At 69.8% G+C, this 225,834-nt stretch carries 207 protein-coding genes, 1 tRNA gene and 1 pseudogene; 108 read left to right on the top strand and 101 right to left on the bottom strand.

Annotated elements, in window-relative coordinates; all coding sequences use genetic code 11:
- Positions 1-6: 6 nt before the first annotated feature.
- The 16 genes from G5B31_RS14645 to pyrC all read right to left on the bottom strand — a co-directional run bounded on the left by G5B31_RS14645 (position 7) and on the right by pyrC (position 14,223).
- A complete protein-coding gene (locus G5B31_RS14645; protein ID WP_165018930.1) occupies positions 7-663 on the bottom strand; it encodes an SDR family oxidoreductase in 657 nt (218 codons plus the stop codon).
- A 95-nt stretch (positions 664-758) separates the two neighbouring features.
- Complete coding sequence (locus G5B31_RS14640; protein WP_165018929.1) at positions 759-1,010, bottom strand: hypothetical protein; 252 nt, start codon at positions 1,008-1,010, stop codon at positions 759-761.
- Positions 998-1,126 carry a hypothetical protein gene (locus G5B31_RS21400; RefSeq protein ID WP_276616187.1) on the bottom strand — a complete coding sequence of 43 codons (129 nt, stop codon included), beginning with the start codon at positions 1,124-1,126 and terminating at the stop codon, positions 998-1,000. Before G5B31_RS21400 ends, G5B31_RS14640 begins: the two co-directional genes overlap by 13 nt.
- Positions 1,123-2,595, bottom strand: a complete 1,473-nt coding sequence (gene purF / locus G5B31_RS14635) for an amidophosphoribosyltransferase (RefSeq protein ID WP_165018928.1) — start codon at positions 2,593-2,595, stop codon at positions 1,123-1,125. The genes G5B31_RS21400 and purF overlap by 4 nt, the downstream gene beginning before the upstream one ends.
- A 76-nt stretch (positions 2,596-2,671) precedes the next feature.
- Positions 2,672-3,286: a CvpA family protein gene (locus G5B31_RS14630; RefSeq protein WP_165018927.1), complete on the bottom strand. Its 615-nt coding sequence runs from the start codon at positions 3,284-3,286 to the stop codon at positions 2,672-2,674.
- A 22-nt stretch (positions 3,287-3,308) separates the two neighbouring features.
- Positions 3,309-4,667 (bottom strand): DNA repair protein RadA, encoded by a 1,359-nt coding sequence (gene radA / locus G5B31_RS14625; protein ID WP_165018926.1) that lies wholly within the window; start codon positions 4,665-4,667, stop codon positions 3,309-3,311.
- A 254-nt stretch (positions 4,668-4,921) separates the two neighbouring features.
- Positions 4,922-5,929 (bottom strand): LLM class flavin-dependent oxidoreductase, encoded by a 1,008-nt coding sequence (locus tag G5B31_RS14620; RefSeq protein WP_165018925.1) that lies wholly within the window; start codon positions 5,927-5,929, stop codon positions 4,922-4,924.
- Positions 5,922-6,344, bottom strand: a complete 423-nt coding sequence (locus G5B31_RS14615; protein WP_165018924.1) for a paraquat-inducible protein A — start codon at positions 6,342-6,344, stop codon at positions 5,922-5,924. The genes G5B31_RS14620 and G5B31_RS14615 overlap by 8 nt, the downstream gene beginning before the upstream one ends.
- A 42-nt stretch (positions 6,345-6,386) precedes the next feature.
- Positions 6,387-7,205, bottom strand: coding sequence for a DNA repair protein (locus G5B31_RS14610; RefSeq protein ID WP_205911948.1), 819 nt, complete (start codon positions 7,203-7,205; stop codon positions 6,387-6,389).
- 177 nt (positions 7,206-7,382) lie between these two features.
- Positions 7,383-7,778, bottom strand: coding sequence for a hypothetical protein (locus G5B31_RS14605; RefSeq protein WP_165018923.1), 396 nt, complete (start codon positions 7,776-7,778; stop codon positions 7,383-7,385).
- Positions 7,775-8,521 (bottom strand): ABC transporter ATP-binding protein, encoded by a 747-nt coding sequence (locus G5B31_RS14600; protein ID WP_165018922.1) that lies wholly within the window; start codon positions 8,519-8,521, stop codon positions 7,775-7,777. The genes G5B31_RS14605 and G5B31_RS14600 overlap by 4 nt, the downstream gene beginning before the upstream one ends.
- Positions 8,518-9,306 carry an MlaE family ABC transporter permease gene (locus G5B31_RS14595; protein WP_394352133.1) on the bottom strand — a complete coding sequence of 263 codons (789 nt, stop codon included), beginning with the start codon at positions 9,304-9,306 and terminating at the stop codon, positions 8,518-8,520. The genes G5B31_RS14600 and G5B31_RS14595 overlap by 4 nt, the downstream gene beginning before the upstream one ends.
- On the bottom strand, positions 9,299-10,348 hold the full coding sequence (gene alr, locus G5B31_RS14590; protein ID WP_165018920.1) for an alanine racemase: 1,050 nt from the start codon (positions 10,346-10,348) through the stop codon (positions 9,299-9,301). The genes G5B31_RS14595 and alr overlap by 8 nt, the downstream gene beginning before the upstream one ends.
- Before the next feature lie 314 nt (positions 10,349-10,662).
- Positions 10,663-12,174: a replicative DNA helicase gene (locus G5B31_RS14585; RefSeq protein WP_165018919.1), complete on the bottom strand. Its 1,512-nt coding sequence runs from the start codon at positions 12,172-12,174 to the stop codon at positions 10,663-10,665.
- Between the two features lie 257 nt (positions 12,175-12,431).
- The gene (locus tag G5B31_RS14580) at positions 12,432-13,109 is read right to left on the bottom strand and encodes an orotate phosphoribosyltransferase (RefSeq protein ID WP_165018918.1); all 678 of its coding nucleotides are present in this window, start codon (positions 13,107-13,109) and stop codon (positions 12,432-12,434) included.
- A gap of 70 nt (positions 13,110-13,179) precedes the next feature.
- The gene (gene pyrC, locus G5B31_RS14575; protein ID WP_165018970.1) at positions 13,180-14,223 is read right to left on the bottom strand and encodes a dihydroorotase; all 1,044 of its coding nucleotides are present in this window, start codon (positions 14,221-14,223) and stop codon (positions 13,180-13,182) included.
- 112 nt (positions 14,224-14,335) lie between these two features.
- Between pyrC and G5B31_RS14570 the strand changes: the two genes are divergently transcribed.
- Positions 14,336-14,728 (top strand): lysozyme inhibitor LprI family protein, encoded by a 393-nt coding sequence (locus tag G5B31_RS14570; protein ID WP_165018917.1) that lies wholly within the window; start codon positions 14,336-14,338, stop codon positions 14,726-14,728.
- Positions 14,729-14,732: 4 nt separating this feature from the next.
- Here the strand turns inward: G5B31_RS14570 and G5B31_RS14565 are convergent, their stop codons facing one another.
- Together G5B31_RS14565 and G5B31_RS14560 are read right to left on the bottom strand one after the other, a co-directional pair.
- On the bottom strand, positions 14,733-15,659 hold the full coding sequence (locus G5B31_RS14565) for a hypothetical protein (RefSeq protein WP_165018916.1): 927 nt from the start codon (positions 15,657-15,659) through the stop codon (positions 14,733-14,735).
- 163 nt (positions 15,660-15,822) lie between these two features.
- The gene (locus G5B31_RS14560; RefSeq protein WP_165018915.1) at positions 15,823-16,173 is read right to left on the bottom strand and encodes a helix-turn-helix transcriptional regulator; all 351 of its coding nucleotides are present in this window, start codon (positions 16,171-16,173) and stop codon (positions 15,823-15,825) included.
- Positions 16,174-16,222: 49 nt separating this feature from the next.
- On the opposite strand from G5B31_RS14560, the gene G5B31_RS14555 reads away from it, so the two are divergent.
- On the top strand, positions 16,223-16,675 hold the full coding sequence (locus G5B31_RS14555; RefSeq protein WP_346763919.1) for an SRPBCC family protein: 453 nt from the start codon (positions 16,223-16,225) through the stop codon (positions 16,673-16,675).
- Between the two features lie 327 nt (positions 16,676-17,002).
- On the opposite strand, the gene G5B31_RS14550 is transcribed toward G5B31_RS14555, so the two are convergent.
- Positions 17,003-18,223 carry an acyl-CoA dehydrogenase gene (locus tag G5B31_RS14550; protein ID WP_165018914.1) on the bottom strand — a complete coding sequence of 407 codons (1,221 nt, stop codon included), beginning with the start codon at positions 18,221-18,223 and terminating at the stop codon, positions 17,003-17,005.
- Positions 18,224-18,327: 104 nt separating this feature from the next.
- Between G5B31_RS14550 and G5B31_RS14545 the strand changes: the two genes are divergently transcribed.
- The 3 genes from G5B31_RS14545 to G5B31_RS14535 all read left to right on the top strand — a co-directional run bounded on the left by G5B31_RS14545 (position 18,328) and on the right by G5B31_RS14535 (position 23,155).
- Positions 18,328-19,221 carry a LysR substrate-binding domain-containing protein gene (locus G5B31_RS14545; RefSeq protein WP_165018913.1) on the top strand — a complete coding sequence of 298 codons (894 nt, stop codon included), beginning with the start codon at positions 18,328-18,330 and terminating at the stop codon, positions 19,219-19,221.
- 131 nt (positions 19,222-19,352) lie between these two features.
- Positions 19,353-21,557 (top strand): OmpA family protein, encoded by a 2,205-nt coding sequence (locus tag G5B31_RS14540; RefSeq protein ID WP_165018912.1) that lies wholly within the window; start codon positions 19,353-19,355, stop codon positions 21,555-21,557.
- A 626-nt stretch (positions 21,558-22,183) separates the two neighbouring features.
- On the top strand, positions 22,184-23,155 hold the full coding sequence (locus tag G5B31_RS14535) for an XdhC family protein (RefSeq protein ID WP_165018911.1): 972 nt from the start codon (positions 22,184-22,186) through the stop codon (positions 23,153-23,155).
- A 57-nt stretch (positions 23,156-23,212) separates the two neighbouring features.
- Here G5B31_RS14535 and infC read toward each other — a convergent pair whose 3' ends face one another.
- The gene (infC, locus tag G5B31_RS14530; protein ID WP_165018968.1) at positions 23,213-23,755 is read right to left on the bottom strand and encodes a translation initiation factor IF-3; all 543 of its coding nucleotides are present in this window, start codon (positions 23,753-23,755) and stop codon (positions 23,213-23,215) included.
- 207 nt (positions 23,756-23,962) lie between these two features.
- On the opposite strand from infC, the gene G5B31_RS14525 reads away from it, so the two are divergent.
- On the top strand, positions 23,963-24,631 hold the full coding sequence (locus G5B31_RS14525) for a hypothetical protein (protein ID WP_165018910.1): 669 nt from the start codon (positions 23,963-23,965) through the stop codon (positions 24,629-24,631).
- 60 nt (positions 24,632-24,691) lie between these two features.
- Here the strand turns inward: G5B31_RS14525 and G5B31_RS14520 are convergent, their stop codons facing one another.
- The 8 genes from G5B31_RS14520 to cobA all read right to left on the bottom strand — a co-directional run bounded on the left by G5B31_RS14520 (position 24,692) and on the right by cobA (position 30,379).
- Positions 24,692-25,177: an RES family NAD+ phosphorylase gene (locus G5B31_RS14520; RefSeq protein ID WP_240904423.1), complete on the bottom strand. Its 486-nt coding sequence runs from the start codon at positions 25,175-25,177 to the stop codon at positions 24,692-24,694.
- Positions 25,170-25,520 (bottom strand): MbcA/ParS/Xre antitoxin family protein, encoded by a 351-nt coding sequence (locus tag G5B31_RS14515; RefSeq protein ID WP_165018909.1) that lies wholly within the window; start codon positions 25,518-25,520, stop codon positions 25,170-25,172. Before G5B31_RS14515 ends, G5B31_RS14520 begins: the two co-directional genes overlap by 8 nt.
- A 73-nt stretch (positions 25,521-25,593) precedes the next feature.
- Positions 25,594-26,430, bottom strand: a complete 837-nt coding sequence (locus tag G5B31_RS14510) for a ferredoxin--NADP reductase (protein WP_276616186.1) — start codon at positions 26,428-26,430, stop codon at positions 25,594-25,596.
- 82 nt (positions 26,431-26,512) lie between these two features.
- Complete coding sequence (locus tag G5B31_RS14505) at positions 26,513-26,917, bottom strand: DUF934 domain-containing protein (RefSeq protein ID WP_165018908.1); 405 nt, start codon at positions 26,915-26,917, stop codon at positions 26,513-26,515.
- Positions 26,914-27,672: a phosphoadenylyl-sulfate reductase gene (locus G5B31_RS14500; protein ID WP_165018906.1), complete on the bottom strand. Its 759-nt coding sequence runs from the start codon at positions 27,670-27,672 to the stop codon at positions 26,914-26,916. The genes G5B31_RS14505 and G5B31_RS14500 overlap by 4 nt, the downstream gene beginning before the upstream one ends.
- Complete coding sequence (locus tag G5B31_RS14495) at positions 27,662-29,329, bottom strand: nitrite/sulfite reductase (protein WP_165018904.1); 1,668 nt, start codon at positions 29,327-29,329, stop codon at positions 27,662-27,664. The genes G5B31_RS14500 and G5B31_RS14495 overlap by 11 nt, the downstream gene beginning before the upstream one ends.
- Positions 29,322-29,630, bottom strand: a complete 309-nt coding sequence (locus G5B31_RS14490; protein WP_165018902.1) for a DUF2849 domain-containing protein — start codon at positions 29,628-29,630, stop codon at positions 29,322-29,324. Before G5B31_RS14490 ends, G5B31_RS14495 begins: the two co-directional genes overlap by 8 nt.
- Positions 29,627-30,379, bottom strand: a complete 753-nt coding sequence (gene cobA, locus G5B31_RS14485; RefSeq protein ID WP_165018900.1) for a uroporphyrinogen-III C-methyltransferase — start codon at positions 30,377-30,379, stop codon at positions 29,627-29,629. The genes G5B31_RS14490 and cobA overlap by 4 nt, the downstream gene beginning before the upstream one ends.
- Before the next feature lie 145 nt (positions 30,380-30,524).
- Here cobA and G5B31_RS14480 point away from each other — a divergent pair, with 145 nt between their 5' ends.
- Positions 30,525-30,986, top strand: a complete 462-nt coding sequence (locus tag G5B31_RS14480; protein ID WP_165018898.1) for an Lrp/AsnC family transcriptional regulator — start codon at positions 30,525-30,527, stop codon at positions 30,984-30,986.
- Positions 30,987-31,188: 202 nt separating this feature from the next.
- On the opposite strand, the gene G5B31_RS14475 is transcribed toward G5B31_RS14480, so the two are convergent.
- From G5B31_RS14475 to ssb, 8 genes are all read right to left on the bottom strand, one after another.
- Positions 31,189-32,370 carry a cytochrome P450 gene (locus G5B31_RS14475; RefSeq protein ID WP_165018896.1) on the bottom strand — a complete coding sequence of 394 codons (1,182 nt, stop codon included), beginning with the start codon at positions 32,368-32,370 and terminating at the stop codon, positions 31,189-31,191.
- Positions 32,367-33,305: a DMT family transporter gene (locus tag G5B31_RS14470; RefSeq protein ID WP_165018895.1), complete on the bottom strand. Its 939-nt coding sequence runs from the start codon at positions 33,303-33,305 to the stop codon at positions 32,367-32,369. Before G5B31_RS14470 ends, G5B31_RS14475 begins: the two co-directional genes overlap by 4 nt.
- Positions 33,306-33,372: 67 nt before the next feature.
- Entirely contained in the window at positions 33,373-34,113 is a 741-nt protein-coding gene (gene tpiA, locus G5B31_RS14465; protein ID WP_165018893.1) for a triose-phosphate isomerase, read from the bottom strand.
- A 345-nt stretch (positions 34,114-34,458) separates the two neighbouring features.
- Positions 34,459-34,824 carry an iron-sulfur cluster assembly accessory protein gene (locus tag G5B31_RS14460; protein ID WP_165018890.1) on the bottom strand — a complete coding sequence of 122 codons (366 nt, stop codon included), beginning with the start codon at positions 34,822-34,824 and terminating at the stop codon, positions 34,459-34,461.
- Between the two features lie 25 nt (positions 34,825-34,849).
- On the bottom strand, positions 34,850-35,575 hold the full coding sequence (locus G5B31_RS14455; protein WP_165018888.1) for a DUF3307 domain-containing protein: 726 nt from the start codon (positions 35,573-35,575) through the stop codon (positions 34,850-34,852).
- Positions 35,568-36,245: a hypothetical protein gene (locus tag G5B31_RS14450; RefSeq protein WP_165018886.1), complete on the bottom strand. Its 678-nt coding sequence runs from the start codon at positions 36,243-36,245 to the stop codon at positions 35,568-35,570. The genes G5B31_RS14455 and G5B31_RS14450 overlap by 8 nt, the downstream gene beginning before the upstream one ends.
- Before the next feature lie 145 nt (positions 36,246-36,390).
- A complete protein-coding gene (locus G5B31_RS14445) occupies positions 36,391-36,744 on the bottom strand; it encodes an SUF system Fe-S cluster assembly protein (protein WP_165018884.1) in 354 nt (117 codons plus the stop codon).
- Positions 36,745-36,835: 91 nt separating this feature from the next.
- Positions 36,836-37,375 carry a single-stranded DNA-binding protein gene (gene ssb, locus G5B31_RS14440; protein WP_165018882.1) on the bottom strand — a complete coding sequence of 180 codons (540 nt, stop codon included), beginning with the start codon at positions 37,373-37,375 and terminating at the stop codon, positions 36,836-36,838.
- A 259-nt stretch (positions 37,376-37,634) separates the two neighbouring features.
- Between ssb and G5B31_RS14435 the strand changes: the two genes are divergently transcribed.
- Entirely contained in the window at positions 37,635-38,267 is a 633-nt protein-coding gene (locus tag G5B31_RS14435; RefSeq protein WP_165018880.1) for a lytic transglycosylase domain-containing protein, read from the top strand.
- Between the two features lie 37 nt (positions 38,268-38,304).
- On the opposite strand, the gene G5B31_RS14430 is transcribed toward G5B31_RS14435, so the two are convergent.
- The 6 genes from G5B31_RS14430 to miaA form a co-directional block, all read right to left on the bottom strand.
- Positions 38,305-40,383, bottom strand: a complete 2,079-nt coding sequence (locus G5B31_RS14430; RefSeq protein ID WP_165018878.1) for an ABC transporter ATP-binding protein — start codon at positions 40,381-40,383, stop codon at positions 38,305-38,307.
- A gap of 90 nt (positions 40,384-40,473) precedes the next feature.
- Positions 40,474-41,901: an ABC transporter permease gene (locus tag G5B31_RS14425; RefSeq protein WP_165018876.1), complete on the bottom strand. Its 1,428-nt coding sequence runs from the start codon at positions 41,899-41,901 to the stop codon at positions 40,474-40,476.
- Between the two features lie 13 nt (positions 41,902-41,914).
- The gene (locus tag G5B31_RS14420) at positions 41,915-43,000 is read right to left on the bottom strand and encodes an ABC transporter permease (RefSeq protein WP_165018874.1); all 1,086 of its coding nucleotides are present in this window, start codon (positions 42,998-43,000) and stop codon (positions 41,915-41,917) included.
- A gap of 111 nt (positions 43,001-43,111) precedes the next feature.
- The gene (locus G5B31_RS14415) at positions 43,112-44,755 is read right to left on the bottom strand and encodes an ABC transporter substrate-binding protein (protein WP_240904422.1); all 1,644 of its coding nucleotides are present in this window, start codon (positions 44,753-44,755) and stop codon (positions 43,112-43,114) included.
- 316 nt (positions 44,756-45,071) lie between these two features.
- Positions 45,072-45,869, bottom strand: coding sequence for an AraC family transcriptional regulator (locus G5B31_RS14410; RefSeq protein ID WP_165018872.1), 798 nt, complete (start codon positions 45,867-45,869; stop codon positions 45,072-45,074).
- A gap of 224 nt (positions 45,870-46,093) precedes the next feature.
- Positions 46,094-46,969, bottom strand: a complete 876-nt coding sequence (miaA, locus tag G5B31_RS14405) for a tRNA (adenosine(37)-N6)-dimethylallyltransferase MiaA (RefSeq protein WP_165018870.1) — start codon at positions 46,967-46,969, stop codon at positions 46,094-46,096.
- A gap of 126 nt (positions 46,970-47,095) precedes the next feature.
- Between miaA and pyrH the strand changes: the two genes are divergently transcribed.
- The 13 genes from pyrH (at position 47,096) to lpxB (ending at position 59,915) form a co-directional block, all read left to right on the top strand.
- Positions 47,096-47,827, top strand: a complete 732-nt coding sequence (gene pyrH, locus G5B31_RS14400) for a UMP kinase (protein WP_165018868.1) — start codon at positions 47,096-47,098, stop codon at positions 47,825-47,827.
- A 162-nt stretch (positions 47,828-47,989) separates the two neighbouring features.
- Positions 47,990-48,553: a ribosome recycling factor gene (gene frr, locus G5B31_RS14395; RefSeq protein ID WP_165018866.1), complete on the top strand. Its 564-nt coding sequence runs from the start codon at positions 47,990-47,992 to the stop codon at positions 48,551-48,553.
- Between the two features lie 11 nt (positions 48,554-48,564).
- Positions 48,565-49,284 (top strand): polyprenyl diphosphate synthase, encoded by a 720-nt coding sequence (gene uppS, locus G5B31_RS14390; protein WP_165018864.1) that lies wholly within the window; start codon positions 48,565-48,567, stop codon positions 49,282-49,284.
- A gap of 283 nt (positions 49,285-49,567) precedes the next feature.
- Positions 49,568-50,359 carry a phosphatidate cytidylyltransferase gene (locus G5B31_RS14385; protein ID WP_165018862.1) on the top strand — a complete coding sequence of 264 codons (792 nt, stop codon included), beginning with the start codon at positions 49,568-49,570 and terminating at the stop codon, positions 50,357-50,359.
- 4 nt (positions 50,360-50,363) lie between these two features.
- On the top strand, positions 50,364-51,548 hold the full coding sequence (gene dxr, locus G5B31_RS14380; protein WP_165018860.1) for a 1-deoxy-D-xylulose-5-phosphate reductoisomerase: 1,185 nt from the start codon (positions 50,364-50,366) through the stop codon (positions 51,546-51,548).
- On the top strand, positions 51,545-52,888 hold the full coding sequence (gene rseP / locus G5B31_RS14375; protein ID WP_394352132.1) for an RIP metalloprotease RseP: 1,344 nt from the start codon (positions 51,545-51,547) through the stop codon (positions 52,886-52,888). Before dxr ends, rseP begins: the two co-directional genes overlap by 4 nt.
- Positions 52,889-53,254: 366 nt before the next feature.
- The gene (locus G5B31_RS14370) at positions 53,255-53,392 is read left to right on the top strand and encodes a hypothetical protein (RefSeq protein WP_165018859.1); all 138 of its coding nucleotides are present in this window, start codon (positions 53,255-53,257) and stop codon (positions 53,390-53,392) included.
- A gap of 136 nt (positions 53,393-53,528) precedes the next feature.
- Positions 53,529-55,907, top strand: a complete 2,379-nt coding sequence (gene bamA, locus G5B31_RS14365; protein WP_165018858.1) for an outer membrane protein assembly factor BamA — start codon at positions 53,529-53,531, stop codon at positions 55,905-55,907.
- A gap of 7 nt (positions 55,908-55,914) precedes the next feature.
- Entirely contained in the window at positions 55,915-56,511 is a 597-nt protein-coding gene (locus tag G5B31_RS14360; RefSeq protein ID WP_165018856.1) for an OmpH family outer membrane protein, read from the top strand.
- Between the two features lie 126 nt (positions 56,512-56,637).
- Positions 56,638-57,108, top strand: coding sequence for a 3-hydroxyacyl-ACP dehydratase FabZ (gene fabZ, locus G5B31_RS14355; protein ID WP_165018854.1), 471 nt, complete (start codon positions 56,638-56,640; stop codon positions 57,106-57,108).
- Between the two features lie 4 nt (positions 57,109-57,112).
- Positions 57,113-57,919, top strand: a complete 807-nt coding sequence (gene lpxA / locus G5B31_RS14350; RefSeq protein WP_165018852.1) for an acyl-ACP--UDP-N-acetylglucosamine O-acyltransferase — start codon at positions 57,113-57,115, stop codon at positions 57,917-57,919.
- Complete coding sequence (locus G5B31_RS14345) at positions 57,916-58,734, top strand: LpxI family protein (RefSeq protein WP_165018850.1); 819 nt, start codon at positions 57,916-57,918, stop codon at positions 58,732-58,734. Before lpxA ends, G5B31_RS14345 begins: the two co-directional genes overlap by 4 nt.
- Complete coding sequence (lpxB, locus tag G5B31_RS14340) at positions 58,731-59,915, top strand: lipid-A-disaccharide synthase (protein WP_165018848.1); 1,185 nt, start codon at positions 58,731-58,733, stop codon at positions 59,913-59,915. The genes G5B31_RS14345 and lpxB overlap by 4 nt, the downstream gene beginning before the upstream one ends.
- A gap of 81 nt (positions 59,916-59,996) precedes the next feature.
- Here lpxB and mnmA read toward each other — a convergent pair whose 3' ends face one another.
- The gene (gene mnmA, locus G5B31_RS14335; protein ID WP_165018846.1) at positions 59,997-61,139 is read right to left on the bottom strand and encodes a tRNA 2-thiouridine(34) synthase MnmA; all 1,143 of its coding nucleotides are present in this window, start codon (positions 61,137-61,139) and stop codon (positions 59,997-59,999) included.
- Positions 61,140-61,301: 162 nt separating this feature from the next.
- Between mnmA and G5B31_RS14330 the strand changes: the two genes are divergently transcribed.
- From G5B31_RS14330 to recG, 4 genes are all read left to right on the top strand, one after another.
- Positions 61,302-61,580 carry a DUF1153 domain-containing protein gene (locus G5B31_RS14330; protein WP_165018844.1) on the top strand — a complete coding sequence of 93 codons (279 nt, stop codon included), beginning with the start codon at positions 61,302-61,304 and terminating at the stop codon, positions 61,578-61,580.
- 111 nt (positions 61,581-61,691) lie between these two features.
- Positions 61,692-62,408 carry a response regulator transcription factor CtrA gene (gene ctrA, locus G5B31_RS14325; protein WP_165018842.1) on the top strand — a complete coding sequence of 239 codons (717 nt, stop codon included), beginning with the start codon at positions 61,692-61,694 and terminating at the stop codon, positions 62,406-62,408.
- Between the two features lie 60 nt (positions 62,409-62,468).
- A complete protein-coding gene (gene ligA, locus G5B31_RS14320; RefSeq protein WP_346763918.1) occupies positions 62,469-64,868 on the top strand; it encodes an NAD-dependent DNA ligase LigA in 2,400 nt (799 codons plus the stop codon).
- Entirely contained in the window at positions 64,865-66,952 is a 2,088-nt protein-coding gene (gene recG / locus G5B31_RS14315) for an ATP-dependent DNA helicase RecG (RefSeq protein ID WP_165018838.1), read from the top strand. The genes ligA and recG overlap by 4 nt, the downstream gene beginning before the upstream one ends.
- 408 nt (positions 66,953-67,360) lie before the next feature.
- Here the strand turns inward: recG and G5B31_RS14310 are convergent, their stop codons facing one another.
- The gene (locus G5B31_RS14310; protein WP_165018836.1) at positions 67,361-67,801 is read right to left on the bottom strand and encodes an iron-sulfur cluster assembly scaffold protein; all 441 of its coding nucleotides are present in this window, start codon (positions 67,799-67,801) and stop codon (positions 67,361-67,363) included.
- A 60-nt stretch (positions 67,802-67,861) separates the two neighbouring features.
- Between G5B31_RS14310 and hisI the strand changes: the two genes are divergently transcribed.
- Positions 67,862-68,221 carry a phosphoribosyl-AMP cyclohydrolase gene (gene hisI, locus G5B31_RS14305; protein WP_165018834.1) on the top strand — a complete coding sequence of 120 codons (360 nt, stop codon included), beginning with the start codon at positions 67,862-67,864 and terminating at the stop codon, positions 68,219-68,221.
- Here hisI and gluQRS read toward each other — a convergent pair.
- The 5 genes from gluQRS to gyrA form a co-directional block, all read right to left on the bottom strand.
- Positions 68,218-69,090, bottom strand: a complete 873-nt coding sequence (gene gluQRS, locus G5B31_RS14300; RefSeq protein WP_165018833.1) for a tRNA glutamyl-Q(34) synthetase GluQRS — start codon at positions 69,088-69,090, stop codon at positions 68,218-68,220. The two genes, hisI and gluQRS, sit on opposite strands and share 4 nt — an antisense overlap.
- Positions 69,091-69,161: 71 nt before the next feature.
- Positions 69,162-70,496, bottom strand: coding sequence for a methylenetetrahydrofolate--tRNA-(uracil(54)-C(5))-methyltransferase (FADH(2)-oxidizing) TrmFO (gene trmFO / locus G5B31_RS14295; RefSeq protein ID WP_165018831.1), 1,335 nt, complete (start codon positions 70,494-70,496; stop codon positions 69,162-69,164).
- Positions 70,497-70,568: 72 nt separating this feature from the next.
- Positions 70,569-71,264 carry a hypothetical protein gene (locus tag G5B31_RS14290; protein WP_165018829.1) on the bottom strand — a complete coding sequence of 232 codons (696 nt, stop codon included), beginning with the start codon at positions 71,262-71,264 and terminating at the stop codon, positions 70,569-70,571.
- 98 nt (positions 71,265-71,362) lie between these two features.
- Positions 71,363-71,659 (bottom strand): hypothetical protein, encoded by a 297-nt coding sequence (locus G5B31_RS14285; protein ID WP_165018827.1) that lies wholly within the window; start codon positions 71,657-71,659, stop codon positions 71,363-71,365.
- Positions 71,646-74,363 carry a DNA gyrase subunit A gene (gene gyrA / locus G5B31_RS14280; protein WP_165018825.1) on the bottom strand — a complete coding sequence of 906 codons (2,718 nt, stop codon included), beginning with the start codon at positions 74,361-74,363 and terminating at the stop codon, positions 71,646-71,648. The genes G5B31_RS14285 and gyrA overlap by 14 nt, the downstream gene beginning before the upstream one ends.
- Positions 74,364-74,556: 193 nt before the next feature.
- On the opposite strand from gyrA, the gene G5B31_RS14275 reads away from it, so the two are divergent.
- Together G5B31_RS14275 and G5B31_RS14270 are read left to right on the top strand one after the other, a co-directional pair.
- Positions 74,557-74,826, top strand: a complete 270-nt coding sequence (locus tag G5B31_RS14275) for an usg protein (protein WP_165018823.1) — start codon at positions 74,557-74,559, stop codon at positions 74,824-74,826.
- Positions 74,827-74,863: 37 nt separating this feature from the next.
- Complete coding sequence (locus tag G5B31_RS14270) at positions 74,864-75,913, top strand: lysine-2,3-aminomutase-like protein (RefSeq protein ID WP_165018821.1); 1,050 nt, start codon at positions 74,864-74,866, stop codon at positions 75,911-75,913.
- Positions 75,914-76,033: 120 nt separating this feature from the next.
- Here G5B31_RS14270 and rocF read toward each other — a convergent pair whose 3' ends face one another.
- Positions 76,034-76,957 (bottom strand): arginase, encoded by a 924-nt coding sequence (gene rocF / locus G5B31_RS14265; RefSeq protein WP_165018820.1) that lies wholly within the window; start codon positions 76,955-76,957, stop codon positions 76,034-76,036.
- 385 nt (positions 76,958-77,342) lie between these two features.
- Here rocF and G5B31_RS14260 point away from each other — a divergent pair, with 385 nt between their 5' ends.
- The 4 genes from G5B31_RS14260 to G5B31_RS14245 all read left to right on the top strand — a co-directional run bounded on the left by G5B31_RS14260 (position 77,343) and on the right by G5B31_RS14245 (position 81,381).
- A complete protein-coding gene (locus tag G5B31_RS14260; RefSeq protein ID WP_165018818.1) occupies positions 77,343-79,307 on the top strand; it encodes a heme lyase CcmF/NrfE family subunit in 1,965 nt (654 codons plus the stop codon).
- On the top strand, positions 79,304-79,759 hold the full coding sequence (locus G5B31_RS14255) for a cytochrome c-type biogenesis protein (protein ID WP_165018816.1): 456 nt from the start codon (positions 79,304-79,306) through the stop codon (positions 79,757-79,759). The genes G5B31_RS14260 and G5B31_RS14255 overlap by 4 nt, the downstream gene beginning before the upstream one ends.
- Before the next feature lie 142 nt (positions 79,760-79,901).
- On the top strand, positions 79,902-80,678 hold the full coding sequence (locus tag G5B31_RS14250) for an enoyl-CoA hydratase-related protein (RefSeq protein WP_165018814.1): 777 nt from the start codon (positions 79,902-79,904) through the stop codon (positions 80,676-80,678).
- 16 nt (positions 80,679-80,694) lie between these two features.
- The gene (locus tag G5B31_RS14245; RefSeq protein WP_165018812.1) at positions 80,695-81,381 is read left to right on the top strand and encodes a hypothetical protein; all 687 of its coding nucleotides are present in this window, start codon (positions 80,695-80,697) and stop codon (positions 81,379-81,381) included.
- Between the two features lie 287 nt (positions 81,382-81,668).
- Here G5B31_RS14245 and ilvN read toward each other — a convergent pair whose 3' ends face one another.
- Positions 81,669-82,229 (bottom strand): acetolactate synthase small subunit, encoded by a 561-nt coding sequence (gene ilvN / locus G5B31_RS14240; RefSeq protein WP_165018809.1) that lies wholly within the window; start codon positions 82,227-82,229, stop codon positions 81,669-81,671.
- Positions 82,230-82,298: 69 nt separating this feature from the next.
- Complete coding sequence (locus tag G5B31_RS14235) at positions 82,299-84,044, bottom strand: acetolactate synthase 3 large subunit (RefSeq protein ID WP_165018807.1); 1,746 nt, start codon at positions 84,042-84,044, stop codon at positions 82,299-82,301.
- Positions 84,045-84,447: 403 nt separating this feature from the next.
- On the opposite strand from G5B31_RS14235, the gene gstA reads away from it, so the two are divergent.
- Both gstA and G5B31_RS14225 read left to right on the top strand, forming a co-directional pair.
- Positions 84,448-85,050: a glutathione transferase GstA gene (gene gstA, locus G5B31_RS14230; protein ID WP_165018805.1), complete on the top strand. Its 603-nt coding sequence runs from the start codon at positions 84,448-84,450 to the stop codon at positions 85,048-85,050.
- A gap of 148 nt (positions 85,051-85,198) precedes the next feature.
- Positions 85,199-86,305: a TRAP transporter substrate-binding protein gene (locus tag G5B31_RS14225; protein WP_165018803.1), complete on the top strand. Its 1,107-nt coding sequence runs from the start codon at positions 85,199-85,201 to the stop codon at positions 86,303-86,305.
- A gap of 326 nt (positions 86,306-86,631) precedes the next feature.
- Here the strand turns inward: G5B31_RS14225 and G5B31_RS14220 are convergent, their stop codons facing one another.
- From G5B31_RS14220 to G5B31_RS14200, 5 genes are all read right to left on the bottom strand, one after another.
- Positions 86,632-88,335 (bottom strand): TRAP transporter large permease subunit, encoded by a 1,704-nt coding sequence (locus tag G5B31_RS14220; protein WP_165018801.1) that lies wholly within the window; start codon positions 88,333-88,335, stop codon positions 86,632-86,634.
- Positions 88,335-88,940, bottom strand: a complete 606-nt coding sequence (locus tag G5B31_RS14215) for a TRAP transporter small permease subunit (protein WP_165018800.1) — start codon at positions 88,938-88,940, stop codon at positions 88,335-88,337. Before G5B31_RS14215 ends, G5B31_RS14220 begins: the two co-directional genes overlap by 1 nt.
- A 172-nt stretch (positions 88,941-89,112) precedes the next feature.
- On the bottom strand, positions 89,113-89,949 hold the full coding sequence (locus G5B31_RS14210; protein ID WP_165018797.1) for an arginyltransferase: 837 nt from the start codon (positions 89,947-89,949) through the stop codon (positions 89,113-89,115).
- A 120-nt stretch (positions 89,950-90,069) separates the two neighbouring features.
- Positions 90,070-90,579 (bottom strand): DUF2852 domain-containing protein, encoded by a 510-nt coding sequence (locus tag G5B31_RS14205; protein WP_165018795.1) that lies wholly within the window; start codon positions 90,577-90,579, stop codon positions 90,070-90,072.
- Positions 90,580-90,702: 123 nt separating this feature from the next.
- Positions 90,703-91,170, bottom strand: a complete 468-nt coding sequence (locus G5B31_RS14200; protein ID WP_165018793.1) for a YbaK/EbsC family protein — start codon at positions 91,168-91,170, stop codon at positions 90,703-90,705.
- A gap of 379 nt (positions 91,171-91,549) precedes the next feature.
- Between G5B31_RS14200 and G5B31_RS14195 the strand changes: the two genes are divergently transcribed.
- Both G5B31_RS14195 and G5B31_RS14190 read left to right on the top strand, forming a co-directional pair.
- Positions 91,550-94,321, top strand: coding sequence for a glutamine-synthetase adenylyltransferase (locus G5B31_RS14195; RefSeq protein WP_165018791.1), 2,772 nt, complete (start codon positions 91,550-91,552; stop codon positions 94,319-94,321).
- Positions 94,322-94,335: 14 nt separating this feature from the next.
- Positions 94,336-94,611: a hypothetical protein gene (locus G5B31_RS14190; RefSeq protein ID WP_346763920.1), complete on the top strand. Its 276-nt coding sequence runs from the start codon at positions 94,336-94,338 to the stop codon at positions 94,609-94,611.
- A gap of 6 nt (positions 94,612-94,617) precedes the next feature.
- On the opposite strand, the gene eda is transcribed toward G5B31_RS14190, so the two are convergent.
- Entirely contained in the window at positions 94,618-95,259 is a 642-nt protein-coding gene (gene eda / locus G5B31_RS14185; protein ID WP_165018787.1) for a bifunctional 4-hydroxy-2-oxoglutarate aldolase/2-dehydro-3-deoxy-phosphogluconate aldolase, read from the bottom strand.
- A gap of 148 nt (positions 95,260-95,407) precedes the next feature.
- Positions 95,408-97,213, bottom strand: a complete 1,806-nt coding sequence (edd, locus tag G5B31_RS14180; RefSeq protein ID WP_165018785.1) for a phosphogluconate dehydratase — start codon at positions 97,211-97,213, stop codon at positions 95,408-95,410.
- A gap of 272 nt (positions 97,214-97,485) precedes the next feature.
- On the opposite strand from edd, the gene G5B31_RS14175 reads away from it, so the two are divergent.
- The 3 genes from G5B31_RS14175 (at position 97,486) to G5B31_RS14165 (ending at position 99,996) form a co-directional block, all read left to right on the top strand.
- Positions 97,486-98,175 carry a DUF6778 family protein gene (locus tag G5B31_RS14175; protein WP_165018783.1) on the top strand — a complete coding sequence of 230 codons (690 nt, stop codon included), beginning with the start codon at positions 97,486-97,488 and terminating at the stop codon, positions 98,173-98,175.
- Positions 98,176-98,242: 67 nt separating this feature from the next.
- Positions 98,243-99,457: an RSP_2647 family RNA methyltransferase gene (locus tag G5B31_RS14170; RefSeq protein ID WP_165018781.1), complete on the top strand. Its 1,215-nt coding sequence runs from the start codon at positions 98,243-98,245 to the stop codon at positions 99,455-99,457.
- Positions 99,454-99,996 carry an RSP_2648 family PIN domain-containing protein gene (locus G5B31_RS14165; RefSeq protein WP_165018779.1) on the top strand — a complete coding sequence of 181 codons (543 nt, stop codon included), beginning with the start codon at positions 99,454-99,456 and terminating at the stop codon, positions 99,994-99,996. Before G5B31_RS14170 ends, G5B31_RS14165 begins: the two co-directional genes overlap by 4 nt.
- Before the next feature lie 3 nt (positions 99,997-99,999).
- On the opposite strand, the gene G5B31_RS14160 is transcribed toward G5B31_RS14165, so the two are convergent.
- The 5 genes from G5B31_RS14160 to G5B31_RS14140 form a co-directional block, all read right to left on the bottom strand.
- Positions 100,000-100,683: a M48 family metallopeptidase gene (locus tag G5B31_RS14160; RefSeq protein ID WP_165018777.1), complete on the bottom strand. Its 684-nt coding sequence runs from the start codon at positions 100,681-100,683 to the stop codon at positions 100,000-100,002.
- A gap of 424 nt (positions 100,684-101,107) precedes the next feature.
- The gene (locus G5B31_RS14155; protein ID WP_165018775.1) at positions 101,108-102,289 is read right to left on the bottom strand and encodes a VWA domain-containing protein; all 1,182 of its coding nucleotides are present in this window, start codon (positions 102,287-102,289) and stop codon (positions 101,108-101,110) included.
- Between the two features lie 10 nt (positions 102,290-102,299).
- Positions 102,300-102,464, bottom strand: coding sequence for a hypothetical protein (locus G5B31_RS14150; RefSeq protein WP_165018773.1), 165 nt, complete (start codon positions 102,462-102,464; stop codon positions 102,300-102,302).
- 41 nt (positions 102,465-102,505) lie between these two features.
- Positions 102,506-103,915, bottom strand: coding sequence for a DUF2927 domain-containing protein (locus tag G5B31_RS14145; protein ID WP_165018771.1), 1,410 nt, complete (start codon positions 103,913-103,915; stop codon positions 102,506-102,508).
- Between the two features lie 1,025 nt (positions 103,916-104,940).
- The gene (locus G5B31_RS14140) at positions 104,941-105,780 is read right to left on the bottom strand and encodes a MoxR family ATPase (protein WP_165018769.1); all 840 of its coding nucleotides are present in this window, start codon (positions 105,778-105,780) and stop codon (positions 104,941-104,943) included.
- Between the two features lie 172 nt (positions 105,781-105,952).
- Between G5B31_RS14140 and dksA the strand changes: the two genes are divergently transcribed.
- Positions 105,953-106,375, top strand: coding sequence for an RNA polymerase-binding protein DksA (gene dksA, locus G5B31_RS14135; protein WP_165018963.1), 423 nt, complete (start codon positions 105,953-105,955; stop codon positions 106,373-106,375).
- 92 nt (positions 106,376-106,467) lie between these two features.
- On the top strand, positions 106,468-107,655 hold the full coding sequence (locus tag G5B31_RS14130; protein WP_165018767.1) for an FAD-dependent monooxygenase: 1,188 nt from the start codon (positions 106,468-106,470) through the stop codon (positions 107,653-107,655).
- A gap of 30 nt (positions 107,656-107,685) precedes the next feature.
- Here the strand turns inward: G5B31_RS14130 and G5B31_RS14125 are convergent, their stop codons facing one another.
- The gene (locus G5B31_RS14125; RefSeq protein ID WP_165018766.1) at positions 107,686-108,534 is read right to left on the bottom strand and encodes a sugar phosphate isomerase/epimerase; all 849 of its coding nucleotides are present in this window, start codon (positions 108,532-108,534) and stop codon (positions 107,686-107,688) included.
- Complete coding sequence (gene xth / locus G5B31_RS14120; protein ID WP_165018764.1) at positions 108,527-109,318, bottom strand: exodeoxyribonuclease III; 792 nt, start codon at positions 109,316-109,318, stop codon at positions 108,527-108,529. Before xth ends, G5B31_RS14125 begins: the two co-directional genes overlap by 8 nt.
- Positions 109,319-109,383: 65 nt before the next feature.
- On the opposite strand from xth, the gene G5B31_RS14115 reads away from it, so the two are divergent.
- Positions 109,384-110,193, top strand: coding sequence for a glycosyltransferase (locus G5B31_RS14115; RefSeq protein ID WP_165018763.1), 810 nt, complete (start codon positions 109,384-109,386; stop codon positions 110,191-110,193).
- A 378-nt stretch (positions 110,194-110,571) separates the two neighbouring features.
- Here the strand turns inward: G5B31_RS14115 and G5B31_RS14110 are convergent, their stop codons facing one another.
- Complete coding sequence (locus G5B31_RS14110) at positions 110,572-110,898, bottom strand: iron-sulfur cluster assembly accessory protein (protein ID WP_165018962.1); 327 nt, start codon at positions 110,896-110,898, stop codon at positions 110,572-110,574.
- A 116-nt stretch (positions 110,899-111,014) separates the two neighbouring features.
- Here G5B31_RS14110 and G5B31_RS14105 point away from each other — a divergent pair, with 116 nt between their 5' ends.
- Entirely contained in the window at positions 111,015-112,211 is a 1,197-nt protein-coding gene (locus tag G5B31_RS14105; protein ID WP_165018761.1) for a deoxyguanosinetriphosphate triphosphohydrolase, read from the top strand.
- Positions 112,212-112,526: 315 nt separating this feature from the next.
- Here G5B31_RS14105 and G5B31_RS14100 read toward each other — a convergent pair whose 3' ends face one another.
- Positions 112,527-112,997 carry a disulfide bond formation protein B gene (locus G5B31_RS14100; protein ID WP_240904421.1) on the bottom strand — a complete coding sequence of 157 codons (471 nt, stop codon included), beginning with the start codon at positions 112,995-112,997 and terminating at the stop codon, positions 112,527-112,529.
- Positions 112,998-113,164: 167 nt separating this feature from the next.
- Between G5B31_RS14100 and G5B31_RS14095 the strand changes: the two genes are divergently transcribed.
- The gene (locus tag G5B31_RS14095) at positions 113,165-114,022 is read left to right on the top strand and encodes a neutral zinc metallopeptidase (protein ID WP_165018759.1); all 858 of its coding nucleotides are present in this window, start codon (positions 113,165-113,167) and stop codon (positions 114,020-114,022) included.
- Between the two features lie 310 nt (positions 114,023-114,332).
- Here the strand turns inward: G5B31_RS14095 and G5B31_RS14090 are convergent.
- A tRNA-Leu gene (locus G5B31_RS14090) sits at positions 114,333-114,416 on the bottom strand.
- Positions 114,417-115,208: 792 nt separating this feature from the next.
- Here G5B31_RS14090 and G5B31_RS14085 point away from each other — a divergent pair.
- The 3 genes from G5B31_RS14085 to G5B31_RS21395 all read left to right on the top strand — a co-directional run bounded on the left by G5B31_RS14085 (position 115,209) and on the right by G5B31_RS21395 (position 126,803).
- Positions 115,209-117,986 (top strand): Hint domain-containing protein, encoded by a 2,778-nt coding sequence (locus tag G5B31_RS14085; protein WP_165018757.1) that lies wholly within the window; start codon positions 115,209-115,211, stop codon positions 117,984-117,986.
- 296 nt (positions 117,987-118,282) lie between these two features.
- Complete coding sequence (locus G5B31_RS14080) at positions 118,283-124,132, top strand: Hint domain-containing protein (protein ID WP_165018755.1); 5,850 nt, start codon at positions 118,283-118,285, stop codon at positions 124,130-124,132.
- Positions 124,133-124,373: 241 nt separating this feature from the next.
- A complete protein-coding gene (locus G5B31_RS21395) occupies positions 124,374-126,803 on the top strand; it encodes a Hint domain-containing protein (RefSeq protein ID WP_165018753.1) in 2,430 nt (809 codons plus the stop codon).
- Here the strand turns inward: G5B31_RS21395 and G5B31_RS14070 are convergent.
- The 8 genes from G5B31_RS14070 to G5B31_RS14035 form a co-directional block, all read right to left on the bottom strand.
- Entirely contained in the window at positions 126,792-127,397 is a 606-nt protein-coding gene (locus tag G5B31_RS14070; protein WP_165018751.1) for a nucleotidyltransferase family protein, read from the bottom strand. The two genes, G5B31_RS21395 and G5B31_RS14070, sit on opposite strands and share 12 nt — an antisense overlap.
- A gap of 16 nt (positions 127,398-127,413) precedes the next feature.
- Complete coding sequence (locus tag G5B31_RS14065; RefSeq protein ID WP_165018749.1) at positions 127,414-129,834, bottom strand: FAD-dependent oxidoreductase; 2,421 nt, start codon at positions 129,832-129,834, stop codon at positions 127,414-127,416.
- 389 nt (positions 129,835-130,223) lie between these two features.
- Positions 130,224-131,528, bottom strand: coding sequence for a branched-chain amino acid ABC transporter permease (locus G5B31_RS14060; RefSeq protein WP_205911944.1), 1,305 nt, complete (start codon positions 131,526-131,528; stop codon positions 130,224-130,226).
- A complete protein-coding gene (locus tag G5B31_RS14055; RefSeq protein ID WP_165018747.1) occupies positions 131,525-132,532 on the bottom strand; it encodes a branched-chain amino acid ABC transporter permease in 1,008 nt (335 codons plus the stop codon). The genes G5B31_RS14060 and G5B31_RS14055 overlap by 4 nt, the downstream gene beginning before the upstream one ends.
- Positions 132,532-132,909 carry a hypothetical protein gene (locus tag G5B31_RS14050; RefSeq protein ID WP_165018745.1) on the bottom strand — a complete coding sequence of 126 codons (378 nt, stop codon included), beginning with the start codon at positions 132,907-132,909 and terminating at the stop codon, positions 132,532-132,534. The genes G5B31_RS14055 and G5B31_RS14050 overlap by 1 nt, the downstream gene beginning before the upstream one ends.
- A 13-nt stretch (positions 132,910-132,922) precedes the next feature.
- Entirely contained in the window at positions 132,923-133,636 is a 714-nt protein-coding gene (locus G5B31_RS14045; protein ID WP_165018743.1) for an ABC transporter ATP-binding protein, read from the bottom strand.
- A gap of 83 nt (positions 133,637-133,719) precedes the next feature.
- Positions 133,720-134,511, bottom strand: coding sequence for an ABC transporter ATP-binding protein (locus tag G5B31_RS14040; RefSeq protein WP_165018741.1), 792 nt, complete (start codon positions 134,509-134,511; stop codon positions 133,720-133,722).
- A gap of 122 nt (positions 134,512-134,633) precedes the next feature.
- A complete protein-coding gene (locus G5B31_RS14035) occupies positions 134,634-135,836 on the bottom strand; it encodes an ABC transporter substrate-binding protein (RefSeq protein ID WP_165018739.1) in 1,203 nt (400 codons plus the stop codon).
- A 254-nt stretch (positions 135,837-136,090) separates the two neighbouring features.
- Between G5B31_RS14035 and G5B31_RS14030 the strand changes: the two genes are divergently transcribed.
- Positions 136,091-136,513, top strand: coding sequence for a DUF805 domain-containing protein (locus G5B31_RS14030; protein WP_165018737.1), 423 nt, complete (start codon positions 136,091-136,093; stop codon positions 136,511-136,513).
- A gap of 19 nt (positions 136,514-136,532) precedes the next feature.
- Here G5B31_RS14030 and G5B31_RS14025 read toward each other — a convergent pair whose 3' ends face one another.
- On the bottom strand, positions 136,533-137,561 hold the full coding sequence (locus tag G5B31_RS14025; protein WP_165018735.1) for a GlxA family transcriptional regulator: 1,029 nt from the start codon (positions 137,559-137,561) through the stop codon (positions 136,533-136,535).
- Positions 137,562-137,718: 157 nt separating this feature from the next.
- On the opposite strand from G5B31_RS14025, the gene G5B31_RS14020 reads away from it, so the two are divergent.
- A complete protein-coding gene (locus G5B31_RS14020; RefSeq protein WP_165018733.1) occupies positions 137,719-139,089 on the top strand; it encodes a class II 3-deoxy-7-phosphoheptulonate synthase in 1,371 nt (456 codons plus the stop codon).
- A gap of 61 nt (positions 139,090-139,150) precedes the next feature.
- Here G5B31_RS14020 and G5B31_RS14015 read toward each other — a convergent pair whose 3' ends face one another.
- Positions 139,151-139,756 (bottom strand): PAS domain-containing protein, encoded by a 606-nt coding sequence (locus tag G5B31_RS14015; protein ID WP_165018731.1) that lies wholly within the window; start codon positions 139,754-139,756, stop codon positions 139,151-139,153.
- Positions 139,757-139,936: 180 nt separating this feature from the next.
- Between G5B31_RS14015 and G5B31_RS14010 the strand changes: the two genes are divergently transcribed.
- Genes G5B31_RS14010 through G5B31_RS14000 form a run of 3 tightly spaced genes read left to right on the top strand, consistent with a single transcriptional unit; the run spans position 139,937 to position 141,995 of the window.
- A complete protein-coding gene (locus tag G5B31_RS14010; RefSeq protein WP_165018729.1) occupies positions 139,937-140,830 on the top strand; it encodes a YicC/YloC family endoribonuclease in 894 nt (297 codons plus the stop codon).
- A 2-nt stretch (positions 140,831-140,832) separates the two neighbouring features.
- Positions 140,833-141,480 carry a guanylate kinase gene (gene gmk / locus G5B31_RS14005; RefSeq protein ID WP_165018959.1) on the top strand — a complete coding sequence of 216 codons (648 nt, stop codon included), beginning with the start codon at positions 140,833-140,835 and terminating at the stop codon, positions 141,478-141,480.
- Positions 141,477-141,995, top strand: coding sequence for a gamma carbonic anhydrase family protein (locus tag G5B31_RS14000; RefSeq protein WP_165018727.1), 519 nt, complete (start codon positions 141,477-141,479; stop codon positions 141,993-141,995). Before gmk ends, G5B31_RS14000 begins: the two co-directional genes overlap by 4 nt.
- Positions 141,996-142,057: 62 nt before the next feature.
- On the opposite strand, the gene G5B31_RS13995 is transcribed toward G5B31_RS14000, so the two are convergent.
- Entirely contained in the window at positions 142,058-143,188 is a 1,131-nt protein-coding gene (locus G5B31_RS13995; protein ID WP_165018725.1) for a Gfo/Idh/MocA family protein, read from the bottom strand.
- A 77-nt stretch (positions 143,189-143,265) separates the two neighbouring features.
- On the opposite strand from G5B31_RS13995, the gene G5B31_RS13990 reads away from it, so the two are divergent.
- The 5 genes from G5B31_RS13990 (at position 143,266) to G5B31_RS13970 (ending at position 149,916) form a co-directional block, all read left to right on the top strand.
- Positions 143,266-144,114: a MurR/RpiR family transcriptional regulator gene (locus tag G5B31_RS13990; protein WP_165018724.1), complete on the top strand. Its 849-nt coding sequence runs from the start codon at positions 143,266-143,268 to the stop codon at positions 144,112-144,114.
- Between the two features lie 111 nt (positions 144,115-144,225).
- A complete protein-coding gene (iolC, locus tag G5B31_RS13985) occupies positions 144,226-146,139 on the top strand; it encodes a 5-dehydro-2-deoxygluconokinase (protein ID WP_165018722.1) in 1,914 nt (637 codons plus the stop codon).
- A complete protein-coding gene (iolD, locus tag G5B31_RS13980) occupies positions 146,136-147,962 on the top strand; it encodes a 3D-(3,5/4)-trihydroxycyclohexane-1,2-dione acylhydrolase (decyclizing) (RefSeq protein WP_165018720.1) in 1,827 nt (608 codons plus the stop codon). Before iolC ends, iolD begins: the two co-directional genes overlap by 4 nt.
- Positions 147,963-148,020: 58 nt before the next feature.
- A complete protein-coding gene (gene iolB / locus G5B31_RS13975; RefSeq protein WP_165018718.1) occupies positions 148,021-148,836 on the top strand; it encodes a 5-deoxy-glucuronate isomerase in 816 nt (271 codons plus the stop codon).
- A 57-nt stretch (positions 148,837-148,893) separates the two neighbouring features.
- On the top strand, positions 148,894-149,916 hold the full coding sequence (locus G5B31_RS13970) for a cell wall metabolism sensor histidine kinase WalK (protein ID WP_165018717.1): 1,023 nt from the start codon (positions 148,894-148,896) through the stop codon (positions 149,914-149,916).
- Between the two features lie 51 nt (positions 149,917-149,967).
- Here G5B31_RS13970 and G5B31_RS13965 read toward each other — a convergent pair whose 3' ends face one another.
- Both G5B31_RS13965 and G5B31_RS13960 read right to left on the bottom strand, forming a co-directional pair.
- Positions 149,968-150,909: a nucleoside hydrolase gene (locus G5B31_RS13965; protein ID WP_165018715.1), complete on the bottom strand. Its 942-nt coding sequence runs from the start codon at positions 150,907-150,909 to the stop codon at positions 149,968-149,970.
- 84 nt (positions 150,910-150,993) lie between these two features.
- Positions 150,994-152,007 (bottom strand): Fe(3+) ABC transporter substrate-binding protein, encoded by a 1,014-nt coding sequence (locus G5B31_RS13960; RefSeq protein WP_240904420.1) that lies wholly within the window; start codon positions 152,005-152,007, stop codon positions 150,994-150,996.
- Positions 152,008-152,245: 238 nt separating this feature from the next.
- On the opposite strand from G5B31_RS13960, the gene G5B31_RS13955 reads away from it, so the two are divergent.
- The gene (locus tag G5B31_RS13955) at positions 152,246-152,560 is read left to right on the top strand and encodes a multidrug efflux SMR transporter (RefSeq protein WP_165018713.1); all 315 of its coding nucleotides are present in this window, start codon (positions 152,246-152,248) and stop codon (positions 152,558-152,560) included.
- 77 nt (positions 152,561-152,637) lie between these two features.
- Here G5B31_RS13955 and G5B31_RS13950 read toward each other — a convergent pair whose 3' ends face one another.
- A complete protein-coding gene (locus G5B31_RS13950; RefSeq protein ID WP_165018711.1) occupies positions 152,638-153,216 on the bottom strand; it encodes a YceI family protein in 579 nt (192 codons plus the stop codon).
- 218 nt (positions 153,217-153,434) lie between these two features.
- Here G5B31_RS13950 and G5B31_RS13945 point away from each other — a divergent pair, with 218 nt between their 5' ends.
- The 25 genes from G5B31_RS13945 to G5B31_RS13825 all read left to right on the top strand — a co-directional run bounded on the left by G5B31_RS13945 (position 153,435) and on the right by G5B31_RS13825 (position 174,552).
- Positions 153,435-154,367, top strand: coding sequence for an arginase family protein (locus tag G5B31_RS13945; protein ID WP_165018709.1), 933 nt, complete (start codon positions 153,435-153,437; stop codon positions 154,365-154,367).
- A gap of 39 nt (positions 154,368-154,406) precedes the next feature.
- On the top strand, positions 154,407-154,745 hold the full coding sequence (locus G5B31_RS13940) for a zinc ribbon domain-containing protein YjdM (RefSeq protein WP_165018707.1): 339 nt from the start codon (positions 154,407-154,409) through the stop codon (positions 154,743-154,745).
- A 195-nt stretch (positions 154,746-154,940) separates the two neighbouring features.
- On the top strand, positions 154,941-156,200 hold the full coding sequence (gene fabF, locus G5B31_RS13935) for a beta-ketoacyl-ACP synthase II (RefSeq protein WP_165018704.1): 1,260 nt from the start codon (positions 154,941-154,943) through the stop codon (positions 156,198-156,200).
- Between the two features lie 3 nt (positions 156,201-156,203).
- Positions 156,204-157,370 carry an endolytic transglycosylase MltG gene (mltG, locus tag G5B31_RS13930; protein WP_165018702.1) on the top strand — a complete coding sequence of 389 codons (1,167 nt, stop codon included), beginning with the start codon at positions 156,204-156,206 and terminating at the stop codon, positions 157,368-157,370.
- Positions 157,371-157,568: 198 nt separating this feature from the next.
- Positions 157,569-157,895 carry a hypothetical protein gene (locus G5B31_RS13925; protein WP_165018700.1) on the top strand — a complete coding sequence of 109 codons (327 nt, stop codon included), beginning with the start codon at positions 157,569-157,571 and terminating at the stop codon, positions 157,893-157,895.
- The gene (locus tag G5B31_RS13920) at positions 157,846-159,186 is read left to right on the top strand and encodes a DNA-packaging protein (RefSeq protein ID WP_165018698.1); all 1,341 of its coding nucleotides are present in this window, start codon (positions 157,846-157,848) and stop codon (positions 159,184-159,186) included. Before G5B31_RS13925 ends, G5B31_RS13920 begins: the two co-directional genes overlap by 50 nt.
- A gap of 92 nt (positions 159,187-159,278) precedes the next feature.
- Complete coding sequence (locus G5B31_RS13915) at positions 159,279-160,457, top strand: phage portal protein (RefSeq protein WP_346763917.1); 1,179 nt, start codon at positions 159,279-159,281, stop codon at positions 160,455-160,457.
- Entirely contained in the window at positions 160,454-160,681 is a 228-nt protein-coding gene (locus G5B31_RS13910) for a hypothetical protein (protein WP_165018694.1), read from the top strand. The genes G5B31_RS13915 and G5B31_RS13910 overlap by 4 nt, the downstream gene beginning before the upstream one ends.
- 4 nt (positions 160,682-160,685) lie before the next feature.
- Positions 160,686-161,240: an HK97 family phage prohead protease gene (locus G5B31_RS13905; protein WP_165018692.1), complete on the top strand. Its 555-nt coding sequence runs from the start codon at positions 160,686-160,688 to the stop codon at positions 161,238-161,240.
- A gap of 37 nt (positions 161,241-161,277) precedes the next feature.
- Positions 161,278-162,474: a phage major capsid protein gene (locus tag G5B31_RS13900; protein WP_165018690.1), complete on the top strand. Its 1,197-nt coding sequence runs from the start codon at positions 161,278-161,280 to the stop codon at positions 162,472-162,474.
- A gap of 142 nt (positions 162,475-162,616) precedes the next feature.
- The gene (locus G5B31_RS13895; RefSeq protein WP_165018688.1) at positions 162,617-163,210 is read left to right on the top strand and encodes a hypothetical protein; all 594 of its coding nucleotides are present in this window, start codon (positions 162,617-162,619) and stop codon (positions 163,208-163,210) included.
- Positions 163,207-163,545 (top strand): head-tail adaptor protein, encoded by a 339-nt coding sequence (locus G5B31_RS13890; protein ID WP_165018686.1) that lies wholly within the window; start codon positions 163,207-163,209, stop codon positions 163,543-163,545. Before G5B31_RS13895 ends, G5B31_RS13890 begins: the two co-directional genes overlap by 4 nt.
- Complete coding sequence (locus tag G5B31_RS13885; RefSeq protein WP_165018684.1) at positions 163,542-163,937, top strand: DUF3168 domain-containing protein; 396 nt, start codon at positions 163,542-163,544, stop codon at positions 163,935-163,937. The genes G5B31_RS13890 and G5B31_RS13885 overlap by 4 nt, the downstream gene beginning before the upstream one ends.
- Positions 163,938-163,961: 24 nt before the next feature.
- On the top strand, positions 163,962-164,375 hold the full coding sequence (locus G5B31_RS13880; protein ID WP_165018682.1) for a phage major tail protein, TP901-1 family: 414 nt from the start codon (positions 163,962-163,964) through the stop codon (positions 164,373-164,375).
- A complete protein-coding gene (locus G5B31_RS13875; protein ID WP_165018680.1) occupies positions 164,375-164,695 on the top strand; it encodes a gene transfer agent family protein in 321 nt (106 codons plus the stop codon). Before G5B31_RS13880 ends, G5B31_RS13875 begins: the two co-directional genes overlap by 1 nt.
- A complete protein-coding gene (locus G5B31_RS13870) occupies positions 164,692-164,934 on the top strand; it encodes a rcc01693 family protein (protein ID WP_165018679.1) in 243 nt (80 codons plus the stop codon). The genes G5B31_RS13875 and G5B31_RS13870 overlap by 4 nt, the downstream gene beginning before the upstream one ends.
- Positions 164,891-165,544: a phage tail tape measure protein gene (locus G5B31_RS13865; protein WP_165018677.1), complete on the top strand. Its 654-nt coding sequence runs from the start codon at positions 164,891-164,893 to the stop codon at positions 165,542-165,544. The genes G5B31_RS13870 and G5B31_RS13865 overlap by 44 nt, the downstream gene beginning before the upstream one ends.
- 7 nt (positions 165,545-165,551) lie before the next feature.
- Positions 165,552-166,184 carry a DUF2460 domain-containing protein gene (locus G5B31_RS13860; protein WP_165018675.1) on the top strand — a complete coding sequence of 211 codons (633 nt, stop codon included), beginning with the start codon at positions 165,552-165,554 and terminating at the stop codon, positions 166,182-166,184.
- A complete protein-coding gene (locus G5B31_RS13855; protein ID WP_165018673.1) occupies positions 166,181-167,077 on the top strand; it encodes a DUF2163 domain-containing protein in 897 nt (298 codons plus the stop codon). Before G5B31_RS13860 ends, G5B31_RS13855 begins: the two co-directional genes overlap by 4 nt.
- A complete protein-coding gene (locus G5B31_RS13850; RefSeq protein ID WP_165018671.1) occupies positions 167,074-167,517 on the top strand; it encodes a peptidase in 444 nt (147 codons plus the stop codon). Before G5B31_RS13855 ends, G5B31_RS13850 begins: the two co-directional genes overlap by 4 nt.
- A 2-nt stretch (positions 167,518-167,519) precedes the next feature.
- Entirely contained in the window at positions 167,520-171,413 is a 3,894-nt protein-coding gene (locus G5B31_RS13845; RefSeq protein ID WP_165018669.1) for a glycoside hydrolase/phage tail family protein, read from the top strand.
- 113 nt (positions 171,414-171,526) lie between these two features.
- The gene (gene cysE / locus G5B31_RS13840; RefSeq protein ID WP_165018667.1) at positions 171,527-172,333 is read left to right on the top strand and encodes a serine O-acetyltransferase; all 807 of its coding nucleotides are present in this window, start codon (positions 171,527-171,529) and stop codon (positions 172,331-172,333) included.
- A gap of 1 nt (position 172,334) precedes the next feature.
- On the top strand, positions 172,335-172,988 hold the full coding sequence (locus G5B31_RS13835) for a lysophospholipid acyltransferase family protein (RefSeq protein ID WP_165018665.1): 654 nt from the start codon (positions 172,335-172,337) through the stop codon (positions 172,986-172,988).
- Positions 172,985-173,932: a phosphatidate cytidylyltransferase gene (locus tag G5B31_RS13830; RefSeq protein WP_165018663.1), complete on the top strand. Its 948-nt coding sequence runs from the start codon at positions 172,985-172,987 to the stop codon at positions 173,930-173,932. The genes G5B31_RS13835 and G5B31_RS13830 overlap by 4 nt, the downstream gene beginning before the upstream one ends.
- A complete protein-coding gene (locus tag G5B31_RS13825) occupies positions 173,929-174,552 on the top strand; it encodes a CDP-alcohol phosphatidyltransferase family protein (RefSeq protein ID WP_165018661.1) in 624 nt (207 codons plus the stop codon). The genes G5B31_RS13830 and G5B31_RS13825 overlap by 4 nt, the downstream gene beginning before the upstream one ends.
- 80 nt (positions 174,553-174,632) lie before the next feature.
- Here the strand turns inward: G5B31_RS13825 and G5B31_RS13820 are convergent, their stop codons facing one another.
- The 6 genes from G5B31_RS13820 to G5B31_RS13795 all read right to left on the bottom strand — a co-directional run bounded on the left by G5B31_RS13820 (position 174,633) and on the right by G5B31_RS13795 (position 181,331).
- Positions 174,633-175,961: a pyruvate dehydrogenase complex dihydrolipoamide acetyltransferase gene (locus G5B31_RS13820; protein ID WP_165018659.1), complete on the bottom strand. Its 1,329-nt coding sequence runs from the start codon at positions 175,959-175,961 to the stop codon at positions 174,633-174,635.
- A 10-nt stretch (positions 175,962-175,971) separates the two neighbouring features.
- On the bottom strand, positions 175,972-177,354 hold the full coding sequence (locus G5B31_RS13815; RefSeq protein WP_165018657.1) for a pyruvate dehydrogenase complex E1 component subunit beta: 1,383 nt from the start codon (positions 177,352-177,354) through the stop codon (positions 175,972-175,974).
- A gap of 12 nt (positions 177,355-177,366) precedes the next feature.
- On the bottom strand, positions 177,367-178,353 hold the full coding sequence (gene pdhA, locus G5B31_RS13810; RefSeq protein WP_165018655.1) for a pyruvate dehydrogenase (acetyl-transferring) E1 component subunit alpha: 987 nt from the start codon (positions 178,351-178,353) through the stop codon (positions 177,367-177,369).
- 396 nt (positions 178,354-178,749) lie between these two features.
- Positions 178,750-179,052 (bottom strand): septum formation initiator family protein, encoded by a 303-nt coding sequence (locus G5B31_RS13805; protein ID WP_165018653.1) that lies wholly within the window; start codon positions 179,050-179,052, stop codon positions 178,750-178,752.
- Positions 179,053-179,157: 105 nt separating this feature from the next.
- On the bottom strand, positions 179,158-180,051 hold the full coding sequence (locus G5B31_RS13800) for a fructose bisphosphate aldolase (RefSeq protein WP_165018957.1): 894 nt from the start codon (positions 180,049-180,051) through the stop codon (positions 179,158-179,160).
- 89 nt (positions 180,052-180,140) lie between these two features.
- Entirely contained in the window at positions 180,141-181,331 is a 1,191-nt protein-coding gene (locus G5B31_RS13795) for a phosphoglycerate kinase (protein WP_165018651.1), read from the bottom strand.
- Between the two features lie 138 nt (positions 181,332-181,469).
- Here G5B31_RS13795 and G5B31_RS13790 point away from each other — a divergent pair, with 138 nt between their 5' ends.
- A complete protein-coding gene (locus G5B31_RS13790; RefSeq protein WP_165018649.1) occupies positions 181,470-181,982 on the top strand; it encodes a peptidylprolyl isomerase in 513 nt (170 codons plus the stop codon).
- Positions 181,972-182,529 carry a peptidylprolyl isomerase gene (locus tag G5B31_RS13785; protein ID WP_165018647.1) on the top strand — a complete coding sequence of 186 codons (558 nt, stop codon included), beginning with the start codon at positions 181,972-181,974 and terminating at the stop codon, positions 182,527-182,529. Before G5B31_RS13790 ends, G5B31_RS13785 begins: the two co-directional genes overlap by 11 nt.
- Positions 182,530-182,557: 28 nt before the next feature.
- On the opposite strand, the gene G5B31_RS13780 is transcribed toward G5B31_RS13785, so the two are convergent.
- Together G5B31_RS13780 and tyrS are read right to left on the bottom strand one after the other, a co-directional pair.
- Complete coding sequence (locus G5B31_RS13780) at positions 182,558-183,049, bottom strand: hypothetical protein (protein ID WP_165018645.1); 492 nt, start codon at positions 183,047-183,049, stop codon at positions 182,558-182,560.
- Positions 183,046-184,296 carry a tyrosine--tRNA ligase gene (gene tyrS, locus G5B31_RS13775; RefSeq protein ID WP_165018643.1) on the bottom strand — a complete coding sequence of 417 codons (1,251 nt, stop codon included), beginning with the start codon at positions 184,294-184,296 and terminating at the stop codon, positions 183,046-183,048. The genes G5B31_RS13780 and tyrS overlap by 4 nt, the downstream gene beginning before the upstream one ends.
- 57 nt (positions 184,297-184,353) lie before the next feature.
- On the opposite strand from tyrS, the gene G5B31_RS13770 reads away from it, so the two are divergent.
- On the top strand, positions 184,354-185,451 hold the full coding sequence (locus tag G5B31_RS13770; RefSeq protein ID WP_165018642.1) for an anhydro-N-acetylmuramic acid kinase: 1,098 nt from the start codon (positions 184,354-184,356) through the stop codon (positions 185,449-185,451).
- 84 nt (positions 185,452-185,535) lie between these two features.
- Here the strand turns inward: G5B31_RS13770 and rarD are convergent, their stop codons facing one another.
- From rarD to G5B31_RS13755, 3 genes are all read right to left on the bottom strand, one after another.
- Positions 185,536-186,429: an EamA family transporter RarD gene (rarD, locus tag G5B31_RS13765; protein ID WP_165018640.1), complete on the bottom strand. Its 894-nt coding sequence runs from the start codon at positions 186,427-186,429 to the stop codon at positions 185,536-185,538.
- 348 nt (positions 186,430-186,777) lie between these two features.
- The gene (locus G5B31_RS13760) at positions 186,778-187,674 is read right to left on the bottom strand and encodes a fatty acid desaturase (RefSeq protein ID WP_165018638.1); all 897 of its coding nucleotides are present in this window, start codon (positions 187,672-187,674) and stop codon (positions 186,778-186,780) included.
- A 672-nt stretch (positions 187,675-188,346) separates the two neighbouring features.
- The gene (locus tag G5B31_RS13755) at positions 188,347-188,883 is read right to left on the bottom strand and encodes a pseudouridine synthase (RefSeq protein ID WP_165018956.1); all 537 of its coding nucleotides are present in this window, start codon (positions 188,881-188,883) and stop codon (positions 188,347-188,349) included.
- Between the two features lie 66 nt (positions 188,884-188,949).
- On the opposite strand from G5B31_RS13755, the gene G5B31_RS13750 reads away from it, so the two are divergent.
- Both G5B31_RS13750 and G5B31_RS13745 read left to right on the top strand, forming a co-directional pair.
- On the top strand, positions 188,950-190,005 hold the full coding sequence (locus tag G5B31_RS13750; RefSeq protein WP_165018636.1) for an FAD-binding oxidoreductase: 1,056 nt from the start codon (positions 188,950-188,952) through the stop codon (positions 190,003-190,005).
- A gap of 147 nt (positions 190,006-190,152) precedes the next feature.
- A pseudogene (locus tag G5B31_RS13745) lies at positions 190,153-190,809 on the top strand (metal-binding protein ZinT).
- A 54-nt stretch (positions 190,810-190,863) separates the two neighbouring features.
- Here the strand turns inward: G5B31_RS13745 and eno are convergent.
- From eno to G5B31_RS13730, 3 genes are all read right to left on the bottom strand, one after another.
- Positions 190,864-192,141, bottom strand: a complete 1,278-nt coding sequence (gene eno, locus G5B31_RS13740; protein ID WP_165018634.1) for a phosphopyruvate hydratase — start codon at positions 192,139-192,141, stop codon at positions 190,864-190,866.
- A gap of 54 nt (positions 192,142-192,195) precedes the next feature.
- Positions 192,196-193,113: a DMT family transporter gene (locus G5B31_RS13735; RefSeq protein ID WP_165018632.1), complete on the bottom strand. Its 918-nt coding sequence runs from the start codon at positions 193,111-193,113 to the stop codon at positions 192,196-192,198.
- A 153-nt stretch (positions 193,114-193,266) separates the two neighbouring features.
- The gene (locus G5B31_RS13730; RefSeq protein ID WP_165018630.1) at positions 193,267-194,115 is read right to left on the bottom strand and encodes a tellurite resistance TerB family protein; all 849 of its coding nucleotides are present in this window, start codon (positions 194,113-194,115) and stop codon (positions 193,267-193,269) included.
- Between the two features lie 111 nt (positions 194,116-194,226).
- Here G5B31_RS13730 and G5B31_RS13725 point away from each other — a divergent pair, with 111 nt between their 5' ends.
- The 6 genes from G5B31_RS13725 (at position 194,227) to G5B31_RS13700 (ending at position 203,079) form a co-directional block, all read left to right on the top strand.
- Entirely contained in the window at positions 194,227-195,111 is an 885-nt protein-coding gene (locus tag G5B31_RS13725; RefSeq protein ID WP_165018628.1) for a DMT family transporter, read from the top strand.
- A gap of 459 nt (positions 195,112-195,570) precedes the next feature.
- Positions 195,571-199,269 carry a vitamin B12-dependent ribonucleotide reductase gene (locus G5B31_RS13720; protein ID WP_165018626.1) on the top strand — a complete coding sequence of 1,233 codons (3,699 nt, stop codon included), beginning with the start codon at positions 195,571-195,573 and terminating at the stop codon, positions 199,267-199,269.
- Between the two features lie 172 nt (positions 199,270-199,441).
- Positions 199,442-200,683, top strand: a complete 1,242-nt coding sequence (locus G5B31_RS13715) for an efflux RND transporter periplasmic adaptor subunit (RefSeq protein WP_165018624.1) — start codon at positions 199,442-199,444, stop codon at positions 200,681-200,683.
- Positions 200,680-201,381, top strand: coding sequence for an ABC transporter ATP-binding protein (locus tag G5B31_RS13710; RefSeq protein WP_165018623.1), 702 nt, complete (start codon positions 200,680-200,682; stop codon positions 201,379-201,381). The genes G5B31_RS13715 and G5B31_RS13710 overlap by 4 nt, the downstream gene beginning before the upstream one ends.
- Positions 201,378-202,586, top strand: a complete 1,209-nt coding sequence (locus G5B31_RS13705) for an ABC transporter permease (RefSeq protein WP_165018621.1) — start codon at positions 201,378-201,380, stop codon at positions 202,584-202,586. The genes G5B31_RS13710 and G5B31_RS13705 overlap by 4 nt, the downstream gene beginning before the upstream one ends.
- 55 nt (positions 202,587-202,641) lie before the next feature.
- Positions 202,642-203,079, top strand: a complete 438-nt coding sequence (locus G5B31_RS13700; RefSeq protein WP_165018620.1) for a Fur family transcriptional regulator — start codon at positions 202,642-202,644, stop codon at positions 203,077-203,079.
- Positions 203,080-203,154: 75 nt separating this feature from the next.
- Here G5B31_RS13700 and G5B31_RS13695 read toward each other — a convergent pair whose 3' ends face one another.
- The 3 genes from G5B31_RS13695 to G5B31_RS13685 form a co-directional block, all read right to left on the bottom strand.
- Positions 203,155-205,236: an FAD-dependent oxidoreductase gene (locus G5B31_RS13695; RefSeq protein WP_165018618.1), complete on the bottom strand. Its 2,082-nt coding sequence runs from the start codon at positions 205,234-205,236 to the stop codon at positions 203,155-203,157.
- Complete coding sequence (locus G5B31_RS13690) at positions 205,233-205,991, bottom strand: nitrilase-related carbon-nitrogen hydrolase (protein ID WP_165018617.1); 759 nt, start codon at positions 205,989-205,991, stop codon at positions 205,233-205,235. Before G5B31_RS13690 ends, G5B31_RS13695 begins: the two co-directional genes overlap by 4 nt.
- 103 nt (positions 205,992-206,094) lie before the next feature.
- Positions 206,095-208,158 carry an FAD-dependent oxidoreductase gene (locus G5B31_RS13685; RefSeq protein ID WP_165018615.1) on the bottom strand — a complete coding sequence of 688 codons (2,064 nt, stop codon included), beginning with the start codon at positions 208,156-208,158 and terminating at the stop codon, positions 206,095-206,097.
- Positions 208,159-208,305: 147 nt separating this feature from the next.
- Here G5B31_RS13685 and G5B31_RS13680 point away from each other — a divergent pair, with 147 nt between their 5' ends.
- Entirely contained in the window at positions 208,306-208,941 is a 636-nt protein-coding gene (locus tag G5B31_RS13680; RefSeq protein ID WP_165018613.1) for a TetR/AcrR family transcriptional regulator, read from the top strand.
- On the opposite strand, the gene G5B31_RS13675 is transcribed toward G5B31_RS13680, so the two are convergent.
- Positions 208,938-209,354, bottom strand: coding sequence for a MarR family winged helix-turn-helix transcriptional regulator (locus tag G5B31_RS13675; protein WP_165018611.1), 417 nt, complete (start codon positions 209,352-209,354; stop codon positions 208,938-208,940). The two genes, G5B31_RS13680 and G5B31_RS13675, sit on opposite strands and share 4 nt — an antisense overlap.
- 105 nt (positions 209,355-209,459) lie before the next feature.
- Here G5B31_RS13675 and G5B31_RS13670 point away from each other — a divergent pair, with 105 nt between their 5' ends.
- From G5B31_RS13670 to G5B31_RS13610, 13 genes are all read left to right on the top strand, one after another.
- Positions 209,460-210,278 carry a xanthine dehydrogenase family protein subunit M gene (locus G5B31_RS13670; protein ID WP_165018609.1) on the top strand — a complete coding sequence of 273 codons (819 nt, stop codon included), beginning with the start codon at positions 209,460-209,462 and terminating at the stop codon, positions 210,276-210,278.
- Positions 210,275-212,959 (top strand): molybdopterin cofactor-binding domain-containing protein, encoded by a 2,685-nt coding sequence (locus G5B31_RS13665; protein WP_165018607.1) that lies wholly within the window; start codon positions 210,275-210,277, stop codon positions 212,957-212,959. Before G5B31_RS13670 ends, G5B31_RS13665 begins: the two co-directional genes overlap by 4 nt.
- Positions 212,960-213,092: 133 nt before the next feature.
- The gene (locus tag G5B31_RS13660; RefSeq protein WP_240904426.1) at positions 213,093-214,484 is read left to right on the top strand and encodes a 6-hydroxynicotinate reductase; all 1,392 of its coding nucleotides are present in this window, start codon (positions 213,093-213,095) and stop codon (positions 214,482-214,484) included.
- Between the two features lie 101 nt (positions 214,485-214,585).
- Positions 214,586-215,416, top strand: coding sequence for a UPF0280 family protein (locus G5B31_RS13655; RefSeq protein ID WP_165018603.1), 831 nt, complete (start codon positions 214,586-214,588; stop codon positions 215,414-215,416).
- On the top strand, positions 215,409-215,990 hold the full coding sequence (locus G5B31_RS13650) for an amino acid synthesis family protein (RefSeq protein WP_165018601.1): 582 nt from the start codon (positions 215,409-215,411) through the stop codon (positions 215,988-215,990). The genes G5B31_RS13655 and G5B31_RS13650 overlap by 8 nt, the downstream gene beginning before the upstream one ends.
- Positions 215,987-217,387, top strand: coding sequence for a hypothetical protein (locus tag G5B31_RS13645; protein WP_165018599.1), 1,401 nt, complete (start codon positions 215,987-215,989; stop codon positions 217,385-217,387). Before G5B31_RS13650 ends, G5B31_RS13645 begins: the two co-directional genes overlap by 4 nt.
- Before the next feature lie 86 nt (positions 217,388-217,473).
- Positions 217,474-218,751 (top strand): ABC transporter substrate-binding protein, encoded by a 1,278-nt coding sequence (locus tag G5B31_RS13640; RefSeq protein ID WP_165018597.1) that lies wholly within the window; start codon positions 217,474-217,476, stop codon positions 218,749-218,751.
- Positions 218,752-218,790: 39 nt separating this feature from the next.
- Positions 218,791-219,669, top strand: a complete 879-nt coding sequence (locus G5B31_RS13635; RefSeq protein WP_165018595.1) for a branched-chain amino acid ABC transporter permease — start codon at positions 218,791-218,793, stop codon at positions 219,667-219,669.
- Entirely contained in the window at positions 219,666-220,598 is a 933-nt protein-coding gene (locus G5B31_RS13630; protein WP_165018593.1) for a branched-chain amino acid ABC transporter permease, read from the top strand. The genes G5B31_RS13635 and G5B31_RS13630 overlap by 4 nt, the downstream gene beginning before the upstream one ends.
- Positions 220,595-221,299 (top strand): ABC transporter ATP-binding protein, encoded by a 705-nt coding sequence (locus G5B31_RS13625; RefSeq protein WP_165018590.1) that lies wholly within the window; start codon positions 220,595-220,597, stop codon positions 221,297-221,299. The genes G5B31_RS13630 and G5B31_RS13625 overlap by 4 nt, the downstream gene beginning before the upstream one ends.
- Positions 221,292-221,987 (top strand): ABC transporter ATP-binding protein, encoded by a 696-nt coding sequence (locus G5B31_RS13620; protein ID WP_165018588.1) that lies wholly within the window; start codon positions 221,292-221,294, stop codon positions 221,985-221,987. Before G5B31_RS13625 ends, G5B31_RS13620 begins: the two co-directional genes overlap by 8 nt.
- Before the next feature lie 42 nt (positions 221,988-222,029).
- Positions 222,030-224,054, top strand: a complete 2,025-nt coding sequence (locus tag G5B31_RS13615; RefSeq protein ID WP_165018586.1) for a hydantoinase/oxoprolinase family protein — start codon at positions 222,030-222,032, stop codon at positions 224,052-224,054.
- Between the two features lie 92 nt (positions 224,055-224,146).
- Positions 224,147-225,832 carry a hydantoinase B/oxoprolinase family protein gene (locus G5B31_RS13610; protein ID WP_240904419.1) on the top strand — a complete coding sequence of 562 codons (1,686 nt, stop codon included), beginning with the start codon at positions 224,147-224,149 and terminating at the stop codon, positions 225,830-225,832.
- The last annotated feature ends 2 nt before the right edge of the window (positions 225,833-225,834 follow it).

Raw genomic sequence — 225,834 nt, 5'->3', positions numbered from 1 at the left:
CAAGGTTCAGATGTGTGCGATCAGGCGCATCGCCTCTGCGCGCGGATCGGCGAGGGGGGCGCGATCCTCGCCCGGGTAGTGGCGGGCGCGGGTGGCGGTCGGCATCGGCTGCGGCGTCAGGATCTTCACCTGCGGCCCGGTCTTCACCGTCTCCGCCTGCCAGTTGCGCGCCAGCTGCATCTGCGCGGCCTTGGTCGCGCCATAGGCGGCGGAATAGCGGTTGGCCGCCGCCGGATCGTCGAGGAAGACCGCGGTGCCGTCGCCCGCCCGCAGCAGCGGGTCGACCATGCCGATCAGGAAGGCCGCGGCGCGCAGGTTGATGGCGACGGACTTGTCGAGGTCCTTCATGTCGAGCGAGGGCGCCGGCGACAGTGCGGTGACATGGATCGCGGTGTGGACCCAGAGCTGCAGCCCGCCCCAGCGGTCGTGAATGGACCGGCAGAGGTGGCGCATCGCATCCTCATCGGTCACGTCCATCGGCGCCAGCGTCAGCGCCCCGGCGCCGGGCAGTCTGGCCGCCTTCACCTTGTCGTCGAGGTCCTCCAGCCCGCCCACGGTGCGGGCCACCGCCACCACCTGCCAGCCCTGCAGCGCCAGCTGCTCGGCGATGGCGAAGCCGAGGCCGCGCGAGGCGCCGGTGACGAGGGCGATCTTCTGGGTCATGGCGGTCTCCGGTTCCTGCCGTGGAACCGGGGGGTTTCACACCCCCCGGGCCCCCCGTGGAGTATTTGAGCCAAGATGAAGGGGCAAGGGGCTGTTCAGCGCCCTTTTGCCGCGATCTCGGCCTGGCGGGCGCGGAGGATCGCTTCGACCAGGCTATCGGGCAGGGGCTGGCCGGGGATGCAGAGGACACCGGATTTCGAGGTCCTGAACGGGGTGCAGTCGATCTGCGGGATCACGCTGCCGGAATGCGGGTAAAGGCCGAGGTGTTTCGCAAAGGCGGCGTAGCCCGCGACCATTCGACCCTTCGGCCCGGGCTGGCGGAAGCCGGGCATGGCTAGGACATACATTCCACATGGTCCGGCAGCAGCCGGGCGAGGGTGGCCCGCAGGGTGCGCAGCGCGGCCTGCTGGTCGGCCGGAAGGGCGGAAAGATAGGCTTCGACCTCGGCCGGGGCGCCGGTCACTCCGCCGCCTTCATGCGGAAGCCTTCCTCGATCTTGTCCGAGGGCGCCACCGGATAGTCGCCGGAGAAGCAGGCGTCGCAGAAGCGGGGGGCCAGCGGATCGCGGCCGTTGGCCTCGCCCGCCGCGCGGTAGAGGCCGTCGAGCGAGATGAACTTCAGGCTGTCCACCCCGATCCAGTCGCGCATCTCGTCTTCCGACATGGTGGCGGCCAGCAGCTTGGAGCGTTCTGGCGTGTCCACGCCGTAGAAGCAGGGCCAGGCGGTCGGCGGCGAAGCGATGCGGAAATGCACCTCGGCCGCGCCGGCCTCGATGATCATGTCCTTGATCTTGCGGCTGGTGGTGCCGCGGACGACCGAATCGTCGACCAGCACGATGCGCTTGCCCTTCACCAGCGCCCGGTTGACGTTCAGCTTCAGCCGCACGCCCATGTTGCGGATCTGCTCGGTCGGCTCGATGAAGGTGCGGCCCATATACTGGTTGCGGGTGATGCCCAACCCGAAGGGGATGCCGCTTTCGGCGGCATAGCCGATGGCGGCGGGGGTGCCTGAATCGGGCACCGGGCAGACCAGATCGGCCTCCACCGGCGCCTCACGCGCCAGTTCCACGCCGATCTGGCGGCGGGTCTCGTAGACCGAGCGGCCGCCGATGATGCTGTCGGGGCGGGAGAAATAGACCTGCTCGAAGATGCAGAACCGCGATTTCGCCGGGGCGAAGGGGCGGGAGGACAGCACTTCGCCGTTCTCGATCACCACCATCTCGCCGGGATCGACCTCGCGCACCAGTTCGGCGCCGACGATGTCCAGCGCGCAGGTCTCGGAGGACAGCACCCAGCCCTCGCCCAGCTTCCCGAGCACCAGCGGGCGGACGCCCAGCGGGTCGCGCACGCCGATCAGCTTGGTCCGGGTCATGGCGATGACCGAGAAGGCGCCCTCGACGGCGCGCAGCGCGTCCTTGATCCGCTCGGCCAGGGTCTTCTGCATCGAGCGCGCCATCAGGTGGATGATGCATTCGCTGTCGGAGGAGGACTGGAAGATCGCCCCGCGCTCGATCAGCTGCTTGCGCAGGGCGGCGGCATTGGTGAGGTTGCCGTTGTGGGCGATGGCGCAGCCGCCGATGGCGAATTCGCCGAAGAAGGGCTGCACGTCGCGGATCGCGGTATGGCCCTTCGACCCGGCGGTGGAATAGCGGACATGGCCGATGCCAAGGCTGCCGGGCAGGGTGGCCATCACGTCGGGCTTGGTGAAGGTGTCGCGGACATAGCCGAAGCGGCGGGCGGAATTGAAGCCTTCCACCGGATCGTAGGTGACGATGCCGCCGGCCTCCTGCCCGCGGTGCTGAAGGGCGTGCAGGCCGAGGGCGACGAAATTCGCCGCGTCGGCCAGGCCGATCACGCCGTAGATCCCGCATTCCTCCTTCAGCTTTTCGTCGTCGAAGGGGTGGGCGAGGAAGGGGCGCGTGGCGGAAAGCAAGGGCGGCCTCCGAATCCTTTGGGCGGGATGCGCCTTCCTTTATGCCTTGTGGCGGGCGGTGTCACGCCCCGGCGTGTCAGTTCGCCGGAACCTCGGGCGCGGGGGCGGCAGGGGCTTCGGGCGCCGGGGCATTCGCCTCGGGGGTGCAGACCATGGTCAGGTCGTTGTAGCGCGCCACGATCCAGCCCGGCGCATCCGAGGGGATCGAGCCGTCGATCGAGGCCTGGAAATTGGCGAAGACCTTGGCGGTGCGGGAATTGTCGATCATCGGCACCGACTGGTTCGACAGCGCCCGGTCCCAGACGATGAAGGCCACCGCGATCAGCAGGATGCCGCGCGCCACGCCAAAGACGAAGCCGAGCGCCTGGTCGATGCCGCCCAAGGCGGAGCGCTGGACGACGCTGGCGAACAAGGGCGTGAACAGCGCCATCACGATCAGGCCGAGCGCGAAGACCCCGGCGAAGGCGGCGATCACCGAAAGCTCGCAACTGTCGGTCAGGAAGTCGCCGACCACCGGGATCTCCTTGACCAGCGGCATGGCGGAGGGGGCGAAAAGGAAGGCGACGATGGCCGCGCCGATCCAGCCGACGATGGCCATCAATTCGCGCACGAAGCCGCGCGAATAGGCCAGGATCGCCGACAGGATGATGATCAGCGCCGCCCCGCCGTCGACCGCGGTAAAGTTCTCCATCGTCTCGCTCTCCTCGGGCGCGTCAGCCGGCGCCGAACATTTCGCCCGTGAAGGCCGCAAGGTCGGCCATCTCGCGCAAGGTCATCCCCGCGTTCCCCCCCGATTTGGAGCGGGCCGGAACGGTCGCCTGTGTGAAACCAAGTTTCGCGGCCTCTTTCAACCTGTTTTCGGTCTGCCCCACCGGCCGCAGCGCGCCGGAGAGGCTGATTTCGCCGAAAAGCACCATGTCGGGCGGGATCGCCACGTCCTCCCGCGCCGACAGCAGCGCGGCGGCGACGGCCAGGTCGGCGGCGGGCTCGGTGATCCGCATCCCGCCGGCGACGTTCAGGAACACGTCCAGCCCGGTGAAGGGAATGCCCACCCGCGCCTCCAGCACCGCGAGAATGGTGGAAAGCCGGCCGGAGTCGAGGCCGACCACGGTGCGGCGCGGGGTGCCGAGGTTGGAGGGGGCGACCAACGCCTGGATTTCGGTGAGGACGGGGCGGGTGCCCTCGATCCCGGCGAAGACGGCGCTGCCGGGGGCGGGGGCGTCGCGCGCGGAGAGGAACAGGGCGGAGGGGTTGGTCACCTCGGCCAGGCCGTTGCCGGTCATCTCGAAGACGCCGATCTCGTCGGCCGGGCCGAAACGGTTCTTGACCGCGCGCAGGATGCGGAACTGGTGGCCGCGCTCACCCTCGAAATAAAGCACGGTGTCGACCATGTGCTCCACCACCCGGGGGCCGGCGATCTGGCCCTCCTTAGTGACATGGCCGACCAGGATGACGGCGACGCCGCGGCGTTTGGCGAAGGTCACCAGCTCATGCGCGGCGGCGCGGACCTGGGAGACAGAACCCGGCGCGGCCTCCACCGTGTCCAGCCACATGGTCTGGATCGAATCGATCACCGCCAAGGCGGGGCGCTCGGCATCCAGCGTGGTCAGGATGTCGCGGAGGCTGGTTTCGGCACCCAGTTGGACCTGGGCCTCGGTCAGGCCGAGCCGCTGCGCCCGCATCCGGACCTGCGCCGCGGCTTCCTCGCCGGAGATGTATAGGCATTTCAGCCCCTTGCGGGCGAAACTTGCGGTGGCTTGCAGCAGCAGCGTGGATTTGCCGATGCCGGGATCGCCGCCGACGAGGATGGCCGAGGCCGGCACCAGCCCGCCGCCGAGCACCCGATCCAGTTCCTCGATGCCGGAGGAGGCCCGCGGCGGCGGTGCTTCCTCGGTGGAAAGGTCGGTCAGCGGGATCGTGCGGCCCCTGGGGCCGAGCGGCTTCGGCCCGGCGGAGAGCGGCGCTTCCTCGACGATGGAGTTCCAGGCCCCGCAGGCATCGCATTTGCCGCTCCACTTGCTGAAGCTGGCGCCGCAGGCGGTGCAGGTGAAGCTGGCGGTGGCCCTGGCCATGATGGTCCTGTCTGTTCCGGGAGGCGAGCATAGGCAGCCACCGCGTTGGCCGCAAGGAAGGCGCCGCTTCACCTTGCGGCTGATGTCGGAGCTGGGGGCGCTTCGCCCCCCACATGCCAGCGGTTTCTCGAACCGATGGCGAAACCACTGGCATACCCAGAGGATATTTTCATCCAGAAAGAGGAGAAGCCCTTTGCCCTCTTTCTGGACTTAAATATCCCCGCCGGAGGCGCAGGCCACCGCGGGGCGCACCGTCAGAGGTTGCGCGGTTCCAGCCCCCAGGCCTCGGCAGTCAGGTCCAGCGAGCGGCGGCGGGCTTCCACCTCGTAGATGTCGGTCAGCATGATCAGCTCGTCGGCCCGGGTCTCCGCCGCGATCCGCGCCAGCCCGTCGCGGACCTGCCCGGGGTCGCCCACCACGGCGCAGGAGAGCATCCGTTCCACCTGCGCCTTCTCGCGCGGGGTCCAGTAATCCTCGATGTCCGGGATCGGCGGCGGCGACAGGCGGCGGTCGTTCCTGAGGATGCCGCAGAAGCTCATCTGCGTGGTGGTGAAGAGGCGTTTCGCCTCGGCCTCGGTCGGCGCGCAGATGGCGTGGACACCGACGGCGGCATAGGGGGCGGCAAGGTGCTTCGAGGGCTTGAAGCGGCTGCGGTAGAGGTGCAGCGCCTCGTGCAGGTAATCCGGGGCGAAATGGCTGGCGAAGGCGTAGGGCAGGCCAAGCTCCGCCGCCAGCATGGCGCCGAAACTGGACGATCCCAGCATCCAGAACGCCACCTCCGCCCCCGGCGCCGGCCAGGCGCGGATATAGCCAGGCTCCTCGGCCGGCTCGAACCAGTGCATCAGTTCCAGCACGTCCTCGGGGAAGGCCTGCGCCCGGTCGGGCGTGGTGCGGATCGCGCGCAGGGTGGCCTGGTCGGTCCCCGGCGCGCGGCCGAGACCGAGGTCGACCCTTCCGGGGAACAGCCGGGCGAGGGTGCCGAATTGCTCGGCGATGATGTAGGGCGAATGGTTGGGCAGCATCACGCCCCCGGCGCCCAGTCTTATGCCGCGGGTCTTCTGCCCGGCATGGGCCAGCACCACCGAGGTGGCGGCGGAGGCGATGCCCTCCATGTTGTGATGCTCGGCCACCCAGTAGCGGGTGAAGCCGAGGGCATCGGCCAGGGCCGCGGTCTCCTGCGCCTCGGCCAGGGCGTCGGTGGCGCTGCGGCCTTCGCGGACGCGGACCAGATCGAGGAGCGAGAGGCGGGGATGATCAGGCATGTTCGGCCCTCCAGGACACGAAGAGCGAGGCCAGGATGCAGGCGGTGAAGAGGTAGAGGCCCCAGGCGACCTCCACCGTGACATGGCCGGCCCCCTTGGCGATGACGATGTAGAGCGCGATCAGGAACACGTCGGCCATCGCCAGCTTGCCCAGCAGATGCAGCGCCGGCAGGGTGCGGGGCGACAGCAGGTTCCAGTGCAGCAGCGCCAGGCCGATGGTCTTGGCATAGGGCGCGAAGATGGCGAGGAAGGTCACCGCCAGTGCCAGCGGGATGTCGCTTTCCCACAGGCTTTGCAGCCCGGTCACCACGCTGATCTCGTCCATGCCGAAGACCGGCAGCAGCGCCGCCCGCATCAGCGGCGCGAACCAGGCGACGGGGAACAGGACCAGCAGGCAGAGGTTCAGGTAGCGCATCCGCCTTGGGTGCCAGCCGCCCGCGGCAAGGTCAAGGTCGGGTCAGACCAGGGGCTCGGGGCTGCGCGAGGCCGGGCGGGCCGGTTCCACCCGCGGGGCGGGCGGCTTCGGCAGGCTGACCACGTTGCCGTCGGGCCTTTCGTCCAGGTCGAAGTCGTAGCCGAGGCCGGGGAGGATTTCCTTCAGGTCGGCCTCCAGCCGCCGCAGCTGCACCTGCGCCTGCCTTTCGTCCGAGTCGATGTCGGTCAGCCAGCGCTTCAGCTCGTCGCAGGTGCGCCGCGCCAGCGCCAGCCGGTCGGTCAGCGCCTGCACCTCCTCCTGCCTTTGCGCCAGGAAGGTCCTGGCCCGGGCCACCTTCACTTCGGAATAGGTGCGGGCCAGTTCCCGGGTCTCGTGGCTCATCTGCGCGGCGAGTTGCAGCAGCTCCGGCTCCAGATGGCCGAAGTCGGGGTGGTTGCGCAGGTGCTCCATCCTCGCCCGGACCGAGTCGAATTCAGAGGACAGCGCGAAGACCCCGGCGCGGTCGGCGGCATGGGCCATGCGATAGGCGCGGGACACGTCCTCCACCCCCATGGCGAAGGAGCGGTGGCTGCGCTCCAGCCGCGCCATGCGATTGTTGGCGGGCAGGAAGAAGCAGAGGATGACGAAGAGCAGCGTGATGCCAAGCTGCACCCACATGCCGGCGGCGGGCAGGGTGACGGCGCCGAAGGACAGGTAGAGCACCGGCCAGGGCAGCCAGCCGAGGGCGGCGAAGGCGGTGGCGAGCAGCAGCCCGAAGGTCAGCGCCACGATCAGGCCCTGCGCCGCGGATTGCCCGGCCTCTGTCAGCTTGCGGAACCAGCCGCCGCGATCGTCAAACATATACCCGCCCCCACGGTTTTCCCCAAGGAACGGAGTGGGCGCAGATTCGGCAAGGAGAATCGACGGGGAAAGGCGGAATATCCGCGTCATATCAGCAGGATGCGGGATATTGTTTCCTTGGCGGATCAAACTGTTTCCGCGCCGGGAACAGTCCACAACCGGCGGGCGGTCCGCGGTTCAGCCCGCGTGGATCCAGGCCCGGACCAGTGCCACGCCACAGGCGACCAGGATTGCCAGCAGATGGGTGATCACCAGCGCATGGCCCCAGACCGGCGTCGGCCGGTTGACCCAGACATGCCGCGCCCAATAGCCCGCCAGCCCCAGCCAGCCCAGCATCGAGACGGTCTCGGACAGTTGCACCAGCACCGGGTCGGCGAAGCGGACCGGCAGGAACAGCCAGACCGTCATCGCCGCCGCCCAGAGGGAGAGCCGGCGGTTGCCGGTCTCGTGCTCGGCCGCGCCGAGGACGCCGGAGAGGGTGATGGTCAGCGGCAGGGTCAGCAGCAGCCAGTGCATCACCGGCGAGGGCGTCAGCAGCAGGGTCAGGAAATCCCCGCTCTCCGGCCCGTTCATCTGATTGCCTCGATCGGCCCTTCGGCGCGGCCGTGGATGAACTGCTGCACGTAAGGGTCCGGCGTCGCGTCCATTTCCGACACCGGGCCGGTCCAGCGGATCACGCCGCCGTGCAGCATCGCCACCCGGTCGGCGATGGCGCGCACCGAGGTCATGTCGTGGGTGATGGTCATGGCGGTGGCGCCCATCTCGACCACGATCTCGCGGATCAGGTCGTTGATGACGCCGGACATGATCGGGTCCAGCCCGGTGGTCGGCTCGTCGAAGAAGATGATCTCGGGTTCGGCGGCGATGGCGCGGGCGAGGCCGACGCGCTTCTGCATCCCGCCCGACAGTTCCGACGGGTAGAGGTCGGCCACCTGCGGGCCGAGACCGACGCGGCGCAGCTTTTCCACCGCGATCTCGCGCGCCTCGGCCTTCGGGCGCTTGAGGCGGCCCCGCATCAGCCGGAAGGCGACGTTCTCCCAGACCCGGAGGCTGTCGAACAGCGCCCCGCCCTGGAACAGCATCCCGAAGCGGGCGAGGAACGGGTCGCGCTCGGCCTTGGTCACGTCCTGGCCGTCCAGGGTGATGGTGCCGCCGTCCGGGCGCACCAGCCCGAGGATGCATTTCAGCAGCACCGACTTGCCGGTGCCCGAGCCGCCGATCACCACCATGCTGCTGCCTTTCGGGATCGTCAGGTCGACCCCGCGCAGGACGCGGTTTTCGCCGAAGGACTTGGTGACGGCGCGCAGCTCGATCATGCCGAGAAGAACACCTCCGTCAGCAGGTAGTTGGCGGCGAGGATCAGGACGGAAGCCGCGACCACGGCGGATTTGGTCGCGGCGCCGACGCCCTGCGCCCCGCGGGCCGAGTTCATGCCGTGGTAGCAGCCCATCAGTGCCACCAAGAAGCCGAAGACCGCGCCCTTCACCAGGCCCGAGCCGACGTCCCAGAATTCCAGGAAATCCACCGTGTTCTTCAGATAGGCGGCGGAGTTGAAGTCCAGCCGGGTGATCCCGACCAGCCAGCCGCCCATGATGCCGATGGCATCGCCGGTGGCGACCAGCACCGGCATGGTCAGCGTGGCGGCCAGCAGCCGCGGCACGGTCAGGTATTTCATCGGGTTGGTGGACAGCGTCACCAGCGCGTCGATCTGCTCGGTTACCTTCATGGTGCCGATCTCGGCGGCGATGGAGGATGCCACCCGCGCCGCCACCATCAGCCCGCCGAGCACCGGGCCGAGTTCCCGCGCCATGCCGATGGCGACGATCTGCGGCACCACCGCCTCGGCGCCGAAGCGGTTGCCGCCGGCATAGATCTGCAGCGCCAGCGCGCCGCCGGTGAAGATCGCGGTCAGGCCGACCACCGGCAGGCTGAACCAGCCGATCTGCATCACCTGCTGGCCGAACTCGCGCCAGTAGAACGGCGGCCGGACCAGATGGCCGAGCGCCGCGGCGGCGAAGATCGCCACCCGTCCCACCCCGGCCAGCGCGGCAAGGACGGGGCGGCCGAGCGCGGCCAGCAGCCCGGTCACAGCCTCAGCCACGGGATTCGACATAGCGGCGCTGGTAGCGGGCGCCGAGGCCCGTCAGAATCTCGTAGCCGATGGTGCCGGCGGCATCGGCCAACTCGTCTACCGACTGGTTCGGGCCGAGGATGTCCAGCGCCTTCGGCATCTCGCGCAGATGGGTGACATCGGCAGTGATCAGGTCCATCGACACCCGGCCGACCAGCGGGCAGGGGGTGGCGCCGTCCCAGAGCACGGCGTTGTTCGACAGCGACCGCAGCAGCCCGTCGGCATAGCCGGCCTGCAGGGTGGCGATCACCGCGGGGCCCTCGGCCTCCCAGGCGCAGGAATAGCCGACCGCCTCGCCGGCGGCGACCTCGCGGGTCTGGATCACCGGCAGCGCCAGCGAGACGACGCGCTGCGCGGTCTCGAACGGGCGGCCGCCGTAAAGGCCGATGCCGGGGCGGGTCAGGTCGAAATGGTATTTCGGGCCGAGGAGGATGCCCCCCGTGGCCGCGAAGCTGCGCGGCAGGCCGGTGCCGTCGGTCATCTCGTGGAACATCTCCAGCTGCTGGAGATTCATCGGATGATCAGGCTCGTCGGCGCAGGCGAGGTGGCTCATCAGCATCACCGGCCCGGCCTCCAGCAGGATCGGCGCGACGGCCTGCCATTCCAGCATCTCGATGCCGAGACGGTTCATGCCGGTGTCCAGCTGGACGCCGAAGGCATGGCCGGGCAGGGCCTCCAGATGCCGGGTGATCTGTTCCAGGCTGTTCAGCATCGGCGTCAGGTCGAGGTCCGAGATCATCTCGGTGTCGCCTGCCATATGGCCCGACAGCACGTTGATCTGCGGCCCGGGGCCGAGCGCCTGGCGCACCGCGGCGCCTTCCTCGGCGGCGGCGACGAAGAAGCGCCGGGCGCCGGCCTGCGCCAGCGCGCGGGCGACCCGCGGCACGCCGAGGCCATAGGCATCGGCTTTCACGACCGCGCCGGTCTGCACGCCCTGTCCCGAAAGCCGGTCCAGCGCGCGCCAGTTGGCGGCAATCGCATCGAGGTCAATGGTAAGGGTCGCTGTGGCCATGACGGGTTGTTTGCGGCCCAAGGGGGGCGGGGTCAAGGGGGAATTCCCGCCGGGGAGGGCCGCCTCGGGGGGCATCGAGCCCCCGCTCGGCGGCGCTGGCGCGGGAGGGCCCTGCGAGGGGGCGCGGGTTGAGGCGGCGGATGCCTCCGGCGGGGATATTTGTCGTCCAGAAAGAGGAGCAAGGCCATTCCCTCTTTCTGGAGACAAATATCCTCAGGGGGTTTGGGGGCAGAATGCCCCCATCAGGCGACGGAAGACACAAGGGACTCCCTCAGCCACAACGAAAGGAATGCGGCGACAGCCGCGCGATTGGATCAGAAGCCCACGTCCGGGCCGCCCTCGCCCTGCCAGGGCTTCACCAGGTTGCCGAAGCGGGTGAAGCGGCCCTCGAAGGACAGTTCCACCGTGCCGATGGGGCCGTGGCGCTGCTTGCCGATGATCACCTCGGCCTTGCCGTGGCATTGCTCCATCATCTGCTGCCAGGCGGCCATCTTCTCCAGCTCGTGGTCGGCGGGCTTCTCGCGCTCGCGGTAGTATTCCTCGCGGAAGACGAACATCACCACGTCGGCGTCCTGCTCGATCGAGCCGGATTCGCGCAGGTCCGAGAGTTGCGGCCGCTTGTCCTCGCGGCTTTCGACCTGGCGGGACAGCTGGCTGAGCGCGATCACCGGGATGTTCAGCTCCTTGGCGATGGCCTTCAAGCCTTGGGTGATCTCCGACACTTCCTGCACCCGGTTCGCCTCGGAGGCCCGCGAGGAGCCTTTCAAGAGCTGCAGGTAGTCGATCATCAGCACGTCGAGGCCATGGGTCCGCTTCAGCCTGCGGGCGCGGGCAGCGACCTGGCTGATCGGCAGCGCCGGGGTGTCGTCGATGTAGAGCGGGCAGGTCTCCAGGTCCTTCGCCGCATCGACGAAGCGGCGGAACTCGCCCTCGGTCATGTCGCCGCGGCGGATCTGCTCGGAGGGGACTTCCGAGGCTTCGGAGAGGACCCGTGCCGCCAGCTGCTCGGCGCTCATCTCCAAGGAGAAGAAGCCGACGCAGCCGCCTTCGACCGCGCCTTCGGACCCGTCCGGCTTGCGGCCGCGGCGGTAGGCCTTGGCGATGTTGAAGGCGATGTTGGTGGCAAGCGAGGTCTTGCCCATCGAGGGGCGGCCGGCCAGGATGATCAGGTCGGACTCGTGCAGGCCCCCCAGCTTCTTGTCGAGGTCGATCAGCCCGGTGGAGATGCCGGCCAGCCCGCCGCCGCGCTGGTAGGCGGCATTCGCCACGTTGACTGCGTCCGTCACCGCCTTGAGGAAGCTCTGGAATCCGCGCTCGGCGACGCCCTGTTCGCCCAGCTTGTAAAGCCGCTGCTCGGCCTCGGTGATCTGCTCGCGCGGTTCGGAGTCGACCTCCACCTTCTGAGCCCGGTCGGAAATGTCGCGGCCGAGCTGGATCAGTTCCCGCCGCACCGCGAGGTCGTAGATCATCTGCGCATAGTCGCGCGCCGCGAAGGCGGAAATCGCCGCCCCCGCCAGCCGCACCAGATAGGCCGGGCCGCCGAGTTCCTTCAGCCCCGGATCGTCCTCCATGAAGGCTTTCAGCGTGACCGGGCTGGCCAGCGCGTTCTTCTGGATGCGGGCCGAGGCGATCTCGAAGATGCGGGCATGGACCGGGTCGAAGAAATGTTCCGACCGGATCAGGCTGGCGATGCGGTCGTAGATGTCGTTGTTGACCAGGATCGCGCCGAGAAGCTGCTGCTCGGCCTCGATGTTGTGCGGCAGCGCCTCGGGCGCTTCGGCCGGGGCCGGAACCGATGCCGGCCGCAAGGTTGCAACGTCGCTCATGCCTGACCCCATTTGCCCCGCGCGTCTGATGCGCGCTTTGCCCCCTGCGGGGCAAGTCCGATAACCCTGTGGAGAAGCCGGAGGATAACCCCGCTGCCCCGAGTCGGCGAAGGATTTTCGCCGGCCCGCGATCAATATCTGGTGGACGGCACCGGGGCGGACCCCAGAGAGGCCGAGCCGACTCGGGGCTTGTCCCCAATGGCTCCACAGCGCCGCCCCCCGGTTTTCGCGGGTGACGTCGGGTCAGCCCCTGGGCGTCAGCCCTTCCGCGCTTCCTGCCAGGCGCGGGGGGCCTTCAGGAACTCCTCCACCCCCGCCAGCGTCCCGGCGTCGAAGGACCCTTGCGCCCGCGCCTCGGCCAGCATGTCCCACCAGGTGCAGAGGTGGATCAGCTTCACCCCGTGCTCGGCCAGCCGCGGCTCGGTTTCCGGGAAGATGCCGTAGTAGAAGATCACCGCGGTGTGGCCGCAGGTCGCGCCGGTGTCGCGGATCGCATCCACGAACGACAGTTTCGAGCCGCCGTCGGTGGTCAGGTCCTCGACCAAGAGCACCCGCTGGCCCTCGGTCATCGCGCCCTCGATGCGGGCATTGCGGCCGTAGCCCTTCGGCTTCTTGCGCACATAGGTCATCGGCAGCGCCAGCCGCTCGGCCACCAGGGCGGCGAAGGGGATGCCTGCGGTCTCGCCGCCGGCGATGTTGTCGAAGGCCTCGAACCCGGCCTCGCGGATCACGGTGACGGCGAGGAAATCCATCAGCATCGAGCGGATGCGCGGGTAGCTGATCAGCTTGCGGCAGTCGATATAGGTGGGCGAGGGCAGGCCGGAGGCCAGGGTGAAGGGCTCGCGCGCGTTGAAATGCACCGCGCCGATCTCCAGGAAGGCGCGGGCGGTCAGGCGGGCGATCTCTTCTTTCGGCGGAAAGGCGGCGGGGATCATGGCGGTCCTTCTGGTCTCTGGTGGCCCGAGTTTTCGTCGAAAACTCGTAACTACTGATTTTCGGCGAAAATCAGCTTTCGACGTGCCAGTGCACGGGGAAGCCGGGGTCGAAGACGGTGACGGGGCCGGCCTCGGTCAGGATCTTGGCCGGGAAGACCTGCGGCGCCTCGTGCTTCACCAGTCTGATGCGGGCCTCGTTCGGCGGCAGGCCGTAGAAGGCGGGGCCGTGCAGCGAGGCGAAGCCCTCCAGCCGGTCCAGTGCGCCCTCTTCCTCGAAGACATGCGCCAGCAGCGGCATGGTGTTGGTGGCGGTGAAGCAGCCGGCACAGCCGCAGGCATGTTCCTTCAGCGCATCGACATGCGGGGCGCTGTCGGTGCCGAGGAAATAGCAGGGGGCGCCGGAGGTCGCGGCCTTGCGCAGGGCCTGGCGATGATGTTCGCGCTTGGCGACCGGCAGGCAGTAGTAATGCGGCTTGATCCCGCCGACCAGGATGTGGTTGCGGTTGATGATCAGGTGATGGGTGGTGATCGTCGCCGCCAGGTTCGGCCCGCCTTCCGCCGCATAGGCCGCGCCCTCGGCAGTGGTGATGTGCTCCATCACCACCCGCAGTTCGGGCAGGCGGCGACGAAGCGGATCGAGCACGGTGTCGATGAACACCGCCTCGCGGTCGAAGATGTCGACCTCGGGCGTGGTGACCTCGCCATGGGTCAGGAGCGGCAGGCCGATCCCGGCCATCTTCTCCAGCACCGGCATCACCGCATCAAGGTTGCGCACGCCGGAGTGCGAATTGGTCGTCGCGCCTGCGGGATAGAGCTTCACCGCCTTCACCAGCCCGCCGGCCGCCGCCGCGGCCACATCGGCCGGATCGGTGCCCTCGGTCAGGTAGAGCGTCATCAGCGGCTCGAACACCGCGCCGGCGGGCAGGGCGGCGAGGATGCGGTCCCGGTAGGCGCTCGCGTCCTTCGCGGTCACCACCGGCGGCACCAGGTTCGGCATCACGATGGCGCGGGCGAAATGGCGGGTGGTCTCGGGCAGGACGCCCTTCAGCATCGCGCCGTCGCGCAGGTGCAGGTGCCAGTCGTCGGGGCGGCGGAGGGTGATCTCTTGCATGATCCCGCCCTAGCGCATCCCGCGCGGCGGTGCCAGAGGGCAGGGCGGGCTTTCCCGCCTTTTGCCGCGCGGCGGTTTCGGGCAGAAAGGCGGCATCCAGCCCCGGGGTTTGCCCATGCGCCTTGCCGTCCTTCTTGCCCTCGTTGCCCTGCCGGCCGCCGCGCAGGAGGCCGATTGCACCGATCCGATGACGCAATCCGACATGAACCGATGCGCCTATGCCGACTGGCAGGCGCAGGATGCCGGGCTGAACCGGGCCTATCGGGCGGCGCTGGCGCTGCTGCAGGACTGGGACGCCGGCCTGCCCGAGGCCGAGCGCGGCGGGGCCGAGGCGCTGCGGGCGGCGCAACGGGCCTGGATCACCTTCCGCGACCGGGCCTGCGAGGCCGAGGGCTATGCGATGAAGGGCGGCAGCGCCGAGCCGCTGCTGGTCTACGGCTGCATGGCGCGGCTGACCGAGGACCGGGCCGAACAGCTGCGCGAGATGGTCGAGGCTTACGGCGGCTGAGCCGCTATTTCTGCCCCGTCAGTTCCGCCAGCCGGGCGGCGAAGCGCGGCGCCCGCATCCGCCGGGTGACCGAGCGGCAGATCATCGCCTCCAGCCCCGGCCGCTTCTGCGCCGCCGCCTGCGCCAGCAGCCCGCGCAGATAGGGCGGGTAGGAGCGGCGCGAGCGCCAGTGGCGGGCGAATCCGGCCGGTGTCAGCGTGCCGGCCATCGCATCCTCGGCCAGCTTGTCGATCAGCCGGGTGCCGGCCAATGTCCGCTCGATGGTCTCGCCGGTGTGGCGGGCCTTCAGCGCCGTCACCCAGGGTGCGCGGAACAGCGCCGCGTGCATCGCGTCCGGGGCGTGCAGCGGGTCGTGCACCAGCCAGACCCGGCCCGCGCCCTCGGTCATGTCGGGGGCGTAGCCGTAGCGCGAACGGAAATCCAGCCGCCGCGCCGCCAGGTTGCGGCGGTCCCAGCCGGCGATGTCCGGGTCCAGCGTCGCCCGCGGGGCGATGGCCAGCACCCGGCAGCCCGGCGCCGTCACCGCATAGGCGCAGGCGGCATGGCCGGCGGGGCCGGCGCCCATGAACAGCACCTGGTCGAAATCGTCGAAGAAGGCGTCGTCCACCAGCCGGTCGAAATAGCCCCAGACCGCGCGGTCGCGCCACCAGGTCTCGCCCTCGGCGATCAGGGTCAAGAGCGACCAGCCGCGCGCCTTGCACATCGCATAGGCCGCCGGAAGCTGGTCCTCGCGGGCGCGGATGGATTCGGCCCGCTCGAAGGTCACCAGCAGGTTGGGCCGGTCCTCGGCGAAGAAGGCCCAATGCGCCTTGCCCAAGGGTTCCAGATAGCCGTCGTCCTCGGCGATGGCGTCCATGGCGGACAGCCAGTCGTCACCCTCCACCGGCCCGCCGGAGAGGGGATCGGCTTCATGGAGGACGAGGTCGGTCATGACGGGGCACCCGGACGGAAAGGCCAGAGGGAAGGGGGAGGCGGTGGCCGGCATTGTCGCGGTTTCCCGGCGGCGGAGCAAGGACGGATCGGGCGGTCGCGGCCCGGAGTCCGGCAACACTCCGTTCGCGGAGAGGCAACGGCGGGACGGCCGTCGCGCGGGGCTATGCGGAGGAATCCGACGGCTGCCCGGTCCCCTCGGCCTGCCGTTTCAGCCGCGCCAGCAGGCTGGCGGCATAGGCGGCATAGGGGCCGATCCAGCGTTCGTGCAGCCCGTGGATCGGCAGTGCGTCCAGATGGTTCCAGCGTTCGCGCCCGCGCCGCTCCGCCAGCACCAGCCCGGCGGCTTCCAGCACCGCCAGATGCTGCATCACCGTGCAGCGGTCCAGTTCCGGCAGTGCCTTGCACAGCGCGCCGGTGGTCATCGGTTGCGCCTTCAGCAGGTCCAGCATCCGCCGCCTGACCCGGTGGCCAAGAGCACGGAACAGCGCATCGTCCTGATCCTCGGTTGACATGTTATAGATTTATAACATGATGAAGAGGGCTGCAAGAAGGAGGCGAGTCGTGACGAAAGGAATGGAGCCGAAATTCACCGTCGGCGGCCGCATCGCCAAGCCGGTGGCCGAGGTGTTCGATGCCGTGGTCGACCCCGGCCGGCTGTCGCAGTTCTTCACCACCGGCGGCGCCAAGGGCCGCCTCGTCGCGGGAACCGAGGTGACCTGGGATTTCCACGACTTCCCCGGCGCCTTCCCGGTGAAGGTGATCGAGGTGGTGCCGAATGAGCGGATCGTCCTGTCCTGGCAGGGCGAGGGCGGGCTCTGGACCCGGGTGACGATGACCTTCGCCGCCCTCGGCCCCGACCGCACCCATGTGCGGATCGCCGAGGAGGGCTGGCGGACGGACCCGGCCGGGATGAAGGCCGCCTTCGGCAATTGCGAGGGCTGGACCGGGATGCTCTGCGCCATGAAGGCTTGGCTGGAGCACGGCATCAACCTGCGGGAAGGGTTCTACAAGTAGAGCGGGGAAATGGCGGGGTGAAACCCCGCCCTACGCCGCCTCCGTCGGCCGGGAGCGGCTCCCGTAGGGCGGGGTTCACCCCGCCGCTCCGACGATGCAATGGCGAAGGCCATCGCCTTCGCCACGGCACACCATGTAAACCAGACCGGCCGGGCCTCAAAGGCCCGGCCAGCGCCCGCCCGCCCCTCGGCGGGCGCTTCACGCCCGCCCGGTCGGGCGCTGGCCTCTCGGGGGTCTCGTGACCGCCGTTTCCGGGTGAAGCCATCCGCACGGGCGGGGGCGAGGCAGTGCCTCGCCTTCTCCCGCCCGCCCCAGCGGTCCGCTGCCTCAGAAGAACGCCTGCAACCCGGTGATCGCCCGGCCCAGGATCAGCGCGTGGACGTCGTGCGTGCCCTCGTAGGTGTTCACCGTCTCCAGGTTCACCATGTGGCGGATCACCTGGAATTCCTCGGAAATCCCGTTGCCGCCGTGCATGTCGCGGGCCCAGCGGGCGATCTCCAGCGCCTTGCCGCAGTTGTTGCGCTTGATGATGCTGATCATCTCCGGCGCCGCATTGGCCTCGTCCATCAGCCGCCCCACCCGCAGGCAGGCCTGCAAGCCCAACGAGGTCTCGGTCAGCATGTTGGCCAGCTTCAGCTGGAACAGCTGGGTCTGCGCGATCGGCTTGTTGAACTGCTTGCGGTCCAGCCCGTATTGCCGCGCCGCGTGCAGGCAGAACTCGGCCGCGCCCATCACCCCCCAGGCGATGCCGTAGCGCGCCCGGTTGAGACAGCCGAACGGCCCCTTCAGCCCCTCGACATGCGGCAGAAGGGCATCCTCGCCCACCTCCACATTCTCCATGACGATCTCGCCGGTCACCGAGGCGCGGAGAGAGAGCTTGCCCCCCACCTTCGGTGCCGACAGACCTTTCGTGCCCTTGTCGAGCACGAAACCGCGAATCTTGCCGCCATGCGCCTCGGACTTGGCCCAGACCACGAAGACATCGGCGATGGGAGCGTTCGATATCCACATCTTCGATCCGTTCAGGACATAGCCCGAAGCGGTCTTCTTCGCCGTGGTCTTCATCCCGGCGGGGTCCGAGCCCGCATCCGGCTCGGTCAGGCCGAAGCAGCCGATCCATTCGCCCGAGGCCAGCTTCGGCAGGTATTTCTTCCGCTGCTCCTCGGTGCCGTAGGCGTAGATCGGATACATCACCAGGCTGGATTGCACCGACATCATGCTGCGGTAGCCCGAATCCACCCGTTCGACTTCCCGCGCCACCAGCCCGTAGGCGACGTAGGAGGCGCCGAGGCCGCCGTATTCCTCGGGCACGGTCACGCCCAGAAGGCCCATCTCGCCCATCTCGCGGAAGATCGCCGGGTCGGTCTTCTCCTCGCGGTAGGCGGCGATGACGCGGGGTTGCAGCTTCTCCTGCGCGAAGGCGCGGGCGGCGTCGCGCAGCATCCGCTCGTCCTCGGTCAGCTGCTGGTCCAGCCGGAACGGGTCCTCCCAGTCGAAGCGCGACAGGTCGGGGGCGTCCTTGGCTTTCAGCTTGGGCTTGTCGGTCATCGGGGAATCCTTCCGGGCAGGGAAAATCGTCATCCTTTCCATTGCACGATTCGGCCCTTGGGACTATCGAAAGCTTGTCCGGTAAGGATGAGCAAAGGTAATAGATGTTCCCGCGCCGCCATCTGCCCTCGATCCCCTCGCTGCTGGCGCTGGAGGCGCTGGACCGGCTGGGCTCCGCCACCGCCGCGGCGCAGGAGCTGGCGCTGACGCAAGGCGCGATCTCCAAGCAGTTGCAGGTGATGGAGGAACAGCTCGGCGTGGCGCTGGTGATCCGCGAGGGCAAGCGGCTGGCGCTGACGCCGGCGGCGCGGGATTTCGTGGCCGAGGCGCGCAAGGCGCTGCGCATCCTCTCCGACGCCTCGCTGACGCTGCGGGCCAATCCGCGCGGCGGCACGCTCAGCCTGTCGATCCTGCCCGCCTTCGGGATGCGCTGGCTGGCGCCGCGGCTGGCCGCCTTCGCCCGCGCGCATCCCGAGGTGACGGTGAACCTCTCCACCCGGCTGCGGCCCTTCGACTTCGCCGAGACCGGCTTCGATGCCGCCATCCATTACGGCCGCAAAGACTGGCCGGGGGTTTCATATCTGAAACTCATGGATGAACAGGTGCTGGCCGTCGCCGCGCCGTCGCTGCTGCCCGCGCCGCTGCCCGAGGCCCGCGCCATCCTGGACCTGCCGCTGCTGCAACTCGACAGCCGTCCCGGCGACTGGTCGCGCTGGCTGGCGCATCATGGGCAGCCCGACAGCCGCCCGCCCGCCATGCTGTTCGACCAGTTCGCCACCATGGCGCAGGCGGCGATCCACGGTCTCGGCCTGGCGCTGATGCCGCTGTTCCTGATCGAGGAGGACCTGGCGGCGGGCCGGCTGGTCCCGGTCTTCGGCGGGCCGGTCCCCGCGCTCGGCTCCTATTACCTGGTCTGGCCCGCCCACCGGCCCGAGCGCGCGGCGCTGGCCGCGTTCCGCGGCTGGCTCTGCCGGACCGAGGGGCTTTTGCCGGGCTGACGCGGGGGCAGGACCGGCGGAACCCCGCCCCGGTCTGCGGGTTGTTATGGCATAGCGGCGGGGGCGGGGCCTAGGGTCGGCCTTGTGAAGACCCCGCCGGGAATCGCCCCGGACCAAGCAAAGGACATGGAATGCGCAAGCTTCTGACCTGCACCACCGCCCTTTCCGTCGCGCTGTCCACCGCGCCCACCTTTCCCGTCCATGCCCAGACCGTGGCCGAGGATGGCTCGGTCGTCGGGCCGGACGGCACCGTGCTCTGCGTGCCGACGCCGGATCAGCCCTGCGACCTCGAAGTGATCATGCGGATGCTGCGCGACGCCGAGGCGGCCGCCGCGGAGGAGGCTGCGAAAGCCGCCGAAGAGGAAGCCGCCAAGGCCGCCGCCGAAGAGGAAGCCGCGCGCGTTGCCGCCGAGCAGGAGGCGGCGGCCGCCGCCGCTGCCGCCACCGAGGAAGCAGCGAGGGCGGCTGACGAGGAAGCCGCGCGGATCGCAGCCGAGCAGGAGGCCGCCGCGGCCGCCGCCGCCGCGACCGAGGAAGCGGCCCGGGCGGAAGCCGAGGCGGAAGCGGCCCGTGTCGCCGCCGAGGAAGAAGCCGCCGCTGCAGAGGCGGAGGCCGCCGCTGCCGAGGAGCCGGCTGCTGAAGCGGCCCCGGCCGGGGAACCTGCGGCCGAGGTGGCGGAAGAGCCGGCGGTCGAGCCCACGCCCGGTCCCGAGGCGGAGGCTCCCGCTGCCGAAGAGCCCGCTGCGGAGCCGGAGGCCGCTCCGGCTGAACCCGCGGCCGAGACTGCGGAAGAGCCGGTCGCCGAACCCACGCCTGTGCCCGAGGCAGAGGCTGTTCCCGCCGAGGAAGGCACAGCCGAGGAGGCGGCCCCCGAGGCCGTGACCGAAGGCCCCGAGCCCGCGCCGGAAGCTGCGCCGGAGGCGACCGACGAGGCTGCGGCCGATCCCGCGGTGGAGCCTGCGCCCGAGGGCGAGGCTCCGGCCGAGGATACCGCGGTGACCGAAGAGCCGGCCGATCCCGCTGCCGACCCCGCCGCCGATCCGGCCGCCGGGCTTGCCACCGCCCCGGAACCGGCGGCGGAGACGGAGCCGGTCGATACGCCGGTGGTGTCGGAAGAGGCGGCGGTCACGCTGGAAAGCATCCTCGCCGCGCCGACCGTCACCGAGGAGGCCGCCACGGCCGAAACCGAAGGGGAAGCGGTCGCCGAGGGCGAGCCCGCCGCAGAACCCGCCCCGCCGGCGGTGCCGGAGGCGGCGGCTGCCATCCTGTCCACCTCGGGCGCCGCCGCGACCGAGGGGACCGAAGCCCCCGCCGCCGCCGATCCGGTGGCCGTGGTCAGCGAGGTGATCTCGGAAGGCATGACCCGCACCTCCGACGAGGAATTCGCCCCGGCCCCGGTCGCCGTGGCGGAGGGCAAGAAGTCCGGCCTGTCGGACCTCGAGAAGGTCGGACTGCTCGCGCTTGGCGCGCTGGTGGTCGGTGCGGTGATCAAGAACGCCAACGACAAGGACGCCAAGACCGTGGTCTCCAACTCCGGCGACCGGGTGGTGGTGCAGAACCCCGACGGCAGCTACACGATCTACAAGGACGACGACGCCGTGCTGCGCCGCCCCGGCGTCGAGACCACGACCGAGACCTACCGCGACGGCTCCACCCGCACCGTGGTCAAGCGGGCGGACGGCACCCAGGTGGTGACGGTCCGCGATGCCTCGGGCCGGGTGCTGCGGCGGGCGACCTACGACCGTCTCGGCAACGAGGTCATCCTGATCGACGACCTCTACCCCGAGGAGCGGATCGACATCACCACCCTGCCGCCGCCGCGGCCGGACCGGGTGACGATCTCCACCTCGGACGGCGATGCCGCGCTGAAGGCGGAGCTGGCGGCGCTGGAGGCCGCGGACCTGGGCCGCAAGTTCAGCCTGCGCCAGATCCGCGAAATCCGCGAGGTGCGGTCGCTGGCGGCCACGATCGAGGTGGACGCCATCACCTTCGACACCGGCTCGGCCGCGATCAAGGCCACCGAGGCGCGCAAGCTGGCCGACATCGGCCGGCTGATCCAGGAGCTTCTGGCGGCCAACCCGCGCGAGGTCTTCCTGATCGAGGGCCATACCGATGCGGTCGGCTCGGCGGCGTCGAACCTGTCGCTATCGGACCGGCGGGCGGAATCGATGGCGCTGGCGCTGACCGAGTATTTCGACATCCCGCCCGAGAACCTGGTGGTGCAGGGCTACGGCGAGTCGGAGCTGAAGGTGGACTCGGCCGGCGACGAACGCGCCAACCGCCGGGTGGTGGTGCGGCTGGTGACGCCGCTGATGCGGACGGCCGAACTGCGCTGACTTGACCTGCGTCAAGGCGGGGCGCGGCGCGCCCGCGCAGGATTGCCCTTGGCCTGCGGCGGCACTTCCCGGCCGCCGCAGGCCCCGACGGTCCCTTCTCCCTCATGGGACCGCGCCGAGGCCCCGTCCGCGATCTTCGGGCGGGGTCCTTGTCTTGCCGCTGGCAGCCGCCGCCGGCCCCCGGGGGCATCATCCGCCGGGCATGACCCGCAGCATCCGTAGGGCTGGGTTCACCCCGTCGCTCCATCGGCTTCCCTGGCGAAGGCGCGTGCCTTCGCCACAGCGCAACGGTTCAACCGGGACCGGCCGGGCCCCAAAGGCCCGGCCAGCGCCCGCCCCGCCCTCGGCGGGCGCTTCTCGCCCGCCGGGTCGGGCGCTGGCCTCTCGGGGTCTCGTGCCGACAGGTCTCCGGGTGACATGCCGCACACGGGCGGGGGCGAGGCAGTGCCTCGCCTTCTCCCGCCCGGGGGTGCGGGGGGTTATAAGAAGGACGGGGATGAGGGCCGGAGCGGATGGGTTCCGCGCATGAGCGAGGCAGTGCCTCGCCTTCTCCCGCCCGGCCCCTGGTCTTTTGCCTCTGGCCCCGCCGCCCGTCCCGCGGCATCATCCCGGGCAGGAGGCATCCCATGGACCCTGACCGCATCGTCGAAGTGGCGCTGGACTGGCACCGCGAGGGCCGCGGCGCGGTGCTGGCGACGGTGGTGGAGACCTGGGGCTCGGCGCCGCGGCGGGCGGGCAGCCAGCTGGCGGTCTCGGGGCAGGGCGAGATCATCGGCTCGGTCTCGGGCGGCTGCGTCGAGGGCGCGGTGGTCACCGAGGCGCTGGAGGCGCTGCGCGACGGCAGCCCGCGCCTGCTGACCTATGGCGTCAGCGACGACACCGCGCTCGGCCTCGGCCTCGCCTGCGGCGGCACCATCCGGGTGATGCTGGAGCCGGTGGGGCAGGGCCTGCCCGAGGCGCTGCTGGCAGACCTCGCCGCGGCCCGTGCCGCCCGCCGGCCGGTGGCGGTGGAGGTGCGGCCCGCCGATTGGAGCCGCCGGCTGCTGCGCCCGGGAGAGGATGCCGCCGCCGATGCCCGCTTCCGCAGCGACCGCTCGGGGATGGAGGCGGACGGGCGCTTCCTCCTCCTCCACAACCCGCCCTTGCGGATGATCGTGGTCGGCGCGGTCCATATCGCACAGGCGCTGCTGCCGATGGCGCGACTGGCGGGATACGATCCGCTGCTGGTCGACCCGCGCGGCGCCTTCGCCTCGGCGGCGCGCTTCCCGGGCGAGACGATCCTGGACGACTGGCCGGACGAGGCGGTGGCCCGGCTGGCCCCCGATGCCCGCACCGCGGTGGTGACCCTGACCCACGATACCAAGCTGGACGATCCGGCGATCCGGGCGGCGCTGGCCTCGGACTGCTTCTACCTGGCCTGCCTCGGCTCGCAGCGGACCCATGCACAGCGGCTGCAGCGGCTGCGGGCGGCGGGGGTGCCGGAGGCGCAGCTGGCCCGCATCCATGCTCCGGCGGGGCTGGACATCGGCGCCGCCACGCCCTCGGAGATCGCGCTGGCGATCCTGGCGCAGGCGGTGCAGGTGCTGCGGCGGGGATAGGCGGCAAAAGAAACGGGGGCCGCGAGGCCCCCGGATTTTCGTCGAAAATCCGCGCCCTTACCGCGGCGCGATCATCATCACCATCTGCCGGCCTTCCAGCTTGGGCATCGCCTCGACCTTGCCGTTTTCGCCGACATCGGCGGCCACGCGGTTCAGGAGTTCCAGCCCCAGTTCCTGGTGGGCCATCTCGCGGCCGCGGAAGCGCAGCGTGACCTTCACCTTGTCGCCTTCGCCGAGGAACTTCAGCACCGAGCGCATCTTGACATCGTAGTCATGGGTATCGGTCCCGGGACGGAACTTGATCTCCTTGATCTCGATGACCTTCTGCTTCTTGCGCGCCTCGGCCTCTTTCTTCTGGGTCTCGTATTTGAACTTGCCGAAGTCCATGATCTTGCAGACCGGCGGCTCGGCATTGGGCGAGATCTCGACGAGGTCCAGCCCCGCCTCCTCGGCCATGGCCAGCGCCCGGGCGGGCGTGACCACGCCGACATTTTCGCCATCGGCGCCGATCAGGCGGATTTCGGGGGCGCGGATGCGGTCGTTGATGCGCGGGCCGGAGTCGCGGTTGGGCGGCGGCGCATTGTGCGGGCGGCGGGCTATGGTGGTGGTCCTTTCGGCTGTTGTCGGAAAACGCCGGCAATCTACGCGCAAGGCGGGGTCGGTTCAACCCGCCAATGCAGCGCAAGCGGGCCTATTTCCGGGCAAATCCCGCCGGGCTCGGGGTTTTCCGGCCCGACGGACTTTTCAAACCGGCCCGGCGATGGCATATGCGGTAGCATCCGGGTCACCCGGTCATGGGAGATTGTCATGAACAAGAGCGTTATCGTCGGTGCCATCGTGGTCCTGCTGGCTGCGGGTGGCTACTACCAGTTCAGCTACAAGCCGGCGCAGGAAGCCGCCGCTGCCGCCAAGGCGGCCGAGGAAGAGGCTGCCGCCGCTGCCAAGAAGGCCGAGGAAGAAGCCGCTGCCGCCGCCAAGGCTGCTGAAGAGGAAGCCGCCGCTGCCGCTGCCGCCACGACCGAGGCTGCCGGGGATGCCGCTGCCGCCGTGGAAGGGGCCGCCGATGCCGCGGGCGAGGCTGCCGGCGATGCCGCTGCTGCTGCGGGCGAAGCTGCCGAAGCCGCGGGCGATGCCGCCACCGCCGCCGGCGAGGCCGCGGGTGATGCCGCCGCCGCTGCGGGCGACGCTGCCGCCGATACCGCTGCTGCCGCGGGCGAAGCTGCCGGCGATGCCGCTGCCGCCGCGGGCGATGCCGCCGAGGCTGCCGGCGACGCTGCCGCCGCCGCGGGCGATGCCGCTGCCGCCGCGCTGGACCCGGCCAACTTCAACGCGGATGCCGTGGTCGCGCTGATCGACGGCTCCTCGCTGGACGCCGGCACCAAGGCCACGCTGAAGACCGCCGTCGAGGCCGCCCGGGCCAACCCGGCGCTGGCCGCCGACACCATCGCCCAGGTGAAAGCCGCCCTGGGGATGTGATCCCTTCCGGCCCATCGGGCCGCAAGACCGGGGCCGCGGGTTCATCCCGCGGCCCTTCTTTCATTTCAGCCGTCCCTCGCTGTCGATCACCCGCAGCGCCCCCTGCCAGCGCCACAGCACCAGGTTGCGCGCGCGGGGGGCCACGCCGCGGGCGAAGGAGGGCACGATCATCCCCGCCCATCCCGTGGCGATCAGCCGCTCCGCCAGCCGCTGCCCCTCCGAGGCGCCCTTGTCGTGCATCTGCAGCCGCCAATCGTCGGCGGCGAGGATCTTCGGGTCCGCCTCGGCCTGGTGCGGGTCGGTCGCGTCCAGCACGGGGAAAAGATCGGCCGCATAGGCCACCAGCGTCACCGGCTCGAACGGCCGGCCGGCCTGGTTGGCCTCGGCGATCGCGCCCTCGGGCGTCGGCGAGGTGTAGAGCGCGGGCGTCCCCTTCCGGTTGAACCGCCCGCCATGGCGCCGCGCGCCTTCGCCGGAAAGCGGCTCCTTCATCCACAAGGGGTTCAGCGCCCGGAACAGCGTCCCGGTGAAGCGGCGGTCAGGCAAAGCCGCCCGCGTCCACGGCGTCGAGATAGTCCATCACCGCCTCGGCCTGGCCTTCCTGCACCAGCCGCGCCGCCGTCATTCCGCCGAAGCCGGGCAGGGGCTCGGAGCGATACCAGGCATAGGCCACCAGGGCAGAGCCGAAGCGCGGGGTCAGCCGGTTCACCACCTCGACCATCTCGCGCAGCCGGGTCTGGGTGCGGGGCGAGGCCAGCCGCTCCTTCCGGGCGATGGCATCGCGGCCAAGGCCGGCGGTGCGGGCGATCTCGTCCTGCGTGGTCAGCAGTTCCTCGGCCAAGAGACGCGGGGAGAACAGCGATTTCTCGGTGAAGGCGGCGATGTTCATGGCGAAGCCCCACAGGATATGGCGTAAATATACGCCATATCCTGTGGATTTTCAAGGCGGGCAGGGAGCGGGATCAGATCCCGTCGCCGACGAAGGCTTTTTCGACCACGAATTCCTTCGGGTCGGAATTGGCGCCCTCGCGCAGGCCGAAGCCTTCGAGGATCGCCTTCACGTCGACGTTGAAGGCCAGCGAGCCGCAGACCATCGCCCGGTCTTCCGCGGGGTTCATCTTCGGCAGGCCGAGGTCGGCGAAGACCTTGCCGGAGGCGAGGTTGTCGGTCACCCGGCCGCGGTGGTGGAACTCTTCCCGCGTGGTGGTGGGGTAGTAGAGCAGCTTGTCGCCCACCATCTCGCCGATCAGCGGGTCGTCCTTCAGGCTTTCCACCAGCTGGCGGCCGTATTCCAGCTCGGCCACCTCGCGGCAGGTGTGCATCATGATCACCTGGTCGTATTTCTCGTAGGTCTCCGGCTCGCGCATCAGGCTGGCGAAGGGGGCGATGCCGGTGCCGGTGGCGAGGAACCAGATCCGCTTGCCAGGAAGCAGCGCGTCATGCACCAGCGTGCCCACGGGCTTGGGGCGCAGGATGATCTCGTCGCCCGGGCAGATGTGCTGCAGCTTCGAGGTCAGCGGGCCGTCCGGCACCTTGATCGAGTAGAACTCCAGCTCCTCGTCCCAGGCGGGCGAGGCGATGGAATAGGCGCGCAGCAAGGGTTTGCCGTTGTCGCCGAGGAGCCCGATCATCACGAATTCGCCCGAGCGGAAGCGCAAGGACGCGGGCCGCGTCACCCGGAAGGAGAACAGCCGGTCGGTCCAGTGCTTCACCGCGGTCACGGTCTGGGCATCGGGCAGATGCGGCTTGGCGGGCCGTTCGGGGGCGGGAGCGTTCATCGTCGCGGCCTCTGTCGTCATCGGGCAGGCTTCCTTCTAGGGCAGGGCGGGGCGCAAGGGAAGCCCGCCGCGCTGCGGCAAATCATTGCGCTTCGTGAATATGTCAGGCGCGCAGGCGGGACTGGTAGTCATGCGCCTTCCAGTCGGCGCGGAACTTCCACTGGTCCTCGGGCTGGCGGGCGGCGATCTCGTCGGGGATCTCGGCGCCGTCGAAGCCGACCCGGCGGATCATCGCATATTGGTCGGCGATCACCGGGCCGAGGGCGAGAAGCTGGCCCCTGTAGCCCATCATCCGCAGCCGCCGCGCGATGGTGAAGGCGCGGCCGTCCGAGAAGGCCGGGAAGGCCACCCGGATCAGCGCCAGCCGCGGCAGATGCGGCTCCAGCACCGCCGGGTCGTCGGTATTGGCGAGGTCCAGCTCGGTGGTCTCGGGCCCGAGGTCCGCCAGCGGCGTCAGGCTGCGGTCGGGAAGGGGGGCGAAGCCGGTATCGGTGACGATCACGCTCATGCTGCGTTCTCCTGATCGGTGCGGACGGGCTTGCCGCCCACGAAATGGATGCCGCATTCGGTCTTCTGCTGCCCCCGCCAGCGGCCCGAGCGCGGGTCCTCGCCGGGCTTCACCGGGCTGGTGCAGGGGGCGCAACCGATGGACGGATAGCCCCGGGCAACCAGCGGATGGCGGGGCAGGCGGTTGTTGACGATATATTCCTCCAGGTCCTCGCGGCCCCAATGGGCCAGCGGATTGACCTTGATGCGGAAATCGCCCTCGTTCTCGAAGAAGTCGATGCTGCCGCGGTCGGCGTTCTGGAACCTTTTGCGCCCGGTGATCCAGCCGTCGAACTTGGCCAGCGCGCGTTCCAGCGGCTCCACCTTGCGCACGGCGCAGCAGGCGTCGGTGTTGAACTGGTGCAGGGTGCCGTCCGGGTCCTCGAAGCCCACCCGGGCCGGATTGGCGCGGATGGTGCGGATGTCGCAGAGGTGCAGGCTCTCGGCCAGCGCGCGCTGGTAATCCAGCGTCTCCTGGAACAGCATCCGGGTGTCGATGAACAGCACCGGCGTCTCCGGCGCGATCACCGAGACCAGATGCAAGAGCACCACCGATTCCGCCCCGAAGGACGACACCAGCGCCACCCGGCCCAGGTCGTCGTCCTTCAGCGCGTGTTCCAGCACCGCGGTGGCCGAATGGTGGCGGTAGCGCGCATTCAGCGCCGCCACCCGTTCCGCCACCGGCCCCGCGTGCAAGCCCCCGAGGTCACGCGGCATTGCGGTCGGCCTCGCCGTAGAGCGCGGCCTTGAACGGCTCCATCCCGACCCGGCGGAACGCCTGCAGGAAGGTTTCCTCGGGGTGGAGGCGCAGGTCCAGGTAGCTGCGCAGGATGCGCTCCACCGCCGGCACCACCTGGTCGTAGGCGAAGCCCGGCCCGGTCTTGTCGCCGATGGCGGCATCGTCGGTGCCATCGCCGCCCAGGGTGATCTGGTAGTTCTCCACCCCCGCGCGGTCCAAACCGAGGATGCCGATATGGCCGACATGGTGGTGGCCGCAGGCGTTGATGCAGCCCGAGATCTTGATCTTCAGCGGCCCGATCTCGTGCTCCAGCCCGATGTCGCGGAAATGCTGCGCGATCTGCTGGGCGATCGGGATCGACCGCGCGGTGGCCAGCGAGCAATAGTCCATCCCCGGGCAGGCGATGATGTCGCTGATCAGCCCGACATTGGCGGTGCCGAGGCCGGCCTGCGCCAGCGCCGCGTGCAGCGTGGGCAGGTCGCCCTTGTGGACATGCGGCAGGATCACGTTCTGTTCGTGGCTGATGCGGATGTCGCCGTGGCCGTAACGCTCGGCCAGATCGGCGATCAGCCGCATCTGGTCGCTGGTCGCATCGCCCGGGGTGGCGCCATGGGCCTTCAGGCTGATGGTGACGATGGCATATTGGTCGTTGCGGTGCGCGGCGAGGTTGGTGTCGGCCCAGGACCGGAACAGGGGATCGGCCTTGTAGAAGGCGTCGAAGGCATCGGTCGGAGCGTTGCGGAAGGCAGGCGGCGCGAAGGCGTCGCGGATATCGGCCAGCAGCGCCTGGTCGGCGCCGCCGAACAGCGGGCGCAGTTCGGCGAAGCGTTCCTCGACCAGCCGGGTGATCTCTTCCTTGCCGGTCTCGTGCAGGGTGATCTTGATCCGCGCCTTGAACTTGTTGTCGCGGCGGCCGAAGCTGTTGTAGACGCTGAGGATCGCCTCGACATAGGGCAGCAGGTCCGCCTCGGGCAGGAAGTCGCGCACGGTCATGGCGATCATCGGCGTCCGGCCGAGGCCGCCGCCCACCAGCACCTGGAATCCGGTCTCGCCCCTGTCGTTGCGCACGATCCGCAGGCCGATGTCATGCGCGGCGATCACCGCGCGGTCATGGGCGGCGCCGGTGATGGCGATCTTGAACTTGCGCGGCAGGAACTGGAATTCCGGGTGGTCGGTCGACCATTGCCGCAGCAGCTCGGCATAGGGGCGGGGATCGGCGATCTCGTCTGCGGCGGCGCCGGCGAAATGGTCCGCCGTGACGTTGCGAACGCAGTTGCCCGAGGTCTGGATCGAATGCATCCCCACATCGGCCAGCGCCGAGAGGATCAGCGGCACCTCCGGCAGTTTCGGCCAGTTGAACTGGATGTTCTGCCGCGTGGTGAAATGGCCGTAGCCCTTGTCCCAGGTGTCGGCGATGTAAGCCAGCTGCCGCATCTTGGCCGGGTTCAGCGTGCCATAGGGAATGGCGATCCGCAGCATGTAGGCGTGCAGCTGCAGGTAAAGCCCGTTCATCAGCCGCAAGGGGCGGAACTCGTCCTCGGTCAGGCTGCCGTCCAGCCGCCGTTCGACCTGATGGCTGAACTGCGCCACGCGCGAGCGGACGAAGGAGTCGTCGAAGTCGGTATAGTCATACATTCCAGAAATCCGCCTGCTTGCCGTGGGCATAGTTCGAGGGGCCGCGGGTGCGGAATTCCTCGCGGAAATGGGTGGGCTCGGGGCCTTTCGGGCCGGGGCGCGCATCGGCCAGGTAGGGGCCGACGACCATCAGCTTCTGCGCCGAGGCATGGATCAGCCGCATCTGGCCATGGGCCTCGTCCTCGATCAGCTCGGCCTCGTGGTGGAAGGGCGACCAGCGGTCGTCGGCGGTCAGGTAGACCACGTCGCCCTCGCGCAGGCGGTTGGCGGTGACGACCTTGGGGGTGAAGCGGCGGCTCATGCGCTTGCCTCCTTCAATTGACTCAGGGCGGGGGCGGCGGCCCGGGGGGCCAGGCCGTAAAGCAGGATGGCGGGACCGGTGACCTCGGCCACGGCGGCGGGCAGGGTGGCGAGGGTGGCGGAAAGGATTCGCTGGTCGGGGCGGGAGACGTTCTCCACCACCGTCACCGGCGTCTCGGCGGCGGCGCCGTGCATCATCAGCCGGCCCTGCAGGTAGCGGGCGGATTTCTTGCCCATGTAGACCGCCGCCACTTCGCCGGGGCGGGCGAGGCCGCGCCAGTCCTGCTCGGCGAAGCCTTCCATCACATGCCCGGTCAGGATGCGCAGCCCGGTGTTGCGGCCGCGCCGGGTCAGGCTCTGGCCGATGGCGGCGGCGGCCACGCTGGCGGTGGTCAGGCCGGGCAGGATGCGGAAGGACAAGCCCTCGGCCTCCAGCGCCGCGATCTCCTCGTCCAGCCGGGCGAAGACGCCGGTATCGCCGCCCTTCAGCCGCACCACCCGGCGGCCGGACAGCGCGGCCGCGACCAGCGCCGCGTGGATGTCGGCCTGCGCGGTCGAGGGGCCGAAGCCCTCCTTGCCCACGTCGATGCGCTCGGCCTGCGGCGGGGCGAGGTCCAGCACCTCCTCGCCGACCAGCCGGTCGTGGATCACCACCTCGGCCGCCGACAGCGCCCGCGCGGCGCCCAGCGTCAGGTGATCGGCCGAGCCGGGGCCGGCGCCGACGAAGAGGACGGGGTGAAGCTGCGGCATGGCGGGCTGTCCGAAGGGTGTTTCGCTTCCGCAGAATATAGAAGATTTTCCCGTATTCCCGCCAGAGACCCTTGCAGATAAGGACGCATGTTCCGATAATGCCGCCCGGCGGAACCCGAATTCCGCCGAACGGAGGTTTTCAGGAATGGCTGCCGCGCTGGACGATCTGGATCGGAAAATCCTGTCGGAATTGCAGAAGGATGCCGAGCAATCGCTGGACGAGATCGCCCGCCGGGTGGGGTCGTCGAAGACCCCGGTCTGGAACCGCATCCGCAAGATGAAGGACCAGGGCGTGATCGCCCGCACCACCGCCATCCTCGACCCCGAGGCACTGGGGCTGGAGGCCTGCTTCTTCGTCCTCATCCGCACCTCGGAACACGAGGCCGACTGGCAGCGCAAGTTCCTGAAGGCGCTGAAGGAACGCCCCGAGGTGATGGAGGCGCACCGCCTGGCCGGCGACATCGACTACATCCTGAAGGTGCGGGTGAAGAACGCCCGCGCCTACGACCAGTTCTACCAGGCGCTGATCTCGGAAGTGCGGATCTACAACGTCACCGCGCTCCTCAGCATGGAGGAGATCAAGTCGACCACGACGCTGCCGTTGTGAGCCTCGATCAGCCGCGGGCCGGGGGGCCAGCCCCCCGGACCCCCCGGGATATTTGTTGTCCAGAAAGAGGATGCCGCCTCTTTCTGGATGAAAATATCCTCGGGGGGTTTGGGGGGCGAAGCGCCCCCAACCTGCGACGGCGGCCGCAAGGGATTCCATCGGCCGCCACGATATGGAATGCGGCGGCAGCCGCGCAATTGGCTCAGCGCGCCACCATCAGCTGTTGCAGCCCGTGGAAATGGTAGACATCGCCGTAGAGCGGCGGCTCGGTCAGCCGCAGGGCGGGGCAGCGCCGGAACAGGATCGGCAGCGCCACCTGCAGCTCCAGCCGCGCCAGCGGCGCGCCGACGCAGAAATGCAGGCCGGCGCCGAAGGTGACCAGCGGCATCGCCGGGCGGTCGGGGCGGAAGGCGGCGGGCTTCTCCCATTGCCCGGGGTCGCGGTTGGCGGCGGCCAGCAGCAGCGCCACCCGGTCGCCGCGGGCGAAACGCTGGCCCATCACCTCGATATCCTCGTAGGCCCAACGGGTGAACATGTGCAGCGCCGGGTCGTAGCGCAGGATTTCCTCCACCGTCCGCTCCACCGCCTCGGGGGCAAGGGCCGAGGGCGGGGTGCGGTGTTCCAGCAGCGCCTTCACCCCGTTGCCGATGGTATGCACCGTCGCCTCGTGGCCGGCGTTCAGGAGAAGGATGCAGGTGGCGATCAGCTCGTCGGTAGAGAGCTTCTCGCCCTCCATCTCGGCGGCGATCAGATGGGTGATCAGGTCGTCGGCGGGCCGCGCGCGGCGTTCGTCCACATAGCCGCGCAGGAAGGCGGCGAAGGCTTCGGCGGCCGCCGCGGCGCGGTCCTCGGTCTCGCGGGTGCGGTTGGCCATATACATGCCGACCATGGCGTTCGACCAGCGCAAGAGGTCCGGCGCCATCTCCTCGGGCACCCCCAGTAGGCGGGCGATGATGCGGACGGGCAGCGGCTGGGCGAAGGATTGCAGCAGGTCGAAGGGGTCTTCGGGGAAGCCTGCCACCAATTCCTCGCTCAGCGCCGCGATCTCGGGCGCCAGCGCGGCGATGCGGCGCGAGGTGAAGGCGCGCAGCACCAGCCCGCGCAGGCGGGTGTGGCGGGGCGGCTCCAGCTCCAGCATGGAATGGGCCTCGACCGCGTAGAAGGGCTCCAGGTGGTCGGGGATCGGCGGCGCCAGTTCCGGCGGCGCCTCGCGGCCGAAGCGGCGGTCGCGGAAGATCGCGTTCACCGCGGCGAAGTTCCCCGTGCAGGTCAGGCCGTAGTCCTGCCAGCGGAAGAAGGGGCCCGCCTTCCGCGCCGTCTCGTAGAAGGGATAGGGATTCTGCACGAAGGCGGGATCGGTGGGGGACTGCGACAGGGTCTTCATCTGCGGGCTCCGAACGGCAGGGGCACGATCCCCTGCGCGATCAGCACGCCGAGGCCGACCACGGCGGCGGCGGCGGCTTGGGGCCAGTTCCACGGGCTGCCGAGGGCGAAGAGGATCAGCATCACATAGAAGGGCGCGGCGTTGATGTGCAATGCCGAAAGCCCGATGCCCAGCCGTTCCACCGACATGATCCACATCACCTGGCTGATGCCGAGCGCGCCGACGCTGAACAGCAGCATGGCGCCGACCTCGGGCCAGCCCCAGGCGGCAAAGGTCGGAGCCGGGCCGCCCGATGCCCATTGCGCCCCGGCGGCGGCAAGGATGGCCACCGCGGCCCCGGTCAGGGTGACGGCGGTGCGGCCGAGCGGGCTTTCCTTCGGAAAGGCGGTGACCGTCAGCCGCGAGCCGAGCGCGAAGAGCGTGACCGAGCAGAAGCAGAGCGCGGCGCCGATCACCAGGTTCAGCCCGGCCCCCGCGCCGCTGCCCGGGTCCAGCGCCATCGCCCCGCCGGCCAGCGACAGCAGCAGGCCGAGCACCAGCGCCGGGGTCAGCCGGCGGCCATCCAGCATCACCTCCAGCGCGATGCCGACCACCGGCAGGGTGGAGGAGATCACGGCGGCCAGCACCGCGCCGCCGCGGGCCTGGCCGAGGATCAGGCACCAGGCGCCGAAGCCGATCAGGCTGCCGACGGCGATGCCCCGCAGCCAATCGGCGCGCAGGAGGGGGCCGGGGCCTTCGCGCAGCAGCCAGAACAGCGCCACCGCCGCGGCGGCCCAGGACATCCGCATCGCCGTCAGCTGGTCGCCCGGCAGAAGCGGGATCAGCAGGTCGGCGGCGGGCAGGCCGGCGGCCCAGATCACCATCGAGGCCATGCAGATCAGGTTGGCGGCCAGAAGCCCGGTCTGCGGGCGGCCGGGGGCGGATGCGGCTGTCATTCCGCCTGCCTCGCACGGACGGGCGGGCAGGTCTGGCCCAAGGGCGACAGAACGGGTCGCGAGCGGGTCAGGCCGACAGCGCGGCGACGATGGCGCCGAAATCGGCGGCCTTCAGGCTGGCCCCGCCGACCAGCGCGCCATCGACATCGGGGACCGCGAAGATCTCGGCCGCGTTGGAGGGCTTGACCGAGCCGCCGTAGAGGAGGCGCATCTCCGCCGCCTCCGCGCCGAAGCGTTTCGCCAGTGCGGCGCGCAGGAAGCCGTGGACCTCGGCGATCTCGTCCAGCGTGGGGGTGCGGCCGGTGCCGATGGCCCAGACGGGTTCGTAGGCGATGACGGTGTTCGCCGCGGTGGCGCCGTCGGGGACCGAGCCTGCCAGTTGCTCGCCCACCACCCGCAGCGTGGTGCCGGCATCGCGCTGCGCCCCGGTCTCGCCCAGGCAGAGGATGGCGGTCAGGCCGGCGTCCCAGGCGGCCTCGGCCTTGGCGCGGACCAGGGCGTCGGTCTCGCCATGGTCGGCGCGGCGTTCGGAATGGCCGAGGATGACGTAGGCGGCCCCGGCATCGGCCAGCATCTGCGCCGAGATGTCGCCGGTATGGGCGCCGCTGGCGGCGGTATGGCAGTCCTGCCCGCCGACCTTCAGCGCCGCGCCGCGCACATGCCAGGCCATCTGCGCGATCAGCGTGGCGGGGGGGCAGAGCAGCATCTCGCATCGGGGTGCGGGATGCTCCTTGACCAGCAGGGTCACCTCGGTCAGCGACATCGGGCTGCCGTTCATCTTCCAGTTGCCAGCCGCCAGCTTGCGCATCCCGCCCTCCATCTGGTCTGCAACAGCCCTAGGCCAAAACGGGATTCGCTACAACCGGAGGGGTGGGGGGAGGCCCGCGGTTCCGCCGTTTCCCTCGGGCGGGAGCAGGCGAGGCACTGCCTCGCCCCCGCCCGTGTGGGACGGCTGCACCCGGAGACATTGGTCACGCTAAACCCCGAGAGGCCAGCGCCCGACCCGGCGGGCGAGAAGCGCCCGCCGAGGGCGGGGCGGGCGCTGGCCGGGACTTATGGTCCCGGCCGTGATGGTTGATATGGTGCGCTGTGGCGAAGGCGACGGCCTTCGCCATGGAAATGGGGGAGAAGCGAGAAGCGGGCGAACCCCGAGTCAGGCCCGGGCCGGGTCTGCGTCCTTGAAGCTGACCGATTCGCCGCAGCCGCAGGCCTCGGACACGTTCGGGTTGCGGAAGACGAACTTCGACTCCAGCAGGCTGGTCTCGTAGTCGATCACGGTGCCGATCAGGAACATCTGCGCCATCGGTGCGATCAGCACCCGGGCGCCGTCCTGCTCCACCACCTCGTCCAGCGGGTTGACCTCGGACACGTAGTCCATGGTGTACTCCATTCCCGCGCAGCCGCCCTTCTTGACGCCGATGCGCAGGCCCTGCCGGCCGTCGCGCGCCATCAGCCGGGCGATCTGCTTCGCCGCGGCGGGGGTGAGGGTGACTGCGGCCTTGCCGGGAATGCCGAACATGGAAAACTCCTGTTTGGGAGTCAATTTAGGGCAAGAGCGGCGGAAATCCAATGGGCGGCAGCTGCGACAGCAGGCCGAGCGTGCCGTAGCCCGCCGCCAGCGCCCAGCCGACCGAAGCCAGTGTGCCGATGATGACATATTCCGACAGCGCCCGGTCGTCGCGCACCGCGCCGAAGCGCAGGATCGACTTGGCGGCGATCAAGAGGCCCACGCCCTCGGGCTGGCCGATCAGCAGGAAGGCGAAGATCAGCCCGCGCTCCATCAGCCCGATGGTCCGCCCGGCGCCGGGCAGACTTTCGGCGGCGATGTCGGCGGGCAGGCGGCGGGCGAAGGGCGCCATCAGCAGGCCGATGGCGAAGCCGCCCGCCCGGGTGGCGAGGATGAACCCCGCCGCCAGCGCCATCAGCGCCGGCAGGGTGGTGCAACCGGACCAGAGCCCGCCGGCCCAGAGCCCGGGCTGCCAGAGGGCCAAGGCGGCCAGCGCCGCCAGATGCAGCGCCTGGTCGCCCAGGAAGGCGGCCAGCCCCGGCGCCAGCCGCGCCTTGCCGGCATCCACCGCCAGATGCAGCGCCGCCAGCCAGAGCAGCGACAGCGTCAGCGTCCCGGTGGCGGCGGCCGCGGTCGCCAGCACCACCGCTCCATGCGCCGCCAGCGCGGCCGGGCGGCGCTTGTTCGCAACCATCCATCCGGTCTGGAACAGGAAATCGGCCAGCACATGGGCGAAGAGAAGGGCGGCGAGGGTGTCAGCCATGGGCGATGGCGAGGTCATGCGCGATCACCTCCTCCCAGAGTTGCAGGTTGCTGCGCAGGTTGACCGCCCCGCCGCCGCCCAGCCGATAGTTCACGGCTTGTGGCGTGATGCCGAGACGGAGTGCGATGTCGTGCAGGGTCGGGTTGTCGGGATGAAGATAGATCGCCACCGCTTCGGCCTGGGCGGCGGTCCAGCGGCTTGTCCGCTCGAACATCTGCCGGGCGATGATTCCGTCCCGTTCGCCGATGCCTGTCCCGGTGATCGCGATGCGGCCCGACTTCGGCATGGCATCGAAGGCGCGGCCGGACAGCTGGAACGCCTCGCCCGCCGCGTCGGAAAGGTCGGTGCTGCCCAGAGTCTCCGCAGGCCCGATCGCAATGGAAAGGCGCGTGGCGAGGCCGGGATCATGGGCGCGCAGGGCGGCCGCGATGGTCAGGGCGGCGCGCAGGCAATATTGGGGGTCTTCGAGGTAGATCTGCCAGCCATCCCCCCGGAAGCGGGTAAAACGCGGATCCGCGGCCGAGGACCAGCCGGCGATACCGACGGCGGCCTCTGCGATCCGCTGCATCGCGCTGTCCGTGGCCGAGGCCGGATGCCCGGTGGAGCCGATGAGATCGCCCGTCAGGACGGCAATGGCCGAGGGAAACATCAAGCCCTCCAGCTTGATCACGGGATAATCAAGCTTTACGCCTTGATTTGGCCCGGATCAAGCCTTGTCTCTTGATGGAGACGGAGATGGCGAGGGAAAATCCTTGCATCGGCCAACAGCAAGCCTGCTGGCTTGAACAGGCGGATTGCAAGCCCCAAGGCTTGCCTCACATGAACCCCAGTTCCAGCCGGGCCTCGTCGGACATCATGTCCATGCCCCAGGGCGGGTCGAAGGTCATGTGGACGTCGACTTCCTTCACCCCCGGCAGCGGCTCCACCGCCTCGGCCACCCAGCCGGGCATCTCGCCCGCCACCGGGCAGCCGGGGGCGGTCAGGGTCATGGTGATGTCGACAGCGTTCTCGGGGCTGATCTCGATGGTGTAGACCAGCCCGAGGTCGAAGATGTTCACCGGGATTTCCGGGTCGAACACGGTGCGGCAGGCCTCGACCACGCTGTCGTAAAGCGGATGGTCGGTGCTGGAGGGCCTGATCAGCGGCGTTCCCTCGACGTGGTCCTGCATGGCGTTCCGGTCCTGCGGCGGATGTTGAGCGATTATATAGGGAATGCCGCCGCCAAGGTCCAGAGCGGCAGGGGGCCGCAGGGAGCGGGATTCAGAACGGGATTTCGTCGTCCATGTCCGAGGCGCGGCCGCCGCCCTGGGCGCCGCCGCCCGCCGGCGCGCCGCCATAGCCGCCGCGGCTGCCGGAAGCGCCGCCGCCGCCCTGGCTGCCGTAGTCGTCATAGCCGCCGCCGGCGCCGCGGTCGTCATAGCCGCCCTGTCCACCGCCGCCGCCTTCGCCGCGGCCGCCCAGCAGGGTGAGGTTGCCCGAATAGGGCCGCAGCACCACCTCGGTGGTATAGCGCTCCTGCCCCGACTGGTCCTGCCATTTGCGGGTTTCCAGCTGCCCCTCGATATAGACGGTGCTGCCCTTGCGCAGGTATTGCTCGGCGATCTTGCCGAGCGGTTCGTTGAAGATCGCCACCGAATGCCATTCGGTGCGTTCCTTGCGCTCGCCGGTGCTGCGGTCGCGCCAGGTTTCCGAGGTGGCGATGCGCAGGTTCACCACCTTGCCGCCGTTCTGGAAGCTGCGCACCTCGGGGTCGCGGCCCAGATTGCCGATGAGGATCACCTTGTTGACCGAACCCGCCATGTCGCACCTCTCCTGATTCCATCTGCCGGAAGACTGCGCCCGGCATGGTTGACAAAACCTCTACACGCGCCCTCCGGTCCCCGCAACCGGCGGGCCGCTGTTACCGCCGTCGGCGGCGGATTGCCGATGGCGGAGGGGGCTGCGGGGGGCGGATCGGCAAAACCCCACTGGAATCCGGTCGCATCCTCCGTATAGTGCTGCACCAACCGCCGGCCCGGGCCGGACACCGATCCTGCTGCTTGCTAAGGAAGACGCCTTGATGACGCGCCATCCGCTGCCCCGCACAGCCCGCGCCCTCGGCGCCCTTGCGACGCTTTCGATTGCCCTGGCCGCCGTGCCGGCCCTGGCCGACGACGTGCTGTTCCAGGGCAAGAAGAACCGCTCCACCATCTTCAAGAGCCAGACCGCGCTGCTGGACGGGCGGCTGGCGGACCAGTATTCCGGCTCGATCAAGCTGACGCCGGACTACAAGGCCGGCAAGATCGCCGGCGGCGAGGGCACCGAGGCGGTGCCGAAGTTCCGCGGCGCCTACAAGGGCAAGTATCTGGAGGTCGCCAAGGCGGCGGCGAAGAAGCACGGCATCCCGGAGGACCTGTTCCTGCGGCTGGTGCAGCGCGAAAGCGGCTGGAACCCCGGCGCGGTCAGCCACAAGGGCGCGACCGGGCTGGCGCAGCTGATGCCGGGCACGGCGAAGAAGCTGGGCGTCGACATCAGCGATCCGCACCAGAACCTGGAAGGCGGCGCGCGCTACCTGCGGATGATGTACGACAAGTTCGGCAGCTGGAAGCTGGCGCTGGCCGCCTACAACGCCGGCCCGGGCGCAGTGGAAAAACACGGCGGCATCCCGCCCTATGCCGAGACCAAGGCCTACGTGAAGGCGATCCTCGGGTAAGCGCCCGGATTTTCGGCGAAAATCCGGGGTCCTTCCCTCACTCCGCGGCGATCTTGATCACCGGCTCCATCTTCGCCAGCACTTCGGCGGAGAGGTGGCACTTGATCTGGTGGCCGCCCTCCAGCACCTGCACCGGCGGCACTTCCACCTCGCAGAGGTTGCCGGGGACCTGCGACTTCCAGCGGCAGCGGGTCTGGAACGGGCAGCCCGGCGGCGGGTTCACCGCCGAGGGGATCTCGCCCTCAAGCACGATGCGCTTCTTTTCCACATGCGGGTCGGCGATGGGGACGGCGGAGAGCAGCGCCTCGGTATAGGGGTGGTAGGGCGGGGCGAAGACCTGATCCGTCGTGCCCATCTCGACCACATGGCCGAGATACATCACCATCACCCGGTCGGAGAGATAGCGGACGATCGACAGGTCGTGGCTGATGAACAGCAGCGTGGTGCGGTTCTGGCGCTGGATGTCCATCAGCAGGTCCGTCACCGCGGCCTGAACCGACACGTCCAGCGCCGAGACCGGCTCGTCCGCCACCACCACCTTGGCGCCGCCGGCGAAGGCCCGGGCGATGCCGACGCGCTGCTTCTGGCCGCCGGAGAGTTGCCGCGGCATCCGCTCGGCGAAGGCGCGGGGCAGCTTCACCAGGTCGAGGAGTTCCAGCATCCGCCGCTCGCGGTCGGCATCCGAATCGCCGACGCCGAAGATCTCCAGCGCGCGGATGATCTGGCGGCCGACGGTCATCGAGGGGTTCAGCGTGTCGAACGGGTTCTGGAACACCATCTGCACCTGGGAGATGGTGTCGGCACCGCGCTTCTGGATCGGGGTGGACTGGACGTTTTCATCGAAGAGCATGATCTGGCCGTCGGTGGCGGTCTCCAGTCCCATCAGCACCTTGGCGAAGGTGGACTTGCCGCAGCCGGATTCGCCGACGATGGCCAGGGTCTCGCCCTCGCGGGCCTCGAAGCTGAGGGTCTCGTTGGCCTTGACCACCTTTGTCGCGCCGCCGCCGAAGGCGCCGGTGGAGACGCTGTAGTATTTCTTCAGGTCCTCCATCTTCAGGACCACCTCGCCGACCGGCAGCTTCTCCTTCGCCACCCGTTTCGCGGGCGGGGCGGTCCAGTCGATCTCGTCCCACCGCAGGCAGCGGCTGGCGTGGCGGTCGCCCGGCACCGGGAACATCGGGATCTCGGCAGCGTCGCAGCGGCCGGCCTGGAAATAGTCGCAGCGCGGGCCGAAGTTGCAGCCCGGCGGCCGTTCGTGCGGCAGGGGGAAGTTGCCGGGGATCGAGATCAGCGGCCGCGCGTTCTTGTCCGCCCCGGGCAGCGGGATCGAGCGGAACAGCGCCTGGGTATAGGGGTGGCGCATCTCAGTGAAGACCTGTTCGACATTGCCGGTCTCCACCGCCTCGCCGGAATACATCACGCAGATGCGGTCGCAGACATCGAGAACGAGGCCGAGGTTGTGCGAGATGAACAGCATCGAGGTGCCGTATTTCTCGCCCAAGGCCTTGACCAGATCGACGATCCCGGCCTCCACCGTCACGTCCAGCGCGGTGGTGGGCTCGTCGAGGATCAGCAGCGCCGGCTTCGACATCAGCGCCATGGCGATGACGATGCGCTGCTGCTGGCCGCCCGACAGCTGATGCGGATAGGCGTTCAGGATGCGGTCCGGGTCGGGCAGGCGGACATCGGCGACGATCTGGCGGGCCAGCGCCCAGGCGTCGGATTTCGACATGCCCTCGTGGATCACCGGCACCTCGGCCAGCTGCGCGCCGATCTTCATCGCCGGGTTCAGCGAGGCCATCGGCTCCTGATAGATCATCGCCATTTCCGAGCCGCGGATCTTCTGCAGCTCGGCTTCCGTCATCGTGGTCAGGTCGCGGCCCTTGAAGCGGATGCTGCCGGCGACGATGCGGCCGGTCTTGCCGAGGTCGCGCATGACGGCCAGCGCCACGGTGGACTTGCCGCAGCCGGATTCGCCGACCAGCCCCATCGCCTCGCCCGGCATCACGCTGCAGGAGAAATCCATCACCGCGGGGATTTCCCGGGCGCGGGTGAAGAAGGAGATCGAGAGGTTCTCGATCTCGAGGATCGGTTTGGACGGGTCCCAGTCTGCCATGGTCGGCTCCTTTCGGAAGGGTCGGGACCGGGGGCCAGCCCCCGGACCCCCGGGATATTTAGAGACAGATGAAAGCCGGGGCGCGGCGCATCAGTCCTTGAGGCTTTCTTCGCGCAGGCCATCGGCCAGCAGGTTCAGGCCGAGCACCAGGCTCATCAGCGCCACGGCGGGGACGATGGCGGGATGGGGGAAGATCGACAAGAGCTTGCGGCCGGCGTTGATGGTTGATCCCCAGTCCGGGCTTTCCGGGCTGACGCCGAGGCCGAAGAAGCCGAGCGTGCCCAAGAGGATGGTGGTGTAGCCGATCCGCAGGCAGAAATCGACGATCAGCGGGCCGCGGGCATTGGGCAGGATTTCCCACAGCATGATATACCAGGGGCTCTCGCCGCGGGTCTGGCCGGCGGCCACATAGTCGCGCGCCTTGATGTCCATTACCAGGCCGCGGACGATGCGGAAGACGCCGGGCGAGTTCACGAACACCACCGAGACGAAGACGTTCAGCATGTTCGGGTCCATCGACCAGACCCCGAGCGGATCGGCGTTGAAGGCGAGGCCCAGGTAGGCCCAGAGGCCGAGGACCAGCGTCACGCCGACATAGAGGTTCCGCCGCGGCGGGTTGGTCTTGTAGCGCGAGTTGAACAGCACCGCGAAGAAGATCACCGGGAACAGGAACAGGACGGCGGCGAAATACATCGGGATGCCGGTCTGGACGATCTCGGGCGTGACCAGCAGGTAGAAGAGCAGGATGACGGGGAAGGCGAGGACGAGGTTGGCGAGGAAGGACAAGAGCGTGTCCAGCTTGCCGCCGAAATAGCCGGCGGGCAGGCCGAGCGTCACCCCGACCATGAAGGCGAAGACGGTGGCGGCGGGCGCGATCTGAAGGACGCGCTGCGCCCCCATCACCATGCGGCTGAACACGTCGCGCGCGAGGTGATCGCCGCCGAAGAGATACCAGGCGAAGTCCCCCTCGGAGGGGTTCTTCACCGCCGCGCCGGGGACGATGTTCTTCATCCCCGACAGCTGCCCCAGCGGGTCCTGGGTGATGATCGCATCGGCGAAGATCGCGGTGAACACCCAGAACAGCACCAGAGCCAGGCCGACCAGCCCGACCGGGCTGTCCATCAGCTTGCCGTAGAGCCCGAGCCGGCGCTTGAAGCGGATCGACAGGCCGAGGGTGACGACCAGCGCCACCCAGACCGGCCAGAACCGCAGGGCGGCCCAGCCGAGGATGCCCTTCGAGGCGCCGGGCAGCACGAAGCCTCCCAGCCCGATCAGCAGGATGCAAAGCAGGATCAGTCCGATGGTCACCTGCGCCGCCAGGTCGAGCGTGCCGCCGAGGCCGCGGCGGCGGGCCGCCAGCACCGGGCCGCCCACGGCGACCGCATCCGCCCCGCGGGCCCAGTCGGCCAGCGAGACCAGGATGCGGGCGATGACGGCGATGGCCAGCACGATGGCCGCCATGTTGATCACGGGGACGAGGAAGGGGCCAAGGGCGCCGGTCCAGCTGAGGTCTTCCATGGTGTTTTCCTCCTCAGGCCAGACGGATGCGCGGGTTCAGGAAGACATAGCCGATGTCCGAGATCAACTGCGTCACCAGCACCACGAAGACGGCCACCACCGAACAGGCCAGCAGCATGTTGATGTCGTTGTTGCCGGCGGCCTGCACCAGCGTCCAGCCGAAGCCCTTGTAGTTGAAGAGCGTCTCGACGATCACCACGCCGTTCAGCAGCCAGGGGAACTGCAGCATGATCACCGTGAAGGGGGCGATCAGCGCGTTCCGCAGCGCGTGCTTCATCACCACCTCACGGAAGGAAACCCCCTTCAGCCGGGCGGTGCGGATGTATTGCTGGGTCATCACCTCGGTCATCGAGGCGCGGGTCATCCGGGCGATGTAGCCGATGCCGTAAAGCGCGATGGTCAGCACCGGCAGGCCGAAGTTCCAGAAGGTGAGGCCGTCCATCGCGCTGGTGGCGGTGCCCTGGAACAGGGTCTTGCCCTCGATCCAGCCCATCTCGGCCAGCCAGGGCGAGATGCCCGCGGTGGCGGAGGCGAAAAGCGCGATGAAGATGACGCCCGAGACATATTCGGGGGTGGCGGTGGTGGCGATGGCGAAGGTGGACAGCACCCGGTCGGTGCGGCTGCCTTCGCGCATCCCCGACAGCACGCCGAGGATCAGCGAGGTCGGCACCATGACGATCATTACCCAGAGCATCAGCCAGCCGGTATGGCCCAAGGAACGCCCCAGCACCTCGGACACCGGCTGCTTGAAGACGGTGGACCAGCCCCAGTTGCCTTGCAGGATGCCGCAGTAGGCGGGCGGGGTCTCGCCGGCGGGGATGCGGTTCAGGCAGCGCCCCATCGGCTTGCCGTCGGAGGAGGTGCCGGTCCAGCCCGGCAGCACCCCCAGCCATTCGGCGTAGCGCGTCAGCACCGGCTGCGCGAAGCCGTTCGAGGCCAGCCAGCTGTCGACCTGCTCGTCGGTCATCCGGGCCGAGGCCTCGGATTTGGCAAGCTTTTCAAGGTTGGGCGGCAGGTTGGTCAGGTAGAAGACCACGAATGTCAGCGCAAGGGCTGTCAGGATCATCACGCCGATGCGGCGCAGCACAAAAAGAAGCATGGCTCATCCTTCCCGATGGGCAGGGCAGGCGGGACATCGGGGGCCCCGGACGACGGCTGTGCGGAAGGAGGCCCCGCCCGCCCCTTGCGGGAGCGGGCGGGGCTTTGAACCTCAGGCGGTCCAGTGCCACTTGTAGTGGTGATGCTCGAGCGTCGCATGCATGTCGCAGCCGCCCACCTTCGGATCGGTGTGGCGGAAGAGCGAGCGCCAGTAGGGCTGGATCAGCACGCCCTGCTCCTGCATGATCTCTTCCAGCCGCTTCATCACCTCGCGCCGCTTGTCGGCATCGGCGATCGACAGCGCCTCGGCCAGCTTGGCGTCGAACTCCTCGTTCGAGAAGGCGGTCTCGTTCCAGGCCTCGCCCGACTTGTAGGCCGTCGCCAGCACCTGCACCCCCAGCGGGCGCATGTTCCATTCCGTGGCGCTGAACGGATATTTCGTCCAGTCGTTCCAGAAGGTCGATCCCGGCATCACCGTGCGCTTGATCTTGATGCCGGCGTCGCGGATCTGGGCGGCGACGGCATCGCAGGTCGCCGACTGCCAGTCGTCGTCCAGCGAGATCAGCTCGAACTCGAAGTCGGCCTTGCCGGCGGCTTCGATGGCGGCCTTTGCCCCGGCCGGGTCCACCGTCAGCGGCGGCAGCTCGGCATATTCCGGGTGGATCGGGCAGACGTGGTGGTTTTCCGCCGGCTTGCCCAGGCCGGCATAGCCCAGTTCCAGCACGATGTTGTTGTCCACGGCGAGTTGCAGCGCCTTGCGGACGTTCACGTCCTTGTATTCCTCGGCCAGCTGGTTGAAGCGCACCGCCAGCGTCGCCGCGGTGGTCGCCTCGGTCTTGGTCCAGCCGAGCCCGTCCAGCACCGAGATGAACTCGCCCTGCGACTGGTAGGTGGCGTCGATCTCGCCCGAGCCGGCCGCGGCCACCCAGGCCGAGGGATCGGTGCCGAGGTCGATGTATTCGATCCGGTCCAGATAGGGGCCGCCGAAGATTTCGGTGCCCCACCAGGGCTCCTCGCGGCGGACCAGCACCTGCTTGACGCCGACCTCGTTCGATTCCGGCATGTAGGGGCCGGTGCCGATCGGGTTCACCGAGGGGTCGCTGTTGTCATAGCTCTGGTGGACGATCATGGCCGGATAGTCGGCGGCGCTGGCGATCAGGGCGATGTCGGGTTGGCTGAGCTTGATCTTCAGCGTCAGCGGGTCGACCACCTCGAAGGCCTCGGGGCGGGCGGCCTTGGTCGCCGGATCCTGGATGCCGGCCATGCGGGCGGACATCGAGTTGCCCTCGACATTGCCGTCGGCCCAGCGGGTGAAGTTGTGGGCCACGTCCTCGGCGGTGAAGTCGTCGCCGTTCGACCACTTGATCCCCGGGCGCACCTTCAGGGTGTATTCGGTGGCGTCGTCGTTGGTTTCCCAGCTGTCCAGCAGCATCCCGCGGATCGAGCCGTCGTTGTTGTATTCGACCAGGTATTCCAGCCAGCCGCGGGCGAAGTTGGCGATCTCGCTCCAGTCCGCGGTGCGCGGGTCCTTCAGGGCCCGGGTCATCATGTTCATCCGCAGCGTGCCGCCGGGCTGGATCTCCTGCGCCTTCGCCGGGGTGGGGGCGGCCAGGCCGATCAGGCCATAGGCCGCGGCGGCCGAAACGCCGAGCGCGGTGCTGCGCGTCAGGAACTCGCGGCGGCTCAGCGTGCCGGCCTTGACTTCCTCGGCATACATCAGCGCTGCGGGGTGCAGGCCGGTGATGGTGTCTTTCATTCCTCAGTCTCCCTGTCAGGTCTTCCGGTTGCGGTCTTGGCGGCCGTTCGGCGCGGGGAAGGCGGTGAGCATACCGTTGCGCAGACTGCGCAGCCGGGCCCGGTCTGTCGCCGAACCTGCCTGTCCCCGATTGCGCCATTTGCGCATGGTTTCCGCCACTCCGTCAATGTCATTGACAGACGATCTTGCGCACGAATGCGACATTCCTGGTGGAAAGACGACGCCAGCATGTCGTTTTTGACCAATGGGTCAGGGCCATCCCGCACCGCCCGGGAACCGGGGGCGAGGGGATACGCAGGGGCGGGTTTCCGCTGCGTCAGGGTGCGCGGCGGAAGGCGGTGGGCGACTTGCCGGTCAGGTGCTGGAAGGCGCGGGTGAAATAGGCCGCCGAGTTGAAGCCCAGGTCCAGCGCGATCCGCCCGACCGGCATCCGCGTCTCGGCCAGAAGCTTGCGGGCCTCGAAGATGCGGCGGTCCTGCAGCAGGGCGCTGGCCGGCCGGCCGCAGGCGGCGTTGCAGCAGCGGGTCAGGTGGGTCGGCGTCACGCCGAGCGCGGCGGCGAAATCCGCCACCCCCATGCCCGAGCGGAAGTCCCGCTCCAAGAGCGCGGTGTAGCGCGCCACCAGCCGCCTTGTGGCATCGGGCTTCGGCATCTCGGCCTCGGCCTTGCGGGCCTGCCGCTCCAGCCAGACGCCGATCAGGCCGAGGTAATGCCGCGTCGCCCGCTCATGCGCCGGGGTGTCGGCATCCATCTCGCGCAGCACGCTGTCCAGCAGCACGTTCAGTTCCTGCTGGGCATGGACCTCGCGGATGCGCAGGTGCAGCGGCTGCTTGGGCAGGGTCACGTCGCAGTCGCGGCCGAAGAAGACCGCGGTGCCGAAGACCGCAGGCCCGGCCTCGAACCCGTGCATCACCCCCGGCGGGATGAAGACGGCGTTGTGGGCGGTATAGCCGCGGGTCAGCCCGGCGATGGTGATCCGGCCCTGGCCCTTGGTGAACCACAGCAGGCAGGGTTCGGACAGCGACCGCATCGCCTCCACCCGCCAGCGCCCGGCCGCGGCCAGGCGGGAGATGGCGGTCAACCGCAGGTTGGAGACGGAGGAGGTGTCTTGCATCTTGGACGGTATCCGGTTCGAGGGTCGGTTCGGCCACGGGCGACAGGGCAAGGTGACTGCAACAGGGGGCAAAAGGACGGCGGCCTCGGCGCAGGGCCGAGGTTAGCCAAGCCAGACAGGGCAACCAAAGCAAAAAGATGGCGGAGGGCCGAAGTTATCCACAGGGGGCACGGAAAGCTGTGCATAACTCTGTGCATGGAATGCCCGCGCCGGGGGACCGGCGCTCAGGGCAGGGCGATTCCGCGCCAGCCGCCCATCCGGGCGCGGAACCAGGTCCGCTGCCGCTTGGCATATTGCCGGCTGGCCAGCCTGGCGGCGGCGGCGGCCTCGGCCAGCGGCAGCTGACCGCGCAGATGCGCCACCAGTTCCGGCGCCCCGATGGCGCGGGAGGAGGGACGGGCCGGATCCCAGAACGGCAGTTCCGCCCGCACCTCCTCCAGCGCGCCGGCCGCCATCATCGCGTCGAAGCGGGCGTCGATGCGGGCGTTCAGCCAGTCGACCTCGGGCCGGACCACCAGCGCCTCGGCCCGCGACAGCGGCAGGGCAGGGGCGCCGGTCGCGGCCTGCCAGTCGGCCAGCCCGCGGCCGGTGGCCCGCAGCACCTCCCAGGCGCGCTGGACCCGGGCGGGATTCGCCAGGTCGATCCGCGCCGCGGTGGCCGGGTCCAGCCCCGCGACCATCGCCGGGAAATCCGCCGCCCGCAGCGCATCCGCCTCCGCCCGCACCTCCGGCGGGATCGGCGGGATCTCCGCCAGCCCCTCGACCAGCGCCATGAAGTAAAGCCCGGTGCCGCCGACGATCACCACCGGCCGGTCCAGCAGCGCCACCGCCTCGCGCAGCCAGTGGCCCGCCGAATAGGGCTGGTCCCGCCCGACATGGCCGTAGAGCGCATGCGGCAGCACCGCCTCCTCCGCCGCGGAGGGCCGCGCCGTCAGCACCCGCCAGCAGGAATAGACCTGCAGCGCATCGGCATTGACGATCACCCGCCCGTCCCGCGCCGCCAGCTCCATCGCCAGCGCCGACTTGCCGCTGGCCGTCGGCCCGGCGATCAGCACCGGCGCCTCGCGCGAGATCGAAGACAGCAGCCCCTTGCCCTTCATCTTGGCAGAAATACTCCGGGGGTCCGGGGGCTGGCCCCCGGTTCGCCCTTTCACAGGTTGAACCCGCCGCCATTTTCCGACATTTTGCGCACCAGTCCAAGCACACAACCACATCCGGGGTCTTCCATGTCCACAGCCGCCGCCACGGGCGTCAAATACAGCCGAGTCATGCTCAAAATCTCCGGCGAGGCGCTGATGGGCGACCAGGGCTACGGGCTGCACCCGCCCACCGTGGCCCGCATCGCCGAAGAGGTGAAATCGGTCCGCGACCTCGGCGTCGAGGTCTGCATGGTGATCGGCGGCGGCAACATCTTCCGCGGGCTGGCGGGGTCCGCGCAGGGGATGGAGCGGACGACCGCCGATTACATGGGGATGCTGGCGACGGTGATGAACGCCCTGGCCATGCAGTCGGCGCTGGAGCAGCTGGGGGTGTTCACCCGCGTCATCAGCGCCATCCCGATGGACCAGGTCTGCGAGCCCTACATCCGCCGCCGCGCCGTCCGCCACCTGGAGAAGAAGCGGGTCTGCATCTTCGCCGCCGGGACGGGGAACCCCTATTTCACCACCGACACCGCCGCCACCCTGCGCGCCAGCGAGATGGGCTGCGAGGCGGTGTTCAAGGGCACCAAGGTCGACGGCGTCTACGACAAGGACCCGAAGAAACACGCCGATGCCAAGCGCTACGACCAGGTCAGCTACGACGAGACGCTTGAAAAGCACCTGGGCGTGATGGACGCCACCGCCATCGCGCTGGCCCGCGACAACCGGCTGCCGATCATCGTCTTCTCGCTCGACGAACCCGGCGGCTTCCGCGGCATCCTCTCCGGCAAGGGCACCTATACCCGCGTCTCGGACTGAGGCGGCCCTGAATTCGCGCGAATTCCGGGACGGAGCCTTTGAAGGCTCCGCCGCGATTTCTGCGAAGAAAGCGCCGTCCCGGCCCGTCCCCGTCCAAGCCGCTTTGATTTTCCCCGCTGCCCCCGCTAGAAGGGGCGGCAAAGCCTGAGAGGGAAGACCCCGATGTCCGACGAATTCGAACTCGACACCGACGACCTGACCCGCCGCATGGAGGGCGCGCTTGCCGCGCTGCGCACCGAATTCGCCTCGCTGCGGACGGGCCGCGCCTCGGGCACCATGCTGGAGCCGATCCATGTCGAGGCCTATGGCCAGATGACGCCGATCAACCAGCTCGGCACCGTCAACGTGCCGGAGCCGCGGATGGTCACCATCAACGTCTGGGACAAGGGCATGGTCGGCAAGGTGGAAAAGGCGATCCGCGAATCCGGCCTCGGCATCAACCCGCAGCTGAACGGCACCATCATCATGCTGCCGATCCCCGAGCTGAACGAGCAGCGCCGGAAGGAGTTGACCAAGGTCGCGGCGCAATATGCCGAACATGCCCGCGTCGCCATCCGCAACCTGCGCCGCGACGGCATGGACCGGATCAAGAAGGCCAAGGCCAACCACCTGTCCGAGGACGACGCCAAGTTCTGGGAGAGCGCGGTGCAGGAGATGACCGACCGTTACATCAAGCTGGTCGACCAGGCGCTGGACACCAAGCAGCACGAGATCATGCAGGTCTAGGCCGCCGCGCGATGCCGCCCGCTTCCCCCCGATCCGCTACCCATGTCGCCATCATCATGGACGGCAACGGCCGTTGGGCCACCCAGAAGGGCTGGCCGCGGCTGGTCGGGCACCGCAAGGGCGCCGAGCGGGTGAAGGAGATCGTCCGCGCCTCCCCCGACATCGGCATCGAATGGCTGACGCTCTATGCCTTCTCGACCGAGAACTGGAAGCGCAGCACCGAAGAGGTGCTGGGGTTGATGGCGATCTTCGCCCGCTACATCCAGCGCGAGGCCGATGCCATGGCGGCCGAGGGCGTCAGGATGCGCTTCATCGGCGACCGCTCGCGGCTGGACCCCAAGCTGCAACGGCTGATGTCGGGGATCGAGGCGAAGACCGCGCATCTGTCGCGGCTGAACCTGACCGTCGCCATCAACTACGGCGGCCGCGACGAGGTGCTGCGCGCCGCCCGGGCGCTGGCGGTGGAGGCGGCGGAGGGCCGCTTCGACCCCGCCGCGCTGACCGAGGCGGCGTTTTCCGCCCGGCTGGACACCGGCGGCCTGCCGGACCCCGATCTGGTGATCCGCACCTCCGGCGAGACCCGGACCTCCAACTTCCTGCCCTGGCAGGCGGCCTATGCCGAATACGAATTCACCGAGACGCTCTGGCCCGACTTCACCCCGGCCGAGCTGGCCGGCATCCTGGCCCGCTTCGGCAACCGCGACCGCCGCTTCGGGGGCGTCAAGGCATGAGCGGGGCAGGGCAAGGCAGCGGGGATCGGCAGGGAGCACTTCTTCCTGTCCATGGCGAAGGCCATCGCCTTCGCCACAGCGCACCATCTCAACCGGACCGGCCGGGCCTTCGAGGCCCGGCCAGCGCCCGCCCCGCCCTCGGCGGGCGCTTCTCGCCCGCCGGGTCGGGCGCTGGCCTCTCGGGGTCTCGTGCCGCACCGTTTCCGGCTGATATGCTGTGCACGGGCGGGGGAACCGCACTGCGTTTCCCTGTCCCGCCCGCGGCAGGCTTTCGGAGGTCCCGATGACCGCTTCCTCCGGCAGATGGGGCGATCTCGCCCCCCGCATCCTGTCGGCCGTGGTCCTGCTGGCGGTCGGCGGCGGGGCGATCTGGCTGGGCGGCACGGTCTTCGCGCTGCTGGCGGTGGTCTGCTCCGGCCTGATGATGTGGGAACTGGCGCGGATGACCCGCGGCGAGGGGCAGGACGCCTCGGTCCTGCTCGGCCTCCTGGCCGCCGGGGTGCTGGCGCTGAACCTCTTCGTGCCGCAACCTTTCGTGATCCCGCTGCTGCTGCTGCCGCCGCTGGTCGGCGTCATCGCCCCGCGCCGCGACACCGCGGTCTTCGCGGGGTATGCGCTGGTGATCCTCGCCACCGGCTGGGCGCTGGTGGCGCTGCGGCAGGGCGCGGGGCTGGCGCCGGTGCTCTGGCTGCTGGCGGTGGTGGTGGCCTCCGACGTGGCGGGCTATTTCGCCGGCCGCATCCTCGGCGGGCCGAAGTTCTGGCCGAAGGTCAGCCCGAAGAAGACCTGGAGCGGCACCGTCGCCGGCTGGATCGGCGCGGCGCTGGTCGGCGCGGCGTTCTGGTCGGCGGGGCAGGGAACGGCGGCACTGGTCTGGGTCTCGCCGCTGGTCGCCTTCGCCGGGCAGATGGGCGACATCGCGGAAAGCGCTATCAAGCGGCGGGCGGGGGTGAAGGACAGCTCGGCCCTGATCCCCGGCCATGGCGGGCTCCTGGACCGTTTCGACGCGCTGGCCTTCGCCGCCATCCTGACCGCCGTGCTGCTGCCCGCGCTGAACCTGTTCCCGAAGGGCTGAGCCGATGCGCCGCATCTCGATCTTCGGCGCCACCGGCTCGGTCGGCGAACAGACCGTGGAACTGGTCCTGCGCGCCGGCGGGCCGGAGGTTTATCATACCGTCGCCCTGACCGGCGGCCGCAACATCGCGCGCCTTGCCGAACAGGCCCGGGCCCTGCGGGCCGAACTGGCGGTCTGCGCCGATCCCGCCGACCTGCCCGCCCTGCGCGAGGCGCTGGCCGGCACCGCGACCGGGGCCGCCGCCGGGGCAGAGGCCATCGCCGGTGCTGCCGACCTGCCCGCCGACTGGGTGATGAGCGCCATCGTCGGCGCCGCCGGGCTGGTCCCCGGCCTGCGGGCGCTGAGCCACGGCGCCACGCTGGCGCTGGCGAACAAGGAAAGCCTCGTCACCGCCGGGCAGCTGCTGGTCTCCACCGCCGAATCCCGCGGCGCCCGCATCCTGCCGGTGGACAGCGAGCATTCGGCGATCTTCCAGGCCCTGATCGGCGAGGACATGGCGGCGGTCGACCGCATCATCCTGACCGCAAGCGGCGGCGCGCTGCGCGACTGGCCGATGGAGGCGCTGGCGACAGCTACGGTGAAGGACGCGCTGGCGCATCCGAACTGGGCGATGGGGCAAAGGATCACCATCGACTCGGCCAGCATGTTCAACAAGGCGCTGGAAGTCATTGAAACGCGCGAATATTTCGGTATCGACCCCGAAAGGATCGAGGTCATCGTCCATCCCGAATCGATCGTGCATTCGATGGTCGGCTTCCGCGACGGCGCCATCATGGCCCATCTCGGCAGCCCCGACATGCGCCATCCCATCGGCTATGCGCTGAACTGGCCGACCCGCGCGCCGCTGCCGGTGGCGCGGCTCGATCTCGCGCAATTGTCCACCCTGACCTTCCGCGCGCCCGACCTGGCCCGCTATCCCGCGCTGCGGCTGGCGCGCGAGGTGATGGCGATCCGCGGCCTGGCCGGGGCCGCCTTCAACGCCGCCAAGGAGGTGGCGCTGGACGGCTTCCTGGATGGCCGGATCGGCTTCATGGACATGGCCGGGGTGGTCGAGACCGTGCTCGACCGGCTTTCGGCCGGCGAGGGCCTTGGAAAAGACGCGATGGGGCTTGAGGATGTGCTGGCCATGGACCATCTGGCACGGGTAAGGGCCGCCGAGGCCATCAGCACGACGGGAAGGACCGCATGACCGACCTCATCGCCGCCATGGGCGGCTCGGCCTGGGCCGTGATCTGGGCCGCCTTCTTCTTCGTCGTCGCGCTGTCGGTGATCGTGGCGGTCCACGAATACGGCCATTACATCGTCGGCCGCTGGTGCGGCATTCATGCCGAGGTCTTCTCCATCGGCTTCGGCAAGGTGCTGGCCAGCCGCACCGACCGGCGCGGCACGAAATGGCAGATCGCCGCCATCCCCTTCGGCGGCTACGTGAAATTCCTCGGCGACGCCGACGCGGCCTCGGTCCGCAGCGCCGGGACCGCCGGCCTTTCCGCCGCCGAGCGCCGCCACACCATGGCCGGCGCCCCCCTCTGGGCGCGGGCGGCCACGGTGGCGGCCGGTCCCTTCGCCAATTTCCTGCTGACCTTCGCCGTCCTCGTCGTCATGGGCCTGACGCTCGGCATCGCCGACGGCCAGCCGCGGGTGGAGCGTGCCCGGGCGCTGCCCTGGGCGGGCGAGATGCTGCGGCCCGGCGACATCGTGCTGGCGCTGAACGGCACGCCGGTGGCCAGCTATTCCGACCTCGGCAAGCTGGCCAACGACAGCCTGCCGCAGACCCCTTCCATCGAATGGACTGTGGAGCGCGATGGCCAGACCGTCACCTTCACCGGCCCGCATCCCGCCCCGGCCATGGTCGGCGGGGTGCAGGTGAAGTCGGCGGCGGTGGATGCCGGGCTTCGGGCCGGCGACGTCATCACCCGCGCCGGCGGGCAGGAGATCGTCACCTTCCTGCAGCTGCGCGAGATCGTCACCGGATCGGGCGGCCAGCCGGTGGCGCTGACGGTCTGGCGGAACGGCACCACCACCGACATGGTGCTGACCCCGCGCAAGCGCGACATCCCCGACCCGGAGGGCGGCTTCCGCACCGAATGGCTGATGGGGATCGAGCAGGGCCAGATCTTCGACCCCGGCACCCGCCCGGCCGGACTGGCCGAGTCGCTGACCGGCTCGCTCTCGGCGATGTGGGGGATCACCACCAGCACCTTCTCGGGCCTCTGGCACATGGTCGCGGGCAATATCTCGGCCTGCAACATGTCGGGGGTGATCGGCATGGCCGATGCGCTCGGCGATGCCGCGAAGGCGGGGCCGGAGACCTTCTTCACCCTCTTCGCCATCATCTCCTTCGGGGTGGGCATCCTGAACCTGTTCCCGATTCCGGTGCTGGACGGCGGCCATCTGGTCTTCCACGCCTGGGAGGCGGCGACCGGCCGCCCGCCCTCGGACCGCGCGCTGCGGGTGCTGATGTCGATCGGGCTGACGGTGCTGCTGTCGGTGATGATCTTCGCGCTGCTGCAGGACGTGACCTGCGTGTGAGGGGGAGGGCGGGGTGAACCCCGCCGCTCCCTCCGCTTCCATGGCGAAGGCGCGTGCCTTCGCCACAGTGCAACGCTTCCCCTTGTCCCGGCCGGGCCCCAATGGCCCGGCCAGCGCCCGCCCCGCCCGCGGCGGGCGCTTCTCGCCCGCCGGGTCGGGCGCTGACCTCCCGGGGTTTGGAACCGCTGCCGTTTCCGGGTGACGCCGTTAAGCGCGGGCGGGGCGAGGCAGTGCCTCGCCTTTTCCCGCCCGGGGCAACCGGAGCGGCGGGATGCCCCGTCATCCCCGCCCGCGGTGCGCCCCGATCCCGCCCAAGTCCTGCCCCAATCCGCTGCTAGACCCGGGTCACAGCCAACGGAGCCTGTCATGCAGCTTGTCCAGCGAACCCTTCCGGGCCTCAGCCTTCTGGTGAACCTGAATCTCGACCGGCTGTTCACCATCGGCGCCATCCTGGCCGGCCTGCTGGCGGGGGGCTTCCTCGGCCAGATCCTGCTCGGGAACTGATCGGCCGGCGCCCGTCCCGCAGCTGTCGGGAATACCATATCTGGCAAAGTTATCCACAGCAACCGCAGCCTTTTGACAAGGCCCGGCTTTCCCGCTATCCCCTGCGTTGAACGTCCAGAATGCAAGGGGCTTGGCGATGGCAGACACTTCCGGCAGGACCTCGCGTCCCCATTCCCGGGCCCGCCTGCTGGCCGCAGCCGTTTTCCTTGGCGCCGCAAGCGCTTCGGCGCCATTCCTGAGCCCCGCCTTCGCGCAGGTCTTCTCCTTCTCCAACGTCAGGATCGAAGGAAACAGCCGCGTCGACGATGCCACCATCCTGTCCTATGCCGGAATCGCCCGCGGGGGAGAGGTCTCGGCCGGCGACCTGAACGACGCCTATCAGCGGCTGTCGCGCTCGGGCCTGTTCGAGACGGTGGAACTGGTGCCGCAGGGCGGGACCCTGCTGATCAAGGTCACCGAATACCCCTTCGTCAACCTGATCAACTTCGAGGGCAACAAGATCCTCAAGGACGAGGACCTGGCCCAGGCGATCAAGTCGCAGTCGCGCCGCGCCTTCTCGCCCTCGGTGGCCGAGGCCGACGCCGCCGCCATCGCCGAGATCTACCGCGTTAAGGGCCGCCTCGCCGCCACCGTCACCCCCAAGGTGATCCGCCGCGACGGCAACCGCGTCGACCTGGTCTTCGAGATCACCGAGGGCAAGGTGGTGGAGATCGAGCGGCTGTCCTTCGTCGGCAACCGCGCCTTCAGCGACCGCCGCCTGCGGCAGGTGCTGGAGACCAAGCAGGCCGGCTTCCTGCGCGCCATCATCCAGCGCGACAGCTTCGTGGCCGAGCGGATCGAGGTCGACAAGCAGATGCTGACCGACTTCTACCGCTCGCGCGGCTACATCGACTTCGAGGTGACCGACGCCACCGCCGAGACCACGCGCGAACGCGACGCCAGCTTCGTCACCTTCACCGTGCACGAGGGGCTGCCCTATACCATCGGCAAGGTCACCACCGTCTCCGAGGTCGAGGGCATCGACGCCGCCGAGTTCATCGCGGTGCAGAAGATCCGCAAGGGCCAGACCTTCAACCCGGCGGTGATCGAGAACAACATCGCAAGGATGGAGAACCTGGCCCTGAAGAAGGGGCTGAACTTCATCCGCGTCGATCCGCGCATCACCCGCGACGACCGCGGCCAGGCGGTGGACATCGAATTCGCCATCGTCCGGGGCCAGCGCGTCTTCGTCGAGCGCATCGACATCGAGGGCAACGCCACCACGCTGGACCAGGTGGTGCGCCGCCAGTTCCGCACCGTGGAAGGCGACCCCTTCAACCCGCGCGAGATCCGCCAGTCGGCCGAACGCATCCGCGCGCTCGGCTTCTTCTCGGACGCGCAGGTCAATGCCCAGCAGGGCTCCGGCCCCGACCAGGTGGTGGTCAACGTCGATGTCGAGGAACAGCCGACCGGATCGCTGAACTTCGGCCTCAGCTATTCGGTTTCCAGCGGCACCGGCTTCAACATCTCCTTCTCGGAGTCGAACTTCCTCGGCCGCGGGCAGTCGCTGTCGCTCAGCCTGGCGAACACCTCGGACACCCAGAACTCGTCCTTCTCCTTCACCGAGCCTTCGGTGCTGGGGCGCGACCTGTCGTTCAACGTCAACGGCTATTACCGGACCTCGGACCAGGAGTTCGCGCTCTACAACACCCGCAGCCTCGGATTCGGCTTCGGCATCGGCTTCCCGGTGGGCGAGCAATCGCGGCTGAACCTGACCTACCGGGTGTCGGCCGACAAGATATTCGACCTGCAAGACGATGTGCTTGGCGATGACCCTCTGACGCCGGAGGTCGAAACGGTCAGCATCCGCTCGCCCATCCTGCGCCGTGAAGAGGCGCAGGGAGAGTTGATCACCAGCGCCATCGGCTACAGCTACCAGTTCGACAACCGCATCACCGGCCTCAACCCGACCTCCAGCTACATCTTCCGCTTCGGGCAGGAGATCGGCGGCCTGGGCGGCGACACCAAGTTCCTGACCACCACCGCGCTGGCGGTGGCCGAGACCAAGGTGCTGAACGAGGAAGTCACCCTGCGGGTGGCCGTCGAGGGCGGCTATATCCACGGACTCAGCGGCCAGACCACCCGCGTCACCGACCGTTTCTTCGCCGGTGGCAAGATTCGCGGCTTCGAGCCTAAGGGGATCGGCCCGCGCGACGGCACCGATCTGGAGGACGCGCTCGGCGGCAACGCCTTCGCCGTGGCCCGCTTCGAGGCCGACTTCCCGCTCGGCCTGCCGGAAGAGTACGGCATCACCGGCGGCGCCTTCCTCGACGTGGGCTCGGTCTGGAGTCTGGACGATACTGCCGGTCTTGCCGGCGAGGTCGACGACAGCTTCAAGCCCCGCGTCGCCGTGGGTCTGTCGCTGCTGTGGAACACGCCGATGGGGCCGCTGCGCTTCAACTTCTCGCGGGCGCTGGTCAAGGAAGACTATGACAGGGAACAGAACTTCGACCTCACGGTCTCCACGAGGTTCTGAGCCGGGCATGTCCGCCCTGCGCCCGGCCCTGCTTGCGCTTGCCCTGGCCCTGCCGGGACAGGGCGTCCCGGCGCAGGAGGCGCCTGCCGAAGTGACGCGCCCCGCCCCGGTGGTGCTGACCCTCGACCAGGACCGCTTCTTCCGCGACAGCGCCTGGGGCCGCGCCGCCATCGCCCGGGCCGAGGCCGAGGGCGCCGAACTGACCGCCGAGAATCGCCGCATCGAAGAGGCGCTGCAGCAGGAGGAGCAATCGCTCACCGACCGCCGCGCCGCAGTCCCGGCCGAGGACTTCACCCGTCTCGCCGCCGATTTCGACACCCGCGTCGAAGGCATCCGCGACGCGCAGGAGGCCAAGAGCCGCGCCATCGTCGGCAAGCTGGAGGCCGAGCAGACGGCGTTCTTCGCCGCCGCCCGCCCGGTGCTGGAGACGCTGCTGGAGGACAGCGGCGCCTCGGCCATCCTTGCCGGGGGCGCGGTGATCCTGGCGACCGAGGCCACCGACATCACCGCCACCGCCGTCCGCCACATGGACGCGGCCCATCCCGGCCTGCCGCCCGAAGCCCCCGAATCTCCCGCCGAAACCCCCGATACGCCCGCCCCCTGATCCCGGTTTCGCCGCCTTGGGAACTTGTCACCTCCGCGGCGACTTGCTAGCACGGGCAGAGGCCGGCCCCCGGCCGAGGCCCAAGACCAAAGACGAGGCCGCCCGCGAAGGACGGCGCAGGAGACCATGCCCGTGGATGCAACCGCCGCCCCGACCACCGCCGATCTCGACCTGATCCAGCGGATCATCCCCCACCGCTATCCCTTCCTGCTGATCGACAAGGTGCGCGACATCGTGCCGAACGAAAGCTGCGTCGGGATCAAGTGCATCACCTACAACGAGCCGCAGTTCACCGGCCATTTCCCCGGGATGCCGATCTTCCCCGGCGTGATGATCGTCGAGGCGATGGCGCAGACCTCCGGCGTGCTGGTCGGCCTGTCGATGGACCTGGTGGACAAGAACGCCAAGGTCTTCTTCATGGGCGTCGACGGGGTGAAGTTCCGCCGCAAGGTCGTGCCCGGCGACGTGATGGAGCTGCATGTCAAGGCGCTGCGCGGCGGCGGCAAGGTGTGGAAATTCTCCGGCGAGGCGCGGGTGGAGGGGGAACTGGCCTGCGAGGCCACCTTCACCGCCATGTTCGACCTGCCCAGGGCCTGATCGCATGGGTATCCACGGCACCGCCGTCATCCATCCTTCCGCCTTCGTCGAGGAAGGCGCCAGCATCGGCGAGGATTGCCACATCGGCCCCTTTGCGGTGATCGGACCCGAGGTCACCCTGGGCGCCCGCGTCACCGTGAAGTCCCATGCCGTCGTCACCGGCTGGACCGCGATCGGCGACGACTGCACGATCTGGCCCTTCGCCTGCGTCGGCGAGGTGCCGCAGGACCTGAAGTTCAAGGGCGAGCGCACGCGGCTGGAGGTCGGCGCCCGCACCCGCATCCGCGAGGGTGCGACGCTGAACACCGGGACGGAAGGCGGCGGCGGGGTGACGCGGGTCGGCGAGGACTGCCTGATCATGACCGGCGCCCATGTCGGCCATGACGCCCAGGTCGGCGACCGGGTGATCCTGGTCAACCATGTCGCCATCGCCGGCCATGTCCACCTCGGCGACGACGTGATCGTCGGCGGCCTCTCCGGCGTGCACCAGTTCGTCCGCATCGGCCAGGGCGCCATCATCGGCGCCGTGACCATGGTGACGAACGACGTGATCCCCTACGGCCTGGTGCAGGCTCCGCGCGGAGAGCTGGACGGGCTGAACCTCGTCGGGTTGAAGCGCCGCGGGGTGGACCGCGCCGGCATCACCCAGCTGCGCGCCGCCTACCAGATGCTGGCGCAGGGCGAGGGCACCTTCCACGAACGCGCCGCCCGGCTGAGCGGCGATTTCGACAGCCCGCTGGTGCAGGAGATCGCCGAGTTCATCCTCTCGGACAGCGACCGCAGCTTCCTGACGCCGAAAGGCCCGAAATGACGCTGGCGCTGATCGCCGGGGCGGGGGCGCTGCCCGCCGCCCTGGTGAAGGCCCTGCCGCAGCGCCCCTTCGTCGCGGCACTTGAGGGCTTCCCGCCCGAGAAGCTGGCCCCGGACCTGACCTTCCGCATCGAGCGGCTCTATCCCTTCTTCGCCGCGCTGCATCAGGCCGGCGTCACCCGGGTGGCCTTCGCCGGCGCCGTCCGCCGCCCGCGGCTGGACCCGGCGCTGTTCGACGCGCAGACGGCGCAGATCGTGCCGCGGCTGATGCACACGCTGGCACAGGGCGACGACGCCACCCTGCGCGAGGTGCTGGCGCTGTTCGAGGAAGAGGGATTCGCCATCACCGGCGCCGCCGAGATCGCGCCGTCGCTGGTGCCGCCCGAAGGGCTCCATGCCGGGGCGCTGACCCCCCGCGACCAGCAGGATGCCGCCCGCGCCGCGGCGATCACCGAGGCGCTCGGCCGGGTGGACGTGGGGCAGGGCTGCGTGGTGGCGCAAGGCATCTGCCTCGCCGCCGAAACCATCGCCGGCACCGACGCCATGCTGGCCCAGGTCGCCGCTCTGCCGCAGGCGCTGCGCCCGGCGCCGCAGGCGGGCAGGGGCCTGCTCTACAAGGCGCCGAAGCCGCTGCAGGACCGCCGCATCGACCTGCCGGCGCTTGGCCCCGCCACGGTGGAGGCGGCGGCGCAAGCCGGCCTCGCCGGCATCGCCTGGGAGGCGGGCGGGGTGCTGGCCCTCGACCTGCCGGCGATGCAGGAGGCGGCGGCACGGCACGGCCTCTTCCTCTGGGCCCGCGGACCCGCCCGGGCATGACCGATTTTTCGCCGAAAAATCGTGCCCCCGCTTCCCCGCTCCATGTCTTCCTGATCGCCGGAGAGCCCTCGGGCGACCGCCTCGGCGCCGCGCTGATGGCCGGGCTGAAGGCTTTGGCCCCGGGCGTCGCCTTCTCCGGCATCGGCGGCCCCGCCATGCAGGCCGAGGGGATGGAAAGCCTGTTCCCGATGGAAGAGCTGTCCGTCATGGGGCTGGTGGAGGTCCTGCCGAAGTATTTCCACCTGAAGCGCCGCATCCGTCAGGCCGCCGAGGCCGCCCTTGCCGCGAACCCCGCCGCGCTGGTCACCATCGACAGCCCGGACTTCTGCCTGCGTGTGGCCGCGCTGGCGAAGTCGGCGCGTCCCGGGCTGCGCACCATCCATTACGTCGCGCCCTCGGTCTGGGCCTGGCGCCCCGGTCGGGCGGCGAAGATGGCGCGGCATATCGACCATGTGCTGGCGCTGCTGCCCTTCGAGCCGCCCTGGATGACCGCCGCCGGCATGAGCTGCGATTTCGTCGGCCACCCGGTCGTCTCGGAACCCGTGGCAGGCCCCGAACAGGCGCGGGCCTTCCGCGAAGCCCATGGCATCGCCCCTGACGCGCCGCTGGTCGTCGCCCTGCCGGGCTCGCGGCGGGGAGAGGTCTCGCGCCTGCTTCCGCCGTTCGGCGGGACGCTGCGCCTCGTCGCCGCGCGCCTGCCCGCCCTGCGGGTGGTCCTGCCCACGCCGCGGCACCTGGCCGATACCGTCGCCGAGGCCACGAAGGACTGGCCCGGCAATCCGGTGATCCTGCCCGCTCCCGACCTTGCCGCCCGCACCGCCGCCTTCGCCGCCGCCGATGCCGCCCTTGCGGCCTCGGGCACGGTCTCCCTGGAACTGGCGGCGCAGTCCTGCCCGATGGTGATCGCCTACGACATGGCGGCGCCGACGCTGTGGCTGATGCGGCGGATGGCGCGGATCGACACGGTGACGCTGGTCAACCTGGTCTCCGAGACCCGCACGGTGCCGGAATTCATCGGCCCCGATTGCCGCGCCGAAAGGATCGCCCCGGCGCTGCTGGCGCTCTTGCAGAACGGCCCCGGTCCGCAGGCCGAGGCGATGGAAGTCACCATGCAGCGCCTCGGCCGCGGGCAGGAGCCGCCCGGTCTGCGCGCGGCAAGATCGGTGCTGGATCACCTCTAGGAAAGGAATCCGTCCTCTTTCTGGACGGCAAATATCCCGGGGGAGTCTTCGCTTGCGAAGACGGGGGCAGCGCCCCCTTGCTTACCGCCCGCGCCAGATCCAGCCGCCGCCGAAGACGCGGGACCCGCCACCGGCTTCATGGAACACGCAGGCCTGGCCCGGGGAGACCCCGTCCTCGGCCTCGAACAGCGTGACCTCGGCCTCGGCCGGCCCCAAGGGCCGCACCAGCGCCGGGCGCGGCGCGCGGGTGGAGCGGACCCGCACCTCCAGCTCCCATTCGGGGCGCGAGTCGAAGGGGGTGTCGCCCAGCCAGTTGATCTCGCGCACCGGCACCACCCGGGTGGACAGCGCCTCCTTCGGGCCGACGATCACCCGCCGCGTCTCGGCGTCCAGTTTCACCACATAAAGCGGATCGCCGAGGCCGCCGATGCCGAGGCCCTTGCGCTGGCCGATGGTGTAGTGGATCACCCCGCGGTGCTGCCCCAGCACCCGGCCCGACAGGTCGACGATCTCGCCCGGATCGGCGGCGCCGGGGCGCAGCTTCTCGATCACCGCGGCGTAGTTGCCGTTCGGCACGAAGCAGATGTCCTGGCTGTCCGGCTTGTCCGCCACCGGCAGCCCGTATTTCGCCGCCAGCGCCCGGGTCTCGGCCTTCGAGGCCAGATGGCCCAGAGGAAACCGCAGGTAGTCCAGTTGCTCCTGCGCGGTGGAGAACAGGAAATAGGACTGGTCGCGCGCCGGATCCGCCGCCCGGTGCAACTCCGCCCCCGCGGCGCCCAATTTCCGCTGGATGTAATGCCCGGTCGCCATGCAGTCGGCGTCGAGGTCCTTCGCCGTCGCCAGCAGGTCCTTGAACTTCACCCGCTCGTTGCAGCGGATGCAGGGCACCGGGGTGGCGCCGGCCAGATAGGCATCGGCGAATTCCTCGATCACCGCCTCGCGGAAGGTGTTCTCGTAATCCAGCACGTAATGCGGGAAACCCATCGCCTCGGCCACCCGGCGGGCATCGTGGATGTCGCGGCCGGCGCAGCAGGCCCCCTTCTTCGCCAGCGCCGCGCCATGGTCGTAAAGCTGCAGCGTCACCCCCACCACGTCATAGCCCTGGTCCTTCAGCAGCGCCGCCACCACCGAGGAATCGACGCCGCCCGACATCGCCACCACCACCCGCGTCTCGGCGGGGGGCTTGGGCAGGCCGAGGGAGTTCAGGGGCAGGTCGCGCGGCATGGGGCTTGGGTCCGGGGGCGGCAGGGGCCGCAGGAGGGGGTTGCGCGGCAATATAGGAAAATGCACCGCACTCTCAACCCCTGTCGCCCGCAACGCTTCAGCTTTGCTTAAGCCCGTTGCGTCACTCTGCCCCGGACGGAAGAACGGACGGGGATGATGCCGATGTATCTCAAGCGCGTCGACGGGCCGCGCCAGGTCACCTTGCCGGACGGGTCGATCCTCAGCCGGGCCGACCTGCCGCCCGCCGACACCCGCCGCTGGGTTGCCAGCCGAAAGGCGATTGTCGTCAACGCGGTGGTCCACGGCCTGATGACCCAGGCCGAGGCGCTGGAGCGCTATGCCCTGTCGGAGGAAGAGTTCGATCTCTGGCGCCGCGCGGTGGAAAGACACGGGGTGAAGGGGCTGAAGGTCACCGCGATCCAGAAATACAGACAACTTTAAGTTGTTTCCGGATTCCGCCCGGGCATAGTAACGCCGTATTAACCATTGGCCGCCAGTGTCGTTAAGGAAAATGACCCCAAGCCCCGGCAGACCAAGCGGAGTTTCCCCCGAATGCGCATCCTCCTCGTGGAAGACGATCCCACCACCTCGCGCAGCATCGAACTGATGCTGACCCACGCGAATCTCAACGTCTACTGCACCGACATGGGCGAGGACGGCATCGACCTGGCAAAGCTCTACGACTACGACCTGATCCTGCTGGACCTCAACCTGCCCGACATCCCGGGGCACGAGGTGCTGCGCCAGATCCGCCTGGCGCGGGTGTCGACGCCGATCCTGATCCTGTCGGGCTCCGACGACACCGAATCGAAGCTGAAGGGCTTCGGTTTCGGCGCCGATGACTACCTGACCAAGCCCTTCCACCGCGAGGAACTGGTCGCCCGCATCCACGCCATCATCCGCCGGTCCAAGGGGCACAGCCAGTCGATGATCCGCACCGGCAAGGTGAACGTGAACCTCGACGCCAAGACGGTGGAGGCGGAGGGAAAGCCGGTCCACCTGACCGGCAAGGAATACCAGATGCTGGAGCTGCTTTCGCTGCGGAAAGGGACGACCCTTACGAAGGAGATGTTCCTCAACCACCTCTACGGCGGCATGGACGAGCCGGAACTGAAGATCATCGACGTCTTCATCTGCAAGCTGCGCAAGAAGCTGGCCGAGGCGACGGGGGGCGACAATTACATCGAGACGGTCTGGGGCCGCGGCTATGTGCTGCGCGACCCGGCGGCGGAGGCCGCGCCCGCACCGCGGCTGGCCGCCAGCGCCTGACCGGCTTTACCTCCCGCCCCGGCCCGCCTAACCTTCGCGCCGCGTGGAATGGGGGGCACCGTGAAGCCAGTCGAGCAGCTGACCGAGACCGAGGCGAGGGCGGAGCTTGCCGACCTGGCCGCCCGCATCGCCGCCGCCGATACCGCCTATCATACACTCGATGCGCCGGAGATTTCCGACGCCGACTACGACGCCCTGAAACGCCGCAATGCCGAGATCGAGGCGGCCTTCCCGAGGCTGAAGCGGGAAGACAGCCCCTCGGACAAGGTGGGCGGGGCGGTGGCCGAGGGTTTCGGCAAGATCGCCCATGCGGTGCGGATGCTGTCGCTGGAGAACGCCTTCGAGGCGGGCGAGATCGTCGATTTCACCGAAAGGGTGCGCCGCTATCTTGGCCATGCCGGCCCGCTGCCGTTCACCGCCGAGCCGAAGATCGACGGGCTGTCGCTCTCGCTGCGCTATGAAGGCGGGCGGCTGGTGCAGGCCGCCACCCGCGGCGACGGCGCGGTCGGCGAGGATGTCACGGCGAACGCCCGCACGATTCCCGACATTCCGCAGCAGGTGACCGGCGCGCCGCAGGTGATGGAGGTCCGCGGCGAGGTCTACATGAGCCACGAAGATTTCGCCGCGCTGAACGAAAGGCAGGCCGAGGCGGGGGCCAAGACCTTCGCCAACCCGCGCAATGCCGCCGCCGGCTCCCTGCGCCAGCTGGACTCCGCCATCACCGCCGCCCGCCCGCTGCGCTTCTTCGCCTATGGCTGGGGGGAGCTGTCGGAGCCGCTGGCTGCGACGCAATCCGCTGCAATATCGCGCCTCAAGGCCCTGGGATTCCGGACAAATCCCCTGACCCTGCTCTGCGACGGGCCGGAGGCGATGCTGGCACATTACCGCAGCATCGAGGCGCAGCGGGCGACGCTCGGCTACGACATCGACGGCGTGGTCTACAAGGTGGACGACCTGGCCTTGCAGGGCCGCCTCGGCTTCCGCTCCTCCACCCCCCGCTGGGCCATCGCCCACAAGTTCCCGGCGCAGCTGGCCTGGACCCGGCTGGAGGCGATCGACATCCAGGTCGGCCGCACCGGCGCGCTGTCGCCGGTCGCCCGGCTGACCCCGGTGACGGTGGGCGGCGTCGTCGTCTCCAATGCCACGCTCCACAACGAGGATTACATCGCCGGCCGCGACAATGCCGGCCAGCCGATCCGCGACGGCAAGGACATCCGCATCGGCGACTGGGTGCAGGTCTATCGCGCCGGCGACGTGATCCCCAAGGTCGCCGACGTGGACCTGTCGCGCCGGCCCGCGGACGCCGCGCCTTACGTCTTCCCCGAGACCTGCCCCGACTGCGGCAGCCCCGCCATTCGCGAGCCGGGCGATTCCGTCCGCCGCTGCACCGGCGGGCTGATCTGCCCGGCGCAGGCCGTCGAGAAGCTGAAGCATTTCGTCTCCCGCGCCGCCTTCGACATCGAGGGGCTGGGGGCGAAGCAGGTGGAATTCTTCTACTACCTCGGCCGCATCTCGCGCCCCGCCGACATCTTCACGCTGGAGGAACGCGACGGCACCGACAGGGCGCTGGTCGCCGATCCGCAGGCGCGGTTGGCCGGGCCGGACGGGGCGCCGGCGCCCTGGGGCGAACTGCACGACAGGCTGGCCGAGATGCTGCGCGCCGCCGCCGTGCCGGTGGAGGAGGGCAATCCCGCCCATCTGGCCGCGGCGCTGCGCCATCTGGCGGCGGTGCCGCTGGCGCGGGTGAAGGGCTGGGGCGAAAGGTCCGCCGCCAAGCTTTTCGCCGCCATCGAGGACCGCCGCAGCATCGCCTTCGAGCGGTTCCTCTTCGCCCTCGGCATCCGTCATCTGGGCGAGGTGGCGGCGAAGGACCTGGCCCGGCACTACCGCGACTGGCCGGCGCTGGCCGCCGCCATCGACGCCGCCGGCCCCGCCGCGCTGCGCCACCTGCAGGCCGACGAGGCCGAGGCCGCCGAACGCGCCGCCGCCGCCGAGGAGGGCCGCCGCGCCCGGGTCAAGGAGGCGCGCGACAAGGTGTGGGAGGCCGACCCGCCGCCGCCCGAGTCCCGGGCCGCCTGGCAGGAGATGCTGGCGATCGAGGGGCTGGGGTCCGTCCTCGCCTCCGCCGTCGTCACCACTCTGGCGCCGGAGGGGCATGAGCGGCAGGCGGTGGACGACCTGGTTGCCCGGCTGCGCGAGATCGTGCCCCCCGCCGCCCGCGCCGCCGCCAGCCCGGTGGCCGGGCTGACCGTGGTCTTCACCGGCACGCTGGAGAAGATGACCCGGGCCGAGGCCAAGGCGCGGGCCGAGGCGCTTGGCGCCAAGGTCGCCGGCTCGGTCTCGGCCAAGACCGACCTGCTGGTCGCCGGCCCCGGGGCCGGGTCGAAGGCGAAGGAGGCCGAGAAACTGGGCATCCGCATGATCGACGAAGACGCCTGGCTGGCGCTGATCGGCGGATGAGCCGGCCCGAGGTCCTTTTCCCGCTGTTCGCGGCGCTGGAGACGCTGGACGGCATCGGCCCGAAGAGCGCCCGCGCCTTCGAGGGGCTGGACGTCACAAGGCCGAAGGACCTGCTGTTCCTCTTGCCCTATGCCGGGGTGGACCGCCGCCGCCGCGACTCGGTGCAGGGCGCGGCCTTCCCGACTACCGTTACCGTCGAAGTCACCATCGGCGCCCATTCCCCGCCCCGCCGCAAGGGCGGCCCCTACCGCATCGCCGTGCGCGATGCGCGCCTCGACTGGTCGGTGGTGTTCTTCCACGCCAAGGGCGATTACCTCGAACGCCTGCTGCCCCCCGGCCAGCGCCGGCTGCTGTCGGGCAAGGTGGAAACCTTCGACGGCATCCCGCAGATGGTCCACCCCGACCATGTTCTGCTGCCGCACGAGGCCGGAACCCTGCCGCCTTATGAGCCGGTCTATCCGCTGACCGCTGGGGTGACGCTGAAGCTGGTGCAGAAGGCGGTGCAATCGGCGCTGGCCCGGGCGCCGGAGCTGCCGGAATGGATCGACCCCGGCCTGATCGCGCGCGAGGGCTGGCCGGACTGGCGCGCGGCGCTGGCCCGCGCCCATGCGCCTGCCGATGCGGCGGGCCTCGCCGCCACCGACCCGGCCCGCCAGCGGCTGGCCTATGACGAGCTGTTCGCCCATCAGCTGACCCTCTCGCTGGCCCGCCAGTCGATGCGCCGCGGCAAGGGGGGGGAGAGCCACGGCACCGGGGTCTTGCAGGGCAGGGTGCTGCAAAGCCTGCCCTACCGTCCCACCGCGGCGCAGACCCGGGCGATTGCGGAAATCAGCGCCGACATGGCCACGCCCCTGCGGATGAACCGGCTGCTGCAGGGCGATGTCGGCGCCGGCAAGACGCTGGTCGCGCTGCTGGCGCTGCTGGTCGCGGTGGAGGCGGGCGGGCAGGGGGTGATGATGGCGCCGACCGAAATCCTCGCCCGCCAGCACCACGAGGGGCTGGCCCCGCTGGCCGAGGCGGCGGGGGTGCGGCTGGAGATCCTCACCGGCCGCGACAAGGGGGCGGAGCGGGCGGCCAGGCTGCGCGACCTGGCCGAGGGGAAGATCCAGCTGCTGGTCGGCACCCATGCGGTGTTCCAGAAGGATGTGGAATTCCGCGACCTCCGCCTTGCGGTGATCGACGAGCAGCACCGTTTCGGCGTTGCCCAGCGGATGGAGCTGGGAGCCAAGGGCCAAGCGGTCGACGTGCTGGTGATGACGGCGACGCCGATCCCGCGCAGCCTGGCGCTGGCGACCTATGGCGACATGGATGTCTCGGTGCTGGACGAGAAGCCGGCGGGCAGGAAGCCGATCCGCACCGCGCTGGTGACGGTGCCGCGGATGGACGAGGTGGTCGGCCATCTGCGCCGGGCGGTGGAGGAGGGGCGGCAGGCCTATTGGGTCTGCCCGCTGGTCGAGGAATCGGAGGTGATCGACCTCGCCTCGGCGGTGGAACGGTTCCAGTCCCTGCGGGCAGCGCTTGGGGAGGGCCGGGTCGGGCTGGTCCATGGCCAGATGCCGCCGGCCGAGAAGGACGCCGCCATGGCGCGCTTCGTGGCCGGGGAGACCGCGGTGCTGGTGGCGACCTCGGTGATCGAGGTGGGGGTGAACGTGCCCAATGCCACCATCATGGTGATCGAGCGGGCCGAGACCTTCGGGCTGGCGCAGCTGCACCAGCTGCGCGGGCGCGTCGGGCGGGGCGAGGCCGAATCGACCTGCCTGCTGATGTATCAGCCGCCCCTGAACGAGGGGGCGGCGCGGCGGCTGAAGGTGCTGCGCGACACCGAGGACGGCTTCCGCATCGCCGAGGAGGACCTGGCGATGCGCGGCGCCGGCGACCTGATCGGCACCGCGCAATCCGGCCTGCCCAAGTTCCGGGTGGCCGATCTGGAGCGGCAGTCGGCGTTGATGGCGGTGGCGCAGAGCGACGCCCGGGCGCTCTTGGCGGCGGACCCGGCGCTGGAGGGGCCGCGCGGGCGGGCGGCGCGGCTGCTGCTGTGGCTGCTGGATCAGGACCGGGCGATCCGGCTGATCTCGGTCGGGTAGGGTCTCGTCGGTGGTCTTCAACCGCTCCTCGACAGCGACGAGCGGACGAAGACCGGCGAGGAGCCGCAGGATGTTCCGCTCCCGTTCCTTAATGTTCTTAAAAAGTTCTTTACAGTCGGTCCCGGATGTGAGAACAATCAGGCAACAAGGAACAGGAGACCTGCGATGATCGCCCGACTCAAAGCCCTGACCACCGAACCCTCGCTGGCCGGCGACCTCTGCGGCATCGCCGCGCTGTTCCTGATGCTTTACGCCGCGCTCGCCCTGCCGGGCGCCGCCTGATCCTTTCTGCCTGCGGTCTGTTCCCCCGGCGCGCCCGCGTCCCTCTGTCCCGAGACCCGACGCCTCTGTCCTGCGCGCTCCAGACACGCCACTGCCGCCGTCACGCATCCCGTGACGGCGGTTTTTTCATGCCCCCGCGGCCTGTTCCGCCGCCTCCACCGCCGCCTCCAGCGCCAGCAGGATCGAGGCATGGCGGTTGCGGTAGTCGCGCGCCGGCAGCAGCACCTCGTAGCCGTCGAAGGGGGCGGGCGGCACCGGGCCGTTTTCCTTCAGCATCGCGGCCAGCGCATCGCGGGCGGCCCGCAACTCCTCAAGATTGCGACCGATCATCGCCCCGCCGGCGATGGCGGCCGAGGCCTGCCCCAGGGCACAGGCCCGCACCTCCTGCGCGAATTCGGCCACCCGCCCGTCCTTCAGCACCACATCCGCCGTCAGCACGGACCCGCAGAGCGGCGAGCGTTTCCGCGCGCTGCCCTGCGGCGCGGGCAGGCGGCCGAGATGCGGGATCGCCGCCGCCAGCGCCAGGATGCGCCCGGAATAGAGCCTGACCAGATCCATATCGCTCATCGCTTGCCCTCCGCCCGGCCTTATGTAATCCGGGGGACCCGCCCCGCCAAGGAGAAGACCATGGCCTTCGATCCCGCCACGCTGAAATTCGACGCCGCCGGGCTGATCCCCTGCATCGCGCAGGACCATGCTTCGGGCGAAGTGCTGATGCTGGCCTGGATGAACGCGGCGTCGGTGGCACGGACGCTGGAGACCGGCCGAGTGACCTACTGGAGCCGGTCGCGCGGGGCGTTCTGGGTGAAGGGCGAGACCTCGGGCCACCACCAGCGGCTGGTGGACCTGCGGCTGGACTGCGACCGCGATTGCCTGCTGGCGCTGGTCACGCAGGAAGGGCCGGCCTGCCACACCGGGCGACAGTCCTGCTTCTACACCGCGGTCAGGGGCGGCGAGGAGGTCATCCTCACCGAGCCGATGGCCTAGAGGCCCACCATCCGGCGGATGTCCTGCGGGCTGGCGCCCTCGGCGCGGAACTTCGCCAGCGCGCGGGCGTCGTCGCGTTTCGCCAGCCGCTTGCCGGCCTCGTCGCGGATCAGCCGGTGGTGGTGGTAGACCGGCGTCGGCAGGCCGAGCAGGTGTTGCAGGATCACCTGCACGGGGGTGAAGGCGAACAGGTCCTCGCCGCGGATGACATGGCTGATGCGCTGGTCGGCGTCGTCGAAGGCCGAGGCGAGGAAATAGGCCACGATATCCTCGCCCTTGCGCGACAGCACCACGTCGCCGATGTCGCGCATCGCGGTGTCCGGCTCCACCCGGTGCCGCCCCTGATGGGCGGGGCCGGTTTCGGTGAAGCCCAGGTCCGCGCCCGCCAGCGCCTCCAGCGCGGCGGCGAGGTCCAGCCGCAGCGCATCGCCGGGCAGGCGGGTCTCCATCGGGCGGCCCCGGCAGATGCCGGGGTAGACGTTGTGCTGCACGCCCTCCTGCGGCGCCGACAGCGCGGCGCGGATGTCGGAGCGGGTGCAGGAGCAGGGGTAGAGCAGCCCGCGCGTCGCCAGCGGCTCCAGCCGGGCGTTGTAGCCGGCGATATGCTCGGACTGGCGATGGATCGGGCCGTCCCAGCTCAACCCCAGCCAAGTCAGGTCCTCGACGATCCCGGCCTCGTAATCCGGGCGGCAGCGGTCCAGATCGGTGTCCTCCATCCGCAGCAGGAACCGGCCGCCGGCGGCGCGGGCCATGTCATGGGCGAGGATCGCGGAATAGGCATGGCCGAGGTGCAGGGGCCCGGTGGGCGAGGGCGCGAAGCGGGTGGTGAAGGTGGTGTCCCCGTCCCGGGCTTGACCCGGGACCTCCATGGTCGCCGGGTGCATGGGTTGAAAGCGAGGCCCCGGGTCAAGCCCGGGGCGGGGTTTTCCCCGGGGATCGCTCAGCCTGCCAGCCATGCGGTGAATGCCTGTTTCGCCCGGTCGGTATAGGCCTTGTAGCGGTCCTTGCGCCCCTTGCGGCCGCCCTTGGCGTCGATCGGGGGGAAGAGGCCGAAGTTGACGTTCATCGGCTGGAAGCTCTTCGCCTCCGCCCCGCCGGTGATATGGGTGACCAGCGCGCCCATGGCGGTTTCCGGAGGCGGCGGCGACACCATCCGCCCGAGGATTTCCGCCGCGGCCATCCGTCCGGCCAGAAGCCCCATGGCGGCGGATTCGACATAGCCCTCCACCCCGGTGATCTGGCCGGCGAAGCGGATGTGCGGGCGGGATTTCAGCCGCATCTGGCTGTCCAGCAGCGTGGGCGAGTTGATGAAGGTGTTGCGGTGGATGCCGCCGAGCCGGGCGAAACTGGCATCCTCCAGCCCGGGAATCAGTTTGAAGACAGAGGTTTGCGCGCCATACTTCATCTTGGTCTGGAAGCCGACGATGTTGTAGAGCGTGCCGAGCGCATTGTCCCGGCGCAGCTGCACCACGGCATGGGGCTTCACCTCCGGCCGATGGGCGTTGGTCAGGCCGACCGGCTTCATCGGGCCGTGGCGCAGGGTCTCGCGGCCGCGTTCGGCCATCACCTCGATGGGCAGGCAGCCGTCGAAGTAGCCGGCGGTCTCGCCCTCGCGGAACTCGGTCTTCTCGGCGGCCAGCAGGGCGTCGATGAAGGTCTCATACTGGGCCTTGTCCATCGGGCAGTTGATATAGGCGCGCTGTTCCTCCTCGGTCTCGCCCTTGTCGTAGCGCGACTGGCGCCAGGCCACCGACATGTCGATGGTCTCGGCATAGACGATGGGGGCGATGGCGTCGAAGAAGGCCAGCGCCTCGGCGCCGGTCGCCTGCCGGATGCTCTCCGCCAGCGCCGGGCTGGTCAGCGGGCCGGTGGCGACGATCCAGTTCCCGGACGAAGGCAGGGCGTCGACTTCCTGATTTTCGACGAAAATCAGGGGGTGGGCGCGGAGGCGTTCCGTCACCGCGGCGGCGAAGGGATCGCGGTCCACCGCCAGCGCGCCGCCGGCGGGCAGCCGGTGCCGTTCGGCCATCGCCATCACCAGCCCGCCGGCCGCCCGCATCTCCCAGTGCAGCAGCCCGACGGCATTGCGCTCGTGGTCGTCGGAGCGGAAGGAGTTGGAGCAGACCATCTCGGCGAAGTGGCCGGTGCGGTGGGCGAAGGTGGCGACCTTGGGCCGCATCTCGTGCAGCACCACGGGCACGCCCATGTTGGCCGCGGCCCAAGCGGCCTCGGACCCGGCCATGCCGCCGCCGATGATGTGAAGAGGTTCCGTCATGCGGGGGTAGATAGCCCCGCGGGCGGCGCGGCGCAATGGAGGAGGGGGCGGGCGACCCGCCCCCGGGCCGGGTCAGAGGCCCGGCAGCAGATTCAGCACCGAGCGGTCGTTGAAGGTGGCGCCGCGCTCGGCCCCGAAGGTCATCTTCGCGCCGATGCCGAAGAAGGGTTCGGACCCGGCCGCGCCGATGTCGGCGGAGCCGAGTTCGCCGGTCAGCGCCAGCCCGCTGGCCAGCGTGTATTGCCCGGTCAGCGACAGCCGCGAGAAATCGGTGCCGCCGATGTCGGCGTTGTCGTAGCGCAGCCCGATGCCGGCGATGTCGGAGAGGTCCCAGTCGGCACGGGCGCCGAAGACGAAGCCGTCCTCGGCGCTGTCCTTGGCATAGGTCAGGTAGCCCTCCAGCCCCAGAGCGCCGGTCTGGTGACCGACCTCGACCCCGGTGATGGAGAGGTTGCCGCCGTCCAGCCGGTCCTGGCCGAAATACATCCCCAGCGAGGTGATGTCGCTGGCGTGGTAGATGCTGTGCAGGCCGATGTTGTGCGCTTCCTCGTCGCTGAACCCGAAGTTCATGAAGCCGAGGTCGGCCTGCATCGAGAAGGCGGGCGAGAAGCCGACCTCGATCTGCCCGGCCAGCGTGGTCTTGTCGACCTTCTTCAGCAGGTTGTCGGTGAAGCCGGAATAGCCGAGTTCGACCGAGCCGCCGGTGATCTCGAACGCCTGCGCCGGGGTGGCGGCGAGGAGGAGGATGGAGAAGACTGCCCGTTTCATGGTGAATCCTTTCACTCTTTTCTGGCGCGCAGGTTAGGGGCCGCGGCGGGGAGAGTGAATCGGCGCGAGGCGGTTTTCCGGCAGGCGTTGCCGAGGAGTCACTTGGCGAAAAGCGCGGCGCGGTGCTGCGCGGTCAGGGCCTGCGGGTCGGAGGTGTCGAAGCCCAGGTCCGCCGCCTTGTCGAAGAAGCCGCGGGCCGGCAGGCCGCCGGCGAAGCGCCCCTCGCAAAGCGCGGCGCGCAGGGGAAGCCCCGCCCGCGCATCCGCCTCCATCAGCGCCTCCAGCGCGGCGGTCAGCTCGCCCATCCGCAGGCCGAGCTCTCGCGCCAGCGCGCCGTAGGCGATGGTTTCCCCCGCCGCCGCCAGGGCGGCGAGGCGGGATTCAAGCCTCGTCATCGCCCTGGTCGGCGACGCGGGCGACCGAGACCACTTCCTCCTCGGCGCCGACGTTGAAGACCCGGACGCCGCCGGCCGAGCGGGAGCGGAAGCTGACCTGATCGACCGGCACGCGGATCGACTGGCCGGTGGAGGTGGCCAGCATGATCTGGTCGCTGAGGCCGACCGGGAAGGAGGCGACGATGCGGCCGCCGCGCGGGCCGGGCGAGATGGCCTTGACGCCCATGCCGCCGCGGCCGCGGACGGGATAGTCGTGCGAGGACGACAGCTTGCCCGAGCCGCCGGCGGTGACGGTCAGGATCAGGTCCTCGGCCGCCGACATCTCGGCATAGCGTTCGGTCGACAGCTGGCCCCCGGCCACGGCTTCCTCTTCGTCGTCGGCCTCGTCCTCGGTCACCCCGGCCATCAGCCGGCGCTGCTTCAGATAGGCGGCGCGTTCGTCGGCCTCGGCCTCGAAATGCCGGATGATCGACATCGACACCACGCGGTCGCCTTCCGCCAGCCGGATGCCGCGCACGCCGGTCGAGCCGCGGGACTTGAACACCCGGATCTCCTGGGTCGAGAAGCGGATGGCGCGGCCGAGATAGGTCACCAGCATCACGTCGTCGTTCTCGTCGGCAATCGCCGCGTTCACCAGGGAGACCCCCTCGGGCAGCTTCATGGCGATCTTGCCGTTGCGCATCACGTTGGTGAAGTCGGACAGGTCGTTCTGCCGCACGTCGCCGTCCGAGGTGGCGAAGACGATCTGCAGGCTGGCCCAGTTCTCCTCGGGCTCGTCCACCGGCATCAGCGCGGCGATGGTGACGCCCGGCCCGATCGGCAGGATGTTGACCAAGGCCTTGCCCTTGGCGGTGCGGCCCGCCAGCGGCAGCCGCCAGGTCTTCAGCTTGTAGACCATGCCGTCGGTGGTGAAGAACAACAGCCAGGTATGGGTATTGGCGACGAAGAGCGTGGTCACCACGTCGTCTTCCTTGGTCGCCATCGAGGACAGGCCCTTGCCGCCGCGGTTCTGGGCACGGAACTCGGCCAGCGGCGTGCGCTTGATGTAGCCGCCCGAGGTGATGGTGACCACCATGTCCTCGCGCTCGATCAGGTCCTCGTCCTCCATGTCGCCGGACCAGTCGACGATCTCGGTGCGGCGGGGGACGGCGAAGGCGGCTTTCACCTCGCGCAGCTCGTCCGAGATGATCGCCATGATCCGGTCGCGCGAGCCGAGGATTTCCAGGTAGTCCTTGATCTGGCGGGCCAGTTCTTCCAGCTCGTCGGTGATGGTCTTGACGCCCAGCTGGGTCAGCCGCTGCAGTTGCAGGTCCAGGATGGCGCGGGCCTGGCGTTCCGACAGGTTGTAGGTGCCGTCCTCGTTGATCGTATGGGTCGGGTCGTCGATCAGCCGGATGAAGGGCGCGATCTCGTGCGCAGGCCAGCGGCGTTCCATCAGCCGCTCGCGCGCATCCGCCGGCGTGGCCGAGGCGCGGATGGTGGCGACCACCTCGTCCACGTTCGACACCGCCACGGCCAGGCCGCAGAGGATATGGCTGCGCTCGCGCGCCTTGCGCAGTTCGAAGGCGGTGCGGCGGGCCACCACTTCTTCGCGGAAGGTGATGAAATGATGCAGGAAATCCCGCAGCGTCAATTGCTCGGGCCGGCCGCCGTTCAGCGCCAGCATGTTGCAGCCGAAGGAAATCTGCATCGGGGTGAAGCGGAACAGCTGGTTCAGCACCACGTCCGGGGTGGCGTCGCGCTTCAGCTCGATCACCACCCGCACGCCGATGCGGTCGGATTCGTCGGCGACGCCGGAGATGCCCTCGATCCGCTTGTCGCGCACCATCTCGGCGATCTTCTCGATCATCGCGGCCTTGTTGACCTGATAGGGCACCTCGTCGACGATGATCGCCCAGCGGTCCTTGCGCACCTCCTCGACATGGGTGCGGGCGCGGATGATCACCGAGCCGCGGCCCTCCAGATAGGCCTTGCGGGCGCCGGAACGGCCGAGGATCAGGCCGCCGGTGGGGAAATCCGGCGCCGGGATGATCTCCATCAGCGCTTCCATGCCGATGTCGGGGTTCTCGATCATGGCAAGGGTGCCGTCCACCACCTCGCCCAGGTTGTGCGGCGGGATGTTGGTCGCCATGCCGACGGCGATGCCGCCGGCGCCGTTGACCAGCATGTTGGGGAAACGGGCGGGAAGGACGGTGGGTTCCTGGTCCTTGCCGTCGTAGTTGTCCTGGAAATCGACGGTGTCCTTGTCGATGTCGGCCAGCAGAAAGGCGGCGGGCTTGTCCATCCGCACCTCGGTATAGCGCATGGCCGCCGCCATGTCGCCGTCCATCGAGCCGAAGTTCCCTTGCCCGTCCAGCAGCTTCAGCGACATGCTGAAGGGCTGCGCCATCCGCACCAGCGCGTCGTAGATCGCGCTGTCGCCGTGGGGGTGGTATTTCCCCATCGTGTCGCCCACCGGACGGGCCGACTTGCGGTAGGGCTTGTCATGGGTGTTGCCGGTCTCGCTCATCGCGAAGAGGATGCGGCGGTGCACCGGCTTCAGCCCGTCGCGCAGGTCGGGGATGGCGCGGGCGACGATCACGCTCATCGCGTAATCCAGGTAGGCGGTCTTCATCTCCTGGACGATGTCGACCTGCGGGCCGTGCCAGCCCGGCCGTTCCGGCTTTTCGCCAGAGATTTCGGTATCTTCGGGGGTATCGCTCACGGTCTGCCCTTGCTGGCCCCTCGGGCCCAAGATTTGGTTGGCGGCAGGTTACACCATACCGCAGGTGGGGTGCAATGGCAGGGGGTGCAGGGCGCTGGCAGCCGCCGGGGGTGACTGACAACAGATTGAAATCGTTGATAAAGAATTCATCTGTGGCATGATTCAGATGGGGGAGACCAAAGGAGGACACCCCATGCAGGCACAAGAGACAGAGCTGATGCTGAAAGGATACGGCCTGACCACGGCCGAACTTTTCTACCGGATGCCGGATTACCGCAATGTTCTCAACACCTTCGTCTGGCAGGACTACGATCTGGCGCCGGACTATCCCGGGCTGTTCCGCTTCATCGAGTTCTGGCAGGAGAACATCGAGGGGCCGCTGCATTCGGTGCGCTTCACCCACAGGAAGCTGATCGCGCCCGCGGAATGGCGCAACGTGGTGGGAGAGTTCCGGCTGCATTGATCTTGCGCAGGCCGGTCGGCCTGCGTAAGGGCGCGGGATGAGCCGCCTCGACCCTCCCATCCGCGCCCGCAGACGCGCCCTGACCGGGCCGGACGACCTGATCCGCGAGGGTCTGGCCGCGCCGGAGGATCGCGACGTTCTAGAGCGGGTGGCCGAGGGCTTCCGCATCCGGGTCAGCCCGGCGATGGCGGCGCTGCCGGGGCAGGGGGTGCGGGCGCAGTTCCTGCCGCAGGCGGCGGAGCTGGAAGTGCGGCCCGAGGAACTGGCCGACCCGATCGGCGACGACGCGCACCGCCCGGTGCGCGGCCTGACCCACCGCTATCCCGACCGGGTGATCCTGCACGCGACGCAAACCTGCGAGGTCTATTGCCGCTTCTGCTTCCGCCGCGAGGCGGTGGGCGAGGCCGGCGCGCTGGCCGAGGCGGAATTCGTGCAGGTGCTGGACTACCTGCGCGACCATCCGCAGGTCTGGGAGGTGATCCTGACCGGCGGCGATCCGATGGTGCTCTCGGCCCGGCGGCTGAAGGACATGCTGGACCGGCTGGCGGAGATTCCCTCGGTGCAGGTGATCCGCTTCCACACCCGCGTGCCCGTCGTGGCGCCGGAGAAGATAACCCCGGCGTTGGTCGCGGCATTGGACATCCGCCCGGCGGTCTGGGTGGTGGTCCACACCAACCATGCCGACGAGATCACCCCCGGGGCCGAGGCCGCCTTGTCGCGCCTCGTCCGGGCCGGGGTGCCGCTCCTGTCGCAGACGGTGCTGCTGAAGGGGGTGAACGCCGACCCCGACACGCTGGAGGCGCTGTTCCGCGCCCTGATCCGCAACCGGGTGAAGCCCTACTACCTGCACCACCCCGACCTGGCCAAAGGCACCGCGCATTTCCGCCTGCCGATCGCCGAGGGCCAGCGGATCATGGCGGCCCTGCGCGGCCGCCTCTCCGGCACCGCGCTGCCGACCTATATCCTCGACATCCCGGGAGGTTACGGCAAGGTTCCCATCGGGCCGGGGCATCTGGAGCCGCAGGAGGACGGCAGCTGGACCGTCACCGACCCGCAGGGGCGCCGGCATTCCTACCGCGATCTCTAGGCGGCAAGCCCCGGGGCTTTGCCCCGGACCCCAGGATATTTACGGACAGATGAAAAGCCCGATGGATTTCATCTGTCTCCAAATATCCCGGGGGTCCGGGGGCTGGCCCCCGGCGGGCGGTCACTTGGACCGCGTCGGCCGGTCGAAGACCTTCTTGCCCATCAGGCTGCCCACCAGGTCCACCATCAGCCGCGCCGTCATGCCGCGGTCGTCGAGGAAGGGGTTCAGCTCCACCAGGTCGAGCGAAGTCACGAGGCCGCTCTCGTGCAGCAGCTCCATCACCAGATGCGCCTCGCGGAAGGTGGCGCCGCCGGGGACGGTGGTGCCGACCGCCGGGGCGATGGAGGGGTCGAGGAAGTCCACGTCCAGGCTGACGTGCAGCATCCCGCCTTCCTCGCGGCAGCGGGTCAGGAACTCGCGCAGGGGGGCGACGATGCCGCGCTCGTCGATCACCCGCATGTCGTTGATGGCGATGTCGCATTCCTGCATCGCCGCCTGTTCGGCCGGGTCGACCGAGCGGATGCCGAACATGCAGATGCGATGCGCCGGGACCGGGGCGGGGAAGGGCGGGAAGGCGTCGAAACCGTCGCGGCCGGCGATATAGGCGAGCGGCGTGCCGTGCAGGTTGCCCGAGGTGGTGGTCAAGGGCGTGTGGAAGTCGGAATGCGCGTCCAGCCACAGCAGGTAGAGCGGCCGCCCCTGCCGTTCGGCGAAGGCCGCCGCCCCGGCCGCGGAGCCGAGCGCCAGCGAATGGTCGCCGCCCATGACGATGGGGAAGCCGCCCTGCGACAGCGCGTCGTCCACCCGGTCGGCCAGCGCCGTGGTCCAGCCCACCGTCTCGGCCAGCAGATGCACCGCCGGATTGGGGCAGGAGACCTGCGGCAGGTCCGGCAGCGCCAGGTCGCCCCAGTCCTCGACCCCGTGGCCCTCGGCGGCGATCTCGCGGGCGATGCCGGCCACGCGGTAGGCGGCAGGGCCCATCAGGCAGCCGGGCCGCTTCTGCCCCGAGTCGATGGGGGCGCCGATCAGGATGGTTCTGGGCATGGGGTCCTCCGGTTGAGGGAAGGGATACACGGAAGGGCACGGTCTTGCCATATGGTCGGCCGGTCTCCGGGTGGAAAGCGGCGGATGCCTCCGGCGGGGATATTTAAGTCCAGAAAGAGGGCAGAGGCTTTCTCCTCTTTCTGGACTTAAATATCCTCAGGGGTATGCCATCGGTTTCGCCATCGGTTCGAGAAACCGATGGCATGGGGGGCAGAATGCCCCCATCAGCCGACAGCAGCCGCAGGAGACTCCACCGGCCGCAACCAAAGGAATGCCGCGGCAGCGGCGCCGCCGGGTCACCGATGACAGGATTGCGACCCATGCGCGCAGGGCATTGGAAGCGGCCGGGCGCGGGGGTAGGATGGGCCACCTTGGGGAGAACCGGATGATCGTCGAGCTTGGGCATTTCGCGCTGATCCTGGCGCTGATGGTGGCCGCGGTGCAGGCCGTGCTGCCGCTCTGGGGCGCGCAGACCCGCAACGGCGCCTTGATGGGCTTGGCCGCGCCCGCCGCGGTGGCGCAGTTCCTGCTGGTCGCCGCCGCCTTCGGGGTGCTGACCTGGGCCTTCGTGGTGTCGGATTTCTCGCTGGCCGTGGTCACCGCCAATTCCCACACCCTGAAGCCGATGCTCTACAAGATCAGCGGCGTCTGGGGCAACCACGAGGGCTCGCTGCTCCTTTGGGTGCTGATCCTGGCGCTGTTCGGCGCCTCCGCCGCCTGGTTCGGCCAGAACCTGCCCGCGGCGCTGAAGGCCCGCGTCATCGCGGTGCAGGGGATGATCGGCGCGGCCTTCCTCGCCTTCCTGATCTTCACCTCCAACCCGTTCTGGCGGCTGCAGGTGCCCCCCCTGGACGGACAGGACCTGAACCCGCTGCTGCAGGACCCGGGCCTCGCCTTCCATCCGCCCTTCCTCTACCTCGGCTACGTGGGCCTCTCCATGGCCTTCAGCTTCGCCGTCGCCGCGCTGATCGAGGGCCGGGTGGACGCCGCCTGGGCCCGCTGGGTGCGGCCCTGGACGCTGGCGGCCTGGATCTTCCTGACCATCGGCATCGCCCTCGGCTCCTGGTGGGCCTATTACGAGCTCGGCTGGGGCGGGTTCTGGTTCTGGGACCCGGTGGAGAACGCCAGCTTCATGCCCTGGCTGCTGGCCGCCGCGCTCTTGCATTCCGCCATCGTGGTGGAAAAGCGCGAGTCGCTGAAAAGCTGGACCATCCTGCTGGCGATCATGGCCTTCGGCTTCTCGCTGATCGGCACCTTCATCGTGCGGTCCGGCGTCATCACCAGCGTCCATTCCTTCGCCTCCGACCCCGAGCGGGGGGTGTTCATCCTCGCCATCCTCGCCTTCTTCACCGGCGGCGCGCTGGTGCTCTACGCCGCCCGCGCCGGGGCGATGGAGGCGAAGGGACTTTTCGCCATGGTCAGCCGGGAAAGCGCGCTGGTGGCGAACAACATCCTGCTGGCCGTCGCCGCCTTCGTGGTCTTCATCGGCACGATCTGGCCGCTGGTGGCCGAGATCACCTCCGGCCGCAGCATCTCGGTGGGCGAGCCCTTCTTCAACGCCGCCTTCACGCCCTTCTTCGTGGCGCTGGCGGTGATCCTGCCGCCGGGCGCGATGCTGGCCTGGAAGCGCGGCGACCTGCCGCGCGCCCTGCGCAGCCTGGCGCCGGTGGCGGTGCTGGCGGTGGCGCTCGGCGGCCTCGCCTTCGCCTTGCAGACCGGACGCTCGGCGCTCGGCCCGGTGGGGGCGATGCTGGGGGCCTGGGTGGTCTTCGGCGCGCTGCGCGACCTCTGGGCCCGCACCGGGCGGTCGGGAGACCGGCTCGGCCGGCTGCTGCGGCTGCCGCGGGCCGACTGGGGCAAGGCCACGGCGCATTGCGGCCTGGGCGTGGTGGTCTTCGCCGTGGCGGCGATGAACGCCTGGGCGGTCGAGGACATCCGCGTGGCGCAACTGGGCGAGACCTTCCCGCTGGGCCGCTACGAGGTGACGCTGAAAGAGGTGCGCGAGGAGCCGGGGCCGAACTACACCTCCACCACCGCCGAGATGGTGGTGACGCGAGGGGGGGCGCAGGTCGCGGTGCTGCACCCGGAGAAGCGGGTCTATCCAGTGCAGGCGATGCCGACGACCGAGGCCGCCATCGACTACGGGTTCCTGCGCGACCTCTACCTGGTGATCGGCGATCCGCAGCAGGGCGGCGGCTGGGCGGTGCGCGGCTACGTCAAGCCCTTCGCCAACTGGCTCTGGGGCGGTGCGCTGCTGATGGCGCTCGGCGGGCTCCTGAGCCTGACCGACCGGCGCTACCGGGTGGCGGCGGGCGCGCGCCGGGTTCCGGCGGGAGTGCCGGCGGAATGAGCGGTCGGGCCAAGGCATGGGCGCTGGCTCTGGCGCTGTCGGCGGTGCCGGTCTTCGCGGTGCAGCCGGACGAGATGCTGGCCGATCCGGCGCTGGAGGCGCGGGCGCGGGAGATCAGCCGCTCGGTGCGCTGCCCGGTCTGCCAGGGCGAAAGCATCGACGATAGCAATGCCCGCATCAGCCGCGACCTGCGGATCATCATCCGCGAAAGGCTGGTGGCGGGGGATACGGACCAGCAGGTGCTGGATTTCCTCGTCGCCCGCTACGGCGAATTCGTGCTGTTCGACCCGCCGAAATCGGGCGCGAACCTGATCCTCTGGCTGGCCGGCCCGGCGGTGCTGCTCTTGGGCGGCGGCATCGCCTTCGCCGCCTTCCGCCGCCGCGGCAAGGTGCCGGAAGAGGGGCTGACGGCGGAGGAACAGGCGCGGCTGGAGGAAATCCTGAAGCGCTGAGGCGGGCTCGTCGTTCGCCTTCGGCTTCTCCTCGCGGAACCTTCCGAGGAGGAACGAAGTTCCCGACGAGGCCCTGACGCCGCGTTCCGCTTGGGTTTTCCCGCCGCCCGCGCCATCCTCGCGGTCCAGAGGGAGGGCCGCGATGAGCTACCAGACGATCCTTGTCACCGAAAAAGACGGCATCGGCACCGTCGCGCTGAACCGGCCGGAGGTGATGAACGCGCTTTCCCGCCAGTTACGGCTGGAGATGGCGGAGGCGCTGAGCGTCCTGCACAATACCGCCCGCTGCATCGTGATCACCGGGACGGGGCGCGCCTTCTGCTCGGGCCAGGACCTCCAGGACGCCGGGAACATCGCCGCCGTCGATTTCACCCGCATCCTGAACGAGGAATACGTGCCGCTCCTGCGGCTGATCACCGAAAGCCCGGTGCCGACCATCGCCGCCGTCAACGGCGCCGCGGCCGGGGCAGGGGCCAATCTGGCGCTGGCCTGCGACGTGGTGATCGCCGCCGAGTCGGCCAACTTCATCCAGGCCTTCACCCGCATCGGCCTGATCCCCGACGCCGGCGGCACCCATTGGCTGCCGCGGCAGATCGGCCTTGCCCGCGCCATGGGGGCGGCGCTCTTCGCCGAGAAGATCACCGCCTGCCAGGCCGCCGACTGGGGCATGATCTGGGAGGCGGTGCCGGATGCCGAGTTCGCCGCGGTGACCGCCGCGCGGGCGGGACATCTGGCCAAGGGCCCGACCATCGCCTATCAAGCCGTGAGACAGGCGCTGCGGGCCTCCTTCGATCTCGACCTCTCCCAGGCCCTGGCGCTGGAGGCCGGGCTTCAGGGCCGCTGCGGCGCCACCGAGGATTTCCGCGAAGGCGTCGCCGCCTTCCTTGAAAAACGCACGCCCCGGTTCCGCGGGGCCTGAGGGGGCCGCAGGGCGGATGGACCAGCCGAACCGCGACGATGTCGTCCGTTCCTACTACCGCATCCGCAAGATGCTGGGCTGGCTGGGGCTGGCGCTGCCGGTGCTGCTGATCCTCGGCGGCTGGCTGAGCCAGCAGACGGTGGAGCCCTCGATCTCGGACTATTACCACACGCTGATGCGCGACGCCTTCGTCGGCACGCTGACCGCCATCGGCCTGTTCCTGATCGCCTATCCCGGCCACAACCCCGGCCGGGGCGAGCATGTCTCGGACGACCTGATCACCACCGTCGCCGGCATCGCCGCCTTCGGCGTGGCCTATTTCCCCAACGAGACCAGGATGCAGGCCAACCTGCTGGGCTCGATCACCCAGCAGGCGCTCGGCTACAAGGTGGCGGCGGCGGCGCATTATTTCAGCGCGGTGCTGTTCCTCTCGGCGCTGGCCGCGCTGTGCCTGCGGAAATTCGCCCGCACCGCCAAGCCGATGCGGCGACGGATCTACCGGGCCTGCGGCTGGACCATCCTGGCGATGACGGTGCTGGTGATCGTCGCCAGCTGGTTCAAGATCCGCGGCCCCGAGGGCCCACAGCGGATCGTCAACGACTGGATGCTGGTGCTGTGGTTCGAGGCGGTGGCGATCTGGGCCTTCGCGGTGGCCTGGCTGGTCAAGGGCCGGGTGGAGGAGCGGCTGACCCGGCCGCGGTGACGGTGGTGAGGGGCTTTCGCCGGACCCGATCCCCGGCCTCCTAGGCGAAGGCCATCGCCTTCGCCATAGCACACCGGCTGCAACAGGACCGGCCGGGCCCCAAAGGCCCGGCCAGCGCCCGCCCCGCCCCCGGCGGGCGCTTACACGCCCGCCGGGTCGGGCGCTGGCCTCTCGGGGTTTTCGTGCCGACAGGTCTCCGGGTGACCTGCCGCGCACGGGCGGGGCGAGGCAGTGCCTTGCCTTCTCCTGCCCGAATTCATCCTGTGGAAAGTCTGGGACAGTCTGCCCTAAGCCCCCCGCGACAGCGCCGCCACGCCGGTGCGGGCGATCTCCTTCAGCCCCAAGGGGCGCATCAGGTCGGCGAAGGCGTCGATCTTCTCCGGCGGGCCGGTCATCTCGAAGACGAAGCTCTCCAGCGTCGAATCCACCACCTTGGCGCGGAAGATCTCGCAGAGCCGCAGCGCCTCGATCCTTGCGTCGCCCTTGCCGGCCACCTTGATCAGCGCCAGCTCGCGCTGGACGCTCGGCCCCTCGGCGGTCAGGTCGTGGACGGCATGGACCGGCACCATCCGGCTCAGCTGCGCCTCGATCTGGTCGATCACCGAAGGGGTGCCGCGGGTGACGACGGTGATGCGCGAGCGGTGGCCGGTATGGTCCACCTCGGCCACGGTCAGGCTGTCGATGTTGTAGCCGCGGCCCGAGAACAGGCCGATCACGCGGGCCAGCACCCCCGGCTCGTTCTCGACGATCACCGCAAGGGTATGGCTTTCCTCGGCCTGGGAATGGCTGTCCCGAAGGTCATAGGCGGAATGGCTGGTCGAGCCCTTTTTGATATTCAGCGCAGACATCTCTGCCCTTTCATCTGTCCATAAATATCCCGCGGGGGTGTGGGGGCGCGAAGCCCCCACCGCGACATCTCACACCAGCACCGCGCCCGACTTGAAAGCATCGGCATCCGCCGACAGCAGCATCTCGTTGTGCGGCTTGCCGGAGGGGATCATCGGGAAGCAGTTCTCGTGCTTCTCGACCAGGCAGTCGAAGATCACCGGGCCGTCATAGGCCAGCATCTCGTTGATCGCGTCGTCCAGGTCCTTCGGGTCGGAGACCTTGATGCCCTTGCAGCCGAAGGCCTCGGCCAGCTTGACGAAATCGGGCAGGCTTTCCGACCAGGACGAGGAATAGCGCTCGCCGTGCAGCAGCTCCTGCCATTGCCGCACCATCCCCAGCCGTTCGTTGTTCAGGATGAACTGCTTGACCGGGGCGCGGAACTGCATCGCCGTGCCCATCTCCTGCATGTTCATCAACCAGCTGGCCTCGCCGGCGACGTTGATCACCAGCGCCTCGGGATGGGCGATCTGCACGCCGATGCTGGCCGGCAGGCCGTAGCCCATGGTTCCCAAGCCGCCCGAGGTCATCCAGCGGTTCGGCTCGTCGAAGCTCAGGAACTGGGCGGCCCACATCTGGTGCTGGCCGACCTCGGTGGCGATGTAGCGGTCGCGGCCGCGGGTCAGCGCCTCCAGCCGTTGCAGGGCGTATTGCGGCTTGATGGTCTTCTCGCCCGGGGCATAGGCCAGGCAGTTGACCCGCTTCCAGTCCTCGATCTGCGCCCACCACTTGGCCAGCCCGGCCTTGTTGACCTTGCGGCCGCGGGCCTTCCAGACCTTCAGCACGTCCTCCAGCACATGGCCGACATCGCCGATGATCGGCACGTCGACGCGGATGACCTTGTTGATCGAGGAGGGGTCGATGTCGATGTGCACCTTCTTCGACTTCGGCGAGAAATCGGTGATCCGGCCGGTGATGCGGTCGTCGAAGCGGGCGCCGATGTTGATCATCAGGTCGCAGCCGTGCATCGCCAGGTTGGCCTCGTAGAGGCCGTGCATCCCCAGCATCCCGATCCAGCCCTTGCCGCTGGCCGGATAGGCCCCCAGCCCCATCAGGGTGGAGGTGACGGGAATGCCGGTGGCATCGGCCAGCTCGCGCAAGAGCTGGCTCGCGGCCTTGCCGGAGTTGATGACGCCGCCGCCGGTGTAGAGGATCGGGCGTTCCGCCACTTCCAGCATCTCGACCAGCCGGGTGATGGCCTCGATGTCGCCCTTCACCCGCGGCTGGTAGTGATCCACCTTCGCCTTCTGCGGCGGGGTGTATTCGGCATTGGCGAATTGCACGTCCTTCGGGATGTCGATCAGCACCGGGCCGGGGCGGCCGTGGGTGGCGACATGGAAGGCCTGGTGGATGGTTTCCGCCAGTTTCGCGGTGTCCTTCACCAGCCAGTTCATCTTGGTGCAGGGCCGGGTGATGCCCACCGTATCGGCCTCCTGGAAGCCGTCGGTGCCGATCATGAAGGTGGGGACCTGGCCGGTCAGCACGACGATCGGGATCGAATCCATCAGCGCGTCGGTCAGGCCGGTGACGGCATTGGTCGCCCCGGGGCCCGAGGTCACCAGCGCCACCCCCGGCTTGCCGGTGGAGCGGGCGTAGCCTTCCGCCATGTGGACGGCGCCCTGTTCGTGGCGCACGAGGATGTGGCGGATGTCGTTCTGCTGGAAGATCTCGTCATAGATCGGCAGCACGGCGCCGCCGGGGTAGCCGAAGACCACTTCGACCCCCTGATCCTTCAGCGCCTGAACCACCATCCTCGCGCCGGTCATCGACCTTGTCATCGCTTCATCCTTGCCGTTCTGCGTCGCCGTTCTTCGCCAATGAAAAGCCCCCGGGGTGGGGTCCCGAGGGCGCATGGGTGCCTGATATGGCTGCCGTCACCGGCCCATGCGCCTTTGCCCCCCAACTACGAGAATGTGCAGCATTGCCGCCCCTCTTTGGCTTTCGCGGCGGACACTAGGGCGGGCGAAACGGGGCGTCAACCGCAAATCTGCATCTAAAGTGTCGCAGGGCGCGCAAATCTTGAACTATTCTTGCGATGGTTAGGTGGATTGCGCAACTTCCGCAAATCCGCACCGATCCGTCGGCAGCTGTGCGCCGTGAGTCGGCGCCGGCCCTTTGCCCCGGCGCGCGGCAGGGGTAGGAAGGGCCGTGCCGCGGCGGTCGCGGGTCGGGAGAGACGGGATGAAGCTTTACTATTCGCCGGGGGCCTGTTCGCTGGCCTCGCATATCGCGCTGGAAGAGGCGGGCGTCGCCTACGGCGCCGAGAAGGTGGACCTGAAGGCGAAGGTGACCGAGACCGGCGCCGACTTCCGCAAGGTCAGCCCGCGCGGCGCGGTGCCGGTGCTGGAGCTGGACGGCGGCGAGGTGCTGACCGAGGGCGTCGCCATCATGCAATATGTGATGGACAGCGCGAAGCCGGGCACCCTGCCGGCGCCGGGCACCCTGGCGCGGGCGCGGCTGCAGGAGGCGCTGAACTTCGTGGCGACCGAGGTCCACAAGACCTATTCCCCCTTCTTCCGCGGGCTGGAGGGCGCGGCGCGCGAGGCGCAGCAGCAGCTTCTCGACAGCCGCCTCGCGCTGGTCGAGGAGAGGCTGGCCGACGGCCGCGACTGGCTGGCGGGCGGCGACTACAGCCCGGCCGACGGCTATCTCTTCACGGTGACCAACTGGTCGAAGCCGCTCGGCCACGACCTGTCGAAATTCCCGCGGATCGAGCGGCTGCGCGCCCGCATCGCCGCCCGCCCGGCGGTGCAGGCGGCACTGAAGGCCGAGGGGCAGGGCTGAGCCCTTCTGCCTGACGTTGCGGCACCCCCGGCGGGCGATCCGGCCGCGGGCCGCCAACCGCCAGAAAACCGTTTGCATCGGCGAAAGCCGCGGCTAGGCTTCCTCCACGTTCCGGGCCCGTGTGCCCCAATGACAGTGGAGGAACCCTATGGATCGTCGCTCTTTCCTGACCAAGGCCAGTCTCGGCGGCGTGGCCGCCGCGGGCGCCTCGGCGCTTGCCGCCCCGGCCATCGCGCAGGACGCGCCCACCATCACCTGGCGCGTCACCTCCTCCTTCCCGAAGTCGCTCGACACGATCTTCGGCGCGGCGGACACGATGGCGGCCTATGTGTCGGAAATGACCGACGGCAAGTTCACCCTGCAGGTCTTCCCGGCCGGCGAGCTGGTGCCGGGGCTGGAGGCCGCCGATGCGGTCTCGGAAGGCACGGTCGAGGCCTGCCATACCGTGCCCTACTACTTCTGGGGCAAGGACCCGACCTATGCGCTTGGCGCCGCGGTGCCCTTCGGGCTGAACGCCCGGATGATGAACGCCTGGTTCTACTACGGCGGCGGCATCGACATGATGAACGAGTTCTACGCCACCCAGAACCTGATCGCCTTCCCCGCCGGCAACACCGGGGTGCAGATGGCGGGCTGGTATCGCAAGGAGATCAACTCGGTCGCCGACCTTCAGGGGCTGAAGATGCGGATCGGCGGCTTCGCCGGCAAGGTGATCGAGAAGCTGGGCGTGGTGCCGCAGCAGATCGCCGGCGGCGACATCTATCCCTCGCTGGAGAAAGGCACCATCGACGCCGCCGAATGGGTCGGCCCCTATGACGACGAGAAGCTGGGCTTCCACAAGGTCGCGCCCTACTACTATTACCCCGGCTGGTGGGAAGGCGGCCCCGCCATCGCCACGATGATCAACCTGGCGAAGTGGAACGAACTGCCGAAGTCCTACCAGGCGGCGCTGCGCGCGGGCTGCGTGGTGGCCAACACCGACATGCTGGCCAGCTACGACTGGAAGAACCCGACGGCGCTGAAATCGCTGGTGGCCAACGGCGCGCAGCTGCGGCCGCTGCCGGCGGACGTGCTGTCGGCGGCCTTCGACGCCTCGAACCAGACCTATGCCGAGGTTTCGGCCGGCAACGAGACCTTCGCCAAGATCAAGGCCTCGCAGGACGCCTTCCGCAAGGACGCCTACCTGAACGCGCAGATCGCCGAATACAACTACGACGTGTTCATGATGACGCTGCAGCAGCAGGGCAAGCTTTAAGGGCCAGTCCGGGCCGCCATGGCGAAGGCCGTCGCCTTCGCCACGCGATGCCGCTTCAACCATCCCGGCCGGGCCTTCAGGCCCGGCCAGCGCCCGCCCCGCCCTCGGCGGGCGCTTCTCGCCCGCCGGGTCGGGCGCTGGCCTCTCGGGTTTCGTGTGACCAATGTTTCCGGGTGCAACCGCTGCGCACGGGCGGGGGCGAGGCAGTGCCTCGCCTTCTCCCGCCCGCTCCCGATCTCGGCCCCGACAGATGAAATGAAAAGGCCCCGGTTTTTCCGGGGCCTTCTGTTGTCGGATGTGGGCTTCCCCTACGGCGTCGGCTTCCCCTACGGCGTCACCGTGGGCTGCCCCAGCGTCGGCAGGCCCGGCAGGCCGCCCGGCGCGGGCGCCGTGGTGGCGCCGCCCAGCGGGGCCATCGGCTGCAGGGTGGGGACCTTGATCTCGATGGTGGAGGGATCGACGATCACGCCCTGGTAGTGCATCACCAGCGAGGGGAAGGCGATCACCACCCCGATCATCACCACCTGGATCACCACGAAGGGCACCGCGCCCCAATAGATCTGCCCGGTCGTCACCCCGTCCAGCCGCTTGCCGGTCACCTTGTCGGTATAGGCCCCCCGCGGCGCGACCGAGCGCAGGTAGAACAGCGCGAATCCGAAGGGCGGGTGCATGAACGAGGTCTGCATGTTCACCCCCAGGATCACCCCGAACCAGATCAGGTCGATGCCGAGCGCGGTGGCCGGCGCCACCAGCAGGGGCACGATGATGAAGGCCAGCTCGAAGAAGTCCAGGAAGAAGGCCAGCAGGAACACCAGCACCGAGACGAAGATCAGGAACCCGGTCTGCCCGCCGGGCAGGCCGACCAGCAGGTGCTCGACCCAGATCTGCCCGTTCACCCCGTAGAAGGCCAGGCTGAACATCCGCGCGCCGACCAGGATGAACATCACGAAGGCCGACAGCCTGGTGGTCGAGGCCAGCGCCTGGGTGATCACCGGCATGGTCAGCCGCCCTTTCATCGCGGCCAGCACCATGGCGCCCACGGCCCCCATCGCGCCCCCTTCGGTCGGGGTGGCGATGCCCAGGAAGATGGTGCCGAGCACCAGGAAGATCAGCGCCAACGGCGGGATCAGCACGATGATCACCTGCCGCGCCAGGTTGGACAGCAGGTTCATCCCCAGGGCCTTGTCGGCCAGCGCCCAGAGGTAGATCGCGATCACGCCCACCGAGCCGCCGAGGATGTCGGCATTGGCACCCTGCGTCGGGTAGAGCCAGAGATGCGCGCCGTAGCCGATGGCGATGGCCAGCGCGACGGCGACCAGAAGCGACAGCACGCCATGGCCCAGCGTCCGCGCCTCGGGCGGCAGGGCGGGCACCCAATGCGGCCGCAGGATCGAGATGGTGAAGACATAGGCCATGTAGAACCCGGTCAGCACCAGCCCGGGGATCAGCGCGCCTTTATACATGTCGCCCACCGACTTGCCCAGCTGGTCGGCCAGCACGATCAGCACCAGGCTGGGCGGGATGATCTGCGCCAATGTGCCCGAGGCGGCGATCACCCCGCTGGCGACGCGGCGGTCGTAGCCGAAGCGCATCATGATCGGCAGCGAGATCAGCCCCATGGCGATGACCGAGGCGGCGACCACCCCGGTGGTGGCGGCGAGAAGCGCGCCGACGATGATCACCGCATAGGCCAGCCCGCCGCGCACCGGGCCGAACAGCTGGCCCACCGTGTCCAAGAGGTCCTCGGCCATGCCCGATCGTTCCAGGATGATGCCCATGAAGGTGAAGAACGGGATCGCCAGCATGGTCTCGTTCGACATCGTGCCCCACAGCCTTTGCGGCATGGTGCCCAGAAGCGCCCAGTCGAGCGTGATGGTGTGCTGCGAATAGGGCGCCAGCCAGACCCCGATGGCGAAGAACAGCAGCCCGTTGGCGGCCAGCGAGAAGGCGACCGAATAGCCGAGCAGCAGGAAGACCACCAGCGAGGCGAACATGATCGGCGCCATGTTGACGGCGATGAACTCCAGCATCAGCGCTTCTCCTCGTTCAGCCGGGCCACGGTGTCGGCCAGTTGCGCGCCTTCCAGCTCGGCGGCGTGATGGGCGGAGACGAAGGGATGCGGGTCCTCCATCCGGCCGGTCATCACCGCGATCTTCTTGACGATCTCGGCCAGGACCTGCGCCGTCAGCAGGATGAAGCCCGCGGCGAGGATGGCGCGGGCGGGCCAGATCAGCAGGCCGCCGGCATTGGTGGAGACCTGGCCGATCCGCCAGGCGTTCAGCGTGTAGGGCACCAGGAGCCAGCTCATGATGATGCAGAAGGGCAGGGCGAAGAACACATGGCCGAAGAGGTCGATCCAGTGCTGCGTCCGGCGCGTGCGGGTGCCGTAGAAGATGTCGATGCGGATATGCTCGTTCTGCTGCAGCGTATAGGCGGCGGCGCCCATGAAGGCGGCGCCGAACAGATACCATTGCAGCTCCAGCCAGGCGTTGGAGGCCAGTTGCGGCGCGACCTTGCGCAGGATGGCGTTGGCGGCCGAGATCAGGATCGAGGCGAGGATCAGCCACATCACGCCGCGCCCGATGGCGGCGGAGATGCGGTCGATCAGGCGCGCCAGCGCCAGAAGCGGTTGCATCGGTTTCCCCCCTGTTGCAGTGGCCCTCTGTGCGGGGCTTCCTGGATGCCTGGCGCCCGATATGGTCCTGCCGGTCGCGGCAGGCCCAATCTGTAGGGGAAATCGCCGCCGGTCCAGCGCAAATGCTAGGCAGGGTTGCACGGATTTCGGGCAGTCTGCGGATGACGCAGCGTCAGTCGCGCGACAGCCGCGCCTCGGGCAGCGAGATGCGGGCGACCTGCTCGGCGATCGGGTCGACCGACAGCGGATGCAGCTCCGCCCCATGCGAGGCCGGGTCGCCGATGGGTTGCCAGCGCCCGGCCTTGTAGATTTCCAGCGCGTCGAAGCCGGCCTTGTAGCCCATCTTGCGGCTGCCCGGCACCCAGTAGCCCAGGTAGACGAAGGGCAGCCCCGCCTCGCGCGCGATGGCGATGTGGTCGAGGATGACATGGGTGCCCAGCGACTGCACCTGCAGGTCGGGGTCGTAGAAGCTGTAGACCATGCTCAGCCCGTCGTCGAAGACGTCGGTCAGGCAGACGGCGGCCAGCGGGCGGCCGCGCTCGCCCTCGGCCGCCGGGCGGGTGTATTCGATGACGCGCGACTTGATCGGCGTCTCCTCGATCATCGCGGCGAATTCGAAGATGTCCATGTCGGCCATGCCGCCGTCGGCGTGGCGGCTGTCGAGATAGCGGCGGAACAGCTGGAACTGGTCCTCGGTCGCCCAGGGGCTGGTGGCGTTGCGGCGCAGGTCGGCGTTGCGCTTCAGGATGCGGCGCTGGCTGCGGTTGGGCCGGAAGTCCGCCACCCGGATGCGGGCCGAGAGGCAGGCCGAGCATTCGGCGCAGGAGGGGCGGTAGAGCACGTTCTGGCTGCGGCGGAAGCCCTGTTTCGACAGGGTGTCGTTCAGGCGCTGCGCATGTTCCCCCTGCAGCGCGGTGAACAGCTTCCGCTCCATCCGCCCGTCGAGATAGGGGCAGGGCTGCGGGGCCGTCACATAGAACTGCGGCGCGATGGGAAGGGTGTGGCGCATTGTCCGCGAAAGGTCCGGGGGTCTCCGGGCCGCAGCCTAGCAAGGCCGCAGCCCCGCGCCAAGCCGCTTTGATCGGAACGGAAAACCCCCGCCCGGGCAGGACCGGGCGGGGGAGGGGGATCAGTATTCGCCGCGCCGCGCGGTGGGGTCGCCCGCCGGGGCGCCGCCGCTGGCCGGGTCGGCGGCCGGGGTCTCCTGCGCCTTGCGGGCGCGGTCTTCCATGAAGCTGTCGAATTCGGTCTTGTCCTTGGCCTCGCGCAGGCGCTGGAGGAAGGTCTCGAAGGCTTCCTGTTCCTCTTCCAGCCGGCGCAGCATGTCGGCCTTGTAGGCGTCGAAGGCGGCGTTGCCCGAGGGACGGGCGGCGCGGCCCATCCGCTCCCAGTTCTCGGCCCAGGCCCGGCGGTCGTGGCGGTCATGACCGAAGTGGTGGCGGTGGCGGCAGGATTTTCCGAACATGCGTTTTCCCCAGATCATGTAGGCCAGGAGCGCCAGCCCCAGCGGCCAGAAGATGATGAAGCCCAGGACCATGGCGGCGATCCACGCTGCCTTGCCCCGCTGATCGAGCCAGTCCTCGGCGCGCCGGAGCCAGCGGCCCGGACCGGACGAAGGGTAGGCGGTGGTCGTGTTCATCGGCGAACTCCCGGTTGATCCATGTGAATACCTTTCACATGTGGCAATGTGGGGCAGGCGGCTGAGTCGCGCAAGAGGTATGTGAAGATTATTTACATGCACCGGCGGCCGACCGCCCCGGGCCTATCCGGTGAAGGCGGCCGCGGTGGCCTTGGCGGCGCGGGCCAGGTCGTCCGGCGCGGCGGGGAAGATGTGGCGCGGGGTGCCGGCGGCGGCCCAGACCAGCGGGAACTCCAGCAGCCGCGGGTCGATCCAGACCGGCAGCGGCGTCAGGTGGCCGAGCGGCGCCACCCCGCCGATGGCGAAGCCGGTGACCTCGCGCACGGTCTGGCCGTCGGCGCGGCCGAGCGGCTCTCCGGCCAGCGCCGAGGCGCGGGCGGCATCGACCCGGTTGCCGCCGGCCGTCAGGAACAGGTAGAGCCGCCCGCTTTCCCCCTGGAACAGGATCGACTTGACGATCTGGTCCAGCGCACAGCCCGCGGCTTCCGCCGCCTGCTCCGCGGTGCGGGTCTCGGCGGCCATCTCCACCGGCTGGGCCGCGAGCCCGGCGTCGTGCAGGGCGGTTTTGACACGGGCAAGGGATTTCGACATGGGCTCCTCCTGCCGCGCAGGGAAGGGCGGAACGGCGGGCCGGTCAAGGGGGGAAGCGGTGGCGATATTGCGCGGCTTCGCCGCAAGCCTTTCCTCTCGCCTCTGCGCGTTCCGCGCAACCGGCTCGGATCTGCCTCCGGCGGGGATATTTGGGGCAGGTGAAATGGAGAAGAGGTCTTCTTCAAATTCACCTGCTCCAAATATCCTCAGGGGTATGCCAGCGGTTTCGCCATCGGTTCGAGAAACCGATGGCATTGGGGGGCAGAATACCCCCATCAGCCGACAGCAGCCCCAAGCGGCTCCGCCCGCCGCAACGATATGGAATGCCGCGGCAGCGGCACCCTTGCCTCCCCGCCGCCGCCGCCGCAGGATGCGCGCCATGAGCCTGACCTCCCGCATTTCCCGCAGCCCCATCCCCTTCGATCCCGAGGCCGCCGCCGACCTGGCCGCAGGGTTCCCCGATCTTCCGGGGGAGTTGCGCGAATTGATGGCCGCCACCGCGGGCTGCTCGCCCTATCTCAAGGGGCTGATGCTGCGCGAGGCGGAGTGGCTGCGCGAGATCGCCGGGCAGGCGCCGGAGGCGGCGCTGGACGCGGCGCTGGCGGCGCCCGGGGAAGCGGCGACCGACCGGCTCGGTCCGGCGCTGCGGCAGGCGAAGCGGCGGGTGGCGCTGCTGGCGGGGCTCTGCGACCTCGGCGGGGTCTGGCCGCTGGAGATGGTGACCGGCGCCTTGACGCAATTGGCCGACCGGGCGGTGGACCTCTGCCTGCAACGTCTCGTCGCCGAGGAGATCCGCCGCGGCAAGCTGCCGGGGCAGGGGCCGGAGGATGCCGCCGACGCGGGCGGCATGGTGGCGCTGGCCATGGGCAAGATGGGCGCGCACGAGCTGAACTATTCCTCCGACATCGACCTGATCTGCCTCTTCGATCAGGACCGCTACGGCGCCGAGGCCGCCGAGGCCCGCGCCGCCTTCATCCGCGTCACCCGCCGGATGACGGCGCTCCTCAGCGACGTGACCGAGGACGGCTATGTCTTCCGCCTCGACCTGCGGCTGCGGCCCGATGCCTCCGTCACCCCGGTCTGCCTGTCGATGGCCGCGGCGGAAGCCTATTACGAGGCCGAGGGCCGGACCTGGGAGCGCGCGGCCTATATCAAGGCCCGCCCCTGCGGCGGTGACATCGCGGCGGGGGAGCGGTTCCTGAAGGCGCTGACCCCCTTCGTCTGGCGCAAGCACCTCGACTTCGCCGCGATCCAGGACGCCCATGACATGCGGCTGCGCATCCGCGACCACCGCGGCCTGCACGGGCCGGTGGCGGTGGAGGGGCACAACATGAAGCTGGGCGCCGGCGGCATCCGCGAGATCGAGTTCTTCACCCAGACCCGCCAGCTGATCGCCGGCGGCCGCGACCCCGCCTTGCGCGACCGCACCACGCTGGGCGGGCTGGCGGCGCTGGCGGCGAAGGGCTGGGTGCCGCAGGCCACGGCGGAGGAACTGGCCGCGCTTTACCGGGCGCACCGGCAGCTGGAGCACCGGCTGCAGATGGTGAACGATGCCCAGACCCATTCCCTGCCGGCGACGCCCGAGGGCGTGGCCCGGATCGCCGCCTTCTGCGGCGAGGAGGCGGCGGCGTTCCGCGCCGGCCTGCTCGACCGCCTTCACCGCACCGACCGGCTGACCGAAGGCTTCTTCGCTCCCGCCGAGGCCGAGGAGGGGCCGGAACTGTCCGACCAGGCCAAGGCCATCGTCGCCGGCTGGCAGGGCTATCCCTGCCTGAAATCCGACCGGGCGCAGGCGATCTTCCGCCGCCTGCGGCCGCGCATCCTGAAGGACTTGTCCCGCGCCGCCCACCCCGAGGAGGCGCTGGTGGCGCTGGACGGTTTCCTCGCCGGCCTGCCCGCCGGAGTGCAGGTCTTCGCGCTGTTCGAGCAGAACCCGGCGCTGGTGGAACTGATCGTCGACATCGCCGGCACCTCGCCGGCGCTGGCGCGCTATCTCAGCCGCAATGCCGCGGTGCTGGATGCGGTGATCGGCGGCAGCTTCTGGTCGGCCTGGCCGGGGGCGGCGGGGCTGCGGGCGGAACTGGCGGCCCGGCTGGCCGAGGCGCGCGACTACGAGGCGGCGCTGGACCTGGCCCGCCGCTGGATGAAGGAATGGCATTTCCGCGTCGGCGTCCACCACCTGCGCGGGCTGATCGACGCCTTCGAGGCCGGGAAGAGCTATGCCGACCTGGCCGAGGCGGTGGTGCAGGCGCTCTGGCCGGTGGTGCAGGCGGATTTCGCGGCCAAGCACGGCGCGGCACCCGGGCGGGGGGCGGTGCTGCTGGGGATGGGGTCCCTTGGGGCAGGGCGGCTGAACGCGGGCTCGGACCTCGACCTGATCCTGATCTACGATGCCGAGGGGGTGGAGGCCTCCGAGGGCCGCCGGCCGCTGCCGACCCGCACCTATTACGCCCGGCTGACGCAGGCGATGGTGACGGCGCTGTCGGCGCAGACGGCGGAGGGGCGGCTCTACGAGGTGGACGTGCGGCTGCGTCCCTCTGGCCGGGCGGGGGCGGTGGCGACCTCGATCCAGTCCTGGAAGGACTACCAGCAGGGCGAGGCCTGGACCTGGGAGCATCTGGCGCTGACCCGCGCCCGGGTGATCGCCGGCGCGCCCGGGCCGGCGGCGGAGGTGGAGGACTGGCGGCGGCGGATGCTGGCCGAAAAGGGGCAGGGCGCGGGCGTCCTGGCCGATGTGGCCGCCATGCGGGCGCGGCTGGCGGAGGCGAAGCCGGCGAAAGGCGCCTGGGAGACCAAGGACGGCCCCGGAAGGCTGATGGACATCGAGCTTTGCGCCGAATGGGCGGCGCTGGTCGCCGCCAACCCGGCCCGAGGCGTGGAGCGGCAGCTGGCCTCGAAGGGGGTGCTGTCGGCCGAGGAACAGGCGGTGCTGCTGGATGCCTATCGGCTGCTCTGGCGGCTGCACTGCGGCGCGCGGCTCCTGACCGAGCGGGCGCTGGAGCCGGAAGCGCTTGGCGAGGGTGGCCGGGCTTTCCTGCTGCGCGAGACCGGAGAGGCGGGCGTCGAGGCGCTTTCGGCGCGGCTGGACCGTGCGGTGTCGCTTGCAGGCAAGGCGATTGCCGGGAAATTCGGCACCAAGGATGCAGCTTGATGGGGAGACGCGCCGTGCGCTTGGAAGAGGCCGACCCGAAGGGGCTCGTGCGGGAAAGCTACAACATCGAGGGCATCAGCCTTGGCGAATGCCGGTCGATCTTCATGGACTGGGCGCTGAGCCTGCCGGTCGGCGCGCCGGTGGCCGATGCCCTGCGCACCCTGATCGCGCATTACGGGCTGCCGCGGCCCGAGCATCCGATGAGCGGGGTGCTGGAGGCCGGGCTGGAAGCGCCGGGTCAGACCGGCCGCCGCGGCGGCCGGATGGCGCGGATGCGCGAGGGCGGCTGACCCCGGTCAGCCCCGCAGGCCGCGGGCTTCGGCCGCAAGGCGGGTGATCCCGGCCCAGTCGCCGCGGAGCATCGCCTCCTTCGGCGCCACCCAGCTGCCGCCGACGCAGAGGATATTCTTCAGCGCCAGATAGTCGGGCGCGTTCTTCGGGCCGATGCCGCCGGTGGGGCAGAAGCTGACCTGCGGGATCGGGGAGCCGATGGATTTCAGGAAGGCCGCCCCGCCGGATTGCTCGGCCGGGAAGAACTTCTGCACCGTATAGCCGCGTTCCAGGAGCGCCATGATCTCGGAGGCGGTGACGGCGCCGGGCAAAAGCGGCAGCCCCTCGTCCTCGCAGGCGGCGATCAGCCGGTCGGTGGCGCCGGGCGAGACGCCGAAGGCGGCGCCGGCGGCCTTGGCGGCCTTGACGTCGGCGGGGGTCAGGAGCGTTCCCGCGCCGACCACGCCGCCCGGCACCCCGGCCATGGCGCGGATGGCGTCCAGCGCGCAAGGGGTGCGCAGGGTGACCTCCAGCGCCGGCAGGCCGCCGGCCACCAATGCCTCGGCCAGCGGCCTGGCATGGGACAGGTCCTCGATCACCAGCACCGGCACGACCGGGGCGAGGCGGCAGACCTGAAGGGCCTTGGCGGATTGTTCGGCGGGGGTCATGGGGATTTTCCTTCGGGCGGAGCGGATGGGGCGGCGTTGGAGCCTCCGGCGGGAGTATTTGGGACCAAGATGAAGGGGCTTCCCGCTGCGGTCTTCATCTTGGCAAAAATACTCCCGCCGGAGGCGCAGGTCGATGCAGGGCGCGCCGTCAGACCACCACGGCGGCGCCGGTCACGGCAGGGCCGACATTGCGGCGGAAGGCCTCGAACAGTTCCCGCCCGATGCCATGGGCATTGGCGGAAAGGTCGGCGGGGACGGGCGGGCGGTCCTCGAAGCCGGGGGCCAGGACTTCCAGCGTGCCGGCATCGGCGTCCAGCCGCACCAGGTCGCCGTCGCGCAGCCGGGCCAGCGGCCCGCCGGCGGCGGCCTCGGGCGAGACATGGATGGCAGCCGGCACCTTGCCGGAGGCGCCAGACATCCGCCCGTCGGTCACCAGCGCCACCCGCAGCCCGCGGTCCTGCAGGACCGACAGCGTGGGGGTCAGCGAGTGCAGTTCCGGCATCCCGTTGGCCTGCGGGCCCTGGAAGCGGACCACCACCACGGTGTCGGAGGTGAACGCGCCGGCCTTGAAGGCGGCCTTCACCGCCTCCTGCGTGTGGAACACCCGCGCCGGGGCCTCGATCACATGCCGCTCGGGCGCGACGGCGGAGACCTTGATCACCCCGCGGCCGAGGTTGCCGGACAGCTGCTTCAGCCCGCCGACCGGGGCGAAGGCATCGTTGGCGGGCCGCAGGATCTTGTCGTTCAGGCTGGCCGTGGGGCCAGGCCGCCAGCCGAGCCGGCCGTCCTCCAGCACCGCCTCCTGCCGGTAGGGCTCCAGCCCCTCGCCGGCCACGGTCTTCGCGTCGGGGTGCAGCAGGCCCGCGTCCAGCAGCTGCCCGATCAGGAATTGAAGGCCGCCGGCGGCGTGGAAATGGTTCACGTCCGCCAGCCCGTTCGGGTAGACCTTGGCCATCAGCGGCACCGCGTCGGATAGATCGGCGAAGTCCTGCAGGTCCAGCATCACGCCCGAGGCCCGCGCCATCGCCGGCAGGTGCAGCACCAGATTGGTGGACCCGCCCGTCGCCATCAGCCCGACGATGCCGTTCACATAGGCGCGTTCGTCGAGGATCTCCCCCACCGGCCGGAAGTCGTTGCCGAGCGCGGTGATCTGCGCCGCCCGGGTCGCCGCGGCCTCGGTCAGCGCCGCGCGCAAGGGCGTGTTCGGGTTGACGAAGCTGGCGCCGGGCAGGTGCAGGCCCATGATCTCCATCAGCATCTGGTTGGTGTTGGCGGTGCCGTAGAAGGTGCAGGTGCCGGGGCCGTGGTAGCTGGCCATCTCGGCCGCCATCAGTTCCTCGCGCGTGGCCTTGCCCTCGGCGAAGGCGTTGCGGACCCGCGATTTCTCGTCGTTGGTGATGCCCGAGGTCATCGGCCCGGCGGGGACGAAGACCGCCGGCACATGGCCGAAGGTGGCGGCGGCGATCACCAGCCCGGGGACGATCTTGTCGCAGACGCCGAGGAAGAGCGCCGCGTCGAAGGTGTTGTGCGACAGCGCCACCCCGGCCGCCAGCGCGATCACGTCGCGGGAGAACAGCGACAGCTCCATCCCCGCCTGGCCTTGGGTCACCCCGTCGCACATCGCCGGCACGCCGCCCGCCACCTGCGCGGTGGCGCCGGCGCGGCGGGCGGCCTCGCGGATCAGCGCGGGGTAGGACTCATAGGGCTGGTGGGCCGAGAGCATGTCGTTGTAGGCGGTGACGATGCCGATGTTCGGGGCGCGGGCGGCGGCCAGCGCCGGCTTGTCGGCGCCCATGGCGGCATAGGCATGGGCCTGGTTGCCGCAGGACAGGTGCGCGCGCGCCGGCCCCGCGGCGGCGGCGCGGCCGATGCGGTCGAGATAGGCGGCGCGCGGCGCTTCCGAGCGGGCGCGGATGCGGTCGGTGACGCGGGCGACGGTGGCGTTCAGCGGCATGGCTTTCGGGTCCTGGTTCTGGTCGTCTGGCTTCGGCCTCGCGCCCTTGTAGCAGCTTGCGTTAGCGCTAACAAGGCTGCGGGGCCGGTTGTGGGGCCGGTCTGGACGGCCGGCGAAGCATAACAGGAAATCCCATGGGGGGCAGGGGGATCGCCGCAATAACTCCCTTGCCGCGCCAAGGTGTCAGCCCAAATCCGCCGCATTTGAACGGCATTCTTCCTTTCGATCCGGGCCTCGCCCCATCGGGAAAGCCCGCCAAGGAGGATGCGAAGATGAAAGCGTTCAAGACCCTGCTGTCTCTCGGCCTGGTTCTCGGTCTTTCCGCCTGTGTCCAGCCCGAGGCCACCCGCTCGGCCCCCGGGACGGTGTCGCTGGCGACCAAGGATGCCCCGCTGGCGGTGAAGGAAAGGGCGGTCGCCATCCCGCTGAACGTGACGCAGGTGGTGGTGAAGGTCCCCGCCGCGCTGCGGGTCAGCGAGGCCGACACCTGGTATCCCATCGCCGACGTGGTCTGGCGCGGCGAGCCGCGCGGCAACCGGCTGTTGCAGGTGAAGTCGATCTTCGACGAGGCGGCGGCGAAGGGCACGGCCGGGCTGAACTCCGGCGTGGCCGTGGTGGCCGAGGTCGAGGTGGTGCGCTTCCACTGCGTCACCGAGAAGACCCGCAACACCATCGGCGGCACCCATGCGCTGCACTTCAAGCTGACGATCCGCGACGCCGCCACCGGCGCGGTGCTGGACGGGCCGCGGCTGGTGAACGCCGACGTGAAGGCCGCGGGCGGGGCCAAGGCCATCGCCGAGGATTACGCCGGCCGCACCCAGCGGGTTGTGGTAGTGGAACGGCTGGCGCAGGTGCTGCACGACGAGTTGGACACGCTGACCGCCGACCCGTCGCGGTTCGGGCTGGTGCTGTCGTCCTCGGACAGCCGGCCGGGCACGCTGGTGCTCTCCGCCATGAACTGACCGCCTGCGCGGCGGATGGCGGATTGACCGCTTCCGCCGCTTTCCGGAAACCGCTAAGGGGGAGGGCATGGAGCCCTCCCTTTCCCATTCCCCCGCCCGTCCCGTCGTCCGCCTCCGCCCCAAGGCCGAGGCCCGGGCGATCCGCCATGGTTTCCCCTGGGTCTATGCCGACGAACTGGTGCTGGACCGCCGCACCAATGCCCTGGCCGCCGGCACCTTGGCGGTGCTGGAGGATGCCGAGCGGCGGCCCCTGGGGCTGGTCACGGTCAACCCCGCCTCGAAGATCGTGGCGCGGATGCTGGACCGCGACCCGGAGGCGCAGGTCGATCAGGCCTGGTTCGAGGCGCGGCTGGCCCGCGCGCTGGCCCTGCGGGCGCGGCTTTATCCCGGGCCGTTCTACCGGCTGGTCCATGCCGAATCCGACGGGTTGCCCGGCGTGGTGATCGACCGTTTCGGCGAGGTGGCGGTGGTGCAGCCGAACGCCGCTTGGGCCGAGACGCTCCTCGGGCCGCTGGTCGCGGCACTCGTCGCGGTGACCGGCGTCGCCACGGTGATCAAGAACGGCTCGGGCCGGGCGCGCGGGCTGGAGGGGCTGGCCGAAGAGACGGCGGTGGTCCATGGTGCGGCGCCTTCGGGACCGCTGCCGGTGCCGATGAACGGCGCCACCTACATGGCCGACCTGATGGGCGGGCAGAAGACCGGGCTCTTCTACGACCAGCGCGAGAACCACGCCTTCGCCGCAAGGCTGGCGCGGGGCGCGCGGGTGCTGGATGTCTTCACCCATGTCGGCGGGTTTGCCCTGGCGGCCCTTGCGGGCGGCGCTGAGGCGGCGCTGGCGGTGGATGCCTCGGCCCCGGCGCTGGCGCTAGCCGAAGCGGGGGCGCGGGCTTCGGGCTTCGCCGGGTTCGAGACCCGGCAGGGCGACGCCTTCGCGGTGCTGGAGGCTTTGGGCACCGAAGCCGCTCGCTTCGACCTGGTGATCTGCGACCCGCCCGCCTTCGCCCCGGCGAAGCCCGCGCTGGAGGCGGGGTTGCGGGCCTATGAGCGGATCGCCCGGCTGGCCGCGCCGCTGGTGGCGCCGGGGGGATACCTGGTGCTCTGCTCCTGTTCCCACGCTGCCGACCTGTCCAGCTTCCGCAACGCCTGCGCCCGCGGCATCGGCCGGGGCGGGCGCCGCGGGCAGATCCTGCACACCGGCTTCGCCGGGCCGGACCATCCGGTGCTGCCGCAGCTGGCCGAATCCTCCTACCTCAAGGCGCTGGCCTTCCGGCTGGACGGATGAAGGCCGTCCTCGACGCCTGCGTCCTTTACCCCACGGTGCTGCGGGAAATCCTTCAGGGCGCGGCGGCGGCGGGGCTTTACCAGCCGGTGTTCTCCGACCGCATCCTGCGCGAATGGACCCTTGCCGCGGCGAAGCTCGGCCCCGGGGCGCAGGCGGTGGCCGAGGGCGAGGCGGCGCTCTTGCGCGCGGCCTTCCCCCGCGGGCTGACCCGCGAACGGCCGGAGATCGAGGCCCGGCTGCATCTGCCCGACCCGAACGACCTGCATGTGCTGGCCACCGCCATCGCGGCCGGGGCGGACGAGATCGTCACCTTCAACGCCGGCGATTTCCCCGGCCATGTGCTGGCCGAGGAGGGCCTCCGCCGCCGCGACCCGGACGGCTTCCTGTGGGAGATGCTGTCCCGCCACCCCGAGACGATGGCGCGGGTGGTGGAGGAGGTCCGCGCCAAGGCGGAGCGGATTTCCGGGCAGAAGGTGGAGTTGAAGCCCCTGCTGAAACGGGTGCGGCTGTTCCGGCTGGCGAAGGCGCTGTCGGGATAGGGGCTACCCCAGCCAGCGCGCCTCGTTCGCCTCGATGGCGCTGATGCGCTCCTCGGCGGCGGGGTGGCTGAGGAGCCAGGCCGGGATGCCCTCGGTTCTGGTGCGGGTCAGCGCACCCAGCTTGCGGAACAGCGACTTCTGCGGCGCGGTGCCGATGCCGGACTTGATCAGCAGCGCCGAGGCATAGGCATCCGCCTCGAACTCGTCGCGCCGCGACAGCCGGGCCATCACCGCGGTGGAGATCATGTTGGCGATCCAGACCCCGATGATCGGCACGAAGCGGGACAGGAAGGCCGTCAGCAGGAAGAACACCGCGTTCTGCCCGGTCACGTCGATCATCCGCCGGCGGGCGTGGCCCATGCTGACATGGCCGAGTTCATGGGCGATGACCGAGGCCAGTTCCTCATCGGTGACAAGGCCTTGCCGGTATTTCTTCAGGAAGCCCTCGGTCAGGAAGATGCGGCCGTCGGGGGCGGCGAGGCCGTTCACCGGCTCCACGTCGAAGACATGGACGCGGATCTCGGGGATGTCCAGCGCGGCGGCCATCCGCGCCGTCAGCCGCTCCAGATCCGGGTCGCGCAGCGGGCGGGACTGCGCGTCCAGCATCTTCTGCGTCCGCCAGACCGAGAAGCGCATCGAGACGACGGCCCAGAGGACGGCGAGGAGGAGGGGAAGCCAGAGTGCCATGCGCCGGATATAGGATGCGCGGGGGGCGGGGAACAGGGCTGTGAGGGAGGCTTCGGCAAGGGGTGTTGCGCGGGAGACTGCCGGGGGACAGACGGCGGGGTGACCCCCGCCCTACGGCGAGGCCATCTCTGCCGTAGGGTGGGGTTCATCCCACCGTTCCCCGGTCTCCCTGGCGAAGGCCATCGCCTTCGCCACGATGCAACGGTTGCAACCAGACCGGCCGGGCCTCAATGGCCCGGCCAGCGCCCGCCCCGCCCTCGGCGGGCGCTTCTCGCCCGCCGGGTCGGGCGCTGGCCTCTCGGGGTTCTCGTGACTGCCGTCTCCGGGTGAGCCCATCCGCACGGGCGGGGGCGAGGCAGTGCCTCGCCTTCTCCCGCCCGAACAGGCCGCGGAGAATCCCGATGCCACGGCCAAGGGCACCCCCTCACCGCAGCAGCTTCACCCCGCGCGCGATCCCTTCCACCGTCATCGGCACCATCCGGCCGCCGAAGAGGCGCGCGATCATCGCGGTGGATGGACTGTAGCCCCAGCCGCTCTCCGGCACCGGGTTGATCCAGAGATGTCCGGGCCATTGCTCCGCGGCGCGCGTGAGCCAGACCTGCCCGGCCTCCTTGTTCCAGTGCTCGTTGGCCCCGCCGGGATGGGTGATCTCGTAAGGGCTCATCGCCGCGTCGCCGACGAAGATCGCCTTCCAGTCCGGGCCATGGCTGCGCAGCACGTCCCAGGTCGGAACCTGCGCGCTCCACCGCCGGGCGTTGTCGCGCCAGACCCCCTCATAGAGGCAGTTGTGGAAGTAGAACGGCTGCAGATGGCGGAATTCGGATTTCGCCGCCGAGAACAGCTCCTCCATCACCCTGACATGCGGGTCCATGCTGCCGCCGACGTCGAGGAACAGGAGAACCTTCACCGCATTGCGCCGCTCGGGCCGGGTCTGCACGTCCAGCCAGCCGTGCTCGGCGGTGGCGCGGATGGTGCCGTCGAGGTCCAGCTCCTCCGCCGCGCCGTCGCGGGCCCACCGGCGGAGCGCCCGGAGCGCGACCTTGATGTTGCGGGTGCCGATCTCCACCCGGTCGTCGAGGTTGCGAAACTCGCGCCGGTCCCAGACCTTCACCGCGCGGCGGTGGCGGCTTTCCTCCTGCCCGATCCTCACCCCTTCCGGGTTGTAGCCATAGGCGCCGAAGGGCGAGGTGCCGGTGGTGCCGATCCACTTGTTGCCGCCCTGGTGGCGGCCCTTCTGCTCATCCAGCCGCTGCTTCAGCGCCTCCATCAGCTTGTCGAAACCGCCGAGTGCCTGCACCGCGGCGCGTTCCTCCTCGGTCAGGTGCTTCTCGGCCAGCTTCGCCAGCCAGTCGGCCGGCAGGTCCAGCGCCTGCAGCACGTCCTCGGCGGTGAGCGACTCCAGCCCCTTGAAGGCGGCGGCGAAGGCGCGGTCGAAACGGTCGAGATGGCGTTCGTCCTTGACCATGGCGGTGCGGGCGAGGTGGTAGAATCCCTCGACGTCATGGGTGGCCAGCCCGGCCTCCAGCGCCTGCAGGAAGGTGAGGAACTCGCGCAGGGAGACCGGCACGCCTTCGCGCCGCAGATGGTCGAGAAAGGGCAGGAACATGCCCCGGCCCCTAGAGCAGGCGTTCGATGGCGATGGTCAGGAACAGGCCGAGGAGGCCGAGCAGGATGGCATAGACCGCGGCATACTGGGCGATGTCGGCCGGCTTGCCGCCGCGCCGCTTCGCGCTGAACCCGCCCCAGAGCGCCCCGATCACAAGGCCGCCGATCACCAGCATCGCTTCATCCCCTTTCGGCCGGCCGGGGAAGGGGGCGGGCCTCAGCCCCGCGACCCCTGCGCCCCGAGCGCGGCGATCTCGCGCGTGCGCGCCCGCACCTGCGCATCCGAGCCGAAGCCATAGCCCGCCCAACGGCGGCTGTCCATCCGCAGGGCATCGGCCTCGGCGCTGCGGCCCAGCAGGTCCAGCGCCTCGGCCTTGATCAGCTGCACGGTGGCGAGAAGGGCGTAGTTCTGCGCCCCCCGCACCACCGGGATGGCGCGGTCGGCGAAGGCCAGCGCCTGCTCCGGCTGGCCGGAGGCGACGGCGATGGCGGCCAGCTGCATGTCGATATGGGCGACCTGCACCTCGGCGCCGGGCAGGCTGCGGTAGATCTTCGCCGCGCGCGAGAATTCCTCGACGGCGCGGGTGCGGTCCGAGGCGACGTAGAGCCGGGCGATGGCGAAATGGCTGAAGGCCAGCCGCCCGTCGGTCCAGCCCTGGGCCCGGGCGATCATCAGCGCCCGGTCGGCGGCGGCGCGGCGCGCGGCCTGTCCGCCGCCGGCGCCGAGCGCGGTCTCGATCGCCGTCTTCCAGGATTTCGGCGTGTCCGACACGTCGCCGCCGCCCATGCCGGCGCCGCCGGGGTTGATCCGGTCGAGGACCGCGGGCAGCGCCGCCGCCACCGCCTTGCGCGACATGCCCGAGCGCAGCTCCGGCGCGTAATAGGCGCGCAGGATGGTCATGTCGAAGCGGGTCAGCACCGAGTGGAAGTTGTCGTCGTTGAAGACGGAATCGGTGAGCCGGTAAAGGTCGTTCAGCGGGCCGAGGGCCTGGGCCAGTTCCTCGTTCAGGCAGTCGCGCACCTCCTGCGGGCTGGCCTCGGCGGGAACGAAGATGCCGGCCTGCCGCCGCTCGACCACCGCGGCCCAGTCGACGGTGGCGGTGCCGCGGCTGGCCCGGTAGTCCTCGGGCGTCGAGACGTTCGGCACTACGAAGCAGGCGGCCGAGGGCGCCAGCCGGCGCAGTTGCGCGCGGGGGGCGAAATGCACGGTGATGGCGGCGGGTTCGCCCGGGGCGGCGGGGCGGATGTCGATCCCGGCCTCGCTGCGCAGGCGGGCGATCAGATGCGACAGGTCGGCGGGGGCCGAGGCGGGCACGGCGCCGGTCATCGCCACCGTCACCGGCCCCTCGAAGCGCGAGAGGATCGGCAGGGCCCGGCCGCTTTCCAGCTGGAAGGCGAGGTCGAGGAAATCGCGCGCCAGCGCGGCATTGCCGCGGCCGGCGCCCTGCGGCAGGGCGGCGAAATCGGGGTTGGCCAGGAAGCCCATGGCGGGCAGGGCCGGCTCCTCCGCCGCCGGGGCGGCGGGGCGGGCCTTGGTCACCTGGGCGTCGGGCGCCGTCTCGGAGGCGGGGACGCAAGCGGCGGTCGCAAGGACCGCGAGGATCGCGGCGAAGGAAAGGGTCCGCATTGTCTGGCAGCTCGATTCATGCGTGTGCCGGGGCTTGCGGCCCCGGGCGGTGCCCCGCCGACCCGGACGGACGGCGATGCCCCCGCATCGCCATCCGCCCGCGGACCGCGGTGGTCCGGTGCCCACGCTGCCCGGGACCCGGGCCTGCGGGGGCGAGCAGACGTGGTGCCCCGCAGGTCCGTGTCAGGCGTGCTTGCCGGGCGGACCAGCCCGGGTTGCGCGTGGAAGGGCCCGGGATGCCTTTGGCCGGCAGAGGCCGCGGCAGCGCCCGGGCGAAGGATCCCGGTTGCAAAAGCTGTCTGCCGGGCCGCCGGGACATGCGCCCCCGCCCAAGGCGCGGCGGCCTTGTCGGGAAGGGATGTCGGGCGGGTGCGGGGCATTCGGACAGCTTTCGGAACCGGGATCGTTCGAGGTCGATCCAACAGATGCCGAGTGTCCTTATCGCGGCCCGCTTGTGTCAATTCCGCGGAATCTTGGCGATTGTGTCCGAACCAGCGATAGAGGTCGGCCGGGCGGCCGGAACCAGATATGCGGTGGTATTGTCACGCAATATTACAGATTGTGACTGAATTTTGGGATTCCGTGAGCTAATCGTGTCAAGATTGTGGCGGAACTTCGGCAATCCCGCCCGATTCGGGTCTGGTTCGATCCGTTCAAGGGAGGCGCGATGGCGGGGTGAACCCCGCCCTACTCGGGCCACCCGTAGGGCGGGGTTCACCCCGCCGTTCCGGCCGGCCTCCGAAAGGGGATTGGCGCTTGCAGGGGTATGACAGTTAACCTTGTCTTGGCGAAGGCGTGTGCCTTCGCCACGGCGCAACGGTTCAGCCTAGACCGGCCGGGCCCCAAAGGCCCGGCCAGCGCCCGCCCCGCCCCCGGCGGGCGCTTCTCGCCCGCCGGGTCGGGCGCTGGCCTCTCCGGGTTCAGGGCTGCCAGCGTTTCCGGGCGAACCCGTTCGCACGGGCGGGGGGCGAGGCAATGCCTCGCCTTTTCCGCCCGGCCGCCGTTCGTCCGTCCGCCCGTCCGCCCTACCGCTGCCCGCGGGCCAGGAAGGCCAGCCGCTCGAACAGCTGCACGTCCTGCTCGTTCTTCAGCAGCGCGCCGTGCAGCCGGGGCAGGGCGTCCTTCGCATCCCGCCGCAGGTCCTCGGGCGACAGATCCTCGGCCAGGATCAGCTTCAGCCAGTCCAGCACCTCGCTGGTGGAGGGCTTCTTCTTCAGCCCCGGCGTCTCGCGGATCTCGAAGAACTGCGCCAGCGCGGTGGCCAGCAGCTTCTCCTTGATGCCGGGGAAATGCAGGCGGACGATGGCGGCCAGCACCTCGGGGTCGGGGAAGCGGATGTAGTGGAAGAAGCAGCGGCGCAGGAAGGCGTCGGGCAACTCCTTCTCGTTGTTCGAGGTGATGATGACCACCGGACGGTGCAGGGCTTTCACCGTCTCGCCGGTCTCGTAGACGTGGAATTCCATCCGGTCCAGTTCCTGCAGCAGGTCGTTGGGAAACTCGATGTCGGCCTTGTCGATCTCGTCGATCAGCAGCACCACCCGGCCCGGCGCCTCGAAGGCCTGCCAGAGCTTGCCCTTGCGGATGTAGTTGGCCACGTCGTGGACCCGGGCCTCGCCCAGCTGGCTGTCGCGCAGGCGGGACACGGCGTCATATTCATAGAGGCCCTGCTGCGCCTTGGTGGTGGACTTCACGTTCCACTCCAGGAAGGGCAGGCCCAGCGAAGCGGCGACCTGCCGCGCCAGCTCGGTCTTGCCCGTCCCCGGCTCGCCCTTCACCAGGAGCGGGCGTTCCAGCGTGACGGCGGCGTTCACCGCCACGGCAAGGGCGGCATCGGCGACATAGGAATCGGTGGAGGCGAATTTCATCGGTGCATCAGGGCTCTGGAGGGAAGGCGGGGCGGACCCTAGCCGCGCCTTCAATTTGTCGCAACCGCTAGTGACAATCCCCGGCGCTTGCGCTACATGCCCGGCCCAACAGGAGCGCGCCATGACAGATGCCAGCCTGTCGGAGCGACCCGACAAGAGAGAGAGTGCTGCGATGAAGCCGGAAGTGTTTCTGCCCGACGACTACCGTCCCGCCGAAGACGAACCCTTCATGAACGACAGACAGCTCGAATACTTCCGCCGCAAGCTGATCATCTGGAAGCAGGAACTGCTGGAGCAATCGTCGGAGACCATCGAGAACCTGCAGGACTCGGCCCGCAACGTCCCCGACCTGGCCGACCGCGCCAGCGAGGAGACCGACCGCGCGCTGGAACTGCGCACCCGCGACCGGCAGCGCAAGCTGGTGGCCAAGATCGATGCGGCGCTGCGGCGGATCGAGAACGGCGAATACGGCTATTGCGAGATGACCGGAGAGCCGATCAGCCTGAAGCGGCTGGACGCCCGCCCCATCGCCACCATGACGCTGGAGGCGCAGGAGCGCCACGAGCGGCGCGAGAAGGTGCACCGCGACGATTGAATTCATGCGGCACCGCGGGGACTTGCGCCGCGCGGGCCGGCTGTGGAACATGCGCCGGGCGATTTGGCCCGGCGTTTTCATTTCGGGGCAACATGACGCCACTCGGGCAACCCGTCTTCATCCTGGGCGCCGGCGTCGCCGGGCTTGCCGCCGCGCGGGCGCTGGCGCTGCGCGGGGCGAAGGTCACGGTTCTGGAACAGGCGGATGCGGTCCGCGAGGTCGGCGCCGGGCTGCAGATCAGCCCCAATGGTGCTGCGGTGCTGAAGGCGCTCGGCCTCGGCGAGGCGCTGGAGGCGGCCTCCACCCGCGCGGTGGCGGTGGAACTGCGCGACGGCCGCGACGGCGCGGTGGTGACGCGGCTGGAGGTGGCGAAGCTGCGGCCCGACCAGGGCTATCACTTCCTGCACCGGGCCGACCTGATCCAGTTCTTGCTGGACGGCGCCCGCGCGGCGGGGGCGGAACTGCGGCTGTTGCAGAAGGCCGACCGGGTGGACCTCACCGGCCCGCGGCCGAAGCTGGTGATGTCCACCGGGGCCGAGATCGAGGCGGGCCTCCTGCTCGGCGCCGACGGGTTGCAGTCGCCGACCCGCCGGGCGCTGAACGGCGAGGACGCGCCCTTCTTCACCCATCAGGTCGCCTGGCGGGCGCTGATCCCCTGCGAGCCCGGGGCCGAAGCCGTGGCCGAGGTCCATATGGGCCCGGGGCGCCATCTGGTCAGCTATCCCCTGCGCGGCGGCACGCTGCGCAACATCGTCGCGGTCGAGGAGCGCCGCCGCTGGGCCGAGGAGGGCTGGTCGCTGCGCGACGACCCGATGGAACTGCGGCTGGCCTTCGAGCGCTTCGGCCCGCGGGTGCGCGGCTGGCTGGAGCAGGTGGAGGATGTCTGGCTCTGGGGCCTGTTCCGCCATCCGGTGGCGAAAAGCTGGTTCCGGGTGCTGCCCGAGGGCGCGGTGGCGATCCTCGGCGACGCCGCCCATCCGACGCTGCCCTTCCTGGCGCAGGGCGCCAGCATGGGGCTGGAGGATGCCTGGGTGCTGGCCGATGCGCTGGCCCGGCACGAGACGCTGCCGGCGGCGCTGCGGGTCTACCAGTCGGGCCGCGGGCCGCGGGCGGCGCGGATCGTCGAGGCAGCGAACAGCAACGCCCGGGCCTATCACCTGTCGGGGGCGATGCGCAGCCTGGCCCATACCGGGCTGCGGATCATGGGCAAGGTCGCCCCTGGGGCGGCGCTGTCGCGGTTCGACTGGCTTTACGGCCACGACGTGACCAAGGGCGGGTAAGGGGCGGATTTTCGACGAAAATCCGTGCGCTCAGCCCGCCAGCCCCTCGCTTTCGAGGAACCGGGCCGAGACCAGGATGTCCTTTGCCTGCGCCATCTCGATGATCAGCCGCGGCATCTCCGGCAGTTCCCGCAGCGCCAGGAACACCCCGTGCCAGCGGATGCTGCCGCGGCCGAGCGCCCAATGCCGGTCGGCCACGCCATCGGCATCCTGCAGGTGCACATGCGCCAGCAGCGCCCCGGCCGCTCGGACATAAGCATCGACCGGCGGCGCCCCGGTGGAGCCATGGGCATATTCCGCGTGCCCGGTGTCCAGCGAGACCCGCACCGCGGCCGATCCGAAGGCGCGGGCCAGGTCGACCCGCTCCATCGGGTCGCGGTCCTCGCAGTTCTCGATCACCAGCGTCGCGCCGGTCTCCTCGGCCCGCCGCACCACCGGGGCCAGCACCTCCAGCGTGCGGGAGGTGATGCCCCGCTGGTCGTCCATCTCGGTGCCGCGGTTGAAGCCGGACCAGGTGGTGAAGGGGCTGTGCAGCACCATATGGCCCTGCCGCCCGCCGCAGAAGACCTCCAGCGCCGCCAGCGCCGCCAGCATCCGGGCCTGCACGATGGCGCGCAGCTCCGGGTCCGGCTGGTCGAGGGCGAAGCCGAGGAAGGGGCCGTGCAGGCCGATCCGGCCGGAATGGCCGGCGAATTCCGCCCTCACCCGGGCGGCGATCCCGCGCCAGCCGTCGCCCTGCAAGGCGCCGAGGGCGATGAAATCGCGGATCTCCACGTCGCGCCCGTCGATCCAGCGGCGCAGGCCGGGAACCTCGGCCAAGTCGGACAGGTAGACCGCGGCGCCGGGGCGCGGAAGATCGGGGCGGGGCAGGTCAGGCATCCAGCTCGACCCAGGCCGGCACATGGTCCGAGGGCTTGTCGCCCGCCCGCACCTGCCGGTCGACCCCGGCCTCCTGCAACAGGTCGGCTGCCTGCGGGGTCAGCATCAGGTGGTCGATGCGGATGCCGTTGCCGCGTTCCCAGGAATTGGCCTGGTAGTCCCAGAAGGTATAGACCCCCGGCCGCGGGTCGCGGCTGCGGATGGCGTCGGTCAGGCCGAGATTCACCATCCGGCGCAGCGCGGCGCGGCTTTCCGGCAGGAACAGCGCATCGGTCACCCAGGCCTGCGGCCGGGCGGCATCCTCGGGCTGCGGGATGACGTTGTAGTCGCCGAGGAAGACCACGGGCATCTCCTCGGCCATCAGCGCGCGCACCCGCGCCTCCATCCGCGCCATCCAGGCCAGCTTGTAGTCGTATTTCGGCCCCGGCGCCGGGTTGCCGTTCGGCAGGTAGAGCCCGCAGACCCGCACCGCCCGCCGGCCGGTCACCGTGGCCTCGATCCAGCGGGCATGGTCGTCGCCGTCGTCGCCCGGATGAAGCGGGGGCAGGCCGCGCACCACGTCCTCCAGCGGGTATCGCGACAGGATCGCCACGCCGTTGAAGCTTTTCTGGCCATGGGTCTCCACATTGTAGCCCATGTCCTCGAACATCGCGCGCGGGAAGGCCTCGTCCTGGCACTTGATCTCCTGCAGGCAGGCCACGTCGGGCTTCGCGTCTTCCAGCCAGCGCGGCAGCGCCTCGATCCGCGCCTTGATGCCGTTGATGTTGAATGTGGCGATCTTCATGCGCTGTGCTCCGGTTCTGGCCCGCATCTTGCCGGGCGCGGCCGGGAAGGGCAAGGTTCACCGCCATGAGGGAGGGGATGATGGAGCCGCTGGTCTCGGTGCTGATCCCGGCCTACCGGGCCGGGGCCACGCTGCGGGATGCCGTGGAGTCCGCCCTGCGGGGCGGGCTTCCGGCCGAGCGGCTGGAGGTGCTGGTCGAATCGGACGACGGCAGCGACTGCGCCATGGTGGCGGGCCTGCCCTCGGTGCAGGTGGCGGTGACCGGGATCGTCGGCTCGGGCACCGGCGCGGCACGCAACCGGGCGCTGGCGCGGGCGCGGGGGGCGTTTGTCGCCTGCCTCGACGCCGACGACCTGCTGGCGCCGGGCTGGCTGGCCGCGCTGCTGCCGAAGGCGCGGGCGGAGGGCGCGGCGGTCTCGGCGCTGGAGGTGGAGGAGGGCGGCGCGGTGATCCTGCAGCTGTGGCAGGACCTGCGGCGGCTCGGCTTCGCCGATCTGGCGGCCAGCGGCGCCTCGGTCCGCGGGCTGGTGGCGCGGCGCCTCTGCCCGCCCTTCGTCGAGGCGCTGTCGCAGGACGTGCTTCACATGTTGCAGGTGATGGCGCAGAGGGGCGGCTGCCTGCCGGTCGGGGCCGCGCCCTATCGGCTGCGGATGAACGGGCAGGGGGTGACCGCGGCCGCGGATTTTCCGGTCCGGGTCCATGCCGCCTATCTGGAGCATGTCGCCCGGCTGGAGGCCGATGCGATGCTGCCGCCGGAGATGGCGCGGGCGGCGGCGCAGGTGTTCCGCGCCAAGATCGCCCTGAACGCCGCCTTCGTCGCCGAGGGCGCGGGGCGCAGCTACTACCGCTTCATCGCCGACCGGCTGCGGGGGTGACGGAGGGCGGCATACGATTTGCCCTGCCCTGCCTCCCTGGCGAAGGCACGTGCCTTCGCCACAGCGCAACGCTTCCCCTTGTCCCGGCCGGGTGCCCCAAGCACCCGGCCAGCGCCCGCCCGCCCCTCGGCGGGCGCTTCTCGCCCGCCCGGGCGGGCGCTGGCCTCCCGGGGTCTTGGGCTGCCAGCGTCTCCGGGTGCTACCGTCGCGCACGGGCGGGGGCGAGGCAGTGCCTCGCCTTCTCCCGCCCGCGGATACGAAGGAATGGCGGGGTGAACCCCGCCCTACGACGGATTCGCCGGGCTGTTCCCGTAGGGCGGGGTTCTCCCCGCCAAGACCCGGCCAAGCCGAGAACCCTTCCGGTGCCGGATGCCGATCCTAGATCGAGAAGCTGGTGCCGCAGCCGCAGGAGCTGCTGGCGTTGGGGTTTTCCACCACGAAGCGGGCGCCGATCAGCTCGTCGGTGAAGTCGATCACCGCGTTCTGCAGGAAGGGCAGCGAGACCGGATCGACCAGCACCTTCTGCCCGTCCTTCTCCAGCACCATGTCGTCGGCGGCCGGCTCGTCCAGCCTTATGTCGTATTGGAACCCCGAGCAGCCGCCGCCCGAAACGCCCACCCGCAGCGGGCGGGCATCGCCGGTCAGGTCGGCGATCTCGGCCAGCCGGGCGAAGGCGCGGTCGGTGACGCGGGGGGGAAGTGTCAGTTCCATGGCTGTTCCCGTGGGCTTTCCTGCATTCTGCCCATATATGGAGAAAGACGCAAACGACAAGCGCCCCCGGATCGCACCCGGCAGCGGCGCGTGCCCTGAGGACCCGACCGATGCTCGCCCCCTTCGCCTGCCAGCCCTCCGCCTCGCGCGGGCGGCTCTTCCCCGAGGGCATGTCCTCGTTCCGCAGCCCGTTCCAGCGCGACCGCGACCGGATCATCCATTCCTCGGCCTTCCGGCGGCTGAAGCACAAGACCCAGGTCTTCGTCGAGCATGAGGGCGATTACTACCGCACCCGGCTGACGCATTCGATCGAGGTGGCGCAGGTGGCGCGCACCATCGCCGGGGTGCTGGGGCTGAACACCGACCTGGCCGAGGCGGTGGCGCTGGCCCACGACCTCGGCCACACCCCCTTCGGCCACACCGGCGAGGATGCGCTGGCCCGGCTGATGGCGCCCTATGGCGGCTTCGACCACAATGCACAGGCGTTGCGGATCGTGACGCGGCTGGAACGGCATTATGCCGATTTCGACGGGCTGAACCTGACCTGGGAAACGCTGGAAGGCATCGCCAAGCACAACGGCCCGGTCATCGGCCCCAATGCGGACGCCAAGCACGCCCACGACCCGGACGACCTGCCCTATGCCCTGGCCGAGGTGAATGCGGCCTGGGATCTGGAGCTGGACACCCATGCCAGCGCCGAGGCGCAGGTGGCCGCCATCGCCGACGACGTGGCCTATTCCCACCACGACCTGCACGACGGCTTGCGCTCGGGCCTCTTCACCGAGGAGGACCTGATGGAACTGCCGGTCTCCGGCCCCGCCTTCGAGGAGGTCGACCGGCTCTATCCCGGGCTGGAGAAGATGCGGCGGCGGCACGAGGCCTTGCGGCGGGTGTTCGGCCGGATGGTCGAGGACGTGATCGCGGTGGCGCAGAACCGGCTGGCGGCGGCGCAGCCGCAGTCGGTGGACGACATCCGCCAGATGGGGACGACGATCATCCGCTTCTCCAAGCCGCTGTATCAGGAGCTGAAGGCGGTGCGCAGTTTCCTGTTCCACCGCATGTATCGCGCCCCCACGGTGATGGAGGTGCGGGCGCAGGTGACGCGGGTGGTGGACGACCTGTTCCCGCTGTTCCTGAAGGAGCCGGGCCTGCTGCCGCAGGAATGGCGCGCCGATGTCGAGGCGGCGGCGGACGAGACGCAACTGGCGCGGGTCGTGGCGGATTACGTCGCCGGGATGACCGATCGCTTCGCCATCCAGGAACATGCCAGGCTGATGGGCGTGGAGCCGGTGGTGCGGGCGGGGTAGCGATTTTTCGGCGAAAAATCGGAGGCTTCGCAGCGCCGGCACGCCTTCTTGCTCGGCTTCCCTGGCGAAGGCCGTCGCCTTCGCCATAGCGCAACCTGTCAACCCTCCCGGCCGGGCCCCCAAGGCCCGGCCAGCGCCCGCCCGCCCCTCGGCGGGCGCTTCTCGCCCGCCCGGGCGGGCGCTGGCCTCTCCCGGTTTCGTGCTGCCACAGTCTCCGGTCGAACCCTCGCGCACGGGCGGGGCGAGGCAGTGCCTCGCCTGATCCCGCCCGGCCACAGGTCCCGGATCGGCCTGTTGCGGTAAACTGTAGGCTTCTCAGCGCGGTCGCACCGCCGCGAACACCCAGACCAGCGCCAGCCCGGCGGAGGCGATGGCGTTCCAGCCGGCCATGGAGATTCCCATCAGCGACCAGGGGATCGCGTCGCAGCGCACCGGCGGGGCGGTGGCGAGGCTGGGGTCCAGCAGTTCGGCGCCGGAGAGGCCGGAGATCGAGCCTTGGGTGCAGGAAGAGACGAACTCCCACCAGCCCTGCTCCACCCCCGCGTGGAAGAGGCCGATCCCCGCCGTCGCCAGCGCCGCCAGCGCGCCCAGCCAGGCAAGCCACCGCCAGCCGGTCGCCAGCGCCAGCCCGAGGATCAGCACCGCCGCCGCATGGGGCCAGCGCTGCCAGAGGCACAGCTGGCAGGGCGCCATGCCGCCGATATACTGGAAGCCGAAGGCCCCGGCCAGCAGCGCCGCCGAGCCGAGGCCCGCCAGCGTCATCGCCCGTGTCGCGGTGTCAGCCATGTCGCCCATCCTTCGCCGTTGCGGCGCGACCATAGCGCCGGGTCCCGGCAGGCGGAAGACACGCCATGGTGAAAGCTCCCCCTTCCGGGGCGGCGGGCAAGGGGCTAGGCTTTCCCCATCCGGGCCGCGGCCCAAAGTCACCAACGCTGTCGAGAAAGGGTGCCGGGATGGAATGGAAGGGTCGCCGCCAGAGCCGCAACATCGAGGACCGCCGCCAGATGGGCGGGCGGATGGGCGGGCGCACCGCCTCGGTCGGCGGGGCAGGGGCCATCGTCGTGGTCCTGCTGGCGCTGTTCCTGGGGGTGGACCCCAGCCAGCTGCTCGGCCCCGGCGGGATGGAGGGCGGGCAGGAGGGCCCGGTGGAGCTGACCGAGGCCGACCGCCAGGCCGGCGAATTCGTCGCCGTCACCCTGGCCGATACCGAGGAGATCTGGACCGCGGTGTTCCGCGACCAGCTGAACCGGACCTACAAGCCCACCACGCTGGTGCTGTTCAAGGACCACACTCCCTCGGCCTGCGGCGGCGCGTCCGAGGCGACGGGGCCGTTCTACTGCCCGGCGGACAAGAAGGTCTATCTCGACACCGCCTTCTTCACCACGCTGTCGCAGCGGCTGGGGGCGAACGGCGATTTCGCCGCCGCCTATGTGGTGGCGCATGAGGTGGGCCATCATGTGCAGGACGAACTCGGCATCCTCGGCAAGGCCAACCAGATCCGCCAGCAGGTGAGCGAGGCGGAATCGAACGAGATCTCGGTGCGGATCGAACTGCAGGCGGATTGCCTGTCGGGCATCTGGGCGCGGGCGGCGGCGCAGGAGCTGGGCACGATCGAGCCGGGCGACCTGGAAGAGGCGGTGGCGGCGGCGCGCCAGATCGGCGACGACACGCTGCAACGGAACGCCGGCCGGCGGCCGATGCCGCATACCTTCACCCACGGCACCTCGGAGCAGCGGTCGCGCTGGTTCGTGACCGGGCTGCAATCCGGCCGCATCGCCGATTGCGACACCTTCTCGACGGACGATCTGTAGGGCGGGAGCCGCGCCGCCGCTCTGCCGGTGTCCTGGCGAAGGCGCGTGCCTTCGCCATGGCGCAACGGCTGCACCTTGTCCCGGCCGGGCCTCAATGGCCCGGCCAGCGCCCGCCCGCCCCTCGGCGGGCGCTTCTCGCCCGCCCGGTCGGGCGCTGGCCTTCCGGGGTCTCGTGCCGACAGGTCTCCGGTTGACATGTCGCGCACGGGCGGGGGCGAGGCAGTGCCTCGCCTTTTCCCGCCCGGAGAAAAGTCGCGGGATCAGCGGGTAATTGGGAGGATCAAACTCTGGCAAGGAGTTCGCCAGAAAGTGGTGCCCGAGGAGAGATTCGAACTCTCATGCCTTGCGGCGACGGATTTTGAATCCGCTGCGTCTACCGTTCCGCCACTCGGGCCACGCCGCGCGGTGTATCCGCCGCTGCTCCGGCCGTCAATCGGGCGCTGCGGCCCATCACTCGCGCTCAACATCCCGAATCGCGGCCCCGGACAGCCCTGTCCAGCCGGCGAAACCCCGGTGTGATTCGGCACCCGTTAACCCTGACCGTCGGCCGGCAGGCGCCGATGCCGGAAATTCCGCGCGATTGGTTCCGGATTCCGAACAGGCGGGCAGCGCTCGGCCGCAATCCTGCCGCGATTGCGGGCGAGGGTTAACGGATCGGGGCAGGGCTGCCCAAGTTTCAGGATGGTGAACATTCCCGGCCGGGCGCTGGCCCGAACCGGCCGAAATCGGCCGGTTTGCCGCGGTTCGCCGCCGATGCCCCGCCGGATCGATGCCGGACCGGAAACAATCCCCTCCACAACCCTGCGGCGAACCCCGCGGCGTCCCCCACCCGGCGGTTTCACTTTGACAGAAATTTGCCGTTTTTCCCTTTGCGCCAAGGTGAACGGAAGGTATCAGGAAAGGGTCTGCTGAAGACGTATGGGCCGTGGGGGCGGTCGTATGTTGGTGACGCGCCGCGAGGCGCGGATACAGTGACGAGAGTGCTGCCGCTGCCGGATCACCGGCGAACGCCATGCTGGCGAATGGCCTTTTCTGGCCTGGGCATCCCCCTCCTCACATCACCTGCTCGATCGGTCCGCATGGAACCTGCGCAAGCGGGCTTCGTGGCGTCTTCCTTCCGGCCTTGGGGCCGGGACGGGATGTAACGGGGTGTGGCGGCGACGCCAAAGGATCGAGGGAACAAGAGATGCCGGTTTTCGCGCTTTACAATTTCGACGACAACACCACGGTTGTCGATGATGCGCCGATCAACGGGATCCAGAACGGGATCTACCTGAATGGCGCTTCCGCTGTCGGGGGCGACCTCGTCCTCGACGGTGTCAACGACTTCGCCAAGATCTACCCCGCGTCGCAGTTCCAGATGGATCGCGGCACTCTGGAGATCAACTTCCGCCCCACCGACGGCGACATGGACGGCCCGCAGACCGTGCTGTCCCGCGACAGCACGGGCGAGAACCAGGGCAGCTACCGGGTCGAGGTCTTCCCCGACGGCTCGGTCCAGATCACGCACGAGACCGAGGGCGGCTCCACCACCTTCTCGACCGGGCCGGACTTCTACCAGCCGGGCGACACCATCAACCTCAGCTATTCCTGGGACGAGGGCGGCGCGGGCGGCCAACTGGCGATCGAGAACCAGACCTCCGGCGCCGACTACAGCGCCGACGTGCCGCCCGGACTGACCATGGACATGGCCGACCAGAGCCAGCCTTGGATCGTCGGCGCCGGTCAGGCCAATTCCGACCCCGACATGCTGAACAACATCGGCGACAACTTCCTGGGCACGGTCGATTTCTTCTCGCTGTCGGACACGGTGGACAACATCGTCCCCGACGAGGACCCGGTCGCCAACCCGGACACCGCCGAGACCCCGGAAGACACCCCGGTGGTGATCGACGTCCTCGGCAACGACACCGACCCGAACGGCGATCCGCTGGCCATCGACGGCACCCCGACCGCCGACCACGGCACGGTGACGGTGAACCCGGACGGCACCCTCACCTATACGCCGGACGGCAACTACCACGGGCCGGACACCATCACCTATGTGGTGACGGACCCGGACGGCAACACCGCCACCTCGACCGTCACGGTGAACGTGACCCCGGTGAACGACGCGCCGGACGCCAATGACGACACCGCGACCACCACGGTCAACGTGCCGGTGGTGATCCCGGTGCTGGCGAACGACACCGATGTCGACGGCGACACGCTGGCGGTGGTCGGCACGCCCACCTCGGCCGACGGCACCGTCACGGTCAACCCGGACGGCACCCTGACCTTCACCCCTGCGGCCGGCTTCACCGGCACCGCCACCATCGACTACGAGATCTCGGACGGCAACGGCGGCACCGACACGGCGCAGGTCGTGGTCACCGTCGGCAGCGGCGGCCCGGGCCGCGACGGCATCGTCCGCGGCACCGAGGGTGGCGATCTGATCGACACCGGCTACGTCGACCCGTTCGACGGCGACCGCATCGACGCCAACGATGCGATCATCGGCGGCGACGGGCCGAACGACGACCGCGTGGTGGCCGGCGGCGGCAACGACACCATCGTCTCGGGCCAGGGCAACGACACCGTCTTCGGCGGCGACGGCGACGACGTGATCGACACCACCGGCGGCGGCGGCCTTCCGCTGCCCGACATCGACTATCCCGGCGTCTACCCGGCCGATGCCGATCCGAACAACGACCGCGACCTGGTCTTCGGCGGCACCGGCAACGACACCATCCGCACCGGCGACGATGCCGACACCATCCACGGCGGCGACGGCAACGACCTGGTCGATGCCGGCATCGACGCCGACCTGGTCTTCGGCGGCGACGGGGACGACACCCTGGTCGGCAGCGAGGGCAGCGACACCATCCACGGCGGCACCGGCGACGACCTGATCTACGGCGGCCTGAACGACGTGATCGGCGACGCGCTGGACATCCCCGACGAGGCCGGCGACCTGCGGCCCGACAACAACCGCGACCTGATGTTCGGCGGCGAGGGCAACGACACCATCTACGGCCGCGACGACGACGACACCCTCTACGGCGACGAGGGCGACGACTACCTCGACGGCGGCGTGGACGAGGACTCGCTGTTCGGCGGCGCCGGCAACGACACGCTGGTCGGCGGCCAGGGCAGCGACACCATGACCGGCGGCGACGACCGCGACGTCTTCATCGTCGGCAGCGGCGCCGACGGCAGCGGCGACGTGATCGACGGCAGCGAGGGCGGCGACGACTACGACACGCTGGACCTCTCCGGCGCCGGCCCGCTGCGGATCGACTACGACCCGACCAACCCCGAGAACGGCGTTGTCCATTTCCTCGACGACGACGGCAACGAGACCGGGACGCTGACCTTCGTCAACATCGAGAACGTCATCCCCTGCTTCACCCCCGGCACCCTGATCGCCACCCCGCGCGGCGAGATGCCGGTGGAAAGCCTGCGGCCGGGCGACAAGGTGGTGACCCGCGACAACGGCATCCAGGAAATCCGCTGGGTGGGCGAGAAGGCGCTGACGGGGCAGGAACTGCGGCTGAACAGCCACCTGCAGCCGGTCTTCATCAAGCGCGGCGCGCTCGGCAACGGGTTGCCGGAGCAGGACATGATGGTCTCGCCCAACCACCGGCTGCTGGTGGCGAACGACCGGACCCAGCTCTACTTCGACGAGCACGAGGTGCTGGTGGCGGCGAAGCACCTGGCCGGCACCCAGGGCGTCCATGCGGTCGAGGCGATCGGCGTGACCTATATCCACTTCATGTTCGACCGGCACGAGGTGGTGCTGTCGAACGGCGCCTGGACCGAAAGCTTCCAGCCCGGCGATTACACGCTGAAAGGGTTGGGCAACGCCCAGAGGAGCGAGATCTTCGAGCTTTTCCCCGAGTTGAAGAGCGACAAGGGGATCGAGGATTACCAGGCCGCCCGCCGCACGCTGAAGCGGCACGAGGCGCGGCTTCTGGTCAAGTAACGGGTTATGCAGCGCGGACCGGGTCCGCCTGCAAGGCACTCCGGTCGCAAGGGAAAGGGCCTCCGTCTCGGGGGCCCTTTTCATTTGCGCCGCCCCGCCCCGCCCGGCGGCATGAAATGCCGTGCATTCGACATAATTCCGCGCGGGGCCGCCACGGTCGCCCCGCGGTTTCGCCGCAATGCAAGCTTAACCCTTCGATCCGATAAACCGCGCTGGAGGAGGAGATTCCGCCAGGGCGGTCGTGGCTGGTGCGCCGCTTCCCCTGCGGCGGAAGCGGATCGACGGAAGGGTAACGAATGGCCATCGCGAACGAGTTGACGATCGACACCAATGCCTCTGCCATGCAGATGGCGGAAACCATCTTCGGCGACGGCATCCAGATCGTCTCGGCCAGCTACACCGGCGCGGCCGGGGCGGCGGGGGTCTACAGCGGCGCGCTTTCCACCATCCCCGGCGTCACCGACAGCGACAGCGGCGTGATCCTGTCCACCGGCCGCGCGGCCGACTTCACCAACAGTTCCGGCACCACCAACACCAACATAAACCAGGGCACCGGCACCGACACCGCCGGCATCGACGGCGACCCCGCTATGAACGCGGTCGCGGGCCAGCAGACCTTCGACGCCGCCATCTTCGAGGCCAGCTTCATCCCCGAAGGCGACTATCTGACGATGCGCTTCGTCTTCACCTCGGAAGAATATCCCGAATACGTCAATTCCAACGTCAACGACAGTTTCGGCGTCTGGGTGAACGGGGAATTCGTCGAGGCCACCGTCACCGCCAGCGGCAACATCGCCATCGACAACGTCAACGCCGCCTCGAACCAGAACCTCTACCGCGACAACGGCGCCGACCAGTTCAACACCGAGATGGACGGGCTGACCTATGTGCTGTCCTTCAAGGCGCCGGTGAATGCGGGTGAGGTCAACACCATCAAGATCGGCATCGCCGACGGCGGCGATGCGGTCTATGATTCCAACGTGCTGATCTCGGGCGACAGCATCCAGACCATCGCGCTGGCCTTCGACGACGAGGTGCAGCTGACCGCCAATTCCACCCGCCTGGTCGAGGTGCTGGCCAACGACCGCGACCTGACCGGCACCGGCCTGACCATCACCGAGATCATGGGCCAGGACGTGGCGCCCGGCCAGACCGTGACCCTGGCCACCGGCGAGCAGGTGACGCTGAACCCCGACGGCACGCTGACCATCACCGCCGACGGCGACATCGGCTCCAACGTGGTGACCTATACCATCCTGGACGGGGCGGGGAACGTCGACACCGGCTATCTGACCATCACCACCGCCGCCCCGGGGCCGGATTATGTGGTCCAGGGCACCGCCGCGGGCGATGTGATCGACGGCGCCTATACCGGCGATCCCGACGGCGACAGGGTGGACCATGCCGACAACCAGACCGGCGGCGAGGCCGACCTGATCTTCGGCTATAGCGGCAACGACACCATCCATGCCGGGCAGGGCGACGACACCGTCTACGGCGGCACCGGCGACGACAGCTTCGTCACCGGCGAAGGCGAGGGCGAGGACGCGCTGCACGGCGGGGCCGGCACGGATTCGCTGGTCTTCACCGGCGAGACGGGGGTGGAGGTGCAATTCACCGGCGACGGCGCGGGCGATTACGGCTTCGTCTCGGGCGACGGCGGCGGCACCTTCACCGGCATGGAGACGGTCACCCTGACCGGCGGGGACGACCATCTGGACGCCACCGCCACCGAAGGCGGGGTGCAGGTCTCCGGCGGCGATGGCGACGACACGCTGGCCGGCGGGGCCGGCAACGACCGGATCGAGGGCGACGAGGGCAACGACGACCTGTCGGGCAACGGAGGGTCCGATACGCTGATCGGCGGCGCGGGCGACGACACCATCGGCGGCGGCGCCGAATACACCGTCTGGCAGGAATATGCCGAGATCACCGGCCTGACCCAGACCCTGACCGGCAGCAACGGCAACGCCGACTTCGACCACAGCGTCGCCACCACCGGCGCCTCGGTCGACAGCTGGACCGTCGCGCTGGAGGGCGGCGGCGAGATGACCGGCTACCATGTCGGCAACGGCAGCAACGCCAACGAGACCCACACCCACAGCTTCGGGCAGGAGGTCGCGGGGGCGGTGCTGGTGATCGCTGCCATCGACCCCTCCGAGACGCTGGTGATCTGGCTGGACGGCGTGGCCATCGACCTGAACGACGCCATCGCCGCCGGGCTGGTCGAGTTCACCCCGGGCAGCACCGGCTTCGTCATCGACGGCAGCGGCGCGCTGGCCGCCACCCAGCCGCCGGTCGCCGAGCCCGATCCCGCCACGCTGACCATTCTGCAACCCTTCACCACCCTGTCGGTGCAGAACCTTTCGTCCACCGGCATGGGCAACGGCACGATCTATTCGCTGCTGGTCGACACCAACCCGGCCGATGCCTATCTCGCCGACGACGACAGCATCGACGGCGGCCTGGGCGATGATGTCATCTTCGGCGGCATCGGCGCCGACAGCATCACCGGCGGCGCGGGCAACGACCAGATCGACGCGGGCTTCGGCGACGACAGCGCCAGCGGCGATGCGGGCGACGATGATCTCTTCGGCAATTCGGGCAACGACAGCCTGTCGGGCGGCGAAGGCCACGACACCATCGACGGCGGCGACGATCAGGACCTGATCCAGGGCGACGCCGGCGACGACAGCCTGCTGGGCGGCGGCAGCGAGGACACGCTTTACGGCGGGGCCGGGGCCGACACGCTGGACGGCGGCGAGGGCGACGACAGCCTGATCGACCTGGACGGCGCGACGCTGGCCGAGGGCGGCGCGGGCAACGACAGCATCACCACCGGCGACGGCGACGACACGCTGTCGGGCGGCGACGGCGACGACCTGATCGAGGCGGGCGGCGGCGACGACAGCCTCGACGGCGGGCTGGGGCAGGACACGATTCTCGGCGGGGCGGGCAACGACACGCTTCACGGCGGCGAGGACCTGCAGACCCCCAACTGGATGCCGCCCGAGTTCGCCCTGGTCACCGGCGCCTCCGGCACCGTCGCCGGCACCGGCGGCAACCCCGATTTCGGCCATGCCGCCAGTTCCGACCAGGGCGCGCTGACCGGGGAGACCGGCACCTTCGCGCTGGCGGACGGCGGGACCGAGCTTGCCGCCGGCTATCGGGTGGGCGGCGGCGACACCCCGCACGAGACCCATACCCATGTCTTCTCGGCCGATGTCGGCAGCGTCCAGCTGCGGCTCACCGGGCTGAACACCGCCGAGACCCTGGTGATCTGGGTGGACGGCCAGCCGCTGGACCTGAACCAGGCGATGGCCTTGGGGCTGGTGGAATTCGCCTCCGGCACCACCTCCTACTACATCGACGCCGATGGCCACCTGGCCGCCGGTGCCGATGCGCCGGGACCGTTCCAGCCCGCGGTGCTGGTGATCCACGGCCCGATGACCTCGGTCTCGGTCGAGAACCTCTCCTCCGATTCCGGCGGCGTCTTCTACGAACTCTCCGTCGACACCACCCCGGCCTGGGAGGTGATCCCCGACGATGCCGACAGCCTGTCGGGCGGCGCGGGCGACGACCTGATCGCCGGCGGCTCGGGCGACGACACGCTTGCGGGCGACGCCGGCAACGACACGCTGGACGGCGGCGACGGCGCGGATGTGCTGTCCGGCGGCGGCGACCGCGACCTGATCCACGGCGGCGGCGGCGACGTGGTGGACGGCGGCGAGGAGGGCGACGACCACGACACGCTGGTGGTGAACGATGTCGCCTCTTTCGTCTATGGCGGCGGCAACAACGAATCCGGCACCGTCACCTTCAACGACGGCTCCACCCTGACCTTCCAGAACATCGAGGTGCTGGTGGTCGATGGCGTCAGCCACGGCACCGGCGACGGCGTGGTCCAGGGCACCGCCGGCGCCGACACCATGCTGCCGGGCTATACCGACGCCAATGGCGACGTGATCGACGGCTCCGACGGGCCGGACGACGTGATCGAGGCGGGCGACGGCGCCGACAGCGTCCAGGCCGGCGACGGCGACGACACCGTCCGCGGCGGCAGCGGCAACGACACCCTGCACGGCGGCGCCGGGGCCAACCTGCTGGAAGGCGGCGACGACCGCGACGTGATCCACGCCACCGGCACCGACACGGTGGACGGCGGCGAGGGCGGCGACGATTTCGACATCCTGGTGGTCGACGGCATCGACAGCATCGCCTATGGCGAGGACGGCGAAAGCGGCGTGGTCACCCGCAGCGACGGCAGCACCGTCGCCTTCACCGGGATCGAGCAGATCCAGCTGGCGGGCGCCACCCCGGACGGGCTGATCTGGGGCACCGGCGGCGGCGACCTGATCGGCGCCGGCTATATCGACGCCAACGGCGACGTGATCGACAACAACGACGCCATCCTGTCCAATCCCGGCTCGGACGACGACGAGATCTATGCCCTCGGCGGCAACGACGCCATCCATGCGCTGGAGGGCGACGACCGCGCCTATGGCGGCACCGGCAACGACCTGATCGAGACCGGCGCGGGCAACGACTACGCCCAGGGCGACGAGGACGACGACACGCTTTACGGCGGCGAGGGCGACGATTTCCTGCGCGGCGATGCCGGCAACGACTTCGTCTACGGCGGCGCAGGAGACGACTCGGTCTATGGCGGCGCCGGCAATGACGAGGTCTACGGCGGCGACGGCCACGACCATGTCTACGGCGGTTATGGCGACGACACCGTCTATGGCGGCGGGGGCAACGACACCGTCACCGGATCGGGCGAGAACGACCTGGTCTACGGCGGCGACGGCGACGACTTCATCCAGGGCTCGAACGGCGCCGATACCCTGATCGGCGGCGCGGGCGCCGACACCATGCTGGGCGAGGAGGATGCCGACACCTTCTACGGTGGCGCCGGCGATTATGTCGACGGCTACGAAAGCACCACCACCGGCGAGGACGACGACACCCTCTATGTCGAGGATGTCGCCTCGGTCAGTCTCGACCCCGGCAACCCGGAGAACGGCACCGTCTTCTTCAACGACGGCGGCACGCTGGAATTCTACAACATCGAGAACCTCTACGTCGACGGCGTGCTCTACGGCCAGCAGCCGGACCATGTGGTCGAGGGCGGCGCGGGCGACGATGTCATCGACGCCGGCTACACCGGCGACCCGGAGGGCGACCGGGTGGATGCGGGCGACGCCGCCGACGGCAGCGACGACGACCTGATCCTTGCCGAGGGCGGCAACGACCTGGTGGAGGCCGGGGCGGGTGACGACATCGTCTACGGCGGCACCGGCAACGACACCCTGATCGGCGGCGGCGGGGCCGACACGCTGGAGGGCGGCGACGACCGCGACCTGTTCCTCGGCGGCATCGGCGACGTGATCGACGGCGGCGAGGGCGGCGACGATTACGACACGCTGGACCTGACCGGCCTCGGCGATGTCAACGTCATCTACGACTCGGCCAACCCCGAGAACGGCACCGTCGAATTCCTCGACGGCAGCGGCGCGGTGGTGGGCACGCTGTCGTTCTCGAACATCGAGAATGTCATCGTGCCCTGCTTCACCCCCGGCACGCTGATCGCCACCGACCGCGGCGAGGTCCGGGTCGAGAAGCTGCGCGAGGGCGACCGGGTGCTGACCCGCGACAGCGGCTATCAGGAAATTCGCTGGATCGGCCGCCGCGACCTTTCCGCCGACGAGCTGGCCGCCGCGCCGCAGCTGAACCCGGTGCGCATCCGCAAGGGCGCGCTCGGCCTCAACTTGCCGGAACGCGACCTGGTGGTCTCGCCGCAGCACCGGATGCTGATCACCGGCAGCCGCGCGGAACTGCTGTTCGGCGAGCAGGAGGTGCTGGTCGCCGCCACCCACCTGGCCGGCCGCCCCGGCATCGCGCAGGAGGATGCGGCGGATGGGGTGGGCTACATCCATCTCCTCTTCGACCGGCATGAGATCGTGCGGGCGAACGGTGCCTGGTCGGAAAGCTACCAGCCCGGCGCGCTGACGCTGGCGGGGATGGAGGATGACCTGCGCCGCGAACTGCTGACGCTGTTCCCCGACCTGAAGCTGGGCCTCTTGTTCCCCGCCGCAAGGCTGAGCCTGAAGAAGCACGAAGCGCTGCTGCTGACCGCGGCCTGACGCCACGTCTTCGCCACGATCCTGCCGCCGCAGCCCGGAATCCGGGCTGCGGTTTGTTTACCGATCCGAAACAAGCCCCAATCATGCCCCGATGCTGCCATGTCGGGCGACTAATCCCGGGTCATCGCAAAGTTTTCCGCGAAGGCTCGCAATGGTATCGGAACTGCCGAGAATCGCCCTGGGAGGGACCCGTCTCCCGCCTCCGGCCCCGCCGCGCCGCGCGGAAGCGGAGGGCTGAGCCATGGCGACGACTTTCAACTGGATCTTTCTCGGAACCGGGCCTGCCATCGACCCGACCGAGGGCAATTCCAACGCCGAGAACGCCTCGGCCCTGGTGGGGAACACCTACGGGTCCTCCGGCGACCCGCTTTACGGGCACATCGCCAGCGCGACGATGATCAACCGGAGCGGCACCGCCGATCTGGACATGAACAACAGCGCGTTTCTGCCCGACCAGTTCACCTCGGGCGGCACCACCTACACCTTCGACGCGCTGACCGCCTATCACGCGACGATCACCTATGCCGACGGCACCACCGCCACGGTGACGGCGGTGATCGCGCAATCCACCACCGGCGAGTTGTTCCTCGCCCCCGAGATGACGGCGAATGCCGACACCGCGGCCTTCGAGGCCAAGCCGATCCTCTCGATCACCCTGACCGGGGTGGAGACCTCGACCAACACCAACTTCGCCGCCGACCGCCAGCCCACCGGCTGGGACGACGGCTGGGTCGAGGGCACCAGCGGCAACAACCTGATCAACGCCTCCTATGTCGAGCCGGTGGCCAACGGCTCGGACCGGATCGACAACAACGACGGCATCAACCCCTCAGGCCTGAACGACGACAGCATCCGCGCCGGCGCGGGCAACGACACGGTTCAGGCGGGCCTCGGCAACGACCTCGTCTACGGCGGCACCGGCAACGACAGCCTGCTGGGCGAGGCCGGGCACGACACCCTTTATGGCGAGGACGGCAACGACCGGCTGTTCGGCGGTGCCGGCAACGACCTGCTTTACGGCGGGGCCGCGCAGGACAGCCTGGAGGGCGGCGACGGCGACGACACGCTTTACGGCGATGCCGGCAACGACACCCTGACGGGCGGCGCCGGGGCCGACAGCCTGGACGGCGGTATCGGCAACGACCAGCTTGCCGGCGGGACGGGCAACGACACGCTTCTCGGCGTCGACGGCGCCGACAGTCTGGACGGCGGCGCCGACGACGATGCGCTCTACGGCGGTGCGGGCATCGACACCCTGACGGGCGGCGACGGCAACGACCTGCTGGACGGCGGGACGGAGAACGACCAGCTTATCGGCGGGGCGGGCGACGATACCCTTCTCGGCGGCGACGGCGCGGACAGTCTGGACGGCGGCATCGGCAACGACGCGCTTTACGGCGGCGCCGGGATCGACACGCTGACGGGCGGCGACGGCAACGACCTGCTGGATGGCGGAACGGAGAACGACCTGCTCTACGGCGGGGCGGGCAACGACATCCTCTACGGCGCCGACGGCGCCGACTCGCTCTTCTTCGGCGATGGCGACGATACCGTCTACGGCGGGGCGGGCGACGACACCATCGACGACATCACCGGCAGCCTGCTGTCCGGCAACGATCTGGTCTACGGCGGCCTCGGCAACGACACCGTCTGGTCCGGCCTCGGCAACGACGTGCTGCACGGCGACGAGGGCAACGACCGGCTTTACGGCGAGGATGGCGACGACACCCTCTACGGCGGCGCCGGCGACGACAGCCTGGACGGCGGCACCGGCGACGACGTGCTGTATGGCGGCACCGGCACCGACACGCTTTACGGCGGGGCCGGGCGGGATGCGCTGACCGGCGGCGGCAACAGCCTGGTCTACGGCGGCGCCGACCAGGACACCATCTACGGCGGCCTCGGCGATACCGTCGACGGCGGCAGCACCGGCACCGACCAGGACGTGCTGGACCTGTCCGACTGGGGCTGGGCGCTGACCAACATCTACCGCGACCCGCTGAACCCCGAGAACGGCTATGTCGAGTTCCTCGACGGCATGGGCGCGGTGATCGGCACGCTGCAGTTCACCGACATCGAGACGATCATCCCCTGCTTCACCCCCGGCACCCGCATCCTGACCGAGCGGGGCGAGCGGCGGGTGGAGGCCCTGCGCGTCGGCGATCTGGTCGCCACCCGCGACGGCGGGATGCAGCGCGTCGCCTGGGTGGGCCGCAAGCGGCTGAGCCTCGCGCATCTGGTGGTGAACCCGGCGCTGAGGCCGGTGCTGATCCCGGCCGGCGCCTTCGGCCCGGGCCTGCCCGCCCGCGACATGCGGGTCTCGCCGCAGCACCGCCTGCTGCTGGAGGGCCCGCGCGCCGAGATGCTGTTCGGCGAGCCCGAGGTGCTGGTCGCCGCCCTCCACCTCTGCGGCCGCATGGGCATAAGGCAGGAGCTGAGCCCCGGCATCGACTATATCCATGTCATGTTCGAGCAGCATCAGATCCTGTGCTCGGACGGCATCTGGAGCGAGAGCTTCCAGCCCGCCAGCCGGATGGTCGGCGGCATGGACCGGGCGCAGCAGGCCGAGATCCTGGCGCTTTTCCCCGAGCTGGAGCAAACCGCCGTCGCCTTCCCGGCGGCGCGGATGGTGCTGAAGGCGCATGAGGCGCGGGTGCTGCTAGCCGCCTGAGCCTTCCCCGGCCCGGAAGGCGGCCCAGTCCTCCGGCGTGTCGATGTCCAGCAGGGCATGGTCGCCGGGCAGGGCGATGGTCCGCAGCCGGGCGCGGTTGGCTGCCAGCACGGAGCGGGCGCCCCGGTCGCCGGTCAGCGCCATGAGCGCCGGGAACAGGTCGGCGGGGAAGAGCACCGGGTGGCCCTCCCGTCCCTGTTCATCGGCCCCGCGCAGGATCGTGTCCGGCGCCCCGGCCCATCGGTCCAGCATCCGCGCCATGTCCTCGGCGGTGATCCCCGGCATGTCGGCCGGCAGGATCATTGCCCCCGGCGCATCCGGGGGCAGGGCGGCGATCCCGGCCCGCAGGCTGGCCGCCATCCCCTCCGCCGCGTCCTCCGCGATGATGCTCCGCAGCGCCAGACCGGCCAGCGCCGCGGCCCGTGCGGGCCGGTCCGGCGGCAGCACCACGAGGACCGGCGCGCCGGTGGCGAGGGCGCGTTCCGCCATCAGCCGCAAGAGCGGCCGGCCCGCCACCGGCTCCAGCAGCTTGTCCCGCCCGCCCATCCGGGCGGAGGCTCCGGCGGCGAGGATCAGGATCGAGGCGGAAGACACTGATTTTCGGCGAAAATCAGTCGCGCATCCGGCCGCCGTCGTCCCAGATCGGCGCCAGGTGGACGGTGGCCTTGCGGCGTTCGCCCAGGATCTCGATCTCGCACTCCAGCCCGTCCTTCACGGCCTCCGCCGGCAGGAAGCCCTGCGCCACCGACTTGCCGGTCCAATGGCTGAAGCCGCCCGAGGTGCAGAAGCCGACCACCGCGCCGTCCAGCCAGATCGGCTCCCAGGCCACCACGTCGGCATCCTTGGCGTCGACCACGAAGGAGACCAGCCGCCGCTTCGGCCCGCTGGCCTTCTCTGCCACCGCGGCGGCCTTGCCGATCCAGTCGGCGGCCTTGTTCCAGGCGACGAAGCGGTCGAGGCCGGTTTCCATCGGGGTGTAGTCCGGGCTGAACTCGCGGCCCCAGCTGCCGAACCACTTGTCCAGCCGCAGCGACATCATGGCCCGCATCCCGAAGGCGCGCAGGCCCATGTCCTTGCCGGCCTCGTTCAGCACCTTCCACAGGTGCTGCACGCTCATCGCATCGCAGAAGATCTCGTAGCCCAGGTCGGCGGTGTAGCTGACGCGCTGGACGATGCAATTGGCCATGCCGACGGTCAGCCGCTTCACGTCCATGAAGCGGAACGCCTGTGCCGAGACATCCGACCGGGTGACCTTCGCCAGCAGGTCGCGCGCGCCGGGGCCGGCGATGGTGAAGCCGGTGCGGCTGTCGGAGATGTTCTCGACCGTCACCCCCGGGCCTGCGTTCTGCTCGAACCAGCGCATGTGCCAGCCTTGGGCGCCGTAGCTGGCGGTCAGCTGGAATTCGGTCTCGCTGAGGCAGGAGACGGTGAAATCGCCGATGATCTTGCCGGAATGCGCCAGCATCGGGGTCAGCGACAGCCGCCCGGGCTTGGGGATGCGGCCGGCCATGATCCGGTCCAGCCAGGCGCGGGCGCCGATCCCCTTGACCAGATACTTGCCGAAGTTCTGCAATTCGTTGATGCCGACGCCCTCGCGCAGCGCCCGCACCTCCTGTTTCGTCGCCTCCCAGGCGTTGGAGCGCTTGAAGGTCGGCGCCTCGTGCCGCGGCTCGCCGGGCAGGGCGAAGTAGTTCACCACCTCCAGCCCGTATTGCTGGCCCCAGACCGCGCCCATGGCGTCGAAGGTGTCATACATCGGCGTCTGCCGGAACGGCCGGGCGGCGGGGCGTTCCTCGTTCGGGTAGCTGACCGAGAAGCGCATCTGGTAGTTCTCGATCACCTTCGGCACGGTATAGCCCGGGCTGGTCCAGGTGCCGAAGCGCGACACGTCGAAGCCGCGGGGATCGCGCTCGACCTCGCCCTCGACCATCCATTGCGCCAGCGCGAGGCCCATGCCGCCGCCTTGGGAGAAGCCCGCCATCACCGCGCAGGCCGACCAGTAGTTGCGCAGGCCCTGGACCGGGCCGACCAGCGGGTTGCCGTCGGGGGCGAAGGTGAAGGGGCCGTGGATCACCCGCTTGACGCCGGAGCGTTCCAGCACCGGGAAGCGGCGGTAGGCGAAATTCACCGAATCCTCGATCTTGTCGAACTGCTCGTTCAGCAGCTCATGGCCGAAGTCCCAGGGGGTGCCGTCCACGCTCCACGGCTCGCAGGGCTTCTCGTAGAAGCCGATGCAGAGGCCGCGGCCTTCCTGCCGCAGGTAGGACTCGCCGCCGGGGTCCATCACATGGGGGAATTCGCGGCCGGATTTCAGGATCTCCATGATTTCCGGGATGTCGTCGGTGACCAGATACTGGTGCGCCATCGGCAGCAGGGGCAGGTAGACCCCCGCCATCGCCCCGATCTCGCGCGCCCAGAGGCCGCCGGCGTTGACCAGATGCTCGCAGGTCACGGTGCCCTTCTCGGTGACGACCTCCCAGCCGTCTTTGGTGGGCCGCGTCTCCAGCACCCGGTTGTGCAGCACGATCTCGGCCCCGCCCATCCGCGCGGCCTTGGCATAGGCATGGGTGGTGCCCGAGGGGTCGAGGTGGCCGTCCAGCGGGTCGTAGAGCCCGCCGATGATGCCCTCCAGATTGACCAGCCCGTCGGTCAGCTTGCGGATTTCCTCGGGCCCGACGATCTCGGTGTCCAGCCCCATGTAGCGGTGCTTGGCCCGTTCGGCGACCAGTTGGTCGAAACGCGCCTGGTTGTCGGCCAGCGTCACCCCGCCGACGTGGTGGAGGCCGCAGGACATGCCGGTGATCTCTTCCAGCTCTTTATACAGCCGGATGGTGTAGCCCTGCAGGGCGGCCATGTTGGTGTCGCCGTTCAGGGTGTGGAAGCCGCCCGCCGCGTGCCAGGTGGAGCCCGAGGTCAGCTCGGACCTTTCGATCAGCATCACGTCCGACCAGCCGAGCTTGGTTAGGTGATAGAGGACCGAGCAACCGACGACGCCGCCGCCGATCACCACCACACGCGCATGGCTTTTCATTCCGGGAACTCCCTGCATTCCGTTTTCGGCACCATGGCGGGACGGGGCAGGGAAGGCATGAAGATTTGCGACAGGAAATGTCGGGGATGTGTTGCGGATTTCATCTTGGTCCCCCCGGGGGTGATATGCAGCAGCGGAAGACTCGCGGCTTGGCCGGGGCGGGAACAGGCGAGGCACTGCCTCGCCCCCGCCCGTGCGCGGCGGATCAAACAGAGACGGTAGTGGCACATAACGCCGAGAGGCCAGCGCCCGCCCGGGCGGGCGAGAAGCGCCCGCCGAGGGGCGGGCGGGCGCTGGCCGGGCCTTTGAGGCCCGGCCGGTCCCAATTGAAACGGTGCGCTATGGCGAAGGCACGCGCCTTCGCCAAGACGACCGTGGAAGCCGGGCGCTCACTTCTCCGGGATCAGCCCCTTCGGCGCGAAGCGCATCACCAGGAGCAGCACCACCCCCAGCGTCATCAGCCGGGTATGGGCCGAGAACTCCTTCAGGTCGTCCTCGGTGACCCCGAAGGGCAGGACCGATGTGACATGGCGCAGGATGCTGGGCCCGAGCGACTCCGCCGCCAGGTAGAGCCAGCCGATCAGCAGCCCGCCGAGGACCGAGCCCCAGTTGTTGCCCGAGCCGCCGACGATCACCATCACCCAGATCAGGAAGGTGAAGCGCAGCGGCACATAGCTGCCCGGGGTCAGCTGCCCGTCCATCGAGGTCATCATCGCCCCCGCCAGCCCCACCACGGCCGAGCCGATGATGAAGATCTGCAAGTGGCGGTATTTCACGTCCTTGCCCATGGCGGCGGCCGAGACCTCGTTGTCGCGGATGGCGCGGACGGTGCGGCCCCAGGGGCTGTTCAGCGCCCGCTCGGTCAGCCAGATCAGCAGAACCAGCACCGCGCCGAAGAGGGCGGCGTAGAGCAGCTTGACGAAGATGGTCGAGGTTGCAACCGGGTCCAGGCCCATGGCCGCCACCGGCTCCAGGAAGGCGGGGTTGACCTGCAGGTCGATCTCCTTCGGCACCGGCCAGGGGCGGGGCAGGTCGATCAGGTTCTTGACGCCGCGGTCCAGCCAGTCCTCGTTGCGCATCAGCGCGACGATGATCTCGGCGATGCCGAGGGTGGCGATGGCCAGGTAGTCCTCGCGCAGGCCGAGGGCGATCTTGCCGATCACCCAGGCCGCAGCGGCGGCGAGAAGCGCGCCCACCGGCCAGGCCCAGAGGGAGTTCAGCCCCAGCCCGCCGATATGGCCGGCCTGGGCGGGGTTGTTCGCTTCCACCGCCAGCACGGCGGGGTCGAGGAGGCCGCGGTAGATGAAGAAGGCCACCAGCAGGAACAGCGCCAGCGCCAGCGCGCGGGCGGCGCCCGGCTTCAGCCGGCGGTAGAGCCAGACCGCCAGCGCGATGGCCAGCGCGGCGAAGGCCAGCGCGGCGGCGATGCGCGGGCCGCCCGCCGCCCATCCCTCGGGCACCGGCTTGCCGGAGACCAGCACCACCGCCAGCCCGCCGAGCGCGACCGAGCCGACGATGCCGGTGGAGAACAGGCCGGCATAGCCCCACTGGATGTTCACCCCAACCGCCATGATGGCGGACAAGAGCGCCAGGTTCAGGATGTTCAGGCTGAGGTTCCAGCTTTGCAGCGCCCCGGTCAGCAGGAACAGCAGGCCGACCCCGGCGAAGAGGAACACGTTGCGGTGCAGGGTCATGTCTTCGCTCCGTAGATGCCGGTGGGCTTGAACAAGAGGACGATGATCAGGATGACGAAGCTGACCGCCACCTTGTAGTCGGTCGAGAGCGCCTGGTAGAGCCCGTCGCCCAGCCAGCTTTCGGGCAGGACGTAGCCGGCGATCTTGCGCCAGGCATAGGTGACGATCAGCTCCGAGAAGGCGATGACATAGCCGCCGACGATGGCGCCCAGCGGGCTGCCGAGGCCGCCGACGATGGCGGCGGCGAAGATCGGCAGCAACAGGCCGAAGTAGACGAAGACGCGGAAGCTCTTGTCCAGGCCGTAGAGCGTGCCGGCGATGGTCGCCAGCGCCGCGGTGATGATCCAGGTCACCGCCACCACCTTGTCGGGGTTGATGCCGGACAGGAGCGCCAGATCCTCGTTGTCGGAATAGGCCCGCATCGACTTGCCGGTGCGGGTCTTCTGCAGGAACCAGAACAGGAGCGCCACGCAGATCACCGCCACCACCACCGAGACCAGGGCGGTGGTCTTGATCGCCAGGGGCTCGGTCAGCCCGGTCCAGGCCTTGAAGTCCTGCGGGTTCAGCGCCATCCGCGCGCCGTCGGCGAAGATCTTCTCCGAGGTGCCGATGATCATTCGCACCAGCCCGTTCATCACGAACATCACCCCGGCCGAGACGATGACCAGCACGATCGGCTTGGCCTTCTGCCGGCGGTAGAAGCGGTAGACCACCCGGTCGGTGGCCAGCACCAGGGCGGCGGTGATCGCGATGGCGAAGGGCAGCGCCAGAAGGGCGGTCGGCAGCGGGCCGAAGCCGATCCCCATCGACTGGAACCACCAGGTGATCAGGATGGCGAAGGCGGTGCCGAAGGCCATGGTGTCGCCATGGGCGAAGTTGGAGAACCGCAGCACGCCGAAGACCAACGTCACCCCGAGCGCGCCGAGCGCCAACTGGCTGCCGTAGGCCAGCCCGGGGACGAGGATGAAATTGGCGAAGGCGGTGAGGGCGTTCAGGAAATCCATCAGCCATTCCTCGGCGTGCAGGTGCCGGTTCCGGCGGTGACAAGGATCGGCTCCATCCCGAACTCGTGCGAGCTGGTCAGGAAGCGGCCGTCGGGGGCCAGCGTCAGCACCCCGATCGAGCCGCCGCCCGGTGCCTCGGCAAGGAAGGTGTCGCCCCGTTCGTGCCGGGCGAGCAGCCTCAGCTCCATCTGGACCTCGCCGACACCCAGCCGGCCCGAGGCGCGGTCGGCGGCCAGTTCCAGCCGCATCGCCGCCGCTTCGGCCAGATCGGCGCAGCCGTCGCCGGTCATGCAATGGTGCTGCATCAGGCAGTCGAGGCTTTCGGCCGCCAGCGGGGCAGGGGCCGCCAGAAGCAGCGCCGCAAGCCCGGTTCGCAATCCCTGCCTCATCTCAGCCCCCCAGGAACGACTTGCGGACGTCGGGGTCGGCCAGAAGCGCCTTGCCGGTGTCGGTGTAGCGGTTGGCGCCCTGCACCAGGACATAGCCCTTGTGGGCGATCTCCAGCGCCTGGCGGGCGTTCTGTTCCACCATCAGGATGGAGATGCCGGTGCGGGCGATCTCGATGATGCGGTCGAACAGCTCGTCCATCACGATGGGCGAGACGCCGGCGGTGGGTTCGTCCAGCATCAGCACCTTCGGCCGGGTCATCAGCGCGCGGCCCACGGCGACCTGCTGCCGCTGGCCGCCCGAAAGCTGGCCCGCCGGCTGGTGGCGCTTTTCCCGCAGGATGGGGAAGAGGCCGTAGACCTGCTCCATCGTCTCGGCGACCTGGCCGTCCTCGCGGATGAAGGCGCCCATCTCCAGGTTCTCCTCGACCGTCATCGAGGTGAAGATGTTCGAGGTCTGCGGCACGAAGCCCATGCCCTTGCGCACCCGGGCCTGCGGGGTCAGGCCGGTGATGTCCTCGCCCGCCAGCCGCACCGTGCCCTGGCGCAGGGTCAGCATCCCGAACACCGCCTTCATCGCGGTGGACTTGCCGGCGCCGTTCGGGCCGACGATCACCGCGATCTCGCCCGGTTCCACCGCGATGGTGCAGGAATGCAGGATGTCGACCGGGCCGTAGCCGCCGGTCATGTTCTCGCCGATCAGGAAGGGCTCAGCCATGACGCGCCTCCGCTGCGGCGGTCACGGATTTTCGCCGAAAATCCGGGTTTCGAGTTTTCGGCGAAAACTCGGGCTTTGCGCGCTCAGCCATGGGCGTGCTCCTCCATGACCTTGTTCTTCAGCCCGGTGCCGAGATAGGCCTCGATCACCCTTTCGTCGTTCTTGACCTCGTCCACCGTGCCCTGCGCCAGAACCTTGCCCTCGGCCATGCAGATCACCGGGTTGCACAGGCGCGCGATGAAATCCATGTCGTGCTCGATCACGCAGAAGGTGTAGCCGCGTTCCTTGTTCAGCCGCACGATGGCGTCGCCGATGGTGTTCAGCAGCGTGCGGTTCACCCCGGCGCCCACCTCGTCCAGGAAGACAATCTTGGCGTCCACCATCATGGTGCGCCCCAGTTCCACCAGCTTCTTCTGCCCGCCGGAGATGTTGCCGGCCTTCTGGTCGGCGATGTGGGAGATGGTCAGGAACTCCAGCACCTCGTCGGCCTTGGCGCGGATGCGTTCCTCTTCCGCCGCGATCTCCCCGCGCGAGAACAGCGCGTTCCACAGCCTTTCGCCCGACTGGTTCGGCGGCACCATCATCAGGTTCTCGCGCACCGTCATCGAGCTGAACTCATGCGCGATCTGGAAGGTGCGCAACAGGCCCTTGCCGAACAGCACATGCGGCGGCAGGCCGGTGATGTCCTCGCCGTCCATCAGGACCCGGCCCGAGGTCGGCGGCAGGCGCCCGGCGATGACGTTGAAGAGTGTGGTCTTGCCGGCGCCGTTCGGCCCGATCAGCCCGGTGATCGACCCCGTGGCGATTTCGAGCGAGGCGCCATCGACGGCATGGAAGCCGCCGAAATGCTTGTGCAGCCCTTCGACCCTGATCATGTTTTCCCCTTCTGCCGCCGGTTCGCCTGCCTGTCTGGCCCGCGCCGGCGGTCGTATTGATTGTTCACGGCCGGAAAGCAAGCTTTCCGGCCGGGATCGTCTTCACTGGCAGGACCAGGGGATCAGCGGATGCCGACGCTTTCGAACTTGCCGTCCTTCACCTCGTCCTCGGAATAGGTGCCGCTCGAATCGCCGTTGTCCAGGAACTGCACCCCGGTGGCGCCGTCGTAGTCGATGGCGGTGCCGGCGGCGATCAGTTCCAGCGCCTTGCCGATCTCGCCCGCCTTGATCTTGACGCCCGAGCCGTCGGCGGGGCCGTTGGCGACTTCCATGATCTTGTCCTTGTAGACCTTGCCGTCGGTGGAATTCGCAGCCTGCATCGCCAGCATCAGCAGCGCCGCCGCGTCGTAGGATTGCGCCGCGAAGTTGGTCGAGCCGTCGAAGGACGGGTCGAAGGCCGTCGCCATGTCGAGGTAGATCTGGTAGCCCTCGGCGGTCGAGGTCGGGTGCTGGCCGAAGGAGCCGTTCAGCCCCGGGCCGATGTTGTCGGGCAGGCTTTGCCCATACATGCCGGCCGGAAGCCCGAAGACCGAGAAGGCCCCGGTGTCCAGCGCGGCCTGGATGATGCCCTTGCCGCCCTGGTCGATGTAGCCCGCGACCACCAGAACGTCGCCGCCCGCCGCGGCCAGCGCCGCCACTTCGGCCGAGTAATCCGCCTTGCCGTCGTCATGGCTGGCGTTGATGGTCACCGTGATGCCCATCTCCTTGCAGTTGGTGTCGATCGCCTCGGCCTGGCCCTTGCCGTAGTCCGAGTTGGAATAGGAGATCGCGATCGACTTGATGCCGCGGTCGCGCAGCACCTCGCACATGATCACGCCTTCGCGCGCGTCCGAGGGCACGGTGCGGAAGAACAGGCCGTCGTCCGGGTCGGTCGACAGCGCCGGCGAGGTGGCCGAGGGCGAGATCATCACGATGCCGTTCGGCATGGCGACGTTGGTCAGCACGGCGCGGGTCACGCCCGAGCAGTCGGCGCCGACGATGCCCTTCACCCCGTCCGAGGTGACCAGACGCTCGGCCGCGGCCTGGGCCACGGCGCTGTCGATGCAGGTCGAATCGGCGCGGACGCTCTGGAACACCCAGCCGTTGGCGGCCTTGCCGGAGTCGTTGGCTTCCTTGACCGCCATGTCCACGGCGGTGAACATGTTGGGCGCGATGCTCTCGATCGGGCCGGTCGCGCCGAGAAGGGTGCCGATTTTCACGTCCTCGGCCGCGGCGGCGCCTGCGGTCAGCGCGAAGGCCGAAGCGGCCAGCAGCAGTTTTTTCATTGGTGATCTCCCTGGTTTGGATCGCAATCCTGCAGCGACCCTAAAGGCAGTATGATCAAAAGAAAAGCGCCTTGAAGCGGGGGCGCCGGGCTCCTTGGCGCCCCGGCGCGGGGGCTGCCGTGGCCGCGCCGGGGCGCAGGGAATACCGGACCTCCTGCAAACTCCGCTTTGGAAACGGCGGGTCCTGCGCGATGATGCGGCCGGCGCCCCGCGGGGCGGCCGATTTCGCACCACGAAAACCTTTGGAGAGCGCGATGAATTTCACCCAGGCCATCGGCAGCGCCTATCGCAAATACGTCACCTTCGGCGGACGGGCCAGCCGGTCCGAATACTGGTGGTGGTTCCTCTACATCATCCTGACCAGCATCGTCGTCGGCATCGTCGAGGGCGTCCTGGGCCTGGGCACCGGCACGGTGGAGACGGTCGACGGCGGGGTGTCGGCCAGCTTTGCCGGCGGGCCGCTGTCGATCATCTGGGCGCTGGCGCATCTTCTGCCCGGCATCGCGGTGGGCGTGCGGCGGCTGCACGACACCGACCGTTCGGGCTGGTGGTATCTGATCGTCTTCGTGCCGCTGATCGGCGCCATCGTGCTGCTGGTGTTCTTCTGCACCAGGGGCACCGCCGGCGACAACCGCTTCGGCCCCGATCCGCTGGGATCGCCCGCCAACGTGTTCTGAGGGAGGCGCGCGCCTGCCGTCAGATCGACAGCCGCACCGGCACCGCGCCCGGCATCCCCTGCGTCCCGCGCTCGCGGTAGGGGGTGGTGTTGTAGTGGCTGCGGTAGCATTTCGAGAAATGCGACGGGCTGGCGAAGCCGCAGGCCAGTGCCACGTTGATCACCGACATGTCGGTCTGCATCAGCAGGTTGCGGGCCTTCTGCAGCCGCAGTTCCATGTAATAGCGCTTGGGGCTGCGGTTGAGGTAGCGGCGGAACAGCCGCTCCAGCTGGCGGGTGGACATGCCCACCTCCTCGGCCAGGTCGGCGGGGGACATCGGGTCCTCGATGTTGCCCTCCATCATCTGGATGACCTGGGACAGCTTGGGGTGGCGCACGCCGATCCGGGTCGGGATCGACAGCCGCTGGGTGTCCTGGTCGGTGCGGATGGTGGAATAGATCAGCTGGTCGGCGACGGTATTGGCCAGGTCCTCGCCATGATCGGCGGCGATCACCTTCAGCATCAGGTCCAGGGACGAGGTGCCGCCGGCGGTGCTCCAGCGGTTGCCGTCCATCACGAAGACGGATTTGGTCAGCCGGACCTCCTCGAATTCCTCCAGGAAGCCGTCCTGGTTCTCCCAATGGATGGTGGCCTTGCGCCCGTCCAGCAGCCCCGCCTTGGCCAGCGCATGGGCCCCGGTGCAAAGCCCGCCCATGGTGACACCGCGCCGCGCCTCGCGCCGCAGCCAGTTCAGCACCGGCTTGGTGGTGGCGCGGCCCACGTCGATGCCGCCGCAGACCAGCACGATGTCGTCGCGGTCGATCTCGTCCAGCCCGATGTCCAGCCGGAAGGCCGCGCCGTTCGAGCAGGCCATGAAACCGCCCGCGCCCGGCTCGCCGGCCAGGACCCAGCTGTAGAGGGTCTTGCCCGACACCCGGTTGGCGATGCGCAAAGGCTCCACCGCGCCCGCGAAGGACAGCATGGTGAAGCGCTCCAGCAACAGGAAGACGAAGCGCCGGGCGGGCGCCGCCTTCTCGGTCTGGGTGGCCTTGCGGGGGAGGCTGGGCATGTCTGCGACCTGTTCGCGTCGTTAGCGGATCATGGATACCCGAATCCCCTGCTTCCGCAAGGGGCGGGTCCCGCCATTTCGCGGCCCTTTTCGCCTTTGCTTCCGGGGCGGGCAGGCGTATAGCCGTGCCGTTACCGCAAACGACCCGGAGGAAGCCATGACCAAGGGCTGGATGAAATCGGACTGGCGCGCGAAACCGCGGATCCAGATGCCCGATTATCCCGACGCCGCCGCGCTGGCCGCGGCCGAGGCGCAGCTGGCGAAATATCCTCCTCTGGTCTTCGCCGGCGAGGCGCGGCGGCTGAAGAAGCAGCTGGCCGAGGCGGCGGAGGGCCGGGCCTTCCTGCTGCAGGGCGGCGACTGCGCCGAAAGCTTCGCCGAGTTCAGCGCCGACAACATCCGCGACACCTTCCGGGTGATGCTGCAGATGGCGGTGGTGCTGACCTACGGCGCCAAGGTGCCGGTGATCAAGGTCGGCCGGATGGCCGGGCAATTCGCCAAGCCGCGCAGCGCCCCCACCGAGGTGGTGAACGGGGTGGAACTGCCCAGCTACAAGGGCGACATCATCAACGGCTTCGACGCGACCGAGGCGGCGCGCCGGCCCGACCCGCAGCGGATGCTGCAGGCCTATACCCAGGCCGCGGCCAGCCTGAACCTGCTGCGCGCCTTCTCGACCGGCGGTTTCGCCGACATCAACCGGGTTCACAGCTGGACCCTGGGCTTTGCCGAGCACGACAAGGCCGAGCGCTACCGCGAGCTGTCGAACCGCATCTCCGATGCGCTGGACTTCATGAAGGCCGCCGGCATCACCAGCGAGACCGCGCCCTCGCTGGCGGCGGTGGACTTCTATACCAGCCACGAGGCGCTGCTCTTGGAATACGAGGAGGCTTTGTGCCGGATCGACTCGATCACCGGCCAGCCGGTGGCGGGGTCGGGCCACATGATCTGGATCGGCGACCGCACCCGCCAGCCCGACGGCGCGCATGTGGAGTTCTGCCGCGGCGTGCTGAACCCGATCGGGCTGAAATGTGGGCCCTCGACCACTGCCGAGGACCTGAAGGTGCTGATGGCGAAGCTGAACCCGGCCAACGAGCCCGGGCGGCTGACCCTGATCGCCCGCTTCGGCGCCGGCAAGGTCGGCGAACACCTGCCGCGGCTGATCCGCACCGTGCAGGAAGAGGGGGCCAAGGTGCTGTGGTCCTGCGACCCGATGCACGGCAACACCATCAAGTCCTCGACCGGCTACAAGACCCGGCCGTTCGACAGCGTGCTGCGCGAGGTGCGCGAGTTCTTCCAGATCCACAAGGCCGAGGGCACCGTCCCCGGCGGCGTGCATTTCGAGATGACCGGCAAGGACGTGACCGAATGCACCGGCGGGTTGCGCGCGGTGACGGACGAGGATCTGTCGGACCGCTACCACACCGCCTGCGACCCGCGGCTGAACGCCAGCCAGTCGCTGGAACTGGCCTTCCTGGTGGCCGAAGAACTGTCGGCACAGCGCGAGGCGGCGCGGCGCGTGGCGCTGTAAGCCGGATTTTCGCCGAAAATCCGCAGGTTCCGAGTTTTGGCGAAAACTCGGGGCGCCTCGTTCAATCGGCGGAATGCACCAGCCGCAGATGGGCGCGGCCGGGCCGCAGAGCCGCGGGCGGCCCGGCGGGTGCGGCCTCCGGCAGCACCAGCCGCTCCTCCACCGCCCGGGCGATGGCGAAGCGGCGGGGCGCGCGGCCGGTCTCGCCCTCGGTTGCGAGGCATCCCAGCACCAGGTCGCGGCCGCCGCCGCCGGACCGCAGCGGCAGCAGCAGCAGCCGGCCGCGCAGCGCCGGGCGGCCGATGCCGCGCTCGGCCTCCAGCTCCAGCTCCGCCGCCTGCGGCAGGTCCAGCACCCGCTGCACCACCTGCGCCAGCCGGTCGCGCGCCTCGGGCAGGACCAGCACCGACAGCGGCAGGCCCTTCATCTCCAGCCCGGCGATGTCCGCCAGCGCCATGCCGGCGATGCGCAGCCGCACCAGCCCCGCGCCGATCCTTTCACCGACGAAGACCCGGTCCAGCACCCCGGCCATGCCGCGCGGGTCGAGGTCGGCGCGGGCGGGAAGGGCGCCGCCGCGGCGCAGCCCTTCCCAATAGGCGCGCAGCTCGGCGGGGCCCCGCGGGGGCAGGGGGGACGGTCTCGGGCCGCCGGGAAATGAAAACACCATCGCAATTCCCTCCAGAGGCCGACGCCTTCCGCCCATGGCCTCGGCGGCGGGCTTCGGTTAATGCTGCGGCAAGATGTGTTACCGATGGGTGAACATAGCGCCGATGCGGCGGATTCGGTCGAAAATCTCGACAAATGGTAAACATCGCCCGGGGGCAGCGGGCGCAGGGAAGGGGATGCGATGACGGTTTCGATGACGGGCTTCGCCGCCCGCCGGGGCGCGGGGGCGGGCTTCGGCTGGACCTGGGACATCCGCTCGGTCAACGGCAAGGGGCTGGAGCTGCGGCTCCGGGTGCCGGACTGGGTGGACGGGCTGGAGGTCGCCTTGCGGGCGGAGCTGCAGAAGGCCATGGGCCGCGGCAATGTCAGCCTGTCGCTGAAGCTGTCGCGCGAGGCCGGGGGCGCCGAGGCGCTGCGACTGAACGAAGAGATGCTGGCCGGGGTGCTGGCCGCGCTGGCCCGGGCCGAGCAGGCGGCGATGGCGGCGGGCGTCACTTTGGCACAGGCCACGGCGGCGGATGTGCTGGCGATGCGCGGCGTGCTGGAGACCGGCGCGGCCGAGGAGGACACCGCCCCCCTGCGCGCGGCGATCCTGGCCGATCTGCCGGCGCTCTTGTCCGAGTTCCACGCCATGCGCGAGGCCGAGGGCGCGGCGCTGGCCGCGGTGATCGCCGGCCAGCTGGACCGGATCGGGGCGCTGGTGGCCGAGGCGCGCCTTCTGGCCGAAGCGCGGAAGGAGAAGGCGGGCGAGGCGCTGCGCACCGCGCTGGCGCGGCTGCTGGACAATGCCGAGGGCGTCGACGAGACCCGGGTGGCGCAGGAACTGGCGCTGCTGGCGGTGAAGCAGGACGTGACCGAGGAGACCGACCGCCTGGCCGCCCATGTCGCCGCGGCGCGGGCGCTCTTGGCGGAAACCGCCCCGGTCGGTCGCAGGTTCGACTTCCTGATGCAGGAATTCCTGCGCGAGGCCAACACGCTGTTGTCGAAATCCCAGGACCTGGCGCTGACCCGCACGGGGCTTGACCTCAAGACCGTGATCGACCAGATGCGCGAGCAGGTCCAGAACGTGGAATGACCATGCCCCCCTCGCCAAGCCGCCGCGGCCTTCTCCTGATCCTGTCCTCGCCCTCGGGGGCAGGGAAATCGACGCTGGCCCGCAGGCTGATGGACTGGGACCCGGCCATCCGCTTTTCCGTCTCGGCCACCACCCGCGCGCCGCGCCCGGGCGAAGTGGAGGGGCGCGAATACTATTTCAAGCCGCGGGCCGAGTTCGAGGCGATGGTGGCCGGCGGCCAGATGCTGGAACATGCCGAGGTCTTCGGCAATCTCTACGGCTCCCCCCGCGCGCCGGTCGAGGCGGCGATGGCCGAGGGCCGCGACACTCTCTTCGACATCGACTGGCAGGGCGGCCAGCAGATCCGCAACTCGGCGCTCGGCCGCGACGTGGTCTCGGTCTTCATCCTGCCGCCCTCGATCACCGAACTGGACCGGCGGCTGCGCGCGCGCGGGCAGGATTCGGAAGAGGTGATCCGCGGCCGGATGGCGAAGAGCCAGGCCGAGATCAGCCATTGGGCGGAATACGACTACGTGCTGGTCAACGACGATCTGGAGGAGACCTTCGCCCGCCTGCTGAAGGTGCTGGAGGCCGAGCGGATGCGGCGCGACCGCCAGCCCGGGCTGTCGGACTTCGTGCGCGGGCTGAACAGGGAGTTCGAGGCGAGATGATCTATACGCTGGACGGCATCGCGCCGGAAATCGACGCCGACGCCTGGGTGGCGCCGGGGGCGCAGGTGATGGGGCGGGTGCGGCTCGGCCCCGGGGTGGGCATCTGGTTCGGCGCGGTGCTGCGCGGCGATAACGAATGGATCGCGGTCGGCGAGGCCACCAACATCCAGGAGAATTCGGTCCTGCACACCGACATGGGCTATCCGCTGACCATCGGTGCGAACTGCACCATCGGCCACAAGGCGATGCTGCACGGCTGCACCATCGGCGAGGGCACGCTGATCGGCATGGGGGCGACGGTGCTGAACGGGGCAAGGATCGGCAAGGGCTGCCTGATCGGCGCCTGCGCGCTGATCACCGAGGGGAAGGAAATCCCCGACGGGTCGCTGGTGATGGGCAGCCCGGGACGGGTGGTGCGGCAGCTGGACGAGGCGGCGCAGGCGCGGCTGCTGAAATCGGCCGAGGGCTACCGCGCCAATGCGGCGCGGTTCCGGGCGGGGCTGCGGCAGGTCTGACGGCGGCTCGTCGTCGCATCCCGTGCGCTCCTCGCGACGAGGAACGAAGTTCCCGAGGAGCCTCAGGGCGAAACCCGCTTGCCCCCGGCCCTGGCGCTGTCGGCGATGGCATGGATCACCCGCTCGATCCTGAGCGCATCCGCAAAGGAAGGTGCCGCCGGTTCCAGCCTGGCGATGCCGCGCAGCAGGGCGGCGCATTCGATAACCTTGAGGTCGTTGAAGCCCAGCTGATGCCCCGGGGCCGGGCAGAATTCGCCATAGGGCGGGTGCGCCGGGCCGGTCAGGAGGGTGCGGAAGCCCTGGGTGGCCCGGTCGCCCTCGTTGAGGTAAAGCTGCAGCTCGTTCATCCGCTCCTGGTCGTAGACGATCATGCCCTTCGTCCCGTGCACCTCGAACCCCAGCCGGCTTTTCCGCCCCCAGGCCGCGCGCGAGATCACCAGCGACCCCTGCGCCCCCGAAGCGAAGCGCAGCAGCACCCCGGCGGTGTCCTCGTTCTCCACCGGCGCGACGCCCGAGCCGTCCGGCAGGGGCCGGGTCGGATAGACCGTCTGCATGTCGGCGACCAGGCTGTCGATCCCGCCCATGAGGCCATGCGCCATGGAAACCAGATGCGAGCCGATGTCGCCGAGCGCGCCAAGCCCCGCCTCCGCCAGTTTCGCCCGCCAGCTCCAGGGCAGGTCGGGGTCGGCCTGGTAATCCTCGTCCACCCAGCCGCGGAACTGGAACACCCGGCCGATGGCGCCCTCGGCCACCAACCGCTGCGCATGGGCGAAGGCGGGGTTCTTCAGGTAGTTGTAGCCGACCATCGTCACCACGCCCGCGGCCTCGGCCGCCGCCGCCATCTCCTCGGCCTGCGCCAGCGTCAGCGCCATCGGCTTCTCGCACCAGACATGCTTGCCGTGGCGGATCGCCTCCAGCGCCATCGGGTGATGCAGTCCGTTCGGCGTGGTGATCGAGACCACATCGACACCCGGATCGGCGCAGAGCGCCTGCCAGTCGGAGGTCGCCCGGGCGAAGCCGAACTGGTCGGCCATCGGCCCGGCCCGGCCGGGCGTGTCGCACAGGACCTCCAGCCGCGGGGCGGGGACCGCGCCCATCACGCCGCCGAGCACCGCCTTGACATTCCGCCAGGCCAGAGCATGGGTCTTGCCCATGAAGCCCGTGCCGATCAGACCGACCCCCAACCCCGCCATCGCCCCGCCTTTCCGCTTGGAATATTTGTTCCATGCGTGCTAGCCTGAACCCCATGTCTCCTGTCAAGGAAAATCCGATGGACCTGCCCGAGTCCCTGGCCGCGCCCGAGGTTGCTCCCGCCGCCCCCCCGGCCTCGGTCGAGGAATTCCGCGAAAGGCTGTCGGCGCAGCTGGACGACCTGCCGAAGCGGCTGCGGCAATGCGCCGAGCATATCGCCGCCAACACCGACCGCATCGCCGTGTCCACCGTGGCCGAACTGGCGGCAGGCGCCGACGTGCCGCCGAGCGCGCTGATGCGCTTCTGCCAGATCATGGGGTTTTCCGGCTTTTCCGAGATGCAGAAGCTTTTCCGCGAGGCCTTCGCCCCGGGCTGGCCCGACTATTCCACAAGGCTGAAGAACCTGAAGGAGGGCGGGCAGGGCAGCCCCTCGGCCCTGCTGGCGGAATTCGTCGAGGCCGGGCGGCTGTCGCTGGAGGCGCTGGCGAAATCGGTGGACGAGGCGGCGCTGAATGCGGCGGTGCAGGTGCTGGCCCGGGCCGATACCGTGCATCTGGTCGGGTTGAGGCGCGCCTTTCCGGTCGCCAGCTACCTGGCCTATGTGTTCGAGAAGATGCAGGTTCCCGCCATGCTGCACGACGGCGTCGGCAAGCTGGACCACCGTTTCGCGCTGCGGTCGGGCGATGCGCTGCTGGCGATCACCTTCGCGCCCTATTCCGAGGAGACCATCGCGCTCGCTCAGGACGCCCGCGACCGCGGCCTGCCGGTGGTGGCGCTGACCGACCGGATGACCAGCCCGCTGGCCCGCAGCGCCGATGCGGTGCTGACCGTGCCCGAGGTGGATTTCGGCGCCTTCCGCTCGCTCTCCGCCACCATCGCCATGGCGATCTCTCTGGCGGTGGCGGTGGGGTCGGCGCGCAACGGATAAATCCCGCCTGCGCCGAGATTCCGCTTCCCCCGCCGGAACAAATGGAATAAAAATTCCAAAACCATGCCTGCACCCGAGTCTCGCGCCCGGGCGGCGAAGGGGAGACGACGCATGAAGACGCTCGATGTCATCACCATCGGCCGGTCCTCGGTGGATCTTTACGGCGCGCAGGTCGGCGGGCGGCTGGAGGACATGGGCTCGTTCCAGAAATACATCGGCGGCAGCCCGTGCAACATCGCCGCAGGCACCGCAAGGCTGGGGCTGAAATCGGCGCTGATCACGAGGGTCGGCGACGAGCATATGGGCCGCTTCATCCGCGAGGAACTGGCGCGCGAGGGCGTGGATGTGCGGGGCGTGAAGACCGACCCGGAGCGGCTGACGGCGCTGGTCCTCTTGGGCATCCGCGACGACAAGCAGTTCCCGCTGATCTTCTACCGCGAGAACTGCGCCGACATGGCGCTGTGCGAGGGCGACATCGACGAGGGCTTCATCGCCGAGGCCCGGGCGGTGGTGGCGACCGGCACCCACCTGTCCCATCCGCGGACCGAGGCGGCGGTGCTGAAGGCGCTGACCCTGGCCCGCAAGCATGGCGCGCAGACGGCGCTGGACATCGACTACCGGCCGAACCTCTGGGGCCTCTCCGGCCATGGCGATGGCGAGAACCGCTTCATCGCAAGCGCCGCCGTCACCGCCAGGCTGCAAGCGACGCTGCCGCTGTTCGACCTGATCGTCGGGACGGAGGAGGAGTTCCACATCGCCGGCGGCTCCACCGACACCCTCGCGGCGCTGCGGGCGGTGCGGGCGGTGTCGAAGGCCACGCTGGTCTGCAAGCGCGGGCCGATGGGCGCGGTGGCCTTCACCGGCGCCATCCCGGAGACGCTGGAGGAAGGCCAGTCCGGCCCCGGTTTTCCCATCGAGGTGTTCAACGTCCTCGGCGCCGGCGACGGCTTCATGTCTGGCCTGTTGAAGGGCTGGCTCGATGGTGAAAGCTGGCAGGTGGCGCTGACCTATGCCAATGCCTGCGGGGCCTTCGCGGTTTCGCGCCACGGCTGCACCCCCAGCTACCCCAGCTGGACCGAGTTGCAGTTCTTCCTGTCGCGCGGGGTGAAGACCCCGGCCTTGCGCAAGGACGCGGCGCTGGAGCAGGTGCATTGGTCCACCAACCGGCGCAACGGCGGCGACTGGTCCACCATGCGGGTCTTCGCCTTCGACCACCGGATGCAGCTGGAGGCGATGGAGGGCGCGACGCCGGAAAGGATCGGCGCCTTCAAGAAGCTTTGCCTGCAAGCGGCCCTGCAGGTGGCCGGCGGCAGACCCGGCCACGGCATCCTCTGCGACTCGCGCCTGGGGCGCGAGGCGCTGTATCGGGCCGCCGGCACCGGCCTCTGGATCGGCCATCCGGTGGAATGGCCCGGCTCCCGCCCGCTGGAGCTGGAGCCGGAGATCGGACCGGATTTCGGCGGCCTGTCCGAATGGCCGCTGGAGCATGTGGTCAAGGTGCTGTGCTTCTACCACCCCGACGACGACGAAGCGATGCGGCGGCGGCAGGAGGAGACCGTAACCCACCTGTTCCACGCCTGCCGCCGCAACCGTCTGGAGATGCTTCTGGAAATCATCCCCTCCAAGGTCGGCCCGGTGGAGGACGACACCTCGGCCCGGGCGATCCGGCGCTTCTACGAGATCGGCGTCTATCCCGACTGGTGGAAGCTGGAGCCCTTCGCCACCGATGCCGCCTGGCGCCTGTCCTGTGCGGCGATCGAGGAGAACGACCCGCATGTCCGCGGCGTGGTGGTGCTCGGCCTCGACGCCAGCGAGGCGGAGCTGGCCGCCAGCCTGGACCTTGCCGCCGGCCATCCGCTGGTGAAAGGCTTCGCCATCGGCCGCACCATCTTCGGCGAGGCTGCCCGCGGCTGGCTGAGGGGCGAGATCGGCGACGACGAGGCGGTGGCGGCCATGGCCGGGAAATACGCGCGGCTCTGCGCGATCTGGGACGACGCGCGGAAAAGACAGGAGCTTGCGGCATGACGGTGATCCGGCTTACGGCGGCGCAGGCCATGGTGAAATGGCTTTCGGTGCAGAGGACGCCCGAAGGGGACCGCTTCATCGAAGGGGTCTGGGCGATCTTCGGCCACGGCAACGTGGCGGGCCTGGGCGAGGCGCTGCACGGCATCGGCGAGGCGCTGCCGACATGGCGCGGCCAGAACGAGCAGACCATGGCCCATGCCGCCATCGCCTATGCCAAGGCGAAGGCGCGGCGGAAGGCGATGGCGGTCACCTCCTCCATCGGCCCGGGGGCGACCAACATGGTCACCGCCGCGGCGCTGGCGCATGTCAACCGGCTGCCGGTGCTGTTCGTGCCGGGCGATGTCTTCGCCAATCGTGCGCCCGATCCGGTCTTGCAGCAGATCGAGGATTTCGACGACGCCACCGTCTCGGCCAACGACTGCTTCCGCCCGGTGGTGCGCTATTTCGACCGGATCTCCCGCCCCGAGCATCTGCTGACCGCTTTGCCCCGCGCCTTGCGGGTGATGACCGATCCGGCGGATTGCGGGCCGGTGTGTTTGGCCTTCTGCCAGGACACCCAGGCGGAAGCTTATGACTACCCGGCGGAATTCTTCGAGCCGCGGGTCTGGCACATCCGCCGCCCCGAGCCCGACGCCCGCGAACTGGCCGAGGCCGTGGCGGCGATCCGTGCCGCACAGCGCCCGCTGATCGTGGCCGGGGGCGGGGTGATCTACTCGGGGGCCGAGCAGACCCTGCTGGACTTCGCCAGGATGCACAACATCCCGCTGGTGGAGACCCAGGCCGGCAAGGGCGCGGTGGACTGGGAGGAGCCTCTGCACTTCGGCTCCCCCGGCGTCACCGGCACCGGCTGCGGCAACAGGCTGGCGGCGGAGGCCGATCTGGTGATCGGCGTCGGCACCCGCTTCCAGGACTTCACCACCGGCAGTTGGACGGTGTTCAGCGCCCCCGGCCGCCGGCTGCTGTCGATCAACATCCACGGCTACGACGCCGGCAAGCGCGGCGCGCAGCCGCTGGTGTCGGATGCCGGGGTCGCGCTGGAAAGGATATCCGCCGCTCTCGGTGGGCATCGCTTCGCCGACCCGGACTTCAAGGCCCGCGAGGACTGGTTCCGCACCACCGACGCCCTGTTCGCCGCACCGAAGGGCAACGAACTGCCCACCGATGCGCAGGTGATCGGCGCGGTGGACCGCAATGCCGGCAAGCAGAGCGTGATCATGTGCGCCGCCGGCACCATGCCCGGCGCGCTGCATGTGCTGTGGCGGGCGGCGAGAGGAGGCTATCACATGGAATACGGCTATTCCTGCATGGGATACGAGATCGCCGGGGCGATGGGGATCAAGATGGCGCTCCCTGACCGCGACGTGATCTGCATGGTCGGCGACGGCAGCTACATGATGGCGAATTCCGAACTGGCGACGGCGGTGATGATGGGCATCCCCTTCACCGTGGTGCTGACCGACAACCGCGGCTATGGCTGCATCAACCGGCTGCAGCAGGCTACCGGCGGGGCGCCGTTCAACAACCTGCTGGACGACAGCCGCCACGTCAACGCGCTGCATCTGGATTTCGTTTCCCATGCCCGCGGTATGGGGGCCAATGCGGTGAAGGTCTCCGGCATCGCCGGGCTGGAGGAGGAGATGCGCAAGGCCAAGGCCGCGGCCATCCCCACCGTGATCGTGATCGACACCGATCCCGGGCCGGGCACCGGGGCGGGCGGGCATTGGTGGGATGTGGCGGTGCCGGAGGTTTCCTCTAGAGCCGAGGTGAGGGAGGCCCGGAAGGGCTATGAAGAGGGTGTCCGGCGGCAGCGGCTGGTGAACTGACGGCGGCCGGGGGCCAGCCCCCCGGGCCCCCCGGGATATTTGAGGACAGATGAAAGCCATGGCCGGTTTGCTGAGGAAACCCGATGGGGTGCGGGGCAGGGTCCACGCGGTTTCTGCCGCGGATGCGGGCTGGGGTTACGTTGGCTTCAACCTCTACCGGCTGGAGCCGGGCGACGTGGCCGAGGAGGCTACCGGCGGCAACGAGGCGATCCTGGTGCTGGTCGAGGGCCGCGCGCGGATCACCGGCGCCGGGCAGGACTGGGGCGAGATGGGCGGGCGGATGAACGTCTTCGAGAAGACGCCGCCGCATTGCCTCTACCTGCCGGACGGCTGCGACTGGAGGGCCGTGGCCACCACCCCCTGCACGCTGGCGGTCTGCCTGGCCCCCGGCAAGGGCAGCCATCCGGCGCGGCGGCTGGGGCCGGAGGGGATCGAACTGACCCCGCGCGGGACGGGGGCCAATACCCGCCATGTCCACAACATCGCCATGGAGGCCCGCGACGTGGCCGACAGCCTGCTGGTGACCGAGGTCTTCACTCCGCAGGGCAACTGGTCCAGCTATCCGAGCCATCGCCATGACGAGGACGACTTCCCCCGCATGACCTATCTGGAGGAAACCTACTACCACCGGCTGAACCCGCCGCAGGGCTTCGGCGTCCAGCGGGTCTATACCGAGGACGGCAGCCTGGACGAGACCATGGCGGTGAAGGACCACGACCTGGTGCTGGTGCCGAAGGGCCATCATCCCTGCGGCGCCCCCTATGGCTACGAGATGTATTACCTGAACGTCATGGCCGGGCCGCTGCGCAAATGGCGCTTCGGCAACGACCCCGACCACGACTGGATCTGGCGCCGCGATAATCCCCGTGTCTGAGGGCCCGGGACCTGACGGGCTCTGGCCCGGGCGGCGGATCGGCGCTAGAAGGGCGCCATGCTGCAGGATGTCCTCGATGCCATTCCCCTGCCGGCGCTGGCGATCGGCGCCGACGAGCGGGTGCTGCACACCAACGCCCGCGCCCGCGAGGCGCTGCCCGGCCTGGCCGAGGGCCGCAACGTCGCCCTGGCCCTGCGGGCGCCGGCCTTCCTGACCGCGGTTGCCGCGGCGCTGCGGGGGCAGGCGCCGGCGGAGGAGCCGCGCTTCGCCCTGACCCGCGACGGGACGGAGCGGCAATGGCAGGTCTCGGTCGGGCCGGTGGCGGGGCCGGAGGGCAGGCTGGCGCTCTGCGTCTTCCGCGACCTGTCGGAGGAGGTGCTGGCCAGCCAGATGCGCCGCGATTTCGTCGCCAATGTCAGCCACGAGCTGCGCACGCCGCTGACCGCGCTGATCGGCTTCATCGAGACGCTGAAGGGCGCGGCCAAGGACGACCCCGCCGCCCGCGACCGCTTCCTGAGCATCATGGAGCGCGAGGCCGGCCGCATGGTCCGGCTGGTGCAGGACCTCTTGCAGCTGAGCCGGGTCGAGGCCGAGGAGCGGATGCGCCCGGCCGCCTCCGTCGATCTGGCCGCGCTGCTGCGGCAGGTCGCCGGCAGCCTGAAGCCGGTGGCCGAGGCCGCCGGCGCGCGCATGGTGCTGGAGGGGCTGGAGGCGCCGCTGGTGGTGCCGGGCGACGCCGACCAGCTGGTGCAGGTCTTCACCAACCTGGTGGAGAACGGGCTGAAATACGGCGCGGCAGGGCAGGAGCTGCGCATCCGCGCCACGGCAGAGGACAGCATCCGCGGGCCTGCGGTGCGGGTCTCGGTCATCGATCGCGGCGAGGGAATCGACGCGGTCCACATCGCCCGGCTGACCGAACGCTTCTACCGCGTCGACAGCCACCGGAGCCGCGAGAAGGGCGGCACCGGGCTGGGGCTGGCCATCGTCAAGCACATCGTCCAGCGGCACAGGGGCTGGCTGAAGATCGACAGCGTGAAGGGCGAGGGGTCGACCTTCAGCGTGATCCTGCCGCGGGGGTGACGCGTTTTCGTCGAAAACGCGTGAGATACTGATTTTCGGCGAAAATCAGGGCTACAGGCGGGCGAGGCGTTCGCTCAGCAGGGCGTAGAAGCCGTCGCGGTCCACCCCGCCCACGAACAGCGCGTTGACCGGCCGGTCGGTCACCCGCCACCAGTCGGCGACGGTCATGCCGAGGGTCAGTTCGGACTGCGTCTCGATCTCGACGTTGATGTGGCGGCCGGAGAACAGGCCGGGGCGCAGCAGGTAGGCGATCACCGTCGGGTCGTGCAGCGGCGCGCCGGCGCTGCCGTATTTCTCGGTGTCGAAGCGCTCGAAGAAATCGGTCCAGCTGGCGACGGCGCGGCCGACCTCGGTGCCGAGCGAGCGCATCTCCTCCACCCAGTCGCGCGAGGTCAGCGCCTTGTGGGTCACGTCCAGCGGCATCACCACCAGCGGCACGCCGGATCTGAACACGATTTCCGCGGCTTCCGGGTCGACGTAGATGTTGAACTCGGCCGCCGGGGTGATGTTGCCGACCTCGAAATAGGCCCCGCCCATCAGCACGATCTCGGCCACCCGGCCCGCAACGTCGGGCGCGCGCTGGAAGGCGGCGGCGATGTTGGTCAGCGGGCCCAGGGGGCAGAGCGTCACCATCCCCGGAGGCTCGCGCCGCAGGGTCTCGATGATGAAGTCCACCCCGTGCTGGGATTGCAGCGGCAGGGTCGGCTCGGGCAGCGGGATGCCGTCGAGGCCGGTCTTGCCGTGGACATGCTCGGCCGTCACCAGCTTGCGGCGCAGGGGCGCGTCGCAGCCGGCGAAGACCGGCACCGGCCGGCCGGAGAGTTCGACGACGATGCGGGCGTTCCGCTCGGTCAGCGCCAGCGGCACGTTGCCGGCGACGGCGGTGATGCCGAGGACCTCGATCTCCTCCGGCGAGGCCAGGGCCAGCAGGATCGCCACGGCATCGTCCTGGCCGGGGTCGGTGTCGATGATGATCTTGCGGCGATGGGTCATGCGGCGCTCCTGTTCGGGCGGAGCTAAGACCATGCCGCCCGGCTTGTCCAGAGAAGGGGCGGGCTCGCACCCGCCCCGGCCCGGTCAGCCGTCGAAGTCGACCGTCTCCATGATCTTCAGCGCTGCCGCGCGGTGGCTGGCGACCTCGGCCAGCGGCAGGGCGTCGGGGGTGAACTCGCCCCAGCTGGCGACCAGTTCCGACCGCGGCACGCCGGGCTTCACCGGGAATTCGTGGTTGGTCTCGGCATAGATCTGCTGGGCATGGTCCGAGGACAGCCATTCCATGAACTTCAGCGCCGCGTCGTGGTTGGGCGCCGCCTTGGTCATCGCCACACCCGAGATGTTGACGTGCGTCCCGCCGCCCTCGAACACCGGGAAGACGATGTTCACCGCCTCGGCCCAGGCCTTCTGCTCCGGGTCGGCCAGCATCTGGCCCATATAATAGGTGTTGCCGAGCGCGATGTCGCATTCGCCGGCGGCGATGGCCTTCACCTGGTCGCGGTCGCCGCCGTCGGGCTTCTTGCCGAGGTTGGCCTTCAGCCCGGCGGCCCATTGGCTGGCCGCCTCTTCGCCGTGATGGGCGATATAGGCGCCGAGCAGGGCGACGTTGTAGTCGTGCAGGCCCGAGCGGGTGCAGAGCCGGCCCTTCCACTTGTCGGAGGCGAGGTCCTCGTAGGTGGTCACCTCGCCGGCCGCCACGCGGTCCTTCGAGGCATAGACGATGCGGGCGCGGGTGGTCAGGCCGAACCAGTGGCCGGCGGGGTCGCGCAGGGCCTCGGGCACGTTGGCCGACAGCACCTCGGATTCGACCGCCTGGGTCACGCCGGCATCGACGATCTGCTGCAGGCGGGCGATGTCCACTGTCATCACGATGTCGGCGGGGGAGCGGTCGCCTTCGGCCTGCAGCCGCTCGGCCATGCCCTTGTCGACGAAGGCGACGTTGACGGCGATGCCGGTGTCGGCGGTGAAGGCATCGACCAGGGGCTGCAGCAGCTCGGGCTGGCGGTGGGAGTAGACGTTCACCTCCTCGGCCAGGACGGGCAGGGCGGTCGTCACGGCGAGCGCGGCGAGGGTCATGCGAAGCGAGGCATGGTGCATTTCTGACTCCTTTTCTAGGGTTTCCGGTTCCCGGTTAAACGGGAACCCGCCTTCCGGTCAACTGCCGATTGCCGGGCAGGGGTTGCCCGGCGGCAACCATCGTCGGCCTGATGCGGGCCCGGTCTTGACCCCGGGCGGCGGAAGCGCCAGATCGGCGGCGCGAGGCAACGTCCTCCCCCTTTCCACGAGGGCAGAAGACCGGGACGGCCCGGCGCCTTTGACCGGAAGGGGTGCCGTGATGGCCTGGGTTTCGCTTTTTCTTGCAGGTATTTTCGAGATCGTCTGGGCGAGTGCCATGAAGGCCTCGGACGGATTCACCCGGCCCTGGCCGGTGGTGCTGATGGTGGTGACCATGGCGCTGAGCTTCGCACTTCTGGCCCACGCGATGCGGTCGCTGCCGCTGGGGACGGCCTATGCGGTCTGGACCGGGATCGGCGCGCTCGGCTCCTTCGCGTTGGGCATCGTGGCGATGGGAGAGCCCGCCACCGCGATGCGGCTTGGCGCGGCGGGGCTGATCCTGTCGGGGATCGTGCTGATGAAGCTGGCGGGGTAGCGGCGGCCTTGCCCCGCAAGCCGAAGGGCCGCCCGGCAACCCGGACGGCCCTGGCGTGATCGGCTTCGGCGATCAGGTCATTCCGCCTTCATCGCCTCGATGGAGATCGCTACCGCCACCTCGTCGCCGATGAAGGGGGCGAAGGCGCCGAGGTTGTAGTCGGAGCGCAGGACCGTGGTGGTGGCGGAGAAGCCGGCCCAGGGTTTCTGTTCCATCGGATGCTCGCCGGCCTGGTTCAGCACCGCCTCCAGCACCACCGGCTTGGTCACCCCGTTCAGCGTCAGGTCGCCGGTGATGCGGGCGGTGGTCTCGCCGGTCACCTCGATGGCGGTGGAGGCGAAGCTGACGGTTTCGTCCTCGGCGGCGTCGAAGAAGTCGGGGCCCATCAGGTGGTCGAAGCGGGCCTGCCAGCCGGTCAGCATGGTGCGGACCGGGAAGGCGACCGTCACCGAGGAGGCGGCAGGATTCTGCCGGTCGAAGGCGATCTCGCCCTCGAAGCCCGAGAACATGCCGGTCGAGGTGGAGAAGCCGAGGTGGTTGTAGGAGAACACGATCTGGCTGTGGCCGGGGTCGAGCACATAGGTCTCGGCCTCGGCCAGTGCAGGCGCGGAAAGAAGCGCGAGAGCGGCAGCGGACAGGAGGGCGTGGCGGATCATTTGTCAGTCCTCGGAAGGGGTTGCGATACCTGGCACAGGCTGCGGGCAATGCTGCGGCTGCACAATCCGGCGCGGGCGAACAGCGGCTGCGCGCCGGCGAACATCACGATCCCGCGGGGAGCGGACCCGGCGCGGAGCCGCCGAGCCGTGCCGCCGCGCTTGCCCGGCGGGCCGGTTCCGCGCCATCCTGCCCGCATCGGCGGCAGGGAGGGCGGGGCATGGCGGGCAGGATGTTCGGCGCGGGCGAGACGGGGACCTTCCTCGGCCTGCCGCGCTGCCGCGACCTGTCGCGCCTGCCGGCGAAGATCGCGCTGATCGGGGCGGAGGGCTGCACGCCCTATCCCGGCGAGGGCTTCCACTGTGCCGGCGGCCCGGCCGCGATCCGCGCCGCGGCGGCGGCCTCGGGCGCCGATCTGTCGCATGTGAACTTCGACCTCGGCGGCCCGGTCTTCCCCGGCGCGGTGGATGCCGTCGACGCGGGCGACCTGCCGCAGGAGGAGGGCGATCCCGCCGGCAACCGCGCCCGCATCTTCGGCGCGGTCAGCCAGGTGCTGGACCGCGGCGGGGTGCCTTTCCTGCTGGGCGGCGACGATTCCGTGCCGATCCCGATGATCGAGGCCTTCGGGGCGCGCGGGAAGACCTATACCATCCTGCAGATCGACGCCCATATCGACTGGCGCGACGAGGTGGGGGGAGAGCGGCTCGGTCTCTCTTCCGCCATGCGGCGGGCGTCCGAGATGGGCCATGTCGAGCGGATGGTGCAGGTGGGCTGCCGCGGCATCGGCTCGGCCCGCCCGGGCGAATTGCAGGATGCGCTGGACTGGGGGGTGGAATTCGTGCCGGCGGGCGAGGTGGCGCGCGACGGGGTCTGGCGGGCGGCGGACCTGATCCCGGAAGGGGCGGAGGTGATCCTCAGCCTCGACCTTGACGCGCTGGACCCTGCGGCGATGCCGGCGGTGATCGCGCGGACGGCGGGGGGCCTGAGCTACTGGCAGGTGCTGGAGCTGGCGGGGGCGGTGGCCGAGAAGGCCCGGATCGCCGGCTTCGCCATGGTGGAGTTCATGCCGGGCCGCGACATCGACGGCCAGGGCGCGACGCTGGCGGCGCAGCTGCTGACCGCGGCGATGGGGGTGGCGGCGCGGCAGGGGTAGGGGGCTGGACCCGGGACGGGTGGCGCGCTATGGCGGGGCATGACCGAGACCTTGCCGCCGTGCCCCGAATGCCGATCCGTCTATGTCTATCGGGCGGATGCCCTGCTGACCTGCCCCGAATGCGGCCATGAATGGCAGCCGGGAGAGGCGGAGGCAGGTGTGGAAGTGCGCGACAGCGTGGGCAATGTTCTGCGCGACGGCGATACGGTGACGGTGATCAAGGACCTGAAGGTCAAGGGGTCCTCGCTGGTGGTGAAGGTCGGCACCAAGGTGCGCGGCATCAGGCTGGTGGACGGCGACCATGACATCGACTGCAAGATCCCCGGCATCGGCCAGATGGGGCTGAAGTCGCAGTTCGTGAAGAAGGTGGCGGAGTAGCCCGGCGGTTGGCCGCCGGGGGCGCTTCGCCCCCCGAACCCCCAGAGGATATTTGAGCCAAGATGAAAGGTCGCCGGGGACTGCGGTCCTTGTCTTCCGGCAGGCCGCCGCCCGCGGCGCAGCCCTGTGGTTGCGCGGTGATGGCCCCCCGTGTATCACCCGCTGGAAGTGATCGCCTTGCTGGGGAGAAGCCATATGCGCCGCGTTGTCGTCACGGGTCTGGGGATGGTCACGCCGCTGGCCTGCGGGGTGGAGGAGACCTGGAGCCGCCTTCTGGCCGGGCAGTCGGGCGCGGGGCCGATCACCCGCTTCGACACCTCGAACGTGACCACCACCTATGCCTGCGAGATCCCCTTCGGCGATGGCAGTAACGGCAGCTTCAACCCCGACGACTGGATGGAGCCGAAGGACCGCCGCAAGGTGGACGACTTCATCCTCTACGGCATCGCGGCGGCGACGCAGGCGGTGAAGGACGCCGGCTGGGAGCCGCAGTCGGAGGAAGACCGCGAGCGGACGGGGGTGATGATCGGCTCAGGGATAGGCGGGCTGACGACGATCGCGGAGACCGCAGTGCTGATCAAGGAGAAGGGGCCGAAGCGGGTGTCGCCCTTCTTCATCCCGGGGTCGCTGATCAACCTGGTCTCGGGCCAGGTGAGCATCAAGTTCGGCTTCAAGGGGCCGAACCATGCGGTGGTGACGGCCTGTTCCACCGGGGCGCACGCCATCGGCGATGCGGCGCGGCTGATCATGCTGGGCGATGCCGACGTGATGGTGGCGGGCGGGGCGGAGAGCCCGATCAGCGAGATCGGCATCGCCGGGTTCAACGCCTGCAAGGCGCTGTCGACCAAGCGGGCGGATGATCCGACCAAGGCGAGCCGGCCCTATGACGCCGACCGCGACGGATTCGTCATGGGCGAGGGCGCGGGCGTGGTGGTGCTGGAGGAATACGAGCACGCCAAGGCCCGCGGCGCGAAGATCTATGCCGAGGTGCTGGGATACGGGCTGTCGGGCGACGCCTATCACATCACCGCGCCGTCGGAGGATGGCGATGGCGGCTTCCGCAGCATGTCCGCGGCGTTGAAGCGGGCCGGGCTGACGCCGGCCGATGTGGATTACATCAACGCCCATGGCACCAGCACGATGGCGGATACCATCGAGCTGGGCGCGGTGGAGCGGCTTCTGGGCGATGCGGCGGAGAAGGCGACGATGAGTTCCACCAAATCCTCCATCGGCCACCTTCTGGGGGCGGCGGGCGCGGTGGAGGCGATCTTCTGCGTGCTGGCGATCCGCGACCAGATCGCGCCGCCGACGATCAACCTGGACAATCCCGCGGTGCAGCCGAAGCTGGACCTCGCCCCCAACACGGCGGTGAAGCGCAAGATCGACGTGGCGCTGTCGAACAGCTTCGGCTTCGGCGGCACCAATGCCAGCCTGCTGCTGGGCCGGGTGAAGTAGGGCATGTGGAAGAGCATCGCCTCGAACGCGCTGACGCTGTTCATCGTGCTGCTGATCGCGGCGGCCGGCGTCGTCGCCTGGGGCCGTAACGAGTTCACCAAGCCCGGGCCGCTGGAGGCGTCGATCTGCCTGCGGGTGGAGCAGGGCGCCTCGATGAGCGGGGTCAGCCGCAACCTGGAGGAGCGGGGCGCGATCAGCGACGCCCGCATCTTCCGCATCGGGGCGGATTATTCGGGGCGGTCGGGGAACCTGAAGTTCGGCTCCTACCTGATCCGGCCGGGCACCTCGATGGAGGAGGTGCTGCAGGCGATCACCGCCGGCGGGGCCTCGACCTGCGGCAAGGAGGTGAACTTCCGCATCGGCGTCGCCGCGCTGGAGGTGGTGCTGCGCGAGCTGGACCCGGAGACGCAGAAATTCGTCGAGGTGGCGAAGTTCGATCCCTCCACCGAGCCGCCGCCGGAATATACCGAGGCCACGGCCGAGCCGGACCTGCGCTACAACGTGACGGTGGTCGAGGGCGCGACCAGCTGGCAGGTGGTGGAGGGGCTGCGGAAGGTGCCGTTCCTGGAGGGCGAGATCGCGGCGGTTCCGCCCGAGGGATCGCTGGCGCCCAAGGCCTATGAGGTGACCAAGGGGGCGTCGCGGCCCGATCTCTTGGCGAAGATGCAGGCGGACCAGGCGGCGGTGCTGGCCGAACTGTGGCCGCAGCGGGCGGCGGACCTGCCCTACGACACGCCGGAGGAGGCGATGACCATGGCCTCCATCGTCGAGAAGGAGACCGGCATCGCCGGGGAGCGGGCGCTGGTGGCGAGCGTCTTCGTCAACCGGCTGAACAGCGGGATGAAGTTGCAGACCGACCCGACGGTGATCTATGGCATCACCAAGGGCGAGGGCGTGCTGGGGCGGGGCCTGCGGCAGAGCGAGCTGCGGCGCGAGACGCCCTACAACACCTATGTCATCGATGGGCTGCCGGCGGGACCGATCGCCAACCCGGGCCGCGACGCCATCGCGGCGGCGCTGAACCCGGCCGAGACCGATTACCTGTTCTTTGTGGCCAAGACCCTGAACCCGGCCGACGGCCATGTCTTCGCCGCCACGCTGGAAGAGCACAACCGCAATGTCGAGGTCTTCCGGGCGCTGGAGGCGGCGGCGGGCGGCGGCGGCGACTGAGCCGGGGGTTAACGGCAGGTTAACGCGGCGGTCGCATAACCTGTTGGGATCGCTGGATTTTCCTCTTGACCTTGCGCCCGGTCCGATGTAGGACTTGGGACATGCTAGAAGAAGTGTCGGAAGCGGCCGGGGGGCGACCCCCGTGCCGCTTTTGCATTTCGCTCGTGCGGAAGATGGCATGAGAGGCGGGCGGGCAGGATGACCATCAGGTTCTCTGAGGGTGACGCGATCCCCACGGATGTCGTGGGGTTCACGGAAGAGTTGTTCAGGCTGGCGATCGCGGACCTGCAAGCCGCGATCGAGGCGTTCAAGGCCGGCACGCCGGGGGAGACCAGGGTGGCCAAGGCGGCCATCCGGGACCTGCGCGAGATCGGCAAGGATCTGGTTCGGGAAAGGGCAAATGTCGAAGCACTCCGCAAACAGGTTGCCGGGACTGCCGGAACCGGCCGCGACCTCGATCTCGGGGCCGCGCGCGATGAAATCGGGCGCCGTCTGGCTTGCCTCCGCGCTGCCCGGGGAGATTGACGGCTTCATCGGCTCGCTGAGCGAGGCGGCGCTGCTGGCGCTGCCCTGGGTGTTCGAGTTCTGGGCGCTGCCGCACCAGCTGCCGCCGGAGGGGGAATGGACCACCTGGGTGGTGATGGGCGGGCGCGGCGCGGGCAAGACCCGGGCCGGGGCCGAATGGGTGCGGGCGCAGGTGGAGGGGGCGCGGCCGGAGGACCCGGGCCGCGCCCGCCGGGTGGCGCTGGTGGCCGAGACCATCGACCAGGGGCGCGAGGTGATGGTGCTGGGCGACAGCGGCATCCTGGCCTGCTCGCCCCCCGACCGGCGGCCGAAATGGGTGTCGGGGCGCAACGCGCTGGAATGGCCGAACGGGGCGGAGGCGCGGCTGTTCTCGGCCCATGACCCGGAGAGCCTGCGGGGGCCGCAGTTCGATGCGGCCTGGGCGGACGAGCTGGCGAAATGGCCGAAGGCGCAGGCGACCTGGGATCAGCTGCAGTTCGGGTTGCGGCTGGGGAGGGCTCCGCAGCAGGTGGTGACGACGACGCCGCGCAATGTGGAGGTGCTGAAGGCGATCCTGAACAATCCCTCGACGGTGATCACCCATGCCCCGACCGAGGCCAATCGGGCCTATCTGGCGGAAAGCTACCTGGCCGAGGTGCAGTCGCGCTTCGGCGGCACGCTGCTGGGGCGGCAGGAGCTGCTGGGGGAGCTGGTGGAGGACGTGCCGGACGGCCTCTGGACGCCGGCGATGATCGCGGCGGCGCAGGGGGCGGCGGCGGTGGAGCCGGTGCGGGTGGTGGTGGCGGTGGACCCGCCGGTGACGGCGACCAAGGTGTCGGACGAATGCGGCATCGTGGTGGTGGGGGCCGACACGCGGGGCGATCCGGCGCGCTGGCGGGCGGTGGTGCTGGCGGACCGCTCGGTCCGCGGGGCTTCGCCGGACGGCTGGGCGCGGGCGGCGCTGGCGGCGATGGAGGAGTTCGGGGCCGAGCGGCTGGTGGCCGAGGTCAACCAGGGCGGCGATCTGGTGCAGGGGGTGATCCGGCAGGTCGACCCGCTGGCGCCGGTCCGGGCGGTGCGGGCGATGCGGTCGAAGATGCTGCGGGCGGAGCCGGTGGCGGCGCTGTATGAACAGGGCCGGGTGGCGCATGTCCGCGGGTTGGAGGCGCTGGAGGCGCAGATGCTGCAGATGGCGCGGACAGGGTGGAAGGGGCAAGGGTCGCCCGACCGGCTGGACGCGCTGGTCTGGGCGCTGACCGAGCTGATGGTGGACCGGGCCGGGCAGGGGCGGCCGGGACTGCGGACGCTGTAACTGCATGGAAATGCTGGATGTCATGGCCCGGGTCTTCAACCCGCGGCGCGGCCGGGGCTTGCCTGCGGCCGGAGAGAAGAGGAGCGGCGAGGGTGTTCGATTTCCTGAAACGGGCCGGGCGGGCGGATGCTCCGGCGGAGAGGAAGGCCAGCGCCACCGGGCGGGTGGTGGCCTGGGGCGGCTCGGGCCGGGTGGCCTGGAGCCCGCGCGACGTGGTGTCGCTGACGAAGGGGGGTTTTCAGGGCAATCCGGTGGGGTTCCGGGCGGTGAAGCTGATCGCCGAGGCGGCGGCGGCGCTGCCGGTGGTCTGCCAGGACGCCGGGCGGCGCTATGAGGTGCATCCGCTGCTGGGGCTGCTGGCGCGGCCGAATGCCGGGCAGGGGCGGGCGGAGCTGCTGGAGTCGGTCTACGGCTTCCTGCTGCTTTCCGGCAATGCCTATCTGGAGGCGGTGCCGGGGGCGGGGAAGCTGCCGGGGGAGCTGCATGTGCTGCGCTCGGACCGGATGGCGCTGGTGCCGGGGCCGGACGGCTGGCCGGTGGCCTATGACTATTCGGTCGGCGGCCGGGTGCATCGCTTTCCGGTGGCGGAGGGGCCGGGACCGATCTGCCATGTGAAGGCGTTCCATCCGACCGACGACCATTACGGGCTGTCGCCGATGCAGGCGGCGGCGGTGGCGGTGGATGTGCACAACTCTGCCTCGGCCTGGTCGAAGGCGCTCTTGGACAATGCGGCGCGGCCGAGCGGGGCCATCGTCTACAAGGGGGCGGACGGGCAGTCGAACCTGTCGCCGGACCAATACGACCGGCTGGTGAGCGAGATCGAGACCCATCACCAAGGCGCGCGGAACGCCGGGCGACCGATGCTGCTGGAGGGGGGCCTGGACTGGAAGCCGATGGGGTTCTCGCCGTCGGACATGGAGTTTCACGAGACCAAGCAGGCGGCGGCGCGGGAGATCGCCATCGCCTTCGGGGTGCCGCCGATGCTGGTCGGCATTCCGGGCGACGCGACCTATGCCAATTACCAGGAGGCCAACCGGGCCTTCTACCGGCTGACGGTGCTGCCGCTGGCGACGCGGGTGCTGGCGGCGCTGTCGCATTGGCTGGCGCAGTTCACCGGCGAGGCGGTGGAACTGAAGCCCGACCTCGACCAGATCGCCGCGCTGGCGGCCGAGCGCGACCAGCAATGGGCGCGGGTGGGGGCGGCGGATTTCCTGACGGTGGCGGAGAAGCGGGTGTTGCTGGGCCTGCCGCGGCTGCAGGAGGAGGAATGAGCGGGTCGCGGTTCCTTTTCGACAGCTTCGACGCGGCGCAGGCGCGGATCGAGGCGAACGAGCGGGTGATGGCGGAGCGCTGGACCGCGCTGGAGTTCCGGCTGGCGCAGATCGACGCCAGCCTGGAGCGGCTGGAGCGGCGGATCTGGCTGGGGGTCTATGGCGTGGCGGCCTTCCTGCTGGCGCAGGGGGCGGAGGCACTGATCAAGGCGGCGATGAGGTGAGGCGATGATCGGGGATTACGGGGCGCCGGAGCGGAAATACCACCGCCCGGAGGCCGGGCTGACGGTGACGGAAGGCCGGGTGGTGGCGGGCTATGCCTCGCTGTTCGGGGTGAAGGACCAGGGCGGCGACGTGGTGGCGCCGGGGGCCTATGCGGCCTCGCTGGCCAAGCTGGGCGGCAAGGGCGAGCGGGTCAGGATGCTGTGGCAGCACGACCCGGCGCAGCCCATCGGCGTCTGGGACGAGGTGCGGGAGGACGGCCGCGGCCTCTGGGTCAAGGGGCGCCTCCTGACCGAGGTGGAGAAGGGCCGCGAGGCGGCGGCCCTGCTGGCGGCGGGGGCGATCGACGGGCTGTCGATCGGTTACCGCACCGTCAGGGCGGAGCGCGACGGCAAGGGGCGGCGCCTCCTGCAGGAGCTGGAGTTGTGGGAGGTGTCGCTGGTCACCTTTCCCATGCTTCCCGAGGCGCGGGTGGCGGCGAAATCGGACCCGGCCTCCGACGCCTTCCGCGCCCTGGCCGCGGTCTTCGAGGACGCGCGCCGGAGCCTGGCCGGACGCTGACGCGCCGGGGATTTTCGTGAGGAAAGGGATGGACGTGATGACCGAGAGAGAGGCTCGGGCCGGGGAAGGCTTGTCCCCGGACCTGTCGCCGGCGGCGGAGGCGAAAGCCGCGATGGCCGGTTTCCTGAAGGAACTGAAGGGCTTTCAGGAAGAAGTGAAACAATCGCTGCAACATCAGGAAGAGCGGATGACCATGCTGGATCGGAAAACCATGAGCTACGGCCGCCCGGCCCTTTCGGCCGCGGCGGAGACGGAGGCGCCGCACCGGAAGGCCTTCGACGCCTATCTGCGGTCGGGCGACGACGACGGGCTGCGCGGGCTGGTGCTGGAGGGCAAGGCGATGTCCACCGCGGTGGCGGCGGACGGCGGCTATCTGGTCGACCCGCAGACGGCGGACACCATCCGGTCGATGCTGGTCTCCACCTCCAGCCTTCGGGCGGTGGCCAATGTGGTGCAGGTCGAGGCGACCTCCTTCGACGTGCTGATCGACCGCTCGGAGGTGGGATCGGGCTGGGCCACCGAGGCGACGGCGCAGGCGGAGACGTCGACGCCGACCATCGAGCGGATCTCGATCAAGCTGCATGAGCTGTCGGCGATGCCGAAGGCCAGCCAGCGGCTTCTGGACGACAGCGCCTTCGACGTGGAGGGGTGGCTGGCGAACAAGATCGCCACCCGCTTCATCCGGGCGGAATCGGCGGCCTTCGTCAACGGCGACGGGGTGGATAAGCCGAAGGGCATCCTGCTGCCGGCCAAGGTGGCGAATGCCAGCTGGACCTGGGGCAGCCTCGGCTATGTGCCGACCGGCGCGGCGGCGGATTTCGCCACCGCCAATGCCAGCGACTGCATCGTCAACCTGGTCTATGCGCTGGGCGCCGACTACCGCGCCAACGGCGCCTTCGTGATGAACTCGAAGACCGCGGGCGCGGTGCGGAAGATGAAGGATGCCGACGGCCGCTTCATGTGGGGCGACAGCCTGCAGGCGGGCGAGCCGGCGCGGCTGATGGGCTATCCGGTGCTGGTCTGCGAGGACATGCCGGATGTGGCGGCGAATGCCTATCCCATCGCCTTCGGCGATTTCGCCGCCGGCTATACGGTGGCGGAGCGGCCGGACCTGCGCATCCTGCGCGATCCGTTCTCGGCCAAGCCGCATGTGCTGTTCTACGCGTCGAAGCGCGTGGGCGGCGACATCACCGATTACGCGGCGATCAAGCTCTTGAAGGTCGCCACCTCGTAAGGCGGCCGACGCGATCCCGGTCCCTTGCGGGGCCGGGACGGGCGCGCGCCGGACTTCCGTTCCGTCTAGCTGCTCCCCCTTCCGTCCGAGCGGAGCGGGAGAGGCGCGCGCCCACCCCATTCTTGCGGCATCGGAGACCAGGATGATGTTGACCGAACTGACGGCGGTGCCGGGGGCGGCGCTGCCGGTGGCGGAGTTGCGGGACCATCTGCGGATGGGATCGGGCTTCGCGCTGGCCGAGGGGCAGGAGGCGCTGCTGGAGAGCCACCTGCGCGCGGCGATGGCGGCGATCGAGGGGCGGATCGCCAAGGCGCTGATCCGGCGGCGGTTCCGCTGGGTCGCGGGCTGCTGGCGCGATCCGGTGGCGTTGCCGCTGGCGCCCGTGGCCGAGGTCCATGGCGTGACGCTGGTGGATGCGGCGGGCGCGGCGGTGGCGGTACCGGCGGCGCGCTGGCGGCTGGTGGCCGACATGCACCGGCCGCGGTTGGCGGGGCGCGGCGGGGCCTTGCCGGAGGTGCCGGCGGAGGGCCGGGCGGAGGTGGAGTTCGACGCGGGCTTCGGGCCGGGGTGGACGGATGTGCCGGCCGACCTGCGGCAGGCGGTGCTGCTGCTGGCGGCGGAGTTCTACGAGCACCGGCACGACGACGGGTCTTGGGGCGCCGGGTTGCCTCTGGGCGTGGCGGCGCTGATCGAGCGTTGGCGGCAGGTGCGCATCCTCGGCGGGGGCCGCAGATGAGGGCGCCGCATCTGAACCGGGCGCTGGAGTTGCAGGAGGCGGTGCGCGGGCCGGACGGGGCCGGGGGCTTCTCGGAGGTCTGGACGACGCTGGGCACGCTCTGGGCCGAGGTGGTGCCGGGAGCGGGGCGCGATCCGGCGGGGGAGGAGGTGGTGCTGGCCTCGGTGCCCTATCGGATCACCGTGCGCGCGGCGCCGGCGGGGGCGGCGGGGCGGCCGAAGCCGGGGCAGCGGCTGCGCGAGGGGGAGCGGGTCTTCGCCGTGCTGGCGGTGGCCGAGCGCGATCCGGCGGGGCGCTACCTGACCTGTTTCTGCCGCGAGGAGGAGCCGAGATGAGCTATGGCGCAGCGGCTGCTTTGCAGGCGGCGGTCTATCAACATCTGACGGAGGACCCGGCGCTGGCGGGAGTGGCGGTGCATGACGCGGTGCCGCCCGGGCCTGCCGGGACCTTCGTGCTGGTGGGACCGGAGGAGGTGCGGGACGCCTCGGACAACTCCGGTGCGGGGGCGGAGCACCGGCTGGCGGTCAGCGTGATTTCCGACGGCGCGGGGTTCCTGGCGGCGAAGACCATCGCCGCGGCGATCTCCGACCGTCTGGCTGGGGCAAGCCTGACGCTGGCGCGGGGGCGGCTGGTCAGCCTGCTGTTCCAGCGCGCCAGCGCCCGGCGGATCGACGAGGGCGAGGTGCGGCGGATCGACCTGACCTTCCGCGTCCGCATCGAGCTTTGAACAATATTTGCAAGGAGATGGGCCATGGCAGTTCAGGCCGGCAAGGACCTTCTGATCAAGATCGACCAGACCGGGGACGGTCAGTTCGAGACCATCGCGGGGCTGCGGGCCACGCGCATCAGCTTCAACGCCGAGACGGTGGATGTCACCAGCTTGGAGAGCCAGGGCGGCTGGCGCGAGTTGCTGGCGGGGGCGGGGGTGAAATCCGCGGCGATCTCCGGCTCGGGCGTGTTCCGGGATGCCAATACCGACGAGAGGGCGCGGCAGATCTTCTTCGACGGAGAGATTCCGGCCTTCCAGGTGGTGATCCCGGATTTCGGCACGGTGGAGGGGCCGTTCCAGATTTCGGCGCTGGACTATGCCGGCAGCCACAACGGCGAGGCGACCTATGAGGTGACGCTGGCCTCGGCCGGCGTGCTGACCTTTACGGCGCTGTGATGACCAACCCTTGGGCGGGAGAGGTGGCGGTCGTGCTGGACGGGCGGCCCCATGCGGCCAAGCTGACGCTGGGGGCGTTGGCGGAGCTGGAGGCGGCGCTGGAAACAGGGTCGCTGCTGGATCTGGTGGAGCGGTTCGAGGCGGGGCGGTTTTCATCCCGCGACGTGCTGGCGCTGATCGTGGCCGGGCTTCGGGGCGGCGGCTGGCAGGGAACGGCGGCGGACCTGCTGCGGGTGGAGATCGGCGGCGGGCCGGTGGAGGCGGCGCGGGCGGCGGCGGAGCTTCTGGCCCGCGCCTTCGCCCTGCCGGGCGAGGGGTGAGGCCGGCGATCGACTGGCCCGGGCTGATCCGGGCCGGGCTGCGGGAGCTGCGGCTGGAGCCGGCGGCGTTCTGGCGGCTGACCCCGGTGGAGTTGCGGATGATGCTGGGGGCGGAGCAGGCGGCTCCGCCCCTGACGCGGGCGCGGCTGGCGGAACTGGCCGCGGCATTCCCGGACATGGAGAAGGGGAAGGGCGATGGAGACGACCGGGGATTTGCTGGATCGGCTGGCGGCGCTTGAGGACAGCCTCGGCAGTTCGGCGGCGATGGTGGCGGCTTTCGACGGCGAGATGGCGCGGATGCGGGAGACGATGGTCTTCACCGGGCGCGAGATGGACAGCCTGTCGCGGGGCCTGAGCGGCGGCCTGCGGCGGGCCTTCGATGGCCTCGTGTTCGACGGGATGAAGCTGTCGGACGCGCTGAAGGGCGTGGGCAAGGCGATCTCGGACACGATCTACAACATCGCGATGAAGCCGGTGACCAATGCCATGGGCGGGGCCCTGGCGGAGACCTTGGCGGGGGTCATGGGGGCCTTCATGCCCTTCGCCAAGGGCGGGGCCTTCGCGCAGGGCAGGGTGATGCCCTTCGCCAAGGGGGGCGTGGTCTCCTCGCCGGTGACCTTTCCGATGCGGGGCGGGCGCGGACTGATGGGCGAGGCGGGGCCGGAGGCGATCATGCCGCTGGCGCGCGGCGCCGACGGGCGGCTGGGGGTGCAGGCGGCGGGGGGCGGACGGCCGGTCAATGTGGTGATGAACATCTCCACCCCGGACGTGCAGGGCTTCCAGCGCAGCCAGAGCCAGATCGCGGCGCAGGTCGGCCGGGCGCTGGCCCGCGGCCAGAGGAACAGGTGAGGCGAGAATGGCATTCCACGAGATCAGATTTCCGGCCAACCTGAGCTTCGGCTCGGTCGGCGGGCCGGAGCGGCGGACCGAGGTGGTGACGCTGCAGAACGGGCACGAGGAGCGGAACACCCCCTGGGCGCATTCGCGCCGCCGCTACGACGCCGGGGTGGGGCTGCGGTCGCTGGACGACGTGGAGGCGCTGATCGCCTTCTTCGAGGCGCGGCGGGGGCGGCTGCACGGGTTCCGCTGGAAGGACTGGTCGGACTACAAGTCCTGCCCGGCCTCGCGCGCGCCCTCGGCCCTGGACCAGGTGATCGGCACCGGGGACGGGGTGCAGCGGGTGTTCCGGTTGCAGAAGACCTATCGTTCGGGTCAGGAGGTCTATGTGCGGCCGGTGGCGAAGCCGGTGCTCGGCTCGGTGCTGGTGGCGGTGGCGCAGGACCCGAAGATCGAGGGGCTGGAGTTCGAGGTGGACCCGGCGACGGGGCTTGTGACATTCGAGACCGCACCGGCGCTCGGCACCGAGATCAGCGCGGGGTTCGAGTTCGACGTGCCGGTGCGCTTCGACACCGACCACATCCAGACCTCGGTGGCCTCGTTCCAGGCCGGGGACGTGCCCTCGGTTCCGGTGGTGGAGGTGCGGGCATGATCCCGGCGGAATTGCAGGCGCATCTGGACGGCGGCGCGACGACGACCTGCCGGGCCTGGACGGTGTCGCGGCGCGACGGGGTGGTGCTGGGGTTCACCGACCACGATTGCGACCTGCTGATCGAGGGGGTGCTGCACCGGGCGGGGTCGGGCCTGACGGCGCGGGCCTTGCAGCAGGGCACCGGGCTGGCGGTGGACAATACCGAGGCCGTGGGGGCGCTGTCGGATGCGGCGATCTCGGAGGCCGATCTGGCGGCGGGGCGCTACGATGCGGCGGAGGTGCGGGTCTGGCTGGTCAACTGGGCCGATGTTGCGCAGCGGGCGGAACTGTTCCGGGGCACGCTGGGCGAGGTGGTGCGGCTGGGGGCGGAGTTCCGGGCCGAGCTGCGGGGCCTGTCGGAGGCGCTGAACCAGCCGGTGGGGCTGGCCTATACCCGCGGCTGCTCGGCCGTTCTGGGCGACGGGCGCTGCCGGTTCGATGCCGCGCAGCCGGGCTATTTCGCCGAACGGGCGGTGGAGGAGGTGGACGGCGAACGGCGGGTGTTCCGCTTCGCCGCCTTCGGTGGGTTCGACGACAGGTGGTTCGAGTTCGGCCGGGTGGAAGTGCTGAGCGGTGCGGCCTCCGGCCTGGTCGGTCTGGTGAAGTCGGACCGGGTGGCGGGGGTGGGGCGGGTGATGGAACTGTGGCACGGACTCCGCGCGGAATTGCGGGCGGGGGACCTGCTGCGCCTCACCGCCGGCTGCGACAAGCGGGCGGAGACCTGCCGGCTGAAATTCGCCAACCTGCCGAATTTCCGCGGTTTTCCCCATATCCCGGGCGAGGACTGGCTGACCGCCTATCCCAGGGCCGGGCAGAACACCGGCGGCGGTTCGCTGTTCGGCGGGCCGGCATGAGCGTGGCGGAGCGGGCGGTGGCGGAGGCGCGGCTGTGGCTGGGCACGCCCTATGTCCATCAGGCCAGCCGGCGCGGGGCGGGGACGGATTGCCTGGGCCTGCTGCGGGGCGTCTGGCGGGCGCTTTACGGCGTGGAGCCCGAGGCGGTGCCGGCCTATACCGCGGACTGGGCCGAGCCGACCGGCGACGAGGTGCTGCTGCGGGCGGGGCATCGCCTGCTGCTGGCGAAGCCGCTGGCGGCCGAGGCGGCGGGCGACGTGATCCTGTTCCGGATGCGGGCGGGCCATGTGGCCAAGCATCTGGGACTGCAATCGGCAACCGGCCCCGCGGCGCGGTTCATCCATGCCTACAGCGGCCATAGCGTTACCGAAAGCGCCCTGACCGACCCCTGGCGCCGCCGGATCGCGGCGCGTTTCGCATTTCCTGACGGAGCCTGCTGACCATGGCGACCCTTCTTCTTTCGGCGGCCGGCGCCGCCATCGGCGCCGGCTTCGGCGGCACCGTGCTGGGGTTGTCCGGCGCGGTGATCGGCCGGGCCGTCGGCGCCACCCTGGGCCGCAGCATCGACCAGCGCATCCTCGGCGGCGGGTCCGAGGCGGTGGAGGTCGGCCGGATCGACCGGCTGCGGCTGACCGGGGCCTCGGAAGGGGCGCCGGTGGGTCAGGTCTGGGGGCGGATGCGCATCGCCGGACAGGTGATCTGGGCGACGCAGTTCCGGGAGCATGTCACCCGGCGCGGCGGCGGCAAGGGGATGCCGCAGCCGAAGGTGACCGAATACAGCTATTCGGTCAGCCTGGCCATCGCGCTGTGCGAAGGGGAGATCCTGAAGGTCGGGCGGATCTGGGCCGACGGCACCGAGATCGCGCCGGACGATCTGAACCTGCGGGTCTATGCCGGCAGCGAGACGCAGGGACCCGATCCGCGGATCGAGGCGGTGGAGGGGGTAGGCCGGGCGCCGGCCTATCGCGGTATCGCCTATGTGGTGATCGAGGACCTGGACCTGACGGCGTTCGGCAACCGGGTGCCGCAGTTCTCCTTCGAGGTGGTGCGGGCGGCGCGGACCGCGCCGGGGGCGGAGCCCTCGCTGCACCAGGCGGTGCGGGCGGTGGCGATGATCCCGGGCACCGGGGAATATGCGCTGGCCACCACGCCGGTGCATCTGAACCACGGGCCGGGGCGCAGCGTTTCGGCGAATGTCCATACCGCCTCGGGCCGGACCGATTTTGCCACATCGCTGGAGCATCTGGCGACGGAGCTGCCGGAATGCGGCTCGGTCTCGCTGGTGGTGTCCTGGTTCGGCGACGACCTGCGCTGCGGGGCTTGCAAGGTGCAGCCGAAGGTCGAGCAGAAGCAGCTGGACGGGGTAGGAATGCCCTGGCGGGCGGGCGGGATCGGGCGGGCCGAGGCCGCGGTCGTGCCGCAGGTCGAGGGGCGGCCGGTCTATGGCGGCACCCCGGCAGATACCGCGGTGGTGGAGGCGATCCGAGCGGTCCGGGACAGGGGTATGGAGGTGATGTTCTATCCCTTCGTGCTGATGGACCAGCTGGCGGGGAACACCTTGCCCGACCCCTGGAGCGGGGCGGAGGGCCAGCCGGTGCTGCCCTGGCGGGGGCGGATCACCACCTCGGTCGCGCCGGGGCGGGCGGGGACGCCGGATCGCAGCGCCGGGGCCGAGGCGGAGGTGGCGGCCTTCTTCGGCGCGGCGTTGCCGTCGGATTTCGCCGTCTCGGGCGGGGCGGTCGGCTATTCCGGGCCGGCGGACTGGGGGTTCCGCCGTTTCATCCTGCATTACGCCCATCTTTGCGCGGCGGCGGGGGGCGTGGATGCGTTCTGCATCGGCTCGGAACTGGTGTCGCTGGTGCGGGTGCGGGGGGTGGGAGACGGTTTCCCGGCGGTGGCAGCGCTGGTGCGGCTGGCGGAGGAGGTGAAGGCGATCGTCGGGCCGGGCTGCAAGGTCAGCTATGCGGCGGACTGGACGGAATATGCCGGTTATCAGGCGGACGGGAACCTGTATTTCCCGCTGGATCCGCTGTGGGCCAGCCCGGCGGTCGATTTCGTCGGCATCGACAATTACATGCCGCTGTCGGACTGGCGCGACGAGGAGGGCCATGCCGACGAGGGCTGGGGCAGCCTCTACAATCTGGATTACCTGCGGGCGAACATCGCCAGCGGCGAATATCACGACTGGCATTACGACTCGCCGGAGGGGGAGGCGTTCCAGCGGCGGGAGCCGATCACCGATGGGGCCTATGGGGAGCCCTGGGTGTTCAGGGCCAAGGACCTGGGGGGGTGGTGGTCGAACCCGCATCACCCGCGGATCGGCGGGGTGCGGGAAGCGGCGGCGACCGGATGGGTGCCGATGTCGAAGCCGATCCGCTTTACCGAATACGGCTGTGCGGCCATCGACAAGGGGACGAACCAGCCGAACAGGTTCCTGGATGCGCTGTCGTCGGAATCCAGGCTGCCGCGGGCGTCGAGCGGGCGGCGGGACGATCTGGTGCAGATGCAATATCTGCGGGCGGTGGCAGGGCATTTCGCCGATCCGGCGCGGAATCCGGTCTCGCCGGTCTATGGCGGCCCGATGGTGGACATGGGCCATGCCCATGCCTGGGCCTGGGATGCGCGGCCCTTCCCGGCCTTTCCGGCGCGGGCGGACCTCTGGGCGGATGCCGGCGGCTATGCCCGCGGCCACTGGCTGAACGGGCGGGCGACCAGCCAGCCGCTGGATGCGGTGGTGCGCGAGATCTGCGGGCAGAGCGGGGTTGCCGCGCTGGACACCTCGGCGCTTTACGGGCTGGTCCGCGGCTATGCCGCCGATCAGGTGCAGCCGGGGCGGGCGACCCTGCAGCCGCTGCTGCTGGGTCATTCGGCCGATGCGGTGGAGCGGGATGGGATGCTGCGCTTCGCGTTGCGCGACGGGCGGGTGGTCCATGTGCTGGAGCCGGAAGACCTTGCGGTGGCCGAGGAGCTGGACGGCTATGCCGAGATCGCCCGGCAGGGCGCGGCGGAGGCCAGCGGCACGGTGCGGCTGGGCTATGTCGACGTGCAGGGCGATTTCGAGGTGCGGGCGGCCGAGGCGCGCTATCCCGACGAGGAATTGCGGGCGGTCTCGGCGACGGAACTGGCGCTCGGGCTGACGGCGGCGGAGGCGCGGGGGCTGACCCATCGCTGGCTGGCGGAGGAGAGGATCGGCCGCGATGCGATCCGGCTGGCGCTGCCGCCGTCGCGGCTGGCGGTGGGGGCGGGGGATACCGTCGCGCTGCAGGGGGCGCTGTGGCGGGTGGACCGGGTGGAGCGGGGCGATGTGGCGCTGCTTGAGGGGGTGCGGGTCGAGACCGGCACCTATCGCCCGGCGGACATGGACGAGGAGATCTTCGCCACGCGCGGCTTCGTGGCGCCGGTGCCGACCCATCCGGTGTTCCTGGACCTGCCGCTGCTGACCGGCGGCGAGGTGCCCCATGCGCCGCATGTGGCGGTGACGGCGGAGCCCTGGCCGGGGACGGTGGGGGTCTGGTCCTCGGCCGACGAGGCGGGGTTCGAGCTGAACCGGGTGATCGCGGCGCCGGCGGTGATCGGCGTGACCGAGACCGCGCTGGCGGCGGCGCGGCCCGGCCTCTGGGACCGGGGGGCGGCGCTGCGGGTGAGGGTGACCGGCGGGCCGCTGAGTTCGGCCGGCGAGATGCCGGTGCTGAACGGCGCCAATGCCATGGCCATCGGCGACGGCAGCGGCAGCACCTGGGAGGTGTTCCAGTTCGCCACCGCCGAGCTGGTCGCGCCGGACACCTGGGATCTGTCCTTGCGGCTGCGGGGGCAGGCGGGGACCGACGGGATCATGCCGGCGGAATGGCCGGCCGGCAGCACGGTGGTGCTGCTGGACCGGGCGTTGCAGCAGCTGGAGCTTGCGCCCTCGGCCCGGGGGTTGTTGCGGCACTACCGGATCGGCGTCACCGCCCGAGGCTACGACGACCCGGCGGTGGTGGCGCGGGCGGAGGCCTTCGACGGCATCGGGCTGCGGCCCTATCCGGTCTGCCATCTGCGGGCGGCGGGCAGGGTGGGGCAGGCTGTGCAGGCGAGATGGATACGGCGGACCCGGATCGAGGGCGACAGCTGGCAGCAGGCCGAGGTGCCGCTGGGGGAGGAGGCCGAGGCCTATCTGGTGCGGATCATGGCGGGCGAGACGATCCTGGCGGAATATCGGGAAAATGCCGCCGCCTTCAGCTATCCGGCCGCGGCGCAGGCTGTGGATGGGGTGACGGGAGCCTTCGACATCGCCGTTGCGCAATTGTCGGCGCGGTTCGGGCCGGGGCCGTTCCGCCGGGTCTCCGTCGGACCTTGACACCGGATGGCCCGTGCAATCCGGTTGCCGCCCGGGCCGTCTTGAAACATACTGCGGGGAGTAGGATATATCCCGCTCCGGCATCCGGCCGGACAGCAACAGGACGCTACGCCATGGCCGATCCCCGCATCAAGGTTACTCCCGTCGATCCGCTCTGGCGCCGCCTCTGCGACGAGGCGGAAGAGGCGGTGCGGGCCGAGCCCCTGCTGGGCTCGCTGATCCATTCCGGGTTGCTGCACCATCCCTCGATGGAACGCGCGCTGGCCTACCGCTTCTCGATGAAGCTGGCCTCGCCTGAGATGAGCGAGCAGATCCTGCGCGAGATCGCCGACGAGGCCTATCTGGCCGACCCGGACCTCGGCGCCGCCGCCCGCACCGACCTGATGGCGGTCTACGAGCGCGACCCGGCCTGCCACCGCTTCATCCAGCCGATCCTGTTCTTCAAGGGCTATCAGGCGGTGCAGGCCTATCGCGTCGGCAACTGGCTGTGGCGGATGGGCCGCAAGGACATGGCCTATTTCGTGCAGATGCGGGTCAGCGAGGTCTTCGGCGTCGACATCCACCCGGCGGCCCGCGTCGGCCGCGGCATCATGATCGACCACGCCCATTCCATCGTCATCGGCGAAACCGCGGTGGTGGGCGACAACGTGTCGATGCTGCATTCGGTCACCCTGGGCGGCACCGGCAAGGAAGACGGCGACCGCCATCCGAAGATCGGCGACGGCGTGCTGATCGGGGCGGGGGCCAAGGTGCTGGGGAACATCCATGTCGGCTATTGCTCGCGCATCGCCGCGGGCTCGGTTGTGCTGGAGGACGTGCCGCACAACACCACCGTGGCCGGCGTTCCCGCCCGCGTGGTCGGCAAGGCGGGCTGCGCGCAGCCGGCGCTGACCATGGACCAGATCCTGAAACCGGAATGACATGGAGGGGGTGAAGGCCGCGCTCCGCTCTGCCGCAGCGCTTGCCACCGGCAAGGCCATCACCCTTTTCGCCCGCTTCGTCACCGCTCCCCGTGCGCTGTGGCAGGGGATCGAGCCGACCTATGCGCAGCGGGTCTATTTCGCCAATCACAGTTCCAACGGCGATTTCGTGCTGATCTGGACGGTGCTGCCCGCCGCGCTGCGGGCCCGCACCCGGCCGGTCGCCGCGCTGGACTACTGGCTGAAATCCCCCCTCCGCGCCTTCATCGGCCGCGAGGTGTTCAACGCCGTCCTGATCGACCGCCGCCCCGAGGAACGGACCGAGGACCCGGTGGCGCAGATGGCCGCGGCGCTGGACGAGGGATCGTCGCTGATCCTGTTCCCCGAGGGCGGGCGCAATTCCGGCGAGACGCCGCTGCTGCCGTTCAAGTCCGGCCTCTACCACTTGGCCCGGATGCGGCCGAATGTCGATCTGGTGCCGGTCTGGATCTCGAACCTCAACCACGTCATGCCCAAGGGCAAGGTCGTCCCGGTGCCGCTGATCTGCACGCTGACCTTCGGCGCGGCGCTGCGGCTCGACCCGAACGAGAGCAAGGAGGCCTTCCTGGCCCGCGCCTCGTCCTCCCTGCTGGCCTTGTCGGGAGAGGCGGCATGAACGGCGCTCCGCATCTGCTCCTTCTGCTCGGTGGCGTGGCCTGCATCCTGGTGCTGGCGACGCTGATCGGGCAGGTGTTGCGGGCGCGGCTCGACCCGCAGGGCACCGATCCGGTGATCGAGAACCTGAACGCCCGCATCGCCGCCTGGTGGGGGATGGTGGCGCTTCTCTCCGTCGCCTTCATCGCCGGGCGGGGCGGGGTGATCCTGCTCTTCGCGCTCCTGTCCTTCGCCGCCCTGCGCGAGTTCCTCTCTCTGACCGCCAAGCACGCCGCCGACCACTGGTCTCTGGCGGCCGGCTTCTTCGTCATCCTGCCGCTGCAATACTGGCTGATCTGGCTGGACTGGTATGGGCTCTATTCCGTCTTCGTGCCGGTCTATGCCTTCCTGCTGCTGCCCGTCGTCTCGGCCCTGCACGGCAATACGAAGCACTTCCTGATCCGGGTGGCCGAGACCCAATGGGCGCTGATGATCTGCGTCTTCTGCATCAGCCATGTCCCGGCGCTGCTGACCCTGCAGATCCCCGGATTCGAGGGCCGCAACGTCATGCTGATCGCTTGGCTGATCTTCGTGGTGCAGCTGTCGGACGTGCTGCAATATGTCTGGGGCAAGCTGATCGGCCGCCGCAAGGTCGCGCCCAATCTCTCGCCCTCGAAGACCTGGGAGGGGCTGGTCGGCGGCGCGCTGTCCGCCACGCTGATCGGCGCCTCGCTGTGGTGGATGACACCGTTCACCCTGACCCAGGCGGCAGGCATGTGCCTTGTCATCACCCTGATGGGCTTCTTCGGCGGCCTCGTCATGTCGGCGATCAAGCGCGACAAGGGGGTGAAGGACTGGGGCCATCTGATCGCCGGGCATGGCGGCTTCATCGACCGGCTGGATTCGGTGATCTTCGCAGCACCGATCTTCTTCCACCTCACCCGCTACTGGTATTCTGCCGTATGAGCGCCAACCGACGCCCGCTGAATTCCCGCGACACCGCCTGGGCCAGGGCCCTTGCGGCGCGGCTGGTGGAAAGCCGCGTCACCCCGAACCACATCTCGCAGGCCTCGATGGGCTTCGCCGCCCTCGGCTTCCTGCTCTACTGGGGCGCGGGCTGCACCGGCGGTTTCCTGCAATTCCTCTGCCTGATCCTCGCCGCCGCCACGGTGCAGCTGCGGCTCCTCTGCAACCTGCTCGACGGCATGGTGGCGATCGAGGGCGGCCGGTCCGCCCCCACTGGTCCGTTCTGGAACGAGGCTCCGGACCGCGCTGCCGACATCCTCTTCCTCGCCGGAGCGGGCCTTGCCGCCGGTTGCCCCGCGCTCGGCCTCGCCGCCGCCGCGCTGGCCGTCGCCACCGCCTATATCCGCGAACTCGGCCGGGCCGAGGGCTTCCCGGCGGATTTCTCCGGCCCGATGGCAAAACCGCACCGCATGGCTGCGCTGACCCTCGGCAGCCTCATCGCCGCCTTCTACGCGACCGAATGGGTGATGACCCTCACCCTCTGGATCATCGCCCTCGGCACCGCCGCGACGATCCTGCGCCGCAGTTCCCGGCTGCTCTCTTCCCTGAACGCGAGATAGAAAAGAGAGGCCGAAGCCTCCCCTTTCATCTGTCCCCAAATATCCCGGGGGGTGCGGGGGGCTGGCCCCCCGCCCACGCCTCAGGCCAGCATCGAGATCGGGTTCTCCAGCGCCTCGACCACCACCTTCAGGAAGGCCGCGCCCAGGGCCCCGTCGATCACCCGGTGATCGACCGACAGCGTCATCGACATCACCGTCGCCACCCCGACCGAGCCGTCCGCCAGAACCACCGGCTTCTTCACCCCGGCGCCGACCGCAAGGATAGCGCCGTGCGGCGGGTTGATCACCGCGTCGAAATTCTCGATCCCCATCATCCCGAGGTTCGAGATCGCAAAGCTGCCGCCCTGATACTCATGCGGTGCCAGCTTCTTGGACTTCGCCCGGCTGGCCAGGTCCTTCATCTCCGCCGACAGGGCCGAGAGGGTCTTCTTCTCGGCATCCTTCAGGACGGGAGTGAAGAGCCCGCCCTCCACCGCCACGGCCACCGCCACATCCGAAGGCTTCAGCTTCAGGATGCGGTCGCCGGCCCAGACGGCATTGGCGTCCGGCACCGCCTGCAGTGCCAGGGCGCAGGCCTTGATGATGAAGTCGTTCACGCTCAGCTTCACGCCGCGGCTTTCCAGCCCCTTGTTCAGCTGCTCGCGGAAGGCCATCAGCGCATCCAGCCGCACCTCGCGGCGCAGGTAGAAATGCGGGATGGTTTGCTTGGCCTCGGTCAGCCGCGCCGCGATGGTCCGGCGCATCCCGTCCAGCGCGACCTCCTCGAAGTCGCGGTCGGCATAGAGCTTCAGCACCGTTTCCGGCGACATCCCCGCGGCCACTGCAGTGGGCTTCGCCGCAGCCGCCGGGGCAGGGACCGCCGCCGCGGCTGCCGCCGGAGCCGCAGCCCCCGGCTTCGCCGCTTCGACATCCGCCCGGACGATCCGGCCATGCGGGCCGGAGCCTTTCACCGCGGCGAGGTCCAGTCCCTTTTCCTTCGCGATCCGCCGCGCCAGCGGCGAGGCGAAGACCCGTGTGCCGCCAGAGGCCGCAGGTGCCGCTGCGGAAGCCGACGCAGCAGCAGGGGCAGGAGCCGCCGCGGGCGCATCGCCCGCCTTGGCCTCGGTCTTCGCCGGAGCCGACGACCCGCCGGAGGCGGTGGAGGAGGCGATTGCCGAGGCATCCTCGCCTTCCTCCAGCAGCACGGCGATGGGGGTGTTCACCTTCACCCCCGCCGTGCCCTCGGCCACCAGGATCTTCCCGACGGTGCCTTCATCGACCGCCTCGAATTCCATCGTCGCCTTGTCGGTCTCGATCTCGGCGATCACCATCCCCGACTTGACCTCGTCGCCTTCCTTCACCAGCCATCTGGCCAGCGTGCCCTCCTCCATCGTCGGAGAAAGCGCGGGCATCAATATTTGCGTCGCCATGGTCTCCCCCTTACCGATAGCAGACCGATTTCACCGCGGCGACGATCTCCGCCGGGGTGATCAGCGCCAGTTTCTCAAGGTTCGCCGCATAGGGCATCGGCACGTCCTTGCCGGTGCAGGTGATCACCGGCGCGTCGAGGTAGTCGAACGCCCGCTGCATGATCGTGCTGGCCAGGTGGTCGCCGATGCTGCCGACCGGGAAGCCCTCTTCCACTGTCACGCAGCGGTTGGTCTTCTGCACCGAGGCCAGCACCGTGTCGTAGTCGATGGGCCGCAGGGTGCGCAGGTTGATCACCTCGGCCTGGATGCCCTCCTTCGCCAGGTCCTCGGCGGCGGCCAAGGCGTGGGACACGCCGATGCCGAAGGAGACCAGCGTCACATCCGCGCCCTCGCGCAGGATGCTGGCCTTGCCGAAGGGAATGGTGAAGTCGCCCTCGGCCGGCACCTCGAAGCTGCGGCCATAGAGGATCTCGTTCTCCAGGAACACCACCGGATTCGGATCGCGGATCGCCGATTTCAACAGACCCTTCGCATCCGCCGCGGTATAGGGCATGCAGACCCGCAGCCCCGGGATCGCCGCATACCAGGCCGCGAAGTCCTGGCTGTGCTGCGCGCCCACCCGCGCCGCCGCGCCGTTCGGGCCGCGGAACACCATCGGGCTGCCCATCTGGCCGCCCGACATATACAGCGTCTTCGCCGCCGAGTTGATGATGTGGTCGATCGCCTGCATGGCGAAGTTGAAGGTCATGAACTCGACGATGGGCCTCAAGCCGCCCCAGCTGGCGCCGGTGGCGATGCCGGCGAAGCCGATCTCGGTGATCGGGGTGTCCACCACCCGCTTCGGCCCGAACTCGTCCAGCAACCCTTGCGAGATCTTGTAGGCGCCCTGGTATTCGCCGACTTCCTCGCCCATCAGGAAGACCGATGCGTCCGCCCGCATCTCCTCGGCCATCGCCTCGCGCAGGGCTTCACGCACCGTCATGGTCCTGGTCGGCACGCCTTCCGGCACGTCGGAATGCGGCCAGCCCTTCGCCGCCTGCACCGGGGCAGGGGGCGCGGCCACGGGGGCGGCGGCCACCGCCGCCGGAGCCTCGCCCTTCTCGGCCGCCGCAGACACCGCGGCGGGAGCAGGGGCGTCGGAGACGGTTTCGCCTTCCTCGACCAGCACCGCGATGGGGGTGTTCACCTTCACCCCCGCCGTGCCCTCGGCCACCAGGATCTTCCCGACGGTCCCCTCATCGACCGCCTCGAATTCCATCGTCGCCTTGTCGGTCTCGATCTCGGCGATGATCTGGCCGGATTTCACCGCATCGCCTTCCTTCACCAGCCATTTGGCCAGCGTGCCCTCCTCCATCGTCGGAGAAAGCGCGGGCATCAATACTTGCGTCGCCATGGTCTTCCTCCCTCAGGCGTAGATGTCGGTCCAGAGCTCGTCCAGCGGCGGCTCCGGGCTTTCCTTCGAGAACTCGGCCGCCTCGTTCACCAGCGCCTTGATCTCCTTGTCGATGGCCTTCAGCTCCTCGTCCGAGGCCAAGCCCCCCTGCGTCAGCAGGTCCCGCACATGCTCGATGCAGTCCTTCTCGGTCTTGATCTTCTCGACCTCCTCGCGGGTGCGGTATTTCGCCGGGTCCGACATCGAATGCCCGCGATAGCGATAGGTCATCATCTCCAGGATATAGGGCCCCTTGCCGGCCCGGCAGTGTGCCACCGCCTTCTCGCCCGCCGCCTTCACCGCCAGCACGTCCATGCCGTCGACCTGTTCGCCCGGAATGCCATAGGCCACGCCGCGGCCATAGAGCGTTTCCGACTTGGTGGCCCGCTTCATGCTGGTGCCCATGGCATATTGGTTGTTCTCGATCACGAAGACCACCGGCAGGTCCCAGAGTTCGGCCATGTTGTAGGTCTCGTAGACCTGGCCCTGGTTCGCCGCGCCGTCGCCGAAATAGGTGAAGGTCACGTTGTCGTTGCCCAGATACTTGTCGGCGAAGGCCAGCCCGGCCCCCAGCGGCACCTGCGCCCCGACGATGCCGTGGCCGCCGTAGAAGTGGCGCTCTTTGCTGAACATGTGCATCGAGCCGCCCTTGCCCTTCGAGTAGCCCCCGATGCGCCCGGTCAGTTCCGCCATCACCCCCTTGGCATCCATGCCGCAGGCCAGCATGTGGCCGTGGTCGCGGTAGGAGGTGATCCGCTTGTCACCTTCCTTGGATGCGGCTTCCAGCCCGACGACCACCGCCTCCTGGCCGATGTAGAGGTGGCAGAAGCCGCCGATCAGGCCCATGCCGTAAAGCTGCCCGGCCTTCTCCTCGAAGCGGCGGATCAGCAGCATGTCCCGGTAATATTTCAGAAGTTCGTCCTTCGAGACATTGGGCCTCGACTCCGGCTTCCTCGCCATAGGCTTCTCCTCCCCGGAAAAGAAATGGTTCAACGTTAAACTATCCATATACTATCGGGGAACATTGAGTCAAAGCAAGTCTGCCGTGCCGGGTTGCGCCCGGCGCAGGGGGATTTGCGCCGGAGAGGGGCGGATCGGAACGGAACTGGAACCGACGTCTTGGCCGGGCGGGAGAAGGCGAGGCACTGCCTCGCCCCCGCCCGTGCGGGACATATCACCCGGAGACGGCGGTGGCACGAGATCCCGAGAGGCCAGCGCCCGACCCGGCGGGCGAGAAGCCCGCCGAGGGCGGGGCGGGCGCTGGCCGGGCCTTTGGGCCCGGCCCGACAGATGGCAATGGCATCGCATGGCGAAGGCAGAAGCCTTCGCCAAAGCAGACCGGACTGTCGTCGGCTCTCAGCGGATGACGATCTCGTCCGCGCGCATGTAGCCCAGGACCTCGCGCGCCTGCTGGTCCAAGAGGTCCAGGTCCAGATAGGCGTCCGACAGCCGGTGGGTCAGGTTCTGCACCTCGGCCAGTTCGGTGCGCAGGCGGTCGCGCTCGGCCCGCAGCTGGTCGGCCTCGGCGGCGATCTCGACCCGGCGGAACACGCCGTAGTCGCCCTGCACCGCGGCGAAGGTGAAATAGCCGCCGAGCGCGAAAGCCAGGATGAAATAGGTCAACCCGCCCAGGGTGCGCCGCGCCGTCTTGTGGGTCATTCTGCCGCCTCGTCCTGCCCCTCTGCGGGGGCCTTTGGCGAACCATGCCATGGCTGCGGCGAAAAGGGAATCCCCATCCTGCGGGATTCCCTGGTTTTTACCGCCTCAGCCGGCGACGGAGGCCGCGTGGATCGAGCCGATGGCCTCGGCCAGCACCGCGTCGAACTCGGCATCGCTCTGCTGCGCCGACAGCCCCTCGGTCAGCGCCCGGCTGAACGACGCGATCATGCCGCGGTTGCGCGCCAGGATCGCATTGGCCGCCGCCCGCGAATGCCCGCCCGACAGCGCCACCACCTTCAGCACCTTGGGGTGATCGACCAGCGGCGCATAGAAATTGTCCACCGTCGGCAGCGACAGCTTCAGCATCACCTGCTGCCCGGACGGCAACGCCTCCAGCCCCTTCAGGATCGCCTCGCGCAGCATCGCCTCGGCCTCGGCCTTGTCGGCGATCGAGATGGTCACCTCCGGCTCCAGGATCGGCATCAGCCCATGCGCCGCCACCTGGGCGCCGACCGCGAACTGCTGGTCCACCACCGCCTGGATGCCCTTTTCATTGGCCGCCGAGATCACCGAGCGTTCCTTGGTCCCGAAGATCCCCGCCTTCACCCCGCGGGCCAGCAGGCCATCCAGCCCCGGCATCGGCTTCATCAGCTGGCAGCCGTCGGCCTCCGCCTCCAGCCCCTTGTCGATCTTCAGGAAGGGCACGACATGGCGGTTTTCCCACAGATAGGTGGCGGTCGGGATGCCGTCCACGTCGCGGTCCATGGTCTGCTCGAACAGGATCGCGCCCACCACCTTGTCGCCGGTGAAGGCGGGCGACTTGATGATCCGCACCCGCATGGCATGGATCAGGTCGAACATGCCCTTCTCGTCGGACCATTCCGTCTCGGCCACGCCGTATTGCTTCAGCGCCTTCGGGGTCGATCCGCCCGACTGGTCCAGCGCGGCGATGAAGCCGCGCCCTTCGGCGATCTGTCTGGTCATCTCGGCATTGGCCATGGCGCACCCTGTCTGCAATGGGAAATCCTGCCCTCCGGCATAGCCTCGATGCCCGCGCCCCGCAATCCGGCTTGCGCTAACGGCGGGTCTCAGCCCATCAGCGCCTTCACCCCCGGCAGATCCTTCCCTTCCATCCATTCGAGGAAGGCCCCGCCCGCGGTGGAGATGAAGGTGAAGTCCTCCGCCGCGCCGGCGCCGTTCAGCGCTGCCACGGTGTCGCCGCCGCCGGCGACCGAGACCAGCCGTCCGGCCCGGGTCAGCCGCGCCGCCTCGGCCGCCGCCGCATTGGTCGCCATGTCGAAGGGCGGGATCTCGAAGGCCCCCAGCGGGCCGTTCCAGATCAGCGTGGCGCATTGGCCCATCACCGCGGTCAGGCGCGCCACCGTCTCGGGGCCGGCGTCGAGGATCATCGCATCCGCCGGGCAGGCCGAGGCCACGACGATCTCGCTGGCAGCCCCCGCCTTGAACTCGCGCGCCACCACCACATCGACCGGCAGGTGGATGCTGCAACCCGCCGCCTTGGCCTTCTCGATGATCTCCGCCGCCGTTCCGGCCATGTCGCGCTCGGCCAGCGACGTGCCGACCTCCAGCCCCTGCGCCAGCAGGAAGGTGTTGGCCATGCCGCCGCCGATCGCCAGATGGTCGACCCTGCTCACCAGGTTGCCCAGAAGCTCCAGCTTGGTCGATACCTTGGCGCCGCCCACCACCGCCATCACCGGCCGGGCAGGGGTGCCGAGCGCGGCTTCCAGCGCCTTCAGCTCCGCCTCCATCAGCCGCCCGGCGGCGTGCGGCAGCAGATGCGCCAGCCCCTCGGTCGAGGCATGGGCCCGATGCGCGGCCGAGAAGGCGTCGTTGACATAGATGTCGCCGAGCGCCGCCATCGCCTTCGCCAGTTCGGGGTCGTTCTTCTCCTCGCCGGGGTGGAAGCGGGTGTTCTCCAGCAGAACCACCTCGGCCGGCCCGGCCTTGGCGATGGCCTCCGCCGCGACCTCGCCGATGCAATCCGCGCCGAACACCACCTTGCGGCCCAGGCTGGCCTCCAGCGAGGGCAGGATGCGCGACAGGCTCATCTCCGGCACCACCTTGCCCTTCGGCCGGTCGAAATGCGCCAAGAGCACCACCTTGCCGCCGCGGGCGATGATATCCTCCACCGTCGGCCTGATCTTGTCGATCCGCGTGGTGTCGGTGACGGTCGCGCCCTCCATCGGCACGTTGATGTCGACGCGCGCCAGCACCACCTTCCCGGCCATGGCGATATCGTCCAGCGTGTTCCAGCCCATCGTCGCGTCTCCCTGTTCGTTCGGCCGCAGGTTTGACCGAAGCCGCCCGCCCGCGTCAACCGATCACGGGCTTTTGCCCTTCCCCTTGCGGCATCCCGCCGCTACGTTTCCCGCCGACATGACACGAGGAGAGCGGCCATGGCCGAGATCAAGGACCCCGAGAACACCATCATCATGACGCTGAAGGACGGCGAGGTGGTGATCCAGCTCTTGCCCGACGTAGCGCCGAAACATGTCGAGCGGATGAAGCAGCTGGCCCGCGACAAGGCCTATGACGGCGTGGCCTTCCACCGGGTGATCGACGGCTTCATGGCCCAGACCGGCGATGTCGAGAACGCCAACATGGACAGCCCGAACTACAACCCCCGCCGGGCGGGGACGGGCGGGTCGAAATATCCCGACCTGCCGGCCGAATTCTCCAAGGTCCCGCACGCCCGCGGGTCGCTCGGCGCGGCGCGGTCGCAGAACCCGAACTCGGCCAACAGCCAGTTCTTCATCAACTTCGGCGAGAACAGCTTTCTCAACGGCCAGTATACCGTCTACGGCCAGGTGATTTCCGGCATGGAGCATGTCGACAAGATCACCCGCGGCGAGCCGCCGGCTTCGCCCGACCGCATGATCACCGTCCGGGTGGCCGCCGATGTTGCGTAAGCTCATCCTCGCCGCCGTCCTGCTGGCCTCTCCCGCCTTCGCGCAGACCCCGCCCGACGGCCCCGGCCCCAACCTGGTGATCGAGGTCGCGGGCGAGGCCAACGGCACCGTGGTCATCGACCTGCTGCCCGACTACGCCCCGAAACACGTGGCGCAGATCGTGGCGTTGGCGGAATCCGGCGCCTATGACGGCGTGGTCTTCCACCGCGTCATCGACGGCTTCATGGCCCAGACCGGCGACGTGCGCTATGGCAAGGCGGGGGGCGACCTGTCGATGGCCGGCATGGGCGACAGCGACATGCCGAACCTGCCGGCCGAATTCTCGGACGTCTCGTTCCAGCGCGGCATCGTCGGCATGGCCCGGGCGCAGGACCCCGACAGCGCGAACAGCCAGTTCTTCATCATGTTCGCCCCGGCGCCGCATCTGGACGGGCAATATACCGTGGTCGGCCATGTGGTGCAGGGCATGGAGGTGGTGGACGCCGTCGCCAAGGGCGAGCCGCCGGCGACGCCCGACGTGATGACCAGGGTCACGGTCCAGAAGTGACGCGGAAGAGGCCCTTCGGGGCCTCTTCTCATTCGGCGCAGCCGTGCAGGCGGAACTGGTCCCAAGGCTCCTCGCCCGGGCTGGAGAACACCGCATAGCGCAGCTTGCGGCCGAGGTCGGTCAGGATCAGGCTGTCTGGCGCCTTCTCCTGCGGCCCGGGCAGGCCGGCCACCACGCCGTCCTGCAGCGCATAGACCACGCCCTCCCAGGCCCGGCACTCCTCCGCCGCTTCCTCGGACAGCGGCCCGTCGTCCGGCCCCGGCCGGTCGCAGCCGGAGTAGAGCTGGCCCACGTCCCTGCTGGTGCCCATGTTCTGCCCGATCCGGCCCCAGAGCACCCGTCCGTCGCGCAGCCCGAGTTCGATGGAATAGATCGTGCCGCCTGACCCCTCCCAAGGCGCCGGAGTGCGGATGCGCAGCTCCGTCCCCGTCTCGGTGTCCGCATAGAGCGCCAGCGTCATCGGGCAGGCCTGCGCCGCGCCCGCCGTCAGCGCCAGCGCCGCCAGCGCGGCCCGCATCATCCCAGCACCACCAGCGCGTGGCGTTTGCGCCCCGCGGTCAGCTTCACCGGCTCGGCCAGTTCGCTGGCGCCGAAACGCAGGCCGGCGTCGGTGACGGTCTCGTCGTTCACCTTGGCGCCGCCCTCGGCGATCAGCCGCTTGGCGTCCTTGCCCGACCCCGCCAGCCCGGCCCGCACCAGCAACTGCACGATGCCGACGCCCTCGGCCAATTCCTCGGGTGCCAGCGTCACCGTCGGCAGGTCGTCGCCGATGCCGCCCTTCTCGAACACCTCGCGCGCCGTCGCCTCGGCCGCCGCCGCCGCCTCGGCCCCGTGCAGCAGCGTGGTGGCCAGATTGGCCAGCGTCACCTTCGCCTCGTTGATCTCGGCCCCCTGCAGCGCGCCCAGCCGGTCGCATTCCTCGACCGGCAGCTCGGTGAAAATCTTCAGGAAGCGGCCGGTATCGGCATCCGTGGTGTTGCGCCAGAACTGCCAGAACTCGTAAGGGCTCAGCATGTCGCCGTTCAGCCAGACCGCGCCGGAGGCCGACTTGCCCATCTTCCGCCCGTCCGAAGTGGTGAGAAGCGGCGTGGTCAGCCCGTAGATCTCCTTGTCGATCACCCGCCGGGTCAGGTCCACCCCGTTGACGATGTTGCCCCACTGGTCGCTTCCGCCCATCTGCAGCAGGCAGCCATAGCGCCGGTGGATTTCCAGGAAATCATAGGCCTGCAGGATCATGTAGTTGAATTCGAGGAAGGACAGCGATTGCTCCCGGTCCAGCCGCGACTTCACGCTCTCGAAGCTCAGCATCCGGTTGACGCTGAAATGCCGGCCGATGTCGCGCAGGAAATCCAGGTAGTTCAGGCTGTCCAGCCATTCGGCATTGTTCAGCATGATCGCGTCGGTCGGCCCGTCGCCGTAGGACAGGTATTTCGCAAAGACCTTCTTCAGCCCGGCGATGTTCTCGTCGATCTTCTCCGGCGTCAGCAGCGGCCGCTCCTCGGACCGGAAGGAGGGATCGCCCACCTTGGTGGTGCCGCCGCCCATCAGCGTGATCGGCCTGTGACCGGTCTTCTGCAGCCAGCGCAGCACCATGATGTTCATCAGGTGGCCGACATGCAGCGACGCCGCGGTGGCGTCATAGCCGATATAGGCCGGCACCACGCCCTTGACCAAGGCCTCGTCCAGCGCCTGATAGTCGGTGCAGTCGGCGACGAAGCCGCGCTCGAACATCACGCGCAGGAAATCGGATTTCGGATGGTAGGTCATGGCTTGCCCGTGCTTTAAGGTGCAGGCGGTATAGCGGGGCAGGGGATGAAGGGGAAGATGGCGAAGGCGGAAGGTCCGGTCTGGGCTCTGGGGGCGATGTCGGGCACTTCGCTGGACGGGGTCGATGCCGCGATGGTGCTGACCGACGGCCATTCGGTGCAGGAGTTCGGGCCTGTCGCCTACCGCCCCTATACGCAAGCCGAGCAATCCGTGCTGCGCGCCGCCCTCGGTCGCTGGCCCGGAGATCCCGGCGTGGCCGAGGCGGCGGAGGTGGTGGAGACCGCCCATGCCGAACTGCTGTCGCGCTTCTCCGGCGTCGATGTGGTCGGCTTCCACGGCCAGACCCTGGCGCATGACCCGAAGGGCAGGGGCACCCACCAGGCCGGCAACGGCAGCCTGCTGGCGCAGGTGCTGGACCGGCCGGTGGTCTGGGATTTCCGCTCCTCCGATGTGGCGCTCGGCGGGCAGGGCGCGCCGCTGGCCCCGTTCTACCATTTCGCGCTGGCCAAGCGGATCGGCGCGACGGAGCCACTGGCCTTCCTCAACCTCGGCGGCGTCGGCAACCTGACCTGGGTCGACCCGGCGCAGCCGGCGCCCGAGGTTCCCGGCGCGCTCCTGGCCTTCGACACCGGCCCGGCCAATGCCCCGATCGACGACCTGATCCGCGGGCGGCTGGGGCGTGATCGGGACGACGGTGGCAGTCTCGCCGCGAAGGGCCGGGTGAGGAAACAGGTGATCGAGGCCTTCCTGGCCCATCCCTATTTCTACCGCGTCCCGCCGAAGTCGCTGGACCGCAACGATTTCGCCGGCCTCTTGCAGGCGGTGAAGCCGCTCGGCACCGAGGCGGCGCTGGCCACCCTCACCGCTGCCGCCGCGGCCGCGGTGGCGCAGGGGGCGGAGCATTTCCCGAAGCCCATCTCCCGCCTGCTCGTCACCGGCGGCGGCCGCCACAATGCCACGCTGATGCGGCATCTTTCGCGGAAATTCCCCTGCCCGGTCCAGCCGGTGGAGGCGGCGGGTCTCGACGGTGACATGCTGGAGGCGCAGGCCTTCGCCTTCCTCGCTGTGCGGGTGATGCGCGGCCTGCCCACCTCCTGCGCCTCGACCACCGGCGTTCCCGCGGCAGTCGGCGGCGGCCAGGTCAGCCGGCCGTAGCGCGCCGCTCGTCGGGAACTTCGTTCCTCCTCGCGCGGACACTCCCGCGAGGAGTGCATGAAATGCAACGACGAGCGCTGCCGCCTACCCCCGCGCCCGCCGCAGCACCGACCAGGAATAGACCACCAGCGCCGCCCAGATGAAGCCGAAGGCCACCAGCTTCACCTTGCTGAACGGCTCGCCGAAAAGGAACACCGCGGTCAGGAAGATCATCGTCGGCGCGATGTATTGCATGATGGCGATGGTCGACAGCCGCAGCCGCTTGGCGCCGTTGGCATAGATCATCAGCGGCGCCGCGGTGACGATGCCGCAGCCGAACAGCATCCATGTGTCGAAGGGCACACCCGCCATGAAATGCCCCGTCCCCTGCCACGCCAGCCAGCCGGCATAGCCGAGGCCGAAGGGCAAGAGGATCAGCACCTCCAGCGCGAAGCCCTGGTTCGGGCCGATCGGCAGGCGGCGTTTCAGATAGGCATAGAAGCCCCAGGTCAGGAACAGCCCCGCGGCGATGACGGGCAACTGCCCGGCCTCCCAGGTCAGGATGCCGACGGCGATGCAGACCAGTGCGATGGCCAGCCACTGGATGCCGCGCAGGCGTTCCCCCAGCAGCACCGCGCCGAGGAAGATCGAGAACAGCGGGTTGATGTAATAGCCCAAGGCCGCGTCCAGCGCATGGTCCGCGCCGATGGCCCAGACATAGATCCCCCAGTTGACCGAGATGATCGTCGCCGTCAGCGCCGCCATCCCCAGCATCCGCGGATTGGTCAGCGCCGCCTTCAGGTCCGCCGTCCGCCCCAGCCAGACCAGCACGATCAGCGCCACCGGCACCGACCAGATCACCCGGTGCGCGATCACCTCGACCGGCGGGATATGCGCCAGCGCCTTCATGTAAAGCGGCAGGAACCCCCAGAGGAGATAGGCCGCAAGCCCGTAGAAGAACCCCGAAAGGGTGTCCCCGCTGTCGGTCTGCCCGGTCATGCACCGGGCATATCCGCCCCGCCGGTGCAGCGCCATGGGGAAGTTGTCACCCTTACAATCGGCGGAAGCCCCGCAGGCCCGCTGGACCCCTGCGGCGCTCCTGCCTTAAGCTCCGGCTACCTTCCTGCGCGCCTCGCCTGATCCCGGGCAGAGGTCTCCCGGCACCCCTTCTACCGAAGCTGGCCGAGGAAGAGAGCGAAGCGAGGCTGCGCAACGGGCACCCTCCGCACGGAAGACGGATGCCCCGCGCCGACCTTTCCCTCCGCCCGCATGGTCCATCCCGCCGTATGGTCCATCCGCCCGCAGGCGCCCTCCGGGCGTATGCGCCCTGCCGCCCACTTGCGCCCGCTACCGCCCGGCCCGGACCCGCCGCGCCAGATATTCCCGGGTGAAGGCCGCGTAGCCCTCCGCCGTCACCCGCAACTCGTCGCGCATCAGCGCATGGACCTCGGGCAGGCGGTGGAAGGGGACGGCGGGCCAGACGTGGTGCTCGACGTGATAGGGCATGTTCCAGGCCAGCGCCCGGACGATGCGGTTGGTGAAGGTGGTCCGGGTGTTCTCGAACATGTTCGCCACCCGCGGGCAGTCGCCATGCTCGGCCAGCAGATAGAGCCGCAGCACCGGCTGGCCCAGCAGCGCCGGCACCACCCAGACCCACAGCACCGCGGGCGTCCAGATCAGGCTGGCCGCCAGCCCGGCATGGACCAGCGCCATCCCCCGCGCCTCGCGGATAATGCGGGCCTTGGCGCCCTCGGGCAGGTAGTCGCCCTCGGCCCGGCCCAGGGTCAGCGCCGCCATCAGCCGCAGCCCGGCGCCCCAGAACGGCAGGCCCGAGACATGCCAGAGCCAGGCCGGCAGGCTTTCGGGTTTTTCCGAGGCCAGTTCCGGGTCCTTGCCCGGCAGGTTGGTCCAGCGGTGATGCGCCAGGTGGAACCAGCGGAACCACTCGAACGGCAGCAGCAACACCAGCCCGCAGAACCGCCCGACCCAGGTGTTCAGCCGCTCGCTGGCGAAGGGGGTGCGGTGGGTGCATTCGTGTTCCAGGGTGAAGAGGAAGACCAGCAGCACCCCCTGCACCGGCAGCAGCACCTGCCAGCCCGGCACACCCGCCGCGATCAGCCCGCCGCAGAGAAGGATCGCCCCCAGATGCCCGGCCAGATGGCGCAGGCCGCGGGCATCGGACCTTTCCGTCATCCCGGCCCGCACATCGAGCGGCAGGCCCGACAGGAAGTCCTTGTGATCCATCGCCGCCTCCCGCTCCGGCTGCTGTTTCGATCCGGTGCCCGATCCTGCCCGCTCTCGCCGCCAAGCGCCAGATCTGCCGTCCCTCTCAACCGGCAGACCGCTGCCCCATCCGCCAGTATGGGCAATACGGGCGCATCGTCCATACGGGCGTATGGCGGATTCGGGCGCATGGCCCGTGCCGGAATATGGTCCATACGGACGCGATCCGGATTGTGCCTCGCCGCATCCTGCCGTCGCGGACTGCCCTCCGGGGGCGCCGGCGGACTGGAGGCGAGGGAGGCGGAAGCGGCCGCTTTGCGCATCAGGGGCGCAGACGGCCCAAGCGACGAAGCTCGATGCCGCGGTCGAAACCGGCCCGGGCGGGCCTCCGCTGCCGGGCTTCTGATCCTCTCCTCGGCTGGGCCGGTCCGGCCGAGACCGATGGGAAAGCGCGAGACCGGTGGGAAAGGACGTGGCCGCTGGCGAAGCGACGGGGTGGTCGCGGGCGAGGCGGCAAGGTGGCATCAGCCGTTTCTCTATCATCGGCAGCGGGCGTCATGCCCGGAGCGAAGCGGCAAGGTGCACCGGCCTGTCGTAAACCCGGGGCGATTTTTCCTCAACCGCGCCCGCTTCTTCACCCCGACAGCCCGCGCTGCCCCACAGGTCCCGGCATACGTCCCGGCCGCTTCCCGCTCACACCCTCCGCATTTCCCCCGGCGCCAGCCCCTCCAGCGTCCAGTCGCCCACCCGCCAGCGGATCAGCCGCAGGCAGGGCAGGCCGACGGCGGCGCACATCCGGCGCACCTGACGGTTGCGGCCCTCGCGCAGGGTCAGCTCGATCCAGCCGTCCGGCACCGTCTTGCGCATCCGCACCGGCGGCACCCGGGGCCACAGCCATTCGGGCGTATCCACCCTCCGGGCGCCGGCGGGAAGGGTCGGGCCGTCCTTCAGATCGACCCCGCGGCGCAGCCGCTCCAGCGCCGCCTCGGCGATCACCCCCTCGACCTGCGCCAGATAGACCTTCTCCAGCTTGTGGCGCGGATCGCTGATCCGGGCCTGCAGCTTGCCGTCGTCGGTCAGCACCACCAGTCCTTCGGAATCGCGGTCCAGCCGCCCGGCCGGATAGACGCCTTTCTCGCACACGAAATCGGCCAGCACCGGCCGCCCCTCGCCGTTGGTGAACTGGCAGAGCACGTCATAGGGTTTGTTCAACAGGATCAGCCGGGCCATGCGCGCCATGGGTAGCGCATCGCCGGGCGGCTTGCCAGCGGGCGGCGCGGCTGGCAGGGTCGGCCCATGCAGATCGTCGTCATCGGCGCCGGAGTGATCGGCGCAGCCATCGCCTTCCAGCTGGCCCGCCGCGGCCATGCGGTCACCCTCCTCGACAGCCACGGCATCGCCGCCGGGGCCTCGGGGCGCAGCTTCGGCTGGATCAACGCCTCCTATTTCCTGACCGAGGCGCATTACCGGCTGCGGCTGGAGGGCATCGCCGCCCACCGCCGCCTCTGTGAGACGCTGCCCGGCAACCCCACCGGCTGGCCCGGCTGCCTGTGGTTCGAGGAGGAGGGCGCGGCGCAAGCCACCTTCGCCGCGGACCTGCGCGCCCTCGGCTATCCGGTGGAGCCCTGGGACCGCGCCCGCATCGCCCGGGAACTGCCGCAACTCGGCGCCGCGCCGGAGACCGCGCTGTTCCTGCCGGGCGAGGGCGCGGTGGACCCGGGCCTGCTGGCCGCCCGGCTGATCGCCGCCTCCGGCGCGCGGCTCTGGCGCGGGGTGGCGGCCGAGGCGCTGGTGGAGGCGCAGGGCAGGGTGGCCGGCGTCCGCACCGCGCAGGGGGTGCTGGCGGCCGATGCCGTGGTGGTCGCCGCCGGCACCGGCGCGCCGGCGCTGGTGGAGCCGCTGGGGGTGGCGCTGCCGATGGTCGCGCGCCCCGGGCTGATCCTGAAGACGCCGCCCTTGCCGCCGGTGCTGCCGCTGATCCTCTGGGGTCCGGGCGGAGAACTGCGGCAGGACGAGGCCGGGCGCCTGGTGATGCCGACCGCCGCCAACCATCAGGGCGGCGCGGCCGAGACCATCGCCGGGCTGGCCGGGACCCATGCCGATGCGGCGATGGCCCGGCTGCGGGCGCTGCTGCCCGGGGTGAAGACCGACTGGGACGAGGTGGCGCTGGCCCACCGGCCGGTGCCGGGCGACGGCCTGCCGGTGATCGGTGCGGCGCGGCCCGGCCTCTGGCTGGCGGTGATGCATTCCGGCGCCACGCTGGCCGCGATCACCGGGGAACTGGTGGCGCAGGAGATCGAGGGCGGGGAAAGCCCGCTGCTCGCCGCCTTCCGGCCTCAACGCTTCGACTAGGCGATTTCCGCCCGGAATCGCTGCGGATTTCGCGCGAAATCCGCCACCGGCTTGCAGCCGCCGGGGAAGGAGGCTATGCCTTGCCTTGGATATGTTATGATATAACATATCAATCAGGAATCCGCTCGAAAGGAACCACAGATGCAGATGACGAGATTCGGATGGGCGGGGCTGCTGGCGCTTGCCCTGGCGCTGCCCGCCGCCGCGCAGCAGGCGACCGAGGGCCACGACCATGACCACGATCACGCGCATGACCATTCCCATGCCGACGACAAGGTCTACCAGGGCTATTTCGACGATGCCCAGGTCTAGGCCCGCAGCCTGTCGGACTGGGAAGGCGACTGGCAGTCGGTCTATCCGCTGCTGCAGGACGGCACGCTGGACCCGGTGATGGCGCACAAGGCCGAGCACGGCGACAAGACCGCCGAGGAGTATCGCGCCTATTACGACACCGGCTACCGCACCGATGTCGACCGGATCGATATCCACGGCGACCGGGTCAGCTTCCACAGCGCCTCGGGCGTGGTCTCCGGCACCTATGCCGACGACGGGCACGAGGTGCTGACCTACGAGAAGGGCAACCGCGGCGTCCGCTACATCTTCCGCAAGGTCGAGGGCGATGCCGGGGCTCCGGCCTTCATCCAGTTCAGCGACCACGCCATCGCGCCGGTGAAGGCGGGGCACTACCACCTCTACTGGGGCGACGACCGCGCGGCGCTGTTGCAGGAAGTCACCAACTGGCCGACCCATTATCCCGCCGCGCTGACCCCGGCGGAAATCGTCGCCGAGATGCAGGCGCATTGATCGAAGGGCGGGTCTCCTCAGGGGGCCCGCCGCAAATGCCAGCGTCTGCGCGCCTCAGCCCTTAAGGATCGAGTCCCCGGCGTATTCCGCCGTCTCGCCCAGCATTTCCTCGATGCGGATCAGCTGGTTGTATTTCGCCAGCCGGTCCGACCGCGCCAGCGAGCCGGTCTTGATCTGGCCGCAGTTGGTGGCGACGGCAAGGTCGGCGATGGTGGCATCCTCGGTCTCGCCCGAGCGGTGGGACATCACGTTGGTATAGCCGGCCCGATGCGCCATCTCCACCGCCTGCAGGGTCTCGGTCAGGGTGCCGATCTGGTTCACCTTCACCAGCATGGAATTGGCGCAGCCCTTGCCGATGCCCTCGGCCAGACGGCGGGGGTTGGTGACGAAGAGGTCGTCGCCGACCAGCTGGATCTTCTTGCCCAGGACCTCGGTCAGGGCCTTCCAGCCCTCCCAGTCGTCCTCGGCCATGCCGTCCTCGATGGAGATGATCGGATAATCGCCGACCAGCCCGGCCAGATATTCGACGTTCTCGATGGAGGACAGGATTTTCCCTTCTCCGGCAAGGTGATACTTGCCGTCCTTGAAGTATTCCGTCGCGGCGCAGTCCAGCGCGAGGTAGATATCCTCGCCCGGCCGATAACCTGCCTTCTCGATGGATTTCAGAATGAAATCAAGTGCATCCCGGGTGGAGCTGAGATTCGGTGCGAAGCCGCCCTCGTCGCCGATCCCGGTGGAGAGGCCGGCCGCCGAGAGCTCCTTCTTCAGCGTGTGAAAGACCTCGGACCCCATCCGCACCGCGTCGCGGATGTCGTCCGCGCCCACCGGCATGATCATGAATTCCTGGATGTCGATGGGGTTGTCGGCGTGCGCCCCGCCGTTGATGATGTTCATCATCGGCACCGGCAGCACGCGCGCCGAGGTGCCGCCGACATAGCGGTAGAGCGGCTGGCTGGAATATTCCGCCGCCGCCTTGGCCACCGCGAGGCTGACGCCCAGGATGGCGTTGGCGCCGAGGCGGCCCTTGTTCGGGGTGCCGTCCATCTCGATCATGGTGCGGTCGATGCCGACCTGCTCGGTGGCGTCGTAGCCGACCAGTTCCTCGGCGATCTCCCCGTTGACCGCGGCCACCGCCTCCAGCACGCCCTTGCCCATGTAGCGGCCCTTGTCGCCGTCGCGCCGCTCCACCGCCTCATGCGCGCCGGTGGAGGCGCCCGAGGGCACCGCGGCCCGGCCCATGGCGCCGCTTTCCAGCACCACGTCCACCTCGACGGTGGGATTGCCGCGGCTGTCGAGGATCTCGCGCGCGTGGATGTCGATGATCGTGCTCATGGGGTCTCCCGGTGGGACAAGGGGCTTTCGCCCGCCGGTTTAGCCGCCTTCGGGCTAGAGGGAAAGACGGCTTTCCGACTCCGCCGCCAGCCGCCGCTGGCGGATTCGCTCGCGTGCGAAGGCATAAAGGCCGGAGGCCACCACGATGGCGGCGCCGATATAGGTGGACAGGCCGGGGCGTTCGCCGAAGAAGATCATCGCCAGCGCCACCGAGAACAGCAGCCGCGCATAGCGGAAGGGGGCGACCACCGAGACCTCCCCCAGCCGCATCGCCGCGACCACGGCGTAATAGCCGAAGAGCCCGGCCACCAGCGCGCCGCCGAGGCCCGCCCATTGCATCGGCGAGGGCCAGACGAAGCCCTGTCCCATGATCGCCATCAAGAGGATGCCGGAGGGCACCAGCCCCAGATAGGCCCAGGCCGAGACCTGGAAGGTGCCGATCCGCGCCGGCATCAGCCGGGTCGACAGGTCGCGCACCGCCAGCACCACGACGCAGGCGACGGTCAAGAGGCCGGTCGGGTCGAAATCGGCGTCCCAGGGCGACAGGATCACCAGCACGCCGACGAAGCCCACCACCACCGAGGCCCAGCGTCGCCAGCCGACGGTTTCGCCCAGGAACAGCGCCGCCCCGGCCACCACGACCAGCGGCGAGGCCTGCAACAGCGCCGCGGTCATCGACAGGGGCGCCAGCGCCAGCGCGACGATATACAGCATCGCCGCCGCGGCCTCGGACAGGGTGCGCAGCAGCGGCACGCCGCGCAGCGCCTGCATCGTCAGCACCTTCTCGCGCCGCCGCGCCGCCAGCGCCCAGAACACCAGCGCGCCGACGCCGCCGGTCAGCGCCAGCACCTCGCCCGGCGGCAGCGCCTCGGCGGCGCGCTTCAGGAACAGGTCCTCGACGGCGAAGAAGGCCATCGAGCCGATCATCAGGGCGGCCGCGCGCGAGTTTTCGGCCGCCGGGGCGGTGGTCATGGCAAGCCTCCGGCAGCCGGGAACGGCCAAGGGCTACACCGGCGGCCGGGGAAAGGGAACCTCACGCCCCCAAAAGCCTTATGCCTTCATCTTGGCCCAAATACTCTCGGGGGGTCCGGGGGGCGAAGCGCCCCCGGCCGCCGGCCAAAAGCGCTAACGGTAGATCTGCGGTGCGCCGATCCGGTCGTGCAGCGCATTCACCTCATGCGGCTGAAGCTCCAGCCCCTGCGCCAGCGCGTGCAGATACTGCGCCTCCTCCTGCCGGTCGAGGTCGATCGCCGACAGCGAGGCGAGGTAGACCTGCGCCTCCATCCCCTCCGGCACCATCCGCACCAGCGCGTCCACATCCACCGGCGCCGACAGCTCGGCGTTCACCGCCTGCACCTCGGCCTGGCTGGCGTCGCCCATGGCCTGCATCAGCTTCTGCTTCTCGGAGGCGTCGAGGTCGCAGTCGCATTTCACCGCCTGGATGATCGCCTTCAGCATCAGTGCGGCGGAGACCTCTTCCTCCTCCTCGACCCGCAGGGCGCCCCCCGCCGGCCGCGCCGCGGCGCCGCCGAGGACGGAGCCGAGCAGGTCGCCGATCCCGCCGGCGTTCTGCCCGCCGCGGCCCGACCGCGCGCCGGTCATCTGCTCCAGCACGTCCTGCAGCCCGCCCTTCGGCGCGGTGCTGCGGCTGGTGGTGCGCTTCTGCCCCAGCACCTCCTCCAGCAGGTCGCCGCCGCGGCCGCTGCGGGTCGACCGCGCGGCATTGCCGCCGGCGTTGCCCAGGAGGTCGCCCATCAGATCGCCGAGCCCGCCGGACTGCCCCGCGGACCGCCCGGACGGGCGGGTGCTGCCGGCCGAGCTGCTGCCGCCGCCCAGCATTCCGCCGAGCATGTCGCCCAGGCCGCCGCCCGCGCCCGAGGCGCTGCCGCCGCCCATGTTCTTCGCGAGGGTCGAGACGCCCTTGGCCACCGCCACGCCGATCGCCACCTTCATCAATGTCTTCGCAAGACTCATCGCAAACCCTCCAGCCGGACGACAGGAGCAGAGCCTTGCTTGCGCTTGCCCCCCGGTCAATGCAAAACACCGTCTCGGGCGGGGGGAAATCCCGGGGGATCGCGTCAGATCATGCGCAAGGACGGCCTCGATGCCGCAGGGCTGGCGATGCTCCTCGGGGTGCAGCTGCTGCTGGCGCTGAACCAGATCAGCATCAAGGTGGTGAACGCCGGGCTCCAACCGGTGTTCTTCGCCGGCTTGCGCTCTGCCCTGGCGATCTTCTTCGTCTGGGGCTGGCTCCGCTTCCGCGGCAGGCCGCCGCGGCTGACCCGGGCGGCGCTGCTGCCCGGCCTCGTCCTCGGCGCGGTCTTCGCGGCCGAGTTCCTGTTCCTCTTCGTCGCGCTGGACCTGACCACGGTCGGCCGCGCCTCGGTGCTGATGTATTCGATGCCGCTCTGGTTCGCGCTGATGGCGCATTTTGGGCTGGGGGACCGGATCACGCCGATGAAGGCGCTCGGCCTGGCGCTGGCCTTCGCCGGCACCGCCTGGGCGATCCTCGGCGGCGCGCGGGGCGGCGAGGGCAGCATCTGGGGCGATCTCTGCGCGCTCGGCGCCGCGCTCGGCTGGGCGGGGACGGCCTTCATCGCCCGCCGCCCGGTGATGCGGGCCGAGGGGCCGGAGATGCAACTCTACTGGATGGTGCTGGTCTCCGCGCCGATCCTGCTGGCGGTGGCGCCGCTGTTCGGCCCGCTGATCCGCGAGGTGCAGCCGCTGCACCTGTGGCTCCTGCTGTTCCAGGCCGCCATCGTGGTGGCGGGGGGATTCATCTGGTGGCTCTGGCTGATGTCGGTCTATCCGCCCTCCACCGTCGCCGCCTTCTCCTTCCTGACCCCGGTGATGGCGATTCTCCTCGGCGCCGCGATCTTCGGCGAAACCCTGTCGCCGGCGATTCTCGGCCCCGGGGTTCTGGTGGCGGCGGGCATCGTGCTGATCAACCGCGCCGCCGCCCGCCGCTGAGGCCGCGAGAATCGGCCGAACTGCGGCAGAGGATTTGTCCCCCGCATCAACCGCTTTCTGAACCCTCCGCCCCAAAGCCGCCGCTTCCTTGGCAAAAGCGGCGGAGTTCAGAAAACACTCCAACTCTTGTCCACAGACCCCTCCACAACCGGGGGCGCGGAAAGATGACAAGGGCGTGAAGGGGCCGTGACGGAATGACCAAAGCGTCAAGACCGAAAATCCGTCGGATACGCAAAAAAAACCGTTGAACCGGGGCGGTGAATACGACAGGTTGACTGGGCGTTTCGGACAGACACTAAATCTAGTGCTGGCGGGCAGAGCAGGAATCCCAAGGAACAGGCGGCCGGTCTCACGGCGCCGAACCCCTGTCGGCAAGGGCCGGCGGGCCGGGATCCCATGTTCCCCGCCGATGACGCAGAGGGACATGCCGGGCCACCGGCCAACGAAGGATCAGGGGCAATGAAGATCGAGCGCAAGTTCACCGCCGCGGCAACGGGTGCCTATGGGGCGATGGCCTTCACCACCACCACCTCGGAAATCCGCAATCCCGACGGCAAGATCGTGTTCCGCAACGATGCGGTGGAAGTGCCCGAGGGCTGGAGCCAGGTCGCCTCGGACGTGCTGGCGCAGAAGTATTTCCGCAAGGCGGGGGTTCCGGCGGTCCTGAAGCGCGTCAAGGAAAAGGGCGTGCCCGAATTCCTCTGGCGCTCGGTCCCCGACGAGGAGGCGCTGGCCGAGCTGCCGCCCGAGCAGCGCTTTGTCGGCGAGACCTCGGCCAAGCAGGTCTTCGACCGTCTGGCCGGGGCCTGGGCCTATTGGGGCTGGAAGGGCGGCTATTTCACCACCGAGGCCGACGCTTCGGCCTATTACGACGAGATGCGCTTCATGCTGGCGCGCCAGATGGCGGCGCCGAACAGCCCGCAATGGTTCAACACCGGGCTGCATTGGGCCTATGGCATCGACGGCCCGGGGCAGGGGCATTTCTACGTCGACCACAAGACCGGCAAGCTGACGCAATCGACCAGCGCCTACGAGCACCCGCAGCCCCATGCCTGCTTCATCCAGTCGGTCTCGGACGATCTGGTGAACGACGGCGGCATCATGGACCTCTGGGTGCGCGAGGCGCGGCTGTTCAAGTATGGCTCCGGCACCGGCACCAACTTCTCCTCGCTGCGCGGCGAGGGCGAGAAGCTGTCGGGCGGCGGCAAGTCCTCGGGGCTGATGGGCTTCCTGAAGATCGGCGACCGCGCCGCGGGCGCGATCAAGTCGGGCGGCACCACCCGCCGCGCCGCCAAGATGGTGATCTGCGACATGGATCACCCCGACATCGAGCAGTTCATCAACTGGAAGGTGATCGAAGAGCAGAAGGTCGCTTCGCTGGTCGCCGGCTCGAAGATGCACCAGGCCCGGCTGAACGACATCTTCACCGCCATCCGCGGCTGGGACGGCTCGTCGGAAGCCTCGGTCGATCCGGCCAGGAACCCGGCGCTGAAGACTGCGATCAAGGCCGCCAAGAAGGCGATGATCCCCGACACCTACACCAACCGGGTGCTGCAATACGCCCGCCAGGGCTATTCCTCGATCGAATTCCCGGCCTATGACACCGACTGGGATTCCGAGGCCTATGTCACCGTCTCCGGCCAGAACTCCAACAACTCGGTCCGCGTCACCGACGCCTTCCTGCGCGCGGTGAAGGAGGACCTGCCCTGGGAACTGGTCCGCCGCACCGACGGCAAGGTGTCGAAGACCGTCTCGGCCCGCGACCTCTGGGACCAGATCGGCCATGCCGCCTGGGCCTGCGCCGACCCCGGCATCCAGTTCCACGACACCGTCAACGCCTGGCACACCTGCCCCGAGGACGGGCCGATCCGCGGCTCCAACCCCTGCTCGGAATACATGTTCCTCGACGACACCGCCTGCAACCTGGCGTCGATGAACCTGCTGACCTTCTTCCATGACGGCAAGTTCGACGCCGCCGGCTACATCCACGCCACCCGTCTGTGGACGGTGACGCTGGAAATCTCGGTGATGATGGCGCAGTTCCCCTCGAAGGAGATCGCCCGGCTTTCCTACGACTTCCGCACCCTCGGCCTCGGCTATGCCAACATCGGCGGCCTCTTGATGAACATGGGCCTCGGCTACGATTCCGCCGAGGGCCGGGCGCTCTGCGGCGCGCTGACCGCGATCATGACCGGCATCGCCTATGCGACCAGTGCCGAGATGGCCAAGGAGCTGGGGCCGTTCTCGGGCTATGCCCGCAACCGCGAGCACATGCTGCGCGTCATCCGCAACCACCGCGCCGCCGCCTGGGGCCGGACCGAGGGCTATGAGGCGCTGAACGTTGCGCCGGTCGCGCTGGATCAGGTCAACTGCCCCGACCAGACCCTGGTCGCCCTGGCGAAATCCGCCTGGGACGAGGCGCTGGCGCTTGGCGAGCAGCACGGCTACCGCAACGCCCAGACCACCGTCATCGCCCCCACCGGCACCATTGGCCTGGTGATGGACTGCGACACCACCGGCATCGAGCCCGACTTCGCGCTGGTGAAGTTCAAGAAACTGGCCGGCGGCGGCTATTTCAAGATCATCAACCAGTCGGTCCCGGCCGCGCTGGAGACCCTGGGCTACGCCCCGCACCAGATCGCCGAGATCGTCGCCTATGCGGTCGGCCATGGATCGCTGGCGCAGGCTCCGGCGGTCAACCACACCGCGCTGGTCGGCCACGGCTTCGGCCCGCGCGAGATCGAGAAGGTCGAGGCCGCGCTGCCGACCGCCTTCGACATCCGCTTCGTCTTCAACCAGTGGACCCTGGGCGAGGATTTCTGCAAGGGCACCCTCGGCATCCCCGCCGAGAAGCTGGCCGACCCCACCTTCGACCTGCTGCGCCACCTCGGCTTCACCAAGGCGCAGATCGACGCCGCCAACGACCACGTCTGCGGGACGATGACGCTGGAAGGCGCGCCCTTCCTGAAGGCCGAGCACCTGCCGGTCTTCGACTGCGCCAACCCCTGCGGCAAGACCGGCAAGCGCTTCCTGTCGGTGGAAAGCCACATCCACATGATGGCGGCGGCGCAGTCGTTCATCTCGGGCGCGATCTCGAAGACGATCAACATGCCGAACACCGCCACCATCGCGGAAACGCTGGCGGCCTATGAACTGTCGCATTCTCTGGGGATCAAGGCCAATGCGCTCTATCGCGACGGGTCCAAGCTGAGCCAGCCGCTGGCCTCGGCGCTGATCGAGGACGACGAGGAGGCCGAGGAGATCCTCGCCACCGGCTCCTTGCAGGAGAAAGCCGCGGTCATCGCCGAGAAGATCGTCGAGAAGGTGATCGTCAAGGAGATCGTGCGGTCCCACCGCGAGAAGCTGCCGGAGCGCCGCAAGGGCTATACCCAGAAGGCCATCATCGGCGGCCACAAGGTCTATCTGCGCACCGGGGAATATGCCGACGGCTCGCTTGGCGAGATCTTCATCGACATGCACAAGGAAGGCGCGGGCTTCCGGGCGATGATGAACAACTTCGCCATCGCGGTCTCCGTGGGCCTGCAATACGGCGTGCCGCTGGAGGAGTTCGTCGAGGCCTTCACCTTCACCCGCTTTGAACCCGCGGGCATGGTGCAGGGGAACGACTCGATCAAGAACGCCACCTCGATCCTCGACTACATCTTCCGCGAACTGGCGATCAGCTACCTCGACCGCACCGACCTGGCCCATGTCGCGCCGAAGGGCACCACCTTCGACGACCTCGGCCGCGGCGACGACGAGGGCAAGCGCAACATCTCCGAGGTGTCGGAAACCGCGGCGTCGAAATCGGTGGAACTGCTGAAGTCGATCTCCTCCTCGGGCTACCTGAGGAAGCGGCTGCCGCAGGAACTGGTGGTGCTGCAAGGGGGCGCAGGGGCGACGGCGCTGTCCACCGGCACCGACCCGGTGGCGACGCTGAACATGCTGGTGCCGGAAACCCGCGCCATGGGTCTTGCCGAAGGCGCCTCCGGCTTCGCCATGGCCGCGGCCTCGTCCGGCGCCGATGTGGCCCGCACAAAGGCCAAGATGCAGGGCTACACCGGCGACCCCTGCGGCGAATGCGGCAACTACACGCTCGTGCGCAACGGCACCTGCCTGAAGTGCAACACCTGCGGCGGGACGACGGGCTGCAGCTGACCGACTGTTCCGGTCAGCGCCGGGCGGCGGGGGGCGACCTCCGCCGCCCTTTCATTTGGCGGCGTGCCGGACTGCTGGGGAACCCCCCATCTTCCGGCCGCCTTCCGCCCGCCCTATAGTCCGACGGAAAGCCAGGCCCCCGGCGTATCAGGGGAAAGCCAGAGGACCGCCCTTGCCAGATCCCGCCAGCCGCCCCGACCTCGCGCAACTGTCGCTCTCGGCCCGCCGCCCGCGCCGCCGCTGGCTCTGGCTCCTGCTGCTGGCCGCCGTGCTGGCGCTGGCCGGATGGGCCTGGGCCAGCCGCAGCGCCACTCCGGCCGCGGTGCGCTACGACACCACCCCGGTGGAGCGCGGCGACTTGGTGGTCACCGTCATCGCCACCGGCACCGTGCAGCCCACCACCCGGGTGGACATCTCGTCCGAGCTTTCCGGCACGCTGGCCGCGGTCGAGGCCGATTTCAACGACGAGGTGACCGAAGGCCAGGTCCTCGCCCGCCTGGACAGCACCAACCTGCGCGCCCGCCTCGCCACCGCCGAGGCGCAGCTGGCCGCCGCCGCCGCGAGGCTGACCCAGGCCGAGGCCACCGCCACCGAGACCGCCGAGGCCTGGACCTCCACCCATGCGCTGGACGAGCGCGGCCTTGCCGTCCGCTCCACCGTGATCGCCGCCAAGGCCGCCCACGACCGCGCCGTCGCCGCGGTGGAGATCGCCCGGGCCGACCTGAAACTGGCCGAGGCCAGCCTGGAAGAGGCGAAGACCGACCTCGCCAAGGCCGACATCCGCAGCCCGATCACTGGCATCGTGCTGGACCGCACCGCCGAGAAGGGGATGATCGTCGCCGCCACGCTGAACGCCCCGGTGTTGTTCACCCTGGCCGAGGACCTGTCCCGGATGGAACTGCAGGTCGCCATCGACGAGGCCGACATCGGCCGCGTCACGGTGGGCAACGTGGCCACCTTCAGCGTCGATGCCTACCCGGGCCGCAGCTTCCCGGCCCGGATCACCCAGCTGCGCTATGCGCCGGAGGAAACCGACGGCGTCGTCACCTACAAGGCGGTGCTCTCGGTCGAGAACGAGGAGCTGCTCCTGCGTCCCGGCATGACCGCCACCGCCACCATCACCGTGGCCCGCCAGCCGCAGGTGCTGCTGGTGCCGATGGCGGCGCTGCGCTACGCCCCGCCGGTGGCCGATACCTCCAGCCGCTCGGGCGGCGGGCTTCTGGGGCTGATCATGCCCCGGCGCACCTCCGGCACCCGGGCCAAGGTGGACGGCAGCTCGCTCTGGGTGCTGAAGGCCGGGCAGCCGGTGAAGGTGAAGGTCACCCCCGGCGCCTCGGACGGCAGGATGATCGCGGTCTCCTCCGAGGAACTGGCCGAGGGCGACCTGGTGATCACCGACCAGAGCAGCCCATGACAACGCTGATCGAATTCCGCAACGTCTCGCGCGTCTACGGCCAGGGCGAGGCCGAGGTGCGGGCGCTGGACGGGGTGGACCTGAAGGTCGACCGCGGCGAATTCGTCGCCATCATGGGACCGTCCGGCTCCGGCAAGTCCACCGCGATGAACATCATCGGCTGCCTCGACCGGCCCACCGGCGGGCAATACCTGTTCGACGGCACCCCGGTGGAGCACCTGTCGCCCGATGCCCGGGCGCTGCTGCGGCGGCATTACCTCGGCTTCGTCTTCCAGGGCTTCAACCTGCTGGCCCGCACCTCGGCGCTGGAGAATGTCGAGCTGCCGCTGATCTACAAGGGCCTGCCGCGGGCCGATCGCGAGGCCAAGGCGCGGGCGGCGCTGGCCAAGGTGGGGTTGCAGGGGCGCGAGGGGCACCACCCCTCGCAACTGTCGGGCGGCCAGCAGCAGCGCGTCGCCATCGCCCGGGCGCTGGCCGGCGACCCGATGGTGATCCTGGCCGACGAGCCCACCGGCAACCTCGACACCCAACGCAGCCACGAGATCATGGGACTGCTGAAGGAGCTGAACCGCGACGAGGGCATCACCATCGTCATGGTCACCCACGAGGCCGACATCGCCGCCCATGCCCGCCGGCTGGTGGTCTTCACCGATGGCCGCATCACCCGCGACGAACCTGCCGAGGGGGCCGTGGCATGATCGCCGAGGCGTTCCGACTGGCCGCAAGGTCGATCATCCGCAACAAGCTGCGGTCCTTCCTGACCATCCTCGGCATCGTCATCGGCGTGGCGGCGGTGATCGCCATGGTCACGGTGGGGCAGGGCTCGTCGCAGCAGGTCTCCGCCTCGGTCGAGGCGATGGGGTCCGACGTGCTGGTGCTGCGCCCTGGCCGGCGCGAGTTCGGCCCCCCCGGCGCCGGCGGAAGGGCGCGGCCCTTCACCCTGCGCGATGCCGAGGCGCTGGCCCTTCTACCCGAGGTCGGGGCGCTGGCGCCGATCGTCACCTCCAGCCAGACGGTGATCGCGGGGAACGCCAATGCCGCCACCCAGATCACCGGCTCCACCCCCGACTGGCTGGGGGTGACCAACTGGAGCCTGGCCGCCGGCCGCAACTTCACCCCGGCCGAGGACAATGCCGGGTTGGCGGTCTGCCTCCTGGGCCAGACCGTGCGGCAGACCCTGTTCGGCGATGCCGACCCCGTGGGCCAGACCGTGCGGATCAAGTCCATCGCCTGCCAGGTGGTGGGCCTCTTGGCGCCGAAGGGGGCGGGCAGCTTCGGCCAGGACCAGGACGACGTGGTGGCGATGCCGATCCGGCTCTTGCAGCGCCGGCTGGCCGGCGACACCGATGTCAGCACCATCCAGATCAAGGTGGCGGGCGGCGTCTCGGTGCAGGAGGCCTCCTCCGCCATCCAGCAGGTGATGCGCGAGCGGCGGCGGCTGAGCATCGACAAGGACGACGACTTCTCCCTCACCGACATGAAGGAGATCGCCACCATGCTGAACTCGGTCAACTCGGTGCTGTCGGGGCTGCTGTCCTCGGTCGCCGCGGTCAGCCTTCTGGTCGGCGGCATCGGCATCATGAACATCATGCTGGTCTCGGTGACCGAGCGCACCCGCGAGATCGGCATCCGGCTGGCGGTCGGGGCCAGCGCGCGGCAGGTGCTGACGCAGTTCCTTGTGGAATCGGTGGCGCTGTCGCTTTTGGGCGGGATCATCGGCATCCTGGTCGGGCTGGCGATGGCCGGGGTGGCCAGCCGCTTCATGGCGATCCCCTTCGTCGCCGATCCGATGGTGATCCTGGGCGCCTTCGGCTTCTCGGCGCTGGTGGGGGTGATCTTCGGCTATTTCCCGGCCCGCCGGGCGGCGCGGATGGACCCGATCGAGGCGCTGCGGCACCAGTGACGCCCCTTCGCAACTGACGGGTTGCAGCTGCGAAGGGCTCTGCTAGGCTTCGCGGATGAAGAGTTCCGACAAATCCCTGCGCGACAAGACCGGCCGGATGACCCAGAGCCTGCGCGACGGCGGCGTGCGGGTGACGCGGCAGCGCGAGGCGGTGCTGCGCGTGCTGGCCGAGGCCGCCGACCACCCCGACGCCACCGAGCTGCACCGAAGGGCGCGGGGGGTGGACGAGTCCGTCTCGCTGGCCACCGTCTACCGCACGCTCTCGGTGCTGGAGCGCGAGGGGGTGGTGCAGCGCCATTCCTTCGAATCGGGCGGCGCGCGCTTCGAGGTCGCCGACCAGGCCCATCACGACCATATCGTCGACGTCGACTCGGGCGAGATCATCGAGTTCCGCAACGAGCGGATCGAGGAACTGCAACGCCAGATCGCCGCCGAGATGGGCTACGAGATCGTGCACCACCGGCTGGAGCTGTATTGCCGCAAGCGGGGGTAAGAGCCCAAAATTCCTGGAGGAATTTTGCAAGTTCCTTCCAAGGGACTTGCCGAAATCTTCCAAGATTTCGCTTGCTTACGGCGTGATCCGCACCTCCGGCAGCAGCCCTGCGATCTCGCGCCGGAAGGCCAGGTCATCGCCGCGCTCCGGCGCATCCAGATCCTCCGCCCAGCGTCGCCCGGCATAGGTCGCCCAGGCGATCGGCCCCGGCGCCGCGGCATCGCCGATCAGCTGCAGGCTGCGGATGCCCGCCTCCTGCCAGTCCATCGCCTTCGTCTCGCGGTAAAGCGCATCCTCCGGGCTGCGGCTGGTGACCATCACCACCGCCTCGGCCGCCAGCGCCGATTGCCGCCCGGTCCAGGTGCAGCCGAGCGTTACCTCATTCCGGCCAATGGCTTCCGGGGCCTTGCTGACGTGGACCTCCACCCCGATCTCCAGCAGCCGTCGCATGATCGTGCCCTGTTCCAGCGTGTTCTCCGCCCATTCCGCCACCTTCACCGCCGGGGTGACGAAATCGACCCGGCAGCCCTTCGCCACCAGCAGTTCGGCCAGCACCGAGCCCATGTAGAAATGATCGTCGTCGTAAAGGGTTACGCGGAGTCCCTCCGGCACGTTCCCCGCCATCAGGTCGTCGGGCGTATAGATGGGCATCGCCGGATCGGTCGGGATCGGGTGCAGGTGCAGCCGCGCCACCGCATCGCGCCGCCAGACCGCGCCGGTGGCGATGGCGACGTGATCGGCGCCCATCGACAGGATGTCCTCGGCCGTCAGCCGGCTGTCGCGGTAGATCTCGACATTCGGCATCGGCGCCATCTGGCCGGTGCGGTAATCCGCCACCCGGCCCCAGGCCGACAGGCCCGGCAGCGCGCGTTCCCGCGCCACCCGGCCGCCGAGCGTGGTCGTCGCCTCGGCCAGCGTCACCGCATAGCCGCGGCGGGCGGCTTGCAGCGCGGCCTCCAGCCCCGCCGGACCGGCGCCGACGACCAGCACCGATTGCGACGGCCCCTTCGGCCGCGCCCGGTCGGGGTGCCAGCCCTTGCGCCATTCCTCCATGAAGGCGGTGTTCTGGGTGCAGCGGGAAATCCCCCCGGTCATGTCGCCGGAGACGCAGATGTTGCAGCCGATGCACTCGCGGATGTCCTCGTAGCGGCCTTCCTGCACCTTCACCGGCAGGAACGGGTCCGCGATGGAGGGCCTTGCCGCGCCGATGAAATCCAGCACGCCGGTCCTGATCTGCCGTATCATCGCATCCGGGCTGGTGAAGCGGCCGACGCCCACCACCGGCTTCGGCGTCAGCGCCTTGATCCCGGCGACCAGCTGTTCCTGCGCACCCTCCTCCTTGAAGCGCGAGGTGCCGGAGCAGGCCTCCCAGGTGCCGTTGGCGAGGTCCCAGATGTCGGGCAGCTCGCCATGCATCTCGATGAAATCGCGCAGCTCGGCGTTGGAAAAGCCGTAGGGTCCGGCTTCGTGCAGCGACATCCGCAGGCTGACGGCGAGTTCGCCTTTCGTCTCTTCCCGAGCCTCTTCAACCACTTCGCGCAGAAACCTCGCGCGGTTCTCCAGGCTCCCGCCGTATTCGTCGGTCCGCTGGTTGGTGGCGCGCGACAGGAAATGCTGCAGGATGCCGAAGCCATGGGCGCCGTAGAGGCAGATCAGGTCGAAGCCCGCCTGCCGCGACCGGCGGAAGGCGTTGCGGAACCAACGCCTCAAGGAGCGGATGTCCTCGCGGTCCATGGTGCGGGCCTGCACCGGGTCCGAGGTGAAGGTCAGGATCGGCCCGCCGGTCACCGCCAGCGGCACCTCGCGCGAGTAGAGGTTCGGCCCGTTGATGCCTGAATAGGCAAGCTGAATCCCGGCAAGCGCCCCGTGCGACTTCATCGCCTCGGCCATCCGCGCCAGCGCCGGGATGTCGCGGTCGTCCCAGAGGTGCTGCTCGATGAAGGGGGTGATCTCGCTGGAGGGGTGGATCTCGGTCTGCTCGGTGAAGATCACGCCCCAGCCGCCCTCGGCCTTGGTCCGCCGCATCTCGACCACCGCCGAGGGGTCGCGGTAGCCGCCGCCGTTGCAATGCGGCACCTGGTAGAAGCGGTTCTTCGCGGTCTTGGGGCCGATCCGCAGCGGCATGAACAGGATGTCGTGGCGGGGATCGCGGGTCATTCGATGCGTCTCAGGTCGGCGGACTGGGTGGACAGATGCGCGGGGCGGCGGGCGGGGATGTTGGCGACCAGCAGCGCCGGGCTTTCGCCGGCTTGGGCGAGGATTTCGCCATGCGGCCCGGCGATCAGGCTGCCGCCGAGATACGTCAGGTCGCCCTCGCTGGCGCAGTAATTGGCATAGGCGATGGCGACGCCATGGTTCGCCGCCATCGCCGGCACGGTGGCGCGGACGACATGGGCATAGGGCTGCATGTTGGCGGTGGGGACCAGGATCGCCGTCGCCCCTCTGTCGGCCAAGGCCTTGACATGCGGGGCGAATTCCACGTCGTAGCAGATCAGCAGCGCCGCGGTCTCTCCGGCCAGCGGGAAGGTGACATAGGCCGCGCCGGGGCAGTAGATCGCCTTCTCGCGCGGCCCGTAGAGCTGGATCTTGCGGTAATGCGCCAGCCGCCGCCCGTCCGAGCCGAGGCAGAGGGCGGAGTTGAACACCCTCTCGCCGTCGCGCTCGGCATAGCCGACCACCACTGCGCAGCGGGCCTCTGCGGCGGCGCGGGACAGGCGGTCGAACTCGGGCGCGTCCGGCGGCAGGGCATTCGCCGCCGAGATCGGCTGGTTGTAGCCCGGCAGCCAGACCTCCGGCAGCACCAGCGCATCCGCCGCCATCGCCCCCGCCGCCGCCAGCGCGGCCTCGGCCTGCGCCAGCGCCAGCCCGAGGTCGGAGGCGGGGGAATGCCCCTGCCAGAGTGCCAGCCGCATTGCGTCTTCTCCCCGGGGATACCCCCGATTGCCTGCCCGGAAGCTATCTCGGGCGGCATCGGGGGGTATATACCCCCCAAGAGGTATCGCGCGGGGTATCGGCTCAGATGTCCTTCATCAGCCGCAGCGCGTCATAGATCGCCGCATGGGTGTTGCGGCTTTCCACCGCATCGCCGATCCGGTAGAGGCGGAAGCCCTTCGGCCCGTCGCCCTGCGGCTGCGGCCGCCCGTCGATCAGCGCGTCGTAATCCACCGCGCCGAGATTCTCGGACAGGGGCTTCAGCGCGAAGTAGAGATCGGCGTTCGGCGCGGTGCCGTGGTTCACCACGATCTGGTCGTAGTGCTTCTCCAGCGCCAGGTCGGCGATGTAGTCCGAGCCGATCACCGCCTTCAGCCGGTTGCCGTCGCGCGCCGCCGACAGCAGCCGGTAGGTGACGGTGAAGGTGACGGATTTCCCTTGCAGGCTGCGCATATAGGGGACGAGGTTCATCCCCATCACCTCGGGCGCGAAGCTGCGGTCGGGGGTCATCACCTCGACCGTCGCTCCTGCCGCGGCCAGCGCATCGGCGGTCTGCATCGCGGTATGGTCGCCGGCGTCGTCGTAAAGCAGCACGTTCGAGCCGGGCTTCACGTCACCTGAGAGGATGTCCCAGGCCTGCACGCAAAGCTCCTCGCCCGAGGCAAGGCCCACCGGCTGCGGCAATCCGCCGGTGGCGATGATCACCACATCCGGGGAAAGCGCCGTCACGTCAGAGGCTTCGGCCCAGGTGTTGAAGTGGAACGTCACCCCCTTGGCGGTGCATTGCTCCATCCGCCAGTCGACGATGCCGATCATCTCGGACCGCCGTTTCTGCTGCGCCGTCAAGAGCACCTGCCCGCCGGCCCGCGGCCCGGCCTCGAACACCGTGACCCGGTGCCCGCGCTCGGCGGCGACCCGCGCCGCCTCCAGCCCGCCGGGGCCGGCGCCGACCACCACCACAGTCTTCGCCACTTCTGCGGCGGGGATGTCGTGCGGCATGGTCTCTTCCCGGCCCGTCGCCGGGTTGTGGATGCAAAGGGCCATGCCGCCCTGGTAGATCCGGTCCAGGCAATAGGTGGCGCCGACGCAGGGGCGGATGTCGTGCTCGCGCCCCTCGACGATCTTCCGCACCACATGCGGGTCGGCCATATGCGCCCGCGTCATCCCCACCATGTCCACCAGGCCCGAGGAAACCGCATGGCGCGCCGTCGCCACGTCCGGGATGCGGGCGGCGTGGAAGGTGGGCAGGCCGACCTCGGCCCTGATCCGCCCGGCCAGGTCCAGATGCGGGGCCGAGCGCATCCCCTGCACCGGGATCACGTCGGTCAGCGCGGCATCGGTGTGGATGCGGCCGCGGATGACGTTGACGAAATCGACCAGGCCGGAGGCCTTGAAGCGCCGCGCCATCTCCACCCCGTCCTCTACGGGCAGGCCGCCGGGGGCGTCCTCGTCGGCGGTGTAGCGCAGGCCCAGCAGGACCTTCTCGCCCACCCGCTGGCGGCAGGCTTCCAGCACCTCGAAGGCGAAGCGCAGCCGGTTGTCGAGGCCGGGGCCGCCGTAGGGGCTGTCCTCCAGCGCATTGGTCAGCGGGCTGATGAACTGGTCCATCAGGTGGCCGTAGCACTCGAACTCGATGCCATCGACGCCGGAGGCCGCCATCCGCTCGGCGGCATCGGCATAGTCCCGGATGATGCGGGAGATGTCCCAGTCCTCGATTACCTTGGGGAAGGCGCGGTGGCTGGGTTCGCGCACCGGCCCGGGGGCGACCACCGGCAGCCAGTCGCCCTTGTCCCAGCGGGTGCGGCGGCCGAGGTGGGACAGCTGGATCATCACCGCCGCGCCGGCCTCGTGGCAATCGTCGGTCAGCCGCTTCATCCACGGCACCACCTCGTCCTTCCAGACCAGCAGGTTGGAGAACACCGGCGGGCTGTCGCGGCTGACCGAGGCCGATCCCGCGGTCATCACCATCGCCACCCCGGCCTTGGCCCGCTCCAGATGATAAAGCCGGTAGCGGTCCTTCGGCAGCCCGTCCTCGCCATAGGCGGGTTCGTGGGCGGTGGTGATGATGCGGTTGCGCAGGGTCAGGTGGTGCAGCCGGTAGGGTTGCAGCAGCGGGTCGTTCGAGGGGCGGGGCTGGGGATGGGACATGGCGAGCGGCCTTTCGCGGGTGGCTGGCGGCAATTTCCGCCAGGGCGCGGATTTCGTCAAACATAAAATCGACACTGGTGTCGATTTTTGCGCCCCGCCTGTCTGGCGCTGGTTGCGGCGGACGGGCAGGGGGCTTACCCTTGCGCAATGGACAAGGTGGCGGAAGAGGCGGAAGCGAAGGATCGCGGCTGGCGCGGCTCGGCCGCGCTGTGGCTGGAGGGGGCGCACGCGCTCCTGATCGAGGGGGGCGTCGAGGCGGTGAAGATCGGCCCGCTGGCGGCCCGGCTCGGCCTGTCGCGAACCTCGTTCTACTGGCATTTCGCCGACCGCGAGGCGCTGCTGGCGGCGCTGGTCGCCCGCTGGCGCGAGACCAACACCGCGGCGCTGGTGGCGCGGATCGACCGGCCCGCGGCGACGGTGACCGAGGCGGTGCTGGCGCTGTTCGACGCCTGGGTGGATGCGCAGGTCTTTGATTCGGCGGCGGAATTCGCCATGCGGACCTGGGCGCTGACCGACCCGGCGGTGGAGGCCGCGCTGGCCCAGGAGGATGCGGCGCGGATCGCCGCGCTGACCGGGCTCTTCCTGCGCCACGGCTATCCGGCGGAGGAGGCGGACACCCGCGCCCGCACGGTCTACCTGACCCAGGTCGGCTATATCGCGCTCCGCTCGGAAGAGGATTTCGCGGCGCGGATGGCCCGCATCCCCTCCTATGCGCTGGTCTTCACCGGCGTCGCCCCCTCGGCTGCAGAGGTGGCGGCCTTCCGGGCGCGGCATTCGCTTTAGGCAAGCCGCGCCAGCAGCCGGGTCAGCAGGGCGGCGTCCTTGTCCTCCAGCGGCTCCAGTGTCAGGGCGCTGACCTGCAGCGCGACCGGCGCCAGCCGGTCGAACAGCGCCCGGCCCTCCGGCGTCAGCGCCACGGTCCGGCGGCGGCGGTCGGCCGGATCGGGGGCGGTGGCGACCAGCCCCTGCCGCACCAGCCGGTCCACCACGCCCTTCACCGTCGCCGCATCCATCGCCGTCTCGCGGCCGAGCGCGTTCTGCGACTGCGGCCCCAGTTCGGCCAGCCGGGCCAGCAGGGCGAATTGGGTGGTGGTGACCTGCGGGATTTCCCTGGCGAAGATCGCCAGATGCCGCTGCGTCACCCGGCGCAGCAGGAAGCCGATCTGCTCGTCCAGCACATAGCCCGTATGGTCCATGCGCCCGAATGGACCATAGGCTTTTGCCCCGCGCAAGGGACAGCTGTTGACAGGCCGGCCCCGGGCTTGGCACCTTGTTCGCATACGAACGATGGGCCCGAGCGGATGGATTACCTTCGCCCCGACAGCCTGGAGCAGGCGCTGGCCGCGGCAGCGGGCGGGGCGCGGGTGCTGGCGGGCGGGACGGATCTTTATCCGCTGGCGGGGCCGCGGCTGAAGGGGCCGGTGATGGACCTCGCCGCCCTGCCCGGGATCACGGGGATCGCCGAGGGGCCGGAGGGGTTGCGGATCGGCGCCTGCACCAGCTGGACCGCTATTGCCGAGGCGTCGCTGCCCCCCGCCACCCGCGCCCTGCAACAGGCGGCGCTGCAGGTCGGCGGGCGGCAGGTGCAGAACGCCGGCACAATCGGCGGCAACCTCTGCAACGCCTCTCCCGCCGCCGACGGGGTGCCGCCGCTTCTGGTGCTTGGGGCGAAGGTGGAACTGGCCTCCGCCACCGGCACCCGGCTGTTGGCGCTGGAGGATTTCCTGCTCGGACCCCGGCGCGTGGACCTGCGGCCGGGAGAACTGCTCGCGGCGGTGCTGCTGCCGCGGGCAGGGCTGGCGGGCGTTTCCGCCTTCGGCAAGCTGGGCGCGCGGGCGCATCTGGTGATCTCCATCGCCTCGGCCGCGGTGCGGCTGGAGGTCTCGGGCGGGCGGATCGAGGCGGCGGCGGTGGCGGTCGGCGCCTGTTCCCCGGTGCCCCGCCGGCTGCCTTCGGTGGAGGCGGCGCTCTGCGGGCCGGTGGAGGGCGCCGCGGCCCGGGTCGATCCGGCTGCGGTGGCGGCGGCGCTGGCGCCCATCGACGACGTGCGGGCGAGTGCGGCGTATCGGCTGCGGGCGGCGGCCGAACTGGTCCGCCGGGCGGTGGAGGCGGCGCTGTGATCCGGTTCCGGCTCAACGGAAAGGAGGTCGCCGCGGAGGCTCCGCCCGCCGAGCGGCTGAGCCTGACCTTGCGGGAAAGACTGGGCAAGACCGGCACCAAGGTCGGCTGCGACGCCGGCGATTGCGGCGCCTGCACCGTGCTGGTGGACGGCTGGGCCACCTGCGCCTGCCTGACCCCGCTGGCCCGGGTCGAAGGCCGCGAGGTCACCACGGTGGAGGCCGAAACCCCCGTCCTGACCCGCCTGCGCGCCGCCTTCCTGGCCGAAGGCGCGGCGCAATGCGGCATCTGCACCCCGGGGATGCTGATGGCGGCGGCGGAGCTGCTGGAGCGCCGGCCGCAGCCGGACGAGGCCATGGTGCGCCAGGCCCTCGGCGGCGTCCTCTGCCGCTGCACCGGCTATGCCCGGATCGTCGCGGCGGTGGTGGCGGCGGGGCAGGGGGTCGCAGCCCCGGAGGCCCCGGCCGCCGGTCGGGCCGTGGGCGCGGCGCTGCCCCGGCTGGACGGCGCGGCCAAGGTGGCGGGCGACCTGTTCGGCGACGACGTGGTGCCCGCGGGCGCGCTGGTGGTGAAGGCGATCCGCTCGCCGCATCCCCATGCCGCCTTCCGCCTTGGCGACCTCGCCGGCTTCGCCGCCCGCCCGGGCGTCGCCGCGGTCTTCACCGCCGCCGACATCCCCGGCCGCAACGCCTTTTCCGTCATCCCGCCCTTCGCCGACCAACCCGCCATCGCCGCCTCTCCCGCCCGCTTCCGCGGCGAATGCGTGGCGCTGGTGGCCTTCGAGCCGGGGGCCGAGACCGACCTTTCGGATTTCCCGGTGGAATGGCATCCCTTGCCCGCGTTGCATAGCCCCGCCGAAGCCGAGGCCGAAGATGCCCCCCTGATCCACCCCAACCGCCCCGGCAACCTGCTGATCGAGGGCCGGGTGCGGCGCGGCGATGCGGCGGCGGCTCTGGCGGCCTCGGCCCATGTGGTCGAGGGCAGCTTCGCCACCGCCTTCGTCGAACATGCCTATATCGAGCCCGAGGCCGGGGCGGCCTGGCTGGAGGGCGACACCCTGGTCATCCGCGCCTGCACCCAGGCCCCCGGCATGGACCGCGAGGAGACCGCGGCCATCCTCGGGCTGCCGGTCGACAGGCTGCGCATCATCCCCTCGGCGGTCGGCGGCGGCTTCGGCTCGAAGCTGGATGTCTCGCTGCAGCCGCTGATCGGGCTGGTGGCGCTGAAGACCGGCCGCCCGGCGCGCATGGCCTATACGCGGGGCGAGAGCATGGCCTCCACCACCAAGCGCCACCCGGCCGGGATGCGGGGCCGGATCGGCTGCGATGCGACGGGCCGGATCACCGGGATGGAGTTCGAGGGCCGCTTCGACACCGGCGCCTATTCCAGCTGGGGGCCGACGGTGGCGAACCGGGTGCCGGTGCATGTCTCCGGCCCCTACCGCACCCCCGCCATCCATGCCCGGGCGCGGGCGGTGCATACCCATGGCCCGGTCTCCGGCGCCTTCCGCGGCTTCGGCGTGCCGCAGGCGGCGCTCTGGCAGGAGGTGCTCTACGACCGGCTGGCCGGGAAGGCGGGGATCGACCGGCTGGAGTTCCGCATCCTGAACGCGCTGCGCGACGGCGACACCTCGCCCACCGGCAATGCCCTGCAGGCGGTGGGGATCGGCCCCTGCCTGGAAGCCCTGCGGCCGTCCTGGAGGCGGGGCCTGGCCTGGGCGCAGGAAGGCAAGGGCCGCGGCATCGGCGTCGCCTCCTGCTGGTATGGCTGCGGCAACACCGCCCTGCCCAACCCCTCCACCATCCGCATCGGCATCACCCATGCCGGAGAGGTGGTGCTGCACCAGGGCGCCACCGACATCGGCCAGGGCTCGAACACCGTGATCCCGCAGATCGCCGCCGATGCGCTCGGGCTGCCGGTCGGGGCCCTGCGGCTGGTCGGCCCCGACACCGCGCTGACCCCGGACGCCGGCAAGACCTCGGCCAGCCGGCAGACCTATGTCACCGGGCGGGCGGCGCAGAAGGCGGCGCTGGCGCTGCGGGCGGCGGTCCTGCGCCTGGCCAATGCGGGCGAAGGGTCCGTCCTCACGCCGGCGCCGGGACGCCTCCTCGTCACCGAAGGGACCATACGGCGCGAGATCGACCTGCGCGCGCTGCCCGCCGACCCGCGCGGCTATGCGCTGTCGGCGGAGGAGAGCTACGACCCGCCGACCCGCCCGCTGGATGCCGACGGCCAGGGCATTCCCTATGCCGTCTACGGCTACGGCGCGCAGCTGGTGGAGCTGGAGGTGGACCCGGCCCTCGGCACCGTCCGCCTGCACCGGATCACCGCCGCCCACGACCTCGGCCGGGTGATCAACCCGCTCCTCGCCCGCGGCCAGATCGAGGGCGGCATCGCCCAGGGCATCGGCATGGCGCTGATGGAGGAATACCTGCCCGGCCGGACCGAGAACCTGCACGACTACCTGATCCCCACCACCGGCGACGTGCCGCCCATCGACCCGATCCTGATCGAGATCCCCGACCCCGAAGGCCCCTTCGGCGCCAAGGGCCTGGGCGAACACGTGCTGATCCCCACCGCCCCGGCGATCCTGAACGCCATCCGCCACGCCACCGGGGCGGAGATCGCCCGCACCCCGGCGCTGCCCCACCGCATCCTCGCCGCGATGGAGGGCCGGGAATGAAAGTCCTGCGCCCCCTTCCTCTTGATCCAAATACTCCGGGGGTGCGGGGGCTGGCCCCCGCTCCTGCGCTGCCGCAGGGAGCCCGGCCGTGACCCAAGCGCCCGAAAAGATTCGCTGCGATGCCTGCCCGGTGATGTGCTACATCGCCCCGGGCCAGACCGGCGCCTGCGACCGCTATGCCAACGAGGCCGGGAGAATCGTCCGCACCGACCCGGTGGTGATGCTGTCCCATGCGGTGGAACAGGGCGGCCGCGTTGTCCCCTTCGCCGCGCGGGACTGGGACGGCAGTCCGGTGCCGGCCGATGCCTTCGTCACCGGCATCGGCGCCGGCACCACCTACCCGGACTACAAGCCCGCGCCTTTCATCGTGTCGTCCCGCCTCGGCGGCGCCGACATGGTGACGGTGGTGACCGAGGCGATCTTCTCCTACTGCGGGGTGAAGGTGAAGATCGACACCGACCGTTTCGTCGGCCCCGAGGGCGCGGTGGTGCGGGTGGCGGGGCAGGCGATCGGCCATGTCACCACCGCCGAATACGGCAGCCAGATGCTGTCGCTCGGCGGCGTCCATCACCTGACCGGCGGCGACAAGGCCAAGGGCCGCGTCACCTGCGCCACGCTGCTCAGCCTGTGCAACGGCGAGGCGGTGGAGATGGAGATCGAGGGCGGCTCCCGCGTCATCGTGCAGGCCGGGCGGGCGCCGGTGGTGGACGGCGTGCCGGAGCGGCGGATGCGGGTCGGCTGCGGCTCGGCCACCATCGGCATGTTCGCGGTGCAATGGCAGGGGCTGGTGGACGAGGTGGTGGTGGTGGACGACCACATCACCGGCGTGGTCTCCGAGCATCAGGCCGGCAAGGTGCTGGGGTGGCCGCCCAGCGGGATCAGGATCAAGGGCCACCGCTCCACCCCCGGGCGCTATTTCCGGGTGTCGGAGCCCGGGCAGGGCTGGGGCGGCACGCGGCTGACCGACCCGCTGGAGATCCTCGGCGACTGGCAGGCGGCCAAGGGCGCGCGGCCGGGGCTGCGGCTCTTGATGGTGTCGACCACCGGCGAGGAATACGGCTATTACCTGCTGGATCAGGACCTGCGGCCGGTCCGGCAGGAGTTGCCACCGGATCTGAGGAAGACCGTGCAACTGATTGACGAGAATTGCGAACCCTCGCTCTGCACTGTCCTGTTCATGGGGGGCGCCGGCGGCTCGCTGCGGGCCGGGGTGACGAAGAACCCGGTGCGGCTGACCCGCTCGGTGCAGGGCGGCGCGACAAGGCTGACCTGCGGCGGGGCCGAGACCTGGGTCTGGCCCGGCGGCGGCATCACCTTCATGGTCGACGTGACCCGGCTGCCAAAGGGCGCCTTCGGCTATGTGCCGACGCCGGCGCTGGTGGCTCCCCTGGAGTTCACCCTGCCGCGGGCGGAGTATCTCGCCATGGGCGGGCACGAGGACGCGATCCGCGATCTGGACCGGGTGATGGAGGAAGGGGCCGAATACCCCACCGCCGCGCGGGTCGAACGATGGGGGGAGGGATGAGCGGGGCCCTCTCTCCTACAGCGGCGGTCCTGGCGGCGGCCGGGGCCTCCGGCGGGGATATTTGCCGTCCAGAAAGAGGAAAGGCGGCGGGAAGCCGGGCGATGGCGGTGCTGCTGCCGGACGGGCGGCTGCACCTTCAGCACGGGCCGATCGACATCGTCGCCGAGGGCTGGGGCACGCCTGCCGCGGTCCGTGAGAGCTATGCCCGTGCGGCGCGGCGGTTCGCCTCGATCCTGGGGGAACTGGTGGCGGAGCTTCCCGCCCTGCGCGCCGAAGATGCCCCGCTGCACGGCCCTGTCGCCCGCCGCATGGCCGCCGCCGTCGCCCCCTTCCGCCCCGCCTTCATCACCCCCATGGCCGCGGTCGCCGGCGCGGTGGCCGAGGAGGTGCTGGCGGCGCTGGCGGGGCCGGGCATCACCCGCGCCTGTGTGAACAACGGCGGCGATATCGCGCTGCTGCTGACCCGCGGGCAGCGGCTGACCTGCGCCTTGGCGGCCTCGGGCGGCAGGGACCATACCGCCGTAGGGTGGGGGGACCCGATCCGGGGCATTGCCACCTCGGGCTGGCGCGGGCGCAGCTTCTCCCTCGGCATCGCCGATGCGGTGACGGTGCTGGCGCGGACCGCCGCCATGGCGGATGCGGCGGCGACCATGGTGGCCAATGCGGTGGACCGGCCCGGACACCCGGGCATCCTGCGCCGCCCGGCTTGCGAGATGCAGGCGGACAGCGACCTCGGCGCGCGCCCGGTGACGGTCGCCGTGCCCGATCTTTCGCCGAAAGATCGTGACGCCGCGCTGGAGGCCGGGCTGGCCGCTGCCGAAGCCTTCCGCGCCCGCGGGCTGATTGAAGCCGCGGCGATTTACCTGCAAGGTGGCCGGCGGGTGACCGGGGGTCTGGCCCTCCTGGCACCGGGAAAGGAAGAAGATGACTGATTTCGCCCTCCGCAAGATCGTGACCCAGGTCGAGGAAATCCGCCACGAGGGCGGACCCGTGGCCTCGCCCCCGCCCGTGCGCGGCGCGATCTACGCGATCTGTGCCAATCCCTTCGCCGGCCGCTACGAGCCCGACCTGCAGCCGGCGATGGAGGCGCTGAAGCCGCTGGCGCTGGAGCTGACCGACCGGCTGGTCGCCGCGCTCGGCGGGCGGGAGGGGATCGACGCCTACGGCAAGGGCGCCCTCGTCGGCGAGGCGGGCGAGGCCGAGCATGGCGCGCTCTGGCATGTCGCGGGCGGCTACGGGATGCGGGAACGCCTGGGGGAATGCCGCGCCATCGTGCCGAGCGCGATGAAGGTCGGCGGTATGGGCCATACGCTGGACATTCCCCTCGGCCATCTGAACGCGGCCTATGTCCGGTCACGCTTCGACGCGATCACCGTCGCTTGCGCCGACGGGCCGCGGGCGGGCGAGGTGCTGTTCGCGCTGGCCATGGCGCGGGGCGGGCGGGTGCATTCCCGCATGGGCGGGCTGGAGACCCATCAGGTGAAGGGGGAGGACGGGCTGCGGTGACCGCCGGGAACGCAAAATTCTTCAAAGAATTTTGGCAAGGATTTTCCAAAATCCTTGCCTGCGGCGCTCTGGCCGTTCTGCTGCCTTCCGTCGCGCTGGCCTGTGCCCTGCCGCCCTCGGTCATCCTGATCCTGCCGACCGGGCATTATATCGCCGCCGCCGCGCTGACCGTCGCGCTGACCGCGGTGCTGGCCGCCCTCTCGGGCCGGATGCCGCAGATGCAGGCCCATACCCTGTGGGAAACCCGCCGCATCCTGCCCGAGGCGCTGACCTCCTACCTTGCCTTCCTCATCTTCCTCGGCCTCGTGCTGACCGGCTTCCTCGGCCCGCGCGACCCGATGCACAACCTGATGACGCTGGTGTTCTGGACCGGGGTCTGGATCGCCGTCCCGCTGGCCTCGGCCGTCTTCGGCAACCTCTGGCGCTGGATCAACCCCTGGACCGGGCCGGTGCGGGTCGCCCGGCTGCTGCTCGGCCGCAGGGGAGGGATCGGGCTCTCCCGCCTCGGCCACTGGCCCGCCATCGGCTTCTACCTTTGCTTCATCTGGTTCCAGATGATCTCGCTCTCGCCCGACGACCCGGCGGTGCTGGCGCAGGCGGCGCTGGTCTACTGGCTGGCGATCTTCGCCCTTGCCGTGGCCGAGGGCGAGGACTGGCTGCAGAAGGGCGAGTTCCTGACCGTGCTTTTCGGCTTCGTCTCCAGGATCGCGCCCTTCTGGGTGGAGACGGAGGGTGCCCGCTCCCGCCAGAGGGCCGGCTGGCCGGGCGCGCAGGTGCTGCGGATGCCGCCGCTGGACCTGTCGGCCATGGTCTTCATCGCGCTGGCGCTGGCGGCGCTGACCTTCGAGGGGCTGAGCGAGACCTTCTTCTGGCAGGGCCTGATCGGCCAGAACCCGCTGGAACCCGTGGGCCGCTCCGCCGTGGTCTGGCAGAATTCGGCCGGGCTTCTGGCCACCTTCGCGCTGACGCTGGCGGCGCTGTGGGCAGGGATGCGGCTCGGCGCCCGGCTCTCGGGCGGGGCGTTCCGGGCCGACCGGGTGATGCTGTCCTTCCTCGCCATCGCCAGCGGCTATCATGCGGCGCATTACCTGGTGATGCTGCTGACCGCGGGGCAATACACGCTGGCCGCGCTGAACGACCCGTTCTTCACCGGCGACAGCTGGCTGGGCCTGCCGCCGTTCTACGTCTCCTTCGGCTTCCTGACCGATGCGCGGGTGATGCCGCTGCTTTACGGCACCCAGTTCGCGGTGATCCTGGGCGCGCATCTCCTGGCCGTCGTGCTGTCGTTCCGGCTGGCCGGGCCGGTGCGGGCGCTGGCGCATCTGCCGCTGACGGTGCTGATGGTGGGCTATACCGTGCTCGGGCTGTGGCTTCTGTCCACCGCCCGGGTGGGGTGAAATCTATGGACAACGCTGCGATGCAGCGACAAGTTGCGACCAGAGGTCCCCGGCAGCGGGGCCAGCCACAACGGGGAGAGAGAAAGATGACCACGACTTCGCTGTTCACGCCGTCCCGCCGCCGGGTGCTGCAAGGCATGGGGGCCGGTCTGGCGACGGCCGCGCTGCCGGGGCATGTCTGGGGGCAGGCGGCGCCGTTGAAGATCGGCTTCCAGCTGCACCGCACCGGCATCGGCGCGGCTTACGGCCGCTGGTATGAGCGGACGACCACCGCCGCCGCCGCGGCGATCAACGCCGCCGGCGGCATCGCCGGGCGGCAGGTGGAGATCCTTTACGAGGATGACGCCACCGACCCCAAGCGCGGCGCGGAAGTGGTGGAGAAGCTGGCCGGCCCTTCGGGCTGCGACCTGATCATGGGGACGCTGTTCTCCCATGTCGTCATGGGCGCGGCGCCGCGGGCGGGGGAGCTGAAAATCCCCTATCTGGTCTGTTCCGAGGGCTATCACGTCGCCTCCGGCGCGCTGAACCGCTGGGTGCTGCAGCCCGGCATCACCGACGTGCGGGCGCAGATTTCCACCATGGCGCCCTGGGTCGCCTCGACCCTCGGCAAGAAGGTGACGATGGTCTTCCCCGACTATGCCTTCGGCCATGACCACCGTGATTTCTTCACCACCGCCATCGCCGCGCAGGGCGGCGAGGTGATCGCCCAGATCGCCATCCCGCCGACCGAGACCAGCTTCACCCGCTATTTCCCGCAGATCCCGGCCGAGACCGAAGTGCTGTATCACGTCATGGTCGGCCCCGCCGTGCTGACCTTCGTCAAGGAGCTGGGAGAGTTCTACGGCACCGGCGCCAAGCCCGCCCTGTTCGGCTTCATCGACAGCCTGGAGGCGGTGGACACCGCCTCGCCGGGACTGGAGTTCCTGGAGGGCAGCCATTTCTGGGAGGGCCATTGCCGGGCGAAGCCCGCCGACGCCGGCGAGGCCGAGACCGCCTATCGCGCCGCGGTGGGGGTGGACGACAACGGCGCCTCGGTCAGCGATGCCAAGGACGTGTCGACCTATGCCCATATGTTCTCCTGCTGGGAGACGCTCTACTTCATCAAGCAGGCGGTGGAGGCTTCCGGCTATGCCGGCCCGGCCGACCGGCAAAAGCTGGTCGAGGCGATGGAGGCGGTGACCGACCTGCCCGAAGGCGCAGAGCGGCCGCAGGGGCCGATGCGCTTCGACGGCAAGAAGCACCAGGCCTTCGGGGTGCAGAACATCTCGAAGATGGAGGGCGGCAAGCTGGTGCGGGTGCACCAGACCACGATCGAGGAAGGGCTCTACGACAACGACACCGACTACACGGCGATGTCGTTCTGACGGGCCGAGGGGTGGGGTATAACCCCACCCTATATCTTCATGGGTTTCGGTCCCTTCCTGCTTCTCGCCCTGATGGAGGGCCTGGTCACCGCCGCGGTGCTGTCGCTGGCGGCGGTGGGGCTTTCGCTGGTGTTCGGCGTCATGCGGGTGGTCAACGTCGCCCATGGCGAGTTCTTCATGCTGGGCGCGGTGATCGCCTGGTTCGTGGCCGGGCTGGTCCCGGGGCCCGCATGGATGGCCTTCCTGGCGGCGCTGGTGCTGGCGCCGCTGGTCGTCGGGGCGCTGGCGGCGGCGGTGGACGGGCTGGTGCTGAAACGGCTGAACTACGACCCCGAGGCCACCATCGTCGCCACCATCGGCGTGATGTATATGGTCCAGCAGGCGGCGCTGAGCTTCTACGGCCCCGACGCCCGCCCCGTCGCCGCCCCCTTCGACTGGCGCTTCCAGCTGCCATGGTTCGGCTATTCCGGCTACAAGCTGTTCGTGGTCGCGGCGGCGGTTGCGGTGCTGCTGGCGGTCTGGCTGGGGATGACCCGCACCCGGGCCGGGCTGGTGATGCGGGCGACGCAGGTGGACCGCGATGTCGCCCGCGCCTTCGGCATCGACGTGGAACGGGTCTATATGGGCACCTTTGCCCTAGGTGCCGGTCTCGCCGCCATGGGGGCGGTGCTCTACGTGCCGATCTCCCAGGCGCATTACCTGATGGGGCACGACCCGCTGCTGCTCTCGTTCATCGTGGTGATCATCGGCGGCCTCGGCTCCCTCCGCGGCACGCTGGTGGCGGCGCTGGTGATCGGGCTGTCGGATGGCGTCATCAGCATGTTCTTCTCGCCGACGCTGGCGAAGATCCTTGCGACCCTGCTGGTCGCCATGGTGCTGGTGTTCCGCCCGCAGGGCCTGTTCGGGGCGAAGGCATGAGGGCCTGGGCGGTCCATCTGGCGGTGCTGGCTGCGCTGCTGGCGGCGGGGCTTCTGCTCCCCGGCTACCACACCACCAACCTTGCCCGCATCCTGGTGCTGGCCACCTTCGCCGCCGGCTACAACCTCGCCTTCGGCTATACCGGGCTCCTCAGCCTCGGCCACGCCATGTTCTTCGCCGCCGGCATGTATGCCGCAGCCCTTCCCGCCTGGCATTGGGGCTGGCCCGCCGCGCCGGCGCTACTGGCCGGAACCGCCGGCGGCGCGCTGATGGCGCTGGCGACGGGCGCGCTGGCGCTGCGCACCGCAGGCGTCTCCTTCATGATCGTGACGCTGATGTTCGCCCAGGCCTTCGCGCTGGCGATCCTCTATTTCAACGGCTGGACCGGCGGCGACGAGGGCTTCGTCATCCCCTCCGCCTCGCGCCACCTCTTCGGCACCTCCCTCGCTGCCGACACCCCGCGCTTCCTGGCGGCCTGGAGCCTCTTCGCCCTCGGTCTGCTCTTGTCGCTGGCGCTGGTGCGGTCCCGCTTCGGCCGGGTGATGGTGGCGCTGCGGGAAAACGAGGAGCGGGCACGGATGCTGGGCATAAACCCCTTCGCCGCCAAGCTGAAGGTGCTGGTGATCTCCGGCGCCTGGTCCGGCGCGGCGGGGGCGGCATATGCGCTGCTGTTCGGCTATGCCGGCGGCAGCTTCGCCGGAATCCAGTATTCGATCCTGCCGATGCTCTACGTCCTTCTCGGCGGCGCCGGCACCACCTTGGGCGCGGTGCTCGGGGCCGGGCTGATGTTCTACCTGACCGAATTCGCCTCCTCCGTCACTTCGGCCTGGCTGTTCCTTGTGGGCCTTGTGCTGGTGGTGCTGGTGCTCTTCGCGCCGAAGGGCATCCTCGGCTGGGTGCGGGCGAGGCTGTGGAGGGAGCTGCCATGAGCCTTCTCTCCGCCCGCGGCCTGACGCGCCATTTCGGCGGCATCCGCGCCGTGGACGGGGTGGATTTCGACCTGGAGCCCGGCGAGATCCACGCCCTGATCGGCCCGAACGGCGCCGGCAAGACCACGCTGGTCTCGCTGCTGTCGGGCCGCATCCCGGCGCAGGCGGGCACGATCACGCTGGCGGGCGAGGACATCACCCGGCTGCCCGCCCATGCCCGCGTCCGCCGCGGGCTGGCCTATACCTTCCAGATCACCAGCATCTTCCCCGGCCTGACCGTCTTCGACAACGTGGCGCTGGCGGTGCAGGGCGGGCGGCAGCCGGGGGCCCTCGGCCCCACGGTGGAGGCCGCGCTGGCCCGGGTGGGGCTGCAAGGGATGGGGGCGGAGGTGGCCGGAACCCTCTCCTACGGCCACCAGCGGCTGCTGGAGCTGGCGATGGGACTGGCGCTGGCGCCGCGGGTGCTGATCCTGGACGAGCCGACGCAGGGGCTGGCGGCGGGCGAGATCGAGGGCTTCAAGGCGCTGGTCCGCGGGCTGGTGCCGCAGGTCGCGGTGCTGCTGATCGAGCACAACATGGAGGTGGTGATGGACCTTGCCACCCGCATCACCGTGCTGACCTCCGGCCGGGTTCTGGCGCGGGGGACACCGGCGGAGATCCGCGCCGACAAGGCGGTGCAGGAGGCCTATCTCGGTGCTTGAGCTGCGCGGACTCACCGCCGGATACGGCCCCGTCACCGTGCTGCGCGGGGTGGATTTCGCGGCCCGGGCGGGCGAGGTCACCTGCGTCATGGGCCGCAACGGCGCCGGCAAGACCACGCTGATGAAGGCGATCATGGGGATCGTGCCGGTCTCGGCGGGCACCGTCATGCTGGACGGGCAGGCGATCCAGGACCTGCCCGCGCATCTGGTGCCGGGAAAGGGCCTCGCCTGGGTGCCGCAGGGGCGGCGGCTGTTCGGCCCGTTGACCGTGGCCGAGAACCTCGATGTCGGCGGACTGATCCGCGGCAACCGGGCGAAGGTCCGGGACCATGTGCTGGCGCTCTTCCCCCGGCTGCGGGAGCGTCTCAACCAGCCCGCCGCCACCCTGTCAGGGGGCGAGCAGCAGATGCTGGCCATCGCCCGGGCGCTGTGCCTGGAGCCGAAGGTGCTGCTGCTGGACGAGCCGACCGAGGGGTTGCAGCCCAGCATGATCGCCCTGATACGCGAGGCGGTCTTGCGGCTGAAGGCCGAGGGCGTGGCGGTGGTGCTGGTCGAGCAGCGGGTGGAGGCGGTGCTGCGGATGGCGGACCGGGTGGCCTTCATGGCGCATGGCAGCGTGGAGGAGGTGGCCGAGGCCGCCGCCCTGCATCCCGGCGCCCGACAATTCGCCGATTTCGTGGGGGTGTGAATGGCAACCCGGGCGCAATCGCCGTTTCGGAAGGGGGCGGGGATGACGGAAACGGGCCTCGTCGCCGGGGTGGATGTCGGCGGCACCTTCACCGACCTGGTGGTCTTCGACCCGGCCTCGGGCGCGGTGCGGCTGGCCAAGGTGCCGACCACCTTGCCGAACCAGTCGGGCGGGGTGCTGGCGGCCTTCGCGCAAGCGGGGACCGACCTTGCTAACCTGGACCTGATCGTCCACGGCACCACCACCACCACCAATGCGGTGCTGGAGCGGCGGCTGGCGAGGACCGGCCTGATCACCACCGAAGGCTTCCGCGACGTGCTGGAACTCGGCCGCCGCACCCGGCCGCAGCCCTATGGCATGGCCGGCCGCTTCACCCCGATCATCCCGCGGGACCTGCGGCTGGAGGTGCCGGAGCGGATGGATGCCCGGGGCAGGGTGGTCACGCCGCTGGACGAGGCGGCCGTCGCCGCGGCCATCCGCGCCCTGCTGGCGCAGGGCTGCGAGGCGCTGGTGATCCATTTCCTGCATTCCTACGCCAATCCGGCGCATGAACTGCGTGCGGCAGAGATCGCCGCTTCCCTCTGGCCGAATGGCTATGTCACCACCGGCCATTCCCTCCTCTCCGAGGCGCGGGAATACGAGCGCGGGGTGACGGCAGCGGTGAATGCCTCCGTCCAGCCGGTGCTGGAGCGCTACGTCTCGCGGCTGGCCGGGGAGCTGAAGGCGCGCGGCTATGCCCGCGACCTTCTGGTGATGAACGGCAACGGCGGCATGGTCAGTGCGGCCCATGTCGCGCGCGAGGCGGTGAAGACGGTAATGTCCGGCCCGGCCTCGGGCGTGATGGCGGCGGTGGCGACCGGGCGGCGGGCGGGGTTCCCCAACCTCTTGACCTACGACATGGGCGGCACCTCCACCGACGTGGCGATGATCCGCGGCGGCATCGCGCCGGTCTCGAACGAGATCGAGGTGGAATATGCCATGCCGATCCATGTGCCGATGGTGGACGTGCGCACCGTGGGGGCAGGGGGCGGGTCCATCGCCCGGGTGGATGCCAGCGGGATGCTGCGGGTCGGGCCGGACTCGGCCGGGTCGGACCCCGGGCCGGTCTGCTACGGCCGCGGCGGCACGAAGGTCACGCTGTCGGATGCCAACCTGATCCTCGGCCGGCTTCCGGCCAGCCGCTTCGGTCAGGCGGCGGAGGCGGCGCGGCAGGCTATGGAGGGGCAGATCGCCCGGCCTCTGGGGCTTGGGGTGGAGGCGGCCGCCGAGGCGGTGGTGCGGATCGCGAATACCCATATGGCCGGGGCGATCCGCATGGTGTCGATTTCCATGGGCGCCGATCCGCGCGATTTCGCGCTGTTCGCCTTCGGCGGCGCCGGGCCGCTTCATGCCGTGGCGCTGGCGCGGGAGCTTGCGGTGCCGCAGGTGCTGGTGCCGGCCCGGCCGGGGATCACCAATGCGCTCGGCTGCGTGGTGGCCGACCTGCGGCACGATTTCGTCCGCACCCTGAACCGGCCGCTGGACGCGGTGGAGATGGGGCAGGTCCATGCCATCCTTGCGGCGCAGGAGGCCGAGGGGCGGCGGCTGATCGGGGAGGAGCGGGTGGAGATCCGCGACATCCGCGCCGAGTTCGCCGCCGAGATGCAGTTCGTCGGCCAGACCCATCTGCTGCGGGTGCCCTTGCCCTCGGCCACGCCCTCGCGCGAGGAGGTGCAGCGCCTGTTCGAGGCGGCCTACCGCGCCCGCTTTCGGGTGGAACTGCCGGAAATCCGCGCCAACCTGGTCAACCTGACCGCCAGCGTCACCGGCCGTCGCGCCGAGCCGGACCTGTCGCGGCTCATCGACCCCGCGGGCCGGAAGCCGCAGGCGGAGCCTGCGGGCACGCGGCCGGTCTGGTTCGGCGGCTGGGTGGAGACGCCGGTCTACTGGCGCGACCACCTGCCCCTGGCGCTGGACCTGGCGGGGCCGGCGATCGTCGAGCAGATGGACACCACGCTGGTGGTGGAGCCTGGGTGCCGGGTGAGGTCGGATGCGGACGGCAATCTGGTGGTGGGGTTTGCGGGTTGAAGCCGAGGCCGGGGGCCAGCCCCCCGCGACCATTGGTTGCTCGAACCAATGGCGCAACAATGGTCGCACCCCGGGATATTTGGGGACAGAAAATGGGCAAGGCGATGGTCGATCCGGTTACTCTTGCCGTCATTCAGGCGGGGTTGCAGCAGGTCTGCGACGAGATGGACCTGACCTTCTCGCGGGCGGCCTTCTCGCCGGTGATCGCCGAGGCCGACGACCGCTCGGACGGCATCTATGCGGCCGGGGACGGGGCGCTGATCGCGCAAGGGTCGAAGGGGCTGCCGGTCTTCGTCGGCGTCATGCAGTTCTCCACCCGCACGCTGGTGGAGCGGATCGCCGCGGGCGAGACGGCGGCGCCGGAGCCGGGGGACATCTACATCGTCAACGACCCCTACCTCGGCGGCACCCATCTGATGGACGTGCGCTTCGTGATGCCGTTCTGGCGGCAGGGGCGGCTCTGGTGCTGGCTGTCGAACACCGGGCATTGGCCGGACACCGGCGGGATGGTGCCGGGCGGGTTTTCCGCCTCCGCCATCAGCGCCGAGCAGGAGGGGCTGCGGCTGCCGCCGGTGAAGCTGTTCAAGAAGGGAGTCATGGATGCGGAGATCTGGGCGATCATCCGGTCGAACATCCGGGTCTCCGAGCAGCGGATCGGCGACGTGAAGGCGCAAGCCTCGGCGCTGATGGTGGGGGCGGAGCGGTTGGCGGCGCTGCTGGACCGCTACGGCGATGCGGTGGTGGAGGAGGCCATCGCCCGGATGCGCGATCTGGCGGCGCGGCAGATGCGGGCGATGATCGGGCTGATCCCGGAGGGGCGGTATCAGGCGCGGGCTTGCCTCGATTCCGACGGGGTGGTGAACGCGCCCCTGACCATCGCGCTGGCGGTGACGCGGCAAGGCGACGGGCTGGTGTTCGATTTCGCCGGGTCCTCGCCGCCCTGCATGGGGCCGATGAATTCGGTGCGGGCGACCACGCTTTCCTCGGTCTATCTGGCGATGCGGCACATCTTCCCCGACGTGCTGATCTCGGCCGGGGCCTTCGAGCCGCTGGAGGTGGTGGGGATCGAGGGCACCTTCCTCGACGCCCATTATCCCCGCCCGGTCTCGGGCTGCGCGGCGGAGGTCAGCCAGCGGATCGCCGAGGCGGTCTTCGCGGCGCTGGTGCAGGCGATCCCCGACCGGGTGACGGCGGCGCCGGCGGGGACCTCCGGCAACTTCGGGCTGGGGGGGACGGACCCGGAGACCGGGGCGGGCTATGTGATGTATCAGATTTCCGGCGGCGGCTACGGCGGGTTCCGGGGCGGCGACGGCATCGCCAACGGCTGCTCCACCATCGGCATCTCCAAGGCGCCGCCGGTGGAGATCATGGAGCAGAAGTTCCCGGTGCTGTATCGCCGCTATGCGCTGCATGAAGGCTCGGGCGGCGCGGGAGAGTGGCGGGGCGGCTTCGGGCTGGACTACGAGATCGAGCTGCTGCGCGGCGAGGCGCGGGCCTCCTTCGTGATGGACCACGGCAGGGTGGGGCCGCAGGGGGCGCTCGGCGGCGGCGAGGGGGCGGTGAACCGGGTGGAGATCTGCCGCGGCGGCGAGGTGCTGGTGCCCGAGCACCTGTCCAAGGCGCAGGACATCGCGCTGGCGCCGGGCGACCGGGTGCGGGTGCGCACGCCGGGCGGCGGCGGCTATGGCGACCCGGCGCGGCGCGATCCGGCGGCGGTGGCCGAGGACGTGCGGCTGGAGCGCTATACGGCGGAAGAGGCGGCGCGGCTGTGGCGGTGATC

The sequence above is a fragment of the Rhodobacter sp. SGA-6-6 genome (genome assembly GCF_011043545.1).
Taxonomy (GTDB): Bacteria; Pseudomonadota; Alphaproteobacteria; order Rhodobacterales; family Rhodobacteraceae; genus Pseudogemmobacter.
Note: the sequence above shows the minus strand (reverse complement) of the source record. Positions and strands in the feature narration are given on the sequence as shown.

Coding starts and splice junctions, on each gene's coding strand:
- G5B31_RS14645 (WP_165018930.1), bottom strand. CDS start 663: ATGACCCAGAAGATCGCCCTCGTCACCGGCGCCTCGCGCGGCCTCGGC.
- G5B31_RS14640 (WP_165018929.1), bottom strand. CDS start 1,010: ATGTATGTCCTAGCCATGCCCGGCTTCCGCCAGCCCGGGCCGAAGGGT.
- G5B31_RS14630 (WP_165018927.1), bottom strand. CDS start 3,286: ATGGAGAACTTTACCGCGGTCGACGGCGGGGCGGCGCTGATCATCATC.
- radA (WP_165018926.1), bottom strand. CDS start 4,667: ATGGCCAGGGCCACCGCCAGCTTCACCTGCACCGCCTGCGGCGCCAGC.
- G5B31_RS14620 (WP_165018925.1), bottom strand. CDS start 5,929: ATGCCTGATCATCCCCGCCTCTCGCTCCTCGATCTGGTCCGCGTCCGC.
- G5B31_RS14615 (WP_165018924.1), bottom strand. CDS start 6,344: ATGCGCTACCTGAACCTCTGCCTGCTGGTCCTGTTCCCCGTCGCCTGG.
- G5B31_RS14610 (WP_205911948.1), bottom strand. CDS start 7,205: ATGTTTGACGATCGCGGCGGCTGGTTCCGCAAGCTGACAGAGGCCGGG.
- G5B31_RS14605 (WP_165018923.1), bottom strand. CDS start 7,778: ATGAACGGGCCGGAGAGCGGGGATTTCCTGACCCTGCTGCTGACGCCC.
- G5B31_RS14600 (WP_165018922.1), bottom strand. CDS start 8,521: ATGATCGAGCTGCGCGCCGTCACCAAGTCCTTCGGCGAAAACCGCGTC.
- alr (WP_165018920.1), bottom strand. CDS start 10,348: ATGGCCACAGCGACCCTTACCATTGACCTCGATGCGATTGCCGCCAAC.
- G5B31_RS14585 (WP_165018919.1), bottom strand. CDS start 12,174: ATGAGCGACGTTGCAACCTTGCGGCCGGCATCGGTTCCGGCCCCGGCC.
- G5B31_RS14580 (WP_165018918.1), bottom strand. CDS start 13,109: ATGATCCCCGCCGCCTTTCCGCCGAAAGAAGAGATCGCCCGCCTGACC.
- G5B31_RS14570 (WP_165018917.1), top strand. CDS start 14,336: ATGCGCCTTGCCGTCCTTCTTGCCCTCGTTGCCCTGCCGGCCGCCGCG.
- G5B31_RS14565 (WP_165018916.1), bottom strand. CDS start 15,659: ATGACCGACCTCGTCCTCCATGAAGCCGATCCCCTCTCCGGCGGGCCG.
- G5B31_RS14560 (WP_165018915.1), bottom strand. CDS start 16,173: ATGTCAACCGAGGATCAGGACGATGCGCTGTTCCGTGCTCTTGGCCAC.
- G5B31_RS14550 (WP_165018914.1), bottom strand. CDS start 18,223: ATGACCGACAAGCCCAAGCTGAAAGCCAAGGACGCCCCCGACCTGTCG.
- G5B31_RS14545 (WP_165018913.1), top strand. CDS start 18,328: ATGTTCCCGCGCCGCCATCTGCCCTCGATCCCCTCGCTGCTGGCGCTG.
- G5B31_RS14540 (WP_165018912.1), top strand. CDS start 19,353: ATGCGCAAGCTTCTGACCTGCACCACCGCCCTTTCCGTCGCGCTGTCC.
- G5B31_RS14535 (WP_165018911.1), top strand. CDS start 22,184: ATGGACCCTGACCGCATCGTCGAAGTGGCGCTGGACTGGCACCGCGAG.
- G5B31_RS14525 (WP_165018910.1), top strand. CDS start 23,963: ATGAACAAGAGCGTTATCGTCGGTGCCATCGTGGTCCTGCTGGCTGCG.
- G5B31_RS14515 (WP_165018909.1), bottom strand. CDS start 25,520: ATGAACATCGCCGCCTTCACCGAGAAATCGCTGTTCTCCCCGCGTCTC.
- G5B31_RS14510 (WP_276616186.1), bottom strand. CDS start 26,430: ATGACGACAGAGGCCGCGACGATGAACGCTCCCGCCCCCGAACGGCCC.
- G5B31_RS14505 (WP_165018908.1), bottom strand. CDS start 26,917: ATGAGCGTGATCGTCACCGATACCGGCTTCGCCCCCCTTCCCGACCGC.
- G5B31_RS14500 (WP_165018906.1), bottom strand. CDS start 27,672: ATGCCGCGTGACCTCGGGGGCTTGCACGCGGGGCCGGTGGCGGAACGG.
- G5B31_RS14495 (WP_165018904.1), bottom strand. CDS start 29,329: ATGTATGACTATACCGACTTCGACGACTCCTTCGTCCGCTCGCGCGTG.
- G5B31_RS14490 (WP_165018902.1), bottom strand. CDS start 29,630: ATGAGCCGCCGCTTCACCCCCAAGGTCGTCACCGCCAACCGCCTGCGC.
- cobA (WP_165018900.1), bottom strand. CDS start 30,379: ATGCCGCAGCTTCACCCCGTCCTCTTCGTCGGCGCCGGCCCCGGCTCG.
- G5B31_RS14480 (WP_165018898.1), top strand. CDS start 30,525: ATGGCTGCCGCGCTGGACGATCTGGATCGGAAAATCCTGTCGGAATTG.
- G5B31_RS14475 (WP_165018896.1), bottom strand. CDS start 32,370: ATGAAGACCCTGTCGCAGTCCCCCACCGATCCCGCCTTCGTGCAGAAT.
- G5B31_RS14470 (WP_165018895.1), bottom strand. CDS start 33,305: ATGACAGCCGCATCCGCCCCCGGCCGCCCGCAGACCGGGCTTCTGGCC.
- tpiA (WP_165018893.1), bottom strand. CDS start 34,113: ATGCGCAAGCTGGCGGCTGGCAACTGGAAGATGAACGGCAGCCCGATG.
- G5B31_RS14460 (WP_165018890.1), bottom strand. CDS start 34,824: ATGTTCGGCATTCCCGGCAAGGCCGCAGTCACCCTCACCCCCGCCGCG.
- G5B31_RS14455 (WP_165018888.1), bottom strand. CDS start 35,575: ATGGCTGACACCCTCGCCGCCCTTCTCTTCGCCCATGTGCTGGCCGAT.
- G5B31_RS14445 (WP_165018884.1), bottom strand. CDS start 36,744: ATGCAGGACCACGTCGAGGGAACGCCGCTGATCAGGCCCTCCAGCACC.
- ssb (WP_165018882.1), bottom strand. CDS start 37,375: ATGGCGGGTTCGGTCAACAAGGTGATCCTCATCGGCAATCTGGGCCGC.
- G5B31_RS14435 (WP_165018880.1), top strand. CDS start 37,635: ATGACGCGCCATCCGCTGCCCCGCACAGCCCGCGCCCTCGGCGCCCTT.
- G5B31_RS14430 (WP_165018878.1), bottom strand. CDS start 40,383: ATGGCAGACTGGGACCCGTCCAAACCGATCCTCGAGATCGAGAACCTC.
- G5B31_RS14425 (WP_165018876.1), bottom strand. CDS start 41,901: ATGGAAGACCTCAGCTGGACCGGCGCCCTTGGCCCCTTCCTCGTCCCC.
- G5B31_RS14420 (WP_165018874.1), bottom strand. CDS start 43,000: ATGCTTCTTTTTGTGCTGCGCCGCATCGGCGTGATGATCCTGACAGCC.
- G5B31_RS14415 (WP_240904422.1), bottom strand. CDS start 44,755: ATGAAAGACACCATCACCGGCCTGCACCCCGCAGCGCTGATGTATGCC.
- G5B31_RS14410 (WP_165018872.1), bottom strand. CDS start 45,869: ATGCAAGACACCTCCTCCGTCTCCAACCTGCGGTTGACCGCCATCTCC.
- miaA (WP_165018870.1), bottom strand. CDS start 46,969: ATGAAGGGCAAGGGGCTGCTGTCTTCGATCTCGCGCGAGGCGCCGGTG.
- pyrH (WP_165018868.1), top strand. CDS start 47,096: ATGTCCACAGCCGCCGCCACGGGCGTCAAATACAGCCGAGTCATGCTC.
- frr (WP_165018866.1), top strand. CDS start 47,990: ATGTCCGACGAATTCGAACTCGACACCGACGACCTGACCCGCCGCATG.
- uppS (WP_165018864.1), top strand. CDS start 48,565: ATGCCGCCCGCTTCCCCCCGATCCGCTACCCATGTCGCCATCATCATG.
- G5B31_RS14385 (WP_165018862.1), top strand. CDS start 49,568: ATGACCGCTTCCTCCGGCAGATGGGGCGATCTCGCCCCCCGCATCCTG.
- dxr (WP_165018860.1), top strand. CDS start 50,364: ATGCGCCGCATCTCGATCTTCGGCGCCACCGGCTCGGTCGGCGAACAG.
- rseP (WP_394352132.1), top strand. CDS start 51,545: ATGACCGACCTCATCGCCGCCATGGGCGGCTCGGCCTGGGCCGTGATC.
- G5B31_RS14370 (WP_165018859.1), top strand. CDS start 53,255: ATGCAGCTTGTCCAGCGAACCCTTCCGGGCCTCAGCCTTCTGGTGAAC.
- bamA (WP_165018858.1), top strand. CDS start 53,529: ATGGCAGACACTTCCGGCAGGACCTCGCGTCCCCATTCCCGGGCCCGC.
- G5B31_RS14360 (WP_165018856.1), top strand. CDS start 55,915: ATGTCCGCCCTGCGCCCGGCCCTGCTTGCGCTTGCCCTGGCCCTGCCG.
- fabZ (WP_165018854.1), top strand. CDS start 56,638: ATGCCCGTGGATGCAACCGCCGCCCCGACCACCGCCGATCTCGACCTG.
- lpxA (WP_165018852.1), top strand. CDS start 57,113: ATGGGTATCCACGGCACCGCCGTCATCCATCCTTCCGCCTTCGTCGAG.
- G5B31_RS14345 (WP_165018850.1), top strand. CDS start 57,916: ATGACGCTGGCGCTGATCGCCGGGGCGGGGGCGCTGCCCGCCGCCCTG.
- lpxB (WP_165018848.1), top strand. CDS start 58,731: ATGACCGATTTTTCGCCGAAAAATCGTGCCCCCGCTTCCCCGCTCCAT.
- mnmA (WP_165018846.1), bottom strand. CDS start 61,139: ATGCCGCGCGACCTGCCCCTGAACTCCCTCGGCCTGCCCAAGCCCCCC.
- G5B31_RS14330 (WP_165018844.1), top strand. CDS start 61,302: ATGTATCTCAAGCGCGTCGACGGGCCGCGCCAGGTCACCTTGCCGGAC.
- ctrA (WP_165018842.1), top strand. CDS start 61,692: ATGCGCATCCTCCTCGTGGAAGACGATCCCACCACCTCGCGCAGCATC.
- recG (WP_165018838.1), top strand. CDS start 64,865: ATGAGCCGGCCCGAGGTCCTTTTCCCGCTGTTCGCGGCGCTGGAGACG.
- G5B31_RS14310 (WP_165018836.1), bottom strand. CDS start 67,801: ATGAGCGATATGGATCTGGTCAGGCTCTATTCCGGGCGCATCCTGGCG.
- hisI (WP_165018834.1), top strand. CDS start 67,862: ATGGCCTTCGATCCCGCCACGCTGAAATTCGACGCCGCCGGGCTGATC.
- gluQRS (WP_165018833.1), bottom strand. CDS start 69,090: ATGGAGGTCCCGGGTCAAGCCCGGGACGGGGACACCACCTTCACCACC.
- trmFO (WP_165018831.1), bottom strand. CDS start 70,496: ATGACGGAACCTCTTCACATCATCGGCGGCGGCATGGCCGGGTCCGAG.
- G5B31_RS14290 (WP_165018829.1), bottom strand. CDS start 71,264: ATGAAACGGGCAGTCTTCTCCATCCTCCTCCTCGCCGCCACCCCGGCG.
- G5B31_RS14285 (WP_165018827.1), bottom strand. CDS start 71,659: ATGACGAGGCTTGAATCCCGCCTCGCCGCCCTGGCGGCGGCGGGGGAA.
- G5B31_RS14275 (WP_165018823.1), top strand. CDS start 74,557: ATGCAGGCACAAGAGACAGAGCTGATGCTGAAAGGATACGGCCTGACC.
- G5B31_RS14270 (WP_165018821.1), top strand. CDS start 74,864: ATGAGCCGCCTCGACCCTCCCATCCGCGCCCGCAGACGCGCCCTGACC.
- rocF (WP_165018820.1), bottom strand. CDS start 76,957: ATGCCCAGAACCATCCTGATCGGCGCCCCCATCGACTCGGGGCAGAAG.
- G5B31_RS14260 (WP_165018818.1), top strand. CDS start 77,343: ATGATCGTCGAGCTTGGGCATTTCGCGCTGATCCTGGCGCTGATGGTG.
- G5B31_RS14255 (WP_165018816.1), top strand. CDS start 79,304: ATGAGCGGTCGGGCCAAGGCATGGGCGCTGGCTCTGGCGCTGTCGGCG.
- G5B31_RS14250 (WP_165018814.1), top strand. CDS start 79,902: ATGAGCTACCAGACGATCCTTGTCACCGAAAAAGACGGCATCGGCACC.
- G5B31_RS14245 (WP_165018812.1), top strand. CDS start 80,695: ATGGACCAGCCGAACCGCGACGATGTCGTCCGTTCCTACTACCGCATC.
- ilvN (WP_165018809.1), bottom strand. CDS start 82,229: ATGTCTGCGCTGAATATCAAAAAGGGCTCGACCAGCCATTCCGCCTAT.
- G5B31_RS14235 (WP_165018807.1), bottom strand. CDS start 84,044: ATGACAAGGTCGATGACCGGCGCGAGGATGGTGGTTCAGGCGCTGAAG.
- gstA (WP_165018805.1), top strand. CDS start 84,448: ATGAAGCTTTACTATTCGCCGGGGGCCTGTTCGCTGGCCTCGCATATC.
- G5B31_RS14225 (WP_165018803.1), top strand. CDS start 85,199: ATGGATCGTCGCTCTTTCCTGACCAAGGCCAGTCTCGGCGGCGTGGCC.
- G5B31_RS14220 (WP_165018801.1), bottom strand. CDS start 88,335: ATGCTGGAGTTCATCGCCGTCAACATGGCGCCGATCATGTTCGCCTCG.
- G5B31_RS14215 (WP_165018800.1), bottom strand. CDS start 88,940: ATGCAACCGCTTCTGGCGCTGGCGCGCCTGATCGACCGCATCTCCGCC.
- G5B31_RS14210 (WP_165018797.1), bottom strand. CDS start 89,949: ATGCGCCACACCCTTCCCATCGCGCCGCAGTTCTATGTGACGGCCCCG.
- G5B31_RS14205 (WP_165018795.1), bottom strand. CDS start 90,579: ATGAACACGACCACCGCCTACCCTTCGTCCGGTCCGGGCCGCTGGCTC.
- G5B31_RS14200 (WP_165018793.1), bottom strand. CDS start 91,170: ATGTCGAAATCCCTTGCCCGTGTCAAAACCGCCCTGCACGACGCCGGG.
- G5B31_RS14195 (WP_165018791.1), top strand. CDS start 91,550: ATGAGCCTGACCTCCCGCATTTCCCGCAGCCCCATCCCCTTCGATCCC.
- eda (WP_165018787.1), bottom strand. CDS start 95,259: ATGACCCCCGCCGAACAATCCGCCAAGGCCCTTCAGGTCTGCCGCCTC.
- edd (WP_165018785.1), bottom strand. CDS start 97,213: ATGCCGCTGAACGCCACCGTCGCCCGCGTCACCGACCGCATCCGCGCC.
- G5B31_RS14175 (WP_165018783.1), top strand. CDS start 97,486: ATGAAAGCGTTCAAGACCCTGCTGTCTCTCGGCCTGGTTCTCGGTCTT.
- G5B31_RS14170 (WP_165018781.1), top strand. CDS start 98,243: ATGGAGCCCTCCCTTTCCCATTCCCCCGCCCGTCCCGTCGTCCGCCTC.
- G5B31_RS14165 (WP_165018779.1), top strand. CDS start 99,454: ATGAAGGCCGTCCTCGACGCCTGCGTCCTTTACCCCACGGTGCTGCGG.
- G5B31_RS14160 (WP_165018777.1), bottom strand. CDS start 100,683: ATGGCACTCTGGCTTCCCCTCCTCCTCGCCGTCCTCTGGGCCGTCGTC.
- G5B31_RS14155 (WP_165018775.1), bottom strand. CDS start 102,289: ATGTTCCTGCCCTTTCTCGACCATCTGCGGCGCGAAGGCGTGCCGGTC.
- G5B31_RS14150 (WP_165018773.1), bottom strand. CDS start 102,464: ATGCTGGTGATCGGCGGCCTTGTGATCGGGGCGCTCTGGGGCGGGTTC.
- G5B31_RS14145 (WP_165018771.1), bottom strand. CDS start 103,915: ATGCGGACCCTTTCCTTCGCCGCGATCCTCGCGGTCCTTGCGACCGCC.
- G5B31_RS14140 (WP_165018769.1), bottom strand. CDS start 105,780: ATGAAATTCGCCTCCACCGATTCCTATGTCGCCGATGCCGCCCTTGCC.
- dksA (WP_165018963.1), top strand. CDS start 105,953: ATGAAGCCGGAAGTGTTTCTGCCCGACGACTACCGTCCCGCCGAAGAC.
- G5B31_RS14130 (WP_165018767.1), top strand. CDS start 106,468: ATGACGCCACTCGGGCAACCCGTCTTCATCCTGGGCGCCGGCGTCGCC.
- G5B31_RS14125 (WP_165018766.1), bottom strand. CDS start 108,534: ATGCCTGACCTGCCCCGCCCCGATCTTCCGCGCCCCGGCGCCGCGGTC.
- xth (WP_165018764.1), bottom strand. CDS start 109,318: ATGAAGATCGCCACATTCAACATCAACGGCATCAAGGCGCGGATCGAG.
- G5B31_RS14115 (WP_165018763.1), top strand. CDS start 109,384: ATGAGGGAGGGGATGATGGAGCCGCTGGTCTCGGTGCTGATCCCGGCC.
- G5B31_RS14105 (WP_165018761.1), top strand. CDS start 111,015: ATGCTCGCCCCCTTCGCCTGCCAGCCCTCCGCCTCGCGCGGGCGGCTC.
- G5B31_RS14100 (WP_240904421.1), bottom strand. CDS start 112,997: ATGGCTGACACCGCGACACGGGCGATGACGCTGGCGGGCCTCGGCTCG.
- G5B31_RS14095 (WP_165018759.1), top strand. CDS start 113,165: ATGGAATGGAAGGGTCGCCGCCAGAGCCGCAACATCGAGGACCGCCGC.
- G5B31_RS14085 (WP_165018757.1), top strand. CDS start 115,209: ATGCCGGTTTTCGCGCTTTACAATTTCGACGACAACACCACGGTTGTC.
- G5B31_RS14080 (WP_165018755.1), top strand. CDS start 118,283: ATGGCCATCGCGAACGAGTTGACGATCGACACCAATGCCTCTGCCATG.
- G5B31_RS21395 (WP_165018753.1), top strand. CDS start 124,374: ATGGCGACGACTTTCAACTGGATCTTTCTCGGAACCGGGCCTGCCATC.
- G5B31_RS14065 (WP_165018749.1), bottom strand. CDS start 129,834: ATGAAAAGCCATGCGCGTGTGGTGGTGATCGGCGGCGGCGTCGTCGGT.
- G5B31_RS14060 (WP_205911944.1), bottom strand. CDS start 131,528: ATGACCCTGCACCGCAACGTGTTCCTCTTCGCCGGGGTCGGCCTGCTG.
- G5B31_RS14055 (WP_165018747.1), bottom strand. CDS start 132,532: ATGGATTTCCTGAACGCCCTCACCGCCTTCGCCAATTTCATCCTCGTC.
- G5B31_RS14045 (WP_165018743.1), bottom strand. CDS start 133,636: ATGGCTGAGCCCTTCCTGATCGGCGAGAACATGACCGGCGGCTACGGC.
- G5B31_RS14040 (WP_165018741.1), bottom strand. CDS start 134,511: ATGATCAGGGTCGAAGGGCTGCACAAGCATTTCGGCGGCTTCCATGCC.
- G5B31_RS14035 (WP_165018739.1), bottom strand. CDS start 135,836: ATGAAAAAACTGCTGCTGGCCGCTTCGGCCTTCGCGCTGACCGCAGGC.
- G5B31_RS14030 (WP_165018737.1), top strand. CDS start 136,091: ATGAATTTCACCCAGGCCATCGGCAGCGCCTATCGCAAATACGTCACC.
- G5B31_RS14025 (WP_165018735.1), bottom strand. CDS start 137,561: ATGCCCAGCCTCCCCCGCAAGGCCACCCAGACCGAGAAGGCGGCGCCC.
- G5B31_RS14020 (WP_165018733.1), top strand. CDS start 137,719: ATGACCAAGGGCTGGATGAAATCGGACTGGCGCGCGAAACCGCGGATC.
- G5B31_RS14015 (WP_165018731.1), bottom strand. CDS start 139,756: ATGGTGTTTTCATTTCCCGGCGGCCCGAGACCGTCCCCCCTGCCCCCG.
- G5B31_RS14010 (WP_165018729.1), top strand. CDS start 139,937: ATGACGGTTTCGATGACGGGCTTCGCCGCCCGCCGGGGCGCGGGGGCG.
- gmk (WP_165018959.1), top strand. CDS start 140,833: ATGCCCCCCTCGCCAAGCCGCCGCGGCCTTCTCCTGATCCTGTCCTCG.
- G5B31_RS14000 (WP_165018727.1), top strand. CDS start 141,477: ATGATCTATACGCTGGACGGCATCGCGCCGGAAATCGACGCCGACGCC.
- G5B31_RS13995 (WP_165018725.1), bottom strand. CDS start 143,188: ATGGCGGGGTTGGGGGTCGGTCTGATCGGCACGGGCTTCATGGGCAAG.
- G5B31_RS13990 (WP_165018724.1), top strand. CDS start 143,266: ATGGACCTGCCCGAGTCCCTGGCCGCGCCCGAGGTTGCTCCCGCCGCC.
- iolC (WP_165018722.1), top strand. CDS start 144,226: ATGAAGACGCTCGATGTCATCACCATCGGCCGGTCCTCGGTGGATCTT.
- iolD (WP_165018720.1), top strand. CDS start 146,136: ATGACGGTGATCCGGCTTACGGCGGCGCAGGCCATGGTGAAATGGCTT.
- iolB (WP_165018718.1), top strand. CDS start 148,021: ATGGCCGGTTTGCTGAGGAAACCCGATGGGGTGCGGGGCAGGGTCCAC.
- G5B31_RS13970 (WP_165018717.1), top strand. CDS start 148,894: ATGCTGCAGGATGTCCTCGATGCCATTCCCCTGCCGGCGCTGGCGATC.
- G5B31_RS13965 (WP_165018715.1), bottom strand. CDS start 150,909: ATGACCCATCGCCGCAAGATCATCATCGACACCGACCCCGGCCAGGAC.
- G5B31_RS13960 (WP_240904420.1), bottom strand. CDS start 152,007: ATGCACCATGCCTCGCTTCGCATGACCCTCGCCGCGCTCGCCGTGACG.
- G5B31_RS13955 (WP_165018713.1), top strand. CDS start 152,246: ATGGCCTGGGTTTCGCTTTTTCTTGCAGGTATTTTCGAGATCGTCTGG.
- G5B31_RS13950 (WP_165018711.1), bottom strand. CDS start 153,216: ATGATCCGCCACGCCCTCCTGTCCGCTGCCGCTCTCGCGCTTCTTTCC.
- G5B31_RS13945 (WP_165018709.1), top strand. CDS start 153,435: ATGGCGGGCAGGATGTTCGGCGCGGGCGAGACGGGGACCTTCCTCGGC.
- G5B31_RS13940 (WP_165018707.1), top strand. CDS start 154,407: ATGACCGAGACCTTGCCGCCGTGCCCCGAATGCCGATCCGTCTATGTC.
- fabF (WP_165018704.1), top strand. CDS start 154,941: ATGCGCCGCGTTGTCGTCACGGGTCTGGGGATGGTCACGCCGCTGGCC.
- mltG (WP_165018702.1), top strand. CDS start 156,204: ATGTGGAAGAGCATCGCCTCGAACGCGCTGACGCTGTTCATCGTGCTG.
- G5B31_RS13925 (WP_165018700.1), top strand. CDS start 157,569: ATGACCATCAGGTTCTCTGAGGGTGACGCGATCCCCACGGATGTCGTG.
- G5B31_RS13920 (WP_165018698.1), top strand. CDS start 157,846: ATGAAATCGGGCGCCGTCTGGCTTGCCTCCGCGCTGCCCGGGGAGATT.
- G5B31_RS13910 (WP_165018694.1), top strand. CDS start 160,454: ATGAGCGGGTCGCGGTTCCTTTTCGACAGCTTCGACGCGGCGCAGGCG.
- G5B31_RS13905 (WP_165018692.1), top strand. CDS start 160,686: ATGATCGGGGATTACGGGGCGCCGGAGCGGAAATACCACCGCCCGGAG.
- G5B31_RS13900 (WP_165018690.1), top strand. CDS start 161,278: ATGACCGAGAGAGAGGCTCGGGCCGGGGAAGGCTTGTCCCCGGACCTG.
- G5B31_RS13895 (WP_165018688.1), top strand. CDS start 162,617: ATGATGTTGACCGAACTGACGGCGGTGCCGGGGGCGGCGCTGCCGGTG.
- G5B31_RS13890 (WP_165018686.1), top strand. CDS start 163,207: ATGAGGGCGCCGCATCTGAACCGGGCGCTGGAGTTGCAGGAGGCGGTG.
- G5B31_RS13885 (WP_165018684.1), top strand. CDS start 163,542: ATGAGCTATGGCGCAGCGGCTGCTTTGCAGGCGGCGGTCTATCAACAT.
- G5B31_RS13880 (WP_165018682.1), top strand. CDS start 163,962: ATGGCAGTTCAGGCCGGCAAGGACCTTCTGATCAAGATCGACCAGACC.
- G5B31_RS13875 (WP_165018680.1), top strand. CDS start 164,375: ATGACCAACCCTTGGGCGGGAGAGGTGGCGGTCGTGCTGGACGGGCGG.
- G5B31_RS13865 (WP_165018677.1), top strand. CDS start 164,891: ATGGAGACGACCGGGGATTTGCTGGATCGGCTGGCGGCGCTTGAGGAC.
- G5B31_RS13860 (WP_165018675.1), top strand. CDS start 165,552: ATGGCATTCCACGAGATCAGATTTCCGGCCAACCTGAGCTTCGGCTCG.
- G5B31_RS13855 (WP_165018673.1), top strand. CDS start 166,181: ATGATCCCGGCGGAATTGCAGGCGCATCTGGACGGCGGCGCGACGACG.
- G5B31_RS13850 (WP_165018671.1), top strand. CDS start 167,074: ATGAGCGTGGCGGAGCGGGCGGTGGCGGAGGCGCGGCTGTGGCTGGGC.
- G5B31_RS13845 (WP_165018669.1), top strand. CDS start 167,520: ATGGCGACCCTTCTTCTTTCGGCGGCCGGCGCCGCCATCGGCGCCGGC.
- cysE (WP_165018667.1), top strand. CDS start 171,527: ATGGCCGATCCCCGCATCAAGGTTACTCCCGTCGATCCGCTCTGGCGC.
- G5B31_RS13835 (WP_165018665.1), top strand. CDS start 172,335: ATGGAGGGGGTGAAGGCCGCGCTCCGCTCTGCCGCAGCGCTTGCCACC.
- G5B31_RS13830 (WP_165018663.1), top strand. CDS start 172,985: ATGAACGGCGCTCCGCATCTGCTCCTTCTGCTCGGTGGCGTGGCCTGC.
- G5B31_RS13825 (WP_165018661.1), top strand. CDS start 173,929: ATGAGCGCCAACCGACGCCCGCTGAATTCCCGCGACACCGCCTGGGCC.
- G5B31_RS13820 (WP_165018659.1), bottom strand. CDS start 175,961: ATGGCGACGCAAATATTGATGCCCGCGCTTTCTCCGACGATGGAGGAG.
- G5B31_RS13815 (WP_165018657.1), bottom strand. CDS start 177,354: ATGGCGACGCAAGTATTGATGCCCGCGCTTTCTCCGACGATGGAGGAG.
- pdhA (WP_165018655.1), bottom strand. CDS start 178,353: ATGGCGAGGAAGCCGGAGTCGAGGCCCAATGTCTCGAAGGACGAACTT.
- G5B31_RS13805 (WP_165018653.1), bottom strand. CDS start 179,052: ATGACCCACAAGACGGCGCGGCGCACCCTGGGCGGGTTGACCTATTTC.
- G5B31_RS13800 (WP_165018957.1), bottom strand. CDS start 180,051: ATGGCCAATGCCGAGATGACCAGACAGATCGCCGAAGGGCGCGGCTTC.
- G5B31_RS13795 (WP_165018651.1), bottom strand. CDS start 181,331: ATGGGCTGGAACACGCTGGACGATATCGCCATGGCCGGGAAGGTGGTG.
- G5B31_RS13790 (WP_165018649.1), top strand. CDS start 181,470: ATGGCCGAGATCAAGGACCCCGAGAACACCATCATCATGACGCTGAAG.
- G5B31_RS13785 (WP_165018647.1), top strand. CDS start 181,972: ATGTTGCGTAAGCTCATCCTCGCCGCCGTCCTGCTGGCCTCTCCCGCC.
- G5B31_RS13780 (WP_165018645.1), bottom strand. CDS start 183,049: ATGATGCGGGCCGCGCTGGCGGCGCTGGCGCTGACGGCGGGCGCGGCG.
- tyrS (WP_165018643.1), bottom strand. CDS start 184,296: ATGACCTACCATCCGAAATCCGATTTCCTGCGCGTGATGTTCGAGCGC.
- G5B31_RS13770 (WP_165018642.1), top strand. CDS start 184,354: ATGGCGAAGGCGGAAGGTCCGGTCTGGGCTCTGGGGGCGATGTCGGGC.
- rarD (WP_165018640.1), bottom strand. CDS start 186,429: ATGACCGGGCAGACCGACAGCGGGGACACCCTTTCGGGGTTCTTCTAC.
- G5B31_RS13760 (WP_165018638.1), bottom strand. CDS start 187,674: ATGGATCACAAGGACTTCCTGTCGGGCCTGCCGCTCGATGTGCGGGCC.
- G5B31_RS13755 (WP_165018956.1), bottom strand. CDS start 188,883: ATGGCCCGGCTGATCCTGTTGAACAAACCCTATGACGTGCTCTGCCAG.
- G5B31_RS13750 (WP_165018636.1), top strand. CDS start 188,950: ATGCAGATCGTCGTCATCGGCGCCGGAGTGATCGGCGCAGCCATCGCC.
- eno (WP_165018634.1), bottom strand. CDS start 192,141: ATGAGCACGATCATCGACATCCACGCGCGCGAGATCCTCGACAGCCGC.
- G5B31_RS13735 (WP_165018632.1), bottom strand. CDS start 193,113: ATGACCACCGCCCCGGCGGCCGAAAACTCGCGCGCGGCCGCCCTGATG.
- G5B31_RS13730 (WP_165018630.1), bottom strand. CDS start 194,115: ATGAGTCTTGCGAAGACATTGATGAAGGTGGCGATCGGCGTGGCGGTG.
- G5B31_RS13725 (WP_165018628.1), top strand. CDS start 194,227: ATGCGCAAGGACGGCCTCGATGCCGCAGGGCTGGCGATGCTCCTCGGG.
- G5B31_RS13720 (WP_165018626.1), top strand. CDS start 195,571: ATGAAGATCGAGCGCAAGTTCACCGCCGCGGCAACGGGTGCCTATGGG.
- G5B31_RS13710 (WP_165018623.1), top strand. CDS start 200,680: ATGACAACGCTGATCGAATTCCGCAACGTCTCGCGCGTCTACGGCCAG.
- G5B31_RS13705 (WP_165018621.1), top strand. CDS start 201,378: ATGATCGCCGAGGCGTTCCGACTGGCCGCAAGGTCGATCATCCGCAAC.
- G5B31_RS13700 (WP_165018620.1), top strand. CDS start 202,642: ATGAAGAGTTCCGACAAATCCCTGCGCGACAAGACCGGCCGGATGACC.
- G5B31_RS13695 (WP_165018618.1), bottom strand. CDS start 205,236: ATGACCCGCGATCCCCGCCACGACATCCTGTTCATGCCGCTGCGGATC.
- G5B31_RS13690 (WP_165018617.1), bottom strand. CDS start 205,991: ATGCGGCTGGCACTCTGGCAGGGGCATTCCCCCGCCTCCGACCTCGGG.
- G5B31_RS13685 (WP_165018615.1), bottom strand. CDS start 208,158: ATGTCCCATCCCCAGCCCCGCCCCTCGAACGACCCGCTGCTGCAACCC.
- G5B31_RS13680 (WP_165018613.1), top strand. CDS start 208,306: ATGGACAAGGTGGCGGAAGAGGCGGAAGCGAAGGATCGCGGCTGGCGC.
- G5B31_RS13675 (WP_165018611.1), bottom strand. CDS start 209,354: ATGGACCATACGGGCTATGTGCTGGACGAGCAGATCGGCTTCCTGCTG.
- G5B31_RS13670 (WP_165018609.1), top strand. CDS start 209,460: ATGGATTACCTTCGCCCCGACAGCCTGGAGCAGGCGCTGGCCGCGGCA.
- G5B31_RS13660 (WP_240904426.1), top strand. CDS start 213,093: ATGTGCTACATCGCCCCGGGCCAGACCGGCGCCTGCGACCGCTATGCC.
- G5B31_RS13655 (WP_165018603.1), top strand. CDS start 214,586: ATGGCGGTGCTGCTGCCGGACGGGCGGCTGCACCTTCAGCACGGGCCG.
- G5B31_RS13650 (WP_165018601.1), top strand. CDS start 215,409: ATGACTGATTTCGCCCTCCGCAAGATCGTGACCCAGGTCGAGGAAATC.
- G5B31_RS13640 (WP_165018597.1), top strand. CDS start 217,474: ATGACCACGACTTCGCTGTTCACGCCGTCCCGCCGCCGGGTGCTGCAA.
- G5B31_RS13635 (WP_165018595.1), top strand. CDS start 218,791: ATGGGTTTCGGTCCCTTCCTGCTTCTCGCCCTGATGGAGGGCCTGGTC.
- G5B31_RS13630 (WP_165018593.1), top strand. CDS start 219,666: ATGAGGGCCTGGGCGGTCCATCTGGCGGTGCTGGCTGCGCTGCTGGCG.
- G5B31_RS13625 (WP_165018590.1), top strand. CDS start 220,595: ATGAGCCTTCTCTCCGCCCGCGGCCTGACGCGCCATTTCGGCGGCATC.
- G5B31_RS13615 (WP_165018586.1), top strand. CDS start 222,030: ATGACGGAAACGGGCCTCGTCGCCGGGGTGGATGTCGGCGGCACCTTC.
- G5B31_RS13610 (WP_240904419.1), top strand. CDS start 224,147: ATGGGCAAGGCGATGGTCGATCCGGTTACTCTTGCCGTCATTCAGGCG.